Origin of the sequence: Streptomyces sp. NPDC096193, assembly GCF_040302905.1 — a bacterium.
In the GTDB taxonomy this organism is placed as follows: Bacteria; Actinomycetota; Actinomycetes; order Streptomycetales; family Streptomycetaceae; genus Streptomyces.
Window position 1 is genome coordinate 1 of the sequence record NZ_JBEOSJ010000010.1, and the last position, 226,809, is coordinate 226,809.

The 226,809-nt window shown below is 71.0% G+C and carries 212 protein-coding genes, 1 tRNA gene and 2 pseudogenes (1 of these 215 only partly in view); 127 read left to right on the forward strand and 88 right to left on the reverse strand.

What is annotated here, in order from left to right:
- Positions 1-444, forward strand: a 444-nt coding sequence (locus ABTX78_RS16525; RefSeq protein WP_502993888.1) for an SPFH domain-containing protein, incomplete at its 5' end; no start/stop codon positions are given.
- 231 nt (positions 445-675) lie between these two features.
- Entirely contained in the window at positions 676-1,761 is a 1,086-nt protein-coding gene (locus ABTX78_RS16530; RefSeq protein ID WP_502993889.1) for a S1 family peptidase, read from the forward strand.
- Between the two features lie 30 nt (positions 1,762-1,791).
- Here ABTX78_RS16530 and ABTX78_RS16535 read toward each other — a convergent pair whose 3' ends face one another.
- Both ABTX78_RS16535 and ABTX78_RS16540 read right to left on the reverse strand, forming a co-directional pair.
- Positions 1,792-2,940: an AI-2E family transporter gene (locus ABTX78_RS16535; protein ID WP_352207496.1), complete on the reverse strand. Its 1,149-nt coding sequence runs from the start codon at positions 2,938-2,940 to the stop codon at positions 1,792-1,794.
- A gap of 201 nt (positions 2,941-3,141) precedes the next feature.
- A complete protein-coding gene (locus ABTX78_RS16540) occupies positions 3,142-4,266 on the reverse strand; it encodes a DUF3533 domain-containing protein (protein WP_352207497.1) in 1,125 nt (374 codons plus the stop codon).
- A 142-nt stretch (positions 4,267-4,408) separates the two neighbouring features.
- Between ABTX78_RS16540 and ABTX78_RS16545 the strand changes: the two genes are divergently transcribed.
- The 3 genes from ABTX78_RS16545 to ABTX78_RS16555 all read left to right on the forward strand — a co-directional run bounded on the left by ABTX78_RS16545 (position 4,409) and on the right by ABTX78_RS16555 (position 10,069).
- Positions 4,409-7,840, forward strand: a complete 3,432-nt coding sequence (locus ABTX78_RS16545; RefSeq protein ID WP_352207498.1) for a DNA polymerase III subunit alpha — start codon at positions 4,409-4,411, stop codon at positions 7,838-7,840.
- The gene (locus tag ABTX78_RS16550) at positions 7,837-8,886 is read left to right on the forward strand and encodes a DNA polymerase Y family protein (protein ID WP_352207499.1); all 1,050 of its coding nucleotides are present in this window, start codon (positions 7,837-7,839) and stop codon (positions 8,884-8,886) included. The genes ABTX78_RS16545 and ABTX78_RS16550 overlap by 4 nt, the downstream gene beginning before the upstream one ends.
- A 295-nt stretch (positions 8,887-9,181) precedes the next feature.
- Entirely contained in the window at positions 9,182-10,069 is an 888-nt protein-coding gene (locus tag ABTX78_RS16555) for a lipase family alpha/beta hydrolase (protein ID WP_352207500.1), read from the forward strand.
- A 47-nt stretch (positions 10,070-10,116) separates the two neighbouring features.
- Here ABTX78_RS16555 and ABTX78_RS16560 read toward each other — a convergent pair whose 3' ends face one another.
- Positions 10,117-11,163, reverse strand: a complete 1,047-nt coding sequence (locus ABTX78_RS16560) for a lytic polysaccharide monooxygenase auxiliary activity family 9 protein (protein WP_352207501.1) — start codon at positions 11,161-11,163, stop codon at positions 10,117-10,119.
- Between the two features lie 436 nt (positions 11,164-11,599).
- On the opposite strand from ABTX78_RS16560, the gene cpt reads away from it, so the two are divergent.
- The gene (gene cpt / locus ABTX78_RS16565) at positions 11,600-12,130 is read left to right on the forward strand and encodes a chloramphenicol phosphotransferase CPT (protein WP_352207502.1); all 531 of its coding nucleotides are present in this window, start codon (positions 11,600-11,602) and stop codon (positions 12,128-12,130) included.
- Positions 12,131-12,421: 291 nt separating this feature from the next.
- Positions 12,422-12,850, forward strand: a complete 429-nt coding sequence (locus tag ABTX78_RS16570) for a pyridoxamine 5'-phosphate oxidase family protein (protein WP_352207503.1) — start codon at positions 12,422-12,424, stop codon at positions 12,848-12,850.
- A gap of 223 nt (positions 12,851-13,073) precedes the next feature.
- Here the strand turns inward: ABTX78_RS16570 and ABTX78_RS16575 are convergent, their stop codons facing one another.
- Positions 13,074-13,760: a response regulator gene (locus tag ABTX78_RS16575; RefSeq protein ID WP_352207686.1), complete on the reverse strand. Its 687-nt coding sequence runs from the start codon at positions 13,758-13,760 to the stop codon at positions 13,074-13,076.
- Positions 13,761-13,887: 127 nt separating this feature from the next.
- Here ABTX78_RS16575 and ABTX78_RS16580 point away from each other — a divergent pair, with 127 nt between their 5' ends.
- From ABTX78_RS16580 to ABTX78_RS16590, 3 genes are read left to right on the forward strand one after another with little or no spacing between them, the layout of a single operon-like run.
- Complete coding sequence (locus tag ABTX78_RS16580; RefSeq protein WP_352207504.1) at positions 13,888-14,871, forward strand: Bug family tripartite tricarboxylate transporter substrate binding protein; 984 nt, start codon at positions 13,888-13,890, stop codon at positions 14,869-14,871.
- Positions 14,868-15,398: a tripartite tricarboxylate transporter TctB family protein gene (locus ABTX78_RS16585; RefSeq protein ID WP_352207505.1), complete on the forward strand. Its 531-nt coding sequence runs from the start codon at positions 14,868-14,870 to the stop codon at positions 15,396-15,398. Before ABTX78_RS16580 ends, ABTX78_RS16585 begins: the two co-directional genes overlap by 4 nt.
- A gap of 2 nt (positions 15,399-15,400) precedes the next feature.
- Positions 15,401-16,897 carry a tripartite tricarboxylate transporter permease gene (locus tag ABTX78_RS16590; protein ID WP_352207506.1) on the forward strand — a complete coding sequence of 499 codons (1,497 nt, stop codon included), beginning with the start codon at positions 15,401-15,403 and terminating at the stop codon, positions 16,895-16,897.
- A gap of 129 nt (positions 16,898-17,026) precedes the next feature.
- On the opposite strand, the gene ABTX78_RS16595 is transcribed toward ABTX78_RS16590, so the two are convergent.
- Together ABTX78_RS16595 and ABTX78_RS16600 are read right to left on the reverse strand one after the other, a co-directional pair.
- Positions 17,027-17,524: a ribonuclease FAU-1 family protein gene (locus ABTX78_RS16595; protein ID WP_352207507.1), complete on the reverse strand. Its 498-nt coding sequence runs from the start codon at positions 17,522-17,524 to the stop codon at positions 17,027-17,029.
- Positions 17,505-18,425 (reverse strand): GNAT family N-acetyltransferase, encoded by a 921-nt coding sequence (locus tag ABTX78_RS16600; protein WP_352207508.1) that lies wholly within the window; start codon positions 18,423-18,425, stop codon positions 17,505-17,507. The genes ABTX78_RS16595 and ABTX78_RS16600 overlap by 20 nt, the downstream gene beginning before the upstream one ends.
- Positions 18,426-18,496: 71 nt before the next feature.
- Here ABTX78_RS16600 and ABTX78_RS16605 point away from each other — a divergent pair, with 71 nt between their 5' ends.
- The gene (locus ABTX78_RS16605; protein ID WP_352207509.1) at positions 18,497-18,871 is read left to right on the forward strand and encodes a GntR family transcriptional regulator; all 375 of its coding nucleotides are present in this window, start codon (positions 18,497-18,499) and stop codon (positions 18,869-18,871) included.
- Positions 18,872-19,029: 158 nt separating this feature from the next.
- On the opposite strand, the gene ABTX78_RS16610 is transcribed toward ABTX78_RS16605, so the two are convergent.
- The 5 genes from ABTX78_RS16610 to ABTX78_RS16630 all read right to left on the reverse strand — a co-directional run bounded on the left by ABTX78_RS16610 (position 19,030) and on the right by ABTX78_RS16630 (position 23,915).
- Positions 19,030-20,121: a DUF5925 domain-containing protein gene (locus ABTX78_RS16610; RefSeq protein ID WP_352207510.1), complete on the reverse strand. Its 1,092-nt coding sequence runs from the start codon at positions 20,119-20,121 to the stop codon at positions 19,030-19,032.
- Positions 20,122-20,207: 86 nt separating this feature from the next.
- The gene (locus tag ABTX78_RS16615; RefSeq protein WP_352207687.1) at positions 20,208-20,987 is read right to left on the reverse strand and encodes a polysaccharide deacetylase family protein; all 780 of its coding nucleotides are present in this window, start codon (positions 20,985-20,987) and stop codon (positions 20,208-20,210) included.
- Between the two features lie 20 nt (positions 20,988-21,007).
- Entirely contained in the window at positions 21,008-22,207 is a 1,200-nt protein-coding gene (locus ABTX78_RS16620; RefSeq protein ID WP_352207511.1) for a glycosyltransferase family 2 protein, read from the reverse strand.
- Entirely contained in the window at positions 22,204-23,043 is an 840-nt protein-coding gene (locus ABTX78_RS16625; protein ID WP_352207512.1) for a glycosyltransferase family 2 protein, read from the reverse strand. The genes ABTX78_RS16620 and ABTX78_RS16625 overlap by 4 nt, the downstream gene beginning before the upstream one ends.
- Positions 23,044-23,378: 335 nt before the next feature.
- The gene (locus tag ABTX78_RS16630) at positions 23,379-23,915 is read right to left on the reverse strand and encodes a hypothetical protein (protein WP_352207513.1); all 537 of its coding nucleotides are present in this window, start codon (positions 23,913-23,915) and stop codon (positions 23,379-23,381) included.
- A gap of 93 nt (positions 23,916-24,008) precedes the next feature.
- On the opposite strand from ABTX78_RS16630, the gene ABTX78_RS16635 reads away from it, so the two are divergent.
- A complete protein-coding gene (locus ABTX78_RS16635) occupies positions 24,009-24,818 on the forward strand; it encodes an SGNH/GDSL hydrolase family protein (RefSeq protein WP_352207514.1) in 810 nt (269 codons plus the stop codon).
- Here ABTX78_RS16635 and ABTX78_RS16640 read toward each other — a convergent pair.
- The 4 genes from ABTX78_RS16640 to ABTX78_RS16655 all read right to left on the reverse strand — a co-directional run bounded on the left by ABTX78_RS16640 (position 24,802) and on the right by ABTX78_RS16655 (position 31,128).
- Positions 24,802-26,535, reverse strand: a complete 1,734-nt coding sequence (locus ABTX78_RS16640; protein WP_352207515.1) for a serine/threonine-protein kinase — start codon at positions 26,533-26,535, stop codon at positions 24,802-24,804. The two genes, ABTX78_RS16635 and ABTX78_RS16640, sit on opposite strands and share 17 nt — an antisense overlap.
- Positions 26,536-26,578: 43 nt before the next feature.
- Positions 26,579-28,126, reverse strand: a complete 1,548-nt coding sequence (locus ABTX78_RS16645) for a HoxN/HupN/NixA family nickel/cobalt transporter (RefSeq protein ID WP_352207516.1) — start codon at positions 28,124-28,126, stop codon at positions 26,579-26,581.
- The gene (locus ABTX78_RS16650) at positions 28,123-29,463 is read right to left on the reverse strand and encodes a tetratricopeptide repeat protein (protein ID WP_352207517.1); all 1,341 of its coding nucleotides are present in this window, start codon (positions 29,461-29,463) and stop codon (positions 28,123-28,125) included. The genes ABTX78_RS16645 and ABTX78_RS16650 overlap by 4 nt, the downstream gene beginning before the upstream one ends.
- 123 nt (positions 29,464-29,586) lie before the next feature.
- Complete coding sequence (locus ABTX78_RS16655; RefSeq protein ID WP_352207518.1) at positions 29,587-31,128, reverse strand: DUF4331 domain-containing protein; 1,542 nt, start codon at positions 31,126-31,128, stop codon at positions 29,587-29,589.
- 244 nt (positions 31,129-31,372) lie between these two features.
- Here ABTX78_RS16655 and ABTX78_RS16660 point away from each other — a divergent pair, with 244 nt between their 5' ends.
- Entirely contained in the window at positions 31,373-31,636 is a 264-nt protein-coding gene (locus tag ABTX78_RS16660; RefSeq protein WP_352207519.1) for a hypothetical protein, read from the forward strand.
- Between the two features lie 30 nt (positions 31,637-31,666).
- Here ABTX78_RS16660 and ABTX78_RS16665 read toward each other — a convergent pair whose 3' ends face one another.
- The 4 genes from ABTX78_RS16665 to hmgA form a co-directional block, all read right to left on the reverse strand.
- Positions 31,667-32,863: a CaiB/BaiF CoA transferase family protein gene (locus tag ABTX78_RS16665; protein ID WP_352207520.1), complete on the reverse strand. Its 1,197-nt coding sequence runs from the start codon at positions 32,861-32,863 to the stop codon at positions 31,667-31,669.
- Between the two features lie 94 nt (positions 32,864-32,957).
- Complete coding sequence (locus ABTX78_RS16670) at positions 32,958-34,121, reverse strand: type ISP restriction/modification enzyme (protein WP_352207521.1); 1,164 nt, start codon at positions 34,119-34,121, stop codon at positions 32,958-32,960.
- A gap of 71 nt (positions 34,122-34,192) precedes the next feature.
- The gene (locus ABTX78_RS16675) at positions 34,193-34,942 is read right to left on the reverse strand and encodes a GntR family transcriptional regulator (protein ID WP_352207522.1); all 750 of its coding nucleotides are present in this window, start codon (positions 34,940-34,942) and stop codon (positions 34,193-34,195) included.
- A 12-nt stretch (positions 34,943-34,954) separates the two neighbouring features.
- A complete protein-coding gene (gene hmgA, locus ABTX78_RS16680) occupies positions 34,955-36,274 on the reverse strand; it encodes a homogentisate 1,2-dioxygenase (protein WP_352207523.1) in 1,320 nt (439 codons plus the stop codon).
- Positions 36,275-36,364: 90 nt separating this feature from the next.
- Between hmgA and ABTX78_RS16685 the strand changes: the two genes are divergently transcribed.
- From ABTX78_RS16685 to ABTX78_RS16720, 8 genes are all read left to right on the forward strand, one after another.
- Positions 36,365-36,979 carry a TetR/AcrR family transcriptional regulator gene (locus ABTX78_RS16685; protein WP_352207688.1) on the forward strand — a complete coding sequence of 205 codons (615 nt, stop codon included), beginning with the start codon at positions 36,365-36,367 and terminating at the stop codon, positions 36,977-36,979.
- Between the two features lie 314 nt (positions 36,980-37,293).
- Positions 37,294-39,555 carry a molybdopterin oxidoreductase family protein gene (locus tag ABTX78_RS16690; protein WP_352207524.1) on the forward strand — a complete coding sequence of 754 codons (2,262 nt, stop codon included), beginning with the start codon at positions 37,294-37,296 and terminating at the stop codon, positions 39,553-39,555.
- 120 nt (positions 39,556-39,675) lie between these two features.
- Positions 39,676-41,169, forward strand: a complete 1,494-nt coding sequence (locus ABTX78_RS16695; protein ID WP_352207525.1) for a CitMHS family transporter — start codon at positions 39,676-39,678, stop codon at positions 41,167-41,169.
- Positions 41,166-42,446, forward strand: coding sequence for an MFS transporter (locus ABTX78_RS16700; protein ID WP_352207689.1), 1,281 nt, complete (start codon positions 41,166-41,168; stop codon positions 42,444-42,446). The genes ABTX78_RS16695 and ABTX78_RS16700 overlap by 4 nt, the downstream gene beginning before the upstream one ends.
- 53 nt (positions 42,447-42,499) lie before the next feature.
- Entirely contained in the window at positions 42,500-43,840 is a 1,341-nt protein-coding gene (locus tag ABTX78_RS16705; protein WP_352207526.1) for an ABC transporter ATP-binding protein, read from the forward strand.
- Between the two features lie 200 nt (positions 43,841-44,040).
- Positions 44,041-45,435 carry an aldehyde dehydrogenase family protein gene (locus tag ABTX78_RS16710; RefSeq protein WP_352207527.1) on the forward strand — a complete coding sequence of 465 codons (1,395 nt, stop codon included), beginning with the start codon at positions 44,041-44,043 and terminating at the stop codon, positions 45,433-45,435.
- Positions 45,436-45,451: 16 nt separating this feature from the next.
- Positions 45,452-46,540 (forward strand): Zn-dependent alcohol dehydrogenase, encoded by a 1,089-nt coding sequence (locus tag ABTX78_RS16715; protein WP_352207690.1) that lies wholly within the window; start codon positions 45,452-45,454, stop codon positions 46,538-46,540.
- 191 nt (positions 46,541-46,731) lie between these two features.
- On the forward strand, positions 46,732-48,066 hold the full coding sequence (locus ABTX78_RS16720; RefSeq protein ID WP_352207528.1) for an MFS transporter: 1,335 nt from the start codon (positions 46,732-46,734) through the stop codon (positions 48,064-48,066).
- On the opposite strand, the gene ABTX78_RS16725 is transcribed toward ABTX78_RS16720, so the two are convergent.
- The 3 genes from ABTX78_RS16725 to ABTX78_RS16735 form a co-directional block, all read right to left on the reverse strand.
- A complete protein-coding gene (locus ABTX78_RS16725; RefSeq protein WP_352207529.1) occupies positions 48,029-49,030 on the reverse strand; it encodes a DMT family transporter in 1,002 nt (333 codons plus the stop codon). The two genes, ABTX78_RS16720 and ABTX78_RS16725, sit on opposite strands and share 38 nt — an antisense overlap.
- A gap of 32 nt (positions 49,031-49,062) precedes the next feature.
- Entirely contained in the window at positions 49,063-49,761 is a 699-nt protein-coding gene (locus ABTX78_RS16730; protein ID WP_352207530.1) for an ArsR/SmtB family transcription factor, read from the reverse strand.
- A gap of 244 nt (positions 49,762-50,005) precedes the next feature.
- Positions 50,006-50,650, reverse strand: coding sequence for a TetR/AcrR family transcriptional regulator (locus tag ABTX78_RS16735; protein WP_313947258.1), 645 nt, complete (start codon positions 50,648-50,650; stop codon positions 50,006-50,008).
- A gap of 64 nt (positions 50,651-50,714) precedes the next feature.
- On the opposite strand from ABTX78_RS16735, the gene ABTX78_RS16740 reads away from it, so the two are divergent.
- The 3 genes from ABTX78_RS16740 to ABTX78_RS16750 all read left to right on the forward strand — a co-directional run bounded on the left by ABTX78_RS16740 (position 50,715) and on the right by ABTX78_RS16750 (position 52,973).
- On the forward strand, positions 50,715-51,866 hold the full coding sequence (locus ABTX78_RS16740) for an acyl-CoA dehydrogenase family protein (RefSeq protein WP_352207531.1): 1,152 nt from the start codon (positions 50,715-50,717) through the stop codon (positions 51,864-51,866).
- A gap of 85 nt (positions 51,867-51,951) precedes the next feature.
- Positions 51,952-52,239, forward strand: coding sequence for a YiaA/YiaB family inner membrane protein (locus tag ABTX78_RS16745; RefSeq protein ID WP_352207532.1), 288 nt, complete (start codon positions 51,952-51,954; stop codon positions 52,237-52,239).
- A gap of 110 nt (positions 52,240-52,349) precedes the next feature.
- A complete protein-coding gene (locus ABTX78_RS16750) occupies positions 52,350-52,973 on the forward strand; it encodes a TetR/AcrR family transcriptional regulator (protein WP_352207533.1) in 624 nt (207 codons plus the stop codon).
- A gap of 118 nt (positions 52,974-53,091) precedes the next feature.
- On the opposite strand, the gene ABTX78_RS16755 is transcribed toward ABTX78_RS16750, so the two are convergent.
- Positions 53,092-53,553 (reverse strand): MaoC family dehydratase, encoded by a 462-nt coding sequence (locus ABTX78_RS16755; RefSeq protein ID WP_313947262.1) that lies wholly within the window; start codon positions 53,551-53,553, stop codon positions 53,092-53,094.
- A 106-nt stretch (positions 53,554-53,659) separates the two neighbouring features.
- Between ABTX78_RS16755 and soxR the strand changes: the two genes are divergently transcribed.
- Entirely contained in the window at positions 53,660-54,136 is a 477-nt protein-coding gene (gene soxR / locus ABTX78_RS16760) for a redox-sensitive transcriptional activator SoxR (protein ID WP_352207534.1), read from the forward strand.
- 176 nt (positions 54,137-54,312) lie between these two features.
- On the opposite strand, the pseudogene ABTX78_RS16765 reads toward soxR, so the two are convergent.
- From ABTX78_RS16765 to ABTX78_RS16790, 6 genes and pseudogenes are all read right to left on the reverse strand, one after another.
- Positions 54,313-54,552 (reverse strand): annotated as a pseudogene (locus tag ABTX78_RS16765) (RNA ligase family protein); the annotation flags it as partial.
- An 80-nt stretch (positions 54,553-54,632) separates the two neighbouring features.
- Positions 54,633-55,379 (reverse strand): 3-keto-5-aminohexanoate cleavage protein, encoded by a 747-nt coding sequence (locus tag ABTX78_RS16770; protein ID WP_352207691.1) that lies wholly within the window; start codon positions 55,377-55,379, stop codon positions 54,633-54,635.
- A gap of 75 nt (positions 55,380-55,454) precedes the next feature.
- On the reverse strand, positions 55,455-56,066 hold the full coding sequence (locus tag ABTX78_RS16775) for a hypothetical protein (RefSeq protein WP_352207535.1): 612 nt from the start codon (positions 56,064-56,066) through the stop codon (positions 55,455-55,457).
- Between the two features lie 266 nt (positions 56,067-56,332).
- Positions 56,333-57,676 (reverse strand): serine-threonine protein kinase, encoded by a 1,344-nt coding sequence (locus ABTX78_RS16780; RefSeq protein ID WP_352207692.1) that lies wholly within the window; start codon positions 57,674-57,676, stop codon positions 56,333-56,335.
- Positions 57,677-57,813: 137 nt separating this feature from the next.
- Positions 57,814-59,154, reverse strand: coding sequence for an erythromycin esterase family protein (locus ABTX78_RS16785; protein ID WP_352207536.1), 1,341 nt, complete (start codon positions 59,152-59,154; stop codon positions 57,814-57,816).
- 137 nt (positions 59,155-59,291) lie between these two features.
- Positions 59,292-60,545 carry an exo-beta-N-acetylmuramidase NamZ family protein gene (locus ABTX78_RS16790; RefSeq protein WP_352207537.1) on the reverse strand — a complete coding sequence of 418 codons (1,254 nt, stop codon included), beginning with the start codon at positions 60,543-60,545 and terminating at the stop codon, positions 59,292-59,294.
- Between the two features lie 179 nt (positions 60,546-60,724).
- On the opposite strand from ABTX78_RS16790, the gene ABTX78_RS16795 reads away from it, so the two are divergent.
- From ABTX78_RS16795 to ABTX78_RS16805, 3 genes are read left to right on the forward strand one after another with little or no spacing between them, the layout of a single operon-like run.
- Positions 60,725-61,489, forward strand: a complete 765-nt coding sequence (locus tag ABTX78_RS16795; protein WP_352207538.1) for an SDR family oxidoreductase — start codon at positions 60,725-60,727, stop codon at positions 61,487-61,489.
- Positions 61,486-63,138 carry a class I adenylate-forming enzyme family protein gene (locus ABTX78_RS16800; protein WP_352207539.1) on the forward strand — a complete coding sequence of 551 codons (1,653 nt, stop codon included), beginning with the start codon at positions 61,486-61,488 and terminating at the stop codon, positions 63,136-63,138. The genes ABTX78_RS16795 and ABTX78_RS16800 overlap by 4 nt, the downstream gene beginning before the upstream one ends.
- A gap of 40 nt (positions 63,139-63,178) precedes the next feature.
- Positions 63,179-63,772, forward strand: a complete 594-nt coding sequence (locus ABTX78_RS16805; RefSeq protein WP_352207540.1) for a TetR/AcrR family transcriptional regulator — start codon at positions 63,179-63,181, stop codon at positions 63,770-63,772.
- 123 nt (positions 63,773-63,895) lie between these two features.
- On the opposite strand, the gene ABTX78_RS16810 is transcribed toward ABTX78_RS16805, so the two are convergent.
- From ABTX78_RS16810 to ABTX78_RS16820, 3 genes are all read right to left on the reverse strand, one after another.
- Complete coding sequence (locus ABTX78_RS16810; protein ID WP_352207541.1) at positions 63,896-65,110, reverse strand: acyl-CoA dehydrogenase family protein; 1,215 nt, start codon at positions 65,108-65,110, stop codon at positions 63,896-63,898.
- Between the two features lie 8 nt (positions 65,111-65,118).
- Positions 65,119-66,138 carry a phosphotransferase family protein gene (locus tag ABTX78_RS16815; protein WP_352207542.1) on the reverse strand — a complete coding sequence of 340 codons (1,020 nt, stop codon included), beginning with the start codon at positions 66,136-66,138 and terminating at the stop codon, positions 65,119-65,121.
- Positions 66,139-66,605: 467 nt separating this feature from the next.
- On the reverse strand, positions 66,606-67,184 hold the full coding sequence (locus tag ABTX78_RS16820) for a TetR/AcrR family transcriptional regulator (RefSeq protein ID WP_352207543.1): 579 nt from the start codon (positions 67,182-67,184) through the stop codon (positions 66,606-66,608).
- 91 nt (positions 67,185-67,275) lie between these two features.
- Here ABTX78_RS16820 and ABTX78_RS16825 point away from each other — a divergent pair, with 91 nt between their 5' ends.
- Entirely contained in the window at positions 67,276-67,722 is a 447-nt protein-coding gene (locus ABTX78_RS16825) for an anthrone oxygenase family protein (protein ID WP_352207544.1), read from the forward strand.
- Here the strand turns inward: ABTX78_RS16825 and ABTX78_RS16830 are convergent.
- Positions 67,662-68,168: a transposase gene (locus tag ABTX78_RS16830; RefSeq protein ID WP_502993890.1), complete on the reverse strand. Its 507-nt coding sequence runs from the start codon at positions 68,166-68,168 to the stop codon at positions 67,662-67,664. The two genes, ABTX78_RS16825 and ABTX78_RS16830, sit on opposite strands and share 61 nt — an antisense overlap.
- 72 nt (positions 68,169-68,240) lie before the next feature.
- Entirely contained in the window at positions 68,241-68,534 is a 294-nt protein-coding gene (locus ABTX78_RS16835) for a hypothetical protein (protein WP_352207545.1), read from the reverse strand.
- 140 nt (positions 68,535-68,674) lie between these two features.
- On the opposite strand from ABTX78_RS16835, the gene ABTX78_RS16840 reads away from it, so the two are divergent.
- Positions 68,675-69,610, forward strand: coding sequence for an NADP-dependent oxidoreductase (locus ABTX78_RS16840; RefSeq protein ID WP_352207546.1), 936 nt, complete (start codon positions 68,675-68,677; stop codon positions 69,608-69,610).
- A 210-nt stretch (positions 69,611-69,820) separates the two neighbouring features.
- Here the strand turns inward: ABTX78_RS16840 and ABTX78_RS16845 are convergent, their stop codons facing one another.
- The 3 genes from ABTX78_RS16845 to ABTX78_RS16855 form a co-directional block, all read right to left on the reverse strand.
- Positions 69,821-70,138: a DUF202 domain-containing protein gene (locus ABTX78_RS16845; protein WP_352207547.1), complete on the reverse strand. Its 318-nt coding sequence runs from the start codon at positions 70,136-70,138 to the stop codon at positions 69,821-69,823.
- Entirely contained in the window at positions 70,135-70,533 is a 399-nt protein-coding gene (locus tag ABTX78_RS16850) for a YidH family protein (RefSeq protein ID WP_352207548.1), read from the reverse strand. The genes ABTX78_RS16845 and ABTX78_RS16850 overlap by 4 nt, the downstream gene beginning before the upstream one ends.
- A 108-nt stretch (positions 70,534-70,641) precedes the next feature.
- Positions 70,642-71,151 carry an NUDIX hydrolase gene (locus tag ABTX78_RS16855; RefSeq protein WP_352207549.1) on the reverse strand — a complete coding sequence of 170 codons (510 nt, stop codon included), beginning with the start codon at positions 71,149-71,151 and terminating at the stop codon, positions 70,642-70,644.
- A gap of 113 nt (positions 71,152-71,264) precedes the next feature.
- Here ABTX78_RS16855 and ABTX78_RS16860 point away from each other — a divergent pair, with 113 nt between their 5' ends.
- From ABTX78_RS16860 to ABTX78_RS16870, 3 genes are all read left to right on the forward strand, one after another.
- Positions 71,265-72,920, forward strand: coding sequence for an FAD-binding dehydrogenase (locus ABTX78_RS16860; protein WP_352207550.1), 1,656 nt, complete (start codon positions 71,265-71,267; stop codon positions 72,918-72,920).
- A 193-nt stretch (positions 72,921-73,113) separates the two neighbouring features.
- A complete protein-coding gene (locus ABTX78_RS16865) occupies positions 73,114-73,779 on the forward strand; it encodes a molybdopterin-dependent oxidoreductase (protein ID WP_352207693.1) in 666 nt (221 codons plus the stop codon).
- Entirely contained in the window at positions 73,721-74,386 is a 666-nt protein-coding gene (locus ABTX78_RS16870; protein WP_352207551.1) for a cytochrome b/b6 domain-containing protein, read from the forward strand. The genes ABTX78_RS16865 and ABTX78_RS16870 overlap by 59 nt, the downstream gene beginning before the upstream one ends.
- A gap of 23 nt (positions 74,387-74,409) precedes the next feature.
- Here the strand turns inward: ABTX78_RS16870 and ABTX78_RS16875 are convergent, their stop codons facing one another.
- Complete coding sequence (locus ABTX78_RS16875; RefSeq protein ID WP_352207552.1) at positions 74,410-75,807, reverse strand: GntT/GntP/DsdX family permease; 1,398 nt, start codon at positions 75,805-75,807, stop codon at positions 74,410-74,412.
- Between the two features lie 61 nt (positions 75,808-75,868).
- Positions 75,869-76,378 (reverse strand): gluconokinase, encoded by a 510-nt coding sequence (locus tag ABTX78_RS16880; protein WP_352207553.1) that lies wholly within the window; start codon positions 76,376-76,378, stop codon positions 75,869-75,871.
- A 129-nt stretch (positions 76,379-76,507) separates the two neighbouring features.
- Between ABTX78_RS16880 and ABTX78_RS16885 the strand changes: the two genes are divergently transcribed.
- The 4 genes from ABTX78_RS16885 to ABTX78_RS16900 all read left to right on the forward strand — a co-directional run bounded on the left by ABTX78_RS16885 (position 76,508) and on the right by ABTX78_RS16900 (position 80,741).
- Positions 76,508-77,209: a FadR/GntR family transcriptional regulator gene (locus ABTX78_RS16885; RefSeq protein ID WP_352207554.1), complete on the forward strand. Its 702-nt coding sequence runs from the start codon at positions 76,508-76,510 to the stop codon at positions 77,207-77,209.
- A gap of 222 nt (positions 77,210-77,431) precedes the next feature.
- Entirely contained in the window at positions 77,432-78,892 is a 1,461-nt protein-coding gene (locus ABTX78_RS16890; RefSeq protein WP_352207555.1) for an amino acid permease, read from the forward strand.
- Between the two features lie 125 nt (positions 78,893-79,017).
- The gene (locus ABTX78_RS16895; protein ID WP_352207556.1) at positions 79,018-80,103 is read left to right on the forward strand and encodes an S-(hydroxymethyl)mycothiol dehydrogenase; all 1,086 of its coding nucleotides are present in this window, start codon (positions 79,018-79,020) and stop codon (positions 80,101-80,103) included.
- Positions 80,103-80,741: an MBL fold metallo-hydrolase gene (locus ABTX78_RS16900; RefSeq protein WP_352207557.1), complete on the forward strand. Its 639-nt coding sequence runs from the start codon at positions 80,103-80,105 to the stop codon at positions 80,739-80,741. The genes ABTX78_RS16895 and ABTX78_RS16900 overlap by 1 nt, the downstream gene beginning before the upstream one ends.
- Here ABTX78_RS16900 and ABTX78_RS16905 read toward each other — a convergent pair.
- Positions 80,726-81,655 (reverse strand): pseudouridine synthase, encoded by a 930-nt coding sequence (locus ABTX78_RS16905; protein ID WP_352207558.1) that lies wholly within the window; start codon positions 81,653-81,655, stop codon positions 80,726-80,728. The two genes, ABTX78_RS16900 and ABTX78_RS16905, sit on opposite strands and share 16 nt — an antisense overlap.
- 93 nt (positions 81,656-81,748) lie before the next feature.
- Positions 81,749-81,836 (reverse strand) — tRNA-Leu (locus ABTX78_RS16910).
- 185 nt (positions 81,837-82,021) lie between these two features.
- On the opposite strand from ABTX78_RS16910, the gene ABTX78_RS16915 reads away from it, so the two are divergent.
- From ABTX78_RS16915 to ABTX78_RS16925, 3 genes are all read left to right on the forward strand, one after another.
- Positions 82,022-83,347: a M20/M25/M40 family metallo-hydrolase gene (locus tag ABTX78_RS16915; protein ID WP_352207559.1), complete on the forward strand. Its 1,326-nt coding sequence runs from the start codon at positions 82,022-82,024 to the stop codon at positions 83,345-83,347.
- Positions 83,348-83,513: 166 nt separating this feature from the next.
- Positions 83,514-83,747: a chaplin ChpH gene (gene chpH / locus ABTX78_RS16920; RefSeq protein ID WP_313947288.1), complete on the forward strand. Its 234-nt coding sequence runs from the start codon at positions 83,514-83,516 to the stop codon at positions 83,745-83,747.
- A 140-nt stretch (positions 83,748-83,887) separates the two neighbouring features.
- Entirely contained in the window at positions 83,888-84,619 is a 732-nt protein-coding gene (locus ABTX78_RS16925; protein WP_352207560.1) for a chaplin family protein, read from the forward strand.
- Positions 84,620-84,725: 106 nt separating this feature from the next.
- On the opposite strand, the gene ABTX78_RS16930 is transcribed toward ABTX78_RS16925, so the two are convergent.
- Positions 84,726-84,914 (reverse strand): DUF5703 family protein, encoded by a 189-nt coding sequence (locus tag ABTX78_RS16930; RefSeq protein WP_005319466.1) that lies wholly within the window; start codon positions 84,912-84,914, stop codon positions 84,726-84,728.
- A 47-nt stretch (positions 84,915-84,961) separates the two neighbouring features.
- Between ABTX78_RS16930 and ABTX78_RS16935 the strand changes: the two genes are divergently transcribed.
- The gene (locus ABTX78_RS16935) at positions 84,962-85,621 is read left to right on the forward strand and encodes a hypothetical protein (protein WP_352207561.1); all 660 of its coding nucleotides are present in this window, start codon (positions 84,962-84,964) and stop codon (positions 85,619-85,621) included.
- Positions 85,622-85,700: 79 nt separating this feature from the next.
- Here the strand turns inward: ABTX78_RS16935 and ABTX78_RS16940 are convergent, their stop codons facing one another.
- Both ABTX78_RS16940 and ABTX78_RS16945 read right to left on the reverse strand, forming a co-directional pair.
- Positions 85,701-87,944 (reverse strand): helix-hairpin-helix domain-containing protein, encoded by a 2,244-nt coding sequence (locus ABTX78_RS16940; RefSeq protein ID WP_352207562.1) that lies wholly within the window; start codon positions 87,942-87,944, stop codon positions 85,701-85,703.
- Positions 87,941-88,924, reverse strand: coding sequence for an aldo/keto reductase (locus ABTX78_RS16945; RefSeq protein ID WP_352207563.1), 984 nt, complete (start codon positions 88,922-88,924; stop codon positions 87,941-87,943). The genes ABTX78_RS16940 and ABTX78_RS16945 overlap by 4 nt, the downstream gene beginning before the upstream one ends.
- Positions 88,925-89,055: 131 nt before the next feature.
- Here ABTX78_RS16945 and ABTX78_RS16950 point away from each other — a divergent pair, with 131 nt between their 5' ends.
- Together ABTX78_RS16950 and ABTX78_RS16955 are read left to right on the forward strand one after the other, a co-directional pair.
- Positions 89,056-90,105 (forward strand): LLM class F420-dependent oxidoreductase, encoded by a 1,050-nt coding sequence (locus ABTX78_RS16950; RefSeq protein WP_352207564.1) that lies wholly within the window; start codon positions 89,056-89,058, stop codon positions 90,103-90,105.
- 285 nt (positions 90,106-90,390) lie between these two features.
- Positions 90,391-91,176, forward strand: a complete 786-nt coding sequence (locus ABTX78_RS16955; protein ID WP_352207565.1) for a ferritin-like domain-containing protein — start codon at positions 90,391-90,393, stop codon at positions 91,174-91,176.
- A gap of 124 nt (positions 91,177-91,300) precedes the next feature.
- Here the strand turns inward: ABTX78_RS16955 and corA are convergent, their stop codons facing one another.
- Positions 91,301-92,320 (reverse strand): magnesium/cobalt transporter CorA, encoded by a 1,020-nt coding sequence (gene corA / locus ABTX78_RS16960; RefSeq protein ID WP_352207694.1) that lies wholly within the window; start codon positions 92,318-92,320, stop codon positions 91,301-91,303.
- Positions 92,321-92,607: 287 nt separating this feature from the next.
- On the opposite strand from corA, the gene ABTX78_RS16965 reads away from it, so the two are divergent.
- From ABTX78_RS16965 to ABTX78_RS16985, 5 genes are all read left to right on the forward strand, one after another.
- Positions 92,608-93,294, forward strand: coding sequence for a histidine phosphatase family protein (locus ABTX78_RS16965; RefSeq protein ID WP_352207566.1), 687 nt, complete (start codon positions 92,608-92,610; stop codon positions 93,292-93,294).
- Between the two features lie 96 nt (positions 93,295-93,390).
- Positions 93,391-93,981, forward strand: a complete 591-nt coding sequence (locus ABTX78_RS16970; protein WP_352207567.1) for a DUF3090 domain-containing protein — start codon at positions 93,391-93,393, stop codon at positions 93,979-93,981.
- Positions 93,945-94,763 (forward strand): SCO1664 family protein, encoded by an 819-nt coding sequence (locus ABTX78_RS16975; RefSeq protein WP_352207568.1) that lies wholly within the window; start codon positions 93,945-93,947, stop codon positions 94,761-94,763. Before ABTX78_RS16970 ends, ABTX78_RS16975 begins: the two co-directional genes overlap by 37 nt.
- A 120-nt stretch (positions 94,764-94,883) precedes the next feature.
- Positions 94,884-96,113 carry a cysteine--1-D-myo-inosityl 2-amino-2-deoxy-alpha-D-glucopyranoside ligase gene (gene mshC, locus ABTX78_RS16980; RefSeq protein ID WP_352207569.1) on the forward strand — a complete coding sequence of 410 codons (1,230 nt, stop codon included), beginning with the start codon at positions 94,884-94,886 and terminating at the stop codon, positions 96,111-96,113.
- A gap of 157 nt (positions 96,114-96,270) precedes the next feature.
- Complete coding sequence (locus ABTX78_RS16985; RefSeq protein ID WP_352207570.1) at positions 96,271-97,245, forward strand: SMP-30/gluconolactonase/LRE family protein; 975 nt, start codon at positions 96,271-96,273, stop codon at positions 97,243-97,245.
- Positions 97,246-97,420: 175 nt separating this feature from the next.
- Here the strand turns inward: ABTX78_RS16985 and ABTX78_RS16990 are convergent, their stop codons facing one another.
- Positions 97,421-98,446 (reverse strand): PAC2 family protein, encoded by a 1,026-nt coding sequence (locus tag ABTX78_RS16990; protein WP_328860061.1) that lies wholly within the window; start codon positions 98,444-98,446, stop codon positions 97,421-97,423.
- A 254-nt stretch (positions 98,447-98,700) separates the two neighbouring features.
- On the opposite strand from ABTX78_RS16990, the gene ABTX78_RS16995 reads away from it, so the two are divergent.
- From ABTX78_RS16995 to ABTX78_RS17020, 6 genes are all read left to right on the forward strand, one after another.
- Entirely contained in the window at positions 98,701-100,020 is a 1,320-nt protein-coding gene (locus tag ABTX78_RS16995; RefSeq protein WP_352207571.1) for an enolase C-terminal domain-like protein, read from the forward strand.
- Positions 100,017-100,793, forward strand: a complete 777-nt coding sequence (locus ABTX78_RS17000; RefSeq protein ID WP_352207572.1) for an SDR family NAD(P)-dependent oxidoreductase — start codon at positions 100,017-100,019, stop codon at positions 100,791-100,793. The genes ABTX78_RS16995 and ABTX78_RS17000 overlap by 4 nt, the downstream gene beginning before the upstream one ends.
- Positions 100,794-100,874: 81 nt before the next feature.
- Positions 100,875-101,912 (forward strand): sugar ABC transporter substrate-binding protein, encoded by a 1,038-nt coding sequence (locus tag ABTX78_RS17005; protein WP_352207573.1) that lies wholly within the window; start codon positions 100,875-100,877, stop codon positions 101,910-101,912.
- Positions 101,913-101,914: 2 nt separating this feature from the next.
- Entirely contained in the window at positions 101,915-103,471 is a 1,557-nt protein-coding gene (locus ABTX78_RS17010) for a sugar ABC transporter ATP-binding protein (RefSeq protein ID WP_352207574.1), read from the forward strand.
- A complete protein-coding gene (locus ABTX78_RS17015; protein WP_352207575.1) occupies positions 103,468-104,496 on the forward strand; it encodes an ABC transporter permease in 1,029 nt (342 codons plus the stop codon). Before ABTX78_RS17010 ends, ABTX78_RS17015 begins: the two co-directional genes overlap by 4 nt.
- A gap of 131 nt (positions 104,497-104,627) precedes the next feature.
- Positions 104,628-105,161: a putative immunity protein gene (locus ABTX78_RS17020; RefSeq protein WP_352207576.1), complete on the forward strand. Its 534-nt coding sequence runs from the start codon at positions 104,628-104,630 to the stop codon at positions 105,159-105,161.
- Positions 105,162-105,220: 59 nt separating this feature from the next.
- Here the strand turns inward: ABTX78_RS17020 and ABTX78_RS17025 are convergent, their stop codons facing one another.
- The 5 genes from ABTX78_RS17025 to ABTX78_RS17045 all read right to left on the reverse strand — a co-directional run bounded on the left by ABTX78_RS17025 (position 105,221) and on the right by ABTX78_RS17045 (position 110,951).
- Positions 105,221-105,892: a FadR/GntR family transcriptional regulator gene (locus ABTX78_RS17025; protein WP_352207577.1), complete on the reverse strand. Its 672-nt coding sequence runs from the start codon at positions 105,890-105,892 to the stop codon at positions 105,221-105,223.
- Positions 105,893-105,985: 93 nt separating this feature from the next.
- Positions 105,986-107,605 carry a glycerol-3-phosphate dehydrogenase/oxidase gene (locus tag ABTX78_RS17030; RefSeq protein WP_352207578.1) on the reverse strand — a complete coding sequence of 540 codons (1,620 nt, stop codon included), beginning with the start codon at positions 107,603-107,605 and terminating at the stop codon, positions 105,986-105,988.
- Between the two features lie 5 nt (positions 107,606-107,610).
- The gene (glpK, locus tag ABTX78_RS17035) at positions 107,611-109,137 is read right to left on the reverse strand and encodes a glycerol kinase GlpK (protein WP_352207579.1); all 1,527 of its coding nucleotides are present in this window, start codon (positions 109,135-109,137) and stop codon (positions 107,611-107,613) included.
- A gap of 30 nt (positions 109,138-109,167) precedes the next feature.
- Positions 109,168-109,956, reverse strand: coding sequence for an MIP/aquaporin family protein (locus tag ABTX78_RS17040; RefSeq protein WP_352207580.1), 789 nt, complete (start codon positions 109,954-109,956; stop codon positions 109,168-109,170).
- 230 nt (positions 109,957-110,186) lie between these two features.
- Positions 110,187-110,951 carry an IclR family transcriptional regulator gene (locus ABTX78_RS17045; protein ID WP_352207581.1) on the reverse strand — a complete coding sequence of 255 codons (765 nt, stop codon included), beginning with the start codon at positions 110,949-110,951 and terminating at the stop codon, positions 110,187-110,189.
- Between the two features lie 245 nt (positions 110,952-111,196).
- On the opposite strand from ABTX78_RS17045, the gene metH reads away from it, so the two are divergent.
- From metH to ABTX78_RS17060, 3 genes are all read left to right on the forward strand, one after another.
- A complete protein-coding gene (metH, locus tag ABTX78_RS17050; RefSeq protein ID WP_352207582.1) occupies positions 111,197-114,709 on the forward strand; it encodes a methionine synthase in 3,513 nt (1,170 codons plus the stop codon).
- A gap of 160 nt (positions 114,710-114,869) precedes the next feature.
- Positions 114,870-115,571, forward strand: a complete 702-nt coding sequence (locus ABTX78_RS17055) for an HAD family hydrolase (protein ID WP_352207583.1) — start codon at positions 114,870-114,872, stop codon at positions 115,569-115,571.
- 526 nt (positions 115,572-116,097) lie between these two features.
- Positions 116,098-117,699: an ABC transporter substrate-binding protein gene (locus tag ABTX78_RS17060; protein ID WP_352207584.1), complete on the forward strand. Its 1,602-nt coding sequence runs from the start codon at positions 116,098-116,100 to the stop codon at positions 117,697-117,699.
- A 106-nt stretch (positions 117,700-117,805) separates the two neighbouring features.
- On the opposite strand, the gene ABTX78_RS17065 is transcribed toward ABTX78_RS17060, so the two are convergent.
- Positions 117,806-118,477 carry a response regulator gene (locus ABTX78_RS17065; protein ID WP_352207585.1) on the reverse strand — a complete coding sequence of 224 codons (672 nt, stop codon included), beginning with the start codon at positions 118,475-118,477 and terminating at the stop codon, positions 117,806-117,808.
- A gap of 10 nt (positions 118,478-118,487) precedes the next feature.
- The gene (locus ABTX78_RS17070; protein ID WP_352207586.1) at positions 118,488-119,372 is read right to left on the reverse strand and encodes a RecB family exonuclease; all 885 of its coding nucleotides are present in this window, start codon (positions 119,370-119,372) and stop codon (positions 118,488-118,490) included.
- Between the two features lie 115 nt (positions 119,373-119,487).
- Between ABTX78_RS17070 and ABTX78_RS17075 the strand changes: the two genes are divergently transcribed.
- From ABTX78_RS17075 to ABTX78_RS17085, 3 genes are all read left to right on the forward strand, one after another.
- The gene (locus ABTX78_RS17075) at positions 119,488-120,735 is read left to right on the forward strand and encodes a site-2 protease family protein (protein WP_352207587.1); all 1,248 of its coding nucleotides are present in this window, start codon (positions 119,488-119,490) and stop codon (positions 120,733-120,735) included.
- 356 nt (positions 120,736-121,091) lie between these two features.
- On the forward strand, positions 121,092-121,979 hold the full coding sequence (locus tag ABTX78_RS17080) for a tRNA (adenine-N1)-methyltransferase (RefSeq protein WP_142216178.1): 888 nt from the start codon (positions 121,092-121,094) through the stop codon (positions 121,977-121,979).
- 251 nt (positions 121,980-122,230) lie between these two features.
- Entirely contained in the window at positions 122,231-122,809 is a 579-nt protein-coding gene (locus ABTX78_RS17085) for a hypothetical protein (RefSeq protein WP_352207588.1), read from the forward strand.
- Between the two features lie 46 nt (positions 122,810-122,855).
- Here the strand turns inward: ABTX78_RS17085 and ABTX78_RS17090 are convergent, their stop codons facing one another.
- Positions 122,856-123,167: a ferredoxin gene (locus ABTX78_RS17090; protein WP_313947318.1), complete on the reverse strand. Its 312-nt coding sequence runs from the start codon at positions 123,165-123,167 to the stop codon at positions 122,856-122,858.
- A 253-nt stretch (positions 123,168-123,420) separates the two neighbouring features.
- Here ABTX78_RS17090 and arc point away from each other — a divergent pair, with 253 nt between their 5' ends.
- The 6 genes from arc (at position 123,421) to prcA (ending at position 129,523) form a co-directional block, all read left to right on the forward strand.
- Positions 123,421-125,187: a proteasome ATPase gene (gene arc / locus ABTX78_RS17095; RefSeq protein ID WP_340472208.1), complete on the forward strand. Its 1,767-nt coding sequence runs from the start codon at positions 123,421-123,423 to the stop codon at positions 125,185-125,187.
- Between the two features lie 261 nt (positions 125,188-125,448).
- Positions 125,449-126,960, forward strand: coding sequence for a depupylase/deamidase Dop (gene dop / locus ABTX78_RS17100; protein WP_340472207.1), 1,512 nt, complete (start codon positions 125,449-125,451; stop codon positions 126,958-126,960).
- Between the two features lie 120 nt (positions 126,961-127,080).
- The gene (locus ABTX78_RS17105) at positions 127,081-127,299 is read left to right on the forward strand and encodes a ubiquitin-like protein Pup (RefSeq protein ID WP_352207589.1); all 219 of its coding nucleotides are present in this window, start codon (positions 127,081-127,083) and stop codon (positions 127,297-127,299) included.
- Between the two features lie 6 nt (positions 127,300-127,305).
- Positions 127,306-127,899 (forward strand): endonuclease VII domain-containing protein, encoded by a 594-nt coding sequence (locus ABTX78_RS17110; protein ID WP_352207590.1) that lies wholly within the window; start codon positions 127,306-127,308, stop codon positions 127,897-127,899.
- Positions 127,851-128,696, forward strand: coding sequence for a proteasome subunit beta (prcB, locus tag ABTX78_RS17115; protein ID WP_352207591.1), 846 nt, complete (start codon positions 127,851-127,853; stop codon positions 128,694-128,696). The genes ABTX78_RS17110 and prcB overlap by 49 nt, the downstream gene beginning before the upstream one ends.
- Positions 128,697-128,758: 62 nt before the next feature.
- Positions 128,759-129,523: a proteasome subunit alpha gene (gene prcA / locus ABTX78_RS17120; protein WP_352207592.1), complete on the forward strand. Its 765-nt coding sequence runs from the start codon at positions 128,759-128,761 to the stop codon at positions 129,521-129,523.
- Between the two features lie 120 nt (positions 129,524-129,643).
- On the opposite strand, the gene ABTX78_RS17125 is transcribed toward prcA, so the two are convergent.
- Positions 129,644-130,849 (reverse strand): LacI family DNA-binding transcriptional regulator, encoded by a 1,206-nt coding sequence (locus ABTX78_RS17125; protein ID WP_352207593.1) that lies wholly within the window; start codon positions 130,847-130,849, stop codon positions 129,644-129,646.
- A gap of 149 nt (positions 130,850-130,998) precedes the next feature.
- On the opposite strand from ABTX78_RS17125, the gene ABTX78_RS17130 reads away from it, so the two are divergent.
- The 12 genes from ABTX78_RS17130 (at position 130,999) to ABTX78_RS17185 (ending at position 144,167) form a co-directional block, all read left to right on the forward strand.
- Positions 130,999-132,267 (forward strand): MFS transporter, encoded by a 1,269-nt coding sequence (locus ABTX78_RS17130; protein ID WP_352207594.1) that lies wholly within the window; start codon positions 130,999-131,001, stop codon positions 132,265-132,267.
- 9 nt (positions 132,268-132,276) lie between these two features.
- Complete coding sequence (gene pafA, locus ABTX78_RS17135) at positions 132,277-133,638, forward strand: Pup--protein ligase (RefSeq protein ID WP_313947324.1); 1,362 nt, start codon at positions 132,277-132,279, stop codon at positions 133,636-133,638.
- A gap of 109 nt (positions 133,639-133,747) precedes the next feature.
- Positions 133,748-134,689 carry an FKBP-type peptidyl-prolyl cis-trans isomerase gene (locus tag ABTX78_RS17140; RefSeq protein ID WP_352207595.1) on the forward strand — a complete coding sequence of 314 codons (942 nt, stop codon included), beginning with the start codon at positions 133,748-133,750 and terminating at the stop codon, positions 134,687-134,689.
- A gap of 43 nt (positions 134,690-134,732) precedes the next feature.
- Positions 134,733-135,107, forward strand: a complete 375-nt coding sequence (locus ABTX78_RS17145) for an FKBP-type peptidyl-prolyl cis-trans isomerase (protein ID WP_352207596.1) — start codon at positions 134,733-134,735, stop codon at positions 135,105-135,107.
- Positions 135,108-135,234: 127 nt separating this feature from the next.
- On the forward strand, positions 135,235-136,191 hold the full coding sequence (locus ABTX78_RS17150) for a helix-turn-helix transcriptional regulator (protein WP_340472200.1): 957 nt from the start codon (positions 135,235-135,237) through the stop codon (positions 136,189-136,191).
- A gap of 15 nt (positions 136,192-136,206) precedes the next feature.
- Positions 136,207-137,163, forward strand: coding sequence for a helix-turn-helix transcriptional regulator (locus tag ABTX78_RS17155; protein WP_327685105.1), 957 nt, complete (start codon positions 136,207-136,209; stop codon positions 137,161-137,163).
- Positions 137,164-137,178: 15 nt separating this feature from the next.
- Positions 137,179-137,442, forward strand: coding sequence for a hypothetical protein (locus ABTX78_RS17160; RefSeq protein ID WP_352207597.1), 264 nt, complete (start codon positions 137,179-137,181; stop codon positions 137,440-137,442).
- 9 nt (positions 137,443-137,451) lie between these two features.
- Positions 137,452-137,649, forward strand: coding sequence for a hypothetical protein (locus ABTX78_RS17165; RefSeq protein ID WP_352207598.1), 198 nt, complete (start codon positions 137,452-137,454; stop codon positions 137,647-137,649).
- A gap of 220 nt (positions 137,650-137,869) precedes the next feature.
- The gene (gene tatA, locus ABTX78_RS17170; RefSeq protein WP_352207599.1) at positions 137,870-138,163 is read left to right on the forward strand and encodes a Sec-independent protein translocase subunit TatA; all 294 of its coding nucleotides are present in this window, start codon (positions 137,870-137,872) and stop codon (positions 138,161-138,163) included.
- A gap of 61 nt (positions 138,164-138,224) precedes the next feature.
- The gene (gene tatC / locus ABTX78_RS17175) at positions 138,225-139,193 is read left to right on the forward strand and encodes a twin-arginine translocase subunit TatC (RefSeq protein WP_352207600.1); all 969 of its coding nucleotides are present in this window, start codon (positions 138,225-138,227) and stop codon (positions 139,191-139,193) included.
- Between the two features lie 172 nt (positions 139,194-139,365).
- Positions 139,366-142,194, forward strand: a complete 2,829-nt coding sequence (locus ABTX78_RS17180; protein ID WP_352207601.1) for a DEAD/DEAH box helicase — start codon at positions 139,366-139,368, stop codon at positions 142,192-142,194.
- 698 nt (positions 142,195-142,892) lie between these two features.
- Positions 142,893-144,167: a class I SAM-dependent methyltransferase gene (locus ABTX78_RS17185; protein ID WP_502993891.1), complete on the forward strand. Its 1,275-nt coding sequence runs from the start codon at positions 142,893-142,895 to the stop codon at positions 144,165-144,167.
- A 41-nt stretch (positions 144,168-144,208) separates the two neighbouring features.
- On the opposite strand, the gene ABTX78_RS17190 is transcribed toward ABTX78_RS17185, so the two are convergent.
- The 4 genes from ABTX78_RS17190 to ABTX78_RS17205 all read right to left on the reverse strand — a co-directional run bounded on the left by ABTX78_RS17190 (position 144,209) and on the right by ABTX78_RS17205 (position 147,556).
- On the reverse strand, positions 144,209-145,576 hold the full coding sequence (locus tag ABTX78_RS17190; protein WP_352207602.1) for a cryptochrome/photolyase family protein: 1,368 nt from the start codon (positions 145,574-145,576) through the stop codon (positions 144,209-144,211).
- A gap of 13 nt (positions 145,577-145,589) precedes the next feature.
- Entirely contained in the window at positions 145,590-146,333 is a 744-nt protein-coding gene (locus tag ABTX78_RS17195) for an anti-sigma factor (RefSeq protein WP_352207603.1), read from the reverse strand.
- Positions 146,330-146,914 carry a sigma-70 family RNA polymerase sigma factor gene (locus ABTX78_RS17200; RefSeq protein WP_352207604.1) on the reverse strand — a complete coding sequence of 195 codons (585 nt, stop codon included), beginning with the start codon at positions 146,912-146,914 and terminating at the stop codon, positions 146,330-146,332. Before ABTX78_RS17200 ends, ABTX78_RS17195 begins: the two co-directional genes overlap by 4 nt.
- A 162-nt stretch (positions 146,915-147,076) precedes the next feature.
- On the reverse strand, positions 147,077-147,556 hold the full coding sequence (locus ABTX78_RS17205; protein WP_352207605.1) for an ABA4-like family protein: 480 nt from the start codon (positions 147,554-147,556) through the stop codon (positions 147,077-147,079).
- A gap of 137 nt (positions 147,557-147,693) precedes the next feature.
- Here ABTX78_RS17205 and ABTX78_RS17210 point away from each other — a divergent pair, with 137 nt between their 5' ends.
- Complete coding sequence (locus tag ABTX78_RS17210; protein WP_352207606.1) at positions 147,694-148,383, forward strand: MerR family transcriptional regulator; 690 nt, start codon at positions 147,694-147,696, stop codon at positions 148,381-148,383.
- A gap of 414 nt (positions 148,384-148,797) precedes the next feature.
- Here ABTX78_RS17210 and ABTX78_RS17215 read toward each other — a convergent pair whose 3' ends face one another.
- Together ABTX78_RS17215 and ABTX78_RS17220 are read right to left on the reverse strand one after the other, a co-directional pair.
- Complete coding sequence (locus ABTX78_RS17215) at positions 148,798-149,640, reverse strand: siderophore-interacting protein (protein WP_352207607.1); 843 nt, start codon at positions 149,638-149,640, stop codon at positions 148,798-148,800.
- A 48-nt stretch (positions 149,641-149,688) separates the two neighbouring features.
- On the reverse strand, positions 149,689-150,597 hold the full coding sequence (locus ABTX78_RS17220; RefSeq protein WP_352207696.1) for a 5'-3' exonuclease: 909 nt from the start codon (positions 150,595-150,597) through the stop codon (positions 149,689-149,691).
- A 360-nt stretch (positions 150,598-150,957) separates the two neighbouring features.
- On the opposite strand from ABTX78_RS17220, the gene ABTX78_RS17225 reads away from it, so the two are divergent.
- From ABTX78_RS17225 to ABTX78_RS17240, 4 genes are all read left to right on the forward strand, one after another.
- Positions 150,958-152,121 carry a quaternary amine ABC transporter ATP-binding protein gene (locus tag ABTX78_RS17225; RefSeq protein WP_352207608.1) on the forward strand — a complete coding sequence of 388 codons (1,164 nt, stop codon included), beginning with the start codon at positions 150,958-150,960 and terminating at the stop codon, positions 152,119-152,121.
- Entirely contained in the window at positions 152,114-154,735 is a 2,622-nt protein-coding gene (locus tag ABTX78_RS17230; protein WP_352207609.1) for an ABC transporter permease/substrate binding protein, read from the forward strand. The genes ABTX78_RS17225 and ABTX78_RS17230 overlap by 8 nt, the downstream gene beginning before the upstream one ends.
- Before the next feature lie 186 nt (positions 154,736-154,921).
- Entirely contained in the window at positions 154,922-155,500 is a 579-nt protein-coding gene (locus ABTX78_RS17235) for a helix-turn-helix domain-containing protein (protein ID WP_352207610.1), read from the forward strand.
- Positions 155,501-155,527: 27 nt separating this feature from the next.
- A complete protein-coding gene (locus ABTX78_RS17240) occupies positions 155,528-156,253 on the forward strand; it encodes a helical backbone metal receptor (protein WP_352207611.1) in 726 nt (241 codons plus the stop codon).
- Here the strand turns inward: ABTX78_RS17240 and ABTX78_RS17245 are convergent.
- The gene (locus ABTX78_RS17245) at positions 156,222-157,358 is read right to left on the reverse strand and encodes a TDT family transporter (protein WP_352207612.1); all 1,137 of its coding nucleotides are present in this window, start codon (positions 157,356-157,358) and stop codon (positions 156,222-156,224) included. The genes ABTX78_RS17240 and ABTX78_RS17245 overlap by 32 nt on opposite strands.
- A gap of 70 nt (positions 157,359-157,428) precedes the next feature.
- Between ABTX78_RS17245 and ABTX78_RS17250 the strand changes: the two genes are divergently transcribed.
- Positions 157,429-158,367, forward strand: coding sequence for a LysR family transcriptional regulator (locus tag ABTX78_RS17250; protein ID WP_352207613.1), 939 nt, complete (start codon positions 157,429-157,431; stop codon positions 158,365-158,367).
- 296 nt (positions 158,368-158,663) lie between these two features.
- Here the strand turns inward: ABTX78_RS17250 and ABTX78_RS17255 are convergent, their stop codons facing one another.
- The 3 genes from ABTX78_RS17255 to ABTX78_RS17265 form a co-directional block, all read right to left on the reverse strand.
- Positions 158,664-159,344 (reverse strand): gamma-glutamyl-gamma-aminobutyrate hydrolase family protein, encoded by a 681-nt coding sequence (locus tag ABTX78_RS17255; RefSeq protein WP_352207614.1) that lies wholly within the window; start codon positions 159,342-159,344, stop codon positions 158,664-158,666.
- A gap of 29 nt (positions 159,345-159,373) precedes the next feature.
- Positions 159,374-160,819 carry an ethanolamine permease gene (gene eat, locus ABTX78_RS17260; protein ID WP_352207615.1) on the reverse strand — a complete coding sequence of 482 codons (1,446 nt, stop codon included), beginning with the start codon at positions 160,817-160,819 and terminating at the stop codon, positions 159,374-159,376.
- A gap of 130 nt (positions 160,820-160,949) precedes the next feature.
- Entirely contained in the window at positions 160,950-161,678 is a 729-nt protein-coding gene (locus tag ABTX78_RS17265; RefSeq protein ID WP_352207616.1) for a FadR/GntR family transcriptional regulator, read from the reverse strand.
- 78 nt (positions 161,679-161,756) lie between these two features.
- Between ABTX78_RS17265 and ABTX78_RS17270 the strand changes: the two genes are divergently transcribed.
- The 4 genes from ABTX78_RS17270 to ABTX78_RS17285 are packed head-to-tail and all read left to right on the forward strand — an operon-like array spanning position 161,757 to position 166,256.
- Positions 161,757-163,121 carry a glutamine synthetase family protein gene (locus ABTX78_RS17270; RefSeq protein WP_352207617.1) on the forward strand — a complete coding sequence of 455 codons (1,365 nt, stop codon included), beginning with the start codon at positions 161,757-161,759 and terminating at the stop codon, positions 163,119-163,121.
- 8 nt (positions 163,122-163,129) lie between these two features.
- Positions 163,130-164,497: an aldehyde dehydrogenase family protein gene (locus tag ABTX78_RS17275; protein WP_352207618.1), complete on the forward strand. Its 1,368-nt coding sequence runs from the start codon at positions 163,130-163,132 to the stop codon at positions 164,495-164,497.
- Between the two features lie 6 nt (positions 164,498-164,503).
- Positions 164,504-165,289: a 3-oxoacyl-ACP reductase gene (locus ABTX78_RS17280; protein ID WP_352207619.1), complete on the forward strand. Its 786-nt coding sequence runs from the start codon at positions 164,504-164,506 to the stop codon at positions 165,287-165,289.
- Positions 165,290-165,332: 43 nt separating this feature from the next.
- Positions 165,333-166,256, forward strand: a complete 924-nt coding sequence (locus tag ABTX78_RS17285) for a DUF2510 domain-containing protein (protein WP_352207620.1) — start codon at positions 165,333-165,335, stop codon at positions 166,254-166,256.
- A gap of 48 nt (positions 166,257-166,304) precedes the next feature.
- Here ABTX78_RS17285 and ABTX78_RS17290 read toward each other — a convergent pair whose 3' ends face one another.
- A complete protein-coding gene (locus ABTX78_RS17290; protein ID WP_352207621.1) occupies positions 166,305-167,507 on the reverse strand; it encodes an amino acid deaminase/aldolase in 1,203 nt (400 codons plus the stop codon).
- 1,439 nt (positions 167,508-168,946) lie between these two features.
- Between ABTX78_RS17290 and ABTX78_RS17295 the strand changes: the two genes are divergently transcribed.
- Together ABTX78_RS17295 and mycP are read left to right on the forward strand one after the other, a co-directional pair.
- On the forward strand, positions 168,947-169,732 hold the full coding sequence (locus ABTX78_RS17295; RefSeq protein WP_352207697.1) for a hypothetical protein: 786 nt from the start codon (positions 168,947-168,949) through the stop codon (positions 169,730-169,732).
- A complete protein-coding gene (gene mycP / locus ABTX78_RS17300) occupies positions 169,729-170,904 on the forward strand; it encodes a type VII secretion-associated serine protease mycosin (RefSeq protein ID WP_352207622.1) in 1,176 nt (391 codons plus the stop codon). Before ABTX78_RS17295 ends, mycP begins: the two co-directional genes overlap by 4 nt.
- 69 nt (positions 170,905-170,973) lie before the next feature.
- On the opposite strand, the gene ABTX78_RS17305 is transcribed toward mycP, so the two are convergent.
- The gene (locus ABTX78_RS17305; protein ID WP_352207623.1) at positions 170,974-171,270 is read right to left on the reverse strand and encodes a hypothetical protein; all 297 of its coding nucleotides are present in this window, start codon (positions 171,268-171,270) and stop codon (positions 170,974-170,976) included.
- A 74-nt stretch (positions 171,271-171,344) separates the two neighbouring features.
- A complete protein-coding gene (locus ABTX78_RS17310; RefSeq protein WP_352207624.1) occupies positions 171,345-171,869 on the reverse strand; it encodes a serine hydrolase in 525 nt (174 codons plus the stop codon).
- A 95-nt stretch (positions 171,870-171,964) separates the two neighbouring features.
- Here ABTX78_RS17310 and ABTX78_RS17315 point away from each other — a divergent pair, with 95 nt between their 5' ends.
- Entirely contained in the window at positions 171,965-172,717 is a 753-nt protein-coding gene (locus tag ABTX78_RS17315) for an SseB family protein (protein WP_352207625.1), read from the forward strand.
- Here the strand turns inward: ABTX78_RS17315 and ABTX78_RS17320 are convergent.
- Positions 172,708-173,070 (reverse strand): DUF1844 domain-containing protein, encoded by a 363-nt coding sequence (locus tag ABTX78_RS17320; protein ID WP_313947357.1) that lies wholly within the window; start codon positions 173,068-173,070, stop codon positions 172,708-172,710. The genes ABTX78_RS17315 and ABTX78_RS17320 overlap by 10 nt on opposite strands.
- Before the next feature lie 400 nt (positions 173,071-173,470).
- Here ABTX78_RS17320 and infC point away from each other — a divergent pair, with 400 nt between their 5' ends.
- The 9 genes from infC (at position 173,471) to ABTX78_RS17365 (ending at position 183,273) form a co-directional block, all read left to right on the forward strand.
- Positions 173,471-174,145 (forward strand): translation initiation factor IF-3, encoded by a 675-nt coding sequence (infC, locus tag ABTX78_RS17325; protein WP_352207626.1) that lies wholly within the window; start codon positions 173,471-173,473, stop codon positions 174,143-174,145.
- 117 nt (positions 174,146-174,262) lie between these two features.
- On the forward strand, positions 174,263-174,457 hold the full coding sequence (rpmI, locus tag ABTX78_RS17330; RefSeq protein ID WP_313947359.1) for a 50S ribosomal protein L35: 195 nt from the start codon (positions 174,263-174,265) through the stop codon (positions 174,455-174,457).
- Between the two features lie 113 nt (positions 174,458-174,570).
- Complete coding sequence (gene rplT / locus ABTX78_RS17335) at positions 174,571-174,957, forward strand: 50S ribosomal protein L20 (RefSeq protein ID WP_114037952.1); 387 nt, start codon at positions 174,571-174,573, stop codon at positions 174,955-174,957.
- Positions 174,958-175,067: 110 nt separating this feature from the next.
- Positions 175,068-175,907: a TrmH family RNA methyltransferase gene (locus tag ABTX78_RS17340; RefSeq protein ID WP_352207627.1), complete on the forward strand. Its 840-nt coding sequence runs from the start codon at positions 175,068-175,070 to the stop codon at positions 175,905-175,907.
- Positions 175,908-176,006: 99 nt separating this feature from the next.
- Entirely contained in the window at positions 176,007-177,128 is a 1,122-nt protein-coding gene (locus ABTX78_RS17345; RefSeq protein ID WP_352207628.1) for a sensor histidine kinase, read from the forward strand.
- A 114-nt stretch (positions 177,129-177,242) separates the two neighbouring features.
- Positions 177,243-178,370: a phenylalanine--tRNA ligase subunit alpha gene (gene pheS, locus ABTX78_RS17350; protein WP_352207629.1), complete on the forward strand. Its 1,128-nt coding sequence runs from the start codon at positions 177,243-177,245 to the stop codon at positions 178,368-178,370.
- Positions 178,370-180,898 carry a phenylalanine--tRNA ligase subunit beta gene (gene pheT, locus ABTX78_RS17355; RefSeq protein ID WP_352207630.1) on the forward strand — a complete coding sequence of 843 codons (2,529 nt, stop codon included), beginning with the start codon at positions 178,370-178,372 and terminating at the stop codon, positions 180,896-180,898. The genes pheS and pheT overlap by 1 nt, the downstream gene beginning before the upstream one ends.
- A 452-nt stretch (positions 180,899-181,350) precedes the next feature.
- The gene (locus tag ABTX78_RS17360) at positions 181,351-182,691 is read left to right on the forward strand and encodes an NsdA family TPR-like regulatory protein (protein WP_352207631.1); all 1,341 of its coding nucleotides are present in this window, start codon (positions 181,351-181,353) and stop codon (positions 182,689-182,691) included.
- 51 nt (positions 182,692-182,742) lie between these two features.
- Positions 182,743-183,273 carry an NUDIX hydrolase gene (locus ABTX78_RS17365; RefSeq protein ID WP_352207632.1) on the forward strand — a complete coding sequence of 177 codons (531 nt, stop codon included), beginning with the start codon at positions 182,743-182,745 and terminating at the stop codon, positions 183,271-183,273.
- A 188-nt stretch (positions 183,274-183,461) separates the two neighbouring features.
- On the opposite strand, the gene ABTX78_RS17370 is transcribed toward ABTX78_RS17365, so the two are convergent.
- Both ABTX78_RS17370 and ABTX78_RS17375 read right to left on the reverse strand, forming a co-directional pair.
- The gene (locus ABTX78_RS17370; RefSeq protein ID WP_352207633.1) at positions 183,462-183,719 is read right to left on the reverse strand and encodes a hypothetical protein; all 258 of its coding nucleotides are present in this window, start codon (positions 183,717-183,719) and stop codon (positions 183,462-183,464) included.
- 131 nt (positions 183,720-183,850) lie between these two features.
- A complete protein-coding gene (locus tag ABTX78_RS17375) occupies positions 183,851-184,711 on the reverse strand; it encodes a 3-hydroxybutyryl-CoA dehydrogenase (protein WP_313947367.1) in 861 nt (286 codons plus the stop codon).
- 171 nt (positions 184,712-184,882) lie between these two features.
- Here ABTX78_RS17375 and ABTX78_RS17380 point away from each other — a divergent pair, with 171 nt between their 5' ends.
- Positions 184,883-186,130, forward strand: a complete 1,248-nt coding sequence (locus ABTX78_RS17380; protein ID WP_352207634.1) for a glycoside hydrolase family 10-like protein — start codon at positions 184,883-184,885, stop codon at positions 186,128-186,130.
- Between the two features lie 39 nt (positions 186,131-186,169).
- On the opposite strand, the gene ABTX78_RS17385 is transcribed toward ABTX78_RS17380, so the two are convergent.
- Together ABTX78_RS17385 and ABTX78_RS17390 are read right to left on the reverse strand one after the other, a co-directional pair.
- Positions 186,170-186,361 carry a DUF1918 domain-containing protein gene (locus tag ABTX78_RS17385; protein WP_352207635.1) on the reverse strand — a complete coding sequence of 64 codons (192 nt, stop codon included), beginning with the start codon at positions 186,359-186,361 and terminating at the stop codon, positions 186,170-186,172.
- Between the two features lie 83 nt (positions 186,362-186,444).
- On the reverse strand, positions 186,445-187,341 hold the full coding sequence (locus tag ABTX78_RS17390; RefSeq protein WP_352207636.1) for a DMT family transporter: 897 nt from the start codon (positions 187,339-187,341) through the stop codon (positions 186,445-186,447).
- Here ABTX78_RS17390 and ABTX78_RS17395 point away from each other — a divergent pair.
- Together ABTX78_RS17395 and ABTX78_RS17400 are read left to right on the forward strand one after the other, a co-directional pair.
- Entirely contained in the window at positions 187,340-188,773 is a 1,434-nt protein-coding gene (locus ABTX78_RS17395) for an aminotransferase-like domain-containing protein (protein ID WP_352207637.1), read from the forward strand. The two genes, ABTX78_RS17390 and ABTX78_RS17395, sit on opposite strands and share 2 nt — an antisense overlap.
- A 94-nt stretch (positions 188,774-188,867) precedes the next feature.
- On the forward strand, positions 188,868-189,443 hold the full coding sequence (locus ABTX78_RS17400) for a histidine phosphatase family protein (protein WP_352207638.1): 576 nt from the start codon (positions 188,868-188,870) through the stop codon (positions 189,441-189,443).
- 136 nt (positions 189,444-189,579) lie between these two features.
- On the opposite strand, the gene ABTX78_RS17405 is transcribed toward ABTX78_RS17400, so the two are convergent.
- From ABTX78_RS17405 to ABTX78_RS17425, 5 genes and pseudogenes are all read right to left on the reverse strand, one after another.
- On the reverse strand, positions 189,580-189,987 hold the full coding sequence (locus tag ABTX78_RS17405; RefSeq protein WP_352207639.1) for a PPOX class F420-dependent oxidoreductase: 408 nt from the start codon (positions 189,985-189,987) through the stop codon (positions 189,580-189,582).
- Positions 189,988-190,071: 84 nt separating this feature from the next.
- Positions 190,072-191,307, reverse strand: a complete 1,236-nt coding sequence (locus tag ABTX78_RS17410; protein WP_352207640.1) for an RNA polymerase sigma factor — start codon at positions 191,305-191,307, stop codon at positions 190,072-190,074.
- Between the two features lie 34 nt (positions 191,308-191,341).
- Entirely contained in the window at positions 191,342-191,695 is a 354-nt protein-coding gene (locus tag ABTX78_RS17415; protein ID WP_352207641.1) for a YciI family protein, read from the reverse strand.
- A gap of 80 nt (positions 191,696-191,775) precedes the next feature.
- Positions 191,776-192,066: pseudogene (locus ABTX78_RS17420) on the reverse strand (CGNR zinc finger domain-containing protein); the annotation flags it as partial.
- 26 nt (positions 192,067-192,092) lie between these two features.
- Positions 192,093-193,157: an alpha/beta fold hydrolase gene (locus ABTX78_RS17425; protein ID WP_352207642.1), complete on the reverse strand. Its 1,065-nt coding sequence runs from the start codon at positions 193,155-193,157 to the stop codon at positions 192,093-192,095.
- 446 nt (positions 193,158-193,603) lie between these two features.
- Between ABTX78_RS17425 and ABTX78_RS17430 the strand changes: the two genes are divergently transcribed.
- Positions 193,604-193,726: a hypothetical protein gene (locus tag ABTX78_RS17430; protein ID WP_352207643.1), complete on the forward strand. Its 123-nt coding sequence runs from the start codon at positions 193,604-193,606 to the stop codon at positions 193,724-193,726.
- Positions 193,723-194,094, forward strand: a complete 372-nt coding sequence (locus ABTX78_RS17435) for a hypothetical protein (protein WP_352207644.1) — start codon at positions 193,723-193,725, stop codon at positions 194,092-194,094. The genes ABTX78_RS17430 and ABTX78_RS17435 overlap by 4 nt, the downstream gene beginning before the upstream one ends.
- 38 nt (positions 194,095-194,132) lie before the next feature.
- Here ABTX78_RS17435 and ABTX78_RS17440 read toward each other — a convergent pair whose 3' ends face one another.
- Positions 194,133-194,930 carry a LysR family transcriptional regulator substrate-binding protein gene (locus ABTX78_RS17440; RefSeq protein ID WP_352207645.1) on the reverse strand — a complete coding sequence of 266 codons (798 nt, stop codon included), beginning with the start codon at positions 194,928-194,930 and terminating at the stop codon, positions 194,133-194,135.
- 58 nt (positions 194,931-194,988) lie between these two features.
- On the opposite strand from ABTX78_RS17440, the gene ABTX78_RS17445 reads away from it, so the two are divergent.
- Positions 194,989-195,393 carry a DUF5997 family protein gene (locus ABTX78_RS17445; protein WP_352207646.1) on the forward strand — a complete coding sequence of 135 codons (405 nt, stop codon included), beginning with the start codon at positions 194,989-194,991 and terminating at the stop codon, positions 195,391-195,393.
- Positions 195,394-195,420: 27 nt separating this feature from the next.
- On the opposite strand, the gene ABTX78_RS17450 is transcribed toward ABTX78_RS17445, so the two are convergent.
- Complete coding sequence (locus ABTX78_RS17450; RefSeq protein ID WP_352207647.1) at positions 195,421-196,170, reverse strand: SDR family oxidoreductase; 750 nt, start codon at positions 196,168-196,170, stop codon at positions 195,421-195,423.
- A 105-nt stretch (positions 196,171-196,275) separates the two neighbouring features.
- Between ABTX78_RS17450 and ABTX78_RS17455 the strand changes: the two genes are divergently transcribed.
- A complete protein-coding gene (locus ABTX78_RS17455; RefSeq protein WP_352207648.1) occupies positions 196,276-196,767 on the forward strand; it encodes an RrF2 family transcriptional regulator in 492 nt (163 codons plus the stop codon).
- A 165-nt stretch (positions 196,768-196,932) separates the two neighbouring features.
- On the opposite strand, the gene ABTX78_RS17460 is transcribed toward ABTX78_RS17455, so the two are convergent.
- The gene (locus tag ABTX78_RS17460; protein ID WP_352207649.1) at positions 196,933-197,385 is read right to left on the reverse strand and encodes a hypothetical protein; all 453 of its coding nucleotides are present in this window, start codon (positions 197,383-197,385) and stop codon (positions 196,933-196,935) included.
- A gap of 214 nt (positions 197,386-197,599) precedes the next feature.
- Here ABTX78_RS17460 and argC point away from each other — a divergent pair, with 214 nt between their 5' ends.
- From argC to ABTX78_RS17485, 5 genes are all read left to right on the forward strand, one after another.
- Complete coding sequence (argC, locus tag ABTX78_RS17465; RefSeq protein ID WP_352207650.1) at positions 197,600-198,628, forward strand: N-acetyl-gamma-glutamyl-phosphate reductase; 1,029 nt, start codon at positions 197,600-197,602, stop codon at positions 198,626-198,628.
- Positions 198,629-198,716: 88 nt separating this feature from the next.
- Positions 198,717-199,868, forward strand: a complete 1,152-nt coding sequence (gene argJ, locus ABTX78_RS17470; protein ID WP_352207651.1) for a bifunctional glutamate N-acetyltransferase/amino-acid acetyltransferase ArgJ — start codon at positions 198,717-198,719, stop codon at positions 199,866-199,868.
- Positions 199,865-200,764: an acetylglutamate kinase gene (gene argB, locus ABTX78_RS17475; protein ID WP_352207652.1), complete on the forward strand. Its 900-nt coding sequence runs from the start codon at positions 199,865-199,867 to the stop codon at positions 200,762-200,764. Before argJ ends, argB begins: the two co-directional genes overlap by 4 nt.
- Positions 200,761-201,969 (forward strand): acetylornithine transaminase, encoded by a 1,209-nt coding sequence (locus tag ABTX78_RS17480; RefSeq protein WP_352207653.1) that lies wholly within the window; start codon positions 200,761-200,763, stop codon positions 201,967-201,969. Before argB ends, ABTX78_RS17480 begins: the two co-directional genes overlap by 4 nt.
- A gap of 7 nt (positions 201,970-201,976) precedes the next feature.
- Complete coding sequence (locus ABTX78_RS17485; protein WP_313947391.1) at positions 201,977-202,513, forward strand: arginine repressor; 537 nt, start codon at positions 201,977-201,979, stop codon at positions 202,511-202,513.
- 54 nt (positions 202,514-202,567) lie between these two features.
- Here ABTX78_RS17485 and ABTX78_RS17490 read toward each other — a convergent pair whose 3' ends face one another.
- From ABTX78_RS17490 to ABTX78_RS17505, 4 genes are all read right to left on the reverse strand, one after another.
- Positions 202,568-203,341 carry an FAD:protein FMN transferase gene (locus ABTX78_RS17490; RefSeq protein WP_352207654.1) on the reverse strand — a complete coding sequence of 258 codons (774 nt, stop codon included), beginning with the start codon at positions 203,339-203,341 and terminating at the stop codon, positions 202,568-202,570.
- The gene (locus ABTX78_RS17495; RefSeq protein ID WP_352207655.1) at positions 203,341-204,222 is read right to left on the reverse strand and encodes an FMN-binding protein; all 882 of its coding nucleotides are present in this window, start codon (positions 204,220-204,222) and stop codon (positions 203,341-203,343) included. Before ABTX78_RS17495 ends, ABTX78_RS17490 begins: the two co-directional genes overlap by 1 nt.
- 8 nt (positions 204,223-204,230) lie before the next feature.
- Positions 204,231-205,598 (reverse strand): ferredoxin reductase family protein, encoded by a 1,368-nt coding sequence (locus ABTX78_RS17500; protein WP_352207698.1) that lies wholly within the window; start codon positions 205,596-205,598, stop codon positions 204,231-204,233.
- 303 nt (positions 205,599-205,901) lie between these two features.
- Positions 205,902-206,495 carry a pyridoxamine 5'-phosphate oxidase family protein gene (locus tag ABTX78_RS17505; protein ID WP_352207656.1) on the reverse strand — a complete coding sequence of 198 codons (594 nt, stop codon included), beginning with the start codon at positions 206,493-206,495 and terminating at the stop codon, positions 205,902-205,904.
- A 164-nt stretch (positions 206,496-206,659) separates the two neighbouring features.
- On the opposite strand from ABTX78_RS17505, the gene ABTX78_RS17510 reads away from it, so the two are divergent.
- From ABTX78_RS17510 to ABTX78_RS17525, 4 genes are all read left to right on the forward strand, one after another.
- Positions 206,660-207,853, forward strand: a complete 1,194-nt coding sequence (locus tag ABTX78_RS17510) for an argininosuccinate synthase (protein ID WP_352207657.1) — start codon at positions 206,660-206,662, stop codon at positions 207,851-207,853.
- Positions 207,854-207,945: 92 nt separating this feature from the next.
- On the forward strand, positions 207,946-209,373 hold the full coding sequence (gene argH / locus ABTX78_RS17515) for an argininosuccinate lyase (RefSeq protein WP_352207658.1): 1,428 nt from the start codon (positions 207,946-207,948) through the stop codon (positions 209,371-209,373).
- A gap of 1,181 nt (positions 209,374-210,554) precedes the next feature.
- On the forward strand, positions 210,555-211,106 hold the full coding sequence (locus ABTX78_RS17520) for a TetR/AcrR family transcriptional regulator (protein ID WP_352207659.1): 552 nt from the start codon (positions 210,555-210,557) through the stop codon (positions 211,104-211,106).
- Positions 211,103-212,644, forward strand: a complete 1,542-nt coding sequence (locus tag ABTX78_RS17525) for an MFS transporter (protein ID WP_352207660.1) — start codon at positions 211,103-211,105, stop codon at positions 212,642-212,644. Before ABTX78_RS17520 ends, ABTX78_RS17525 begins: the two co-directional genes overlap by 4 nt.
- Before the next feature lie 178 nt (positions 212,645-212,822).
- Here the strand turns inward: ABTX78_RS17525 and ABTX78_RS17530 are convergent, their stop codons facing one another.
- A complete protein-coding gene (locus ABTX78_RS17530; protein ID WP_340477756.1) occupies positions 212,823-213,485 on the reverse strand; it encodes a lysophospholipid acyltransferase family protein in 663 nt (220 codons plus the stop codon).
- Positions 213,486-213,718: 233 nt separating this feature from the next.
- Between ABTX78_RS17530 and ABTX78_RS17535 the strand changes: the two genes are divergently transcribed.
- From ABTX78_RS17535 to ABTX78_RS17545, 3 genes are all read left to right on the forward strand, one after another.
- Positions 213,719-214,870 carry a glycerophosphodiester phosphodiesterase gene (locus ABTX78_RS17535; RefSeq protein WP_352207661.1) on the forward strand — a complete coding sequence of 384 codons (1,152 nt, stop codon included), beginning with the start codon at positions 213,719-213,721 and terminating at the stop codon, positions 214,868-214,870.
- Between the two features lie 113 nt (positions 214,871-214,983).
- Entirely contained in the window at positions 214,984-215,517 is a 534-nt protein-coding gene (locus tag ABTX78_RS17540) for a sigma-70 RNA polymerase sigma factor region 4 domain-containing protein (protein ID WP_352207662.1), read from the forward strand.
- 36 nt (positions 215,518-215,553) lie between these two features.
- On the forward strand, positions 215,554-216,057 hold the full coding sequence (locus ABTX78_RS17545; RefSeq protein ID WP_352207663.1) for a GNAT family N-acetyltransferase: 504 nt from the start codon (positions 215,554-215,556) through the stop codon (positions 216,055-216,057).
- A gap of 66 nt (positions 216,058-216,123) precedes the next feature.
- Here ABTX78_RS17545 and ABTX78_RS17550 read toward each other — a convergent pair whose 3' ends face one another.
- Entirely contained in the window at positions 216,124-216,561 is a 438-nt protein-coding gene (locus ABTX78_RS17550; RefSeq protein ID WP_352207664.1) for a hypothetical protein, read from the reverse strand.
- 2 nt (positions 216,562-216,563) lie between these two features.
- Positions 216,564-216,923, reverse strand: coding sequence for a hypothetical protein (locus tag ABTX78_RS17555; RefSeq protein ID WP_352207665.1), 360 nt, complete (start codon positions 216,921-216,923; stop codon positions 216,564-216,566).
- 69 nt (positions 216,924-216,992) lie between these two features.
- On the opposite strand from ABTX78_RS17555, the gene ABTX78_RS17560 reads away from it, so the two are divergent.
- The 8 genes from ABTX78_RS17560 to cobT form a co-directional block, all read left to right on the forward strand.
- Positions 216,993-217,640, forward strand: a complete 648-nt coding sequence (locus ABTX78_RS17560; protein WP_352207666.1) for an HAD family hydrolase — start codon at positions 216,993-216,995, stop codon at positions 217,638-217,640.
- A 358-nt stretch (positions 217,641-217,998) separates the two neighbouring features.
- A complete protein-coding gene (locus tag ABTX78_RS17565) occupies positions 217,999-219,039 on the forward strand; it encodes a methionine ABC transporter ATP-binding protein (protein ID WP_352207667.1) in 1,041 nt (346 codons plus the stop codon).
- On the forward strand, positions 219,036-219,767 hold the full coding sequence (locus ABTX78_RS17570) for a methionine ABC transporter permease (protein ID WP_352207668.1): 732 nt from the start codon (positions 219,036-219,038) through the stop codon (positions 219,765-219,767). Before ABTX78_RS17565 ends, ABTX78_RS17570 begins: the two co-directional genes overlap by 4 nt.
- Positions 219,768-219,818: 51 nt before the next feature.
- Positions 219,819-220,646 (forward strand): MetQ/NlpA family ABC transporter substrate-binding protein, encoded by an 828-nt coding sequence (locus ABTX78_RS17575; protein WP_352207669.1) that lies wholly within the window; start codon positions 219,819-219,821, stop codon positions 220,644-220,646.
- A 48-nt stretch (positions 220,647-220,694) separates the two neighbouring features.
- On the forward strand, positions 220,695-221,522 hold the full coding sequence (locus ABTX78_RS17580) for a MetQ/NlpA family ABC transporter substrate-binding protein (RefSeq protein ID WP_352207670.1): 828 nt from the start codon (positions 220,695-220,697) through the stop codon (positions 221,520-221,522).
- Between the two features lie 218 nt (positions 221,523-221,740).
- Positions 221,741-222,376: a GNAT family N-acetyltransferase gene (locus ABTX78_RS17585; protein WP_352207671.1), complete on the forward strand. Its 636-nt coding sequence runs from the start codon at positions 221,741-221,743 to the stop codon at positions 222,374-222,376.
- 121 nt (positions 222,377-222,497) lie between these two features.
- Positions 222,498-223,733 (forward strand): precorrin-6y C5,15-methyltransferase (decarboxylating) subunit CbiE, encoded by a 1,236-nt coding sequence (cbiE, locus tag ABTX78_RS17590; protein WP_352207672.1) that lies wholly within the window; start codon positions 222,498-222,500, stop codon positions 223,731-223,733.
- Between the two features lie 331 nt (positions 223,734-224,064).
- Positions 224,065-226,809, forward strand: partial view of a nicotinate-nucleotide--dimethylbenzimidazole phosphoribosyltransferase gene (gene cobT / locus ABTX78_RS17595; RefSeq protein WP_352207673.1) — the 5' portion only. Its footprint extends 894 nt past the window's final position; the window shows 2,745 of its 3,639 coding nt (coding positions 1-2,745); its start codon is at positions 224,065-224,067; its stop codon lies off the right edge, out of view.

The following is a 226,809-nucleotide window of genomic DNA, read 5'->3' on the forward strand; positions in this document are numbered from 1 at the left end:
GACCGGGTGGAGATCAAGGACGTGTCGCTGCCGGAGACGATGAAGCGGTCGATGGCGCGGCAGGCGGAGGCCGACCGCGAACGCCGGGCACGGGTGATCAACGCGGACGCGGAGCTCCAGGCCTCGAAGAAGCTCGCCGAGGCGGCGGGCGAGATGTCGAAGCAGCCGGCGGCGCTGCAACTGCGGCTGCTCCAGACCGTGGTGGCGGTCGCCGCGGAGAAGAACTCCACCCTGGTGCTGCCCTTCCCGGTGGAACTCCTGCGCTTCCTGGAACGCGCCCAGCAGCCGGCTCCGGTGGCCCCGGCCGAACCCGCCCCCGCTGCCGCGGCGGCGCCTGCTCCCGCGACTCCTTCCGCGCCCCCTCCCGCTCCCGCGAGTGCCCCTCCTTCCTCCGTCGTCGGTCCGGCCGCAGGCCCCGAGGGGTCGGAATCAGGACAGGACTAGTCCTCACCCTTTGCCCACGGCGCGATTGCTCGCCGTGCATGTGCTGTTCGCGAAACGGAATGACCAGGGTCGACGTTTGCTGTGAAGGCGCTGTGAACGCCTCCGCGTTGTCGTGTGCGCGTCCTGAAGTCGACCTTGTGTGCTACCGATTGGTATCGGAATAGTGGGCGCCCCATCCTCCGTGTTCCGACACCCCACATGTCGGTACGCGGCCCCCACAGGAGGTTGACGTTGAAGCACCGACGCATTCCCCGGAGAAAAGCGGCGATAGCGGGCGGCGCCGTCGTCGCACTCGTTGGAGCGGGCCTCACCTTCCAGAGTGCGAACGCCAGTGACAACACCGAGCAGTTCACTGCGAAGAAGCTGTCGGCGACCGCGGCCGGAAACCTCGCCAACACGCTGAGCGTGAAGCTGGGCGGCGACGCGGCCGGCACGTACTACGACGCCGACGCCAAGACGCTCATCGTGAACGTCATCGACGAGGCGGCCGCCAAGGCCGTGCGCGACGCGGGCGGCAAGGCACGCGTCGTGGAGAACACCCTCGCCGAGCTGAAGACCGCCCGGCAGACCCTCACCACCAAGGCGACGATTCCGGGCACCTCCTGGGCGGTCAATCCGGTCACCAACAAGGTCGTCGTCACCGCCGACCGTACGGTCAAGGGCGCGGCCCTGACGAAGCTGAACCAGGTCGTCAAGGACCTGGGCGGCAAGGCGGAACTGAAAAAGACCGCCGGGGAGTTCAAGCCCTTCGTCTCCGGTGGCGACGCCATCCACTCGGGCGGCGGACGCTGCTCGCTCGGCTTCAACGTCGTCAAGGACGGGGAGCCCCACTTCATCACCGCCGGACACTGCGGCCAGGCCGGCAGCCAGTGGTCCGACTCCGCGGGCGGCGCGCCGATCGGCGAGATGGTCGACTCGCAGTTCCCCGACAACGACTTCGCGCTCGTCAAGTACAGCGGCAGCACCGAGCACCCGAGCGAGGTGAACCTCTACAACGGCAGCTCGCAGGCCATCACCAAGGCGGGCGAGGCCACCGTCGGCATGCAGGTGCAGCGCAGCGGTTCCACCACCCAGCTGCACGACGGTGAGGTCACCGGTCTCGACGCCACCGTGAACTACGGCAACGGCGACATCGTCAACGGCCTCATCCAGACCACGGTCTGCGCCGAGCCCGGTGACAGTGGCGGCTCGCTCTTCGCCGGCGACACCGCCGTCGGTCTCACCTCGGGCGGCAGCGGTGACTGCTCCTCGGGCGGCGAGACCTTCTTCCAGCCGGTGCCCGAGGCCCTTCAGGCCTTCGGGGCCGAGATCGGCTGACGCACCACCCTGTGAGCCATGAGGCCCGGGTCACCCCTCAGGGGTGGCCCGGGTTTTGCTCATGCCGCTCATGCCGCTCGTGCTTCCCGCCTCGTCCGCCGGCCCCGCGTCTCCCCGCGGTCCCTTCCTCTGCTTCTTCCGCTTCCGCACTTGCGGCTGCTCTCCGCGCAGGGCCTGCCGCGCGGCCCAGAGGACGGAGACCAGCGGTACCGCCACCACGGCGCCCACCACTCCCGCCGCGATGGCCCCGCCGACGACCGAGAGTGCTACCACCACCGGGTGCAGCCGGACGGCCCAGCTCATCACCAGCGGGTGCAGCAGATGCCCCTCGATCTGACCGATGATCACGATCAGCGCGACGACGACGGCCGCGATCACCGGCCCTTCGGACGCCAGCGCCACCACCGCGGCGACGGCCAGCGCGATGGGGGAGCCGATCAGCGGAACGAAGGCGGCGAAGAATTCCAGCAGGGCCAGGGGTACGGCCAGCGGCACTCCGAGAGCGAACAGGGCCACTCCCACCAGGATGGCGTTGGTCGCCGCCACCAGCACGATGCCGTGCGTGTAGCCGGTGAAGGTCCGCCAGCCCGCCCGGCCGGCGAGCGCCACCCGGTCCCGGACACCCGCCGGCAACTGTGAGCAGAACCAGTTCCACTGCCGGTCGCCCGACTGGAGGAAGAAGACCGAGCAGAAGAGTGCGAGCGCCAGCACGGTGAGCACCTGCACCAGCCGCCCGGCGCCGCTGAGTGCGGTACTGATCAGGGTGGACCGGTGGCTGGACAGGAACTGCCCGATCCGGGACTGGAGATCGGTCAGCGCCTCGGGGTTCAGCCGGAACGGAGGCTGCTCCAGCCATCTTTCGATCCTGCCGATCCCGGCGCCGAACTCCTCCTGCAGCACGGCGCGTTCACCCGCGACCGTCTCGCCGACGAAGGCCAGGACACCGAAGAGGACGATGATGCTGCCGAGCAGGGACACGGTGACGGCGATCGCCCGCGGCACCCGGCGGGCCAGCAGATCGGTCAGTGGGCGGAGCATCGCGGTGACGACCAGGCCGAGGAAGACGGCCACGGCGATCTCGTGGAAGCGCCCGAGGATCGAGAAGACGGCGTACACGAGCGCGCCGACCACGAGCACACGCCAGGAGTACGCGGCCGCGGCCCGCAGCACGGGGGACACCGGTGGTTCGGAATTCCGGCCGGCTCTCCCGTTCGGATCGGGCCGAACGGCCGGTCCGCGGGAGGCCCGGCGAGCGGCGCGGATCCGTGGGCCCCGGCCTCCGGACGGCCGGGCGGGGGACGGCGCCCCGGGCTGGGGACCGGTGCCGGGCTGTGTGCCGCCGCTGTCTCGCGGTCCGAGTCGTCCGGGCATCGGCTCGCCTCAGCCCGTGGTGTCCGGACGGTCCGAGGGTGCCGCCCTTCCGGCTCCGCCGCCCCGGCGCCCGTCGGCTGCGCTGCTCGCGGCCACGTCCGCCCCGGCCCCGGTGCCGCCGGGGCGGAACACCGCGGCGGCGATCGTGAGCGCCGTGCCCGCCACCGCCCACGCGGCGAGTACCAGCATCGGGCCGCCCGCGCCGTTGCCCCGGAAGTACGCGATCGAGCGGGCGGCATAGGTGCCCGCGCCCGGCGGCAGCGCGGGGCCGATGGCGCGCCAGAACGGCGGCAGCAGCGGATAGGGATACGCGCCGCCGGCACTCGGATTGCCGAGCACGACCACCAGCAGGATCGCGATGCCGATGCCGATGACACCCACGAGGCTCTGGAGGGCGAGCGTGACCGACCCGACCGCGAAGACCAGCAGCGTGCCGAGGCCCCACAGGGCGGGAAGACTGCCCGGCAGGGCGTCCAGGAGGGGGCCCGCGATCACGGATCCCAGCAGGCCGGCGACGACCGAGTACAGCAGCAGGGCGCCCAGGCGGATCACGGCGCGGGATCCGTTGACGGGCCGTGCGCCCGCGCTGATCCCGAGGATCGCCGCGCACAGATAGCCGCCCACGCACCAGCCGACGACCAGGTAGAACGAGGAGAGCCCGCGGCCGTCGCCCCGGGTGCCGGGGACCACGTCCACCACCTTCAGGGTCCTGCGCTGCCCCTTCTCGGCCGCCATGACGACCTCGGCGAGCGCCTGGGAGAGGGAGGCGCCGCCGCCACTGGCCACCAGCAGCCGGCCGGTGTCACCGGGGCCGAGGACGAGTGCGCCGTCGATGTCCCGGTTCCGGATCTGTTCGACCGCTGCCGCCTCGTTCCGGACCGGCCGGGGGTCGAGCGGCTCGCCCGGCAGGGTGGAGAGCCGGTACAGGACCTCGTCGGCGACCTGGGTGGAGGGCGCGGTGACGGCCAGCGGGATCCTGTGCGGCTTCGGTGAGTGGAAGGCGCCGATGTACGACGTGATGAAAGCGAGCTGGATCGCCAGCACCCCGAGGACCAGAAGGGCGGCCCGTACGCTCACCGCGTCCTTGAGCTCGCCGAGGAAACCTCCGCGAGGGTCGTCCGATGTGCGCGTCATGGCCTCCACGCTGGGTCTCGCCTGGTGTTCCCGCAGGTGGGGCGGGTCCGAATGGCTGATGCGCGCCATGTCGTACGTATGTTCGAAAGTTGGTCTATGGTGGTGGTGGGGGAGGTGAGACGGACTGATCCAGGAGGTGTGGGTGCCCGGGTTCACGCATCTGCACACCCTTTCCGGGTTCTCCCTGCGGTACGGGGCATCGCATCCGGAACGGCTGGCCGCGGGTGCCGCCGAGCGGGGTATGGACGCCCTTGCGCTGACCGACCGCGACACCGTCGCGGGCGCGGTCCGCTTCATCAAGGCCTGTGAGAAGGAGGGGGTCCGGCCGCTGTTCGGTGTGGACCTCGCGGTGGGGGAGCTGGCCCGGCGGGAGGGACCGACCGAGCGCCGGCGTGCTCCCGTGCGCGGTGGTGCCTTTCTCGACGAGTCCGCGCCGCGGGCCGTCTTTCTGGCGCGGTCCCGCCGGGGCTGGGCCGAGCTGTGCCGACTGGTGACCGCCGCTCATGCGGCGGACGACGGTCTTCCGCTGCTGCCGTGGAACGACAGCCACGGCGACGATCTGACCGTGCTGCTCGGGCCCGCGTCCGAGATCGGCAGGGCCCTCGCCGCGGGCCGCCCCGACCGGGCGGCCACGCTGCTCACGCCCTGGCAGGAACGTTTCGGCAATGGGCTGCGCCTCGAAGTCGTCCACCACGGGCTCCCGGGCACGGGCCCCGGCTCCCTGCGGCACGCCGCACGCACCCTCGGCTTCGCCGCCGAACACGGCGTACGGGCCGTGCTGACCAACGCAGTCCGCTACGCCGACCCGGGCCAGGGTCCGGTCGCCGACGTCCTCGACGCGGCCCGCCGCCTGGTGCCCATCGACCCGCGCAAGGGCCTCGACAGTGGAGAGCGCTGGCTCAAGGGCCCGGACGCGATGACCGCGAACGCCGAGCGGGTGGCCGAGGCCGCGGGCTTCCGCCGGGACACCGCGCACCGGCTGCTCGCCATGACCGAGGAGACGGCGGCCGCGTGCCGGGTCGACCCCGAGGACGACCTGGGGATCGGCGCCGTCCACTTCCCCGAACCGCATCTGGTCGGCGCCGGACGGCGCTCCCCGCAGCGGGTGCTGGCCTCCCGCGCCGCGGCCGGCATGGTGCTGCGCGGCTACGACAACCGCCGCGACTACTGGGAGCGCATGCACCACGAGCTCGACATCATCGCGTACCACGGCAACGCCTCGTACTTCCTGACGGTCGCTCAGGTCGTCGACGACGTCAAGAAGATGGGCATCCGGGTCGCGGCACGCGGCTCCGGGGCGGGCTCCCTCGTCAACCATCTCCTCGGCATCGCGCACGCCGACCCCGTCGAACACGGCCTGCTGATGGAGCGCTTCCTCTCCACCCGGCGGCGGGTGCTGCCCGACATCGACATCGATGTGGAGTCCGCCCGCCGGATCGAGGTCTACCGCGCGATCATCGACCGCTTCGGCGAGGAGCGGGTCGCCACCGTCGCCATGCCCGAGACCTATCGGGTGCGCCATGCGGTACGCGACGTGGGTGCCGCGCTCTCCATGGATCCCGCCGAGATCGACCGTATCGCCAAGTCCTTTCCGCACATCCGCGCCCGTGACGCCCGCGCCGCCATGGAGGAACTGCCCGAACTGCGCGCCCTTGCCGCCGAGAAGGGGAGGCACGGACGGATGTGGGAACTGGTCGAGGCGCTGGACGCGCTGCCGCGGGGGATCGCCATGCACCCGTGCGGGGTGCTGCTCTCGGACGCCTCGCTCCTGACCCGTACCCCGGTGGTGCCCACCAGCGGCGAGAGCCTGCCCATGGCGCAGTTCGACAAGGACGACGTGGAGGAGCTCGGGCTGCTCAAACTCGACGTCCTCGGCGTGCGGATGCAGTCGGCGATGGCGCATGCGGTCACCGAGCTGCGGCGGGCGACGGGGGAGGAGGTCGACCTCGATGCCGTGCCGCCGGGCGACCCGGACACCTACCGGCTGATCAAGTCCACCGAGACGCTGGGCTGTTTCCAGATCGAGTCGCCGGGCCAGCGGGATCTGATCGGCCGACTCCAGCCGTCGACCTTCGACGACCTGGTGGTCGACATCTCGCTCTTCCGGCCGGGGCCGGTCGCGGCCGACATGGTGCGGCCGTTCATCGAGGCCCGGCACGGCCGGGCGCCCGTCCGCTATCCGCACAAGGACCTGGAGAGGCCGCTGAAGGAGACCTACGGAGTCGTCGTCTTCCACGAGCAGATCATCGAGATGCTGGACATCATGACCGGCTGCGGGCGGGACGAGGCCGACCGGGTACGGCGCGGGCTGTCCCACCCCGAGTCGCAGGAAGCGATCAAGGTCTGGTTCGCCCGGCAGGCGGCGGCCAGGGACTACACCCCCGATGTGATCGCCCGCACCTGGGAGATCATCGAGGCCTTCGGCTCGTACGGCTTCTGCAAGGCGCACGCGGTGGCCTTCGCCGTGCCGACCTATCAGTCGGCGTGGCTCAAGGCGCACCACCCCGCGGCCTTCTTCGCCGGTCTGCTCACCCATGACCCGGGGATGTACCCGAAGCGGCTGCTGCTGGCGGACGCACGGCGGCGCGGAGTCCCCGTACTGCCGTTGGACGTGAACCGGTCGGCGGTCGCTCATGAAATCGAACTGGTGTCTGAAGAGGGGCGGGAGGCCTGGGGGTTGAGGCTCGCCCTCTCGGACGTCCACGGCATCAACGAGGCCGAGGCGGAGCGCATCGCGAACGGCCGGCCCTACTCCTCGCTGCTGGACTTCTGGCAGCGTGCCCGCCCGAGCCGGCCGGTCGCCGAACGGCTCGCCCAGGTCGGCGCGCTGGACGCCTTCGGCGCGAACCGGCGCGACCTGCTGCTGCATCTCGCCGAACTCCACCGCGGACAGCGCGGCAAAGGGTCCCACGGCAGTCAACTCCCGCTCGGGCAGGGGGAGAAGACGGCCGCCGTCGGGCTGCCCGACCTCGGTGACGCGGAACGCCTCAGCGCCGAGCTCGGTGTCCTCGGCATGGACGCATCCCGGCATCTGATGGATGATCACCACTCCTTCCTGAAGGAGCTGGGAGTGCTCTCTGCCCAGCAACTGCGCTCGGCGAAGCACGGGCAGACCGTGCTGGTCGCGGGCGCGAAGGCAGCCACCCAGACACCGCCGATCCGGTCCGGGCGCCGGGTCATCTTCAGCACCCTCGACGACGGCACCGGTCTGGTCGACCTCGCCTTCTTCGACGACAGCCACGCGGCATGCGCCTACACCGTCTTCCACTCCTGGCTGCTGCTGGTGCGCGGGGTGGTGCAGCGGCGCGGTCCGCGCAGCCTCAGCGTGGTCGGCGCGGCCGCCTGGAACCTCGCCGAACTGGCGGAACTGCGGCGGACGGGAGGGCTCGACGCGGTCGCGGCACGGCTGACCGCTCCCATGGAGGGCGACGGGCGCCCCGCCGACAACGGACGCCGGATCCAGCTGCCGACGGGCTACGAACTCAACCCCTGGGCGGACCTTCAGCCGCCGGGTGAGCAACAGGCGGCAACGGGGAGGAAGTTGTGGCACCAGAGTCCCGGGAGCGCCGGATGAACCAGAATCCCCCGAGCCCCGGCCGGCCGGGCACAGGGCAGGAAGCCGGCGGAGCGTACGGCCGTGCGGCGAGCGTCCTGCATGTGCGCTGCGCCCCGTCGCTCCCCGAGGACGAGTACCGGGCGGTGCTGGAACTGCTGCGGGAGTTCTCTCCCGTCGTCCAGGCCATCCCGCCCTCGGCCGCGCTGGTGCAGGCCCGGGGGGCGCAGCGGTACTTCGGCGCGGACGCCGTGCGGATCGCGGAGATGGTGCGGTTGCGTGCGGTTGCCCGGCTGGGCACGGACGTACGGATCGGGGTGGCCGGCACCTGGGCGGTGGCGGCGATGGCCTCCGCCCGGGTACCGGAGCCCGGCGGCATCGTGGCCGTGCCCGAGGGCGGGGTGGACGACTTCCTCGCGCCGCTGCCGGTGGAGGCGCTGCACGGCATCGGTTCCCGGCAGGCCGAGGCACTGCACGCGTACGGCCTGCACACCGTCGGCGCACTGGCCGCCGTTCCGCAGGGCGTCGTCGAACGGATCCTGGGCCGGCGCGCGGGACGGCAGGCCGCGGAGCGTGCCCGCGGTGTCGACCCGCGTCCCGTCACCCCCAAGGACCTGCCGCCCGCGGCCGCCGTCCGGCACCGGTTCACCGGGCACGAGCTCGACGGGGCCCTGGTCAGGGCCGCGCTTCTCGACCTGGTGGTACGGCTGGGCGCGACCCTGCGCGACCGCCGTCAGGCCGCCCGGGCCCTGTCCTTGAAGCTCCAGTTCGCCGGTGGCACGCATTGGGAGAAGACCCGGCGGCTCCCCGAACCGTCCGGCCACGACGAGGATCTGCGGATCGCGGCGTACCGGATGATGGACGCCGCCGGACTCCAGCGGGCCCGGCTGACGGGCATGGTGCTGCGCGCCGAGGACCTCACCGCGGCGGAGCGGGTGTCCCGGCAGATCTCGCTCGACCCGGTGCGGGAAGCCCGTCTCGCGGCGGAGGTGGCTGTGGACCGGGCGAACGCGCGGTTCGGCGCGGGCACGGTGCGACCGGCGGCCACCTTCCGCAGGGCGTCGTAAGGGGGCGCGGAGGGGGTGCGGGGCCGAGCCCCGCGCCGGCCGCGGGCCGCGGACTTCCTGCGCTGCCCACCGCTCCCGGCCCGGGCTCGAACGTGCCGCCGGACCGGATGGTGTACACCGCTGTGCCCGCCCGCCGTGCCGCGTGCCGCAGCTGACCGGCGGAGACCGCTTATTGACACACGTTCAGTTTTTACCGACGCGTAACTTCCCAGTCACGGTTACTCGTGCGTAGTTTTGTCGTGGGCACCACAAATCCAGCCATCGCTACTCCCTTGAGCCGCAAGGAGATTGCCCGATGCTGCCCTGGAAACGTGCACTGAGACCCCTTGCCGCCCTGCTGTTGGCCGCCGCCGTCAGCCTGACTCCCGCAACCGTCGCCCACGCCGAATCAACCGCCGCCGACACCGCCACCGCATCGGCACCCCACAGCGGTTGGAACAACTACAGCTGCAAGCCCTCCGCCACCCACCCCCGCCCCGTCGTCCTCGTCCACGGAACCTTCGGGAACTCGGTCGACAACTGGCTCAGCCTCGCTCCGTACCTGGTCGCGCGCGGCTACTGCGTCTTCTCACTCGACTACGGGCAGCTCCCCGGCGTGCCCTTCTTCCATGGCCTCGGCCCCATCGACAAGTCCGCGGAGCAACTCGACACCTATGTCGACAAGGTGCTCGCCGCGACCGGCGCGTCCGAGGCGGACCTCGTCGGCCACTCCCAGGGCGGCATGATGCCACGCTACTACCTCAAGTTCCTCGGCGGCGCCGACAGGGTGAACGCCCTCGTCGGCCTGGCGCCCGACAACCACGGCACCACGCTGTCCGGGCTCACCGCGCTTCTGCCGTACTTCCCCGGAGCCGAGGACCTGCTCAGCACCGCCACCCCGGGGCTTGCCGACCAGATCGTCGGATCCGCCTTCCTGACCAAACTCAACGCGGGCGGCGACACCGTGCCCGGCGTGCGCTACACCGTCATATCCACCCGGTACGACCAGGTGGTCACGCCCTACCGCTCGCAGTACCTGGACGGCCCGGGCGTCAAGAACGTCCTGGTCCAGGACCTGTGTCCGGTGAACCTGTCGGAGCACCTCGCCATCGGTCTGTTCGACCGGATCGCGTACCACGAGGTGGCCAACGCCCTTGACCCGGCGAACGCCCGACGCACGACCTGCGCGTCCGTCTTCAGCTGACACCGAAGAACGGACGCGCAGTTTCGCCACCCGGCGACGAGGGATGCTCAGCGGCCGTGACGGCCGCCGGCCGTCGCCCTGCGCCGGGCCGTGCCGAACAGTGCGGCCGCACCGAGAGCGAGGGCGGCGGCACCCCCGATGGCGATGTACGGGGTGCTGCTGTCACCACCGGTCTCGGCGAGGTTCTCGCTGCCCGAGGTGCCCGGGGCAGCGGCGCTGTTCGGCTCGGGGGCGTTGCCCCCGGTCTGCTCGGCCTCCTCACCGGCGGCCTGCTCCGCGGGCTTCCCACCGGTCTCCGTGCCGGCCGCTTCCGTGCCGGTCTGCTCGGAGCCCTTGCCCGTCCCGTCATGGCCGTCGCCACCGTGACCGTTGTGGTCGACGGTCGACTTGTCGGCACCGTCGGCTATCTCCTGCTCGGAGGGCGCCGCGGCGGTCGGGGCGCTGCCCGAGCCGCCGTTGTCCTGCCCGAACACCACGTCGGAGCAGGTGTAGAAGGCCTCGGGGGAGTCCGAACGCTGCCAGATGGAGTAGACGAGGTGGCGGCCGGACTTGTTCGGGACGACACCGTCGAAGACGTACTCACCGTTGACCAGCTTCGGGTCGGTGACCTTCGCGAACGGCGCGGCCTCCAGGTCCGACCACTTCAGCGGCTTCGTCGGGTCGTACCCGTCCTTGGTCAGGTACAGCTCGAAGGAACCCTTGTGGGGCGCGGTCGCCTTGTAGTGGAAGGTGCGGTTGCCGGCCGTCATCTTGCTGGAGGGCCAGTCACCGCGGGGCAGATCGAGACCCTTGTACTTGTCACGGCCCGCGCTGCACAGCTTGCCGTCCGGGATCAACTGCTGGTGATTGCCGGCGGCGTTGGCGATGTTGACCTCGTTCCAGTCGTACAGGGGCTGCGTACCACCGGCCGCGACCGCCGCCTTGCAGGCCGCGGATTCCGGACTCTCCGGCCCTTCGGCGAAGCAGGCCGACACCCGGCTGACCGGGTCCGTCATCGAGCCGTGGGCGAAGGCCGGAGCGGCGGAAAGCCCGGCGATCACGATCGGCGCGACGCCGAGTGCGGCGACCGTGGTGACCTTACGGCGAGCGGTCATGGTGACGTTCTCCTCAAGACGGACACATGGGGGGATCCCAGGGCGGGCCCGAACGGGCGGCACAACCCCCCGTGGGCTCATGGCACCGACAGTCCGAGCCGGCCCCGGCGATCAGCAAGCTAGCCCTTCGACGAGCCGAAATCGCCTGCTGGGAGGGGATGGAGGGGATCCTTATGCTCGCTTTAAGGAGGCGGTAAGGAGGGGCTGAGGAAGGCTGCGGAGCGCGCACGTCTGACCACGGGGTTCAGCGCCTGAGCGTCCGTGGCCGTCCAGGGCGGTCCACCGAGTGCCGCTGGGTTTGGCTCCCTGCTTGGCTCCCCACTCGGCTCCCACGACCAGTGCTCCGACCGGGAAGGCCCACCTGGTCGTAGGTGCGGGCAGCGTTCGCGGAAATCCGTTTCGAGGGTTGTTGCGGCGGCTCTACTCTGGCGCGGTGATGACCGAGGTGATCGTTCTCAACGGTGGTTCCAGTTCGGGAAAGTCCGGGATCGCCCGGTGTCTGCAGGCGGTCCTGCCGGATCCGTGGCTGGCTCTCGGGACCGACACGCTGGTTGACGCGATGCCCGCGTCCATGCAGGCGTCGGATGCCGGGATCGAGTTCGCTCCGGACGGAGAGGTGATCGTTGGGCCGGAGTTTCGGACGCTGGAAGCGGCATGGACCGAGGGGGTCGCCGCGATGGCCCGCGCGGGCGCCCGGATCATCGTCGACGAGGTCTTCCTCGGCGGAGCGGACTCGCAGCAGCGATGGCAGAAGGCCTTGGGCGACCTGCGGGTGCTGTGGGTCGGCGTCCGGTGTGACAGTGCGGTTGCCGCAGGGCGTGAGGTCGCGCGAGGCGATCGGGTCATCGGGATGGCAGCGTCCCAGGCGGATGTCGTCCACCGGGGTGTGGTCTACGACATGGAGGTCGACACCACGCATGCCGAGTCGATGGAGTGCGCACGGGCCATCGCCGCACATGCGAGGTGATCGACGGCGCGGCTGTCTGCCGCTGTGACCGCAGCGCAGGGACGGTCATGGGCTGCCAGGGGCCGATGCCCTTCTCGCCGCGGATCCGGGCGCGTTCGCGGCGTTGGGCCGGTCGTGGACGGTCCAGTCGGTCGTGCCGCACCTCGTGGACACGGCCTGCCGGCCACCGCTGGCATGCGATCCGGACAACCCGCTCCCCGTGCCCGACACCCCCGCGCATGCCACCCCGCAAGCCGTCCCCGCGTCCTAGGCTCGGGCAGCAGGATCAGACGCCGAGCAAAGGAGCCGTCCGTGGCCTTGAGCCGTGAAGAGCGTGAGCAGTTCCTCGCCGAACCCCATGTCGCCGCGCTGGCCGTGGACGAGGGGGAGGAGGGGCGGGCGCCCCTCACCGTGCCGATCTGGTATCAGTACGCGCCCGGTGGTGACATCTGGATCATGACCGGGCGCGACTCCCGGAAGGGGCGGGCCATTGCGCAGGCGGGACGGTTCTGCCTGATGGCCGACCGCTTGGAGCCCACCATCCGGTACGTCTCCGTCGAAGGGCCCGTCACCGAGACGATCCCCGCCACCCGGGAGCTTCTTCAGGAGATCTCGGCACGTTATCTGCCGGCCGACAAGGTCGACGCCTACGTCGACATGGCCTGGAAGAGCCACGGCGAGCAGGTGGTCATCCACATGCAGCCGCAGCGCTGGGTCAGCTCGGACCTCGGCGCACTCTGACGGATCGGGTGGAGGACCCTCGGGTCCCTGCAGACGGGCCCGCCTGCCCGGGCGCGCGTCGTCCGGGCGGGCCGGGCCCGAGCCTCAGCCGCCGGTCAGGCAATAGCGCGGCCCGAGCATCAGCCGACACTTCGCCCGAGCCGCCGGTCAGGCAATAGCCCAGCCCGAGCATCAGCCGCCACTCCGCCTCAGCCGCCGGTCAGGCAACAGCGCGGCCCGAGCCTCAGCCGCCGGTCAGGCGGTACCGCCGCTCCGGCCGGCCCGTGCCGCCGTAGCGCAGCGTGACCTCCGCCCGGCCGACGGTGGCGAAGTACTCCAGATACCGGCGCGCGCTCACCCGCGACAGCGAGCCCGCCTCCGCGCACTCGGACGCCGACAGATCGCCCGTGTGCTCCCGCAGGATCCGCTCCACCAGTTCGGCCGTGTGCGGGGCCAGCCCTTTGGGCAGTTCGCGCGAGCCGGGCGGCCGGGTGCCGAAGATCTGGTCGACGTCCTCCTGGCGCGCCTCGCCCAGCCGGTCGAAGCGGGATCGCAGCGATGCCACATGCCGCAGCTGCTCCTGAAGTGCCGCCTGGTTGAACGGCTTGATCAGATAGTGCAGCGCCCCCGCGCGCAGCGCCGCCCGCACCAAACCGGCGTCCCGCGCGGCCGTGATGAACAGCGCGTCCACACTCGCCCGCGTCTCGTCCCGCTCCTCGGCCGCCCGCAGCTCGCGCAGCACGCTGATCCCGTCCATGTCGGGCAGATAGATGTCGAGGAGCACGAGCTCGGGCCGCAGACGCTCGGCCGCGCGCAGCGCTTCTGCGCCGCTGTGGGCCACACCGACGACCCTGAAGCCTTCCGTCGCGGACACATAGCGGCTGTGCAGCTTGGCGACCATGAAGTCGTCGTCCACCACCAGCACGTTCATCACGCCGTCACGGTAGGACGTGACCACAAGGACCACAACGTCCGTTGATTGCGGAAGGGAGACAGCTTCTCAACGCGCAGGCAACATGTGGGCCACTTCACACTCCCACCACCGAGAGGCGGCTCTCGTGCGATTGCGCACTCCCCTCGCCCTGCTCGGGGCAGCGTTGCTGGTGCTCGTGGGGCCGCCGTTGCTCTCCGCCGGGAAGGGTTCCGACACCGGCACCCACATCCCCGGCCTTCGCTTCATGGTCCCGAACACGCCCGGCGGCGGCTACGACATCACTGCCCGTACGGCGGCCAAGAATGCCGAGGACGCCGAACTCACCCACAACGTCGAGGTGTTCAACCTGCCCGGCGCCGGCGGCACGGTCGGCCTGACCCGGCTCGTCGGTGAGCGCGGCAACGGCAGGCTCGCCATGTCCATGGGCCTGGGCGTCGTCGGCGCCGTCCACACCAACAAGTCGCCCCGGACGCTGGCGGACACCACCCCGATCGCCCGGCTCACCGAGGAGCCGGACATCGTCGTGGTCTCCAAGGACTCCCCGTACCGGACCATCCAGGACCTGCTCGCCGCCTGGAAGAAGAACCCGGGCAAACTGCCGGTCGGCGGCGGTTCGTCACCCGGCGGACCCGACCATCTCGCGCCGATGCTGATGGCGCAGGCGGCCGGGATCGCGCCCAGGACCGTGAACTACATCCCCTTCGACGGCGGCGGCGAACTGCTGGCCTCGATCCTCGGGAACAAGGTCGCCTTCGGCGTCTCGGGCGTCGGGGAGTACCTCGACCAGATCAAGGCCGGTGAGCTGCGGCTGCTGGCCGTCACCGGCCCGAAGCGGGTCCCCGGACTGGACGCGCCCACGCTGCGCGAGGCCGGACTGGACACCGAGTTCACCAACTGGCGCGGCATCGTCGCCCCGCCCGGCCTGTCGGACGCCGAGCGCGACAAGCTCATCGCCCTGCTCAGCGAACTCCACGACTCCGAGGAGTGGAAGGAGTCGATGAAGAAGAACGGCTGGGACGACGCGTTCCTCACCGGGGACAGGTTCGGCGACTTCCTCGACGCGCAGGACAAGAGCGTCGACTCGGTGCTGAAGGAGTTGGGACTGTGACCACCACGGACACCACACAGGCACCGGAGTCCCGCCGCTCCTGGTTGCGCGATCATTCCGAACTGGGCGTCGGGGTATTGCTGTTGGCCATCGGCGTGCTCGTCCTCACCGACGCCCTGACCATGGACGTCGACATCGCCCAGCGGGGGCCCGTCGGACCGAAAACAGTGCCGCTCGTCGTCGGCGTCGGCCTGGTGCTCGTCGCCGTACTGCTCACCGTCGACGTCCTGCGCGGCGGACGCGGAGAGGCGGAGGGCGGCGAGGACATCGATCTGAGCGAACCGAGCGACTGGCGCACGGTACTGCTCCTCGCCGGTGTCTTCCTGGCCTTCGCCGTGCTCATCGGGCCGGTCGGCTTCCCCGTCGCCGGCGCACTGCTGTTCTGGGGCGCCGCCTTCGCCCTCGGCAGCAGGCACCTCGACCGTGACCCGCTGATCGCCGCGGTCCTCTCCCTCCTCACCTACTTCGTGTTCGACAACTTGCTCGGTGTCCCCCTGCCGGGTGGTCCCCTGATGGAGGCGCTGTAGGCATGGACTCCCTCAACTCCCTGCTCGACGGCTTCGGCACCGCGCTGACCCCCGTCAATCTGCTCTGGGCCGCGATAGGCGTACTGCTCGGCACCGCGATCGGGGTACTGCCCGGCATCGGACCGGCCATGGCGGTGGCCCTGCTGCTGCCCGTGACGTACGGGCTGGAGCCCACCGGCGCGTTCATCATGTTCGCGGGCATCTACTACGGAGCGATGTTCGGCGGCTCCACCACCTCGATCCTGCTGAACACCCCCGGTGAGAGCGCCGCCGTCGTCGCCGCCATCGAAGGCAATCCGATGGCCAAGGCGGGCCGCGGAGCGCAGGCGCTGGCGGCCGCGGCCGTCGGTCACTTCGCCGGCGGCATGATCGGCACCATCCTGCTGGTCGTGCTCGCGCCGACCGTCGCCGAACTCGCCGTGGACATCGGCGCACCCGACTACTTCGCCATCATGGTGCTGGCGTTCATCGCGGTCACGTCCGTGCTCGGCTCCTCCCGCATCCGCGGTCTGGCCTCACTGCTGATCGGCCTCACGCTCGGACTCGTCGGCCTGGACCAGATGACCGGACAGCAGCGGCTCACCTTCGGATCGCTTCAACTCGCCGACGGCATCGATGTCGTCATCGTCGCCGTCGGACTCTTCGCCATCGGCGAGGCCCTGTGGGTCGCCGCCCATCTGCGCCGCAGCAGCGGCGAACCCATCCCGGTCGGCCGGCCCTGGCTCGGGAGGTCGGACGTCCGGCGCACCTGGAAGTCGTGGCTGCGCGGACCTGTCATCGGCTTCCCGTTCGGTGCGATCCCGGCCGGAGGAGCGGAGATCCCGACCTTCCTGTCGTACGTCACCGAGAAGCGGCTGTCGAAGCACAAGGAGGAGTTCGGCAAGGGCGCCATCGAAGGGGTCGCGGGGCCGGAGTCGGCGGCCTCGGCGTCGGCCGCGGGCACCCTGGTGTCGATGCTGACGCTCGGCCTGCCGACCACCGCGGTCGCGGCCGTGATGCTCGCCGCGTTCCAGCAGTACGGGATCCAGCCCGGCCCGCTGCTCTTCGAGCGTGAACCCGACCTGGTGTGGGGTCTGATCGCCTCGCTCTTCGTCGGCATGGTGCTGCTGCTCGCGCTGAACCTGCCGCTGGCGCCCCTGTGGGCGAAGCTGCTGCGCATCCCGCGCCCGTACCTGTACGCCGGCATCCTGTTCTTCGCCGGTGTCGGCGCGTACGCGGTCGGCGGAGAGGCGCTCGACCTGGTCATCCTGCTGATCATCGGCCTGATCGGCTTCGGGATGCGTCGGTACGGACTTCCCGTGCTGCCGGCGGTGATCGGTGTGATCCTCGGCCCGGCCGCAGAACAGCAGCTCCGCCGGGCGCTCCAGATCAGCGACGGCAGCGTCACCGGTCTGGTCAACACGCCGTTCTCGGTGACGGTGTACGCCGTGATCGTGATCCTGCTGGCGTGGCCGCTGATCAAGAAGGCGATCCCCGGCCGCGGCCGCACGGCGGCATGACGGAACGGATGCGCCCCGCCCTCAATCGTGTCGACGGTGGGGGCGGGGCGCATCACGCGGGACCCGTCACGCGGAGATGCTCGCCCGGCCCCGGCGCTTGCGTGGACCGGCGGATCCCGACGCCGAGTGCTACGCGTCGTCGTGCGCGGCCGACAATGCGCGCAAAGCGCCCTGTCGCGCCAGGAGTTCGAGCTCATCGAGCGCCCTGACGGCCTGCCCGGCAGCCTCCGGGTCGCTCTCGGCGAGCCCGCTCTCCGCGAACTCGTCCTCGTCCAGCCGGAGAACCGTCGACCCGTCGGCCGACACCCACAGGTCGAGATCCAGATCCTCCACGCTCAGCTCTTCGCCCACGAGCCGCGCCGGCCTGGCCACATCGCAGTACCAGCCCTTGAGCACGCCGTCGCCGGTGCGGACCTCCTTCACGGCATACCACCGGTCGCGCCAGTAGTGCTCGGTGAACACGTCGCCGGGCTCGAAGCGGACGAAGCCGAAGTCACGCGCCCCGCCGGACGCCCAGTCCGCGCGGACCACGAGATGCGTGCCGTCGTCGGCGATCAGGTCGGCCGGGTAGCGGATCTTGGTCGTGCCCGCCTTGACGAGCCGTACCTCAACCGAGGCCGCGGGCATGACGTACCTCCGTCGCACAGATCTCGTAGCCGAACCATGAGTTGACCGCCAGCATCGGTCCGTTGTCGGCGTCGTTGCTGGTGAACGCCTCGGTGTAGCCCGCGGCCCGGGCCCTGTGCAGCGAGTCGGACTTGGCGAGCTTGGCGAAACCGCGCCCGCGGTGGGCGCGCAGCGTGCCGGTCATGCCCGACAGATAGCGGGTACCGCCGTCCGACTGGGCGGCGGTGAAGGCGGCCACCTCGCCGTCCACCATCACGACCGTGCTGAGCGCGCGGTCCAGCAGCGGATGGTGCCAGGTGTGGTTGAGCCAGTCGTCGTAGTCGTCGAAGTCGACGGAGATGTCACCCGGCTCGTCCGACGTGGCCTCCGCGTCGGCCCGGAACATCGGCCGCGGGTCGGCAGCGAAGTCCTCGACCGTACGCAGTTCGACGCCCGCCGACAGCGGGGGCGGGGGCGGCAGCGTGCCGTTCGCCAGGTCCAGCCGCTGGAAGTGCGCCGAACGGGACGGCCGGTAGCCGCGGCGCTCGGCGAAGGCGCGTGAGGCGGGTTCGTCGGCCACCCAGGTGTACACGGTCGCCGCGCCGACGCCGGCCAGATGCTCCTCGGCGGTGCGCAGCAGCAGGCTCCCGACGCCCTGACCACGGTGTGCGGGCAGGACCAGCGGCGCGACGGACGACACCCCCGGCTCCGACGCGTCGTACGCCACGCCCGCGGAAGCCGTGCCGACGATCTCGCCGCCCCTCTCGGCGACCAACAGCCGGTGGTGCTTCGCGGGGTTGGCCCTCTCCACCTCGAACAGGACGGCCTCCGGTGTCGTCACCTCGTACGGCAGCACGGCACGCGCCACCCGGCACACCGCGGAGGCGTCCTCGCGGCGGAAGTCACGGACGATCACAGTCATGGTCACCGACGCTACGCGCCCGCCCGGACGTGTCGCCTCCCAATATCCGCCGGTGGGGGAGAATCGGAAGAGTGACCTTGAAGATCGCCATCGACGCGGACTCCGCGACCGCCCCGTACGAACAACTGCGCGCGCAGATCTCCGCCCGGGCCCGGTCCGGACGGCTGCCCGTCGGGTACAAACTGCCCACCGTGCGCGGGCTGGCGGAGGAGCTGGGGCTGGCGGCGAACACGGTCGCCAAGGCGTACCGCGCGCTGGAGGGGGACGGGGTGATCGAGACGCGCGGGCGGAACGGCACCTTCGTGGCGGCGGCGGGGGACGCGGCCGAGCGGCGGGCCGCCGTGGCGGCGGGGGAGTACGCGGCGGAGGCACGGCGCCTCGGACTCACGCGGGCCGCGGCCGAGGCGGCCGTGTCGGACGCGCTGCGCGCGGCGTACGGGTCCTGAGGTCCGCGGCGCGTGCGGAGGCCGCGCCGTCTCGGACCTACGGCACCTGAGGTCCGCGGCGGCGCGTCCGGATGTCTTCGTGACGCGGGTCCGTGAATGCCGGTCCGTGACGCGGTCCGTGAACGCGGGTCGTGACGTCGGTCCGTGATGCCGTCCGGCTAGAGGTACAGCCCCGCGTCCACGCCCTGCTGGCTCGGGACCGACGCCGGGCTGTGGCCGCGGCGCAGGGCGTACAGTTCCGCCAGGGTGGCGCCCTCGCGGCCCACGCCCTCCTCCGTGCCGAGCCAGTTCACCGCCTCCTTGCGCGTCAGTGAGCCCACCTCGATACGGGCCAGACAGCGGCCCGGGCGGACCACCGCCGGGTGGAGGCGTTCCAGATCCTCGTTCGTCGTCACGCCCACGAGGACGTTCCGGCCCTGTCCGAGCAGCCCGTCCGTGAGGTTGAGCAGCCGGGACAGCGCCTGGCCCGCCGTGTGCTTGGCCTCACCGCGGATCAGTTCGTCGCAGTCCTCCAGGAGCAGCAGCCGCCAGCGGCCCTTGGCGGTGCCGTCGTCCTCACCGATCGCGATGTCCATCAGATAGCCGACGTCGTTGAACAGCCGCTCCGGGTCCAGTACGCAGTCGACCTGGCACCAGTCCCGCCAGGACCGGGCCAGTGTGCGCAGCGCGGACGTCTTGCCCGTGCCCGGCGGGCCGTGCAGCAGAAGCAGCCGGCCCGCGATGTCGTCGGGCGTGACCTTCATCAGCCGGTCCATCGCGTCGGCCACCGGCGCCGTGTAGTTGGGCCGCACCTCTTCCCAGGTGCCGGCCGCGATCTGGCGGGTCGTGCGGTGCGGGCCGCGCCGCGGGGAGACGTACCAGAACCCCATCGTCACGTTCTCCGGCTGCGGCTCGGGTTCGTCCTCCGCGCCGTCCGTCGTCGCCTTGAGGATCTTCTCCGCCAGCTCCTCGCTGACCGCGGTCACCGTGACATCGGCGCCGCGGTTCCAGCGGGACACCAGCAGGGTCCAGCCCTCGCCCTCGGCGAGCACGGCACTGCGGTCGTCGTCGCGGGCCGAGCGCAGCACGGTGGCCGACGGCGGCAGCAGGGTGGCCCCGGGCTTGACGCGGTCGATGGAGGAGCTGTGGGAGTGCGGCTGCTCGCCCGTCGCGAAACGGCCGAGGAACAGCGCGTCGACGACATCCGACGGCGAATCGCTGTCGTCGACGTTGAGCCGGATCGGCAGTGCGTCTTGAGGCTGTGCGGACATGGGGCCCATGATCCGTCACCGAACCTGTCCGCGCACGGTGTTTTGACCGGTGGCGCGTTCCGGTGGGGCCGCGCCCGGTGGTGGCATCAGGTGCGGGCCTCCCGGAGCAGTGTCACGGCCCGGCGTGTCCTGCGCACGACGGCGTACCCCTTGGTGAGGGCACGGTCCCTGGCGAAGTTCCTGGCGACGGCCCGCCCTTCGATCAACTGCTCGAACTCGGCGATGTCCGTGCTACGCCGTACGGTCACGCGTTCCATGGCGTACGGGCCCTGGGCGCGGCGGGCGAGCGCGTTGCCCACGGCGAGCGACTGCGTGAAGCCCGCCTCCCGGACCGTCCGCCGTACCCGGCGGCTGGAGTAGCCGTACGGATAGGCGAAGGAGAAGGGCGGCTCGCCCAGTTCACCGGAGATGATGTCGCGGCAGCGGACGGTCTCGTACCGCAGCCGTTCGTCGCCGAGCTGGTCCATCTGCGGGTGGGTGTGGGTGTGGCCGCCGATCTCCATGCCGGCCGCGGCCAGTTCACGCACCTGGTCCCAGTCGAGCATGGTGTCGAGGGCGCCGCCCTCGTCGTGTTCACCGCGCAGCCAGCCGGTCGAGACGAACAGCGTGGAGGTGAATCCGTGTGCGGCGAGGACGGGAAGGGCGTGCCGGTGCACGCCCTCGTAGCCGTCGTCGAAGGTGATCAGGACCGGCCGGTGCGGCATTGGACGGCTGCCGCCCGACCGCCAGGCACCGGCCAGCTCCGACGTCGTCACCGGGGTGAACCCGCGCTTGTCGAGCAGGTCGAGCTGCTCGGCGAAGGCGTCGGGGGTGACCGAGAGACCGAGGGTCTCGTCGGCCGGCCGGTGCGCGACGGCGTGGTACATCAGGATGGGGACGGGCCGGTTCAACCGCTGTGACCTCCTGCCGTGGACGCCGTGGACGCCGTGGACGCCGTGGACCCGGACGGCGCGGGTGACTCGGACGGTACGAGTGACTCGGACGGTACGGATGCCGCGGGCGACGCGCCCGGCGCCGACGACCCGGACAGCGGGCCGTCGGGCACGGGTGACCCTGCCCGAACCGGCGGCCCGCCCGACACGGGTGCGATCGGGCCCGACGAGAAGCCGCCGCCGCGGCGGCGGGCCCGGGCGCTGCCCACCGCGTAGCCGCCCGCCGCCGCCGCGACTCCGGCGACGATCGCGCCGGCCCGGCCCGCGCCACCCGGCCGGCCGAGCACGGCGTCCCGCAATCCGCGCACCACTCCCGCGGGCAGCACCCGTGTGGTGTAGCGGCGTTCGGACTCGAGCCCCTTGTCCGCGCCCACACTCCTCGCCACCAGTGCCTTGGAGAGCCCCTCGGCGTAGGAGCGCGTACGGAAGTAGGCGAACCGTTCGCGGACGGCCGGGACCTTGTGGTGGATGACCGCGCGGTCGTCGATGAGGAGGACCGCGTCCGGCAGCGCCGACGCGAGCCGGATGCACAACTCGGTCTCCTCACAGCCCAGCGGCCGTTTGTCGCCGTCGCGACCGATGCCCGTGGCGAAGCCGCCGGAGGCGTCGAACGCGCTGCGCCGGAACGAGGCGTTGCCGCCCAGCACGTTGCGGACCCGCACCTTGCCCGGCGGCAGTCCGCGGTAGGTGCAGCCCACGACCCAGTCGAACTCCTCCGGGAACCACCGCGGCCTGCGTCCCGATGCCCAGGCGGCCGTCGTCCGGCCGCCGACCGCCATCACCCGCGGATCGTCGTACCCCTCGGCGAAGTACCGCAGCCAGTCGCGCTCGGCCACGGCGTCGTCGTCGAGGAAGGCGACGAACTCACCGCGGGCCACGGCGATGCCGGTGTTGCGGCCCGCGGAGAGGCCGCGGGGGCCCGCGTTGGCGAGCACCCGCACCTCCTCACCTTCCGCGGCGGACCCGCCGTGCGCGCCGGACTCCTGGTACTCCTCGCAGAGCCGGTCGAGCAGGGCGGGATTGTGGTCCACCACGAGCAGCGTTTCGAGAGCCGGCAGTGACTGCTTCCGCACCGAGTCGACGGCCGCGAGGATGTCCTCCCAGCGGTCTTCGGTGTAGACGCAGATCACCACCGAGAACCGACGGTCGCTCAAGACGTCTCTCCCCGGGGGACCGTCACGTCGGGCGCGGCCGCGTGGCGGGTGCGCGGAGCGCGGCGCGCACCCTTCTCCTTGAGGATCACCTTGAGCACACGGAGGCCGTCCCGGACGGCGCGCAGATTGCTGAGGCCGTGAATGCGCAGATACTCGTGGCTGGGAACCTCCTGCACCCGCAGACCGGCCTTGGCGACGCGGATGTTCATCAGGGTCTCGATCTCGAACCCGGTGCAGTCGAGGTCGATGTCGTCGAGGCAGTGCTTCCAGAAGGCGTTGTAGCCGTAGCAGAGGTCGGTGTATCTCGCCCCGAACTTGGCGTTGACGACGGCGCACAGGATCCGGTTGCCGAGCTTGCGGATCGGGGTCATGTCGTCGGTGCCGCCGCCGTTGGCGAAACGTGAACCCTTGGCGAAGTCGGCTCCCGAGACGAGCGCCGAGACATAGGAGACGATCTCGTTTCCGTCGGCCGACCCGTCCGCGTCGACCATGACGATGATGTCGCCGGTGCAGGCGGCGAATCCGCTGATCAGGGCATCCCCTTTGCCCTTGCCGGCCTGTTTCACGACCTTGACGTCCGGCCACAGTTCGCGGGCGACCTCGACGGTGTTGTCACTGGAATTGCCGTCGACCAGCACGACTTCGTGAATCCAGTGCGGAAGTGTCTTGAAGACGTACGGCAGATTCTCCGCCTCGTTCATTGCGGGAATCACGACGCTGACCGGCGGTGTGATGGCGAGATGGGACGAGATCGGCCGGTAGACGGCAGATATGCGGCTCACTTCGTTCACCGACGGATCTTGCCCCGGAGCGGCCGGGTGCAGGACTGAGCTCATGATGCAGTTTTCCCTCTCCACCGGTGGACCGCCCGCCCCACGGGCGATCCGGATGAGTGTCCGGTTTGAAAGGGGGGTTTACTTCTCACCCGCCAATGCCGAATAACCCTCCGTACCTTTGGGTGAGTTGCAGAACATGGCCGCGCGGCATACGACTCGGTTGCGAGCACGAAAACCGAGCACGGCACCCCCCTACCGCGCCTCCCGCTCAGAAGCCATCGCGACGCTTGAGCCCTCCCCTAGTGCCGCTTGCATGATGGACCGTTGCGGGTGGATGTACGACGGTATTGATGATTAGGACTGTATGGCAAGACCTGGACCCCGGTCTCGCTTTTCTACTTTTTGACACCGAATCGGATGGAGAGTGCAGCACTTTCTGATCGAATTTTCTTGATCGCTTTCAGGAATTGATCACTCGGTGTTCCTGACCCCGGATTCCGCATTCGGCGCGCTGGCGCCCACAGAAAGAGCAGAGCGGTGATCACCACGACGGCGACGACCCCTCCGCCGACGTCGAGGATGCGCGGGGACGAGACCGGCAGGGCGGCGAGCAGGCCGATGCCGACGGCTCCGGCGGCGGCGACGGCCGCACGGGTGGCGGGCTCGAACCCGGACAGTGCGGCGAACAGTCCGCAGGCGGGCCCCGCGAAGAGGAAGAAGAGCACGAACGGCGCGCGCAGCGGCGAGCGGACGTCCGCGAGCGCCAGCGCGACGCCGACGCCCGACACGGCGAAGGCCGCGCCGGCGAGGACCGGCAGGAGATCGGAACCGCCCGGCGGTGGCTTGTTCTTGATGGTCTGCATGGCCGACTGAACCCCCCCAGGCGTCGGATGCGAGGCCCTCATGCTGACCAGCCCGCCCGGTGGCGTCAAGACGACCATAGGAATTTTTGGCATGGACACTTCCGGTGAAGTATGGGCCCTGCTACGAAAGTTGAGGCAGAGATCCTGCTAAAGGGAGGTTCCATGAAACTGTCCCGAATCGCGGCATTCTCATCCTCACTCCTCCTCGGCGCCGTTCTCGCTCTCACCGGAGCGGGACAGGCGCAGGCCGACGACAGAGCCCTCGCCCTTGACTACGTGGCGCTGGGCGACTCCTACTCATCCGGACTCGGAGCCGGCAGCTACGACGGCGCCAGCGGCAACTGCAAGCGCAGCACCCGCGCCTACCCCAAGCTCTGGGCCGCCGCTCATTCACCCTCGTCGTTCGCGTTCACCGCTTGCTCGGGCGCTCGTACGGGTGATGTTCTCTCCGGTCAGCTCGCCCCCCTCAACTCCGCCACCGACCTCGTCTCCATCACCATCGGCGGCAACGACGCCGGCTTCTCCGATGTGATGACCACGTGCGTCCTCCAGTCGGAGGCCAACTGCATCAACCGCATCAACCAGGCCCGCTCGTACGTCAACACGACCCTGCCCGGACAACTCGACTCCGTGTACACGGCCATCAGCTCCCGCTCCCCCTCGGCCCAGGTCGTCGTCCTCGGCTACCCCCGCTTCTACCAGCTGGGCGGCAACTGCCTCGCCGGACTCAGCGAGAACGAACGGTCTGCGATCAACTCTGCCGCCGACTACCTCAACGCCGCCATCGCGAAGCGCGCGGCCGACCACGGCTACGACTTCGCCGACGTCGTCCCCGCCTTCACCGGACACGAGATCTGCTCCGGCTCGGCGTGGCTGCACAGCGTGAACTGGCTCAACATCGGTGAGTCGTACCACCCCACCGCCGCCGGGCAGTCCGGCGGCTATCTGCCCAGCTTCACCTCTCGCGTGTGAGCCCGGTCCGTCCGACCGCGGCAGCCGCGCTGTCCACCGGGTCCGCCGCGCCCGCGCCGCCTCCGGTGTCGGGCGGGTAGGACTCGCTGTCCGACGAGGAGTCCCCGCCCGACGGGGACTCCTCGTCGCAGGCGATGGAGAAGCCGACCCAACCGGACCGTGCCTCGACCGGTTTCCGGATCTCCACCCGGATCCGGTCGTGGTACGTGTCGCCCTCCGCGCGGTTCCGTTCGATGTGGTTGACCTCCCGCTGCTTTCCGCCCCCCGAGCCGAGCCGCAGGGTCTTCCATCCCGTGTCGGAGCCCTTGCCGCTCTCGGTGGCCCAGCGGTACTCGACGGCGGCGGGCACCCGACCGACCGTGATGGTCGCCCGGAAGGCCGGAGCCCCGGCCTCCGGCGGCGGGCAGGTGCCCGTGTAACGGTCCTGCACGGTCCTGAGGTGGACCGAGACGCTCTGCGGACGGTCGTGTGTCGACGCCCCGTTGCCGCCGGTCGCACCGCCGTCACCGCCGTCGTCCGTCTCCGTGCCGGTGTCGCCGCCGGTGTCGGTCGAACCGCCGGTACCCGGGGTACCCGCACTCGCGGCGCCGGGAGTTGCGGTGCCGCCCCCGTCGTCGCCCGCGTTCGTGCCGTTGCCCGTGCCGTTCCCGGCCAGCGCCCAGGCCAGGCCGCCGGCCGCGAGCAGCAGGACCGCGATGCCCGCGGCCAGAACCACCTTCGCCCGACGGGGATGTCCCTGCCGCGGAGCGGGAGTCGGCGCCGTGGCCGCCGTGCCCGCCGTCGTCGGCGCCGGCCGTCCCGGTCCGGTGGGCGGGGGAGTGCCCGGCGACGTGGACGTCATCGTCGGGGCGTACGGACCGGACACCGGTGGTACGGACGTACGCGCCGTCCCGCCCGCGCCCACCACCCGCAGCATCCGCTCGGCCTCGTCCGCCGGGAGCCGGTCCGCCGGGTCCTTGCGCAGCAGCCCTCCGATCACCGGCGCCAGTTCACCGGCCCGGCGCGGTGGTGGCAACTCCTCGTCCACCACCGCGCGCAGCGTGCTCAGCGGAGTGTTCTGGCGGAACGGCGTGATGCCCTCGACCGACGCGTACAGCAGTACGCCGAGGGACCAGAGGTCGGACTCGGGACCCGGGTTGCGGCCGAGTGCCCGTTCGGGTGCGAGGAACTCGGGCGAGCCGATCAGCTCACCCGTCATCGTGAGGTTGGAGGTGCCCTCCACCGTCGCGATGCCGAAGTCGGTGAGCACCACCCGTCCGTCGTTGGCGACGAGGACGTTTCCCGGTTTCACGTCGCGGTGCAGCACACCCGCCATGTGCGCGGCGCGCAGCGCGGCGAGCACCTCGGCACCGACGTGGGCCGCGCGCCGCGGGGTGAGCGGACCCTCCGCCTCCAGTACGTCGGACAGGGCGAGCCCGCGGACCAGTTCCATCACGATCCACGGGCGCCCGTCCTCGGTGGCCACGTCGTAGACGGTGACCACGTTGCGGTGCGAGATCCGGCCCGCGGCCCACGCCTCCCGCTCCAGGCGCTGGTAGAGCCGGCGTTCGTCCGTGCTGCCCAGACCGCCGGGCGCCCGTACCTCCTTGACCGCGACCTCGCGGGCCAGCACCTCGTCGCGGGCGCGCCACACCACACCCATACCGCCTTCGCCCAGCGGGCTCAGCAGTCGGTAACGCCCGGCGATCAGTTGATTCTCGGGCACGCGAGCCCCCATCCGTCGCAGCACGGCATCTCGGTGGAAACCACTCAAAGCTAGCTCAACTCCAGGCTGCTGCGGCCCCCCTGAACACCAATCCGCATCCCAGGACGAACACCACGAACGCGGTGCCGAGGGGAGCGGCCCGATGGGCGCGGGCGAGGACCCTGCCACCACGGCGTTTGCGTTCCGCGAGGCGCTTCGCCGCCCCCGCGCCGACGCGCACGACCAGGAATCCGGCGGCGGCCAGCGTCAGGGCGAGGCCCGCGCCGTAGGCGAGGACCAGCAGGAAGCCGAACCAGGCATGGCCGAGGGCGGCCGCGCCGACGAGGACGACGACGGCGGAGGGGCTCGGCACCATGCCCCCGGCGAACCCGAGGAGCAGGGTGCCGCGCAGCCCGCGGCGCTTGTCGCCCGGCAGGCTGTGCGCGTGGTCATGGTGGTCGTGGGTGTGTCCGTCCCCGTGCCCGTGTGCGTCCGAGCCGCCGTGGTCGTGCCCGTGCCCGTGCGCATGTCCGTGGCCGTGACCGTGACCGTGATGATGGTGCTGATGTGGTCGGCCGCGCCGACGCCATGCCCGTAGGACGAGCGCGGCCCCGGCCAGTGCGACCAGCGCGCCGCTCGCCACGCCCAGCCAGGCGACGACCGACGGCGCCGCCGCCGAACCGGCCGCCACCAGTGCCCCCAGCGCGAACACCCCGAGGGTGTGGGTGACGGTCACCGAGATGCCGAGGGTGAGCACCTCACGTACCGAGTTGCGCCCCCCGGCCGCCGCCGCGGCGGCCATCAGCGTCTTGCCGTGGCCGGGAGCCAGAGCGTGCATCGCGCCCAGCGCGATCGCCGTCGCCAGAGCGAGGGCGGCGAACGGCAGGGTCAGATCGCGCCGCTCGACCAGCCCGGTCAGGGCCTGCGTCCACCGGTCAGCGCCACGCGGCAGTACGGAGGCGGGGCCAGCGCCCTGCTCGTCACCGCCGTCGACCAGGGCGGGGCCACCGGGCACCACCCTCAGCGCGGCCTTCGTACGGTTCGGGGGAGCGGCCTGCCGGTCCTCCGGGTACTCGGACAGCCGCCGGGACAGCGATTCCCGCGGCACGTCGGACTCCGCCAGCGTCATCCGGTCGCCGCGTGCCGTGACCTCCCGCCAGCCCGGCCGCCCGTCGCCGCCCGGAGCCCGGAAGGAGACGGCCGCCTCGCCGGCCGGCAGCGCGGCCGTCAGCTCGCACTCCAGCCGAAGCGTCGCCAGACCGGCCTGCCCGGGGCGTACTTCGGCACGGCTCGCGCCGGCCCTGAGCGCCACCGCGCGTCCGTTCACCTCCGCGCGCGTCTCGCGCGCCGCGGTCGCGCAGCGCGCGGCCGCCCAGGAGGGAAGCTTCTCGGGGGTCCGCACGGCCGGATCGATCTGGGCGGTCGGGATCTCCGCCAGGTCCTCGACGTGGTCGACCCTCAACTCGCCCCGGGCGACCACCAGTCCGTCGTAGCGATTGACGGTGAAGTTGCCGAGTGGATGGGCGGTCGCCGTGCCCGCGAAGACGAGGAACAGACCGGCGACCAGCGTGCCGACGACGGCGACGCGCTGCTTCAGGGTCAGTCCGCTGCTCACCGTGCTCATGACGTCTCCTTGGCGCTGTTCCGCAGGGTGCGCCGGATCTCGGCCGGAGCGAGCGGCGAGAAACCGGGGTTGAGCGAGAGGGCCCGGGTGAGGGAGCGGCGGGCGGGCGCCTTCGCGCCGGCCGCCTGCTCGACCATCCCCAGGTGGTAGAGGAAAACGGCGTCGCGGTAGCCGGTCGCCGTGGCCTTCCGGGCGTACGGCAGCGCGTCCCCGGCCCGGCCGTTGCGGTACAGCGCCCAGCCGAGCGCATCGGCCGTGTGCACGGTCTGCCGCCGCTTCCATTCGGCCTGTGCGGCCTTGAGCGCGACGGCCTTGTTGCCGTGGTCGGCGGCGGCGAGCGCGGTGTCCAGATCCGGATTCACCCCGCCCGCGCGGGCGAGCGACGCCCACGTGCCGATCAGCGCGTACTGCCGGCGTGCCTCGGCGTCCCTCCCCGCGGCCTCGTACAGCTCACCGAGCGCGACGAGTTGGCCGGGGAGCGGGTAGCGGGCGACGATCGCCTCGTACTCGACGATCGCCTCGGCCGTCTTCCCCTGCGCCGCGTGCGCCCGGGCCCGGCACTCCTGCGCCGCGATGTTCCTCGGCTGGGCGCGCAGCGCGGTTCCGCAGTGCTTCAGCGCGGTGTCGTACTGCCCCTGGGACCAGGTGAGCCGGCCGAGCGCGGTGGCGACGTAGGCGATGTCTCCGGGGGCGGTGGCGGAATTCATGGCCAGGGTCAGGACACGGTTCGCGCCCTCGGTGTCGCCGCGCAGTTCGAGGACGTAGGCGAGGCGCGTGAAGGCGGGTATGCCGGGACGCCTGAGGTCTGCCTCCTCGGCCGCCTTCAACGCCTGGTCGTAGCGGCCGAGTTCGACGAGGGCGTCGATGCGCACCGCCAGGGCCTGTTCGCTGTACGGATTGACCGCCAGCGCCTGGCCGGCGTCCCGCAGCGCTCCGGTGAAGTCGTGCCGGGCGGCCGCGAGTGCGGCCCGCCCGGCGAGCGCCGCGTCGTTGCCCTCGCGGCGCAAGGTCAACGACCGTGCGAAGGCGTCGGCGGCCCGCGGGTAGCCGGCCGGGTCGCCGGACGTCCGGGCCTCCTCGACGCGGGCCGAACCGAGCGTCGCCCAGCCCCGGTCGTCCTTGGGCCGGCTCTTCAGATGCGCTTCGAGGGCTCGTACGTCCGTCCCGATCACCGCGGCGCCGGCGAGGGGTGCCGCCCGCTCCCGCCCGTCGCCGCCCATCACGACGGCGCCCGCGCTGATCGCCAGCGCCAGCCCGACGGCTCCCAGCCCGACGGCCGACCGCCGCCAAAGGCCGCCCCGGGGTGGCCGGGGGGCTTCGCTGGTCTGCTGAGACATCTTCGGTCCTCTCGGGGCCGGGGCCCCGTGAGACGGGGCCCTGAACTGATCGGTGGAGCGGACGGGGGCGGGGCACGGTGTGCCCGGCCCCCGTCTCGACGGGCGGCTCGGCGCGCGGCGCGCCTAGATGTAGCTCGTCGTCCGCCTGCGCCTGCGCCACCAGGTCAGGGCCGTGGCGATCAGCAGCACACCCGCCACGGCGCCGCCCGCGGAGGCGATCAGCAGGGTCCTGCTGTCGTCGGAGGAGGACGACAGGCCCGCTCCGCCGTTCAGCGCGTTGCGCGCGGTGGCACCCTCGGCCGTGGGGCCGCGCGAGCCCGCGGTCGGCAGCGCGACGTAGGGGAAACTCGCCTCGAACTTCTGGTCATTGGCGTCGACCGCGTCGCCCAGGTCGTTCTTCGAGCCCACGAGTTCGCCCTCGACGACCTGGAGCGCGATGTCCAGGACGTCGTCGGTCAGCCTGCGGCCGTTGGGGAAGCCGGCGTTGTCGCCGTCGAGCACGCCGAGCCTCTTCGGCTCGGCCGCGGGCTTGATGGAGGTGTTCAGCCGCAGAGCCTCCGCGGGCTTCACCCCGGGCGGCTGGTTGAGGTCCTTCACACCGGTGAGGAAGACCGAGACGAGGTCGTTGCGCGGCTCGGCCGGAGCCTTGATCTTGTAGATGCCCTCGATCAGCTTGGGCAGCTCCGGGTTGGTCACCGACGGCAGGAAGTCCGCGTCGTTCCACGGCGAGGACGCGTTGAACCTGTCCTTGTCCTTCAGGGGCAGGACCACCTCGTTGACCAGCGGCATGCCGAGGCGCGAGACCTGGGTCCAGTGGCCGCCCGCGCTCTTGCGCTGGGTCGTCGACCAGATGCCGACGACCGGCTGCTCGGCCGACTGCTGTATGTAGTGCGTCGGCACCTGGAGTGCGAGGGTGTTGACGTTGTAGCCCTTGAGCGTGTCGTTGCCGACCTCGGAGAGGTCACCGCCGTACAGCAGGTCGAAGACCCGCAGGTCGAGGAAGAACGGGTCGTCGGCCTGGCCTGCGAAGGTGGTCAGACCACTCGGCAGCTGGTGCACCGCCTGCTTGCGCAGCACGCCGTAGTCCGGCATGGACGCCTTGCCCACATTGGATGGCGCCACCGGGACGTCGTCCGCGATCTTGTGGGTGGAGGCCACCTTCTGGTCCTTCAGACGCAGCAGGTCGATGTCGTACGTCTGCGTGAAGTTGAGGTCCGGATCGTCGAGGCTGGTGACGGGACCGGTGTTGTAGAGGAACGTCTTGTCGTTCTTCAGGTGTTCCTCGAACGTCCAGCGGTAGAGGAGATCGCCCTGCGCGTCACCGTTGCTGTCGATGTGGATGTCGTACTGGGCGTCGGTGGCGAACTTGTAGAAGTTCGGGCCACCCGCCGGGTCCTCGAACGGCAGCCAGTTGGCCACCAGCGTCGTCGTGTCCGGCTTGTCCGGACTGACGAAGGCGTACACGTCGGTGTTGTCGAACTGGGGCTGGCCCGAGATCAGCGGGGCCTCCCGGTGACTGGAGGCGAAGGCCGCCTCCGGCGTCAGTGCGGCCACGCCGCCGGCGGCGAGCGCCCCGGCAGCCAGAGCACCACAGGTGAGCGCGGCGAGACTCCTGCGCCCCCGGAAAGTTCCGGGCCCCCACCCGCTCCTGTTGATTGCGGTCATCGCGTCCGTCCGTTCTGAGCAACGAGGTTCGGTTGCCTTGCGCGTGCCATTCGGGGCCGCGTGACGGATGGATTGGTGGAGATTCGAAACTGTCCAACTCGCCCTGGAAACTCATGGATTCGGTGAGTGGTCGTCAACTCGCGTACAGGTGTGGTGAATCCTGCGCCCGGGATACACGAGTGTGATGCCGGGGCGATAGGGTTAACCTGCCCGGGCCGGGTGCGTCGTACGGGTGGGGAGTGACATGGATCAGATAGCAGTGCGGAGCAGGGCACGAGTGCCTGCCATCACATGTGGGAGCAGCGCGACCAGTTCGCGTCTTGACCGGCATCTTTCGGTGCTGGGCGGCCCTGCCGTCCCGCAGCGCGAGACGGTCGAGGCGACATCGCTGATGCGCGAACTCACCGCGCGTGATGTGACGCACAGCCACAGGAGCAAGAGCGCGCGCGTCTCGCTCTTCGCGCCCCTGCGCAGGCTGCGCCGCTCGCTGTTCGGCAGCCGGAGCTGATCCGGCCGCCTTCGCATCGCGACCGCGCGCTCAGGCGACCACACCGTCCCGGCGCAGCGCTGCTGTCCCCTCTTCCGTCATTCCCAGGGACCTCAGCAGCGCGTCGGTGTGCTCGCCGAGCGCGGGGACCGCACCCATCCGTACCTCCGGTCCGCCCGGCAGGGTGATCGGCGGCAGCAGTGCCTTCAGCGGACCGACCGGTGAACCGACCTCCCGCCACCGGTCACGCGCCGCGAGCTGCGGATGTCCGGCCACATCCGTCACATCGTTGAGCCGCGCGCAGGCGATGCCCGCGGCCTCCAGTCGCTCGACGGCCTCCTGGGTGCTCAGTTTCCCGAGTGCCCGGCCCACCGCGGCGTCCGTCCGCGCACGATTCGCCGTACGGGCCGTGTTGGTGGCGAAGTGCGGATCGGTGCCGAGGCCGGGCATCTCCAGCACCTGTTCGGCCAGCCGCCGCCATTCCCGGTCGTTCTGCACCGACAGCAGGACCTGCCCGCCGTCCGCGGTGGTGTACGCGTCGTACGGTGCGATGACGGCGTGCGCGAGGCCCGTGCGCGCCGGGGGCTGTCCACCGTGCATCCCGTAGTGCAGCGGATGTCCCATCCACTCGGCGAGCGACTCCAGCATCGAGATCTCGACCGGGCCGCCGCGGCCCGAGACACCCCGGCGCAGCAGCGCGGCCAGCACCCCGGAGAAGGCGTACATGGCGGCGGCGATGTCGGCCGCCGGAATGCCGGCCTTCACCGGCCGTTCGGCGGTCCCGGTGACGGAGACCAGCCCGGCCTCGCACTGCACGAGCATGTCGTAGGCACGTTTGTGGGCGTACGGGCCCTCAGCGCCGTAGCCCGAGATGTCCACCGCGACCAGCCGGGGGTGCGCGGCGCACAGGGTGGCCGCGTCCAGACCGAGCCGGGCGGCCGCGCCCTGGGCGAGGTTCTGCACGAACACATCGGCGTCCGCGACGAGCCGCCGCACGATCTCCAGCCCGCGCGGGTCCTTGAGGTCGACGGCGATGGACTCCTTGCCGTAGTTGCACCACACGAAGTGCGAGGCGAGTCCGTGGGCGGCGGTGTCATAGGCGCGGGCGAAGTCGCCGCCGTCCGGACGCTCGATCTTGATGACACGGGCGCCGAGGTCGGCGAGCTGGCGGGTGGCGAACGGGGCCGATACGGCCTGTTCGACGGTGACGACGGTGACCCCGTCGAGCGGCAGTGGCTGAGTGCTCATGACAGCCGTACCTATCGCGTACCCAGGGCATCTGTCATCTCGGCGGGCGGGTGCGCGACTGCCCGGCCGGCGCGGGGTGCGCCGGTCGCCGCGTTCAGAGCAGGGCGAACTGGCCCTCCGGACCTTCCTCGTGGTGGTCGAGTACGGAGGCGGGCCGGCGGGCCGTGTCCGGCGGCGGCAGCACGCCCCCGAAGTCGGTGATCTCGGCGCTGGTCTTCAACTCGGCTCGTCGGCCGGTCAATTCACCGAACAGGGCGAGGACGGTGATCAGCTCCAGCAGCTCCGAGGTCCACTCCTGCGGCCAGGCCCCGGGCCGGATCGCCTCCAGGGTGCCGGGCTCGGCCGGGGCGGTCCGGTGTGCGAACCAGGTCTCCAGCACCCGGGTACCCGCCACCTCGACGTCCCAGGCGGCGGTCGGCACCGGGGAGATGCGTCCCTCGCCGACGCTCAGCACCTCCTCCTGCGCGTCGTACGCGATCGCGTCGGGGCGGGCGGGCACGGCGGCGCGGACATAGGGGCGCCGCCCGCCGGGCAGCCGGGGCTTGGCTCCGCCACGTGCCCCGCGGAGCTGGACGTCGAGCAGGGTCCGCCCCAGCTCCACGCCCGTGAGCCAGACCTCGGGATCGGCGGGCAACGGGACGACACCACCGGCGGGTGACGGCTCGGCGGCCGCGGCGATCCAGGCGAGCACGTCCTCGGCCTCGACCGTCCGCCCGTAGTGGCCTTCCAGCAGGGGCAGCAGACCGGGCGCGAGATTGGGCTCGTTGCCGCCGGGCCGGCGATACAACGGCCGGATGCGGCCGGGCCGTCCGGCGGGGGAGTACCCGTCGGGGAGCAGCGCGGACATCAGGACGGCGGGACCCGTGGCGTCGCCGGTCCAACCCTGTTCGACGGCGAAGATCTGCCGGTCGTCGGCGACCCGCCACAGCTCGGGGCGGGCGACGTCGAGGAGACGCTGGTCGGGGATCAGCCACTGTTCGTCGAAGGCCCCGTGCGCGATCCGCACCGGCTCGGGGCAGCGGCCGTCCTCACGCACGAAGCGGCCCGTCCCACTGGACTGCCCGGGCAACTGGCTCACCGCGGACCGGGGGGTGCGGGCACGGGTGCAGCCGAACAGCGCGTCCTGGGCCGTGCCCTCCGCCCGCGCCACCGCGTCCCAGCGCGCTGCCAGCGATCCGGCGTCCGGCGCGATCACCCAGGAGCGTCCCGGCCGCAGGGGCCGCACGCCCCATGGCATGAGCGCATCGAGCATCGGCATGCGGACATCCTCCCCCTCGCCACGGGCGCGTACCGCCGGAATGGTAGTCATCCACGCGCGGCAGGCTGACGTCAGTCCGCGTCGACGGTGACCGAGAAGGAGAACCGGTCGCCCCGGTAGTGGATCCGCGCGACGTCCACCACCCGGCCCTCGCCGTCGTACGTCACCCCTGTGTAGTGCAGGATCGGACTCAGCAGCGGCACCTCCAGCAGCTCCGCCGTCCGCGGGTCCGCCAGCCGGGCCTCCACGGTGTCCGTGATCCGGCTGATCCGCACACCGACCGCGTCCCGCAGCACCTTGGTCATCGGCCAGCGCTCCAGATCCGCGAGATCCAGTGCGGCCGCGATGTCCGGACGCACCGCGTTCTCCGCCCAGTTGGTCGGCTCTCCGCTCTCCCCGTCGCAGCGCAGCCTGCGGTACGTCACGACCTCGGCGACGTCCGGGAAGTACTCGGACAGTTCGGCGGGCACCGGACCGGGACCGTGTCCGAGGATCGTCGTCCGCTCGCCCGACTGCTGGGCCACGATCGCGTCGATCGAGCCCAGCAACCGACGCGGCGCCCCCCGACGGGCCCCCGGTTCGATGAAGGTGCCGCGCCGACGGTGCCGGCTGATCAGCCCCTCCGCCTCCAGCTCCTTGAGAGCCTGCCGCATGGTCAGCACGCTCACGCCGTAATGCGCGGCGAGCTGCTCCTCGGTGGGCAGCCGCAGCGACGCCTCGGGCCCCCGGCCGAGTATCGAGGCGCGCAGCGACTGCGAGACCTGGTACCACAGCGGCAGCTTGCGGTTCAGGACCAGCGAGTCGGGGGCGAAGGAGGTCACGGCATCTCCGTACTACGACCTGAAGTGGCGCTCAAGACCCTGCCACACGTTGTCGTAGCCCTTCTGCAGATGGTCCGCGCCCGCCGCCTGCTCCGTCGCGGTCACCGGCCAGCGCGTCTCGAACATGAACGCCAGCCCGTCGTCGATCTTCTGCGGCTTGAGCTCGGCCGCGCTCGCCCGGTCGAACGTGTCCCGGTCCGGCCCGTGCGCCGACATCATGTTGTGCAGCGAACCGCCGCCGGGCACGAAGCCCTCCGCCTTCGCGTCGTACGCGCCCTCGATCAGGCCCATGTACTCGCTCATCACGTTGCGGTGGAAGTAGGGCGGCCGGAAGGTGTCCTCGCCGACCAGCCAGCGCGGTGCGAAGACCACGAAGTCGACGCCCGCCAGGCCCGGGGTGTCGGACGGCGAGGTCAGCACGGTGAAGATCGACGGGTCCGGGTGGTCGTAGCTGATGGTGCCGATGACGTTGAACCGGCGCAGGTCGTAGACGTACGGCAGGTGGTTGCCGTGCCAGGCGACCACATCGAGCGGGGAGTGGTCGTACGTCGCCGCCCAGAGGTTGCCGCAGAACTTGTTGACCACCTCCACCGGACGCTCCACGTCCTCGAAGGACGCCACCGGAGCCATGAAGTCACGGGCGTTCGCGAGCCCGTTGGCGCCGATCGGGCCGAGATCGGGGAGCTGGAAGGGCTGACCGTAGTTCTCGCACACATAGCCGCGGGCACTGTCGTCGAGCAGTTCCACGCGGAAGCGGATGCCGCGCGGGATCAGGGCCACCTCGCCGGGACGGGCCGCGAGCAGGCCGAACTCCGTGACCAGCAGCAGGCCACCGCGCTCGGGGACGATCAGCAGCTCGCCGTCGGCGTCGCTGAACACCCGGTCCGTCATGGACGCGTTGGCGTGATAGAGGTGCACGGCCATGCCGGTGCGCTGGGTCGTGTCGCCGTTCCCGCCGAGCGTCCACAGACCGGCCAACCAGTCGGTCCCCGGCGCCGGCTCGGGCAGCGGGTTCCAGCGCAGCCGGTTGGGGTCGGGGACGGTCTCGGTGAACGGCGCGCTGCGGAGGCCGCCGTTGCCGACCCGGACGAACGGCGGATGAGCCGCCGACGGCCGGATGCGGTAGAGCCAGGAGCGGCGGTTGTGGACACGCGGCTCGGTGAACGCCGAACCGCTCAGCTGTTCCGCGTACAGCCCGAGCGGTGCCCGCTGCGGTGAGTTGCGCCCGAGCGGAAGCGCGCCCGGCACGGCCTCCGAGCTGTGCTCGTTGCCGAACCCGGGGGAGTACCCCAGGGACTCGGCCGTCTTCCGCGCCTGCTCGATGCCGTTCATCGCCCGCTCCCGGTGCTGAAGGAATCCTGGAATCCTATGGACTACCGTAGGATTGCGGAGCGCCCCCGTCAACGGCATCCGGACGGCATGATGGAGCGCGTGTCCCCCGCCCATCTACGACGTGAGCCCGTGCAGCGGCGGAGCGCCGAGCGGCTCGCCCGGATTCTGGACGCCTGCGCCGAACTTCTCGACGAGACCGGATACGAGGAGCTGTCCACGCGTGCGGTGGCCGTGCGGGCCGGCGTGCCGATCGGTTCCGTCTACCGGTTCTTCGGCAACAAGCGTGCCCTGGTGGACGCGTTGGCCGAGCGCAATCTCGACAGATACACCGACCGCATCGCGGACCGGCTCGGCGGGCCGGCCGAGGGTGACTGGCGGGGGCTGCTCGATGTGGTGCTCGGCGAGTACGTGGCGATGAAGCGAACGGTCCCCGGCTTCTCGCTGATCGACTTCGGCAACCAGATCCCGGTGGGTTCGCCGGCCACCGGTGCGAACCACCAGGTGACCGACCGCTTGGTCGGCCTGCTGGCGGCGCAGGTGGGCCGGGAGCCGGACGATGTGCTGCGACGCGCGGCGCTGGTCGCGGTGGAGGCCGCGGACGCCCTGCTCCAACTGGCGTTCCGGGTGGACCCGTCGGGCGACGAGGCGATCGTGGGGGAGACACGGGAGCTGCTGCGGTCATATCTGGCGCGGGTGCTGGACTGAGGCGGTCCGGGGGTGCGGCGGCCGATGCCGTCCGATGACCGGGCCCCGACACGGGCTCCCGCCCGGCTACCCGGCCCTCGGCAGGGACCCGAGTCCGGCAACCGGGCCCGGCGCGGGTTGCCGCCTGCCTACTCGGCCCCGGCACGGGCTCCTGGTTGTCCGGACTCGGCACGGGCCGTGCTCGGCAGCCGGGCCCCGGCCCGCCCCCGGCCCCCTCCCCGCAACCGGACCCCCGCAAGGACTCCCGCCCATGCATACCGGTCGGTATGCTCGGCCGGAACCGAGCGACACCGACGCCGCCCCGGGGAGGGCCCATGTCCCGCACAGCTGCCGCCCGTACCGCACCGACGGGCGGCGACGGAGCCGAACCGGCCGGGGAGACACGCACCGCCCTGCGGATCTGCCCGCTCTGCGAGGCCACCTGCGGTCTCACTCTCACCATCGAGGGCACCCGTGTCGTCTCCGCGCGCGGCGACCGCGACGACGTCTTCAGCCGCGGGTTCATCTGTCCCAAGGGCGCCTCCTTCGGAGAACTCGACGCCGACCCCGACCGGCTGCGCACCCCGCTCGTCCGTAAGGACGGCGAACTGCGCGACGCCACCTGGGCCGAGGCCTTCGACGCGATCGCCGCCCGGATCAGGCCGCTGATCGAGGAGCACGGGGCGAACGCCGTCGGCGTGGTCCTCGGCAACCCGAACGTGCACACCATGGCCGGCGCGCTCTACCCGCCGGTGCTGCTCTCCGTACTGCGCAGCCGCAACCTCTTCACCGCCAGCACCCTGGACCAGATGCCCAAGCACGTCTCCAGCGGACTGCTGTTCGGCGACGCCGTCGCCATCCCCGTCCCCGACCTGGACCGCACCGACCATCTGCTGCTCCTCGGCGCCAACCCGCTGGAGTCCAACGGCAGCCTCTGCACGGCCGCCGACTTTCCGGGCAAGCTCAAGGCGCTGCGCAGGCGCGGCGGCACGCTGACCGTCGTCGACCCCCGCCGTACGCGCACCGCGCAGCTCGCCGACCGTCATGTGCCCATCCGTCCCGGCACCGACGCCCTGCTGCTCGCCGCGCTCACCCACGTCCTCTTCGAGGAGCGGCTGACCGACCTCGGCCGGCTCGACGGCCATGTCGAGCACCTGCGCGACGTCGAGGCGGCCGTCGCCGAGTTCACCCCCGAGGCCGTGGCCGCCGCCTGCGACATGGGCGCCGGCGAGATCCGCACGATCGCCCGCGAACTGGCCGCCGCCCCCACCGCCGCCGTCTACGGCCGCATCGGCAGCTGCACCGTGGAGTACGGCACCCTCGCCAACTGGCTGGTGGACGTGCTCAATGTGCTCACCGGCAATCTCGACCGCCCCGGCGGCGCGCTCTTCCCGCTCTCGGCCACGGCGCCCGCGCCCCGCCCCGCCGGTCCCGGCAGGGGCTTCGCGCTCGGCCGCTGGGCGAGCCGGGTGAGTGAGCGGCCCGAGGCCAAGAGCGAACTGCCGATGGCCGTACTCGCCGAGGAGATCGACACCCCCGGCGAGGGCCGGATCCGCGCGCTGATCTCCATCGCCGCCAATCCCGTGCTCTCCGCGCCCGACGGCGACCGCCTCGACCGCGCCCTGGAACAGCTCGACTTCATGGTCAGCGTCGACCCCTATCTCAACGAGACCTCCCGGCACGCCGACGTGGTGCTGCCCCCGCCCCCGCCGTCCCAGAGCTCCCACTTCGACTTCGCCTTCAACGCCTTCGCCGTGCACAACCAGGCCCGCTACACCCCTGCCGCCGTACCTCTGGAGGACGGCCGCATGGACGAGTGCGAGATCCACGCCCGTCTGGTCCTGGCGGTCGGCGGTATGCACGGCGCGCCCCCCGAGGCCGTCGACGACATGGTCATCGAGAAGGCCCTCACCAAGGCCGTCGCCGAACCGCACTCGCCCGTCCATGGCCAGGACGTGAAGGAGCTGACCGCTCGGCTGTCCGGCCGTACGGGACCCGAGCGCCGCCTCGACATGATGCTGCGCACCGGGCCGTACGAGCTCACCCTCGACACGCTCCTGGAGAACCCGCACGGCGTCGACCTCGGACCCCTCCGGCCGCGCGTCCCCGAAGTGCTCAGGACCCGCAGCGGGCGGATCGAGCTGCTGCCCGGGCCGATCGCCGACGATCTGCCGAGGCTGCGCAGCGCCCTGGACGAGCGGCCCGAGGCCCTCGTGCTGGTCGGCCGCCGCCATCTGCGCTCCAACAACAGCTGGATGCACAACGTGCCCGCGCTCAACGGCGGCTCCAACCGCTGCACTCTCCAGATCCACCCCGACGACGCGGCCCGGCTCGGGCTCCAGGACGGCGAGCAGGTGTGCATTGCGGCGGACGGCGGCCGGGTCGAGGCGCCCGTGGAGATCACCGACACGGTGCGCACCGGTGTGGTGAGCCTTCCGCACGGCTGGGGGCACAGCCGCCCGGGCGTGCGGATGTCGGTGGCCGCGTCCCGCCCCGGCGTCAACGTGAACCAGCTGCTCGACGGTTCGCGGCTGGACCCGCTGTCCGGCACCGCCGTGCTCAACGGATTCCCGGTGGAGCTTTCCCCAACTCGATGACCTGGGGTTTTGCTCGTATTGCTCACGCGTCAACATCTTGTTAACAGCATTTGACGCCACCTAACGTCGTCCGGACCGCCGCACCGGTGGGAGTTCAAGGATGAACGTTAGGTGTCCCCCATGCTGACAATCCTCGGCTTCGCCATGATCGCGACCTTCCTGGTCCTGATCATGATGAAGAAGATGTCGCCGATCGCGGCTCTGGTCCTCATCCCCGCGCTCTTCTGCGTGATCGTCGGGAAGGGTGCGCACCTCGGGGACTACGTCCTCGAGGGCGTCGGCCAGCTCGCGCCCACCGCGGCGATGCTGATGTTCGCGATCGTCTACTTCGGCGTGATGATCGACGTCGGGCTCTTCGACCCGATCGTCCGCGCCATCCTGCGGTTCTGCAAGGCGGACCCCATGCGGATCGTGGTCGGCACGGCCGTGCTGGCGGCGATCGTCTCGCTGGACGGCGACGGCTCCACCACCTTCATGATCACGGTCTCGGCGATGTATCCGCTCTACAAGCGTCTCAAGATGAGCCTGGTCGTGCTGACTGGTGTCGCCGCCACGGCGAACGGCGTGATGAACACCCTTCCCTGGGGCGGCCCCACCGCCCGTGCGGCGTCCGCCCTGAAGCTCGACGCCGCCGACATCTTCGTCCCGATGATCCCGGCGCTCGCCGTCGGACTGCTGTTCGTCTTCGTCCTCGCCTTCGTCCTCGGCCGCCGTGAGCGCACACGACTCGGCTACCTCTCCCTGGACGAGGTGCTGGTGACGGAGACCGAGACGGTCCTGGTCGGCGCGGGTGGCGCGGACACGACCCGTACTCCCGGCGGCGCGGGCGGCGGTACGGCCGCAGGCCTCGGCGCCGGTTCCGGCGACGGGGACAAGGCCCCGGGCAAGGCCGCCCACGCCGCGGTGGACGACAGGGACGACACGGACAGGGACGACACGGACAGGGACGACACGGACGGGGACGACGAGGCCTTCCAGGGTCTCGACCCCCACCGGGAGACCCTGCGCCCCAGGCTCTACTGGTTCAACGCCGGTCTCACCGTGGCCCTTCTCGCCGCGATGATCATGGAGCTGCTGCCCATCCCGGTGCTGTTCCTCATCGGCGCCGCGCTCGCGCTGACCGTCAACTTCCCCAGGATGACGGACCAGAGGGCCCGGATAGCCGCCCACGCCGACAACGTCCTCAACGTCTCCGGCATGGTCTTCGCCGCCGCCGTCTTCACCGGTGTCCTCACCGGCACCGGCATGGTCGAGCACATGGCCGACTGGCTCGTCGGCGCCATTCCCGAGGGCATGGGTCCGCACATGGGCCTCGTCACCGGGGTACTGAGCCTGCCGCTCACGTACTTCATGTCGAACGACGGTTTCTACTTCGGCGTCCTGCCGGTCCTCGCCGAGGCGGGCTCCGCCCACGGCGTCTCCTCGCTGGAGATCGCCCGCGCCTCCCTCGTCGGCCAGCCGCTGCACATGTCCAGCCCGCTCGTCCCCGCCGTCTACGTCCTCGTCGGCATGGCCAAGGTCGAGTTCGGCGACCACACCAGGTTCACGGTCAAGTGGGCAGCACTCACCTGCCTGGTGGTGCTCGGCGCCGGAATCCTGTTCGGGATCATCTGACCGTGACCGGATCCCGGAGTTGGCTGCTGCGTCTCGTCATCGCCTTCGGCTTCGCGCAGGCGGCGGTGTCGATGGCGCGGCCCGCCGTCTCCTACCGGGCGCTGTCGCTCGGTGCGGACGAGCGCGCGGTCGGTGTGATCGCCGGCGTGTACGCGCTCCTTCCCCTGTTCGCCGCCGTACCGCTGGGGCGCAGGACGGACCACGGGCGGTGTGCACCCCTGCTGCCCGTCGGTGTCGTCCTGATCTCCGGCGGGTGTGCCCTCAGCGGTACGGCGGGCTCGCTCACGGCGATGGCGGCCTGGAGTGGGGTGATGGGCCTCGGTCATCTCTGCTTCGTCATCGGCGCGCAGTCGATCGTCGCCCGTCAGTCCGCACCGGACGAACAGGACCGCAACTTCGGGCACTTCACCATCGGCGCCTCGTTCGGACAACTGGTGGGGCCCGTCGCCGCCGGGTTCCTCGTCTCCGGCGAGGACGGCGCCATGGGCCGTACGAGCGCGCTCGCCCTGGTCGTCTCGGCTGCCGTCGGCGCGGTGTCCCTCACCTCGCTGTGGCGCATCGAGCACCGCACCAGTGGCACCCCGGCCCGCGAACGCCCCCGGAAGGTCCCCGTCCGCCGGATACTCGGCGCCCGGGGCGTGCCCGCCGGGATCTTCATCAGTCTCGCCGTGCTCTCCGCCACCGACATCCTCACCGCCTATCTCCCGGTGATCGGCGAGCATCGCGGTATCGCACCCGCGACCGTCGGCCTGCTGCTGAGCCTGCGCGCGGCCGCCACCATCGCCTGCCGGCTGGTGATGACCCCGATGATCCGGCTGCTCGGCCGCACGGCCCTGATGGCCGTGACCTGTCTGCTCGGCGCGCTGCTCTGCGGCGGTATCGCGCTGCCCGTCCCCGTCTGGGCACTCGCGGTGATGCTCGCCGCCCTCGGCTTCTGCCTGGGGGTGGGACAGCCGCTGTCCATGACAACGGTCGTACAGGCTGCCCCGGCCGGTGCGCGGTCAACGGCGCTCGCCCTGCGGCTGACCGGAAACCGTCTCGGCCAGGTCGCGGCCCCCGCCTCCGCCGGTGTGATCGCCGGTGTCGCCGGGCCCGCCGCGCCGTTCGCGATGCTGGGCCTTCTGCTGCTGGTCGCGGCCGGTTTGGGGATGCGGGCCCCGACTCCCGCCGGTGGTGCGGGCGTTCGGACCACCGGGGGAGGTAGCTGCGGCCTCCCCGGCACCGTACAAAAACCCCGCACCCAACATTCGCCCGAATCATTCCGCGACCGGGAGTAGTCGGCTAGTTTCAGGCGTCGCCACCGCTCCTCCTCATCCCTGGGCGGAACTCCATGACGCGCGCCATTTCCCTGCACAGTGTCAGCAAGCGTTACGGACGGGGCGCACGCACCGTCGACCGTTTCAGCCTGGACATCGAGCCCGGCGAGTTCGTGGTCCTGCTCGGTCCGTCGGGGTGCGGCAAGTCGACCGTGCTCCGCATGATCGCGGGTCTGGAGGAGATCACCGAGGGCGAACTGCTGCTGGACGGCGAGCTGTCCAACCATGTGCCGCCCCGCGACCGGGCGATGGCGATGGTCTTCCAGAACTTCGCCCTCTATCCGAGCATGACCAACCGCGAGAACATCGGCTTCCCGCTGCGGCTGGAGAACCCGCGTCTGGACCGCGCGCCCCGGGTCGAGGCCACCGCCCGGATGCTCGGCATCGAGGACGTCCTGGACCGCTATCCGAGTCAGCTCTCCGGTGGTGAACGCCAGCGGGTCGCCATGGGCCGGGCCATCTCGCGCAGACCGTCCGTCTTCCTGATGGACGAGCCGCTGTCCAACCTCGACGCGAAACTGCGCAACCATCTGCGGGCCGAAATATCCCAGCTCACCCGGGAGTTGGGGGTCACCACGGTCTATGTCACACACGACCAGGCCGAGGCGATGTCGCTGGGCGACCGGGTCGCCGTGATGCGCGGCGGGGTGCTCCAGCAGGTGAGCACCCCGCGCGAGACCTACGCCATGCCCGCCAACGTCTTCGTCGCGGCGTTCATCGGCACGCCCCGTATCAACCTCCTCCAGGCCGTCGTCTACGCCCCGCTCGACGGCCGGATGTCGATCGACCTCGGCAAGCAGCGGCTGCCGCTGCCCGAACCGCTCAGCGTGGACCACCAGTTGCTCCGCGTACAGCAAGGCCGCGACATCATCGTCGGACTGCGCTCGGAGTCCACCCGTATCGCGCCGCCCAGCCAGGCCCGCCCCGGCGAGGTCGCCCTGACCGGCATCGTCGAGCACACGGAGTACCAGGGGCACGAGGCGCTGGTGCACTTCACCACGGGATCGCGGCCCGCGGTGGTCGCCGACCTGGAGTCGCCCCGGCCGCGGCCGCCGGTGCGCCGGCGCAGGAGCCGGCGCGGCGGTCCGGGCGTGCTCACCCGGATCAGGGAGCGTGCGGTCACGCAGGTCGCCGGTCCCGTCGTCGCGCTCGACGACCCGGAGCCCGTGCCGTTCGCGACGGAGCGTCCGGCCACCGCGCCGAGCGACCTCGTCGTACGGACGGGGCCGGATGTACGGCTGCGGACCGGCGCCCAGGTGCCGCTCCTGGTGGACCTCGCGCATCTGTACGTCTTCGACCACCAGGGTCAGCGGATCTGCCCCGCGCCGCCGGACCTGCTCGGCCTGGAGGCCTGACGCGGGACACGGCGCCCGATCCGACAGACCGCGCCTGACCTGCCAGACAGCGCCTGCCCCGACAGCCGCCTCTGCCCCGGCGCACCGCGACTGCGTGAGTGAGGTGGTCGTGGCCCGATCGGCACGGTCGCCCCTGGCGCCAAAAAACTAACACCGCTAGTTTGGGTCGCACGAATGCCGGCAGGTTCTGGAGGAGTGCGATGAAGGCCCACGACGGGATGTACATCGGCGGCCAGTGGCGGCCCGCCGCCGGACAGGACACCATCCCGGTGGTGAACCCGGCGGACGAACAGGTCATCGCCCATGTCCCGGCCGGCGGACCCGAGGACGTCGACGCCGCTGTACGGGCCGCCCGCGACGCGTTCCCCGGCTGGGCCGCGACACCGCCCGCCGAGCGCGCGGCCGGGATCGGCGCCCTGCGCGACGCCCTGGTGGCCCGCCAGGAGGAGATCGCCGAGACCGTGACCGCCGAGCTGGGCTCACCGCTCGCTCTCTCGCAGGCCGTCCACGCGAGCCTGCCGGTGATGGTCGCCGGCTCGTACGCCGAACTGGCCGCCTCGTACGCCTTCGAGGAGAAGATCGGCACCTCCACCGTTCTGCTGGAGCCCGTCGGTGTGGTCGGTGCGATCACGCCCTGGAACTATCCGCTGCACCAGATCGTCGCCAAGGTCGCCCCGGCCCTCGCCGCGGGCTGCACCGTCGTCCTCAAGCCCGCCGAGGACACCCCGCTGACGGCCCAGCTCTTCGCCGACGCCGTGCACGAGGCCGGGCTGCCCGCCGGGGTCTTCAACCTGGTGACCGGCCTCGGCCCGGTGGCCGGACAGGCCCTCGCCGCCCACGAGGGCGTCGACCTCGTCTCCTTCACCGGCTCCACCGCGGTCGGCCGGCAGATCGGCGCGACCGCCGGGGCCGCCGTCAAGCGGGTCGCCCTGGAACTCGGCGGCAAGTCCGCCAATGTGATCCTGCCGGGAGCCGACCTCGCGAAGGCCGTCAACGTCGGCATCGCCAACGTCATGTCCAACTCCGGCCAGACCTGCAGCGCCTGGACCCGGATGCTGGTCCACACGGATCAGTACGACGAGGCCGTCGCCCTCGCGGCCACCGCGGTCGCCAAGTACGTCCCCGGGGAGCGCGTCGGCCCCCTCGTCAGCGCCAAGCAGCAGCAGCGGGTGCGCGGTTACATCGAGAAGGGCGTCGCCGAGGGCGCCCGGCTGGTCGCGGGCGGCCCCGACGCCCCGAAGGAGAAGGGCTACTACGTCAGCCCCACCGTCTTCGCCGACGTCGCCCCGGAGATGACCATCGCGCAGGAGGAGATCTTCGGCCCGGTCGTCGCGCTGCTCAGGTACGAGGACGAGGACGACGCCCTGCGGATCGCCAACGGCACCGTCTACGGCCTCGGGGGAGCGGTGTGGGCCGCGGACGACGCCACGGCCGTCGCCTTCGCCCGCCGGATGGACACCGGACAGGTCGACATCAACGGCGGACGCTTCAACCCCCTCGCGCCCTTCGGCGGGTACAAGCAGTCGGGCGTCGGGCGCGAGCTCGGTCCGCACGGTCTGTCGGAGTACCTCCAGACCAAGTCCCTCCAGTTCTGAGACGGAGATGTCCACCGTGGTCCGCGCCGCCGTACTGCCCGCCGTCGGCTCTCCGCTGGAGATCACCGACATCGAACTTCCCGAGCCCGGCCCCGGCCGGGTCAGGGTCCGCCTCACCGCCGCCGGGGTCTGCCACTCCGATCTGTCCCTGTCCGACGGCACGATGCGCGTGCCGGTGCCGGCCGTCCTCGGCCACGAAGGAGCCGGGAGGGTCGTCTCGGTCGGTGAGGGCGTCACCCATGTCGCCCCGGGGGACGGCGTCGTCCTCAACTGGGCGCCTTCCTGCGGTACCTGCCACCACTGCGGCATCGGCGAGGTGTGGCTGTGCGCCGGCGCGCTCGCCGGAGCGGCGGACATCCACGCCCGCACGGCCGACGGCCGGGAACTGCACCCCGGCCTCAACGTCGCCGCCTTCGCCGAGGAGACGGTGGTGGCCGCCCGCTGTGTCATCCCCGCCCCGGAGGGCATCCCGCTCACGGAGGCTGCCCTGCTGGGCTGCGCGGTCCTCACGGGCTGGGGCGCCGTGCATCACTCCGCCCGGGTGCGCGAGGGGGAGTCGGTGGCCGTCTTCGGCGCGGGCGGGGTGGGCCTCGCCACGCTCCAGTCGGCGCGGATCGCCGGGGCCTCCACCATCGTGGCCGTCGACGTCTCGCCCGAGAAGGAGCAACTGGCCCGGGACGCCGGGGCGACGGAGTTCGTCCTCGCGTCCGACACCACCGCGAAGGAGATCCGCAGACTCACGGGCGGTCAGGGAGCGGACGTCGCGATCGAGTGCGTCGGCCGGGCCGTGACCATCCGTACGGCCTGGGAGTCCACCCGGCGCGGCGGCCGCACCACCGTCGTCGGCATCGGCGGGAAGGACCAGCAGGTGACCTTCAACGCCCTGGAGATCTTCCACTGGGGCCGGACCCTGTCGGGCTGTGTCTACGGCAACAGCGACCCCGCGCGGGACCTGCCGGTCCTGGCCGGGCACGCGCGGGCGGGCCGCCTCGACCTGGCCGGTCTGGTGACGGACCGGATCGGTCTCGCGGACATCGCGTCGGCGTTCGACAACATGCGGACGGGGCGCGGAGGCAGGGCGCTGATTCTGTTCGGCCAGGAGTGAGGATGCCCGTCCTGTCTCGCTGACGGGGCGGGAAAAGCCCAGCTCGGCGGGCCTGTGCCCGCCGGGCGCTCCGGGCTGCCCCGGCTCCCCGCATGGCCGAAAAACAACTGCTGCGCACCCCGTTGACGTCATACCCACCGGTCGGTACGTTCCCCGCACTCCCCGTCCCCCGCACCACGGAGTGAGCACACATGGACACCGCACCCCCTTCCCCACGGGCCGGAACCGCACCGGCGGACAGCCCGGCGGCCCCCAACCGCCGCCGCGTCGCGACCGCGGCCGCCCTCGCCTCGGCCGTCGAGTGGTACGACTACTTCGTCTTCGGTATCGCCGCCGCCCTCGTGCTCGGCGATCTGTACTTCCCCTCCGGCAGTTCATCGGCGGGCGTGCTCGCCGCGTTCGCCACCTTCGCGGTCGGGTTCCTCGCCCGGCCGGTCGGCGGCATCATCGCGGGCCAGCTCGGCGACAGGCGCGGTCGCAAGCCGATGCTCGTCCTGGCCCTGACACTGATGGGCACCGCCACCGCGGGCATCGGTCTGCTGCCGACGTACGAGACGATCGGCATCGCCGCCCCCGTACTCCTCGTGCTGCTGCGGATCGTCCAGGGCATCGCCGTCGGCGCCCAGTGGGGCGGCGCGATGCTGATGGCCACCGAGTACGCCCCCGAGGGCAAGCGTGGCCTCTACGGCAGCCTCGTCCAACTCGGTGTCCCCATCGGCGTGGTGAGCGCCAACACCGTGTTCCTCGTCGCCGGCGCCGTCACCACCGACTCCACCTTCGCGGCCTGGGGATGGCGCGTCCCCTTCTTCGTCGGCTTCCTCGTCCTCGGCCTCGCCTGGTACATCCACACACAGGTCGAGGAGACGCCCGAGTTCCGCGAGGCGGAGAGGGCGCTCGCCGAGAAGGAGAAGAGCGAGACCCGTTCACCGCTGCGCACGATCCTGCGCGAGCACCTCGGCACGGTGTTCCTGGCCGGTGGCTCGTTCGCGGTGAACACCGCGACCTTCTACATCATCATCACCGGTGTCCTCGACTACGCGACCCGCGAACTCGACATGAAGCGCAGCGCCGTGCTGGCGGTCTCCCTCTGTGTGAGCCTCACCCAACTGGTGCTGATCCCCGCGGCGGCCGCCCTGTCCGACCGCATCGGCCGACTGCGGATCTACGCCGCCGGAGCGGTCGGCCTGCTGGTCTGGGCGGTCCCGATGTTCCTCCTGATCGACACGGAGTCGCTGCTCTGGCTCGCCGTCGGCACCTTCGTCACCAGCTGCTTCCTCAGCATCATGTACGGGCCGCAGGCGGCCCTGTTCGCCGAGCTGTTCACCGCCGAGATGCGCTACACCGGCGCCTCGCTCGGCTACCAGATCGCGGCGGTGTTCGGCGGCGGGCTCGCGCCGTTCATGATGGTGCTGCTGCTGGAGGCGACCGGTACGTCCATGGCGGTGTCCGCCTACATCATCGGACTCGCCGTGATCGCCCTTGTCTCCATCAGGATCCTGGCTTCGAGGGCGGCCGCTCGCGAGTAGGGCCCGTCGATCGGATCGCGTCCGGGCGGCCGCCCACCACTTCCCCGGAGGGGGCGGCCGTCACCGCGCGGGCCCGGGAGCGTGAGACCGCCACGCCCGCCAGGCACAGCGCGCCGCCCGCCATCGTCAGCCACCCGGGGATCTCGTCCAGCGCCAGCCACGACATCAGGACCACCAGGGCCGGTACGGCGTAGGTCGTCGCGCCCATGCGTCCCGCGGTCGTCCGGGCCAGCGCGTACGCCCAGGTCGTGAACGCCAGAGCCGTCGGGAAGACGCCCAGGTAGACCATGTTCAGCGTCGCCGAGGCCGGCGCGCGGGCCGCCTGGTCGACCAGCTGCCCGATGAACGGCAGACACGCCACCGCCCCGACCAGACAGCCGAAGGCCGTCACCTGAAGCGCGCTCGCATGCGCCAGCGCCGGCTTCTGGGCGACGACACCGCCCGCGTACCCGACCGCGGCCAGCAGACACAACAGCACGCCCAGCGTGGAGGCGCTGCCCCGGCCGGACATCGACAGCCCCACCGTCACCGCTCCGGCGAAGGAGACCGCCATCCCCGCGAGCAGCCGCGGCGGCAGTGCCTCGCCCAGCAGCCTGGCGCCGAGGAGCGCGATGAGCACCGGTCCGATGTTCACCACCATCGCCGCCGTGCCCGCGTCGACCTCCTGCTCACCCCAGTTGAGCACCACCATGTAGACGCCGAACCAGAGCAGCCCGGAGACCGCGATCCCCGGCCAGGCGGCCCGCGGCGGCAGTCCCTCCCGCCGTACGAGCAGAACCAGGCCGAGTGCGAGCGAACCGGCGAGGAGCCGTCCGAGCGCCAGCGCACCGGGGGAGTACGCCTCACCGGCGCTGCGGATCGACACGAACGCGGAGGCCCACAGCACGACGGTGACACCCGCCGCGACGAGGGCGGGCCACTGCGCGCGGTGAGAGGAGGGCGGGGAGGGGTCCACGGGGCTCATGGTCCGACCGTATGACGCCGACGCTTCGGCGTTCACCGCAATATCTCCGGTTCGATGCCGAGCAGCTCGGCGAACGCACGCTCGCCGTCCGGGGTCACCTTCACCGCGCGTTGCGACCCGATCCGTACGCACCAGCCGGAGTCCAGCGCGTGCCGGCACAGGGCGGCCCCGGCGGCACCCGCGAGATGCGGTTTGCGCTCGGTCCAGTCCAGGCACGACCGTACGAGCGGCCGTCTGCCATGTGGTTCCAGTTCGAGGCCCAACGTGCTGAACCAGCCGACCCCTTGAGGGGTGAGCGCGAAGCCGGCGTCCTGGCGCAGCAGGCCGCGTGCGGTCATGGCCTCGGTGACCGTGATGCCGAGCCGCCCGGCGAGATGGTCGTAGCAGGTGCGCCCGCGGGCCATCGCGCTCGCGGCGCCGGCGGCACGGAGGGTCCGCGGCGCCGGCCGGCTGCCGGGAGCGGTGTGCCCGGCGAGCTCCTCGACCAGGTGGGCCACCCTGTCGTCGGCGAGCCGCACATACCGGTGCCGCCCCTGACGCTCCTCGGCCAGCAGCCCGCCGGCGACGAGCCTGCCCAGATGCTCGCTGGTGGTCGACGGCGCCACGCGGGCATGGCGGGCGAGCTCGCCCGCGCTCCAGGCGCGCCCGTCGAGCAGGGCGAGGAGGAAGGAGGCACGGGTCTCGTCGGCGAACAGCGCGGCGAGGGCGGCGAGATCGCGAGAGGAGGTCATGTCCCCAGGATGCGCCGACGACGGTTCGGTGACGGCCGAAGGGTTCAGGAGGCCGGGGCCGAGGTGTCGGCAGCAGGGGTGCCGGGTGCCGGCTCGTGCGTCCCCCGGGGGACCGGCCGGTGTCACTCCACGGCTCGTGTGTCCTCCGCGGACCGGCTCGCGTGTCCTCTGCGGACCCGCTCGTGCACCTCCGCGGACCGGCCGGTGCCGCCCGGACGGCTCGCGCCCGCGCAACGGCGTTCGGTCAGGCGCGCACCATGGCCGCGTACTGGACCGCCAGGCCGTCGACGAGCGCCCGCAGCCCCGTCTCGAACGCGCCTTCGTCCACCTTCTGCTGCCGGTCGGCCAGCAGGTGGGCCTGACCCAGATGCGGGTAGTCGGCCGGGTCGTACGCCGTCTCGTCGTCCACGAAGCCGCGTGCGAACGAGCCGAGGGCGGAACCGGTGATGAAGTACCGCATCAGCGCCCCGATGTAGGTCGCCTGGGCCGGTGGCCAGCCCGAGCGGACCATCGCGCCGAACACGGCGTCGGCCACCCGCAGGCCGGCCGGACGCCGTCCCGGGCCCCGGGCGAGCACCGGGACGATGTTCGGGTGCTCGGTGAGGGCCGCGCGGTAGGAGACGGCCCAGTCGTGCAGCGCCGTGCTCCAGTCGCGTCCGTCGCCCTCGTCGAACATCGACAGATCGACCTGGGCGCTGACCGCGTCGGCGACGGCGTCGAGGATCTCGTCCTTGTTGCGGAAGTGGTTGTAGAGGGACGGGCCGCTGACACCGAGTTCGGCGGCCAGGCGCCGGGTGGAGACCGCCTCCAGGCCCTCGGCGTCCACGAGCGCGCTCGCCGTCTCGACGATGCGTTCTCTGCTGAGGAGGGGCTTGCGCGGTCGGGCCATGCGGCACATAGTAGGGCCTGCCGACAAGAAACTAGCAGTGATAGTTAAAAGCGGAGTGTGGCGCATGGACCTGGAGCTGAGCGAGGAGCAGGCGGCGGTACGGCAGCTGGCCGTGGACTTCGTGGCCCGCGATGTCACGCCCTACGCGGCCGAGTGGGACCGGGCCGAGAGCGTCGACCGGTCGATCGTGAAGAAGCTCGGCTCGCTGGGCTTCCTCGGTCTGACGATCGACGAGCAGTACGGCGGTTCCGGAGGTGACCACTTCGCGTACTGCCTGGTCACCGAGGAGCTCGGGCGCGGAGACTCCTCGGTGCGCGGCATCGTCTCCGTCTCCCTGGGGCTGGTGGCCAAGACCATCGCGGCCTGGGGCGACGAGGAGCAGAAGCGCCGCTGGCTGCCCCGGCTCACCAGCGGCGACGCGCTCGGCTGCTTCGGCCTCACCGAACCCGGCACCGGCTCCGACGCCGGAAACCTCACCACACGCGCCGTTCGCGACGGCGACGACTGGGTCATCAGCGGCTCCAAGATGTTCATCACCAACGGCACCTGGGCCGATGTGGTGCTTCTCTTCGCGCGGACCGACGATGCTCCCGGGCACCGCGGTGTCTCCGCCTTCCTCGTGCCGACGGACAGTCCCGGCCTGACCCGGCACACCGTCCACGGCAAGCTGGGGCTGCGCGGACAGGCCACCGCCGAGCTCGTCCTCGACGCCGTGCGGGTGCCGGCGGACGCGCTGCTCGGCCCCGAGGGCAAGGGCTTCTCGGTCGCCATGTCCGCCCTCGCCAAGGGCCGGATGTCGGTCGCGGCCGGCTGTGTCGGCATCGGCCAGGCAGCACTGGACGCGGCCGTCGGCTACGCGGGCGAGCGGGAGCAGTTCGGCAAGCCCATCGCCTCGTACCAGCTGGTCCAGGAGCTGATCAGTGACATCGCCGTCGACGTGGCGGCGGCCCGGATGCTGACCTGGCGCGTCGCCGACCTCGTCGACCGCGGCCGGGACTTTGCCACCGCCGCGTCCCAGGCCAAGCTCTTCGCCTCCGAGGCGGCCGTCCGCGCGGCCAACAACGCCTTGCAGGTGTACGGCGGTTACGGCTACATCGACGAGTACCCCGTCGGAAAGCTGGTCCGCGACGCCCGTGTGATGACGCTCTACGAGGGCACCAGCCAGATCCAGAAGCTGATCATCGGCCGTGCGCTGACCGGAGTCTCCGCGTTCTGACCCGCCACGGTCGGCGGTGGGATGAGTACGCCGCTGAGTAGCAGCGCCCATGTGGGCCCGCTCGACGGCCGCGAAGCTGAGGTCCATGAGTGAGACACAGGTCAAGCAGCAGAACACCGCCGCGTACTACGGGCAGGCCGTCGCCTCCTTCGCCGTCGCGCTCGGCGCCGTCGCGCTCGGCATCTACACCATGGACGCCGACCGCTGGGTGCGCGCGTTCCTGGCCGTCGCCGTCCTCTACCTCACGACCTCCGCCTTCACTCTGGCCAAGGTCGTCAGGGACCGTCAGGAGGCCGGGCACATCGTCAGCCGGGTGGACCAGGCCCGGCTGGAGAAGCTGCTCGCCGAGCACGACCCGTTCCAGAAACTGTGAAGCGCTGAAGCGGTGAAGCACTGGAGCCGGCAAGATCCGCACGGCAGACTCTAAGCGCTTGCTCACCTTCGGGGTATGGTGTTCCCGCTGCTGAGCGGAAGGGGCGAGCGATGAGTACGGCGGAGGACACGACCGGCGAGGACATGCCGTGGGGCGAGGTCGCGCCCGAAGCGGCGAGGAAGTTGCTGGTCGCCGCCGTCGACGCCTTCGCCGAGCGTGGCTATCACGCGACGACGACCCGCGACATCGCCGGCCGCGCGGGCATGAGCCCCGCCGCGCTCTACATCCACTACAAGACCAAGGAAGAGCTCCTTCACCGGATCAGCCGAATCGGCCACGACCGGGCGCTGGAGGTGCTGTCTGCGGCGTCCGCACGCGGCACGACCCCCGGTGAGCGTCTCGCCGAGGCCGTGAGCTCCTTCGTGCGCTGGCACGCCGGCCGCCACAACACCGCCCGGGTGGTGCAGTACGAGCTCGACGCCCTCTCCGCGGAGCACCGCACCGAGATCGTGGAGCTGCGCCGCCGCAGCGACGCGGTCGTGCGCGAGATCCTGCGCGACGGGGTGGAGGCGGGCGAGTTCGACGTCCCGGACGTGCCGGGCACCACGCTGGCGGTCCTCTCCCTGTGCATCGACGTCGCGCGGTGGTTCAACACCAGTGGAACCAGGACGCCCGAGGAGGTCGGCTCGCTCTACGCCGACCTCGTCCTGCGCATGGTCTCCGCGCGCAAGTAGCCTCCGGCAGGCCCGCGGCGCCCGACGGCCCCGCAGCCCCGCGGCGCCGGGGTGCCACGGGGCCTCGATCCGCGCGACGGGCGGACGATGCGACTCGGCGAAGCGCGGACGATGCGACTCAGAAGAAGTAGCGGGACACCGACTCGGCGACGCACACCGGCTTGTCGCCGCCCTCGCGCTCGACCGTGACCAGGGCGGTCACCTGCACACCGCCGCCCGCCTCCTCGACGCTCTGCAGCACCGCCGTCGCGCGCAGACGCGAGCCCACCGGCACGGGAGCGGGGAAGCGGACCTTGTTCGTCCCGTAGTTGATGCCCATCTTCATGCCCTCGACGCGCAGCACCTGCGGCACGAGAGCCGGCAGCAGCGACAGGGTGAGGTAGCCGTGCGCGATCGTCGTGCCGAATGGGCCGCCCGCCGCGCGCTCGGGGTCCACATGGATCCACTGGTGGTCACCGGTCGCGTCGGCGAAGAGATCGATCCGCTTCTGGTCGACCTCCAGCCAGTCGCTGTGCCCCAGCTGCTCGCCGACGCCGGCGCGCAGCTCGTCGGGGGAGGTGAAGATCCTCGGCTCGGCCATGTCCCTGGTCCCTGCCTCTCACGCACGGAAACGATTGTCTAAGCGCTTGCTCAGCATGGTCGGGCGGGCGCGGTCCTGTCAACGATCGACGAGTAGCCTTCGGGGAGTGCCACAGATTCCCGAGAAGGTTCATGAGCTCACGGTCGGCCAGCTGTCCGCGCGCAGCGGCGCTGCCGTGTCCGCCCTGCACTTCTACGAGTCCAAGGGCCTCATCAGCAGCCGCAGGACCACCGGCAACCAGCGCCGCTACACCAGGGACGCACTGCGCAGAGTCGCCTTCGTGCGGGCGGCGCAGCGCGTCGGCATCCCGCTCGCCACGATCAGGGACGCCTTGGCCGAACTGCCCGAGGAGCGCACGCCCGACCGCGAGGACTGGGCGCGGCTCTCCCGGGCCTGGCGCAGCGAACTGGACGAACGCATCCAGCAGTTGGGGCGGCTGCGCGACCATCTCACCGACTGCATCGGCTGCGGCTGTCTCTCGCTGGAGAACTGCGTCCTGTCCAACCCGGACGACGTCTTCGGCGAGCGGCTGACGGGTTCCCGGCTGCTCCCCGAGCGCGGCCGTGCCAAGGGCGACGGCTGACCCGGTCGCGTTCCCGACCTGTCCGCGCTCGGTGACCTGCCCGCAGTTCTGTCATGCCCGAGCTCGTGACCTGCCCGCTGCCGACCGGACACCGGACACCGGACACGGACGAGGGCGGGCCCGCACCCCCGTGTCGGGCCCGCCCCCACTCCGCCCCCAAGAGCGGCCGGCTTCCGCTACTCGTACTCCGTGCCGCCCTTGCGGGTCGGATACGCCGGGCTCACCGCCTTGGCGATCGCCCGGCCGCCCACCACGGGGCTGTAGCGCTCGGTCGTCGGACGGATGACCACGCCCTCCCGCAGGTGGAGCTCGCGGCCGGAGACCGTTTCCGGGCCGCTCGCCGGCCGCAGGACCGTCTCGACGTCGTACGGGCCCTCGTGCAGCCGTGGCACCAGGGGCAGTTCACCGTCGAGCATCGGTCGTGTTTCATCGCCTCCACTCTCCGGGGAGCAATTGCGGTGGGGCCAGCGATTTTGTGTCTGCTACGGTCGCCGGTTCACCGCGGCCCCGAGGGTTGTCCCCCGGGGCGGCTTCCGGGGCCGAAAGCCCGGGCGCAGGCCACCAGTTGGGCGTTGGACGCGGCCGGGCTGCCGTCGGGGAGCAGAAGGACGTCCTCCAGGCCCACCCGGGTGTCCAGGCCCAGCCGGCCCGCCAGCCGCAGCACCGGCCAGGCGCCGCCGTCCTCGCCGTGCAGCAGCACCGGCAGGCCGTGGGCGCCGTCCAGTTCGTTCAAAAGGGCGCCGGCCGTCGCGCCGGCCGTCGACGCGTCCGTGTCCGTCACCTCCGCGAGCACGCGCAGCACCCGCGGGGCCAGAGCGCACGAGCGGAAGCGCGACGCTCCGCGCGTACCGGACCAAATGCCCGCCTCCACGCCAACGCCGCGCTCCAGAAGGACGGCCGCGACCTCCTCGGCGCCCTCCTCGTGCCAGTTCACCGACGCATGGTCGGGCAGCACCGTCCAGTCCCGGATCCGCCGCACCCGGCGCGCCGGGTCCGGTTCCGCCCAGGCGCCCGTCGTCACCCCGACCGGCACGCCGACCACGGACCGGATCGCGGTGAGCACCTCGGCCACCACCCGGGGCGACAGGGTGTCCTCGCCGCACGGCGTCTTCGGATGCACATGCACATCGGCCGCGCCTGCGGTGACGGCCAGGGCCGCGGACTCGGCCAGGGCGGCCGGGGTCAGCGGCACGACGGCGCCGTCGGTTGCCGACCGGCTCCCGTTCAGACAGACCTGGATCATGCGGTCCATGGTGCCGGGCACCACTGACAGCGACACGTGGGGGCGGTACGACGCCGGAGCCCGCCCCCACGCCGCTCAGGCCACGGATGCCAGTTCCCGCCGTCCCGCCCGCTTGGCCGCCGCGACGGCCTCGGACGTCAGAACGGGCTGCGGCACCACGATGCCGCAGCCCGCACACACCGGCCCGAACCACGGCTCGTTCGCCAGATCCTGCCGCCAGACGATATGGGTCTCCTCGCAGACCGGGCAGGCGGCACGGGGGCCGTCCTCCAGCGCCGAGATCAGCCGGCGGAGCACCTCGTCCAGGGGTGCCGAGGGATGGGCTCCCGGACTGTCGCAGCGCGCCACCCCGTTCCCGCCCCAGGTCCGCCGGTGCCAGTCGTCGATGGCGGCCGGCCGCCGCAGTCCGTCGTGCTTCTCACGCTTCCTGCGGTCCGCGAAACCTTCCTCGTACGCGAGCCAGACCGCCCGCGCCTGTTCCAGTTCGTCGAGCGCGGCCACCAGCCGCGCCGGATCGGGCGCCCGGTCCTCGGGCTCGATACTGTGCCGTGCGCACAGGTGATCCCAGGTCGCCCGGTGCCCATAAGGGGCAAATCGCTCAAGGCACTTCCGCAGTGAGTAGCGCCGTAGCGCCAGATCACACCGCGTGTCGCGCACCTGTCTCGCAAGACTCCGGAAACCGGCCATCGCACTGCCACCTCCGTCGCTGGTACATCGGCGTTGAGGAATGGACGTACGAGTGCCCGATCCGGCTCCATCGAAAATCGAATGGCGTCCATCAGCGCTGCTTTCCCGACGGTTCCGGCCAGGGTCCCCGAGCGGCCCCGGCCTCCGCCCGCCCCCTTCGTTGCCGCCGTCGAAGCCGGGATCCGGGCGATCGGCGCGGGTCGGGGCGTTCGGAATCCCGGCTTGTTTTCTCCCCTTCCGTGTTCGAGAACACGACGTCCGTCGTCTCAGTGTTCGAGACGGCCCGCCGCCAGGACCACCCGTGCCAGCTCCCGATGGCAGATGTCGCTGTGCGCGCCCGACGGCGGTCCGCCGCGGCGCACGACGGCCGCCGTGTCCACACTCACGCAGCCGGATGCGGGTACGCCACGCGTCAGAGCCTCGTCCAGGGTGAGCCGGGCCGAGGACCGCACGCCCTGTATCCCGTCGTGCCCGAGCGCCCACCAGCGCCTGTCCAGACCGGCCGCGGTCGCGTCGTCCCCGGCGAGACGCGAGGCCAGCGGATACATCACCCCCAGAGCGCTGTCGTGCCGGGAGTAACAGGCCACCACCGGACCGTCGACGCGCTGCTCCATGGTGCGCAGCGCACCCGCGTTCTGCGGCGCGTGCGGCAGGCTCGGGGCGAACGCGTAGTGGGAGAAGGCTCCTTGGAGGAGTGTCACCGACTTCACATTGTCGGCGCCGTCGGGCAGGCCGCGCAGCGCGAACGCGACGAGCCGGGCGCCCTGGCTGTGGCCGACGAGGTGGACGCGCACCTCGGGGGAGGTGCGCGCGAGCTGTCCCAGCAGGGGTCCGAGCCCCAGCTCGCCCACGGTCCCCGCGCGCCGTTTCATGGCGTAGTACGTCGTCTGGCGCAGCAACTCCTTCGCCCCCTTCCACACCTTCGTCAGCCCGCCCCCGAGGGCGAAGGTGGCGGCGGCCGCCTCCTTGTCCGCGACCAGCTCCGTCTCCTCCAGGGCCAGGGTGAACTGCCGGCACAGCGACAGCGCGTCCTCGTACAGCACGGCGGCCGGGCCCCGTTCGTCCTTCGGCAGGTCCTCCGTGAAGCCGGCCTCCAGTCCGCCCGCGGGCACCTCGGCCAACTGCCGGGCCAGCCTGCCGAACTCGGCGAACGCGGCCTCCGACTCGGGCTGTCGGTCGAGGAGTTGTGCCAGGCGTGCCACCGTCGTCTCGTGGCCGGGGAAGAGACCGGCCAGGGCCTGCCGGGTCGCCGCGTCGAGCGCCACCGCATCGCGGCCGGCCCACCCGGGGACGGCCTCCACCGGTCCTGGGACGCTCTCGGCCGGGCCCGCGACGGCCGACGGGCCGAAATCGGGCACCGGCTCGTCGGTGAACCTCATCGAGGGCCACACGACTCCCGCGTACCCCAGCCGCGCCGAAGGGGCCGCCAGCCCCGGAAAGGGCGCGAGGAAGGACGAACAGAGCCTGCGCGCCACGGACGGTGTGTTGTTCCAGCCGTGCGCGAACACCACCAGATCGGTGACGTCCATGGCCCTCAGCCGGTCGCGCTGCGCGGCGTCGACATCGCCGTCCTGGTCGAAGGTGATGTCCTGATACGGCCCCACGCTCATGTCCGGCATGACTGCCCCTCCCCGTTAAATCCGCTTCTGCCAGAAGCATCCTGCGCACGGGGAGGGACGGCCATACCCGGGACGCGGCCGACCGCACCTGAAAACGTCGATCGCGGAGTCTTCCGCGGCCGTGCCGCTCAGAGCAGGCCGGCCGCGGTCACCCGGTGGAGATGGATCAGCACATCGTACGAGCTGAGGAGCCGCACCTGCTCCGGCTCCGCCGGCCAGGCGTTGCCGATGTTCCGGGTCGGGCGGGCGACGCTCAGCCAGGTCCGCGCCGCGGCCGGTGCGCTCCGCAGATCGAGGTAGTAGTCCTTCCCCGACACCCGTTCCAGGACGGCCTCGTTGCTGCCCGGAGCGGGCGGCCCCACCGTGAACGTCCGCATCGGCTCGGCCGGATCCGTCACGTCGAGCGCGTTGAACGAGCCCTGCCCGAAGGTGAATCCGGCGCTGATGTAGTCCGTCCCCACCATGTCCCGCAGGAACGCGCCCTGAAGCTTGGGGTACTGCGCCGGGTTGCTCGTCTCGTAGCCGACATGGCCGTTGTGCGCGGAGAGCACCATTCGGTGCCCGGTCCGTCGCTGCCACCACACGGTGTTCTCGGCCATGGTCCGGTCGCGGTAGAGCATGGCGTCCGCGATCTCCTTCTCGTCGAAGAAGTCGAACGTGTACTGGGCCCCGGTCTGCGCGATCGCCCGGGCGTGCTGAAGCATCCAGGCGTGCCGCTCGCGGTTCGGCCCCGGCTTCTGCCGCTCCAGGAGGGCCAGCGCCCGCCCCACGTCCGCCGCCATCGCCCTCCGCTCGGCGATGGGCCGGTGCAGATACGCCGTCATCGTCTCGTCCACCGAGGCCGTGGGCCGCGACGCCCGGTAGAGGCGGCTGATCTCCGGCAGCAGCGCCGGGTACCGCTTCGCGACCCAGCCCGTGACGGTGTCGAAGAGTTCCGGCCCCGCGTAGGCGGTGTCGTTGCCCATGAACTGCACGGGCCGCTGCGGATGCCGCACGTTGTACTGGCGCATCCACCGGATCAGGTCCAGGTACTCGCGGGTGTTCCACAGGGCGTAGGAGTTCTGGAACTCCTTCCGCATGATGTGCCGCGGATCGCCCTCGCCGTGCAGCACATACGCGTTGAGGCGCAGCCCGGTGCTCCAGGGGGCCTCCAGGGCGAAGGTCGTGAAGCCTCTGCGTTCCACGAGGTCCCGGAAGACGCGGTGCTTGGCCGTGAAGAACTCACGTGAGTTGTGGGTGGCCTCGCCGACGCCCACGATCGTCGCGGTGCCGATCATGCGCTCCAGCGGCCGCAGATCGGACAGCGGGTGGGCCGCCCGGGCCAGAGCCTGTACGGATTCGTGGGCGGCGGGGGAGGAGGCGCTGGGGGAGGGGGCGGGCTGTGCGCGTGCGGATCCGGCGAGGAGGAGCGAGCCGAGAGCGAGCACGAGCAGCAGCTGCTGTAACCGGTGGTGGGTGGTGGTGTCCATGGATCAAGCCTGTCGGCGCATCGCGGGCCCGGACCAACCTGCGGGCACCCGTCTCGATGGTGGGGCCGGCCCCCGTACCGCCGGACCGGCCCTCCACCGCGCGTGCGCCTCCGCGTCCCGGTTCCCGACTGCCGTGCTCAGTACCGCAGATACCTCTTGCGGACCGCCCGGAACGCCGCCAGCTCCCCACGCCAGGCGCCCACCACCTCGTCCGTCCCCGCCCCCGCGTCGATCAGCGTACGGACCTTGGTCGAGCCCGTGAGCTTGTCGATCCAGTTGTCGGGACGCCAGGCGAAGCCGCTCCAGCTCCGCTTCGCTGTCACCAGCAGACCGATGCCGGTGCGCACCGGGTCGAACGACTCCCGGTCGTGGACGTGCAGTTGGACCCCGCCGATCGTCTTTCCCTGGAACTTGGAGAACGTCGGCGAGAAGTACGCCTCACGGAACCGCACACCGGGCAGGTCCAGGGCGTTCGCCGCCTCGGCCCACCCGCGGCCGATCCCCTCGGCGCCCAGCAGCTCGAACGGACGGGTCGTACCGCGCCCCTCCGACAGGTTCGTGCCCTCGAAGAGGCAGGTACCCGGGTAGACCAGCGCGGTCTCGGGAGTGGGCATGTTGGGGCTCGGCGGCACCCACGGCAGCCCCGTCTCGTCGAAGAAGTCGGAGCGGTCCCAGCCCGACATCCGGACGATCCGCAGATCCACGGGCGTCTGCAGGAACTCGCCGTTGAACAGCAGTGCGAGTTCGGCCACCGTCATGCCGTGCGCCTGTGAGATCGGCTCGCGGCCGACGAAGGTCGCGAACGCCTTGTCCAGTACGGGACCGAGCGCGGCCCGTCCCGTCACCGGGTTGGGCCGGTCCAGGACGACGAAGCGCTTGCCGGCGAGCGCGGCCGACTGCATGCAGTCGAACAGCGTCCAGATGTAGGTGTAGAAGCGCGCTCCCGCGTCCTGGATGTCGAAGACGATCGTCTCCACACCCGAGGTGGTGAAGATGTCGGCCAGCGGCTGCCCGCTCTTGAGGTAGGTGTCGTAGACGGGCAGGCCGGTCGCCGGGTCGTCGTAGCGCCCCTCGGAGCCGCCCGCCTGGGCCGTGCCGCGGAAGCCGTGCTCGGGGCCGAAGACGGAGGTCAGGTCCACCCGGTCGTCCGTGTGCATCACATCGACGATGTGCCGTACGTCCGGGGTGATGCCGGTCGGATTGGTGACCACGCCGACCCGCTGCCCGGAGAGCATCGCGTAACCGTCGGCGGCGAGCCGGTCGAAGCCGGTGCGGACGCGGCGCCGCGTCGAGCGGGAGGCGGCGGGAGCCGCGCTCGCCGCCGGTCCGGTCGCGGCCAGCGCGCCGGCCGCCCCCGTCGCGGCCAGCAGTCCCCGTCTGGACAGGCTCATCGGGCCACCTCCGTGATCGGTGTCTGTCATGGCCACGCACGCTAGCGCGCGCCGGGGGCGGGTGGAACGACCCGTGCACCGCGCTTCGCGCTTCCTTCCCCCCGCCCTGCCTCTTTCGTGGGACATACCGACCGGTTAGTCTGCCGTGACGGACCGGTAGCGTGGAGAGGCGGATTCCGATGAGTTCGGTGCAGGGCGCTGGAGTGGTGGTCACGGGCGCGGGCGGGGGTATCGGCGCCGCGCTGGCCCGCAGGTTCGCGGCCGAGGGCGCCCGCGTCGTCGTCAACGACATCGACGCGGTCAAGGCCAAGGCGGTCGCCGAGGAGATCGGTGCCACCGCCGTGCCGGGCGACGCCTCCGCGATCGTGGAAGCCGCCCGCGACGCGCTCGACGGCACGGTGGACGTCTACTGCGCCAACGCCGGACTCGCCTCGCCCGGTGACGCTTTCGCCGACGAGGCGGTCTGGGCCGCCGCCTGGGACGTCAACGTCATGGCGCACGTCCGCGCGGTCCGCACTCTGCTGCCCGACTGGCTGGAGCGCGGCACGGGCCGCTTCGTCTCCACCGTCTCCGCGGCGGGGCTGCTCACCATGGTGGGCGCGGCCCCCTACAGCGTCTCCAAGCACGGCGCGTACGCCTTCGCCGAGTGGCTCTCGCTCACCTACCGCCACCGCGGACTGAAGGTGCACGCCATCTGCCCGCAGGGCGTACGGACGGACATGCTCACGGCGGCCGGATCGGCGGGCGAACTGGTGCTGGCCCCCAGCGCCATCGAACCCGAGGACGTCGCCGACGCGCTCTTCGACGGCATCGACCATGACCGCTTCCTGATCCTGCCGCACCCGGAGGTCGCCGAGTTCTACCAGGCCCGCGCCGCGACGCCCGAGCGCTGGCTCGGCGGGATGAACCACATCCAGCGGAAGTGGGAGGAGGCGGGCCGGTGACTTCTCTCTACGCCGCCAAGCCCTGGCTGGGCAGGCTCACCGCGGCCCAGCGCGCGAGCGTCACCCCGCCGGCGACCGTGGTGCACTCCTTCCGCGCCGCCGTCGAGCGGGCCCCCGAACACACCGCCCTCGCCTACTTCGACGGGCGGATCAGCTACCGCGAGACCGACGAACTCTCGGACTCGGTGGCCGGTCACCTCGCCGCGCGCGGCGTCGGCCGAGGCGACCGTGTGGCGATCATGCTCCAGAACAGCCCGCAGTTCGTGATCGGCCTCCTCGGCGCCTGGAAGGCCGGGGCCACCGTCGTCCCGCTCAACCCGATGTACAAGGCGGCCGAAGTCGGTCACGTTCTGAAGGACGCCGAGGTCGGCGCCCTGATCTGTGCGGACCTCGGCTGGGAGTCGTATCTGCGCGAGAGCGCCGCCGCCGCGTCCGTGGACGTCGTGCTCACCGCCTGCGAACGGGATCTCCAGACCCGCGACGACAAGCGCGTGCTGGGCTTCCCGCGGCTGGAGCGGCCGTCGGACACCGACGACCTCCTTCAGGTGGCCCGGCAGGGCCTCGCGGCACCCGAAGGGCGTGAACTCACCGCCGACGACATCGCGTTGATCAGTTACACCTCCGGCACCAGTGGCACCCCCAAGGGCGCCATGAACCTGCACCGGGGCATCACCTACAACGCCGAGCGCCAGCGCACCGGCCACCCCGTGCCTGAGGGCTCCTGCTATTTCGCCCTCGCGCCGCTGTTCCACATCACCGGCATGGTCTGCGAACTGGCCGCCTGCATCGCCAACGCGGGCACCCTGGCCCTCGCCTACCGCTTCGAGGCCGGTGTCGTGCTCGACGCCTTCGCCGAGCACCGGCCCGCGTACACCGTCGGCCCCTCCACCGCCTTCATGGCACTCGGCGCGCACCCCTCGGCGACCCGCGAGCACTTCGCGTCCTTCCAGGTGATCTCGTCCGGCGGCGCGCCGGTGCCGCCCGCGCTGGTGGAGAAGTTCCGCGCCGGCTTCGGCCCCTACATCCGCAACGGCTACGGCCTCACCGAGTGCACCGCGCCCTGTGCCTCGGTGCCGCCGGAACGGGAGGCCCCCGTCGACCCGGCGTCCGGCACCCTGTCCGTCGGTGTGCCGGGACCGGACACCGTCGTCCGCATCCTCGACGACACGGGCGAGGAGGTGCCCTTCGGCGAGCAGGGCGAGATCGCGGTCAGCGGTCCCCAGGTGGTGCCGGGCTACTGGCGGCTGCCCGACGCGACCGCGGAGGCGTTCCCCGACGGCGAACTGCGCACGGGGGACATTGGCTTCATGGACCAGGACGGCTGGCTGTACGTCGTCGACCGCAAGAAGGACATGATCAACGCGTCCGGATTCAAGGTCTGGCCGCGTGAGGTCGAGGACGTGCTGTACACCCACCCGGCGGTACGGGAGGCCGCGGTCGTCGGCATCCCCGACGAGTACCGGGGAGAAACGGTGAAGGCCTACGTCAGCCTGCGCCCGGGCGTCACCGTGGAGGGGGCGGAGATATCCGCGTACTGCGCCGAGCGCCTCGCCGCGTACAAATATCCACGCGCAGTGGAGATCCTGCCGGAGCTCCCGAAGACGACAAGTGGGAAGATCCTCCGGCGGGAGCTGCGTTTCCCCGGGTAAGTTACTGCTTGGTACTTGATCGAGAGGCGGGTGGCACCACATGGCCAGGACGACGGACGGGGACGACACCCCCGTACCGCAGCGGCTTCTGGCTGCCGCCACCCGTCTCTTCGCCGAGCGGGGCTACGACCGCACCTCGGTGCAGGAGATCGTCGAGGCGGCCGGCGTCACCAAGGGGGCGCTGTACCACTACTTCGGCTCCAAGGAGGACCTTCTCCAGGAGATCTACGCCCGGATGCTGCGCATCCAGCAGGAGCGCCTCGACGCCTACGCGGACGCGGACGAGCCGGTGGAGAAGCGGTTGCGGGACGCGGCGGCTGACGTGGTCGTCACGACCATCGAGAACCTCGACGACGCGGACATCTTCTTCCGCTCGATGCACCATCTCAGCCCGGAGAAGCACAAGCAGGTGCGCGCTGAGCGCCGCCGCTACCACGAACGGTTCCGGGCGCTGGTGGAGGAGGGGCAGCAGAGCGGTGTCTTCTCCTCGGCGACCCCCGCGGACCTGGTCGTGGACTACCACTTCGGCTCGGTCCACCATCTGTCGACGTGGTACCGCCCGGACGGCCCCCTGACCCCGCACGAACTGGCGGACCACCTCGCGGACCTGCTGCTGCGTGCCTTGCGCCCGTAGCAGCCCCGGCGGGCGGTCCGCCGCCTCGCCGGTGTGTCCCATCCGGGCCGTATCCGGATGGGACCGCCGGGTGACACCGACGCGGGTCACGGGGCCGGAGCCCCGGGACCCCGCGCCGGGCGCCTACAGATACTTCTTCAGCTCACGCCGAGCCAGCGACCGCTGGTGCACCTCGTCCGGACCGTCCGCGAGCTTCAGCGTCCGTGCGCCCGCCCACAGTTCGGCCAGCGGGAAGTCCTGGCTCACGCCGCCCGCGCCGTGCACCTGCACCGCCTTGTCGAGGATGTCCACCACGGCCCGGGGCGTGGCGATCTTGATCGCCTGGATCTCGGTGTGCGCACCGCGGTTGCCGACCGTGTCCATCAGCCACGCGGTCTTCAGCACGAGCAGCCGCAACTGCTCGACCGTCACCCGCGCGTCGGCGATCCAGTTCTGCACCACTCCCTGCTGTGCGATCGCCTTGCCGAAGGCCGTACGGGACACCGCACGCCGGCACATCAGCTCGATCGCCCGCTCGGCCATGCCGATCAGCCGCATGCAGTGGTGGATGCGGCCCGGGCCGAGCCGCGCCTGCGCGATCGCGAAGCCGCCGCCCTCCTCGCCGATGAGATGGGTGGCGGGGACGCGGACATCGTCGAAGACGACCTCGGCATGGCCTCCGTGCGAGTGGTCCTCGTAGCCGTACACCTGCATCGCCCGGCGAATCTCCACGCCGGGGGTGTCACGCGGCACCAGGATCATCGACTGCTGGCGGCGGATGTCGTCGCCGTCCGGGTCGGTCTTGCCCATCACGATGAAGATCTTGCAGTCGGGGTTCATCGCCCCGGAGATGTACCACTTGCGGCCGTTGACGACGTAGTCGTCGCCGTCCCGGTCGATCCGCGTCTGGATGTTCGTCGCGTCCGACGAGGCGACCTCGGGCTCCGTCATGGCGAACGCCGAGCGGATCTCACCGGCGAGCAGCGGGTCGAGCCACTGCTTCTTCTGCTGCTCGTTGCCGAACTGCGCGAGCACTTCCATGTTGCCGGTGTCGGGCGCGGCGCAGTTCAGCGCGGTCGGGCCCAGATGCGGGCTGCGGCCGGTGATCTCGGCGAGCGGGGCGTACTGGAGGTTCGTCAGCCCCGCGCCGTGCTCGGCGTCCGGCAGGAACAGATTCCACAGTCCCTGCCTGCGGGCCTCGGCCTTCAGCTCCTCCACGATCGCCGGGGTGTCCCACGGTGACGCCAGCTTGGCGCGCTGCTCGTGCGCCACCGCCTCGGCCGGGTACACGTGCTCGTCCATGAAGGCGAGCAGCTGGGCCCGCAACTCCTCGGTGCGCGCGTCGAATGCGAAATCCATGGATGTACTCAGCCTTCCTGGAGGGTGGTGAGGCCGTGCTCGATGAAGACGGGAACGAGATCGCCGATCCCGTCGAAGCCGTCGCCGACGGTCTGCCCGAGGGTGTAGCGGTAGTGGATGCCCTCGAGGATCACGGCGAGCTTGAACCAGGCGAACCCCGTGTACCAGGAGATGGCGGAGGTGTCCCGCCCGGACCGGGCGGCGTAGCGCTCGATCAGCTCGGACGTCGACGGGTGACCGGCCGCTGCCGCGGTGGTGCTGATGGGGGCGTTGGCCACCTCCAGCTCGGCGCTGTACATGGCCAGCAGTCCGAGGTCGGTCAGCGGGTCGCCGAGGGTGGACATCTCCCAGTCCAGCACTGCCTTGATCCTGTCGTCCGCGCCGACGAGGACGTTGTCGAGGCGGTAGTCGCCGTGGATCACGGTGGGGGCGGGGGAGGCCGGCAGGGAGCGGCCGAGTGAGGCGTGCAGTTCGTCGATCCCGGCGAGGTCACGATTGCGGGAGGCGTCGAGCTGCTTGCCCCAGCGCCGCAGCTGCCGGTCGAGGAATCCCTCGGGGCGGCCGAAGTCGCCGAGGCCGACCGACTCCGGGTCCACGGCGTGCAGTTCGACGAGGGTGTCGAGCAGTCCGAGCACCGCGTTCCGGGTGCGCTCGGGCCCGATGGGGGCGAGCTGCTCGGCGGTGCGGTAGGGCGTGCCCTCCACGAACTCCATGACGTAGAACGGCGCTCCGAGCACCGAGTCGTCCTCGCACAGCAGCAGCGGCTCGGGCACCGGCACCGCGGTCGGGTGCAGTGCGCTGATCACCCGGTGTTCGCGCTTCATGTCGTGCGCCGTGGCCAGCACGTGCCCGAGCGGAGGCCGGCGCACCACCCACTGGCCGGTGCCGTCGGTGACGGAGTACGTGAGATTGGAGCGGCCGCCCTGGATCAGCCGTGCGCTGAGCGGTCCGTTCACCAGGCCCGGCCGCTCACGGTCGAGACAACCGCGCAGCTTCTCGGGATCGAGGCCTGGGGGGACTGAGCTCATCGGGGGCACCTCCGGGGGCACGGAACGGTCGCGGGAACGGGTCGCTCTTATGATGACCGACCAGTCGGTATGTCGTCCAGTGCGAGGGAGGACCGGGGCCGAGATCACACCCGTTGGCGGAGTCCGGGGACGGCCGCGGCCAGGGGGCGTCACAGGTCGAGGGGGGCGCGGGAGACCCCCGGGACCCGGCGGGTGTGACGGCCGGATCCGGGGATCCTTTCTGCTGTCGTACGGAGCTGCTGCCGTACGGGGCTGCTCCGGTACGGGGCTGGTGCGGTGCAGCCTCGATGTCGCGTCCGTGTGGATCGGCGTTCGTACGGAACCAGGGCGTGCATCGGGTCGTGATCATGAGCATCACAGCCTGCGGGGGGTGCCCGCCCGGGGTGTGGGGCGCGGCGATCTACGGCTGCGTGTGCGGGCGCCAGTGACCGGAAGCGATGCCGCTGCGTGCCGGCAGGGATGGTGTGTCAGACCATGGCGAGCCGGTCCACCAGCAGCTCCACCCTCGCCTCGGTGTCCTCCGGCGGCAGCCGTCCCGCTCGGGTCAGGGTGACCAGCCCGTGCAGGGCCGCCCAGAACACCTCGGTGAACAGTCCCGGGTGGACGCCGTCCCCGGCGACCTCGCCGAGGCTTTCCAGCAGGGCGGCGAAGGCGTCCTTGAGCGGCTCGGGGGTGTCTTCGTGTGCGAACGCCAGGCCGCCGTCGAGCTGGAACATGGCGTCGTAGACCGCCGGGTTGCGTTCGGCGAAGTCGAGGTAGGCGCGGGCGATGGCGGTGACCCGGGTGCGCGGGCCGTCCGCGGCCAGGGCCGCGGCTCGCACCGCCGCGGCCATCTCGGCGGCACCCTGGAGGGCGACGGCGCCGATGATCTCGCGCTTGCTGCGGAAGTGGCTGTAGAGGACGGGCTGGCTGTATTCGATGCGTTCGGCCAGCCGGCGGGTGGTGACCGCGTCCCAGCCCTGCTGCTCGGCGAGTTCGCGGGCCGTGGCCACGATGAGGCGCTCGCGGCCCGCCCGTTCGCGCTCCTTGCGTTCCTGTACCGACATGACTCGATCCTAGCACCGCTAGACAATCGAGCGGCAGCAGTACTAGCGTTGCCTCATCATCTAGCGGCGCTAGATTCCAGGAGGGATCGTCATGCTCGACGCACTCGAGGTCGTCACCACTGTGGTCGTCGGAGTGATGGTGGGGGTGGAGTTCTCCGTCGCCTTCGTCATCAACCCGATCCTCAACGCACTCCCCGACGACAGTGGCCAACTCGGCCGCGCGCACGGGGGCCGGATGCTCGGCGCCGTGATGCCGGTCTGGTACATCACCTCGCTCATCCTCGTCGCGGTGTGGGCGATCGCCGGATGGCACCACCACGGCGCCGGACTCGTCGTCACCGCCGGCGCGCTGCTGATCCTCAGCGTGATCATGTCTCTCCTGCTGCTCGTCCCGATCAACAACCGGGGCAAGACATGGACCCCCGAGAACCGGCCCGCCGACTGGAAGGAGCAGATGAACCGCTGGGACCGCTTCCACTACGTCCGCGTCGCCGTCATCATCGCCGCCTTCGCCCTGCTGGCCGCCGCCCTCGCCTGAGACCGCGGGCCGGCACCGCGCCGGTGGCGCACGACCCCACTCTCCGGGCGGCAGGGCCACCGAAATCCCGACATCCGGGAATGCGGCAAAGCAGCGAGCACGTCCTGGCTCGTGTGCATCCCGGCGGCATCGTGACGGGCCCGCACGGTGGTGGAGTCGACACGGACCAGCGACAGATCCACCTCACCCCGCTTCGCGGCCTCCGCGATCAGGCCCTCCAGCAGAGCCTCGAACCCGCCCGCGTCACGCCACTGCCGGAAACGATGGGACACCGTCGACCACGCACCGGATTCCTGCGGCATCTCCCGCCGCTGCCCACCGGTCCTGAACCGCCGGACCACGTCCTCGAACTGCCGGCGCAACCTTCGGTACGGGCCGTACTCGCCGATCGGCAGGTACGGCCCGATGCACTCGCACTCCACATCGGTCAGCCGCGCACGCGTCACGCGAGACCCTCTTCGGATCGAAGATCAGCACGAGGGGAGAACCCGCTCATTGATCACGACCCGATACGCGCCCTAGTGGTCGTCCCAGTGCCCGTCGTGCGCCGCGTGCCGGTGCCCGTCGTGGACGTAGTCGACGTGGTCGCCGTGCTCGACGGCCGGATGTCCGCAGGTGGGACCGTGGTCGTGCGCGTGACCGCTGTGCGCGGTGTGCTCACCCGGCTCGCACTCGTCCCAGTGGCCGGAGTGCTCGCGGTGGAGGTGCCCGTCGTGGGCGTAGTCGACGTGATCGCCGTGCGGGACCTCGGTGTGGCCGCAGGCCGGGCCGTGCATGTGCTCGTGCGCGGAGTGTTCCGTGTGGACGGTCATGACCCATACCTTTTGGTGGTTTTCGTGGCGTTCTGTCATACCCAGGCTAGTCGCAGAAGCCCTGCACGGGCGGAGTGGACGCGCGGCGCCACGCCGGGCCCACGCTTGCGCCGGTGCCGGGAAGCGCCGAGGGTCGGACCATGAAGGCGATCAGTTACAGCAGCTTCGGCGGCCCCGATGTCCTGGAGTACACGGAGCGTCCCGAGCCGAAGGTGGGACCGGACTCGGTCCTCGTCAAGGTGCGCGCCGCCGCCGTCAACCCTGTCGACCGGTACGCCCGCGAGGGACAGCTCGACAGCATCATCGACACCGTCTTCCCGGTCGTCCCCGGCTGGGACGTCTCGGGGGTGGTGGTGCAACCCGGCTTCGCCGTCACCGAGTTCGCCGTCGGCGACGAGGTCATGGGGTACGTACGCGAGGACTTCCTCTCCCGCGGCACCTTCGCCGAGTACGTCGCCGCTCCCGTCCGTACCCTGGCCCGCAAGCCGATCAGGCTCAGCTTCGAGGAGGCCGCCGGGCTGCCGCTCGCCGGTCTCACCGCCTATCAGGTACTCCACAAAGCGCTGAAGATCGGCAGCTCGGACACCGTCCTGATCCATGCGGCGGCGGGCGGGGTGGGCTCCATCGCCGTACAGCTCGCCAAGCACGCGGGCGCACGCGTCATCGGCACGGCGAGTGAGCGCAACCACGACCACCTCAGGGAACTCGGCGCGGAACCGGTGACATACGGCGAGGGCCTCGCCGACCGGGTACGGGCGCTCGCGCCCGACGGCGTCGAGGCCGTCCTGGACACCATCGGCGGCGACGCGCTCAAGGCCTCGGTCCAGGTCCTCGCTCCCGAAGGACGCCTTGCCTCCATCGTGGACGCCGAGGTCCTCGCACTGGGCGGCCGCTACTGCTGGGTGCGGCCGGACGCGGCGGACCTCGCGGCCCTCGGAGAACTCGCCCAACAGGGGGTGGTGAACGTCCATGTGGACCGGACCTTCCCCCTGGAGCAGACGGCGCAGGCCCACATCCTCAGCGCGGAGGGCCACACCCGCGGCAAGATCGTCGTGACCGTCGACTGGGACGCCTGACGCTCGGAGCACCTTCGCGGTCGAGGCCGGTCCCCTCATGCGGGCCGGGAATGGATTACCGCGCGCCGGTCTCCTCGTGCGGGCCCGGCCCGGAGCACCGCGCGCCCCGCTCAAAACCACGGCCGGCTCATCGCGCGCCCCGTCACACCACGGCTGCGGCTCATCGCGCAGCCCGCTCACACCACGGCCGCGCTCATCGCGGGACCCGGCTCAGATCACCACCGCGACCGCGAACGCGGCCAGGGCGACCGTGCACGCCACGGCGCCCAGTGCCCCGCGCGCCGACAGCACCGCAGGCCGGTGCGCAGCCCCCAGCACGCGCAGCCGGACATGGGCCAGCCGCAGAAACACCAGCCACACCAGCACACTGAGCGCCACCGCGATCAGTCCTGCCGGGCCCGGGTCACCACCGGCCGCCTGCCGTGCCGCGAGGACCGCCGCCACGGTGAACGACAGCGTGGTCCTGCGCCAAGCCAGCCGGGTCCGTTCGGGCTGCAACCCCGGATCGCGCTCCGGCAGGGCGGTCAACTGCCGCCCTCCCAGCCGAGAAGCACCACGACGATCATGGCGACGGCGACGACCGCGATGACCAGACTCAGCAGCGTCGGGAAGCGGGACACGGGCAGATCCTCACCCCGCCGCATGGCACGCTCGCAGCGCACCCAGTGGTTGACGGCCCGCAGCGCGCACAGCACCCCGGCGACCAACAGCCCGATCGCCATGCCCGCCCGTACGCCCCACCGCAGATCGGGCAAGAACTGATCGACCGCGAATCCGCCGCCGATGAGTGCGAGAGCCGTACGGAGCCAGGCGAGGAAGGTCCGCTCGTTGGCGAGCGAGAACCGGTAGTCGGGGGTCTCGCCCTCCTCACGCGCCCGCTGAGGCGCAAACCACAGCCGCACACTCCGCACGAAATCGTCCACGCCCGGCACCTTACCCACGGGTTCGCACCGGCCGCGGCCCCGGCTGCCCGCGGCTGGGCCGCGTCGGGCCGCTCCCGCCGACGGGCGCTGCCACCGGGGCGAGTGCCGTCACGCCCCGCGGTGCGCCCGCAGGCGTTCGTACGCCGCCAGACCGTCCGGCACCCACGGCCACTCGTCCAGTCGCCGTTCCAGCTCCGCCTCCGACAGGAAGGCGTGCCATGCGACCTCCTCCTGCTGGGGGTCCACCGGCATCTCGCAGCGGACCTCGTACACCGCCGACCACCAGGTGCGGGGCCCGTCCTCGTACAGGAAACGGAACAGCGGCGTCGGGCGGGGGAGGCCGGAGACGCCCAGTTCCTCCTCCGCCTCCCGCAGGGCCGCGTCGTCGTAGGTCTCGCCGGCGCCGACCACACCGCCCACGAACATGTCGTACAGCGACGGGAAGACCAGCTTCGTCGGCGTCCGCCGATGCACGAAGACCCGGCCCTGCGCGTCTCTCGCCTGGATGAACACACAGCGGTGGCGCAGGCCACGTGCATAGACGTCGCCCCGCCGGGCCTGCCCGACCACCCGGTCCGAGGCGTCGACGACGTCCAGGATTTCGTCCGCGGAACTCATCCGCCCATCCAACCACCGGGGCGGGAACGCCTCAGCTGTTGACTAGTTACTGACCCGTACCGAAGATCGGACCACCGAACTCGCCCCAACCCGGCCGGACAAGGATGGAACCCATGGCGTACGACGCTGATGTGATCGTGATCGGGGCGGGGCTCTCCGGTCTGGTGGCCACCGCAGAACTCGTCGACGCCGGGCGCAAGGTGATCCTTCTCGACCAGGAGCCGGAGCAGTCCATCGGCGGTCAGGCGCACTGGTCCTTCGGCGGGCTGTTCTTCGTCGACTCGCCCGAGCAGCGCCGGATGCGGATCAGGGACAGCCGTGAACTGGCCCTCCAGGACTGGCTCGGCACCGCCGGCTTCGACCGTGACGAGGACCGGTGGCCGCGGAAGTGGGCCGAGGCGTACGTCGACTTCGCCTCCGGTGAGAAGCGGTCCTGGCTGCACGCGCAGGGCATGCGCTTCTTCCCGGTGGTCGGCTGGGCCGAACGCGGCGGCTACGACGCCACCGGGCACGGCAACTCGGTGCCCCGCTTCCACATCACCTGGGGGACCGGCCCGGGCGTCGTCGCGCCCTTCGAACGGCGAGTCAGGGAAGGCGTCGCGCGCGGCCTCGTGCAACTGCGGTTCCGCCACCGCGTCACCGGCCTGACCGGCAGCGACGGCACCCTCGACACCGTCAGCGGTGAGGTGCTGGAGCCGTCCCGCGCCGAGCGCGGAGGCGCGAGCAGCCGCGAGGTCGCGGGAGCCTTCGAGTTCCGCGCGCAGGCGGTGATCGTCACCTCGGGCGGCATCGGCGGCAACCACGATCTCGTCCGCGCCCAGTGGCCGGACCGTCTCGGCACCCCGCCCGAGAAGATGCTCTCCGGTGTGCCCGCGCACGTCGACGGGCTGATGCTGGGCATCGCCGAGCGCGCGGGTGCGAGCCACATCAACCGCGACCGCATGTGGCACTACACCGAAGGCATCGAGAACTGGAACCCCATCTGGGCCAGGCACGGCATCCGCATCCTGCCGGGCCCGTCGTCCCTCTGGCTCGACGCGCGCGGCAAGCGGCTGCCCGTCCCGCTCTTCCCCGGCTTCGACACCCTCGGCACACTCGAACACATCATGCGCTCGGGGTACGGCTACACCTGGTTCGTGCTCGACCAGAAGATCATCGGCAAGGAGTTCGCGCTCTCGGGCTCCGAGCAGAACCCCGATCTGACCGGGAAGTCGGTCCGTGACGTGATCGGCCGAGCCCGCGCCGAGGTCCCCGGCCCGGTGAAGGCGTTCATGGACAACGGCGTCGACTTCGTCGTCGAGAAGGACCTCGGCTCCCTCGTGCGCGGCATGAACGCCCTCACCAAGGAACCGCTGATAGACGAGGCCGAGCTGCGCCGCGAGATCACCGCCAGGGACCGCGAGATCAGGAACCCCTTCACCAAGGACCTCCAGGTCACGGCCATCCGCGGTGCCCGCAAGTACCTCGGCGACAAGCTCATCCGTACGGCGACCCCGCACCGCATCCTCGACCCGAAGGCCGGCCCGCTCATCGCCGTCCGGCTGAACATCCTCACCCGCAAGTCGCTCGGCGGCCTGGAGACGGATCTGTCCTCGCGGGTCCTCGCCCCCGGCGGCGAACCACTGGCCGGGCTGTACGCGGCGGGCGAGGCGGCCGGCTTCGGCGGCGGAGGCGTGCACGGCTACCGCTCGCTGGAGGGCACCTTCCTCGGCGGCTGCATCTTCTCGGGCCGGGCCGCCGGGCGGGCCGCGGCGAAGGCGGTCGGCTGAACCGCCGCGTGGGACCGATGACGGCGTCCTCGGCGGCGGGCCCGCGCCCTCCGCCGACCGCCCACGTATGACGAAACCCTGACGGATCCCGGTTTCCCTGGCTTCCGGGCGCCCCAAGTGCTCGAATCGAGGGGTGACCGACAAACACTCCGACACCGAGGGCAGCCCCGTCGGGCGCCGTCTGGTGCTCGGCATGCTCGGGCTCGGTGCCGCCGGGGTCGCCACCGCGCCGTATCTCCAGCGCGGACTCGAATCCTTCCTGGGCGCGGCCTCCGACAACGACCCCACCGGGCTCACGGGCCTGCTCCCCAACGGCGGAGGCTTTCGCTACTACTCGGTCGCCTCCTCCGTACCGCACAAGGACGAGCGGAACTACCGGCTGACGGTCGACGGGCTGGTCGAGCGTCCGGCGACGTACACCCTCGACGCGCTGCGCGGTCTGCCGCAGACCCGCGTGGTGCGTGACGTGCAGTGCGTCACCGGGTGGCGGGTCCCCGACACCGCGTTCTCCGGCGTCAAGCTCTCGATGCTGCTGGACGCCGCGGGCGTGCGGCCGGAGGGCAAGGCGATCCGCTTCACCTGCTTCGACGGGACGTACAGCGAGAGCCTCACGCTTCCGCAGGCCCGCCGGGACGATGTCCTCGTCGCCCTGCGGATGCAGGACAAGCCGGTCAGCCACTCCCACGGCGGCCCGGTCCGGCTCTATGTGGCGCCGATGTACTTCTACAAGTCGGCGAAATGGCTTTCCGGGATCTCGGTCACCTCCGACGTCCGGCCCGGCTACTGGGAGGAGCGGGGCTATGACGTCGACGCCTGGGTCGGCCGGTCCAACGGCCGCACCGACACGCCCACCGTCTGAACGGCCCGCGATCGTACGGCGGTTCAGCCGCGCCGAGCGCTGGGTGCACCGCACGACCGCCGCACTGATGCTGCTGTGTGTGGCGACGGCGGCCTGTCTCTACGTCCCGCAGCTGGCCGAACTCGTCGGCCGCCGCCATCTGGTGGTGACCGTCCACGAGTGGTCGGGCATCCTCATCCCGGTGCCGCTTCTGCTGGGCCTCGCTTCGAAGGCGCTCCGCACGGACCTCGGCCGGCTCAACCGCTTCGGGCCGCACGACCGGACGTGGCTACGGGCGGTGCGCCGCCGCGACGCGCGTCCCGAGTCGCGGCCGGCGGCCAAGTTCAACGCCGGGCAGAAGATCTACGCGGCCTGGATCGCGGGCGCGGTGCTGATCATGGCGGGGACCGGGTTGATGATGTGGTTCACGCATCTCACCCCGCTGGTGTGGCGTACGAGCGCCACCTTCGTGCACGACTGGCTGGCACTCGCCATCGGGTTCGTGCTGATCGGTCACATCGGGATGGCGTTCGCCGACCCGGAGGCACGCCGTGGCATGCGCACCGGGTCGGTCGAACGCCCGTGGGCCCGCAGGGAACACCCGCTGTGGGATCCGGACGACGACTGACCGCCGGTCCCTCGGACGTCCCGCTACAGAATCAGTGACAGCAGCAGGACGAAGCCGATGCCGACCACCGAGATGATGGTCTCCATCACCGACCAGGTCTTGATGGTCTGGCCCACGGTCATGCCGAAGTACTCCTTCACCAGCCAGAATCCGGCATCGTTGACATGGCTGAAGAAGAGCGAGCCGGCGCCGATCGCCAGGACCAGCAGGGCCGACTCGGTCGTCGACATGTCGGCGGCGAGCGGGGCCACCAGCCCGGCGGCGGAGATCGTCGCCACCGTGGCCGAGCCGGTCGCCAGCCGGATCGCCACCGCGATCAGCCAGGCGAGCAGCAGGGTCGGGATCGCCCAGTCCTTGGAGTAGTCCAGGATCATCTGACCCACACCGACGTCGATCAGCGTCTGCTTGAAACCGCCACCGGCGCCGACGATCAGCAGGATGCCCGCGATGGGTGCGAGCGACTTCTCGACCGTCGTCGAGATCCGGTCCTTGGTGAAGCCGGCCGCGCGGCCCAGCGTGAAGATGCCGACGATCACCGCCGCGAGCAGTGCGATCAGCGGCGAGCCGATGACGTCGGTGACACGCTGGACACCGTTGTCAGGATCGTCGACGACGATCTCCACCAGTGCCTTGACGAGCATCAGGACCACGGGCAGCAGCACGGTGGCCACCGTCGCGACGAAGCCGGGGCGCCGCTCCAGGTCCTCGGAGGGACGGGTCGGGATCATCTTCTCCGGCGCCGGGATGTCGACCCAACGGGCCGCGTACCGCGAGAAGAGCGGACCCGCGATGATCACCGTCGGGATGGCGACGAGCACGCCGAGGGCGAGGGTGACGCCCAGGTTGGCGCCGATCGCGTCGATGGCCACCAGAGGGCCGGGGTGCGGCGGAATCAGTCCGTGCATCACCGACAGACCGGCGAGAGCGGGAATGCCGATCCGCATCAGGGAGTAGTTGCCGCGCTTGGCGACGAGCAGGACGACCGGGATCAGCAGCACGATGCCGACCTCGAAGAACAGCGGCAGTCCGATCACCGAGGCGATCAGCACCATGGCCCAGGGCATCGCGCGCCCCTTGGCCTTGGCGAGGATCGTGTCGACGATCTGGTCCGCACCGCCCGAGTCGGCGAGCAGCTTGCCGAGGATGGCGCCGAGCGCGATGAGCACGCCGACGCCGGCGACCGTGGTGCCGAGGCCCGTGGTGAACGACAGGATCGTCTTTTCCAGCGGTGCGCCGGCGAACGACCCGAGGGCCAGCGATCCGATGGTCAGCGCCAGGAACGCGTGCAGTTTGTACTTGGTGATGAGCAGGACGATGACGGCGATACCCGCGAGAACGGCTATGCCGAGCTGGGCATTGCCTGCCGAGGTGATCGGTTCGGTGGCGTCCGCTGCCAGCATCTCGACACTGAGACTGGTCACGGTGGGTCCTTACTGAAGGGAACGTCGGGGGACGGGGTCGAGGAGAGGGGAGGGAAGGCGCTCACGCGTCGAGCCGGCGCAGCGCGGCGACGGCCCGTTCGGTGATCTCCCCGGGGCTGCCGGACACATCGACGGAAACGCCCGCCTCGTCGTCCTCCAGCGGCTGGAGCGTGGCGAACTGCGAATCGAGCAGCTTCGTGGGCATGAAGTGCCCCTTGCGCTCGGTCATCCGCTGTGCGATCAGCTCGCGGTCACCGGTGAGATGGAGGAAGACGGCGTCCGGGGCGACCGCGCGCAGACGGTCGCGGTAGGCACGCTTGAGCGCGGAGCTGGAAACGACTCCGCCCTTGCCCGCCCTGCTGAGCGCCCACTGGCCGATGGCATCGAGCCAGGGCCACCGGTCCGCGTCGTCCAGCGGTGTACCGGCCGACATCTTGGCGATATTGGCCGGGGGATGGAAGTCGTCGCCCTCGGCGTACGGAACGCCCAGAGCTTCTGCGACCAGCGGACCGATGGTGGTCTTCCCGGTCCCGGTCACTCCCATGACCACCACGACGTGGGGGGTGCTCATTGCTGCCTCGCTGTCTTCGTCGACATCGGTCCGTCGCGCTACTGAAACCCATTAGGTACGACGTATTCAAGTGTCCGAGACATAAACGTCATACTTTTTCTTCTCGATCCCTGCCCGTAGGCTGAACCCATGACCACAGCGGGCCGGGGCCTCCACACCCATGTTCTGGACACACTCGGCCTCGCCATCACAGCAGGGGAGTACCCGCAGGGCTGCGTTTTGCGCACCGACGAAGTCGCTCAGCGCTTCGACGTCTCCCGCACGGTCGTCCGCGAGGTCGTCCGCGTCCTCGAATCCATGCACCTGGTGGAGTCCCGGCGCCGGGTGGGGGTGACCGTCCGCCCCACCGAGGAGTGGAACGTCTACGACCCGCAGGTCATCCGCTGGCGACTGGCCGGCGCCGACCGGCCGCGCCAGCTGCGGTCGCTGACCGTGCTCCGTTCCGCCGTCGAACCGGTCGCCGCGGGCCTCGCCGCCCGTCGTGCCACGCCCGAACAGTGCGCCGCGCTCACCGAGTGCGCGCTCGGTATGGTCGCCACCTCCCGGGGCCATCAGCTCGAGGGGTATCTGCGGCACGACATCGCTTTCCACCGGATCGTCCTCGAAGCCTCCGGCAACGAGATGTTCGCGCGCCTCGGTGATGTCGTTGCGGAGGTGCTCGCGGGGCGTACGCACCACCACGTGATGTTCGACGACCCGGATCCGGCGGCCGTGACCCTGCATGTGCAGGTTGCCGAGGCCGTTCGCGAAGGCGACGCTGCGCGCGCCGAGGAGATCACCCGGGAGATCGCCGTGGGCGCCCTGGCCGAGCTGGACGTCCTCGCACCCTGAGACCCTTCGGTAACACCTGGTCATACGTTGGGTGACGATGACCTTGGTTTACCTTGCTGCAACCTCAGAAACACCTCAGATATATCGCTTCGTGAGATAGGCCACTGCCAAAATCCCAGGATTGCCCTGATGATGTGCCGTCGGGCCCACGCCCAGGTGACGACCCCCCACCGGCTACGACCGGGACCGCACACCTCCCCCTCACGAAGGCGAATCCTCTCCATGAGTGACCGCATCACCGCGGCCGAAAAGCCCGCCGCCGGGGTACCGGCGACGAGCACCCCCCACGTGGACGCCGGCGACGCCGGCTACAGCAAGGACCTGAAGTCCCGCCACATCAACATGATCGCCATCGGCGGAGCGATAGGCACGGGTCTGTTCCTCGGAGCGGGCGGCAGAATGGCCGGAGCGGGCCCCTCGCTCGCCATCGCCTACGCGGTCTGCGGCGTCTTCGCCTTCTTCGTCGTCCGTGCGCTCGGCGAGCTCGTCCTCTACCGCCCCTCGTCCGGCGCCTTCGTCTCCTACGCCCGTGAGTTCATGGGGGAGAAGGGCGCCTTCGCGGCCGGCTGGCTGTACTTCCTCAACTGGTCCACCACCGCCATCGCCGACATCACCGCGGCCGCGACCTACGCCCACTTCTGGGCCATGTTCAGCGACGTCCCGCAGTGGGTGCTCGCGCTGATCGCCCTCGCCGTCGTCCTCACCGCCAATCTCATCTCGGTGAAGTACTTCGGCGAGATGGAGTTCTGGTTCGCGATCATCAAGGTCGCCGCGCTCGTCGCGTTCATGCTCGTGGGCATCTACCTCGTGGTCACCCAGCACCCGGTCGACGGCCACACCCCCGGCTTCTCCACCATCTCCGACGGCGGCGGCGTCTTCCCGATGGGCATGCTGCCGATGCTGCTGGTGATCCAGGGTGTCGTCTTCGCCTACGCCTCCGTCGAGCTCTGCGGCGTCGCCGCCGGTGAGACCGAGAACCCCGAGAAGATCATGCCCAAGGCGATCAACTCGATCATGTGGCGTGTGGGCCTGTTCTACGTCGGCTCCGTCGTGCTCCTCGCGCTGCTCCTGCCGTACACCGCGTACTCCGGCGACGAGAGCCCCTTCGTCACCGTCATGGACAAGCTCGGCGTCCCGGGCGCGGCCGGCGTGATGAACCTCGTCGTCCTCACCGCCGCCCTCTCCAGCCTCAACTCCGGCCTGTACTCCACCGGTCGCATCCTGCGCTCCATGGCCCTCTCGGGCTCCGCGCCCCGCTTCACCGGCCGGATGAACAAGGGCCAGGTCCCCTACGGCGGCATTCTGCTGACCGCGGGCTTCGGCGTGCTCGGCGTCGGTCTCAACTACCTCATGCCCGGGCAGGCCTTCGAGATCGTCCTGAACTTCGCCTCGATCGGCATCCTCGGCACCTGGGGCATGATCATGCTCTGCTCGCTGCTGTTCTGGTACCGCTCGCAGGACGGGCGGGTCACCCGCCCGTCCTACCGGCTGCCCTGGGCCCCGTACACCCAGATCGTCACCCTGCTCTTCCTCGTCGGTGTGGCCGTCCTGATGTGGTGGGGCGGCGGCGTCGGCCGGACGACCGTGACGTGCCTGCCGTTGATCGCCGCGGCACTGGTCGGCGGCTGGTACGTCGTCCGCGGCCGGGTCAGGGCCCTCGCGGCCGAGCGCCAGGACGCCTGAGCCGAACACGCACACGAGGGGCCCCGCGGAAAGACTTCCGCGGGGCCCCTCCTGCTCGTCGCCGAGCGCCGCCGTGACGGTCCATAGTGGGGATCGACCGACGTGCGAAGAAGGGCAGGTTCTCGATGTCGCAGCAGGTGCAAGGTGTGATCGCACCCGGAAAGAACGAACCGGTGCGGGTGGAGACGATCGTCGTCCCGGACCCCGGTCCGGGCGAGGCCGTGGTGCAGGTGCAGGCGTGCGGGGTCTGCCACACCGATCTGCACTACAAGCAGGGCGGGATCAACGACGACTTCCCCTTCCTCCTCGGCCATGAGGCCGCGGGTGTCGTGGAGGCGGTCGGCCCGGACGTCACCGAGGTGTCGCCCGGCGACTTCGTCATCCTCAACTGGCGGGCCGTGTGCGGCCGCTGTCGCGCCTGTCGGCGGGGCCGCCCCTGGTACTGCTTCGACACCCACAACGCCCGCCGGAAGATGACCCTGACGGACGGCACCGAACTCTCCCCGGCCCTGGGCATCGGCGCGTTCGCCGAGAAGACCCTCGTCGCCGCGGGGCAGTGCACCAAGGTCGATCCGGCGGTCTCCGCGTCCGTCGCGGGTCTCCTCGGCTGCGGAGTGATGGCGGGTATCGGCGCGGCCGTCAACACCGGCAACGTGGGCCGCGGTGACACCGTCGCCGTCATCGGCTGCGGCGGTGTGGGCGACGCGGCGGTCGTCGGCGCACGGCTGGCGGGCGCGGCCAGGATCATCGCCGTCGACATCGACGACCGCAAGCTCGAGACGGCGAAGAGGATGGGCGCGACCCACACGGTCAACTCCGATTCCGCCGACGCCGTGGAGGCGATCCGCGAACTCACCGGGGGCTTCGGCGCCGATGTCGTCATCGAGGCGGTCGGCCGCCCGGAGACCTATAAGCAGGCCTTCTACGCCCGCGATCTCGCCGGCACGGTCGTCCTCGTCGGCGTCCCCACCCCGGACATGAAGCTGGAACTGCCGCTCCTCGACGTCTTCGGCCGCGGCGGCGCACTCAAGTCCTCCTGGTACGGCGACTGTCTGCCGTCCCGGGACTTCCCGATGCTGATCGACCTGCACCAGCAGGGCCGCATCGACCTCGGGGCGTTCGTCACCGAGACCATCGGGCTCGGTGACATCGAGAAGGCCTTCGCCCGGATGCACGAGGGCGACGTGCTGCGTTCGGTGGTGCGGTTCTGATGACCTCTTCGAACGTCAGGATCGACCACCTCGTCACCTCCGGCACCTTCTCCCTCGACGGCGGCACCTGGGACGTCGACAACAACGTGTGGATCGTGGGCGACGATTCCGAGGCCATCGTCATCGACGCCGCCCACGACGCCGCGGCGATCGAGGCGGCCCTCGGAGGCCGCACGCTCGTCGCCGTCGTCTGCACGCACGCCCACAACGACCACATCGACGCCGCGCCCGCACTCGCCGCGGCCACGGGCGCGCCGATCCTGCTGCACCCCGACGACCTCCCGCTGTGGAAGCAGACGCATCCCGACCGCGCCCCCGACGGCGAACTGGCCGACGGCCTGACGCTGACCGTCGCGGGTGTCGAACTGACCGTGCTGCACACCCCGGGCCATGCCCCCGGAGCGGTCTGTCTGTACGCCCCCGAGCTGTCCACGGTCTTCACCGGGGACACCCTCTTCCAGGGCGGCCCCGGCGCCACCGGCCGGTCGTTCTCGCACTTCCCGACCATCGTCGAGTCGATCAGGCAGCGGCTGCTCACCCTGCCGCCGGACACCGTGGTCCGCACCGGCCACGGCGACCCGACGACCGTCGGCGAGGAGTCGCCACATCTGGAGGAGTGGATTCAGCGGGGCCACTGAGACAGCCGCAGCCCGCTCTCGAAGCGGAGCGGCTCCCCGGTCACGGGGTCGGTGAACTCCAGCACCCGGGCGAGGAGCTGAAGGGGCTCGGCCCAGTCGTCCGGCCCCGGCTCCCGGACCACGGGGAAGAGCGGATCGTTCAGCAGTGGCAGCCCGAGCCGGTTCATATGGACCCGGAGCTGATGGGTGCGGCCGGTGGCCGGCAACAGCCGGTACCGGCCGAGCCCCTCGCGGTGCTCCAGCAGCTCGATCCGGCTCTCGCTGTTCGGCTCGCCCGCCACCTCGCGGGCGGCCATCACCCCGTGGTCCTTCACGATCCGGCTGCGTACGGTGACCGGCAGTCTCACGGCCGGATCGTGGGCCGCCACCCCCTCGTATTCCTTGCGCACCCGCCGGTCACGGAACATCGTCTGGTACGCCCCCCGGTCCCCGGGCCGCACGACGAACAGCGCGAGACCCGCGGTCAGCCGGTCCAGCCGATGGGCGGGCTGGAGCTGCGGCAGCCCGAGATCACGCCGCAACCGGGCGAGAGCGGTCTCGGTGACGTGCCGGCCGCGCGGTGTGGTGGCGAGGAAGTGCGGCTTGTCGGCGACGACCAGGCGCTTGTCGCGGTGCACGATCCCCACCTCGAACGGGACGCGCTCCTCGGGCGCGAAGTCCCGGTGGAACCAGAGATACCGCCCGGGGGCGTACGGCTCGTCCGCGGCGACCGGCCCGTCCGTGCCGAGGATGCGGCCCTCCCGGAACAGCGCGTCGATCTTCTCGGTCCCGACGGCACCCGCGTACCGCGCCACCACATGATCGCGGACCGTCTTCCAGGAACCGTCCGGGTCGGCGGGCAGTCGCAGGCGCACCGGGTCGATCCCGTCCCGCTGGGGCAGCGGCGACGGCGGGGCCTTGTGTCTGCGTCTCACCCGGTGACTGTAAGCGCAGCGCCGCGTCCAGGAACCGGTGGCCGGGGGAGCGCAAACAAGAAGACCCCCGCGGTGAACCGCAGGGATCTTTGCTGGTGTCCGAGGGGGGACTTGAACCCCCACGCCCGATAAAGGGCACTAGCACCTCAAGCTAGCGCGTCTGCCATTCCGCCACCCGGACAAGGTGTCTGCCGTCCGGCGCTGGGCCGTTCCGACGTGGAAAACCATAGCAAACATTCAGCTGTGCCCGATCACCCGCCCGGCCGTCCGCAAGGCGTGCGACGGCAGGTAGCCGCCCTTGGGGTCCGGGGCCGCGCGCGGGAGGATGAGGGGGGACCACCAGCAGCGACAGTGGGAGGAATCAGCGTGAGCGAGTCGAATGCGGCCCGTACCGTCTCGGGCGAGGACGAGGTCGTCGACCTCTGCCGTGAGCTGATCCGGATCGACACCAGCAACTACGGGGACCACTCGGGCCCGGGGGAGAGGGCCGCGGCGGAGTACGTCGCGGAGAAGCTGGCCGAGGTCGGTGTCGAACCGCAGATCTTCGAGTCCCACCAGGGACGCGCCTCCACGGTGGCCCGGATCGAGGGGGAGGACCCGTCGAGGCCCGCGCTGCTCATCCACGGCCATCTCGACGTCGTACCGGCCAACGCCGACGACTGGACCCACCACCCGTTCTCCGGTGAGATCGCGGACGGCTGCGTCTGGGGCCGCGGCGCGGTCGACATGAAGGACATGGACGCGATGACGCTCGCCGTCGTCCGGGACAGGATGCGCAGCGGCCGCAAGCCCCCGCGCGACATCGTGCTCGCGTTCCTCGCCGACGAGGAGGCGGGCGGCACCTGGGGCGCGCGGCACCTCGTCGACAAGCACCCCGATCTCTTCGAGGGCGTCACGGAGGCCATCGGCGAGGTCGGCGGCTTCTCCTTCACCGTCAACGAGAACCTGCGCCTCTACCTCGTCGAGACGGCTCAGAAGGGCATGCACTGGATGCGCCTGACCGTGGACGGCACCGCCGGCCACGGCTCCATGACCAACAAGGACAACGCCGTCACCGAGCTGTGCGAGGCGGTCGGCCGGCTCGGCCGGCACACGTGGCCGGTGCGGATGACCAAGACGGTCCGGGGCTTCCTCGACGAGCTCTCCGACGCGCTCGGCACCCCCCTGGACCCGGAGGACATGGATGCGACGCTCGCCAAGCTCGGCGGCATCGCCAAGATGATCGGCGCGACCCTGCGCAACTCCGCGGCCCCCACCATGCTCGGCGCCGGTTACAAGGTGAACGTCATCCCCGGCCAGGCGACCGCCCATGTCGACGGGCGCTTCCTGCCGGGTTACGAGGACGAGTTCCTGGCCGATCTCGACCGACTGCTCGGCCCTCGCGTCCGGCGCGAGGACGTGCACGGGGACAAGGCCCTGGAGACCAGCTTCGACGGCGACCTCGTCGACGCGATGCAGGTCGCGCTGAAGGCGGAGGACCCGATCGCGCGGGCCGTGCCGTACATGCTCTCCGGCGGCACGGACGCCAAGTCCTTCGACGACCTCGGCATCCGCTGCTTCGGGTTCGCCCCGCTCAAGCTGCCGCCGGAGCTGGACTTCGCGGGCATGTTCCACGGGGTGGACGAGCGCGTCCCGGTGGACGGTCTGCAGTTCGGTGTGCGTGTGCTTGACCGTTTCATCGACCGGTGCTGAACCGGATCGGGTGAGGTCTGCTGAAACGAAACTCCAATAATCGACAGTACGTACGCACGCGACTGGAAAGAGTGAAAGGAACATCGGGCTCGTAGCCCCGCCCGTTTCTCCTCGTTACAGGTGGTGCGGTCCGCGGCTGGGATCGCATTGCCAACAAGGAGGAATAATGATCAAGAAGGTCGTCGCTGCTGCGGCTGCCACTGGTGGTCTCGTGCTCGCTGGTGCGGGTATGGCCATGGCCGACTCCGGCGCGCAGGGTGCCGCTGTGCACTCTCCCGGCGTGCTGTCCGGCAACGTCATCCAGGTGCCTGTCCACGTGCCGGTGAACGTGTGCGGCAACACGGTCTCCGTGATCGGGCTCCTGAACCCTGCCTTCGGCAACACCTGCGTCAACGCTTGATGTTGTGACCCGACCCCTCGGGGTCATGGTTTGAACCTGGGCGGTCCCGGAGTGCGCGCCATGCGCTCCGGGACCGCCCGGGTATTTCCGCCCCCGGGCACAGGGTTCGGGGGATTCCTGAAGAAGGCAGGATTCAACGTATGCGCCAGGTCACGCGCAAAGGCCTGATCACCATGGCGGCGGCGGCGGGCGGAGTGCTCGCCCTCGGCAGCGGTTACGCACACGCGGACGCAGGGGCCCACGGAGGCGCGTCGAATTCTCCGGGCGTCGGGTCCGGAAACGCGGTCCAGGTACCGGTCGACGTTCCCGTGAACGCCTGCGGCAATTCCGTCAATGTCGTCGGTCTGCTGAACCCGGTGTTCGGCAACGAATGCGCCAACAAGTCCGGGCCGTCGAAGTCCGAGTCCCAGCACGGCAAGGGATCGGGCCAAGGCAAGGGCGGTGCCCACGGCACGGGCGGAGCGAGCAATTCGCCCGGCGTCGCCTCCGGCAACCACATCGACGCCCCGGTGCACATCCCCGTGAACGCCTGCGGGAACACCGTCACCATCGGCGGTCTGCTGAACCCGGCCCTGGGCAACGACTGCGCCAATGACAGCGAGGTCAGCACACCGGGGAAGCCCGGGCCCGAGAAGCCGGAGCCGGTCGCTCCGGAGCGGCCAGGTCAGCCCCGCAGCGTGTCGCCGGTCGAGCCCGACGCGCCGGCCGCTTCCGTGCGGAACAACCCCGCCGCGCAGACCGTCGCCCAGCCGGCGGGCGCGGAGGAACTCGCCCAGACCGGCACCGACGCCATGGACCTGCTGATCCCGGCGGGCGCGGGCATGCTGCTGGCGGGAGCGGTGCTCTACCGCCGCGCCCGCTCGGCCGCGTAAGCGCAGCACGCAGGCACAGCACGGCGACACGGCTGGGAACGGCTGGAACGGCTGCAATGGCAGAAAACGGAGCGGGTCTCGTCACGACGGGGCCCGCTCCGCGCTGTCACCAGGTGGCGCGCACCTGACGGATGATGCGCCGGCGCAGCCGCACCCTGCGACTGCCGTCCCGGTGCAGACTCAGTCGGTCCAACTCCCAGTGTCCGTACTCGGCATGGTCGGTGAGCAGACGGGTCGCCTCCTTGCGGGAGACCCCGCGCGGCACGTACACGTCGACAAATTCGTATTCCGGCATCGCATCTATTGTGCGGGCAGAGCCCCGGTACGGATAGCGTCTGCACTATGTCTGATGCTGCGCAGCCCACCGCTGACGAGGTACGAGCCGCCGCCGAGGCGGTCAAGGCCGCACTGGACCGTCACCTCGCAGCGGTCGAGAACCGCACGGGCGAGGACGATCCTGCCGTCTACACCGCGTTCAACGAGCTGGCCGCCGCAGCCGAGGCGTACGACGAGCGCCTCTACGACCGCTACGACGAGGTCACGCCCTTCGAGATCCCGGCCGCGGACGAGTCCCTGCCCCCCTACGCCGGTCCTGAGGAGCCGAACGCCCTCAGTGTGCTGATCCGCCGCGACTACGCGGTGGTGGAGCCGCAGCGGCTGCTCTCCCAGGCACAGCGCATCGCCGACGTCGACACCGACGAGGACCGCCCGGCGAACGTGCCGGTCGTCGGCACCAGCGTGCACGCGGCCCTCGGAGTGCTCTTCGGGGAGTACGAGCCGGACGAAATCGCCTCCCGGCACAAGGAGTTCGGCCTGGAGGAGGGCGACTCCACGCTGTGGGTGTCGGCCTCCGACGAGGTCCCCGAGCCCGGCGAATGGCTCACCGCCCCCTTCGAGCAGGCGCTTCCCGAGCGGATCGTGTGCCGGTTCGACGTCAGCTCGGTCTTCGACGAGGACGATCTGGGCGAAGGGCTGGAGGACCTCGACGAGGTGGAGCACTGAGGCCACCGGCCCGGGCGCGTACGAGGCCCCCTGCCGCAGGACGAGCAGATCCCGCGGCTGGGGGCCTCGGCACGAGCGCTCAGGGAGTGGGGGCGAGCAGCCCTTCCAGCAACGCCCGCAGCCGTGTCGTCCGCTCCTGCGTCGGGATCTCCGCCACCGCACGCGGCAGCGCCTGGTCCACGCCGTGCACCACGGACAGATGGCGCTCGCCGCGGCTGAAGGCGGTGTAGACCCACGGCCTGCTCAGGCCCTGGGCGGCATCCCCGGGCAGCACCACGACGGCCGCGGGCCAGCGCATCCCGGTCGCCTGGTGCGCGGTCATCGCCCAGCCGTGCCGCACCGCGGACTCGACCTGCTCCTTCGGAACGACCACCGGCGCGCCCGCACAGTCGAGGTGGAGCCCCTCGGTGTCCGCCGAGACCACGGTGCCCGGGCGGGTACGGCCGGGGGAGGGGACGTACGCGACGCGGTCGCCGGGGTCGAAGCCGCCGAACCGGCCCGGGCCCGGGTTCAGCCGCTGCTTCAGCGCCGCGTTGAGCGCCCGGGTGCCCGCCGAGCCACCGTGGCCCACCGTGATCACCTGGGTGTCGGCGGGCGGTACCCCGATGGCGCGCGGCACCGAGTCGGCGACGAGCTGCACCGTGCGGTGGACCGCCTCGCCGGCGTCGCGCACCGGCACGATGACGACTTCCTTGCCGGGCGCCTCCACCTGGCTCAGCTCGCCGATCCCGATGCCCGAGACCAGCTCCCCGATGGGGCCGGGGTCCGGGGTCCGCGAGGCGATCTGCGGGCAGACGCGGGCGGCGAGCAGATCACCGAACACCCGCCCGGCGCCCGCCGACGCGAGCAGTGCGGGGTCTCCGCTGAGGACCAGCCGCCCGCCGTCCGGCATCGACTCGACCAGCATCGCCGCGGTCTCGACGTCCAGCTGCGGAGCGTCCAGCACGACCAGCAGATCCAGGGCGAAGGCTCCGTCCTGGTCCCGCCCCGGGCCCTCCGTCCCCGCGAGCAGCCCGGAGACAGTGACCGCTCCGCCGAGCCGTCGGCTGCCGTCCTCGCTGTGGACCGCGACCACGGCCCGCAGCCCGAGCGCTGTCGCGGCCTCGGCGAGCCGGGCCGGCTCGGCCCGGGACGCCTCGCCGCCGGTGTGGGTCACCAGACCGCTCGCCGCCACCGCCCGGACCAGATCCGTCGGCTCGGCCGCCTCCCACCGGGCGTCGGCGCCGGCCTTGGCCAGCCGGGCCAGGCTGTCCGCGAGACTCTCCTCCGCCAGTGCGTACCGGTCGAGGCCGAGCAGCACCGGCACGGCCTGCTCCGCGGCCTCCTCGCCCGGCCCGGCCCCGGGCTCCGCCTCGCCGCCGTCCTCGCTCTCCTGCGGCACGCCGTCCTGGAACACCAGGACCGCGCCCTCGGCGATGACCTGCTGGAGGGCCTCGTCCGGGTCGGGCACGGACCGCTCGGCCAGCGCGCCGCGCACCGCCGAGGACTCCAGCGCGGTGTGCCCCAGCAGCGCGGCCCGCTCCAGCTGCCAGGTGACGAGGGCGGCCGTCCGCCGCTCGTCGCCCGGGCCGCACTCGGTGCCCAGCAGCGCCCGCGCGAACCCGTCGGCCTGCTCGGGCCGTACGCCGGACACCGACAGCAGCTGCCAGGGGTTGTCCCGCAGCGTCGCGGCGGCCTGCTCGCCGAGCGACTCCGCCACCTGAGCCGCGAGCGTCTCGGGCGCGCCGCCCTCGACGAGCAGGGCTCGCACCGCCTCCACCGTCTCGGGAGCCGCGGCCCGGCGGCCGGTCTGCAACCCCGGGATCTGCTGCCGGACAGGCTCGGTCGGACCGGGAGCGGGACGCCGCGGAGCCGTGGTGGCCGCGGACCCCTCGCCGGAACGGGGAGAGTCGAAGAACGCGCCGCTCGGCTTCTCGCCGCTCTCCACGGCACGGACGGCCGCGAGCAGATCGGCCGTCTGACCGCTCAGCTTGGTGCCGCTCCTGATGGGCCCCTCCTTCTCGGCCTTCCGCTGCTCGATGCGGCCCCGCAACTCCCGCTGTGCGGCGAGCTCGGCCTCGGCCTCGGACAGCTTGGCGGCCTCCTCGCCGTCGGCCGTGCCGGGGGCTCCGGTCCCGGCGGTACCCGGTGCGGGCTGCTCGTCCACGGCGGTCCCGGTCTCGGCGTCGCCGTCCGCGGGCGTGCTCTCCACCCCTCCGTCCGCGGTTTCGCCGTCCGCGGCGGTGCCGTCCGCGGCCGTCTCGGCGGCGCGGTCCTCGGCCGGGGGCCCGGCCTGCTCCTCAGCGGCTGTGGGGGGCTGCGGCCCCTCGGAAGGCGCGGTCACAGCGTGCTCCAGTCCTGGTCGGGATAGCGGTGCACGGGCGCCGACACATCGTCGAGCGCCTGGCAGATCTCGTCAGGAAGCGTAAGCGTCTCCACTGACAATGCGGCCGTGAGTTGCTGCGCGTTGCGCGCGCCGATGATCGGGGCGACCACTCCCGGCCGGTCCCTCACCCACGCGAGCGCCACCTGCAGCGCCGTGACCGCCAGACCGTCGGCCGCCGTCACGACCGCGTCCACGATGCTGTCCGCCGCCTCGTCGAGATACGGCTCGACGAACGGCGCCAACTGCTCCGACGCGCCACGGGAGTCCGCCGGGGTCGCATGCCGGTACTTCCCGGTCAGCACGCCCCGGCCGAGCGGTGACGAGGGCAGCAGTCCCACGCCCAGGTCGAGCGCCGCCGGCAGCACCTCCCGCTCGACCCCTCGCTGGAGCAGGGAGTACTCCATCTGCGTGCTCGCCAGACGGGTCCGCATGCCCGGCGCCGCCAGCTGCCAGGTCGCCGCCTTCGCCAGCTGCCAGCCGCAGAAGTTCGACACGCCCGCGTACCGTGCCCGCCCGCTGCTCACCGCGATGTCGAGCGCCTGAAGCGTCTCGTCGAGCGGGGTCTGCGGGTCGAACGCGTGGACCTGCCACAGGTCGACGTAGTCCGTGCCGAGCCGCTGGAGCGAGTCGTCCAGCGCGGCGAGCAGATGTCCGCGCGAGCCGTCGAAGCGGCGGTCCGGGTCAGGAATGCTCCCCGCCTTCGTCGCGATCACGAGATCACGCCGGGGCACGAGCCGTTCGACCAACTGCCCCAGCAGGTATTCGGCATCCCCGCCGCCGTACACATCGGCGGTGTCGACGAGCGTCCCGCCGGCCTCCCAGAACGCCTTCAACTGGTCGGCGGCGTCGTGCTCGTCGGTGTCCCGGCCCCAGGTGAGGGTGCCCAGCCCTATCCGGGACACGCGCAGGCCGGTGTGGCCGAGATGCCTCTGTTCCATGGGCGCTGAGATTACTGGCCATGGGCCCACCCTGAGAGAGCCTGTGGACAACCTCCCCCTGACGGATCGCGGGGACCCGCGCTAGAGTCCCCCGGAACAGAGACGTTACTGATCAGTAAGAGGGAGCGGTTATGCGGCTCGGCATCAACCTCGGCTACTGGGGCGCGGGGATGGACGGCGACAACCTCGCGGTCGCCAAGGAGGCCGACAGGCTCGGCTACGACGTCTGCTGGGCCGCCGAGGCGTACGGCTCCGACGCGCCCACGGTCCTCACCTGGGTCGCCGCCCAGACCGAGCGCATCGACGTCGGCTCCGCGATCATGCAGATCCCGGCTCGCCAGCCCGCCATGACGGCCATGACCGCGGCCACCCTCGACTCCCTCTCCGACGGCCGTTTCCGCCTCGGACTCGGCGTCTCGGGCCCCCAGGTCTCCGAGGGCTGGTACGGCGTGAAGTTCGACAAGCCGCTGGCCCGCACCCGTGAGTACGTCGAGATCGTCCGCCGGGCCATGTCCCGCGAGCGGTTGTCCTTCGAGGGTGAGCACTGGACCCTGCCGCTGCCCGACGGACCGGGCAAGCCGATCAAGCTCACGGTCCACCCCAAGCGCGAGCACATCCCGCTGTACATCGCCGCGATCGGCCCCAAGAACCTGGAGCAGACCGGTGAGATCGCGGACGGCGCTCTGCTGATCTTCCCCTCCGCCGACCACCTCGAGGAGACGGCCGTCCGCCATCTGCGCGCGGGCCGGGAGAAGGCCGGCAAGACGATGGAAGGCTTCGACGTCTGCCCGACCCTCCCGCTGGCGGTCGGCGACGACGTCAACGGCCTCGCCGACATGTTCCGTCCCTACACCGCGCTGTACGTCGGCGGCATGGGCAGCCGCAAGCAGAACTTCTACAATCAGCTCGCGCAGCGCATGGGCTACGAGAAGGAAGCCGCGGAGATCCAGGACAAGTACCTGTCCGGCGACAAGCAGGGCGCGGCCGCGGCCGTGCCGCACCAGCTGATCGACTCCACCACGCTGCTCGGCTCGGTGGAGCGGATCGCCGAGCGGATGCAGGCGTACAACGAGGCCGGCGTCACCACGCTCACCCTCGCACCGGCCGGCTTCACGCTCGACGAGCGGATCACCGCCCTCCGGGCGGGCACCGAGGCACTGGAGCGCGCTGGCCTCGCCTAGTCCCGCGGACCTCGCCCGGTCGCGGGGGCCTCGCCCGGTCCCTTTGCGGGACCCGGGGGCGGCGGAGAGGCTTGGGAGAGAAGTTCTGCGGCCGTGGTGGGGGCTCGGGGGTCTTCCCCGCCACGGCCGTCGTACACACAACGCCGAACAGGCCGCCGTGGTTACTCCCTCTTCTTGCGGTCCCGCATGTCCTCCGTTCGGCGCAGTTGCCCGACCCAGCTGTTGCCTCGCCTCCCGTACCGCATTTGACTCGTTCTGCGCGGACACCTTCAGGAGGTGGCAGTGATGCTCTCGGCTCGGAGCCTGTTCCAGGAAATCATCGACAACGACGACTCCTTCCAGCTCTTCTGCTCCATCGCGGCCAGCGGCGAGGCCCAGGGAGGCTGGGAGAACGCCCGAATCGCCGCGCTCGTGCCCGACAGCATGCGCGCCCTCGCGCCGAAGATCACCCGGCACGGCGCCGACGAGGACAAGCACGGCAGGATCTTCGAGGCCCTGCTGAAGAAGCGTGGGCTCGAACCCGTCCCCGTCCCGCCCGAGACCGACTACACGATGCTGCTCGAACAGCGGGGCATCGGCCTCACCCACGAGAAGCTGCGCCGCGACGAGGCCCTCACGGAGGAGGACATCGTCGTCTACCTCTCGCACAGCAGGGTCACCGAGCAGCGGGCGGCCGACCAGATGGACATGCTGGTCACATATTTCGGGGACCATCCGGAGTTCGGCAAGGCGATCCGGATGATCTGCGCCGACGAGGACAACCACCTGGCGTACTGCCACGAGGAACTGCTCCGCCTCGCCGCCGAGGGCCACGGCCGCACCATCCACGGCGTCCTGCGCGCGAGCGCCCTCGCCGAGATCGCGGTGTACCGCGATGTCAGCCTCGCCGTGATGGGACACATGGGGCGGCTGTTGCACTGGCCCCGGGCCAAGTCCGCCGCGCTCGCCGCGGGCATCCACGGCATGTACGCGTACGACCGGTTCGGCGGCTGGCACAAGATGGTCGGCCTGCGGATGCCGACACGGCGGGGCGCTCTCGACGGACCGCCCACCGCCGCGCCGGCCTACTGACAGCACCCGGCCCACCGAGAGCATCCGGTCCACGGAGAGCACAGCCGAGAGCATCCGGTCCACCGAGAGCATCAGGTCCGCCGAGAGCACAGGCCCCGCGAACGCACCCCCTCGTCGAGCGCCGCTACAGCCAGCCGCGGCGCTTGAACAGCCGGAACAGCCCGACGACCGCGCCCGCCATCAGGGCGATGACGGCCGGATACCCCCAGGTCCAGCCCAGCTCCGGCATGTGCTCGAAGTTCATGCCGTAGATGCCCGCGACCATGGTGGGCACCGCCGCCATCGCCGCCCAGGCCGAGATCTTCCGCATGTCGTCGTTCTGGCGCACGCTCGTCTGCGCGAGATGGGCCGCCAGCACGTCCGACAGCAGCCGGTCGAGCCCCTCCACCTGCTCGTTGGCCCGCGTCAGGTGATCGCTGACGTCCCGGAAGAAGGGCTGCGAGCGTTTCTCCACGAAGGGCACCCCGGCGCTCGCCAGCCGGGCCATGGGCGCCGCCAGTGGCGTGGCGGCCCGCCGGAACTCCAGCACCTGCCGCTTGAAGGTGTAGATCCGGGCCGCGGTCGGGGGAGAGCCGGCCGAGCCGGCCTCCTTGCCGGCCCCTTTGCCGGTCGGCGCGAAGACCTCGGCCTCCATCTCCTCCAGGTCCACCTGGAGTTCCGCCGCCACATCGATGTAGTGGTCGACGACGGCGTCGCTGATGGCGTACAGCACCGCGGTGGGCCCGTGCTTCAGCACGTCGGGATCGGCCTCCAGCCGCTGCCGCACGGCGTGCAGCGGGGCGCCCTCGCCGTGCCGGACCGTCACCACGAACGAGTCGCCGATGAAGATCATGAGCTCGCTGGTGTCGACGGAGTCGCTCTCCGGCTCGTAGACCACCGGCTTGAGGACCATGAACAGCGAGTCGTCGTACACCTCGAGCTTGGGCCGCTGATGGGCCTTCAGCGCGTCCTCCACCGCCAGCGGATGCAGACTGAACTCGCTGCTGACGAGGTCGAACTCCTCCTCCGTGGGCTCGTGCACGCCGATCCAGACAAATGCGTCCCCGATCGTCCGTGCCTCGTCCAGTGCGTCCGAGAAATCCTTGGGGCCCTCGGTGCGGCGCCCTTCCCGGTAGATGGCGCAGTCCACGATCACGGCGCGTATTCTTCCGTGCGATCCGCCCCGACGCACCCTCCGGCCCCGGTCCGCTCAGGGCAAGCCGTTCGGATCCTGCCGGGCTCACGTGCCATGGCACCCACTCCCCCGTAACCCTTCGGGCACGGGAGGTACCCGCACGCCGCGTTGTCCTCAGTCGGCATGGCTCCGCCGTGCCTCCTTGCCCCACAGCCTGCGGCGTGGGAGGGAACCCCACCTCCGCCCTGCGATCGCACGTGCCAGGCCTCGCCCACCGACCCGGCCCGATCCTCCCCACAGGCCCTAGGCTGGCGCTCATGGTCACGCTGATCCTCGTACGCCACGGCCGCTCCACCGCCAACACCGCTGGGGTGCTCGCCGGCTGGACCCCCGGCGTCCATCTCGACGAACGCGGCTCCGCGCAGGCGGCCGCGCTGCCCGCCCGTCTCGCCGACGTACCGCTCACCGCGGCCGTCAGCAGCCCTCTGGCACGCTGTGAGCAGACGCTCCGGCCGCTGCTGGACGCTCGCCCCGGTCTCGAGCTCCAGACCGACGAGCGGATCGGTGAGTGCCACTACGGGGACTGGTCGGGGCGCAAGCTCAAGGAGCTGGCCGACGAGCCGCTGATGGAGGTCGTGCAGCAGCATCCCTCGGCGGCGGCCTTTCCGGGCGGTGAGTCGATGCGGGCCATGCAGGCGCGGGCCGTCGACGCCGTGCGCGACTGGAACGCGCGTGTCGCCGAGGCGCACGGCGAGGACGCCACCTATGTGATGTGCTCTCACGGAGACATCATCAAGGCGCTGGTCGCGGACGCGCTCGGCATGCATCTCGATCTTTTCCAGCGGATCCATGTGGAACCGTGTTCCGTGACAGCGATCCGTTACACCCGTACCAGGCCGTTTCTTCTGCGTCTCGGTGACACAGGGGATTTGGACTCGCTGGCACCGCGCGGGAACGCCGGCGACGGGGCCGCGGTTGTAGGAGGCGGCGCGGGCGCCCCGTGATCGCCCGGCGCAGTAGGGTGGACGGGCTGAAAACCCGTGTGCCCGCGCACCGTCCGCCCACCCCGATCGTTCCCGAAATCTCGAGGGAGACAGAACGTGTCCCGTCAGGTGTTCCTCTACGACCCGCCGGACCGGTTCGTGGCCGGTACGGTCGGGCTGCCTGGACGCCGTACGTTCTTCCTGCAGGCCTCGGCCGCAGGGCGCACCACGAGCGTGGCCCTGGAGAAGACCCAGGTCGCCGCCCTCGCCGAGCGAATCGATGAGCTGCTCGACGAGGTCGTGCGCCGTACCGGGGGCAATGCGCCGGTGCCGGCCATGGCCCCCGCGGACGTCTCGGACACCGCGCCGCTGGACGCCCCCGTCGAGGAGGAGTTCCGGGTCGGCACGATGGCGCTCGCCTGGGACGGCGAGGAACAGCGCATGATCGTCGAGGCCCAGGCGCTGGTCGAACTGGACGCGGAGTCCGAGGAGGACCTCGCGGAGGCGGAGGAACGGCTGCTCCAGGACGAGGAGAACGGTCCGCCGATGCTGCGCGTACGGCTGACGGGGGCGCAGGCCAGGGCGTTCGCCAAGCGCGCGCTGGACGTGGTGAACGCCGGCCGGCCGCCGTGCCCGCTGTGCAGTCTGCCGCTCGACCCGGAGGGACACGTATGTCCGCGCCAGAACGGATACCGCCGCGGAGCGTGACCGCACTCGACCTGCTCACCAAGGGTGAGCTGACCGTGCGCGGCCGGGTCCGTGAGGCGTCCAACGCGGTGCTGTTCTGCTCCGTCTCCCACGAGGGCGAGACGGCGTCCTGCGTCTACAAGCCGGTCGCCGGCGAGCGGCCGCTGTGGGACTTCCCCGACGGCACGCTGGCGCAGCGCGAGGTGGCCGCCTACGAGATCTCCCAGGCGCTGGGATGGAATCTCGTACCGCCCACCGTCCTGCGGGACGGCCCGTACGGGCAGGGCATGGTCCAGCTCTGGATCGAGGCGGACCCCTCCGCCGCCCTGCTCGCGCTCCTCGAGGAGGATGAGCCGGGGGAGGGCTGGAAGGCGGTCGGCTTCGCCGACGTCGGCGAGGGGCGGACCGCGCTGCTGGTCCACGCGGACGACGAGCGGCTGCGACGCCTCGCGGTACTGGACGCGGTGATCAACAACGGCGACCGCAAGGGCGGACATCTGCTGCCCACGACCGACGGTGTGCTGTACGCGATCGACCACGGCGTCACGTTCAACGTGGACGACAAGCTGCGCACCCTGCTGTGGGGTTGGGCGGGTGAGCCGCTGGCGCCCGAGGCCCTGGAGGCCCTCACCGCCCTGCTGCCCGCCCTGGCCGACGGGGAGCCCCTGGTCACCCGGCTGGCGCAACTGCTCACGGCGGCGGAGGTCGATTCCGTACGGGCGAGGGTGGCGGCTCTGATCGCGTCGGGCAGTCACCCGGTGCCGTCGGGGGAGTGGCCCGCCATCCCGTGGCCGCCGGTCTGAGGTGCCGCCGGCGGCCTGCAGTCCGCCGCCGCGGTCCGCGGGGTCCTCAAGGACGTCGGAACCGGCCGATCTTCGCGATCCGGTTCGTATGTGGAACTCCCGTCCGGTTAGGCTCATGACATGCATGCCTGGCCCGCTTCTGAGGTCCCCGCCCTGCCCGGCAAGGGCCGCGACCTCCGGATCCACGACTCCACGACCAGCGGTTTGGTGACTCTCACCCCCGGTCCCGTCGCCCGTATCTACGTCTGCGGCATCACGCCGTACGACGCGACCCACATCGGTCACGCGGCGACCTACAACGCGTTCGACCTCGTTCAGCGCGTGTGGCTCGACACCAAGCGCCAGGTTCACTACGTCCAGAACGTCACCGACGTGGACGATCCTCTCCTGGAGCGCGCCGTCCGCGACGGGCAGGACTGGACCGAGCTCGCCGAGCGCGAGACCGCGCTGTTCCGTGAGGACATGACCGCCCTGCGGATGCTTCCGCCGCGCCACTACGTCGGAGCCGTCGAGGCGATACCGGGCATCGTCCCGCTCGTCGAGCGTCTGCGCGACGCGGGCGCCGCCTACGAACTCGAGGGCGACACCTACTTCTCGGTCGAGGCCGACCCGAACTTCGGTGAGGTCTCGCACCTCGACGCCGAAGCCATGCGGCTGCTCTCCGCGGAGCGCGGCGGCGACCCGGAGCGTCCCGGCAAGAAGAACCCGCTCGACCCGATGCTGTGGATGGCCGCCCGTGAGGGCGAGCCGAGTTGGGACGGCAAAAGCCTCGGCCGTGGCCGTCCCGGCTGGCACATCGAGTGCGTCGCCATCGCGCTCGACCACCTCGGCATGGGCTTCGACGTGCAGGGCGGCGGTTCCGATCTCGCCTTCCCGCACCACGAGATGGGCGCGTCCCACGCCCAGGCGCTCACCGGCGAACACCCCTTCGCCCAGGCCTATGTGCACGCCGGCATGGTGGCACTCGACGGCGAGAAGATGTCGAAGTCCAAGGGCAACCTGGTCTTCGTCTCCAAGCTGCGCCGCGACGGGGTCGACCCGGCGGCCATCCGGCTCGCCCTGCTCGCCCACCACTACCGCGCCGACTGGGAGTGGACCGACCAGGTCCTGCGGGACGCCGTGGAGCGGCTCGACCGCTGGCGCGCCGCCGTGTCCCGGCCCGACGGACCGTCCGCGGAAACGCTCGTCGAGGAGATCCGCGAGGCGCTCGCCGACGACCTGGACGCCCCCGCCGCGCTGAGGGCCGTCGACCGCTGGGCCGAGCGTCAGCGCGCGGAGGGCGGTACGGACGAGGGCGCGCCCGGGATTGTCTCCCGCACGGTCGACGCCCTGCTGGGCGTCGCGTTGTAGCACCGCACATCCGCCACATCGGTAACGTCCGCCCCACGGGCGCGCTCAGGTCCCCGACCTGAACGCGCCCGTCCGCATTTCACCGCGCTCCTGCGCCGTCGGGCCGCTCTGTGCTGAGGTGGAGGCCTCTGCAGAACACTTGTCGGAAGGACGCACGATGACCCGCTCCTTCGCACGAAGAAGAGTTCTCCGAACCGCAGCCGCGCTCGGCGGCGCGGCCCTCCTCAGCCCCCTCGCCGGCCCGGCCACGGCCGCCGAACACGCCGGCCGGCGGTGGCCCGAGACCTTCCCTCTGCCGAACGGCTTCCGTCCCGAGGGCATCACCATCGGGACCGGTCCGTATGCCTACGTCGGTTCCATCGCGACCGGTTCCGTCTACCGCGCCGACCTCGCCACCGGCCGCGGACGGGTCGTCAGCCAGGGCCTCGGCGCCGCGCATCCGGTGATCGGGCTCAAGATCGACCGGCGGGAGCGGCTGCTGTTCCTGTGCGGCGGTGTGAGCCGGGAGATCCGGATCGCCGACGCCCGCAGGGGGACGCTGCTCCGGACGTTCGGTGTCGGCTCGGAGGGCACCATGGTCAACGATGTGGTGCTCACGCCGGGGGCGGCCTACTTCACCGATTCCTTCAAGCCGAATCTCTACCGGCTCCCGCTCGGCCCGCGCGACGAGCCGGGCGACGCGATCACCACGGTGCCGCTCGGCGGTGACTGGGTGCAGGGTGCCGCGCTGACGGCCAACGGCATCTCCCGCACTCCGGACGGCCGGGCGCTGCTGATGGCCAATCAGGCGGTGGGCGGTGGCTCACTGATGCGTGTGGACCCCCGCACGGGCGTCGCGCGCCGCGTGGACCTCGGCGGGACCCCATTGCCCAACGCGGACGGGCTGTTGCTGCTCGGCCGCCTTCTCCATGTCGTACAGAACCGGCTGAACACGATCGCGGTGGTGAAGGTGAACGAGTCGGGGACCAGCGGCCGGGTGGTCGCCAGGATCACCGATCCGGACTTCAAGGTCCCCACGACCGCTGCTGTGTGGCGCGACCGGATCTATCTGCCCAACGCCCGCTTCGACGTGGCCCAGCCGACCCCGGACACCACGTACGACGTGGTCGCGGTGGACCGGGTCGGACGCTGAGCACAAAGCGCCGAGCACGCTGAGCACGCTGAGCACACTGTGACGCTCAGCCCACTGAGCACTGAGCACTGGGCACTGAACACGGCCGGGGCGGCGCTCGGTGAGCGCCGCCCCGGTCCCGTACCTGTGTCCGTCCCGCTGCCGCGGGTTGGGCCCTGCCCCGGCCCGCCGCCGGTCAGTCCTCCGAGGACTCCGGCTCGTCGCCGTCCGCGTCGGACTCGCCGGACGCCTCGCTCTCCGGCTCCGCGCGCGGAGGCTTCGGCGGTCGCGTACGCCCGCCCGGGTCGCGCAGGTAGGAACCGCTGTCGCCGCCCTCGGTCGCATGACCGGGACCGGCCGCCGGGCCGAGACCGCCCGGACCGCCGTCCCGTCGCCGCAGATACCGTTCGAATTCGCGGGCGATCGCCTCGCCGGACGCCTCGGGAAGCTCCGCGGTGTCCCGCGCCTCCTCAAGTGTCTGGACGTACTCCGCCACTTCACTGTCCTCGGCTGCCAGTTGGTCGACACCGAGCTGCCAGGCGCGGGCGTCCTCGGCCAGTTCACCGAGCGGGATGCGCAGACCGATCAGGTCCTCGAGGCGGTTGAGCAGGGCCAGCGTCGCCTTGGGGTTCGGCGGCTGCGACACGTAGTGCGGCACCGCGGCCCACAGGCTCACCGCCGGCACACCCGCGTGCGTGCACGCCTCCTGGAGGATGCCGACGATGCCGGTCGGTCCCTCGTACCTGGTCTCCTCCAGGTCCATGGTTCTGGCCAGGTCCGGGTCCGAGGTGATGCCGCTGACCGGCACCGGCCGGGTGTGCGGGGTGTCGCCGAGCAGCGCGCCCAGGATCACCACCATCTCGACGCCCAGCTCGTGGGCGAAGCCCAGGATCTCGTTGCAGAACGAGCGCCAGCGCATGGAGGGCTCGATGCCGCGGACCAGAACCAGGTCGCGCGGCTTGTCGCCGCCGATACGGACCACGGAGAGCCGGGTGGTGGGCCAGGTGATCTTCCGTACTCCGCCGTCCAGCCACACCGTGGGCCGGTTGACCTGGAAGTCGTAGTAGTCCTCGGCGTCGAGCGCCGCGAACACCTCGCCCTTCCATTCCCGGTCCAGATGTGCGACCGCGGTGGAGGCAGCGTCGCCGGCGTCGTTCCAGCCCTCGAACGCGGCCACCATGACCGGGTCGATCAGCTCGGGAACCGCCTCGAGCTCGATCACCCAGTGCCTCCTTCCGAAGTTCCCTTTCGTACGCCCCAACCTTACGGCTTACGAGGTCTCCGGCCGCAGCCCCCCGGCACGGGCGGGTGAACTTCGGCGCGGCGGGGCAACGGTTTGCCCGAAAGCGTGTCCGACCCCCGATTCATCCGAGCTGTGCCGAGAATTTTCGTCACGGGCCTGGACGGTGCCGCGCCGACGGCGCTATACATCGGATGACCACGAGAGGTCCGATGTTCTTCCCCGGGGGTGCGTGCATGAGTCAGACCGTCACGGAGTTCGAGGTTCACGACATCCGCTTTCCCACCTCGGAACAGCTCGACGGCTCCGACGCCATGAACCCGGACCCCGACTACTCCGCCGCCTATGTGGTGATGCGCTCCGAGGACGGGTCGGAAGGGCACGGATTCTGCTTCACCATCGGCCGCGGCAACGATGTCACCGCCGCCGCCATCGAAGCCCTGCGCCCGTACGTGATCGGGCGGCCCGCCCCCCGTACCGCCGCCGACCTGGCGGATCTGCACATCGAACTGACCCACGACTCCCAACTGCGCTGGCTCGGCCCCGAGAAGGGCGTGATGCACATGGCGGCCGGAGCGGTCGTCAACGCGGCCTGGGATCTGGCGGCCAGGACCGCGGGCCTGCCGGTCTGGGAGTTCCTCGCCTCGATGACACCCGAGGAGCTCGTCTCCCTCGTCGACTTCCGCTACATCACGGACGCCCTCACCCCCGGCGAGGCACTGGCCATCCTGCGCGCCGCCGAGCCCGGCCGCGCCGAACGGACCGCACGGCTGCGCCGCCAGGGCTACCCCGCGTACACCACCTCGCCCGGCTGGCTCGGCTACTCCGACGAGAAGCTCGTCCGCCTCGCCAAGGAAGCCGTCGCCGACGGCTTCGGCCAGATCAAGCTGAAGGTCGGCGGGGACCTGGAGGACGACATCCGGCGCATGAAGCTCGCACGCGCCGCCGTCGGCCCCTCCGTGCGCATCGCCGTGGACGCCAACCAGCGCTGGGACGTCGCGGACGCGGTCCGCTGGATGACGGCGCTCGCGCCCTACGAACCGCACTGGATCGAGGAACCCACCAGCCCCGACGACATCCTCGGCCACGCCGCCGTACGCGCCGGGCAGCCGGTCAAGGTCGCCACCGGTGAACACGTCGCCAACCGTGTGGTGTTCAAGCAGCTGCTCCAGGCCGGGGCCGTCGACTTCGTCCAGATCGACGCGGCACGCGTCGCCGGGGTGAACGAGAACCTGGCGATCCTGCTGCTCGCGGCCAAATACGGCGTCCCGGTCTGCCCGCACGCCGGCGGGGTGGGCCTGTGCGAACTCGTCCAGCACCTCGCGATGTTCGACTACGTCGCCGTCTCCGGCAGCTGGGAGGACCGCGTCATCGAGTACGTCGACCACCTCCACGAGCACTTCGCCGACCCCGCCGAGATCGACGCCGGACGCTATGTCGCACCCCGGGCCCCCGGGTTCTCCGCCCGCATGCTCCCGGAGTCCATGGCCGCCCACCGCTATCCCGAGGGGCCCGTCTGGCAGGCCCGCCGCACCACCGAGGAGGTCAACTCGTGACGGCCGTCAGGGACTTCGAAGGGTTCTGCGCTCTGGTGACCGGAGGGGCGTCGGGCATCGGCGCGGCCGTCACACGGCAACTGCTCGCCCGGGGCGCGCGGGTGGCCGTGCTCGACCGCGACCTCACCGGCATCCCCGGCGGCGCACTCGGCGTCACGGCGGACGTCACCGACGACGCGGCGGTGGGGGCTGCCGTCGACCGGGCGGTCGCCGAGTTCGGCGCCCTGCACACCCTCGTCCCCAACGCGGGCATCGGCGCCGTCGGCACGGTCGCCGACAACCCCGACGACGAGTGGCGGCGCGTCCTCGACATCAACCTGCTCGGCATGGTGCGCGTCGCCCGGCACGCCCTCCCGCATCTGCGCGCGGCCGCCGCCGAGCGCCCCGGCTGTGTCTCCGTCACGCACACCTGCTCCATCGCCGCCACCGCCGGCCTTCCCCAGCGGGCCCTCTACAGCGCCAGCAAGGGCGCGGTCCTCTCGCTCACCCTGGCCATGGCGGCCGATCACGTCCGTGAGGGCATCCGCGTGAACTGCGTGAACCCCGGCACCGCCGACACCCCCTGGATCGGCAGGCTTCTCGATCGCGCGGACGACCCGGCGGCGGAGCGCGCCGCCCTGGAGGCCCGTCAGCCCACCGGCCGGCTGGTCGCCGCCGACGAGGTGGCGGCCGCGATCGCCTATCTCGCGAGCCCCGCGGCGGCCGCCGTCACCGGCACGGCACTCGCCGTCGACGGCGGGATGCAGGGCCTGCGCCTGCGTCCCGCGACCTGAGCACCCAGCACACCGAGCACACCCGGCGGAACCCAGCACACCCAGCACCACCTGAGCCGACACCACCGAAGGACGGGACCCATGAGAGTGCGTACGACAAGTGCCGCGGCCTGCGCGGTGCTGCTGGCCGTGACGGCCCTCGCGGGCTGCAACCGGGACTCCGGCAACGGATCCGCGGACGGCAAGGTGGGCATCGATCTGCCGCGCAGCGACAGCGACTTCTGGAACTCCTACCAGCAGTACGTCGAGAAGGGCGTGAAGGCCGGCGAGGTCGACGCGCTGTCCCTGACCAACTCGCAGAACGACATCGGCAAACTCGTCGCCAATGTGCAGACGTTCACCGATCAGGGTGCCAAGGCCGTTGTGATGGCTCCTCAGGACACCGGCGCGATCGCCGAGTCGCTCCAGACCCTGGAGGAGAAGAAGATCCCGGTCGTCAGCGTCGACACCCGGCCCGACAAGGGCAACGTCTACATGGTGGTGCGGGCCGACAACCGGGCGTACGGCGAGAAGGCCTGCCAGTACCTCGGCGAGCAGCTGAAGGGCAAGGGCAAGGTCGTCGAGTTCCAGGGTGACCTGTCCTCGATCAACGGGCGCGACCGCTCCCAGGCGTTCAAGACCTGCATGGACACCAAGTTCCCCGGCATCAAGGTCTTCGAACTCGCCACCGACTGGAAGGGCGACGTCGCCTCCGCCAAGCTCCAGTCCACGCTGGCCGCGCACCCCGACATCAACGGCATCTACATGCAGGCCGGCGGTGTCTTCCTGCAGCCCACCCTCGCGCTCCTGGAGCAGAAGAAGCTGCTGAAGCCGCCGGGCACGCCGGGCCACATCACGATCATCTCCAACGACGGCATCCCGGAGGAGCTGGACGCCATCAAGGCCGGGAAGATCGACGCGACCGTCTCGCAACCCGCCGACCTGTACGCCAAGTACGCGCTCTTCTACGCCAAGGCCGCGCTGGACGGCAAGACCTTCAAGGAAGGCCCCACCGACCACGGCTCCAACATCATCAAGATCCCCAACGGCTTCGAGGACCAGCTCCCCGCCCCGCTGGTCACCAAGGACAACGTGGACGACCCGAAGCTGTGGGCCAACCAACTGGAGAAGACGAGCTAGTCATGCCACACGCCGCAAACGCGCCTCACTCCGCTCCCGCAACCGCCGCAGTGCACGCGGAAGGGATCGTCAAGCGCTTCGGGCCCACCGTCGCGCTCGACGGCGTACGGCTCACCGTCGCACCCGGGGAGTCCCACGCACTCGTCGGGCGCAACGGCGCGGGCAAGTCCACCCTCGTCAGCGTCCTCACCGGCCTGCACAAGCCCGACGCCGGCTCCGTCACCTTCGACGGCGAGCACGCCCCCGCCTTCGGGGACACGGCGGCCTGGCAGTCCAAGGTCGCCTGCGTCTACCAGAAGTCGATGGTCGTGCCCGACCTGACCGTCGCCGAGAATCTCTTCCTCAACCGGTTCGACACCGGCAGTCGCTTCATCAGCTGGCGGCAACTGCGACGGCGTGCCGAGGAGCTGCTCGCCGGGTACGGGGTCAGCGTCGACCCGATGACCCGGGCGAAGGATCTCGCCGTCGAGCAGCGGCAGTTCGTGGAGATCGCGCGAGCACTCTCCTTCGGCGCCCGGCTGATCATCCTTGACGAGCCGACAGCCCAGCTGGACGCCCGCGGCATCCAGCGGCTGTTCACCAAGCTGCGGGAACTCCAGAGCCAGGGAGTGGCGTTCCTGTTCATCTCCCACCATCTGCAGGAGGTGTACGAACTGTGCACCGCAGTCACCGTCTACCGCGACGCCCGCCATGTCGTCACCGCGCCGGTCGTCGGACTCACCAAGGACGACCTCGTCGCCGCGATGACCGGCGACTCCGTCAGCGGCACCTCGCAGTGGCATGCGTCCGTCGGGACCCTCCGCACCGAGGAGCCCGTGCTCCGCACCGAGGAGCCCGTGCTGCGTACCGAAGGGCTCACCCTGGAGGGCGAGTTCGAGCCGCTCGACCTCGAGGTGCGCCCCGGAGAAGTGCTCGGTCTGGCGGGCGCCGCGGCCAGCGGCAACACCGCGCTCGGCGAGATCCTCGTCGGCATGCGCAAGGCCGGCGCCGGGCGCATCACCGTACACGGCCGCGAGGTGAAGCCCGGCAGCGTGCCGCACGCGCTCGACGCCGGCATCGGCTACATCCCCGAGGACCGCCATCGCCAAGGGCTCGTCCTGGACCGCAGTGTCGCCGAGAACGCCACGCTCACCGTCACCGACCAGCTCGGCCCGTGGGGCACCGTACTGCCCTCTCGCACAAGAGAATTCGCCCAGTCCATGATCGCATCGCTCGACATCAAGACCCAGGGTCCGGAGCAGCCCGTCTCCGGGCTCTCCGGCGGCAATCAGCAGAAGGTGGTGGTGGCGAGGGCGCTGGCCCGCCGGCCGAGTGCCCTGGTCGCCCTGCGGCCCACCGCCGGCGTGGATGTGAAGTCCAAGGACGCGCTGCTCGGTGTGGTGCGCCGGGTGGCCGACGAAGGCAGCGCGGCCGTCATCATCTCGGACGAGCTGGACGATCTGCGGGTCTGCGACCGGGTGCTCGCCCTCTTCCACGGGCGGGTGGTCGCGACGTTCGGCAGCGGGTGGACGGACCGTGAACTGGTGGCCGCCATGGAAGGTGTGGGGGAGCAGGAATGACCGGGACGATACGGCCGCTCACGGCCGACGGGGTGAAGAGCGACAGTCCGGCGAGCCGGCTGCGGCTGATCCGGTGGAGCGACTTCTCGCTCGTGCCGGTGATCCTGGTGCTGATGGTGATCGGGTTCATCGTCTCGCCCGTCTTCCTCACCTCCAACAACCTCATCAGCGTCGTCCAGCAGTCCTCCGAACTGAGTCTGCTGGTGCTCGGCCAGGCACTGATCCTCATCTGCGGCCGGATGGACCTCTCTCTGGAGTCCACGATCGGCATCGCTCCGGTCGTCGCCATGTGGCTGGTGCTGCCGAGCGAGGGCGGACGCTTCCTGGGGCTGGAACTGCTGCCGGTCTGGACGGCGATCCCCGTCTGTCTGCTGGTGGGCATGGCGATCGGCGCGGTCAACGGCTTTCTGATGCTGAAGCTGAGGGTCAACGGCTTCATCGCCACCCTGGGCATGCTCACGATGCTCCGCGGCCTCCACATCGGCATCACCGAGGGCAAGTCGATCACCGATGTCCCGGAGTCGTTCCGCTACCTCGGCAAGACCGACTGGCTGGGCGCGCCCGCCGCGGTGTGGATCTGTCTGGCGCTGTTCGCGATCGGCGGTGCGGCGCTCGCCTATCTGCGTCACGGACGCGCGCTCTACGCGATCGGCGGCAACCCGGAGGCGGCCCGGGCGGCGGGTGTCCGGGTCGACCGGATCACCTGGATCGTGCTGGCGATCGGCGGTCTGCTGGCGGCCTTCGCGGGCATCCTCTACACCGGCCACTACGGCTCGGTCGCGGCCACCCAGGGCAACGGCTGGATCTTCCAGGTGTTCGCCGCGGCCGTGATCGGTGGCATCAGCCTCAAGGGCGGCCGCGGCACGCTCTTCGGGGCGCTCACCGGCGTACTGACGCTTCAGCTCGTCGTCAACGTCATGACGCTGGGCGGGGTGCCGGCGCTGTGGAACCAGTTCCTGAACGGCGCGATCATCATCGTCGCGCTGGTCATCTCCCGCTTCGCGAGCGGCGAGAAACAGGACTAGGACATCCGCCGGGCCGGCACGGAGATACGTTCGCCGGGTCGGCACGGAGATACGGTCCGGCTCCGTCCGGATCACCGGGCGGATCGATCGAAAGGCCGCCGGGCAGGGGTGACCTGCGGCAGGATCGAGCCGTGCCGACCGACCCGGAAGAGATCGACCTGAGCGAACACGAACTGCGGGAGATCGCGGGCTACGCGGCCGACTGCGCGCGCAGAACGCTGTCGATCTTCGAGCAGAGCCTGCCCGACGACACCCGTCCTCGTGAGGCCATCGACGCGGCACACGCCTTCGCCGCCGGCGGCCGGCGCACGGCCGCCCTGCGGCGGAGCGCGTGGGCGGCGTACCAGGCGGCGCGGGAAGCCGCCTCGCCGCCCGCTGCCGACGCGGCACGGGCGGCGAGCCATGCGGCGGCCGCCGCCTACCTGCATCCCAGGGCGAGCGCTCATCAGGTGAAGCACGTTCTCGGTGCGGCGGCGCACGCTGCGCGTGCGGAGGAGCCGGCGTTCGCCGACGACCGGCGGGTGAGCGCGGGGACTCTGGAATGGGCGCGCCATCACGCACCGGCAGCGGTCCCCGCGGTGCTCGGCCGGCTCCCCGCCGCGCCTCCCGGGGGAGGGCGCGTGGGGGAGTTCATCCGCGATCTCGACGCCGCTCTACGCGCCTGAGGGAGAACCAGGGGCCGTACGGACCTCTGTACGCACATCCTGCTGCGCGAAAGTCCCTGCTAGAGCGTCGAGCGGAGCCACTGCTCCACGCTCGCGATGTGCACGGTCGCCCACGAGCGGGCCGCCTCCGCGTCGCGGTCGCGGAGCGCGGAGAGAATCGCCCGGTGCTCGTGCAGCGTGCGGCTGACCGCGTCCTCCTGCGTCAGTCCGCGCCACACCCTGGCGCGTGTCGTCGGCCCGGACAGGCCGTCCAGCAGCGAGCAGAGCACGGAATTGCCCGAGGACTGCACGATGCACCGGTGGAACTCCAGGTCGGTGGTGACCAGTTCCTCGACGGAGGGCTCGGGCCCCAGCGCGTCCAGCTGTGCGCTCAGCCGGTCCAGTTCGCTCTCGTCGATGCGGCTCGCGGCCATCGCGGTGGCCGCGGGCTCCAGGATCCGGCGTACGGCGAGGAACTCCAGCACCGTGTCGTCGCGGTGGAAGTCCACCACGAAGCTCAGCGCCTCCAGCAGCAACTGCGGGTCCAGGCTGGTCACGTAGGTGCCGTCGCCCTGGCGCACGTCCAGGATGCGGATCAGCGACAGGGCGCGCACGGCCTCACGCAGCGAATTGCGGGACAGGCCGAGTTCGGCGGCGAGTTCGCTCTCCTTGGGAAGGCGGTCGCCGGGGCACAGCGCACCAGAGACGATCATCCCTTTGATCTTTTCGATCGCCTCGTCGGTGACTGCCACGACGGCCCCCTCGTCCCTGATTCATCGGATGTCTGAGCGTACAACGCGGGCGGCCCCGCGAGAGCCGCCCACGTCGGGAAAAGCGACCCGAGGTCAGCCCTTCCTGCCCAGTACGTCCTCGACCCCGGCGCGGATCTCGTCCGTCGCGAGGCCGCGGATCGTCAGCGTCGTACGGCGGCGCAGAACGTCGTCCGCCGTCTCGGCCCACTCCTGGTCGCGTGCGTAGGCGACCTGCGCCCAGATCTCGGGGGCGTCGGGGTGGATCCGCTCGGCGAGCGCCGGGTCGTCCTCGGCGAGCCGCGCGATGTCGAACGACAGCGAGCCGTAGTGCGTCGCGAGATGACGCGCGGTGTCCTCGGCGATCAGCGAGCCCGGGGTGTCGCCGCCGACGAGCAGCTGGTGGGCCACCGCGTTCGGGTTGGCGATGCCCGGCAGCGGCAGCTTCTTCGGCAGCCGCGAGATCGGCACCAGGCCGTCGTCGTACTCGCCCAGCGGGTGCCCGGGCAGGGCCGCCAGCTTGTTCATCACCGTACGGCCGATGTGGCGGAAGGTCGTCCACTTGCCGCCGGCCACCGACAGCATGCCGCCGCGTCCCTCGGTGACCACCGTCTCGCGCTTGGCCTTCGAGGTGTCGCCCGGACCGCCGGGGAGAACCCGCAGACCGGCGAAGGAGTAGGTGATCAGATCGCGGGACAGCTGCTGGTCGCGGATCGAGTACGCGGCCTCGTCCAGGATCTGGGCGGTGTCCTTCTCGTTGACCGCGACGTCCGCCGGGTCGCCGACGTACTCCTCGTCGGTGGTGCCGAGCAGCAGCATGTCCTCCCAGGGGAGGGCGAAGGTGATGCGGTACTTGTCGATCGGGGTCGCCAGCGCCGCCTTCCACGGCGAGGTGCGCTTCAGCACCAGGTGCGCGCCCTTGGAGAGCCGGATGGAAGGAGCCGCGTCCTGGTCCTCCATCCTGCGCAGGTGGTCCACCCACGGGCCGGTCGCGTTGAGCACCAGGCGCGCACTGATGCCGAACTCGGTGCCGTCGGTACGGTCCTTAAGCTCGGCACCGGTGACCCGGCCCTCGGTGAAGCGCAGTCCGGTGACCTCGGCGTGGTTGAGCACGGTGGCGCCCGACTGGACGGCCGCGCGGACCGTCATCAGCGCCATGCGCGAGTCGTTCATCTGGTCGTCGCCGTACACGGCCACGGCCTTGAGGTTCTCCGTGCGCAGCTCGGGCACGTCACGCTGCGCCCTGGCCGGGCCTATGACATGGCCGACGCCGTCACCGAACGCGGAGAGCGCGGAGTACGCGAACACTCCCGCGCCCAGCTTCGCCGCGCCGTGCGGTCCGCCCTTGTAGACCGGCAGATAGAAGGTGAGCGGGTTGGCCAGGTGGGGGGCCACCTGGCGGGAGACCGCACGGCGCTCGAAGTGGTTCTCCGCCACCAGCTTCACCGCGCCGGTCTGCAGATAGCGCAGACCGCCGTGGAGGAGCTTGGAGGAGGCGGAGGAGGTGGCGCCGGCGAAGTCGCCGGCGTCCACCAGAGCCACCCGCAGCCCGGATTGCGCGGCATGCCAGGCGGTGGAGATGCCCAGAATGCCGCCGCCGATCACCAGGAGGTCGTACGTCGCCTTGGAAAGGTGCTCCCGAGTCTCGGCACGGCCCGGCATGGAGCCGGCGGCCGGATGCGTCCCCGTGGCGGGTCCGCGCTGCAGGGTGGTCATGATTCTTACTCCTCGTCCTCGAGCCAGTCCATGGTCCGCTCGACGGCCTTGAGCCAGCTCTTGTACTCACGGTCCCGCTGGGGGGCGTCCATGCGGGGGGTCCACTCGGCGGCCCGGCGCCAGTTGGCGCGCAGAGCGTCGGTGTCGGGCCAGAAGCCGACGGCCAGGCCGGCGGCGTAGGCCGCGCCGAGGCAGGTCGTCTCGGCGACCATGGGGCGCACGACCGGTGCGTCCAGGAAGTCCGAGAGGGTCTGCATCAGCAGGTTGTTGGAGGTCATGCCGCCGTCGACCTTGAGCGCGGTCAGCTCGACGCCGGAGTCCTTGGTCATGGCGTCGCTGATCTCACGGGTCTGCCAGGCGGTGGCCTCGAGCACGGCGCGCGCGATGTGCGCCTTGGTGACATAGCGGGTGAGGCCGGCGATCACACCGCGGGCGTCGGGACGCCAGTACGGAGCGAACAGTCCGGAGAAGGCCGGCACGAAGTACGCGCCGCCGTTGTCCTCCACCGACAGGGCCAGCGTCTCGATCTCGGCCGCGGAGTTGATGAGGCCCATCTGGTCGCGCATCCACTGCACCAGCGAGCCGGTGACGGCGATGGAACCTTCGAGGGCGTAGACGGCCTTCTGGTCACCGATGCGGTAACCGACCGTCGTCAGCAGCCCGTTGTAGGAGTTGACGGGCGTCTCGCCGGTGTTCATCAGCATGAAGGTGCCGGTGCCGTACGTCGACTTGGCCTCGCCCTCGGCGAAACAGGTCTGGCCGAACAGGGCCGCCTGCTGGTCGCCGAGCGCGGAGGCGACCGGTACGCCGGCCAGGGCGCCGCCCTTGGCGCTGCCGTAGACCTCGGCGGAGGACCGGATCTCGGGCAGCACCGCGGCCGGGATCTCCATGGAGCTGAGGATCTTCTCGTCCCACTCCATGGTGTGCAGGTTCATCAGCATGGTGCGCGAGGCGTTGGTGACGTCCGTGACGTGCACACCGCCGTCGGTGCCGCCGGTGAGGTTCCAGATGACCCAGGAGTCCATGGTGCCGAAGAGGATGTCGCCGCGCTCGGCGCGCTCACGCAGGCCCTCGACGTTGTCCAGCAGCCAGCGGACCTTGGGGCCGGCGAAGTAGGAGGCCAGCGGCAGGCCCGTCTCACGGCGGAAGCGGTCCTGCCCGACGTTGCGGCCGAGCTCCTTGCAGAGCGCGTCGGTGCGGGTGTCCTGCCACACGAGGGCGTTGTGGACCGGCTCACCGGTGTTCTTGTCCCACAGCAGCGTGGTCTCGCGCTGGTTGGTGATGCCGATCGCCTTGACGTCGGCGGCGGTGATGCCGGCCTTCGCGACGGCTGCGTCCACCACTTCCTGCACATTGGTCCAGATCTCGGCGGCGTCGTGCTCCACCCAGCCCGGCTTCGGGAAGATCTGCTCGTGCTCCTTCTGGTCGACGGAGACGATGCGGCCGTCCTTGTCGAAGACGATGCAGCGGCTGGAGGTGGTGCCTTGATCGATGGCCGCGATGAACGGGCCGGTGGTGTGTGCGTCGGTCACGGAGTGCTCCTGCGAGGTCGAAGGGACGGCTTAGGCGAACGCGAGCTGGTAGATACCCGCTGCGAGGGCACCACCGGTCAGCGGGCCGACGACGGGGATCCAGGCGTAGCCCCAGTCCGAGCCGCCCTTGTTGGGCAGCGGCAGCAGGGCGTGCACGATGCGCGGGCCGAGGTCACGGGCCGGGTTGATGGCGTAGCCGGTCGGGCCGCCGAGCGAGAGGCCGATGGCGACGACGACGAAGGCGGTGATCAGCGCGCCGATCACACCGAGGCCCTTGCCGCTGTCGTTGAGGCCCTGCGTCAGGACGGCGAGCACCAGCACGGTGGTGCCGATGATCTCGGTCGCCAGGTTCTGCCACACCACGCGGACCTCGGGTCCGGTGGAGAAGACTCCGAGCACCGGGCCGGCCTTGGGCGCGGCCTTCTGGTCGACCAGGCCCTCTTCCTCGGGCTGGGCCGCGAGGATCTCCGGATCGGTGAGGTGGGCCTGGAACTGTCCGTAGTAGGCGATCCAGACCAGCGCGGCACCGACCATGGCACCGACCATCTGTCCGGCGAAGTAGACCGGGACGTTGCTCCAGTCCCCGTCCTTGATCGCGATACCGACCGTGACCGCCGGGTTGAGGTGGGCGCCGGAGAGCGTGCCCGTCATGTAGACCGCGGTCATGACCGCGAATCCCCACCCGAAGGTGATCGCCAGCCAGCCGGCGTTCTGCGCCTTCGAGCGCTTGAGTACGACGGCGGCGACCACACCGCCACCGAGCAGGATGAGTACGGCGGTACCTATGAGCTCGCCGATGAAGATGTCGGAGCTGGACACCCGCGACTCCTTTGTCCTTCGTCCAGGAAAGCGGACCCCGGGTCCCTCCGTGGTCCGCGCCCTCAGGTGAGAGCGTTTGTCGGCCCTGGCACTGCCACACTCTAACGCGTATTGCCGGTAGGTGTTCGACAATGCCGACCGATGAACGGCAGTTTTGCCCTCGGGTTAACAGCGCGTCAAGAGGTGGGTGGCCGAAAACCGTATCGTTACCGATGGTGCACCCAAAACGGTCAGAAACGCCCGGCGCCGAGATCGCGTGACACCGATCGGGCGCACTCCCGCACCGACGCGATCAGCTCGGACCGCACCTCGTCGCCCTTGCACAGCCGCTCCACGGCACCCGTGATGGCGATGGCCCCCACGGGCATCCGGCGGCGGTCGTGGATGGGGGCGGCGACCGAGGCGACGCCCTCCCAGGTCTCCTCCATGTCGGCCGCCCAGCCGCGCGCCCGGGTGTGGTCGAGCACCGACTCGAATCCGGCCAGGTCGGTGACGGTCCGCGGGGTGAAGGCCTTGCGGTCCACCTCCAGGGCCTCCGAGTGCGCCACGGGGTCGTACGCCGACAGCACCTTGCCCAGCGCGGTGGAGTGCAGCGGCTGCATGGCCCCCACCTCAAGGACCTGGCGGCTGTCGTCCGGCCGGAAGACGTGGTGGACGATCAGCACACCGTGCTGGTGCACCACACCGAGGTGGACGCTCTCGCCGCTGGAGCGGGCCAGGTCGTCCGTCCACACGAGGGCCCGGGCCCGCAACTCGTGGACATCGAGATAGCTGTTCCCGAGCCGCAGCAGCTCGGCCCCCAGTTGGTAGCGGCCGGACGCCGGGTCCTGCTCGACGAAACCCTCGGCCTGGAGGGTCCGGAGGATGCCGTGCGCGGTGCCCTTGGCCAGTTCCAGCGAGGAGGCGATGTCCGACAGGCCCAGTCGGCGTTCCCCGCCGGCGAGCAGTCGCAGCATCGCCGCCGCACGCTCGAGCGACTGGATATTCTTCGCCATCGCCTCGTGCCCTTCTTCACAGCGGTTCGACAATGCTGAACACTATCGGTCGATGCCGACCTTGGTGACCGCCGAGTGAGTATCTCGTGGCCGGCAGGGGTGCGGAAAGCCCCCGCGGCCCGACGAGTCCGTCCGCGTCGTGGGACGCTCCCGCCCCCACGGGGCACGCCCGGCTACTCTGAACACCGTGCGCCGTCCACCGGGGGCGCAAAGCCGACAGCCGTCGCATCCCAGGGAGCTCATCCATGGCCTCGTCGCCGACCCCTTCCGCTGACAGCCGGACCCGAATCGAAGCCCTCCGCGAGGCCCTGGCCACGCGCGTCGTCGTCGCGGACGGCGCGATGGGCACGATGCTCCAGGCCCAGGACCCGACGCTCGACGACTTCCAGGACCTCGAAGGCTGCAACGAGATCCTCAATGTGACGCGCCCGGACATCGTGCGCACCGTCCATTCGGCCTACTTCGAGGTGGGCGTCGACTGCGTCGAGACGAACACCTTCGGCGCGAACCTCGCCGCACTGGGCGAGTACGACATCCCCGAGCGGGTCTACGAGCTCTCCGAGTCCGGCGCCCGCATCGCGCGCGAGGTCGCCGACGAGTTCACCGCGTCCACCGGACAGCAGCGCTGGGTGCTCGGCTCCATGGGCCCCGGCACCAAGCTGCCGACGCTGGGCCACGCTCCCTACACGAAGCTGCGCGACGCCTACCAGCAGAATGCCGAGGGCATGATCGCCGGAGGCGCGGACGCCCTTCTGGTGGAGACGACCCAGGACCTGCTCCAGACGAAGGCCGCCGTCATCGGCGCCCGCCGGGCCCTGGACGCCACGGGCACGAACCTTCCCCTCATCTGCTCCGTCACGGTCGAGACGACCGGCACCATGCTCCTCGGTTCGGAGATCGGTGCCGCGCTGACCGCCCTGGAGCCGCTCGGCATCGACATGATCGGTCTGAACTGCGCCACCGGACCGGCCGAGATGAGCGAGCACCTGCGCTACCTCGCCCGCCACTCGCGTATCCCGCTCTCCTGCATGCCGAACGCTGGCCTCCCGGTCCTGGGCAAGAACGGCGCCCACTACCCCCTGTCGGCCGGTGAACTCGCCGACGCGCAGGAAACGTTCGTGCGCGAGTACGGCCTCTCCCTCGTCGGCGGCTGCTGCGGTACGACGCCGGAGCACCTGCGCCAGGTCGTCGAGCGCGTCCGCGACATCGCGCCGACCGACCGCAGCCCCCGCCCGGAGCCGGGCGCCGCCTCCCTCTACCAGACGGTGCCGTTCCGCCAGGACACCGCGTACATGGCGATCGGCGAGCGCACGAACGCCAACGGATCGAAGAAGTTCCGCGAGGCCATGCTGGACGCCCGCTGGGACGACTGCGTCGAGATGGCCCGCGACCAGATCCGCGAGGGCGCGCACATGCTGGACCTGTGCGTCGACTACGTCGGCCGCGACGGCGTCGCCGACATGGAGGAGCTGGCCGGCCGCTTCGCCACCGCCTCCACCCTGCCGATCGTGCTCGACTCCACCGAAGTCCCGGTCATCCGGGCCGGACTGGAGAAGCTCGGCGGCCGCGCGGTCATCAACTCCGTCAACTACGAGGACGGCGACGGACCGGAGTCGCGCTTCGCGAAGGTCACCGCGCTGGCGCGGGAGCACGGCGCCGCCCTCATCGCCCTCACCATCGACGAGGAGGGCCAGGCCCGCACCGTCGAGCACAAGGTCGCCATCGCCGAGCGGCTCATCGACGACCTCACGGGGAACTGGGGCATCCACGAGTCGGACATCCTCATCGACACCCTGACGTTCACCATCTGCACCGGTCAGGAGGAGTCCCGCGGGGACGGCATCGCCACCATCGAGGCCATCCGCGAACTCAAGCGCCGGCGCCCTGACGTACAGACCACGCTGGGCCTGTCCAACATCTCCTTCGGCCTCAACCCGGCCGCCCGGATCCTGCTGAACTCCGTCTTCCTCGACGAGTGCGTCAAGGCGGGCCTGGACTCGGCGATCGTGCACGCGTCGAAGATCCTGCCCATCGCGCGCTTCGACGACGAGCAGGTGCGGACCGCCCTCGACTTGATCTACGACCGCCGCGCCGAGGGCTACGACCCGCTGCAGAAGCTGATGGCCCTCTTCGAGGGCGTCGACACCAAGTCGATGAAGGCGGGCAAGACCGAGGAACTGCTCGCGCTGCCGCTGGACGAGCGGCTCAAGCGGCGCATCATCGACGGCGAGAAGAACGGCCTGGACGCGGACCTCGACGAGGCGCTCCGGGACCGGCCCGCGCTGGACATCGTGAACGACACGCTGCTGGAGGGCATGAAGGTCGTCGGTGAACTCTTCGGCTCCGGACAGATGCAGCTGCCGTTCGTGCTCCAGTCCGCCGAGGTCATGAAGAACGCCGTCGCCTACCTCGAACCCCACATGGAGAAGACGGACGACGACGGCAAGGGCACCATCGTGCTGGCCACCGTCCGCGGCGACGTCCACGACATCGGCAAGAACCTCGTCGACATCATCCTGACCAACAACGGCTACAACGTCGTCAACCTCGGTATCAAGCAGCCGGTCGCGGCGATCCTGGATGCGGCGGAGGAGCACCGGGCCGATGTCATCGGCATGTCCGGCCTGCTGGTGAAGTCCACGGTGATCATGAAGGAGAACCTGGAGGAGCTCAACCAGCGCAAGATGGCCGCCGACTACCCGGTCATCCTCGGTGGCGCGGCCCTGACCCGGGCCTACGTCGAACAGGACCTCCACGAGATCTACGAGGGCGAAGTCCGCTACGCCCGCGACGCGTTCGAGGGCCTGCGGCTGATGGACGCCCTCATCGCGGTCAAGCGCGGTGTCCCCGGCGCCACCCTCCCGGACCTCAAGCAGCGCCGTGTCCGGGCCACCACGAACGCCGTCGTCGAGGACCGCCCCGAGGAAGGGGCCGTACGCTCCGACGTCGCCGTCGACAACCCGGTCCCCGAACCGCCGTTCTGGGGCACGCGGGTGATCAAGGGCATCCAGCTGAAGGAGTACGCGTCCTGGCTGGACGAGGGTGCGCTCTTCAAGGGCCAGTGGGGCCTGAAGGAGGCGCGCGCCGGTGACGGCCCCTCGTACCAGGAGCTGGTGGAGAGCGAGGGCCGGCCGCGGCTGCGGGGCTGGCTGGACCAGCTGCACACCCGCAACCTGCTGGAGGCGGCCGTGGTCTACGGCTACTTCCCCTGCGTCTCCAAGGGTGACGACCTGATCCTGCTGAACGAGGACGGCTCGGAGCGCACCCGATTCTCCTTCCCCCGCCAGCGCCGGGGCCGCCGCCTGTGTCTCGCGGACTTCTTCCGCCCGGAGGAGTCCGGCGAGCGGGACGTCGTCGGGCTCCAGGTCGTCACCGTCGGATCGCGGATCGGTGAGGCGACGGCGGAGCTCTTCGAGTCGGACTCCTACCGCGACTACCTGGAGCTGCACGGACTGTCCGTCCAGCTCGCGGAGGCGCTGGCGGAGTACTGGCACGCCCGGGTCCGCACCGAGCTCGGCTTCGGCGGTGAGGACCCGGCGGAGGTGGAGGACATGTTCGCGCTGAAGTACCGCGGCGCGCGGTTCTCGCTCGGTTACGGGGCGTGCCCGGATCTGGAGGACCGGGCGAAGATCGCCCAGCTGCTGGAGCCCGAGCGCATCGGCGTCGAGCTCTCCGAGGAGTTTCAGCTCCACCCGGAGCAGTCCACGGACGCCATCGTCATCCATCACCCGGAGGCGAAGTACTTCAACGCGCGATAGAAGTCGCGCAGCACTTCACCGCGCGTTGGATGTTCCTTTCGCGCATGTTCGCCGGACGAGCCGTACACTGGTCGGTCCAGTGCAGGCCGGTCGTCTCTCCCCGCGGGAATTGCCGCAGGGAAAGGTGGCCGGCCTTCTCGTCCCTCACGGAGGTGTGCCGATGACCAGCACGGTCCCCGCGTCCTTGACCCGTACGGCGGAAGGCTCTGCCCTTCAGGCCGTTCTCCTCGACATGGACGGCACCCTCGTGGACACCGAAGGCTTCTGGTGGGACGCGGAGGTGGAGGTCTTCGCGGATCTCGGTCACGAGCTCGACGAGGCATGGCGGGACGTGGTGGTCGGCGGCCCCATGACGCGCAGCGCCGGCTACCTCATCGAGGCGACGGGCGCCGACATCACCATGGCCGAGCTGACCGTGCTGCTGAACGACCGCTTCGAGTCCCGTATCGGCCGGGGTGTGCCGCTCATGCCGGGCGCGGAGCGCCTGCTCGCCGAGCTGGCGACCCAAGGGGTGCCCACCGCGCTGGTCTCCGCCTCGCACCGGCGGATCATCGACCGCGTGCTGGCCTCCCTCGGTCCGAAGAACTTCGCGCTCTCCGTCGCCGGTGACGAGGTCCCGCGGACCAAGCCGCACCCCGACCCGTACCTGCTGGCCGCCCGCGGCCTCGGCGCGGAGCCCGCGAGATGCGCCGTCATCGAGGACACCGCGACCGGTGTGGCCTCCGCGGAGGCGGCCGGCTGCCGAGTGGTCGCCGTACCGTCCGTGGCCCCCATCCCGCCCGCCGTGGGCAGGGTCGTCGTCCGCTCGCTCGAAGAAGTGGACCTTGGTTTTCTGCGCACGCTCATCACCACAATGAACTGATACGTGTACTGTCCGTGTTTCTTGAAGTGCCTCGGAGTTTTCCTGAATGCAGAGGAAACTCCGAGCGGCGGAGGGCGGGGTTTTCGGTGATCGCTCCGGTTCTTTTCCGGAGCGGCCCAATGGAGTCCGCCACGTGACGTTTGTCACTGTGCGTGCCCTGGATCGGGCGGTTCCGGACCCCCTGACAACCCCGCGACACCGGTCCGGCTGTGCCCTTGTGTCCGTATTGGTGGAGTGGTGTACCAAACATTCCGTGGCGTGACCATCCACTCACAGGCATAACCGATCACGCAGTGAATACGGCCCAACTCGGGCCCGGTCAAGCTTTCGTGGCGTTGCCGACTAATCTCTTCGCGAGAACTTCGCCGTAACCCCGATGCGCCCCGGCGGTCGCACAACCGCCGCGAACACAGGGCTGATCGTCCTGTTTCCCGGACCGTTCGAAACCGCCCCGACCGGGCGGCAGCGGCGGAGTCTCCCGTACACACCGCTGTATCCCAGTGCCGGATGAGGGAGAACGTCCAGGATGAACCGCAAGACTTTGGTGCTGCCGGCCTTGGCCGGCTTGCTCGCGCCCGTGCTCGTCGCCTGCGGCAGCACGGAGGGCGGCTCCGGTGGCGGCGACGCCATCGTCGTCGGCACCACGGACCAGTTCATCGCCACCGAGGACGCTCCTGCCCCGCTCGACCCGGCCTACGCCTACGACACCGGCGCCTGGAACGTGCTGCGCCAGACCGTCCAGACGCTGATGCACGCCCCGCGCGGCGGCGGCGAGCCCGTGCCGGACGCCGCCCAGTCGTGTTCCTTCACCGACAACGCGAGCGAGAGCTACCGCTGCAAGCTGCGCGACGGCCTCACGTTCGCCGACGGCACCGACGTCACCGCCGAGGACGTGAAGTTCTCCATCCAGCGTGTGCTCGAGATCGACACCGACAACGGCACCGCGGCCCTGCTGGACAACATCGACACCATCGAGACCAACGGTGACGACGAGATCGTCTTCCACCTGGCGACGCCGGACGCGACCTTCCCGTTCAAGCTCTCCACGCCGGCCGCGGCGATCATCAGCAAGAAGAACTACGAGGCCAAGAAGCTTCGCGAGGGCTTCCAGGTCGACGGTTCCGGGCCGTACACGATGAAGACCGAGACCGAGGGTGACAAGATCACCAAGGTCGTCTTCAGCAAGAACGAGTCGTACAAGGGCGACATCAAGCTGCACAACGACAAGGTCGAGCTGCGGCTGTTCCCCGATGCCGAGGCGATGGGCAAGGCCCTGGAAGCCGGCGACATCGACGTGATGACCCGCGAGATGGCCCCGGACCAGATCAAGGAGATGACGGACAGCCCGAAGGAGGGCATCGAGCTCACCGAGATGCCCGGGCTCTCCATCCGCTACCTCGCCTTCAACACCAACGATCCGTCGGTGAAGGACAAGGCGGTCCGCCAGGCCATGGCCGCCGTCGTCGACCGCGGCCAGATCGCCGGCCAGGTCTACGGCGCCACCGCCGAGCCGCTCTACTCGCTCATCCCGAAGAGCATCGGCGCGCACACCAACTCGTTCTACAACAAGTACGGCGAGCCGAGCCGTGCGAAGGCCTCCGAGATCCTGGACGAGGCCGGCATCAAGACCCCGGTGAAGCTCAAGCTCCACTACACGACCGACCACTACGGTGCGGGCACCGCCAAGGAGTTCGAGGTCCTCCGTGACCAGCTGAACGGCAGCAAGCTGTTCTCGGTCAGCATCGAGGGCACCGAGTGGAGCAAGTTCCGCCCCGCCCAGAAGCGCGGTGACTACCCCGTCTACGGCCTCGGCTGGTTCCCCGACTTCCCGGACCCGGACAACTACATCGCGCCGTTCCTCGACAAGGGCAACTTCCTCAACAGCCCGTACGTGAGCACCGTGGCCCGCAGCCTCATCCCGCAGTCGCGCCGCGAGGCCGACCGCACCGCCGCCTCCACCGCCTTCGACAAGATCCAGGACATCGTCGCCGACGACGTGCCCGTGCTGCCGCTGTGGCAGGGCAAGCAGTACGTCGCCGCCCGCACCGGCGTGACCGGTGTGGAGAGCCTGCTCAACGCCAGCTCCGACATGCAGCTCTGGGAGCTCGGCCGGGGCAGCGGCTCCTGACCCCCGCGGTATCCGGTGGAAACGAAAGGCGGCGGGCATCTGCCCGCCGCCTTTCGCATGTCCTGCCCCGCCCGGTCGGGTACGCGTCTCGACCGCGGTGCGCGCCCTACTGCGCCCCGGGCCGCACCAGACCGCTCTCGTACGCATAGACCGCGGCCTGCACCCGGTCGCGCAGGCTCAGCTTGGTGAGCACATGGCCCACATGCGTCTTGACCGTGGTCTCGCTCACGAACAGGTCTGCCGCGATCTCCGCGTTGGACAGGCCCCGCGCGACCAGCTTGAGGACCTCCACCTCGCGCTCGGTCAGCGTGTGCAGGGTGTCCGGCACGGCCTCCTCGCCGGAGGGGAGATGGTCCGCGTACTTGTCGAGAAGCCTGCGGGTGATGCTCGGCGCCAGCATCGCCTCGCCCGCCGCGACCACCCGGATCGCCTGCACCAGCTCATTGGCGGGCGCGTCCTTCAGCAGGAAGCCGCTGGCGCCGGCCCGCAGCGCCTCCACCACGTACTCGTCGAGGTCGAAGGTGGTCAGCACGAGCACCTTCGCCGGGCCGTCCCGCCCGGGGCCGGTGACCTGCCGGGTCGCCTCGACCCCGTCCATCCGGGGCATCCGGATGTCCATCAGGACGACATCGGGCTGAAGCGCCCGCACCTGGTCGAGCGCCTGAAGACCGTCCCCGGCCTCGCCGACGACCGCGATGTCCTGCTCGGCCTCCAGGATCATCCGGAAACCGGTACGCAGCAGCGGCTGGTCGTCGACCAGCAGGACGCGGATAGCCACGGGAACTCCTCTACATTCGGTCCGGGCCCATTCTGCCCTGACCATCCTCCGGCGAGACGGCCGGGGAAATGCTCAGCGGATATACCGGGGGAGTGCCGCCGAATTCCGGACACACCGCCTGGTGGTCGCACCAGCCGCACAGCTTCGTCGGCCGCGGCCGCCAGTCGCCCGTCTCCGTCGCCAGCCTGATCGCCTCCCACAGCGCCAGCAGCTTGCGCTCCATGCGCTCCAGATCCGCCGGGACCGGGTCGTAGGTGAGGACGTCACCACTGCCGAGGTACACCAGCTGGAGCCGGCGGGGGACCACCTGCTTCAGCCGCCAGATCACCAGGGCGTAGAACTTCATCTGGAACAGCGCGCCCTCGCTGTACTCCGGGCGCGGGGCCTTGCCCGTCTTGTAGTCCACGATCCGCACCTCGCCGGTGGGCGCGACGTCCACGCGGTCGATGACACCGCGCAGCCGCAGCCCCGAATCCAACTCGGTCTCGACGAACATCTCCCGCTCGGCAGGCTCCAGCCGCGTCGGGTCCTCCAGCGAGAACCACCGCTCCACCAGCGCCTCGGCCTCGCCCAGCCAGCGCGACAGCTGCTCGCCGCCCTCATCCGCGTCGAACAGCTCGCTGAGCTCCGGCCGGTTCTCCAGGAGCCGGTCCCACTGGCCCGGGATCAGGGCCTTCGCGTGCGGAGCGGTGCGCTCCGCGGCGGGTGCGTCGAAAAGCCGCTCCAGGACCGCGTGGACCAGGGTGCCCCGCGTGGCCGCCTCGCTCGGCTTCTCGGGCAGCCTGTCGATCACCCGGAACCGGTACAGCAGGGGACACTGCATGAAGTCGCTCGCCCGCGAGGGCGACAGCGACGCGGGCTGCCGGGCCGGCATCGGCTCCTGACTCGTACTCATGACGCAGACCCTACGACCCGCCACTGACAGCGAGCGCAATACCATCGACCTCAGACCCTGAGCACTGCATGATCGAACGAACGATGCATCGGCAATCCCGCGACGAAGGGAACACGTGAACGAGGACGACACGGGCGGCGAGCGCGGCCGCGCCCGGACGGACGGCGGGGGAGCCGGACCCGGTGGCGGGAAGCGGAAGCGCTCCGACGGCCCGGGCGGCGGAATCCTGATGGGCCGTCCCTTTGGTGTGCCGGTCTACGTCGCGCCCAGCTGGTTCATCGTGGCCGCCCTCATCACCTGGGTGTTCGGCGGCCAGCTCGACCGCGTGCTGCCCGAGCTCGGCGGCTTCCGCTATCTGGTCTCGCTCTTCTTCGCGGTCGCTTTCTACGCCTCCGTGCTCGTGCACGAACTGGCGCACACCGTCGCGGCACTGCGGTTCAAGCTGCCGGTGCGCCGGATCCAGCTCCAGTTCTTCGGCGGGGTGTCGGAGATCGAGAAGGAATCGGAGACGCCGGGCCGGGAGTTCATCCTCGCCTTCGTCGGACCGCTGCTCTCCCTGGTCCTGGCGGCCGTCTTCTACCTGGGCATGCTCGCCGTCGACCCGGGCACGGTCCCCGGCGTCCTGCTCGCCGGGCTGATGGTCTCCAACCTGATCGTCGCCGCTTTCAATCTGCTGCCCGGACTGCCGCTGGACGGCGGGCGGATGCTGCGGGCCGTCGTCTGGAAGATCACCGGCAAGCCGATGACCGGCACCATCGCGGCCGCCTGGGTCGGCCGGGCGCTGGCCGTCGCCGTCCTCATCGGCCTCCCCCTGCTGACCCACACCGGCGCCCTCGGCAATGCCACCGAGGACATCGGCGGCATGGAGACCGTCACCGACGCCCTCCTGGCGGCGATCCTCGCGGCGATCATCTGGACCGGTGCCGGCAACAGCCTGCGCATGGCGCGGCTGCGAGAGCACCTGCCGGAGCTGGAGGCGCGCACCCTGACCAGGCGGGCCGTGCCGGTGGAGTCCACCACTCCGCTCTCCGAGGCGCTGCGCCGGGCCAACGAGGCCGGTGCCCGCGCCCTGGTGGTCGTGGACGGTCACGGCGACCCGACCGGCCTGGTGCGGGAGGCCGCGATCGTGGGCGTCCCCGAGCACCGCCGGCCCTGGGTCGCGGTCAGCGGACTGGCGCAGGACCTCACGGAGGGCATGCGGGTCCCCGCCGAACTGGCCGGCGAGGCACTCCTGGACCGCCTGCGCGCGACCCCCGCCACCGAGTACCTGGTGGTGGAGAGGAGCGGCGAGATCTACGGCGTCCTGTCCACGGCGGACGTGGAGCGCGCCTTCGTCGCCGCGATGGCCCGCCCCCAGGGCTGAGGGCTGTCCCGTCATCCCCGGCGGGCGCACGACGACAGCTACGGCACCTCGCTGCGTTGTCGGATCGCCCGAACACGCCCGGTGCGAGGACGACCCTCCGCCTCGCGATGCACCGCGTCCGGTGCCGCGCGGTGATCCACCGGGGACGACGGACGGCCCGGCCCTCAAGGCGTGTGGATCCTGCCGGACCGAGCCACGCGAAGTCCCTGGACCCGGCCCCTCGCGCGACGGACTCGGTCCGGCCACCCCCGGGGTCCGTCAGTGCTCCCAGGGGACCTGTCGATCATGCGGCGACGGCCCGGCAGCCCGCCCCCGCCGTGGTCCCCGGGCGCCGTCGGGGCCGGTAGGCTGGTCACATGTCCGAACCGACCGGTGCCGCCCGCCGACGCGGGCCCTTCAAGGTCGGGGACCAGGTCCAGCTCACCGACCCCAAGGGACGCCACTACACGTTCACGCTCGAAGCCGGGAAGAACTTCCACACCCACAAGGGGTCCTTCCCGCACGACGAGCTGATCGGCGCTCCTGAGGGCAGTGTTGTCCGTACCACGGGAAACGTCGCCTACCTCGCGCTGCGCCCCCTGCTCCCCGACTACGTCCTGTCCATGCCCCGCGGCGCCGCCGTGGTCTACCCCAAGGACGCGGGGCAGATCCTGGCCTTCGCCGACATCTTCGCCGGCGCGCGCGTCGTCGAGGCCGGGGTGGGCTCCGGCTCGCTCAGCGCCTTCCTGCTGCGCGCCATCGGCGACCACGGCATGCTGCACTCCTACGAGCGCCGCGAGGACTTCGCCGAGATCGCCCAGCAGAACGTGGAGCGCTACTTCGGTGGTCCGCACCCCGCCTGGCAGCTCACCGTGGGCGACCTCCAGGACAATCTGACCGACGCCGACGTCGACCGCGTCATCCTGGACATGCTCGCCCCCTGGGAGTGCTTGGAGGCCGTCTCCAAGGCGCTCGTCCCGGGCGGCATCCTGTGTTGCTACGTGGCGACCACCACGCAGCTCGCGCGGACGGTGGAGTCCATCCGCGAGATCGGGTGCTTCGCCGAGCCGCAGCCCTGGGAGTCCATGATCCGCAACTGGCACGTCGAGGGTCTGGCCGTCCGCCCGGACCACCGGATGATCGGCCACACCGGCTTCCTGGTCACCGCGCGCCGCCTGGCCGACGGTGTCGAGCCCCCGATGCGCCGCCGCCGGCCCGCCAAGGGCGCGTACGGCGAGGACTACGAGGGTCCCAACAAGGGCTGAGGCTCCGGCCGGCCGGGCACTCACGGAGTGCCGGTTCCCGTACAACGTCAGGACGCCGTCGCCGAGTTCCCGATCGCATTCGGGAACTCGGCGGCGGCGTCTTCGCGTTGCCGCCCCCGTTCCCGCACGATTTCTCGACCTGCGCGGCACGACCCCGCTGTTCCGCGCCACTGTGACGTATGGCACGATGCAGACCTCCCTCTCCCGCCGCCGACCCCTGGCCGGCTCCGCAGTCACAGGAGACTTCACGCGTGCAGACCTCCGCGGTCCCGGACCTCGCGCACACCCATGCCCGGCCGGTGCACTGGCTGGCCACCGCGACCGCGATGGCCGCGGTCGTCGCGGCCGCCGGACTTCTCCAGCCGAGGGCGGCGACCGCCTCGCAGCCGGGGCCCGGGACGAGCTCGGGCACCGCAGTGGCCGCCGCTCCGGCGCCCGATCCGGCCGCGGTCGAGCTCCCGCTGCAATGCGGCTCCGTGCAGCCCCTGGTGACCGCGCGCGCCTCCGGTGACCTGGACGGCGACGGCAATCCCGAGACCGTGGTGGCGGCCCGCTGCGACGCGGGCTCCGGCACCCCGCCGAGCGGTGTCTACGTCCTGGCCGGGGCCAGGGGCGCGGGCCCCCGGGTGGTGGCCACGCTCGTGGAGCCCGCGCAGAAGCTCAGCGTGGGGGACTTCGCCGTGCGTGACGGGGCGATCACGGCCACCCTGCTCGGCTACTCCTCGCCGGACGTGCCGAGCTGCTGCCCCGACGTGCAGGAGAAGGTCAAGTGGCAGTGGCAGGGCGGTAAGTTCGTTCGCTTCGCGCAGAATCCGGCAGCGGGTGTGTGATCCGGCACGCTGAGTGTCCGTCGCCGAGCAGCCGGTGGATGATCCGTCACGGTGCGTCGGGGCCGTAGACCTCGACCCTGTCCGAAACGCGGCGTACATGGATGCAGTCGCCCGGGCATTCCTTGGCGGAGTCCACGACATCGTTCAGCAGCGGCAGCGGTACGGGGGTTGTGGCGCCCGGGTTCTGCAGCAGTTCGTCGTCCCCGCTCTTCACATAGGCGAGCCCGTCGATGTCGAGCTCGAAGACCTCCGGCGCGTACTGCGCGCAGATCCCGTCCCCGGTGCAGAGGTCCTGGTCGATCCAGACCTCCAGGGCGTCTGCGGTGCCTTCGGGCGGAGCCTCGTGCTGCACGGTCATTTCTCCTGCCGTTTCCTTCGTCGGGTGTAGCAAAGTGAAGCAAGTCGCGCCAGCCCTGACGGGTGTTGAACAGTTCGACGATACCTCCGGCCGCTTTCCGATGTTGATGGGTGGGTATTCACCTGGCGTGAGGGAGAGCGCAAGGGTGAAGATCGGACACGCCCCTACCGTCTTTGTGATCTAGGGGTTTCAATCACCACCCGCCCAGGTAGGGTCAGGAAGCGTCCAGCTCCCCTTGGAGGAGGTGAGGACCGTGGCAGCCCACGACGACGACATCAACCGCGGCATCCGGCCCGGACGAGGGTCTGAGGACCCCGCCGGCCAGGTTGCCTATCTCGAGCAGGAAATCGCCGTCCTGCGCCGCAAGCTCGCCGACTCTCCGCGTCATACGAGGATTCTCGAAGAGCGGATCGTCGAGTTGCAGACGAACCTGGCCGGCGTGTCCGCTCAGAACGAGCGGCTCGCCAACACGCTCCGTGAGGCCCGCGACCAGATCGTGGCCCTCAAGGAGGAGGTCGACCGGCTCGCGCAGCCGCCGGCCGGCTTCGGTGTCTTCCTGCAGGCCATCGAGGACGGCACGTGCGACATCTTCACCGGGGGCCGCAAGCTCCGGGTGAACGTCAGCCCCAGCGTCGAGCTCGACGAGCTCCGGCGCGGCCAGGAAGTCATGCTCAACGAAGCGCTCAACGTGGTCGAGGCCATGGAGTTCGAGCGCGCCGGGGACATCGTCACCCTCAAGGAGATCCTCGAGGACGGCGAGCGTGCCCTGGTGGTCGGGCACACCGACGAGGAACGGGTGGTGCGGCTCGCCGAGCCGCTGCTGGACATCACCATCCGCGCCGGTGACGCCCTGCTGCTCGAACCCCGCTCCGGCTACGTCTACGAAGTGGTTCCCAAGAGCGAGGTCGAAGAGCTGGTCCTCGAAGAGGTCCCGGACGTCGACTACGAGAAGATCGGCGGTCTGGGCGGCCAGATCGAGATGATCCGCGACGCGGTCGAGCTCCCGTACCTCTATCCGGACCTCTTCAAGGAGCACGAACTGCGGCCGCCGAAGGGCATCCTGCTCTACGGTCCGCCCGGCTGCGGCAAGACGCTGATCGCCAAGGCCGTCGCCAACTCCCTTGCCAAGAAGGTCGCCGAGGTGACCGGCCAGCCCGCGGGGAAGAGCTACTTCCTCAACATCAAGGGCCCCGAGCTCCTCAACAAGTACGTGGGCGAGACCGAGCGGCACATCCGCCTCGTCTTCCAGCGTGCCCGTGAGAAGGCCAGCGAGGGCACCCCCGTCATCGTCTTCTTCGACGAGATGGAGTCCCTCTTCCGCACCCGTGGCTCCGGTGTCAGCTCGGACGTGGAGAACACCATCGTCCCGCAGCTGCTCGCCGAGATCGACGGTGTGGAGGGCCTGGAGAACGTCATCGTCATCGGCGCCTCCAACCGCGAGGACATGATCGACCCCGCGATCCTGCGCCCCGGCCGCCTCGATGTGAAGATCAAGATCGAGCGTCCGGACGCGGAGGCCGCGAAGGACATCTTCGCGAAGTACCTCACGTCCTCGCTGCCGTTGCACGCGGACGACCTCTCCGAGCACAGCGGGTCCAAGGACGCCGCGGCGCACGCGATGATCCAGTCGGTCGTCGAGCAGATGTACGCGGAGACCGAGGAGAACCGCTTCCTCGAGGTCACGTACGCCAACGGCGACAAGGAAGTCCTGTACTTCAAGGACTTCAACTCCGGCGCGATGATCCAGAACATCGTCGACCGGGCCAAGAAGATGGCCATCAAGGCCTTCCTCGACCAGAACCAGAAGGGCCTTCGGGTCTCCCACCTCCTCCAGGCATGCGTGGACGAGTTCAAGGAGAACGAGGACCTGCCGAACACCACCAACCCGGACGACTGGGCCCGGATCTCCGGCAAGAAGGGCGAGCGGATCGTCTTCATCCGCACCCTCGTCACCGGAAAGCAGGGCGCGGACACCGGACGTTCCATCGACACGGTGGCGAACACCGGCCAGTACCTGTAGAAGGCAGACCGGCTGCGGATGCTGGAGGTCCCCCCGCCGAAGGCAGGGGGGACGGGCATCCGCAGCCGGTTGCTTTCGCGACAGGTTCGGCCACACCGGAGCAATGACGAAATTGATCTCCCCACCAGCGCAGAGGCGTTCTAGGCTCGTCGGTACCGCCGAGTCGCGCAGTGCGGGGACGGGCACCGCACACGCACCGGAGCCACAGCGGTACTTGAGCGCCGTTCCCGGAGGGGAGCGCCGCCGGGCAAGGAGGGCCGCATGACCGTACGGCGAGTAATGGGCATCGAGACGGAGTACGGCATCTCCGTTCCGGGCCACCCGAACGCCAATGCCATGCTCACCTCGTCCCAGATCGTCAACGCCTACGCGGCGGCGATGCACAGGGCGCGGCGCGCCCGCTGGGACTTCGAGGAGGAGAATCCGCTGCGGGACGCCCGGGGCTTCGACCTCGCCCGCGAGGCCGCCGACTCCAGCCAGCTCACGGACGAGGACATCGGCCTGGCCAATGTGATCCTCACGAACGGTGCACGGCTGTACGTCGACCACGCGCACCCCGAGTACAGCTCGCCCGAGATCACCAATCCGCGTGATGCCGTCCTGTGGGACAAGGCCGGCGAGCGGATCATGGCCGAGGCCGCCGAGCGTGCGGCCCAGCTCCCCGGCGCCCAGCCGATCCACCTGTACAAGAACAACACCGACAACAAGGGCGCCTCCTACGGGACGCACGAGAACTACCTGATGAAGCGGGAGACCCCGTTCTCGGACATCGTGCGGCACCTGACGCCGTTCTTCGTCTCGCGCCAGGTCGTGACCGGCGCGGGCCGGGTCGGCATCGGCCAGGACGGCCACGAGCACGGCTTTCAGATCAGCCAGCGCGCGGACTACTTCGAGGTCGAGGTCGGCCTGGAGACCACGCTGAAGCGGCCCATCATCAACACCCGCGACGAGCCCCACTCCGACGCCGAGAAGTACCGCCGCCTGCACGTGATCATCGGCGACGCGAACCTGTCGGAGATCTCGACGTATCTGAAGCTGGGCACCACGGCCCTGGTGCTCTCCATGATCGAGGACGGCTTCATCGCTGTCGACCTGGCGGTCGAGCAACCGGTCCGCACGCTGCACCAGGTCTCGCACGACCCGACGCTCAAGCGCCTGGTCACGCTGCGCAGCGGCCGGACACTCACCGCAGTACAACTCCAGATGGAGTACTTCGAGCTGGCCCGGAAGTACGTGGAGGAGCGCTTCGGGGCCGATGCCGACGAGCAGACCAAGGATGTCCTGATCCGCTGGGAGGACACCCTCAACCGGCTGGAGAACGACCCGATGAGCCTGTCCGGCGAGCTGGACTGGGTCGCCAAGAAGGAGCTCATGGAGGGCTACCGCCGACGGGACAGCCTGGGCTGGGACGCGGCCCGGCTCCACCTGGTGGACCTCCAGTACGCCGACGTACGGCCCGACAAGGGCCTCTACAACCGTCTGGCGGCCCGCGGGAAGATGAAGCGGCTCCTCGACGAGCAGGACGTCGTACGGGCCGGGACGAAGCCGCCTGAGGACACCCGGGCCTATTTCCGCGGTCGCTGCCTGGAGCAGTACGCGGACGACGTCGCCGCGGCCTCCTGGGACTCGGTCATCTTCGACCTCCCCGGCCGTGACTCTCTGCAACGGGTGCCCACCCTGGAACCGCTGCGGGGTACACGCAACCACGTCAAGGAGCTGCTGGACCGGTGCCGCACCGCGGAAGACCTGGTCCGGGTCCTTTCCGGGGGCTGAAATGGGTCGCGTACGGGAATCATCGAGGTGGTCCCCGGACGTTGAGCAAAGTGCGGGGCCGATGTCGGACCCTGCTTGTAGGGTCTGATCAAGAGCGTCGAACCGAGCGGGGTGAGGTGTATGGCGACCAAGGACACCGGCGGCGGACAGCAGAAGGCCACGCGTTCCACCGAGGAGGTCGAGGAGCAGGCGCAGGACGGGCAGGCGGCGGAAGACCTCAAGGAACGGCAGGAGAAGCTGTCGGACGACGTCGATTCGGTTCTCGACGAAATCGATGATGTGCTCGAAGAGAACGCCGAGGATTTCGTGAGGTCATTCGTTCAAAAGGGCGGGGAATAGGCCTGAATGTCCGAACTGGATACCGGGAAGGATTGCCCACGATGCCGTCGTTCTCTACCGCGACGTGCCTTCGCCGGCAACAGGGCGGCTCTTGATGGTCTCCAGGCGTATTGCCGGGAGTGCTCTGCTGAGTACTACCGGCAGCGCCAGGAGGCTCAGGGGAAGACGGTTCGAGTCAAGATCCCGGTGCCGAGGGGACATAAGCGTTGCCCTCAGTGTGGTGTGACGAAGTCTCACAGTCAGTGGGAGCGCAACCGGACGTCGGCGGATGGATGGGCCAGTTACTGCCGCAGTTGTCGAGCTGAGCGGAACCGTGTCAGCTACTTCAAGCGCAAATACGGCCTTACTCCAGCCGAGCTGGACGAATTGATCACTGACCAGCATGGCGTGTGCTGCATCTGTCTGGCTGCTCCCGCCGAGCATGTGGATCACTGCCACGAGACGGGTAGGGTCCGAGGCGTACTGTGCTTCAGCTGCAACGCCGCGCTGGGGCAGTTCAAGGATCGGCCGGACGTGATAAGGCGTGCTGCCGCATACGTGGAAGGAAACGCGTGGAAGCCAACACTCGTAGCACCGGGCGTCTACCAGCTGCCTTCCTGACGCCCGGGTCCTCCTCGTTCATGGACTTCCTGGGCTCGCACTCCCCGGAGATGCTGCCCGGGAAGCGCACCCTGCCGCCGCTGCAGGGCGCGATCGAGGCACCGCACGGCACGACCATCGTCGCGACGACGTTCCCCGGCGGTGTGGTGCTCGCCGGTGACCGGCGGGCCACGATGGGCAACATGATCGCGCAGCGCGACATCGAGAAGGTCTTCCCGGCCGACGAGTACTCGGCCGTGGGCATCGCCGGCACCGCCGGCCTCGCGGTGGAGATGGTCAAGCTCTTCCAGCTGGAGCTCGAGCACTTCGAGAAGGTGGAGGGCGCCCAGCTCTCCCTGGAGGGCAAGGCCAACCGGCTCTCCACCATGATCCGCAGCAACCTCGGCATGGCCATGCAGGGCCTCGCCGTGGTCCCGCTCTTCGCGGGGTACGACGTGGACCGCGAGAAGGGCCGCATCTTCTCCTACGACGTCACCGGCGGCCGCTCCGAGGAGCACGGCTTCGCCGCCACCGGCTCGGGCTCCATCTTCGCCCGCGGGGCGATGAAGAAGCTCTACCGCGACGACCTGACGGAGCAGCAGGCCACCACCCTGGTCATCCAGGCGCTGTACGACGCGGCGGACGACGACTCGGCGACCGGCGGACCCGATGTGGCCCGGCGGATCTACCCCATCGTCACCATCATCACGGACGAGGGCTTCCGCAGGCTCGGGGACGACGAGTCCGCCGAGATCGCCCGCGCGATCCTGGAGCGCCGTCTCGAGCAGCCCGACGGCCCGCGCGCTGCGCTGCTCTGATGCTCGCCCAGCCACCGCAGGGCAGTGCCTTCACGCCCATGACAGAAAGGGACGGATAGCCGGTGTCGACGCCGTTCTATGTCTCACCCCAGCAGGCCATGGCCGACCGGGCGGAATACGCCCGCAAGGGCATCGCCCGTGGTCGCAGCCTCGTTGTGCTGCAGTACACCGACGGCATCGTCTTCGTCGGTGAGAACCCGTCCCGCGCGCTGCACAAGTTCAGCGAGATCTACGACCGGATCGGCTTCGCCGCCGCCGGCAAGTACAACGAGTACGAGAACCTCCGCATCGGCGGTGTGCGCTACGCCGACCTGCGCGGATACACCTACGACCGAGACGATGTGACGGCCCGCGGGCTGGCCAACGTCTACGCCCAGACACTGGGCACCATCTTCTCCAGCGCGGCCGAGAAGCCCTACGAGGTGGAGCTGGTCGTCGCCGAGGTGGGCGCCACCGCGGACGGCGACCAGATCTACCGGCTGCCGCACGACGGATCGATCGTGGACGAGCACGGCTCGGTCGCGGTCGGCGGCAACTCCGAGCAGATCAGCACCTATCTCGACCAGCGGCACCGCGAGGGTATGTCCCTGGCGGAGGCGCTGAAGCTGGCCGTACAGGCCCTGTCCAACCAGACCAACGGCAACGACCGGGAGATCCCGGCGGAGCGCCTCGAAGTGGCGGTCCTGGACCGCACACGGCCGCAGCAGCGGAAGTTCAAGCGCATCGTCGGCCGGCAGCTGGCCCGGCTGCTGGAGGCGGACGGCGCCGCCTCCACCCCGACCGACGCACCGTCCGACGAGGAGTCCACGGAGGACGGCGAGGAGTAGCCCGCCGGCCTCCGAGACGGCACCACGACCGACTGCGCCCCGGACCGCCCGTGCGGACCGGGGCGCAGCCTTGCGCGGGCTGTGTAACGTCTTCGCGTGCCGGCTCTCCGGCCGCTCGGCTCAGCCGGGTGAGGGGGCGTCGGTGGAGCGCGCGGTGGAGCCGCGGGTGACGAGTTCGACCGGCAGCCCGCCCTCCTCGGGCTGGCGTCCGGTGAGGACGGCGAGGAGGGCGGACATACCGCGCTCGCCGACCCGTTCCGCGGGCAGCCGGACCGTGGTGAGCTCCGGCTCCACGGCGGTGGCGAGGGCGAGGTCGTCGAAGCCGGTGACCGAGACGTCCTCGGGCACCCGCAGCCCCAGCCGCCGTACGGCCTTGCAGGCTCCGGCGGCCAGGACGTCGTCGTCGCAGATCAGCGCGGTCGGGCGAGGCCCGGGGCCGGTGAGGGCCGTTTCCGCCGCCCGACGGGCACCGCCGACGTCGAGCGGCGCCGGCACCGTGGTGCAGACCGCGTCGGGAACGGCACCCAGCGCCTGCGCAAGGGCCGCTGCCCGCACGTCGAACGTCCAGGACGACACGGCTGAGGCGAGGTGGACGAAGCGACGGTGACCGAGCGTCAACAGATGGTCCGTCACCTGCCTCATGCCGTCGGCGATGTCCAGGTTCACATGGGCCGCCGCCCCCGGGTCCGACGGGTCGCTGTCCAGCATGACCAGCGGGAGGTCCGTGCCGCGGATCTCGGTGAGGGCTTCGGCTGCCATGGAGGAGGCGATCACGCCGTCCAGGGCGGCGCGGGCGGACGCGAAGGGGTCCCTGGCGGGGCCGACGCCGTCGGGGGAGGGGTAGAGGACCACGCCGAAGCCGTGCTCGGCGGCCACGCGGGCGGCGCCGGTGTAGACCCGGGCGAAGAACTCGTTGGTGAGTGCGGGCACGACGAGCAGCGCGGTCCGGGTCCGCCCGAGCCGGAGATTCCGTGCGGCGAGATTGGGCCGGTACCCGAGCTCCCGGGCCACGTCCCGCACCGCGGCGGCGGTCCGCTCGGAGACCCGGCCCCGCCACTTGTCCCCGAGCACGAGCGACACGGTGGCCTGCGAGACCCCGGCGACGCGGGCCACGTCCCGGCTGGTGGGCCGGGCTCCGCCGCCGGGCTCCGCCTCGGGAGCGGGGGGCCGGCCACTCGCCTCGGGAGCCGGGGTCCGGGCGGTCGCCCGTGCGGCCTCCCGCGCCCCCGCGGCCTCCGGGGTCGCCGCGGGTGCGGCCCTCCTGCCCGCCGCGCCCGCCGGCGACGAACCGGGGCGAGGGCCGCGCCCGTGGGGTCCCTCTGACATCGATCGCCGTCCTCGCACCGCTCGTCCGCCGGGTCCGTGCCCGTCCGCGGGGGCGGAGCGGTAGACCCGCGGACTGTCGACATGGTAGGCATGACGCCGTACGTTATACGTAAAACCTCGGCACTCGCCGAGAGGAGAGGAGCGGCAATATGGCCGCGGGAGCCACGGGCTACGCAGACATACTCAAAGCCCCGCACGCCGCCCGGCTGCTGGCCGGGACGCTTGTGGGACGGCTCCCGAACGCCACCGCCCCCGTCGCCGTCGTGCTGTTCACCCGGGCCGAGGGCGGGAGCTACACCCTCGCCGGCGGGCTCGCCGCCGTGTACGGCATCGCCACCGCCGTCGGCCAGCCGCTCCTCGGACGGGCCGTCGACGTGCACGGCCAGCCGCGCGTCCAGCTGCCGGCGGCCGTGGTCTCCGCCCTCGGCATGGTCCTGCTGGCCCTCGCCGGGATCGGCTCCCTGCCGCTGGCCTACGCGGCCGTCGCCGTCGCCGGCCTCTTCACCCCGCCGCTCGAAGGCGGTCTGCGGGCCCTGTGGCCGAGCGTGCTGGGCCGTGAGGACCGCGTACACCGGGCGTACGCCATGGACGCCGTGGCCCAGGAGGTGATGTTCACCGTCGGCCCGCTGCTGGTCACGCTGCTGGTCGCCGTCTGGTCGGCCGGGGCCGGGCTCTTCGTCATCAACCTCATCGGCGTTCTCGGCGCCCTCTCGGTCGTCCTGTCGGAACCCTCCCGCGCCTGGCGCTCCGCACCCCGTGAGGCCCACTGGCTGGGTGCTCTGCGCTCTCCCGGGCTGCTGGCGCTGCTCGGGGCGTTCTTCTTCGTCGGCCTCGCTCTCGGCTCCATCACGGTCGCCGGAGTCGCCTACGCCGACGACCACGGCCAGGAGTCGGTGTACGGCTGGCTCATGGCCGCGCTCGGCCTCGGCGCGCTGATCGGCGGCACCGCCTACGGCGCGCGCCAGTGGACCGGGGCCCCCGAGCGCCGGCTGCGGGTCATCATCGCTCTGCTCGCGCTCGGCTACCTGCCGCTCGTGCTCACCCCCGGTGTCGTCGGCATGACCGCTCTGTGCGCCCTCGCGGGTGTCTTCCTGGCCCCGGCGATCGCGTGCGCCTTCATCGTCGTCGACCGGCACGCGCCGACCGGCACCGTCACCGAGGCGTTCTCCTGGCTGGTGACCACGTTCGGCGTGGGCGCGGCCGCCGGCACCGCGGTCGCGGGCCCGGCCGTCGAGATCGGCGGCACGGCGTGGAGCTTCGCCGTGGCCGGGGCGGCCGGAACAGCCGCACTTCTGGTTCTGATGACCACTCAGCGGGTCCTCGCAGTTCCCGGGCGTACCAAGGAGATGGCGCGCTCATCGGAAAATGATCGAAACGGTGCCGCCGAACCCGGTTTCAGCTCAGGCCGTGAGGCGTAATGTTCAGACATGGACCGCCGCATTTTCGGGCTGGAGAACGAGTACGGCGTCACGTGCACGTTCAGGGGACAGCGCCGACTGTCACCTGACGAAGTGGCGCGCTACCTCTTCCGCCGTGTTGTCTCATGGGGCCGCAGCAGCAATGTCTTCCTGCGGAACGGCGCCCGCCTCTACCTCGACGTGGGTTCGCATCCGGAATACGCGACACCGGAATGCGACAACGTGACGGAACTGGTCACCCACGACAAGGCAGGCGAGCGCATTCTCGAAGGCCTGCTCGTCGACGCCGAACGCCGCCTGCACGAGGAGGGAATCGCGGGCGACGTCTATCTGTTCAAGAACAACACCGACTCGGCGGGAAACTCCTACGGATGCCACGAGAACTATCTCGTCGCGCGCCACGGAGAGTTCTCCCGGCTCGCGGACATCCTCATCCCGTTCCTGGTCACCCGTCAGCTGCTGTGCGGCGCGGGCAAGGTACTCCAGACCCCGCGGGGCGCGGTCTACTGCGTCAGCCAGCGCGCCGAGCACATCTGGGAGGGTGTCAGCTCCGCGACCACCCGGTCCCGCCCGATCATCAACACCCGGGACGAACCGCACGCGGACGCCGAGCGCTACCGCCGGCTGCACGTCATCGTCGGTGACTCCAACATGTCCGAGACGACCATGCTGCTCAAGGTCGGCGCCACCGACCTCGTGCTGCGCATGATCGAGGCCGGCACCGTGATGCGCGACCTGACCCTGGAGAACCCGATCCGGGCGATCCGCGAGGTCAGCCACGACATCACCGGCCAGCGCAAGGTGCGCCTCGCCAGCGGACGCGAGGCCTCGGCCCTCGAGGTCCAGCGGGAGTACTACGAGAAGGCCGTGGACTTCGTCGACCGCCGCGGCATCCGCACCGGCACCGTCGAGCAGGTCCTGGAGCTCTGGGGCCGCACCCTGGACGCGATCGACGCCGAGGACCTCGACCGTATCGGCACCGAGATCGACTGGGTCATGAAGTACAAGCTCATCGAGCGGTACCGGGCCAAGCACAACATGACCATGTCGCACCCGCGTGTCGCGCAGATAGACCTCGCCTACCACGACATCCATCGCAGGCGAGGGCTGTACTACCTCCTGGAGAAGAAGGGCCAGGCGGCCCGGATCTGCAACGACCTGAAGATCTTCGAGGGCAAGTCCGTGCCCCCGCAGACCACCAGGGCGCGGCTGCGCGGCGACTTCATCCGCCGGGCTCAGGAGCAGCGACGGGACTTCACCGTCGACTGGGTGCACCTCAAGCTGAACGACCAGGCCCAGCGGACCGTACTGTGCAAGGACCCGTTCCGTTCGGTCGACGACCGGGTGGAAAAACTCATCGCGGGCATGTAGCCGCAAGTCGGCCGAACGCGACTCGGGCCCCGTACGTTCCTCGTACGGGGCCCACGGCACGCCCTAGAGTGTCGGGGACCTACTGTGCCGTCTGAGATCTGAGGAACACGTGCGCCGACTTGCCGGCCTTCTTGTCGTACCGCTGCTGCTGTTGTCGTCAGTGGCGTGCGGCAGCGATGACAAGGCCTCCGATTCCGCCTCGATGAAGAACGGACTGCCCGCGATCACCGCGGGGGAGAAGTTCGGGCAGAAGCCGACTCTCGCCAAGGGCGAGGGGGATCCGCCCAAGGAGCTGAAGGTCAATGTCGTCAGCGAGGGCAAGGGTCAGGAGATCAAGAAGGGCGACGCGATCCAGGTCAACTACCTGGGTCAGTCGTGGGACTCCACCAAGCCCTTCGACAACAGCTTCGACCGTAAGCAGCCGTTCGATCTGACCCTCGGCGCCGGCCAGGTCATCAAGGGCTGGGACCAGGGCCTGGAGGGCCAGAAGGTCGGCAGCCGTGTCGAGCTGGGCATCCCGCCGGAGCTCGGCTACGGAGCGCAGGGCCAGGGTGACATCAAGCCCAACGCCACGCTCGTCTTCGTCGTCGACATCCTGAAGGCGACCACCATCCCGACCTCCGCCAAGGGCACCGAGGTCGCGCAGGACAACACCGACCTGCCGAAGGTGGGCACCAACACCGACGGCAAGGCCCCCACGGTGACCTTCCCGAAGCAGGCCGACCCGCCGAAGAAGCTCGTCTCGAACTACGTCATCGAGGGCACGGGACCCGCGCTCACCGACAAGGACAGCGTCGTCGTCCAGTACCAGGCGTTCCTGTGGGCCGGCGGCAAGAAGTTCGACAGCACCTACGACACGGGCAAGACCCAGACCTTCCCGCTCGGACAGGTCACCCTCAAGGGACTCAAGGACGGTCTCGTCGGCAAGAAGGTCGGCAGCCGCGTACTGCTGGTCATCCCGCCGGACCAGGCCTTCGGCGCCAAGGAGCAGCAGGGCATCCCGAAGAACTCCACGCTGGTGTTCGCCGTGGACCTGCTGACGAAGGTGTAAGACTGTCCGGGTTGCCCCGTTCATCATTTAGAGGAGCAGTTCAGTGAGCATCGAGAAGCCCGAGATCGACTTCCCGGGTGGCGAGCCGCCGGCCGACCTGCAGATCAAGGACATCTGGGAGGGCGACGGCCCGGTGGCCAAGGCGGGCGACACCGTCAAGGTCCACTACGTGGGTGTGGCCTTCTCCACCGGCGAGGAGTTCGACGCCTCCTGGAACCGCGGCACCCCGCTGCAATTCCAGCTCGGGGCCGGTCAGGTCATCTCCGGCTGGGACCAGGGCGTGCAGGGCATGAAGGTCGGCGGCCGCCGCCAGCTGACCATCCCCGCGCACCTCGCGTACGGCGACCGCGGCGCCGGTGGCGGCGTCATCGCCCCGGGCGAGACGCTGATCTTCGTCTGCGACCTGGTCGGCGTCTGATCGTCTGCGGTCGAAAAGGGCCCATGCTCCCCGGGGGGCATGGGCCCTCGGCTTTGCCGCGACACCCCGGGGCGGTACGGTCGTCGCTGGGCGGAAGTGACTCGATCAGAAGAGGTGCAGGGCGTCGATGGCCATTGCCAAGGCGGAGCGGCTGATGAATCTGGCGCTGTGCCTGCTCGGAACCCGGCGCCCCCTCAGCAAGCGCGAACTGCGCGGATCCATCGAGGCCTACCTCGAAGCGGGCTCCGACGACTCCTTCAACCGGATGTTCGAGCGCGACAAGGACGATCTGCGCGAACTCGGCCTGGTCATCGAGACGGTCGAGAACCTCGACGGTGACACCGGCTATCTCGCCCGCCGCGACAGCAACCGGCTGCCCGCCATCACGCTCGACGCCGAGGAAGCGGCCGCCCTCGGCCTCGCGGCCAAGGTCTGGCAGCAGGCCAGGCTCGCCGGAGCGGCCAGTGGCGCCCTCCAGAAGCTGCGCGCGGCAGGCATGCCCGAGGCCGAGGACTCCTACGAGGCCCAGCACAGCGCGCTGGAGCCCCGTATCCCGGTGCACGAAGCCGCCTTCGAGCCGCTGATGCTCGCCTGCCGCCACCGCCGGCCCGTCGTCTTCGACTACCGCAAGGGGAACGCCGCCCGCCCCGAGCAGCGCCAGGTCGAACCCTGGACGCTCGAATGCTGGCGCGGCCACTGGTACCTGGCCGGCTGGGACCGCGACCGGGCCGCCGAGCGCGTCTTCCGGCTCTCCCGCATCACCGGCAAGGTCCGCTCGCGCGCCGGCTCCTTCACCGCGCCGGTCCCCGACGTCGTCACCGTCCGCGAGACGGTGGAGAGCTGGGCGGGGGAGACGGCGACCCGCACCGCCCGGATCCGGCTGCGCACCGGCTGCGGCTACCCGCTGCGCGCCAGGGCCGCGTCGGTACGGGAGCTGGGAGACGGCTGGGAAGAGTTGGAGATTCCGTACGGACACGGTCTGGATGCCTGGCTGGTGGAGTTCGGCCCGGATGTCGTCGTCCTGGAGCCCGCGGATCTGCGGGCCGACGTGGTGGAGCGGCTGCGCGCCGTGGCTAAGGGCTGAGGGGGACGTACGACCATGGCCGCCAACGCCATCGACCAGACCAGACGGATGCTCTCGCTGGTGACCTATCTGCGCGAGCGCCCCGGCGCCCGCGTCGGGGACGTCGCCCGCGCCTTCGGGATCACCGAGGACGAGCTGATCTCCGACCTCGACGTGCTCCCGATGTGCGGCACGAGCTTCCGCGGCGGTGACCTCCTCGACATCGACACCGACGGCGACCGCATCTGGTGGCACAACCCCGACGACGTCGCCGAGCCGCTGCGGCTGGCCGCCGACGAGGCGACCGCCCTGCTGGTGGCCGCGCGCGCCGTGGCCATGCTGCCGGGGCTGCGCGAGGGCGACCGCGAGGCCCTGATCCGTGCCACCGCCAAGCTGGAGGCGGCCGCGGGCGAGGTGGCCGGGGCGAGTTCCCGGCTGTCCGTGACGTTCGAGTCCGAGGGCGGGGTCTTCGCCGAGGTGGACCGGGCGATCTCGGAACGCCGGCGGCTGTGGCTGCGGTACTACTCGCCCGCGCGTGACGAGCTCACTGAGCGGGAGGTCGACCCGATCCGGCTGTTCGCCGTCGGCCACACGTATATGGAGGCCTGGTGCCGCCTCTCCGAGGCGCGCAGGACCTTCCGACTCGACCGGGTCGCCGAGATCAAACTGCTCGACGCCCCGTCCGCGCCGCCCGAGATCGAACTGCGGGATCTTTCCGAGGGGCTGGTTCAGCCGTCCGCCGACGATCCCGAGGTGGTCATCGAGGTGGGACCCGGCGGCCGCTGGGTGGCGGAGTACTACCCGCACGACAGTGCCGAGGAACTCGCGGACGGTTGTCTGCGGATCACGCTGCGTACGCCGTCACCGTCCTCGCTGCGCCGGCTGGCGCTGCGGCTCGGGCAGGACGGCCGGATCGTCGCGCCCCAGGACCTCGCGGACAGCGCGCGGCAGGCGGCACGCGAGGCGCTCGCGGCCTACGACGGCCAGGAATAGGGAGATTCGCGCCACATGTCTGTGACATCCGGTTTCGCTGCGTCGATGGCTCCGGTCCTCTTCAAGGCCGGCTGCCCCGACTGCCGCGCGCGCTTCGAGCTCTCCGCAGGGGCCCTGCGGCTCGCGATCGGCGGCAGCCACCGTACGACCTTCTACTCCTTCACCTGCCCCGAATGCGGAACCGCCGTCCGCAAGCCGGCGGGGGAGCGGATCATCGAACTCCTCACCGGTGGCGGCGTGAGCACGCTGCGGCTCCACTCCACCGTCCGCAACGTCTAGGCTCTGCGCATGTTCTGGCCCATGCTCGCCATCGCTCTCGGCTTCCTCGGAATCGCCGTCCTCGGCGTCCTCGCGATCCGGGTCTTCGTCGAGGCCCAGCGGCTCGGCCACGAGGTCGCCCGCACCACCGAGCGGATCAACCGCGCCGCCGAGGACCTGGAGAAGGCGGCCACCGAGATGGCCCGCACCGGCGACACCCTGCGCTGAACGCCTGGTGAGGGAGGGGCTTCGGGGCCGCGGGACGCGGGGGTAGGCTTCTCCCAGCGGTCCAGACGGCGAGGCACGGGCCGCAACGGCGAGTATGCACAGGCATTGCCCTGCGTTTACCCCCCCGGGTTACGATCGCTCACACAGCACGGCGGTCGGACGCCTGTCCGACCAGCAGGCCAGCCCCACCCCAGCCGCCTCGGTGAGAAGGTACACGCTTATGTTCGGACGGATCGGCGCTCCGGAGATCATCCTGATCCTCGTCGTCATCATCCTCCTGTTCGGCGCCAAGAAGCTTCCGGACATGGCCCGTTCGCTGGGCAAGTCCGCGCGCATCCTCAAGAGCGAGGCCAAGGCGATGAAGTCGGAGGGCGGTCAGCAGCCCGCGCCCGCCGACCCGCCGCAGCCCGGTACGCCGCAGGACCAGGCCAACCCGCGCACGATCAAGGCCGCTCCCGGTGACGTGAGCAGCTCGCGTCCCGTGACCGAGCCGACGGACACCACCCAGCGCTGAGACAGAGCCGCCCAGGGCCCCGTCACCGGTGAGGGCCTGCCGCACGAGATGAGGACGTGGGTTGCTCAAGTCTGCCCGCAAGCAGGAGAGGGATCCCGAGGGGCGGATGCCCCTCGTGGAACACCTGCGTGAGCTTCGGAACAGGCTCGCGAAGGGACTCCTGGCGATCGTGGCCATCACGGTCGTCGCCGCCTTCTTCTACAACGACATCATCAACTTCTTCACCAAGCCCGTTCTGGAGTCGGTGGGTTGCCCCAGCTCCTTCTCGGAGCTGGCGAGGAAGCCCGAGGACACGACGTGCGCGCAGATCACCATCAATGGCCTGCTGACGCCGTTCACCCTCGCGCTGAAGGTCTCCCTGATGGCGGGTGTCGTCCTCGCCTCACCGATCTGGCTCTACCAGCTGTGGGCCTTCCTCGCGCCCGGCCTGCACAAGAGTGAGAAGAAGTACGCGCTGATCTTCGTCGGCGCCGGCTTCCCCCTCTTCCTGGGCGGCGGCTACTTCGCCTACCAGGTGCTGCCGACCACCGCGAAGGTGCTGATCGAGTTCACGCCGTTCGGTGTGGACAACCTGCTGCCGCTGGACGATCTGCTCGACCTCGTGACCCGTATGGTGATCGTCTTCGGCCTCGCCTTTGAGCTGCCGCTGCTGCTGGTCCTGCTCAACCTCGGCGGGGTCATCACCGGACGGCGGATGCTCGGCTGGTGGCGCGGCATGATCATGGGCATCACCGTCTTCGCGGCCCTGGCCACGCCCAGCACCGACCCGCTGACGATGATCGCGCTGGCGGCGCCGATCACCGTGCTGTACTTCGTCGCCACCGGCATCTCGCTGGTCAACGACCGCCGCCGGGCCATCCGGGACGCCAAGAATCCCGGTGCCGACGAGGCCTCGGAGCTCGACCTCACGCCGGAGGAGATCGGCGAGATCGAGCCCGTCTCGGCGACGCGCGCCCTGCCGGAGCAGGCGACGGGCGAGGCGGACGGCGGACGCTCGCACCGGCTCAACGGATACGACGACGTCACCTGAGACGCGGGAGGTGCGAAGGGGCCGGACGGAATCTCCGTTCGGCCCCTTCGCCGTCACGGGCGGGGGCTGGACTGCGTCCACGGGCCCCCTCGCCGCGTCCGGCCGGGTCCCAGGGGGCGGAAAACAAAGATCGAGGTGACTGTCAGAGCTGACGGGTAGGCTCGTGTACAAGATGACCGAGGACCTCTCTCCCGCTGAGCGCTACGCCGCCGCCCGCATCCGCGCCGCCGAGGAGGCCACTGCGCTGGCCCCCTTCCGCGAGATGTACGAATTCGATCTGGACCCGTTCCAGATCGAAGCCTGTCAGGCTCTGGAAGCGGGCAAGGGCGTGCTCGTCGCCGCACCCACCGGGTCCGGCAAGACCATCGTCGGCGAGTTCGCCGTTCACCTGGCCCTGCAGCAGGGCCGCAAATGCTTCTACACCACGCCCATCAAGGCGCTGTCCAACCAGAAGTACGCCGACCTGGCCAAGCGCTACGGCGCCGACAAGGTCGGCCTGCTCACCGGCGACAACAGCATCAACTCCGAGGCACCCGTGGTCGTCATGACCACCGAGGTGCTGCGCAACATGCTGTACGCGGGCTCGCAGTCGCTGCTCGGCCTCGGCTATGTGGTGATGGACGAGGTCCACTACCTCTCCGACCGCTTCCGCGGCGCCGTCTGGGAGGAAGTGATCATCCACCTCCCCGAGTCGGTGACGCTGGTGTCGCTCTCCGCGACCGTCTCCAACGCGGAGGAGTTCGGTGACTGGCTGGACACCGTCCGTGGCGACACCGAGGTGATCGTCTCCGAGCACCGGCCCGTGCCGCTGTGGCAGCACGTCATGGCCGGCAGGCGGATGTACGACCTGTTCGAGGAGGAGAGCGACCACGGCGGCCGGGGGACCGGCCGGCGCGAGGTCAACCCCGACCTGGTGCGCCTGGCGCGGATGGAGAACCAGCGCACGTACAACCCGCGTGACCGGCGTCGCGGCAAGATGGTGCGCGAGGCCGACCGCGAGCGCGAGCGCCGTCAGCGCAGCCGCATCTGGACGCCCGGGCGTCCCGAGGTCATCGACCGGCTCGACCAGGAAGGTCTGTTGCCCGCGATCACCTTCATCTTCAGCCGGGCCGCCTGCGAGGCCGCCGTACAGCAATGCCTGTACGCGGGGCTGCGGTTGAACGACGACGAGGCGCGGGTGAGGGTGCGCGAGATCGTCGAGGAGCGGACCGGGTCGATCCCCACGGAGGATCTGCACGTCCTCGGCTACTACGAGTGGCTGGAGGGCCTGGAGCGGGGCGTCGCCGCGCACCACGCCGGCATGCTGCCGACCTTCAAGGAAGTCGTCGAGGAACTCTTCGTCCGCGGCCTGGTCAAGGCCGTGTTCGCCACGGAGACGCTGGCGCTCGGCATCAACATGCCCGCGCGTTCCGTGGTGTTGGAGAAGCTCGTCAAGTGGAACGGCGAGCAGCACGCGGACATCACGCCCGGTGAGTACACGCAGTTGACGGGGCGCGCGGGGCGGCGCGGTATCGATGTCGAGGGCCACGCCGTGGTGCTGTGGCAGCGCGGCATGGACCCGGCCGCGCTCGCCGGTCTCGCCGGTACGCGGACCTACCCCCTGCGCTCCAGCTTCAGGCCGTCGTACAACATGGCGGTCAATCTGGTGCAGCAGTTCGGGCGGCACCGCTCGCGCGAGCTGCTGGAGACATCGTTCGCGCAGTTCCAGGCGGACCGGTCCGTCGTCGGCATCTCGCGTCAGGTCCAGAAGAACGAAGAGGGCCTGGAGGGCTACCGCGCGGGCATGACCTGCCATCTCGGCGACTTCGAGGAGTACGCGCGGCTGCGCCGTGAACTCAAGGACCGCGAGACCGAGCTGGCCAAGCAGGGCGCGGCGCAGCGGCGGGCCGCGGCGGCGACCTCGCTGGAGAAGCTGAAGCCCGGCGACGTCATCCATGTGCCGACGGGCAAGTTCGCCGGTCTGGCGCTGGTGCTCGACCCCGGAATCCCGGCCGGGCGGACGAACGGTCACCGCGGGTTCGAACAGCACGACGGCCCGCGGCCGTTGGTGCTGACCGCGGAGCGGCAGGTGAAGCGGCTGGCGTCGATGGACTTCCCGGTGCCGGTGGAGCCGCTGGAGCGGATGCGTATCCCGAAATCGTTCAACGCGCGCTCGCCGCAGTCGCGGCGCGACCTGGCATCCGCGCTGCGCACCAAGGCGGGCCACATCGTCCCAGACCGGCACCGCAAGCAGCGAGCGGCCGCGGCGGACGACCGGGACATCGCCCGGCTGCGTTCGGAGTTGCGCGCGCACCCGTGCCACGGCTGCGACGAGCGCGAGGACCATGCGCGCTGGGCCGAGCGCTACCACCGGCTCCAGCGGGACACGCGCCAGCTGGAGCGCCGTATCGAGGGGCGGACGAACACCATCGCCCGAACCTTCGACCGCATCGTGGCGCTGCTGACCGAGCTGGACTATCTGCGCAACGACGAGGTCACCGAACACGGCAAACGCCTGGCCCGGCTCTACGGCGAGCTCGACCTGCTGGCGAGCGAGTGCCTGCGCGACGGGGTGTGGGAAGGGCTCGACCCGGCCGAACTGGCCGCGTGCGTCTCGGCGTTGGTCTACGAGGCCCGCCAGTCGGACGACGCGGTGGCCCCGAAGGTCCCGGCGGGCAAGGCGAAGGACGCGCTCGGTGAGATGGTGCACATCTGGGGCCGACTCGACGCGCTCGAAGAGGACTTCAAGATCAACCAGGCGGAGGGCGTGGGCCAGCGGGAACCGGACCTGGGCTTCGCATGGGCCGCGTACCAGTGGGCGTCGGGCAAGAGCCTGGACGAGGTGCTGCGCGAGGCGGACATGCCGGCGGGTGACTTCGTGCGGTGGACGAAGCAGGTGATCGACGTACTGGGTCAGATCGCGGCGGCGGCACCGAGGGAAGACAGCACGGTTTCGAAGAACGCACGCAAGGCGGTGGACGGGTTGCTGCGGGGGGTTGTGGCGTACAGCTCGGTGGGCTGACCGGGCGTGGTGCGGGGCGGGTGGCTTGTGGCTTGGCCGCCTGTTGGGTGCGGGTGCCCTGTGGTGCGGGCTGTCCACGTGTGGGTGGGTGCGGGTGGCTTGCGGTGCGGGCACGCGTCCTGTGGGTGGGTGGGTGGGTGCGGGTGCCGGGTTCTTCGGAGGGGGGTGTCCGGACTGCTTTCTCACCGCGCTTCGCGCGAGTTGCTGAAGCTTTGACGTCCGGACACCCCCCTCCTGCGCCCCCGTCCCCCTCCCGCCGTCCAGCGACTCCCCGTCCGTCCGGTACGAGGTCTCGTGGAGCGATCGCGACGCGAGGGGGCGGAAAGGGGTCCGGCCCCGACGCGCGGAGATCGCCGTCTTCTGGGACCGCCGGCCTCTCGACGTCTTCGCCGAGCTGACCGTCTTCCGACAACAGGTCGATCCTGACCAATCCGCTACCCCTCCGGCACCGAATGCCTCCCTGGGTGACGGTGTCGGACGCCGGAGGGAGCGGGAATGACAGCGAACCGGCCTCGCGCGGCCGTGGTGGGCAGCGGTGTCTCCCGGCTGCGCGTGGTGGACGGCGTGCAGCGCTCCCTCGAAGTGGCGCCCGGCGATCGTTCGCGTCCTGCCGTGCACCGCAGGGCCCAACCCGGCCTGTTCCCGAGCGTGTTGCTCGTAGGGCCTGGTCCAGTACTCGTTCCTCAGGAGGGTGTGAAGTGACCGTGTCCGTGTCCTCAGCGTCCCCCGCGCGCCCGCGCACCGCCCCCGTCGATGCCCGGCGCTGGCCCGACGTGGCCGGTCTGCCCAGGAACTCCCCGCTGCGGACGGCGGTCGCCGAACGGCTCGTGCGTCGTGCGCTCGGCCGGCTGCCGTTGCGGGTGCGCCTCGGTGGTGGGGAGCCGGTCGGGCGGGGAGGGCCGCTCATGGAGGTCCACGAGCCGCCGCGCTTCTTCCGGCGCATCGGGCACAGCGGGCTCATCGGTTTCGGTGAGTCGTACATGGCGGGCGAGTGGGAGGCTCGTGATCTCGTCGGTGTTCTCACCGTGCTCGCCGAGAACGCCGCCTCGCTCGTGCCGGGAACGCTGCAGCGGCTGCGTGGCGCCTGGGCGACACCGCAGCCCGCCGAGCACCGCAACACCGCCGAGAACGCCCAGGCCAACTTCAGTCACCACTTCGACCTCTCCAACGAGCTGTTCGCGCTCTTCCTCGACGAGACCCTGTCGTACTCCTCCGGCCTCTTCCGCGGATTCCCCGCCGAGCCGCACCTGCTGGCCGCCGCACAGCACCGCAGGATCGACCGGCTGCTCGACCGTGCGAACGTCACCGCCGGGACCCAGCTGCTGGAGATCGGCACGGGCTGGGGAGAGTTGGCGATCCGCGCGGCGCAGCGCGGGGCGCGTGTGCTGACCGTGACGCTCTCCCGGGAGCAGCAGGCGCTCGCCCGCCGCCGGATCCGCCGGGCGGGTCTCGATGACCGGGTCACCGTCCTGCTGCGGGACTACCGCAACGTCCTCGGGTGCTACGACGCCATCGTGAGCGGCGAGACCCTCGAAGCGATGGGCGCGGAGTTCTGGCCGGACTACTTCATGGCGCTGGACCGTCTGCTCGCGGCCGGCGGCCGGGTGGCCCTCCAGACCATCACCATGCCGCACGAGCGGATGACCGCCTCCCGGAGCACGCACACCTGGATCCAGAAGTACGTCTTCCCCGGCGGGATGGTGCCGTCGACCGAGGCGATCGAGCAGGTCGTCGGCGGCTGCACCGCTCTGCGCGTGGCGACGCGGGACAGTTTCGGACCGCACTACGCGGAGACCCTGCGGCTGTGGCGCGAACGCTTCACGGAGCGCGCCGCCGACGTCGCGGCCCTCGGTTTCGACGAGACCTTCCGCCGGATGTGGACCTTCTATCTCGCCTACTCCGAAGCGGGCTTCCGCTCCGGTTGTCTGGACGTGCAGCAGCTGCTGCTGACCAAGGACGGACCGGGTTCATGACCGGCCCGGCGCGGACCCGCGGCTTCTGACAGCGCCCCGGGTCAGACCTGACCGCGGGCCTGCTCGCAGCGCGCCCGGCCTTCCTCCGGATCCACCAGTGGCTCCGGATAGTCGAGCCGGGCCCGGCGCAGATCGTCGAGCGCCCACGGCCGGTGCACCTCGGGCCCGGTCAGCTCGGCGAGTTCGGGAACCCAGCGGCGCACATGGTCACCGTACGGGTCGCAGCGCTGCGCCGACGCGAGCGGATCGAGGACCCTGTCCGTCCGGGGATCCGTTCCGGTGCCGGCGGCCCACTGCCAGTTGAGCTGGTTGTCGGCGATGTCCCCGTCGACCAGCAGATCCAGGAAGTGACGCGCCCCGATACGCCAGTCCACGTACAGCGTCTTCGTCAGGTAGTCCGCCGCGAGCAGCCGGGAGCGGTGGTGCATCCAGCCCTCGTGCAGCAACTGCCGCATGCCCGCGTCCACGACGGGGCAGCCGGTGCGCCCCTCCTTCCACGCGGTGATGTCCTTCTCGTCCCGGCGCCACCGGTCCCCGCGCGGACGGTAGTCGGCGTGCGCCGCGTCCGGCCGGGCCGCGAGGACCTGGTGGTGGAAGTCCCGCCGTGCCAGCCGCCGTACGAACGCGTCCGCGCCCGGCCCGCCCACGCGCCGTGCCCGCCCGACCAGTTCGGCCGCGGACAGGGTGCCGAAATGCAGATGGGGGGAGAGCCGCGAGGTGGTGTCCCCGGACAGATCGTCGTGCCGCCTGCCGTACGCCTCGATGCCGCCGCCGCTGTCGAGCCAGGCGGTCAGACGCTGCCGTCCCTCGTGCTCACCGCCCCTGGCGACCGCGGGTGACGCCCCGGTCACCGCGGTGCGCCGGGGCAGCGGATGGCCCGCCAGTTCGGGGACCGGCACGGCGTGCGGCGGCGCCACCACCTCGCGCAGTGCCGTCCGGGTCCAGCTGCCGAAGTACGGCCCGAACGCCGAGTGGTGGTTGTGGTCGGCGGGTGTCAGCTGCCCCGGCGGCACGGCGGTGGTGACTCCCTCGTGCACATGCAGGACGCATCGGACCGCCGTCAGCGCCGTGCGCAGCAGATCCTCCCGGCGTTTGGCGTAGGGGCTGACGCCGGCGGCGATGTGCACCGCGCGGGCGCCGGACTCGGTGACGACCCGGCACACCTGCTCGGTGACATCGCCGATACGGATCACCAGACGGCCGCCCCGTTCCCGCAGACCTGCGTCGAGCGAGGCGAGGCAATCCGCAAGAAAGGCACGGCGGTTGGGCACGGCGAAACCCGCACGCTGCACCCCGCGATCCACCACGAACAACGGCACAACCTCGTCCGCGCCCCGCACGGCGGCGCGCAGAGCCGGTTGGTCGTGCACCCGCAGATCGGAGGTGAAGAGCATGACCGCAACACTCATGAGCCGTCCTTCCTCAGGTGGGGAAGTTCATCAGAGCCACGGGGTCGCTGGTGGGCTCGGGCGAGCCGCCGGCCGGCTCGACGGTGACGCCCATGCCGGTAGCCGCGTTCACGGGACCGTCCATCAGGAGCGCGTTGTCGGCGGTGGCCGGGTTCATCAGACCGGCCGGCCGCATGGTGCCGCCGTCGTCGAACCAGAGCTGGTAGACCTTGCCCGCCGGCGGCCTGGGCAGGCCCGAGACGAGGAAGGCCGCCTGGTTGCGGCTCTTGGAGACAACGACCGTGCCGCGACCGCCGCCCTGCAGCCCGGTGCTGCTGACCTGGGCGTCCGGCGCGGCGAGGACCGCGGCGAGTGCGGCCGTCTGCTGCTCGGCGCGCTGCGCCGCCCGGCGGGCGTCCTGAGCCTCCTGGTGCTGCCAGAACGACACCCCGCCGAAGCCGGCTGCCGCAGCGAGACAGGCCGCCAGCACGAAGCGGGACAGCCCTCGGCCGCGGCGGCGGCCAGCGTGCAGCCGGGTGACGCGCGGCGGCTGCTGACGCTCGGCGGAGATCTTGCGCATCACCTGCTGTTTGAGCGCGGGCGGCGGGACCACGGCGGCGGCCATCCCCAACTTGCTCACCGTCGCGGCGAGTTCCCGTACCTCCTGTTCGCAGGAAGGACAGTTCTCCATGTGCCGCTCGAACTCGGCGCGCTCGTCGGGCGCCAGCGCGTGCAGCACATAGGCGCCGGTCAGCGTGTGCAGATCAGCGGTGGTCATGCGCTCACCCCCAGGCAGTCGCGCAGCCGGATGAGCCCGTCGCGCAGTCTCGTCTTGACCGTGCCCAGCGGCACGGAGAGCAGTTCGGCCACTTCGCGGTAGGCCAGACCCCGGTAGTACGCGAGGGTCACCGACTGGCGCTGGAGTTCGGTCAGTCCACCGAGGCACCGCCGTACCTGCTCGCGTTCGAGCCGGGCCTCCACCTGCTCGGTGACCTCGTCGTACGCGGGTGTCCGCTCCAGCAGCGCCGCCCGCCGTTCGCGGTCCGTGGCCGCCTGCGCCGACCGGACGCGGTCCACGGCGCGCCGGTGGGCCAGCGTGAGGATCCAGGTCATGGCCGATCCGCGGGACGGCTGGAAACGTGCCGCCGTGCGCCACACCTCGATCAGCACTTCCTGGGTCACCTCCTCCGACTGGGCCGGATCCCGCAACACGGCCCGGACCAGGCCGAGTACCGGTCCGCACGCCGCGTCGTACACCCGCGAGAAGGCGTCCTGGTCACCACGGGCCACCAGGGCGAGCAACTGTTGCAGATCCGGTCGCGCCGAGGCGGGACCGCCGATGCGTACGGCGTCGTTCACGCAGCTTCCTCCACTGTGCGGGCATCTCGTCCGGACAGAATCACCAGGCATTCGGTGCTGCTGGTGCTGCGGATTGGTCCGGGTTCGCAGATGGTCGCACGAGGATCGGGCAGCCGGTCCCGCAGGTACCCGTCGGTGGGAGCGGGTTCGGGCGGACAGCCCTCAACGCCCCTGAACGGACACCGGCCGGGTGCTCCGGTCGGCCTCACCCGCGGCACCGGCGGCGGACCGCGTCCGCACCGCGCGCAGCAGCAGGAAGACGGGGAACGCCAGCGGGGAGAGCAGGATCGTGAAGACCAGCAGCGGGCTCATCACCAGGGGGCTGATCCCCAGCCGCCGTCCTTCGAGGTACATCCACTGGCCGAGCAGCAGGTCCCAGGCGATGACCTGCGCCCACACCGCGCCCGCGCCGCCCGCCAGTTCGGTCAGATCGCGGAACCTGTCGAGGTCCGGACTGCTCACGGCCGTCCAGATCTCCGGGAGGACCGGGACAGCCAGGGTCATATAGACGACCAGTACGGGAAGGACGGTCAGCGGGGACGCGGCGACGCGGGCCGTGATACGCCGGGTGGGCGCGAAGATCATCAGCAGCCACACCGGACTCGCCAGATAGAAGGAGAGCTGGAAGAGGAAGGCGGTCATGGCGCGAGCTCCTTTCCGGGTCCGATGGCCCGAGTCGCCGGGGAAGTGGCAATGGATAGTGGAACTACCCACTATCGGATAGCCTTACTATCTATGACGGCGCCGTGTACCGGCAAGGGCGGAAGGATGAACACGTCGTGCGCATAGGGGAGTTGAGTCGCAGGACCGGGGTGCCGGTACCGACGATCAAGTACTACGTCCGCGAAGGGCTCCTGCCCGCCGGCCGGCTGACCAGCCCGAACCAGGCGGCCTACGACGAGGCGCACGAACGCCGACTTCGCCTGATCCGCGCCCTGTTGGATGTCGGCGGCCTCAGGGTGGCGGCCGTCGCGGACGTACTCGCCGCCGTCGACGACGGCGGCAAGTCGGTGCACAGCGTGCTGGGCGTGGCCACGGATCTGATCGGCCCCCGGTACGGCGAGGCGGAGGCGGATGCCGCAGGGGAGGCCGCCCGCGTGCAGGTCAGGGACCTGATCGCCAGGCGCGGCTGGCTCGTCGACGAGGACTCCACGGCCGCGGAGGCGCTCGCCACGGCCCTGGCGGCGCTGGGGCGCGCGGGCCACGGAGACTTCGCCGAAGTGCTCGACGCCTACGCGGACGCGGCGGAAAAGGTGGCCCGGGCGGACCTGGCGTACGTCGCGCGCCGGGCGGGCCTGGACGACCTGGTGGAGAGCGTGGTCGTCGGCACGGTCCTCGGGGACGCGCTACTGGCGTCGCTGCGCCGCATCGCGCAGGCGGACGGGTCGGCGTGGGTGTCCTGGAACGGCCAGGGAGGGGTGGCGAGGGCGGCCGGGGTGGGGGAGCCGCACGAAGGGGTGCGGGGCTGAAGGCGGGGTGTCGGGCGGGTGCGGGTACGGGGTTGCCCGGTTGACCTGTGGCGCGGGTGCGGATCGGCCGGCGGCCGTGGGTACGGACCGGGCCTACGGCCGAGGTACGGGCGCCCGGTGCTCGGCCGAGGCGCGGGCTCGGTCGCCGGCGGGTCCGCGGTGTCACCTGCCGGGGGCGGACGTGCGGGCGTCCCCTGCTCGGTCGAGGCATGGGGTGTGCACCTGTCGGGGCGGGCGTGCCGAGGTGCTGGCGCCCGGGCCGTCGTTCGTCGTCGGTGCGCACCGGGCGAGAACAGGCGGCCCGGCACCCGCGTGTGCGCACATTCGCCGAGGCGCTCCGCCACGCCCCGGATACGGCCCCGCTCAGGCTCAGCCCTCGGCCATCAGCCCCAGGCGTACGCCCCCGACGCGTCGTCAGGCCGCCTGTTCCTGCTCCCGTTCCACCTGCTCGTTCCACTCGCGCTTCACCGCGCGCCACGCCTCGTCGCTCTGACCCAGTCGCCAGTAGCCCGAGATCGACAGCTGCTCGCGCGGTACCTGCCGCTCCAGTCGCAGATGGCGGCGCAGTTCCTTCACGAAGCCGGCCTCGCCGTGGACGAACGCGCACACCGTGCCCTCGGGGAAGTCCAGTGTGGTCACCGCCGCCACCAGCGCCTCGCCGACCGGTCGGCCCGAGCGGTGCAGCCAGTGGATCTCCACTCCGTCGGGGGTGACGACCTTCTGCTCGTCCTCGGGTCCGTCGACCTCCACGAAGGCGTGCACCCGCGCGCCCGTCGGCATGTTCTCCAGCGAAGCGGCGATCGCGGGCAGCGCGCTCTCGTCGCCCACCAGCAGGTGCCAGTCCGCCGCCAAGTCGGGCGCGTATCCGCCGCCGGGGCCGAGGATGCGCATGGTGTCACCCACGCGGGCCCGCGCCGCCCAGGGTCCCGCGAGCCCCTCGTCGCCGTGGACCACGAAGTCGATCGTCAGCTCGCCGCTGTCCCGGTCCCAGCTCCGGACCGTGTACGTGCGGTTCGCCGGCCACTGGTCGCGCGGGAACTCCGCACGGATCTTGTCCATGTCGAACGGCTCCGGGTAGCTGACGCCCTCGGGCGTGAACAGGAGCTTGACGTAGTGGTCGGTGAAGCCGTCGAGGCCGAAGCCCGCCAGCCCTTCGCCGCCGAGGACGACGCGCACCATGTGCGGGGTGAGGTGCTCGGTGTGCACCACCCGCGATTCGTAGGCCTTCGGTGACGTGCGGGCCGGTCGTTCTGCCACGGCGGTCTCCCTGAACTCGTGCTGCTTAGGCTTACCTAAGTTAACACCTCAGGCGCGAAGAGTACCCAGCAAGCGCAGCAGCGCGCCGCCGAGTCCCCACTGCGCCGCCAGTTCGTTCAGGGTCTCCGGATGACGCGGTTCCGTGGGCAGGGCGGGGTCGAACGGAGGCAGTTCGACGTCCGACGCGACCCGGACGACCGTCGGCGCGACCGCCACGTAGTCCCTCGCCTCGTCGAGCCGCTTGCGCTGCGACGGCGTGAGCTTCGCGGCCGGGTCGTCGACGGCGGCCATGATTCCGGCCAGGTCACCGAAGGTGTCCAGCAGTTTGGCCGCGGTCTTCTCGCCGATCCCGGGCACACCGGGCAGGCCGTCGCTCGGGTCGCCCCGCAGCAGCGCCAGATTCACGTACCCGGGGCCGTCCACGCCGTACCTCTCGCGCAGCCAGGCCTCGTCCGTCATCTGGAGTGTCCCGACGCCCTTGACCGGGTACAGCACCCGCCGGCCGCGCGCGTCGTCGACCAGCTGGAACAGGTCACGGTCGCCGGTGACGATGTCCACCGGACCGGTGGCGCGCGCGGTGAGCGTGCCGATGACGTCGTCCGCCTCGTACCCGTCGGCGCCGACCCGGGCGATGCCGAGGGCGTCCAGCACCGCCGCGATCACCGGAACCTGCGGTGAGAGGGTGTCCGGGATCACCTCCTCGTCCGGGAGGCTCCGCTCCGTCTCGACGGCGACGCGGTGCGCTTTGTACGAGGGGATCAGGTCGACCCGCCACTGCGGCCGCCAGTCGTTGTCCCAGCAGGCCACCAGGTCGTCGGGGTGGTGGTCTTGGACCAGCCGCGTGATGAACTCGAGCAGCCCCCGCACGGCGTTGACCGGGGTGCCGTCGGGCGCTCGGACGGAGTCGGGGACCCCGAAATAGGCACGGAAGTACAGGGAAGCGGTGTCGAGGAGCATCAGGCGTCGCGTCACACCCCGATGATGCCGCACCCCACCGACAGTCGGCTCCCACCCGGCGGGTCCCATCGAGGGCCTCTGCGAGCCCCGCGGAGAACCCCGGCGAGCGAGCCCCACGGAAAACCGCGGCCGGCCCGACGGAGAGCCACGGGCCAAGGGGTGAACGGCCCCCGGGGCGGAATGGAGGTGACCTGGGTCACTCTTTCGTTTGGCTTGTTCCCGCCAGGGAAGGCGCGGGCCCGGAGCGGACCCCGTGCATGTTTCAACCATTGTCTCGGGCAAGCGGGCCGACCTCGCGAAGCTCCACGGTCTGCCAGTCGGGGGTGGCAGACCGTTTTCGGTTCGATGGGTGAGGTGTATGTGTCCAGGCTGCAAGCCGAGCACTTGTACAAAGTGTTCGGCAGACGACCCGACGAAGCGGTGAGCAGGCTCGAAGGCGGAGCCGGCCGTGACGAGCTCCGCGCCGACGGCACGACCGCAGCGGTCATCGACGCCTCGTTCGCGGTCGAACCGGGTCAGATCTTCGTCGTCATGGGTCTCTCCGGGTCCGGCAAGTCCACGCTGCTGCGCATGCTGAACGGGCTGCTCGACCCCACTGCCGGACGTGTCCTCTTCGACGGCCAGGACCTCACCGCCCTGAGCCCGCGCGACCTGCGCACCGTCCGCTCCACGAAGATCAGCATGGTCTTCCAGCACTTCGCGCTCTTCCCGCACCGCAGCGTTCTGGAGAACGCCGGCTACGGACTTGAGGTGCAGGGCGTCGCCCGCCCGGAGCGCGAGCGCCGCGCCGCCGAGGCACTGGAGATGGTCGGCCTCGCCGGCTGGGAGAACTCCTGGCCCGACGAGCTGTCCGGCGGTATGCAGCAGCGCGTCGGCCTCGCCCGCGCGCTCGCCACCGACGCCGATCTGCTGTTGATGGACGAGTCCTTCAGCGCGCTCGACCCGCTGATCCGCCGCGACATGCAGGACCAGCTCCTGGAACTCCAGAAGCGGCTGAAGAAGACCATCGTCTTCATCACCCACGACCTGAACGAGGCCATGCGCCTCGGCGACCGCATCGCCGTGATGCGCGACGGCGAGATCGTGCAGCTGGGCACCGCCGAGGACATCCTCGTCACGCCCGCCAACGACTACGTCGCCTCCTTCACCCAGGACGTCGACCGCTCCCGCGTCCTGACCGCCGGCGCGATCATGGCCGACCCGGAGACGGCGTACGGCAGCAGGACGGACAACGGCAAGGAGCTGAAGGGCGCCCGCGACGTACTCGCCGCCGCTCCCGCCACCGTCTCCGCGGACACGTCGATCATCGAGCTGTTCACGCCCTGCTCCACCAGTGGTGTCGCTGTCGCCGTCGTCGACGACGAGGGCGAACTCATCGGCGTCGTGCCGCGTGCCCGGCTGCTCGCCGTCCTCGGCGAGCCCATGACCCCGGCACCCGTACCGCCGCAGAGCACCGCCCCCGCGCAGATCGTCGCCACGGCCGGCGACGCCGACGCGGCCGACAAGGCGGTGGCCAGTGCCTAGGCTCCATCTCGGCGACTGGGTCGACAGCGGTGTCAACTGGCTCCAGTCCCACCTCTCCTGGCTGTTCGACGCCATCAGCGCGGTCGTCACCGGGATGTACGACGGCATCGACTCGGTGCTCTCCGCACCCGAACCGCTGCTGTTCGCGGGCATGCTCGCCGTCGTCGCCTGGTGGCTGCGCGGACTGCTCGCCGGCGGGCTCGCTTTCGCGGGCTTCGCCCTCATCGACTCCATCGAGCTGTGGGACGACGCGATGTCGACCCTCTCGCTGGTGCTCGTCGCCACCATCGTCACGCTGGTGATCGCCGTTCCGCTCGGCATCTGGGCCTCGCGCTCCAAGACCGTCAGCGCGGTGACCCGGCCGGTCCTGGACTTCATGCAGACGATGCCGGCGATGGTGTATCTGATCCCCGGCATCATCTTCTTCGGCGTCGGCGTGGTGCCCGGTATCATCGCCACCATCGTCTTCGCGCTGCCGCCCGGCGTACGGATGACCGAGCTCGGCATCCGCCAGGTCGACGAGGAACTCGTCGAGGCCGCCGAGGCCTTCGGCACCACTCCGCGCAACACCCTGCTGCGTGTACAGCTGCCGCTCGCGCTGCCCACGATCATGGCCGGCATCAATCAGGTCATCATGCTGGGCCTGTCCATGGTCGTCATCGCCGGCATGGTCGGCGGCGGCGGGCTCGGCGGCGCCGTGTACCGCGCCATCGGCAACGTCGACATCGGTCTCGGCTTCGAGGCGGGCATCTCCATCGTCATCCTCGCCATGTACCTGGACCGGATCACCGGCGCGCTCGGCCGGCAGGTATCCCCGCTGGGCCGTCGCGCGATCGCCCGGGCCAAGGCGCTGACCGGCGGGCTGAAGATCTGGGACCACCGCCCGCAGCCCGTCGTCGCGGTCGTCGGTGTTGTCGTCCTCGCCTTGGTCGCGGGCGGTATGGGCATGTTCGGCGGCACCAAGTCCGCCGACGCGTCCGACGCCTCGAACGTGGGTGGGGGCAAGAAGGTCTCCATCGGCTACATCCCCTGGGACGAGGGCATCGCCTCCACCTTCCTGTGGAAGGAGCTGCTGGAGCAGCGCGGCTACGAGGTCGAGACCAAGCAACTGGAGGCGGGGTCGCTGTACACCGGACTCGCCGGCGGTCAGATCGACTTCGAGACCGACTCCTGGCTGCCCGTCACCCATGCCCAGTACTGGAAGAAGTACGGGAGCAAGCTGGAGGACCTCGGCTCCTGGTACGGCCCCACGTCCCTGGAGCTGTCCGTGCCCTCCTATGTGAAGGGTGTCGACTCGCTGGCGGACCTCAAGGGGAAGTCGGCGCAGTTCAAGGGCCGGATCATCGGCATCGAGCCGAGCGCCGGAATGATGGGCCTGCTCAAGGACAAGGTGCTCAAGGAGTACGGCCTGGAGGGCGAGTACAAGGTCGTCGACGGGTCGACGCCCGGCATGCTCGCCGAGCTGAAGCGCGCGTACGAGAAGAAGGAACCGATCGTCACCACGCTGTGGTCGCCGCACTGGGCCTACAGCACCTACGACCTGAAGAAGCTCAAGGACCCCAAGGTGTCGTGGGGCAAGGGCGACGGCGTGCACACGCTCGCGCGCAAGGGCTTCTCGGCGGACAACCCGCAGGTCGGCAAGTGGCTGAAGAGCTTCGAGATGACCGAGAAGCAGCTCACGGACCTCGAAGCGACGATCCAGAAGACCGGCAAGGGCAAGGAGCAGGACGCCGTACGCGACTGGCTGGCCAAGAACCCCGGGCTCGCCGACAAGTGGACCCCCGTCGCCGAGGCGGGCAAGGCCGCGAACGGCAAGGACGAGCGCGAACGCCCGCTGGAGGTCGCCTGGTTCCCGTGGGAGGAGGACATCGCCGCCACCTACCTGTGGAAGGCGGTCCTCGAGGAGCGCGGGTACAGGATGAACCTCAAGCAGTTCGAGGTCGGTCCGATGTACACCGCGATGTCGCGCGGTCAGATCGACGTCCAGTTCGACGGCTGGCTGCCGAACACCCAGAAGAAGTACTGGGACAAGTACGGCGACAAACTCACCGACGTCGGCTCCTGGTACGGGCCCACCTCACTGGAGATCGCGGTGCCCTCCTATGTGAAGGGTGTCGACTCGCTCGACGATCTCAAGGGCCGTGCTGGAGAGTTCAAAGGCCGGATCGTCGGTATCGAGCCAGGCACCGAGACCATGAACATCCTCAAGAACAAAGTCCTGCCGGGCTACGGCATCGACGGTGAGTACAAGGTCGTCGACAGCTCCACCCCCGGCATGCTCGCCGAGCTCAAGCGGGCGTACGCCAAGAAGGAACCGATCGCCGTCATGCTGTGGACCCCGCACTGGGCCTACAACGAGTACGGCCTCACCAAGCTGAAGGACCCCAAGAAGGCCTTCGGCGCAGGGGACCGGATCCACACGGTGGCGAGCAAGGACTTCCCGAAGAACTATCCGCGGCTGACCACCTGGCTCAAGAACTTCAAGCTCAGCGAGGAGCAGCTCGCCGGTCTGGAGAACGAGATCCAGAAGCGCGGAACGGGACACGAGGAGGAGGCGGTGAAGGCCTGGATGAAGGAGAACCCGGGCATCGCCGACCGGATGGCACCGCAGTAGCGGTCGCACACAGTGACGGCGGGGTTCCCGCCGTGCCCGGAGCGCAACGGGGTGGTTCCCGCCAGAGGCGGGGGCCGCCCCGTCCGGCTTTCCCCGCCGGCCCCGGGCCCGTGACCTGATGCGGGAGCGGTCGGACCCCGATGCTGCGTAAGGTGAAGACAGACCAGGGGAAGGGGAGCCCGGCAGATGGACGAGAAGGACGGCAAGGACCCGAAGGAGACCGAGCGTCTTCGCGTCGGCGCCGCCGTGCGCCGACGCCGCCGCGCGCTCGACCTCACCCTTGCCACGGTGGCCGAGCGCAGCGGCCTGTCCATCCCCTTCCTCAGCCAGGTCGAGAACGAACGCGCCCGCCCCAGCGTCCGCTCCCTCCAGCGGGTCGCCGACGCCCTGGAGACCACGACGAGCCGGCTGCTGGCCGCCTCCGACGCCGCCCGCACGGTCGCCGTCGTACGCGCCGACGAGGACGACGACGCGCCTCCCGTGCCGAGGGCCCGGCGGCTCGTCCGCGGCCGTCACCAGCTCGAAGCCCTGGAATTCACCGGGGAGCACGACACCGGCGGAGAGTTCCAGCACCGCAACGACGAGCTGATGTACATCGCCGACGGGGCGGTGGAGCTGGAGGCCGAGGGCCGCGCCTACCGCCTGGTCCGGGGTGACACCCTGTTCCTGTCCGGCGGGGTACGGCACCGGTGGCGGGCGACCCTGCCGGAGACCCGCATCGTCGTGGTCACCGTCGCAGAGCATCTCGAGACGCCGGAGCCGTAGGCCGGCCGGCAGCCTTCAGGAGCCCTGATGCGTGTGGTTTCCCTCGTGCCCTCGCTGACCGAGGCGGTGGCCGTCAGCGCGCCCGGGACGCTGGTCGGCGCCACGGACTGGTGCACTCATCCGGCGGATCTCGACGTCCCGCGCGTCGGCGGCACCAAGAACCCCGACGTACCCGCGGTGATCGGCCTTGGCCCCGATCTGGTGATCGCGAACGACGAGGAGAACCGGGAGCCCGACCTCGCCGCCCTGCGCGCCGCGGGCGTCGAGGTCCTGGTCACCGAGGTGCGCGACCTGGAGCAGGCCCTCGGCGAACTGAGGCGGGTGCTGGTGGAGGGCTGCGGTCTCGCTCAGCCGGAATGGCTCGACGAGGCCCGTGAGGCCTGGTCGTCCGTCGCACCACTGGACGAGCCGGGTCCGTTGCGCGCCGTCGTCCCCATCTGGCGGCGGCCCTGGATGGTGCTCGGTCGTGACACCTTCGCCGGCGATCTGCTGGCGAGGCTCGGCGTGACGCATGCCTACGCCGGGCACGCCGAGCGCTACCCGCGCGTCCCGTTGGACGAACTGCGCGAGACCGGAGCGCGGCTGGCGGTGCTCCCCGACGAGCCGTACCGCTTCACCGCGGAGGACGGACCCGAGGCGTTCCCCGACATGGCGGCGGCGCTCGTCAGCGGCCGCCATCTGACCTGGTACGGGCCGTCGTTGGCGGAGGCGCCGGCGGTGCTCAGCGCGGCGCTGCGAGCAGCGCTCCGCTGAGCAGGCCGCGCACCGTGCGCACGCCCGCCACCGCCCAGCCGGTGACCAGCAGCAGATAGAGGCCGACGGCCAGCCACCGCAGCGCCGGCAGTCCGGTGTGATGGGCCAGACTCGCCGCGCCCGTCACACAGGTGCCGACGGGGAAGGTGAAGGCCCACCAGCTCATCGAGAACGGCAAACCGTCCCGGGCGGCCCGCACCAGCATGGCGCCGGCGAGCACCAGCCACATCAGGGCGAAGCCCATCACGGGCACGCCGTAGATCACGGCGAAGGCGGCGAATCCCGTGGCGTACGGCGCCTGGACCGCGGCCGGGGCCACGTCCGCGAGTTTGCCGACCGCCGTCGTCGACTGGCCGAGCGGGCCGAGGACCAGGAAGAGCGTCGGGGTCAGCGCGAGGGGCAGCCGGCCGTGGTGGACCAGCCGGGAGAAGACCACCGGCAGGATCACCAGCGTGGCGATCAGGCTGATGCCGAACATCGCGTAGCTGCCGAGCAGCAGCGCCTCGCGCCCCTGGCCGGCGGGCAGCTGCGGGACCAGGAAGGGGCCGAGGGACGCCGCGACCATGGGGGAGACGACGGGCAGCAGCCACACCGGTGTGGCCGTGCCCGGTGTCACGCGCTGGCGGACGATCATCAGATAGGGGACGGCGACCGCCACGACGAGACCGATGAGGGTACCGACGGCGAAGAGGGCGAAGGCGGCCACGACCGCCGCGGGTTCGCCGATCACGTCCCGGCCGACGGAGACCGTGCCGATGCCGACGGCCAGCAGTGCCATCGACAGACACCCGTAGAAGGGCGCGATCGCCGGGTCGAGCAGATGGGCGCGGGCCTGGTCGGAGTGGTGGAGCCAGTGCGCCGCGCGGGCGAGGAGCACCACGACCAGCAGCACCGCGGACAGCGCCCATATCGCCTCACAGACGGTTCGCAGGCCCGGGACGTGGTAGGGGAGCGCGGCACCGGCGTTGGCGACGATGGCGGTGCCCATGACGCTCGCGTACCAGTTCGGCCCGAAGTGGCGCAGCGTCGGCAGCCGTACGGTCGTCAGCGAAGGGGTGGTCGCTTCGGCGACGGTGCGAGTGCGGGGGTGTACGGCGGTGACCATGTCTTCACTGTCCTGGCGTGCGGCACTCCCCACCAGGGATCTTCTTCCTATGGCCCCATAAGCTGGATTTATGAGCAGGGGACCGAAGGACGAGGACCAGGGCGAGCGCGTACCGCTGGCACACCGCGTGCCGGATCTGGGCGCACTGGAACTGCTGCTGGCCGTCGCCCGGCACGGCAGTCTCGGCCGGGCGGCGCGCGAGCTCGGTATCACCCAGCCCGCCGCGAGCAGCCGGATCCGCTCCATGGAGCGGCAGCTGGGCGTCGCTCTGGTGGACCGCTCACCGCGCGGCTCCCGGCTCACCGACGCGGGGGCGCTGGTCACCGACTGGGCGCGGCGGGTCGTGGAGGCGGCGGAGGCGTTCGACGTGGGGACGCAGGCGCTGCGGGGGCGGCGCGACTCGCGGCTGCGGGTCGCGGCTTCGATGACCATCGCGGAGTATCTGCTGCCCGGCTGGCTCATCGCGCTGCGCTCGCAGCGGCCCGGGACGGCGGTCTCGCTGCTGGCGGGCAACTCCGCGACCGTGGCTCAGCAACTGCTCGCGGGCGACGCGGACCTCGGTTTCGTGGAGGGGCTGTCGGTGCCGGAGGGCCTGGACGGCGCGGTGATCGGCCAGGACCGGCTGCTGGTCGTGGTGGCACCGGGACACCCCTGGGCGCGGCGCAAACGCCCCCTGAAGGCCGGTGAGCTGGCTTCTGAACCCCTGATCCTGCGGGAGCGCGGATCGGGTACGCGCCAGGTGCTCGACTCGGCGCTCACCGACCACGGGGGCCTGGCGGCACCACTGCTGGAACTGGCGTCGACGACGGCGGTGAAGGCGGCGGCGGTGAGCGGGGCGGGTCCCGCGGTACTCAGCGAGCTGGCGGTGAGCGAGGAAGTCGCCGCACGGCGGCTGACGGAGGTCCCGGTGGAGGGAGTGAGCATGGACCGGTCGCTGCGCGCGGTCTGGCCGTCCTCCCACCGGCCCACCGGGCCGGCGAGAGAGCTCCTGTCCCTGACGCAGGGCTGAGCGGCGGGTCGGGGGAGCGGTTCCCCGAGGCTGCTGCGTCGGGCCGGGAGCGTCGAGCCGAGAGCCGTACGAGGGCAGCAGCCGCAGGTGTGAGGGCGGCTGCCCGGGGGGGCGCCGACCGCAGCCGGCCCCCCGACCGTCAGCCGCCCCCGCCCCCGCCCGCGCCCGCGCCCAAGCCGTCAGTCGCCCGCGCCCACGCCCCGACCGTCAGCAGCCCGCGCCCTCCGCCGTCAGCGCCCACGCCTCCGACCATCAGCAGCCGTGCCCCCGCCGTCAGCAGCCCGCGCCCCCGGCCGTCAGCCCGCCGAAGCCTCCACCAGAGCCCGCATCACCCGGACGTCCTCGCCCATCTCCGGGTGCCACTGCACCCCCAGCACCCACCCGTCCGCGGTCTCGACCGCCTCCACCGTCCCGTCGTCCGCGTGCGCGCCCGGCGTCAGGGCCGGGGCCAGGACGTCGAGCGACTGGTGGTGGTAGGCCGGGACCTTCGTCGCCTCCGGGGTGATGGAGGCGAACCGGGTGCCCGGGACCGGCCGGACCGTGTGGGTGCCGAAGACGCCCACACCGCCCACATGCCCGTCCAGGTGCTGTACCAGGGTTCCGCCGAGCGCCACGTTCAGCAGCTGCATCCCGCGGCAGATCCCCAGCAGCGGCGTGCCCGTGGCCAGTGCCGCGTGGATCAGGGCGAGCTCCCAGGCGTCCCGGTCCCGCGCGGGCGGCCCGGTACGCGGGTCCGCCTGCGCGCCGTACCGCGCGGGCTCCACGTCAGCACCGCCCGCGATCACCAGACCGTCCAGCCGGGCCACGACCGCCTCGGCCGAGGCCGGGTCCTCGTCCGGCGGGAGCAGCGTCGCGAGCCCGCCCGCCGCCTGGACCATGCGGGGATACGCCGCGGGCAGCAGCGCCGCGGGCAGCTCCCACACCCCCCACTTCGCGGGGTTGAGGTAGGTGGTCACCCCGATGAGCGGCTTGGACACGGTGGCTCCGTTCGTTCCTGTCACGTGCGTCATTTGCGTTCGAGTTCGGCCTCCGCCGCCGCCAGCGCCGCGAACTCCTCCTCCGGCGCCTTCGCGACCAGATGATGCCGAGAGTAGAACGCGAAGTAGGCGAGTGCGACGGCGTAGACGCCGAGCGCGATGTACGCCGCGTCCTTGTCCACCAGGAACGTCGCCACCAGCGCGGAGAGCGCGAGGACGAAGGCGACCGAGGAGGTGACGACGCCGCCCGGGGTGCGGTACGGGCGCGGAAGCCCCGGTTCGCGGCGCCGCAGCACGATGTGCGACAGGGCCATCAGCGCATAGCTGATCGTCGCGCCGAACACCGCGATGTTGAGCATCCGCGCGCCGTTGCCCGTGCCCGCCGCCAGGGCGAATCCGAGCGCGCCCGGGATCAGCAGGCCGAGGTAGGGCGACTTGCGGCGGCTGGTGAGCGAGAGGAAGCGCGGAAGGTATCCGGCCCGGGAGAGAGCGAAGAGCTGGCGGGAGCCCGCGTAGATCAGCGAGAAGAACGACGCGACGAGGCCGGCGAGCCCCGCGTAGTTGACGAAGCGGCTCAGTGGTGTCGGGTCGCCGCTGCCCTCCAGGGCGACCACGAGCGGGTTGCCGGCGTCCTTCAGGGCGTCCGATCCGCTCGCGCCCGTCGCGGCGAAGAACGTGAGCACGGCGAGCAGCGCCAGGACGCCCATGGAGATGGCGAGGGCCTTCGGCATCGAGCGCACCGGGTCCTTCGCCTCCTCGGCGGCGAGCGGCACGCCCTCGACGCCCAGGAAGAACCACATGCCGAAGGGGAAGGCCGCCCAGATGCCCAGCAGACCGAACGGCAGCCAGGAGCTCGAGGCGAAGGCGTTCGTGTCCACGGCGATGTCGTCGAGGCCGCCCGCCGAGAAGTCGGTGAACGCGCCGACCACGAAGATCAGCAGCGCCGCGACCGCGATGGCGGTGACGACCAGGCTGAAGCGCAGCGCCTCGCCGACTCCCCACAGATGGATCCCGATGAAGATAACGAAACAGGCGAGATAGACCGGCCAGCCCGATTCCAGGCCGAAGAGGTTGAGTGACTCGACGTAGTCACCGATGAAGATCGAGATCGCCGCGGGCGCGAGGATGTACTCGATAAGGATCGCCGTGCCGGTGAGGAAGCCGCCCCAGGTACCGAGGGCACGACGGGCGAATCCGTAGCCGCCGCCCGCCGTGGGCAGGATCGCCGAGAGTTCGGCGAGGGCGAAGACGAGACAGGCGTACATCACGCCCATCAGCAGGGTGGCGATCGCGAGGCCGCCGAAGCCGCCCTTGGCGAGGCCGGTGTTCCAGCCGGCGAAGTCGCCGGAGACGACATAGGCCACGCCGAGTCCGGTGAGCAGCAGCCAGCCTGCGCTGCCCCGGCGCAGGGTGCGCCGCCGGAGATAGGCGTCGTCGGCGGGGGAAGTGGTGCGCGGGGTCGTGCCTTCGGCCATGAGTCGCTCCTGGCAGTCAAAGGTTTGTGCGGACACCTTTGCGGCAGAGATCCGGAATGCGCAACCCCTGTGCGTAAAGGTGAGGTTACGGATCGGCCCGCGCCCCCGTGCCGGGCTGCCCGCCGTCCGGTCAGGGCAGAAAACCGCGCAGCAGTGCCGCGGTGCCCTCGCAGTGCTCCCGCATCACCTCCCGAGCCGCGTCGGCGTCCCCGTCCAGCACCGCCTCGACCAGCGCGCTGTGCTGCTGCTGGGAGTGTTCGAGGTTGCGCACGAGCAGCGGAATGCAGTCGAGCAGATCGTTGAGGGTCGCCCGCACCGCGGCGTACCGGGCGGCCAGCGTCGGGGACCCGGACAGTTCCGCGAGGGTCAGATGCAGCAGCGTGTCCGCGCGCCGGTACGCGGCCAGCGGGGCGTCGTGCGTGGACGACAGGGCGGTGCGCAGCCGCTTCGCGCCCTGGTCGGTCAGCCCGTGCGCGGCGCACAGTCCCGCCGCGCCGACCTCCAGCACCTCGCGGAAGCGCAGCGTGTCCTCGACATCGACGGCCGCCACCCGGCGGCGCAGCTCGTCCTCGCCGTGGGCGTCCGGGCGGTGCAGCACGAAGGTGCCGCCGTAACGGCCGCGCCGGCTCTCCACCAGGCCCTGGTCGGCGAGGACCTTCAGCGCCTCGCGCAGGGTGACCCGGCTGATGCCCATCCGCTCGGCGAGCTCACGCTCCGCGGGCAGCCGCTCGCCGCCGGGGACCAGCCCGAGCCGCAGAAGCTGAAGAATCTGCTCCAGTGCCTCCTCGAAGCCGTTGCCCGCGCGTACGGGGCGCAGCACGGGTGTCAGCCGGTCGGCCGCATCGTTCGTCTTCGCCACGTCACCGTTCCCTCTTCCCAGGCAATGGTCTTCGGTAATACCTTATAGCTTCCGGCTGACCCAAGGAGGCGTAATCCCGTGGCAGACCGCAAACCCCCGCTCGGGGTCGAGGAGCTTCGTGCCCTCGTCGCGAGCGGTGAGATCGACACCGTCGTCCTGGCCTTCCCCGACATGCAGGGGCGGCTCCAGGGCAAGCGGTTCGCCGCACCGTTCTTCCTCGACGAGGTCCTCGAACACGGCACCGAGGGCTGCAACTACCTCCTCGCCGTCGACACCGAGATGAACACCGTCGACGGCTACGAGATGTCCTCGTGGGAGCGCGGCTACGGCGACTTCGCCATGCACCCCGACCTCGCCACCCTGCGCCGCATCCCCTGGAACGAGGGCACCGCCCTCCTCGTCGCCGACCTCGCGTGGAACGACGGCTCACCCGTCGTCGCCGCGCCCCGCCAGGTCCTGCGCCGCCAGCTGGAGCGCCTCGCCGAGCACGGGCTCACCGCCCATGCCGGCACGGAGCTCGAGTTCATCGTCTTCAAGGACACCTACGAGCAGGCCTGGGACCGTCACTACCGCGACCTCACCCCGGCCAACCAGTACAACATCGACTACTCCGTCCTCGGCACCGGACGGATCGAGCCGCTGCTGCGCCGCATCCGCAACGAGATGGCCGCGGCCGGACTGACCGTCGAGTCCGCCAAGGGCGAGTGCAACCCCGGCCAGCACGAGATCGCCTTCAAGTACGACGAAGCCCTGATCACCTGCGACCAGCACGCCGTCTACAAGACCGGCTCCAAGGAGATCGCCTCGCAAGAGGGTGTCTCGCTCACCTTCATGGCCAAGTACAACGAGCGCGAGGGCAACTCCTGCCACATCCACCTCTCGCTCCAGGACGAGAACGGCACCAACGTCATGGCGGGCGACGGCCCCGGCGGCATGTCCCCGGTCATGCGCCACTTCCTCGCCGGACAACTGGCCGCCCTGCGCGAGTTCTCGCTGCTGTACGCGCCCAACATCAACTCCTACAAGCGGTTCCAGCCCGGCTCCTTCGCGCCGACCGCCGTCGCCTGGGGCTACGACAACCGCACCTGCGCGCTGCGCGTCGTCGGCCACGGCCGCTCCATGCGCTTCGAGAACCGGCTCCCGGGCGGTGACGTCAACCCCTACCTCGCCGTCGCCGGACTCGTCGCGGCCGGGCTGCACGGCATCGAGCAGAAGCTGGAGCTGCCCGAGGAGTGCACCGGCAACGCGTACACCGCCGGATACGAGCGGGTCCCCACCACCCTGCGGGAAGCCGCCGAGCTCTGGGAGAACAGCGCCATCGCCCGGGCCGCCTTCGGCGACGAAGTCGTGGCGCACTACCGCAACATGGCGCGGGTCGAACTCCAGGCGTTCGATGCCGCGGTGACCGACTGGGAGCTCCGACGCTCCTTCGAACGTCTGTGAGGCACGTTGTGACGCACGCCCATCACGAGGTGGTCAACCCCGCCACGGGCCAGGTGATCGAGACCGTTCCGGCGACGAGCGCCGCCGAGGTCGACGCCGCCGTCGCGCTCGCCGCGAAGGCCCAGGAGGGCTGGGCGGCCGCCGCCCCCGCCGACCGGGCCCGGCTGCTGCGCCGGTTCGCCGGCGTCGTGGACGAACACGTCGAGGAGCTGGCCCGGCTGGAAGTGCGCCAGGCCGGCCACACCATCGGCAACGCCCGCTGGGAGGCCGGCAACGTCCGCGACCTCCTCGACTTCGCCGCCGGGGGAGTCGAACGCCTCAGCGGACGCCAGATCCCCGTCGCCGGCGGCCTCGACATCACCATCCTCGAACCCCTCGGCGTCATCGGGGTGATCGCGCCGTGGAACTTCCCCATGCCGATCGCCGCCTGGGGCTCCGCCCCCGCGCTCGCCGCAGGGAACGCCGTCCTCCTCAAACCGGCCGAGACCACACCGCTGACAGCGCTGCGACTGGCCGAACTCGCCCTGGAGGCAGGCCTGCCCGAGCATCTCTTCCAGGTGCTGCCGGGAGCGGGCGACGTGACGGGCAACGCGCTCGTCGAGCACCCCGGCGTGGCCAAGATCGTGTTCACCGGATCCACCCGGGTCGGCAAGAGCATCATGGCCCGCAGCGCACCCCTGGTGAAGCGGGTGACGCTCGAACTCGGCGGCAAGAGCCCCAACATCGTCTTCGCCGACTCCGATCTCCAGGCGGCCGCCGCGGCCACCCCCATGTCCTTCCTCGACAACAGCGGACAGGACTGCTGCGCCCGGACCCGCATCCTGGTGCAGCGCACGGTGTACGACCGGTTCCTCGACCTGCTCGCCCCCGCGATCGAGTCCGTCGTCGTGGGCGACCCCGCCGACGAGAAGACCCAGATGGGCCCGCTCATCTCGCAGATCCAGCTGGACCGTGTGCGCTCCTACGTCCCCGACGACCTGCCCGGCATCCGGGGCAGCGCCCCCGAAGGCCCCGGCTTCTGGTTCGCGCCCACCGTCCTCACCGACATCGCGCCCGACGCCCCGCCCGCCTGCGAGGAAGTCTTCGGACCGGTGGCCGCCGTCCTGCCCTTCGACGACGAGGCCGACGCGATCCGGCTCGCCAACGCCACCGACTACGGACTCTCCGGTTCGATCTGGACCCGCGACATCGGCCGCGCCCTGCGCGTCTCGCGGGCCGTCGCCGCCGGCAACCTCTCCGTCAACTCCCACAGCAGCGTGCGCTATTCGACCCCGTTCGGCGGCTACAAGCAGTCCGGCCTCGGCCGCGAACTCGGCCCCGACGCCCTGACCGCATTCACCGAGACCAAGAACGTCTTCATCAGCACGGAGGCCTGAGTACTCATGACCGACACCGCACACATCTGCCGCCGACTGGTGGGCCGTACCGCAGTCATCACCGGCGCCGGCAGCGGCATCGGCCTGGCGACGGCCCGCCGTCTCGCCTCCGAGGGCGCCAACGTCGTCTGCGGCGACATCGACGAGGTCGCCGGCAAGGCGGCCGCCGACGAGGTCGGGGGCACCTTCGTCCAGGTCGACGTCACCGACGCCGAGCAGGTCGAGGCCTTGTTCAAGGCGGCGTTCGACACCTACGGCTCCGTCGACATCGCCTTCAACAACGCGGGGATCTCGCCGCCCGACGACGATTCGATCCTGAGCACCGGCCTGGAGGCGTGGAAGCGCGTCCAGGACGTCAACCTCACCTCCGTCTTCCTGTGCTGCAAGGCCGCCATCCCCTACATGCAGCGGCAGGGCCGCGGCTCCATCATCAACACGGCCTCGTTCGTGGCCATCATGGGAGCGGCGACCTCGCAGATCTCGTACACCGCGTCCAAGGGCGGCGTACTCGCCATGACCCGCGAACTCGGCGTGCAGTTCGCCCGCGAAGGCATCCGGGTCAACGCGCTCTGCCCGGGACCGGTCAACACCCCGCTGCTCCAGGAGCTGTTCGCCAAGGACCCCGAGCGGGCCGCGCGCCGTCTGGTGCACATCCCGGCGGGCCGCTTCGCGGAGGCGGACGAGATCGCCTCCGCGGTGGCGTTCCTCGCCAGCGACGACTCGTCGTTCATCAACGCGACGGACTTCCTGGTGGACGGCGGAATCGCCGGGGCGTACGTCACACCCGTGTAGAACGCCCGAACGGGCCGCCGGGGACAGCCCTTAGGCTGGCCGGATGAGCATGACGACCCCGGCCGGCTGGTACCCGGACCCGAGTGTCTCCGGCACCGAACGCTGGTGGGACGGGACCGCCTGGACCGCGCACACCCGCGCGGTCCAGGTGCCGGTCCCGGCCGCCGGGTTCGGTCCGCCGATGGCGCAGACCGGCGCTCCGCGCGGCGAACCGAAGGGCCGGCTCGTGGCGTTCGCCGTCGCCGGCGTCGTTCTGGTGGCCGCCGTCGCGACCGCGGCCGTCCTGCTCGCACCCGGCGACGACAGCGGTACCGACGCGGCGCCGAGTGCCACCGCGCCCGTCAGCACCTCCCCGGACCCGCAGGACACACCGTCCCCGACAGCATCCGCCGACGACGCCGACGTGCTGACCGACCAGCTCAACGGGATCTCGATACCGATCCCCGAGGGCTGGGAGAAGTCCGACAGCACCCTCGACGAGGGCACGACCATGCGCACGGAGCTGACGTACGAATGCCCGGCCGGCGGTTCGTCGCTCTGCCGGCACGGCCGGATCTCGTCCATCGCCTCCGGCGGGACCTCCGCCACCACACCCCGAGCCCTCGCCGAGCAGGACATCGTCACGGCGGCGGACAAGGCGTACGACGAAGACGTGCTCGGCAACCGGATCCACGGCGGTATCACCTCACACACCGTCCTCAAGTCCCAGTCCTTCGCCGTCGCCGGGCGTGCGGGACATCTGGTGCGCTGGCGGGTCGTCACCGGCAAGGGCGCCGGCGGGTACGTCCAGTCGCTCGTCTTCCCCTCGACCGTGGGCACCGAGGCCATGGTCATCGTCCGCTTCGCCTTCGACGCCGGTCCCGACGCGCCGAAGCTCGCCGACATGGACAGGATCGCGGCGAGCATCCGGGCGGACGGTGACACGGCGGGCGGAGGCGTCGGCAGCAGCATCGGACCGGGCAACTGACCCTGCCCGTCAGCGGATCCCGCGCGTACGGGGAGGGTCATCCGGCGGTCACAGGAAGGTGCGGCCCTCGCCCCGGTAGGTGGGCGCCGTCCCGGTGACCCGGTCCCCTTCGATCAGCTGGAGCGTGTCGAACCGCTCGCACATCTCGCCCGCCTTGGCATGCCGGAACCACACCTTGTCACCGATCAGCAGGTCGTCCGCGGGGGAGCCCAGCAACGGCGTCTGCACCTCGCCGGCCGCCTCCTGCGGGTCGTAGCGCAGCCCTTCGGGCAGATAGGGGACCGGCAGCCGGTCCGCCCCGGCGGCTCCGGAGGCGGGGTAACCGCCGCCGAGCACCGTGACCACACCCACTCCGGGCCGGCGCACCACGGGCTGGGCGAAGAGGGCGGCCGGACGGCCGGAGAAGGAGGTGTAGTTGTCGAACAGCCGCGGGACGTACAGCCCCGAGCCCGCCGCGATCTCGGTGACGGCGTCCTCGGCCGCGGTGTGCTGCACGCTGCCGGTACCGCCGCCGTTGACGAACTCCAGGTCCGGCGCCACCGCACGGACCGCCCGCACCACGGCAGCCCGCCGGACCGCCAGTTCCTTGCGGGCCGTCGCCTGCATGAGCCGAATCGCACGGGAACGCAACGGACGGCCGCCGATCGCGTCACCGACACCGGCGACATGACCCTCGTACGCCATCAGCCCCACCAGCCGGAAGCCCGGCCGGCGGGCGATCGAGCGGGCCAGCTCGGCCAGTTGCGCCGGCTCCCGCAGCGGCGAACGGCGAGCGCCCACCCGGATCCGGCCCCCGAGCAGGTGCAGCGCGGTGTCCAGCTCCAGACAGACCCGGATCTCTTCCCTGCCCCCGGCGCGGGACGCCTCGATCAGGTCGAGCTGCGCCGTGTCGTCGATCATCACGGTCACGGCGGCGGCGAGCTTCGGGTCGGCCGCGAGCTCGGCGTAGCCCGCGCGGTCCGCCGACGGATAGGCCAGCAGCACGTCGTCGAAGCCGGCCCTGGCCAGCCACAGCGACTCGTCCAGCGTGAACGACATGATCCCGGCGAAGCCGTCCCTCGCCAGCACCCGCTCCAGCAGCACCCGGCAGCGCACGGACTTGCTCGCGACGCGGACGGGCTTGCCCCCGGCTCTGCGCACCAGATCCTCGGCGTTGGCGTCGAAGGCGTCGAGATCGACGACGGCGAGCGGAGCGTCGAGATGGGCGGTGGCCCTGTCGTAGTGGGCCCGGTCAGCGGCGCGGGGAGTCATGGCCCGAGCTTGCCAGACCGGATTACCCGGGGGTAGGGGGACGTTTTGGGCAGATCCCCACGGAGGCGGGGTCTCGGTGCCGTGGGGGGTACCTCAACCCGTAGAGTGACGCACACGCGGTGACGAACGGGCCTGCCCCGAGAGGCGATCCGTTGGTGTACGTGGACATGGACCCGGGGGGCCGTATGAGTACGGAGGCGCAGCGTCCTCCCGGCCCCGAGGACCCGGACCACCGTACGGCGCCCCGCCACCAGGACGCCCCCCGTTCCGCACGAATCCCCCAGACGCAGCGCCCGTCCGGCCTTCGCGACCTGCTGCCCCCTGAGCGCACCCCCGGCACGCCGGCCCAGAATGGTCGCGTTCCGGACGGGGCGCAGAACGCGCCCGTTTCACCCGCCAGGGCGCCGGAACCGCGTCGTCCCGAGAGTGCTCCGCCCGCCCGGCACCCGTCCCGCGACGGCGACCCGCGCCAGGCCTCCGTGCCGCCGCGTGGCGACGCACAGTCCGGTACGTCCGCGGGGGCCCCTCGCCCCGCGTCCGGTGACCGGCATGCGGCTCCGCCGATGCCCGACGGCCCTCCCCGCGCCACGTACCGCCCCGAGAAGGCCCCGCACACGGCTCCGCGTGAGCCGCGTCCCGCGCGCCCGGGCTCCGAACACCCAGGTCGCCCGGGGGGCGACCGCCCGGCGGTTCCGCCGCAGACGGCGGCCCCGAACGCTCCATCGGTCGGCTCCCCGGAGGCACGCCGCCCCGAAGCTCCAGCGCCGGCGTCGCGTCCGGCCGACCGGCAGCCGGCCCGTCCCGACAGCGTGCCGCGTCCCGCGACGGGCGACGGGCGCGTTGCCCCCTCCGGCCCGGACGGCGTGCCCGCTCCCGCGCCTCGTGGTCCCGGGACCGCGGCTCGTGCGAACGGCGGGCAGATCGCGGCCCGTCGCCCGGCCGCGCCCCCGACTGCCACCGAACGCCACTCCGTACCGGCCCGTCCCGACGGGCAGCCCGGGCGGCCCCCGGCAGCACGACGGCCCGAGCCCTCGCACAGCCCGCGTCCCACGTCCGGCGACCGTCATCCCGTGACGCCCCGGCCCGACGTGCCGTCGAGCCGTCCGGGCGCGGACGCCGCAGCGGACACCGCCCGGCGCGGGCGGATCGGCCCATGGCCCCAGGGGCCTCGGCGCGAGACCGCGGAGCCGCTCGCCGCCCGGATCATGGAGCCGCCGGCCGCGCCGCCGCGACCCGACACACCGCCCGTCGAGACCACCACCCGACTGCGGCCCATCGCCGCGCCCCGCTCCGCGCCCGCGGGCGGTCCGCCACCCGAGGCGCCGCCCCGGCCCGCCGCTCCGCCGCGGCGGAGGCCGGTCGGATCCGTCGATCTCACCCCGCGACCGGACGCGACGCCGTCCGCCTACTCCTGGGTGCCGCCGGAGACGCCGAGCGAGATGACCACGCGGCTGCGTCCCGTACCCGCCCGCCGACCGCTGCGCACGATCGGCGCCATCGGCTGTGTCGTCCTCGGGCTCGGGCTCATCGGCGGTGCCGCCACCGGCAGCTGGCTGACCGGGGATTCGAGTGCCGACCCCGCGACGGACACCGCCTACGCCGAGGCCCGCACGCTCTGGCACAGCGCCCCCGTGGACGCCCTCTTCCCCCGGTCCCTCAACGGCGACGGCGCGGGCCCCGGCGGCGCCGACCGGGTGTGGACACGGATAGCGGTCGCGCCCGACAGCACCTGCGCGTCGGCGCTCGACCCCCTGCTCGTCACGACGCTGCGGCAGGTCGGCTGCGCCCGCGTCCTGCGCGCGACGTACACCGACGCGACGGCCAGCAACGTCACCACCGTCGGGCTGGTCTTCACCGACGGCGACCCGGAGACCGTCGCCGCGCTGAAGTCACGCTTCGCGAAGGAAAGACTGTCCGAGCGGCGCGACCTCATGCCCCGGGCCTTCCCGGCCGAGGGCACCGTCGCCGCCGGGTTCGGCGACCCGCAGCGCGCCAGCTGGACCGTGAACGTCCTCAGCGAGGCGCCCGTGATCGTCTACGCCGTCTCCGGATTCGCCGACGGCCGCACCGTCGGCGACCCCCAGCCCGCCGCCGCTGCCAAGGCGAACGGGGCGACCACCGCGCCCGCCCAGGCCGGTCTCGGCCACGAGGCCACCGGCCTCGCGGACGGTATCGGCGGCGCCCTTCGCCGGACACTCAGCACGGCCACGGAGGCGCCGGAATGACCAGAACCCGCCGCGGCCACCGCGTCGCCGCCCTGTGTGCGGCGGTCGCCTTCACACTCGTGCCGGCCGCTCCCGCGCACGCCGACGGCATCCGGACCCAGCAGTGGGGACTGGAGGCCATGAACACCGACGAGGCCTGGCGCACCACCAAGGGCGACGGCATCACGGTCGCCGTGCTCGACACCGGCGTCGACGACGAGCACCCCGACCTCGCGGGCTCCGTCCTGCCGGGCAAGGACTTCATCGGCTTCGGCGCGGGCCGCGGCGACCGCGCCTGGGCACGCCACGGGACGGCGATGGCCGGCATCGTCGCGGCCCACGGCCACGGTCCGGGCCAGGAGGACGGGGTCATGGGCATCGCGCCCGAGGCGAAGATCCTTCCCGTACGCGTCATCCTCGAAGGCACCGACGACGCCCGCGAGAAGGCCCGCAAGTCCCGCGGGACCGCGCTCGCCCAGGGCATCCGCTGGGCCGCCGACCAGGGTGCCGACGTGATCAACATGTCGCTCGGTGACGACAGCGAGTCGGCGCACGCGGAGGCGGGCGAGGACGCCGCCGTCCAGTACGCCCTGGCCAAGGGCTCCGTGATCGTCGCGTCGGCCGGCAACGGCGGTGAGAAGGGCGACCACATCTCGTACCCGGCCGCCTATCCCGGCGTGATCGCCGTGACCGCCGTCGACCGTTTCGGCACGCACGCCGCCTTCTCCACCCGCCGCTGGTACGCCACCGTCAGCGCGCCCGGCGTCGACATCGTCATCCCGGACCCGGACCGGAAGTACTACCAGGGCTGGGGCACCAGCGCGGCCGCCGCGTTCGTCTCGGGTGCCGTCGCCCTCGTACGGTCGGCGTACCCCGGCCTGACGCCCGCCCAGATAAAGAAGCTCCTGGCCGACACCGCGCGCAACGGCCCCAAGGGCGGCCGTGACGACGCGCGGGGCCACGGCATGGTCGACCCGGCGGCCGCGATCAAGGCGGCGGCGAAGCTGCGCCCCGCGGATCCGAAAGCGGCGAAGGCGGGCTACGACAAGCAGTACTTCGGGGGCGGCCCCGATCCAGCGAGGGACAGCGCGGAACCGTCGGGCTGGCTCGCGCCGGTGGCCGGCGGGGCCGGGGCACTGGTGCTCGCGGGTGCCGTCGTCCTGTGGCGCGGCGGCCGCACCACACGCGGCTGACGGTCCTCCGTCACGGCGGCCCCGGCCCGTCCCACGGCGCCGACACCCGCCCGTCCGCCGGGGCCGCCGTCACAGCACGCCGACCGCCGCCCGCGCCGCCGCCTCCACCGCCGCGATGCCGGACTCCTTGGTCGCGTGCCCCTCGGAGAGGACCGCGACCAGCAGGACCCGGCCCCCCACCGACACCCGTCCGACACTGTTGACGTCCCAGAGCCCGGTCGCGGTCCGCGGCATCCAGCCGTTCTTCAGCGCCCAGCCGGTGCCCGCCGCCGACACCCCCCAGTCCTGGTCCGCCGCGACGTCCGCCATCAGCCCCTGGGCATACGAGCGCGACGCCTCGCTCAGCACCGAGTCCGCGGTGAACACCGCCCGCAGCAGCGCCAGTTGGTCCCGCGCCGTGGTCCGCGTCAGCCCCCAGGCGTCGCCGGCGGCCGTCTCGGTCAGGCCGAGCCGCGCATGGGCCGCGTCGAGCCCTGCCGCCCTCCCACCGCCGTGAAGAGCGCCGTCGCGGCGTCGTTGTCACTGAGCCGGATCATGGCGGCCGCCCGGGCCCGCTCCTCGGCGGTCAGCGACCGCCCGTCGTCCTGGGCCCGGAGCAGCAGAGCCGCCAGGACACCGACCTTGACGATGCTGGCGGTGTCGTAGGCCGCGCCCCCGTAGACCGCCGTGTCCCCGCTCACGGTGTCCAGCACCGCGACCGACAGCGAGGCGCCACCCCGTCCGTCGACCGGCTCCAGCGCCCTGGCCAGGGCCGCATCGAGATCCACCGCAGCCTCCGCCGTCGGAACCGTCCCCTGCGGGGACGCAGCGGGCGAGGGCGACGATACGGCGGCGGACGGCACCGCGTCCGGCGTGCGGCCGAGGGAGTGGGCGCCCGCGGCGACGCATCCGCCCAGCACCGCCGCCACCGTCACCGCGGCGAGGACGACGGGTCGGCGGGTGCGCGCGGCATGGCGGGGAGACATGAGCCGGAAGCTATGCACCGCACCTGGCAGACAGCTGTGCCCCGCCTACGGGTCCGGTGAGAAAGCGCCCGCGGCACCGGGGTTAGGCTCGGTGCGTGGAGCTCAAGAACATCCCCGACCCCGGTTTCTCCGACGACGACGGAACCGCCGATCCGGCCTTGGAGGCGGCGCTCGCCGCGTGGGCCGAGGACCGGACCGCCGAGGGTCCGGTGCTGGAGGCGCTCAGGGGCGCACGGCTCCTCGTCCCCGTCGTCGCCGTCCTCGGCGAGGTCGAGGAGGACGAGAACGGGCTGCGCCGTGAGAAGACCAGCGACATGGCTGTGCCGACGCTGACGGCGGGGGAGCGCCGCGCACTGCCCGCCTTCACCTCGATCGGCTCGCTGGCGCGCTGGGACCCCACCGCCAGGCCCGTCGCCGTTCCGCTGCACCAGGCTCTCCAGGCGGCCGCCCACGAGAAGGCCGACACCGTGGTGCTCGACCTCGCCGGCCCGGTGCCGTACCAGCTGAGCGGCCGTGCGCTGCTGGCGCTGGCCGAGGGGCGCACCAGCGCGGACCCGCTCGACGATCCCGCCGTCACCGGCGCGGTCCGCGAGGTGGTCGCGGCCGAGTCCGCAGTGCTCCGCGCCCATCTGGGCCCCGGCAGCGCCGACGGCACCCTGGCCCTGGTCCTCACCGGGGACGCGGCGCCCGCGGAGGCCGCGCGCAGGGTCGCACAGGCGCTCGCCGCCCACGACGTACTGAGGGCCCGCCTGGTGCGGGGCCTCGACCTGGCACTGCTGCCGGCCGCGGCCACGCCACCCGGCGAGCCCCTGTTCGTACGCGTCGGGTCTCCGGCCGGTCAGCCGTAGACGGGACCGGTGTACTTCTCGCCCGGGCCCTGACCGGGCTCGTCGGGAACCAGCGAGGCTTCGCGGAACGCCAGCTGGAGCGACTTGAGCCCGTCCCGCAGCGGCGCCGCGTGGAAGGAGCTGATCTCGGTGGTGCTCGCGTCGAGCAGACCGGCCAGCGCGTGCACCAGCTTGCGCGCCTCGTCCAGGTCCTTGTGGTCGGCGTCGTCCTCCGTCAGGCCCAGCTTGACGGCGGCGGCGCTCATCAGGTTCACCGCGACCGTGACGATGACCTCGACGGCGGGGACCTCGGCGATGTCGCGGGTCATGGCGTCGAAGTCGGGGGACTCGGAAGGGGTGGTCGCGTCACTCATGTGGCACACGATATGCCCACCCCTCGCCCGCCCTTCCCCCTGCCCGGGGCCCGGTGGTCCCGGGCATCTCGCGCGAGACGCGTTCCCGGCCACCGGTTAGCTCCTTCCGGCCAGAGCTGCTAACCTTGTGTGACGACCGGCCGGACACCTGAGTGCCCGGCCCACAAGTGGAGGCTCCGATCTCCCACCTGGCTGTCCCTCGGGACGGCGGGTCACCGGTCAGGCGGCGCCCATCGTTCCGTACGGACGATGGAGTCGCCCGATGTACGCCCCGCGGTCGACGCGGCGGTGTTCCGGTATTCGAGGAGCTCCCGCCTGTGTCCCGTCCGGGGCATTTTTGACGTTCCGGTGCGGTTGGTCTCACTGAAACAGACGTTACGCGGCTGTCTGCCAGGCAGTCGTGTGGTGCTACCGAGGAGGATCCATCAGCGCCGAGCCCCGCATCAACGACCGGATTCGCGTTCCCGAAGTGCGACTTGTCGGTCCCAGCGGCGAGCAGGTCGGGATTGTTCCGCTTGCCAAGGCCCTTGAACTTGCGCAGGAGTACGACCTCGACCTGGTCGAGGTCGCGGCGACCGCCCGTCCGCCCGTGTGCAAGCTCATGGACTACGGAAAGTTCAAGTACGAGTCGGCCATGAAGGCCCGTGAGGCGCGCAAGAACCAGGCGCACACGGTCATCAAGGAGATGAAGCTCCGGCCGAAGATCGACCCGCACGACTACGACACCAAGAAGGGTCACGTCGTCCGGTTCCTCAAGCAGGGGGACAAGGTCAAGATCACGATCATGTTCCGTGGTCGTGAGCAGTCCCGACCCGAGCTTGGTTTCCGCCTGCTCCAGCGTCTCGCTTCCGATGTCGAGGACCTCGGATTCATCGAGTCGAACCCGAAGCAGGACGGCCGGAACATGATCATGGTTCTCGGCCCGCACAAGAAGAAGACCGAGGCCATGGCCGAGGCGCGTGAGGCCCAGGCCGCACGCAAGGCCGGCAGTGCCAAGGCTCCGGCCGACGCACCTGCCGACGCCGAGGCCGAGGCCGAGGCCGAGAGCCCCACCGAGACGCCCTCCGAGGCGTGACCCGCAGGGGTGCCACCCAGGCGCCCCGGGTTCGCTCGGACCAGCAACCACGACTGACGCTCCCGCACGCCGGTGTCCGCACCGGGGGAGCGCCACTGATGAGGAGAGAACGGCGCGATGCCGAAGAACAAGACGCACAGCGGTGCCAAGAAGCGCTTCAAGATCACCGGCTCCGGCAAGGTGCTCCGTGAGCGCGCCGGCAAGCGCCACCTGCTCGAGCACAAGCCGTCCACGCTGACGCGTCGCCTCTCCGGCAACGCGGAGATGGCTCCGGCCGACGCCAAGAAGATCAAGAAGCTTCTCGGCAAGTGACGTCCTCCGTCCCCGGGTGACCGGGGACGGGACGCCGAGACCGGGACCTCATTCGTTTCCGGGCTGGATGAGTCGAACTGTGAATCCCAGCCCCGCTACAAGGAGTTAAACAAGTGGCACGCGTCAAGCGGGCAGTCAACGCCCACAAGAAGCGCCGGGCGATCCTCGAGGCGGCCTCCGGCTACCGCGGTCAGCGGTCGCGTCTGTACCGCAAGGCCAAGGAGCAGGTCACCCACTCCCTGGTCTACAACTACAACGACCGCAAGAAGCGCAAGGGCGACTTCCGTCAGCTGTGGATCCAGCGCATCAACGCCGCTGCCCGCCAGAACGGCATGACGTACAACCGCCTCATCCAGGGTCTGAAGGCCGCCAACATCGAGGTGGACCGGAAGATCCTCGCCGAGCTCGCGGTCAATGACGCCAACGCGTTCGCCGCGCTCGTCGAGGTCGCCCAGAAGGCGCTCCCGAGCGACGTCAACGCCCCGAAGGCTGCCGCCTGACCGGCGCGTCGTACCGGATGTGACCGGACCCGCAGGCCCTGTGGCCTGCGGGTCCGCGTGCGTCCGGACCGCCGTCCGTACCGCCCTCCCGCGCACCCGAAGGTGAGTTAATGGCAGCCGCCCCCGAGTTGATCTCCCCGCGCTCCACGCGCGTCGCCGCCGCCCGGCGGCTGGCGAAGCGGAACTTCCGCGGCAAGGAGCGGCTGTTCCTCGCCGAGGGACCGCAGGCCGTACGCGAGGCGGCCGCGCACCGCACGGGCGGGGAGCCCACCCTCGTCGAGCTGTTCACCACCCTCGACGCGGCGGAGCGGTACGCCGAGATCATCGGCGCGGCACGCGACGCCGGAGCCCGGGTGCACCTCGCCGACGAGTCGGTGATCGCCGACATCTCGACCACCGTCACCCCGCAGGGGCTGGTCGGTGTCTGCCGCTTCCTCGACTCGCCGTTCGAGGCCGTCCTCGCCGCACGGCCCCGCCTCGTCGCCGTCCTCGCCCATGTGCGCGACCCCGGGAACGCCGGCACCGTCCTGCGCTGCGCGGACGCCGCGGGCGCCGACGCCGTCGTCCTGACCGACGCCTCCGTCGATCTCTACAACCCCAAGGCCGTCCGCGCGTCCGTCGGATCGCACTTCCATCTCCCCGTGGCGACCGGCGTCCCCGTCGAGCGGGCCGTCCAGGGGCTCAGGGACGCGGGCGTTCGGGTTCTCGCGGCGGACGGCGCCGGCGAGGACGACCTGGACCACGAACTCGACGCCGGCACCATGGGCGGACCCACCGCCTGGATCTTCGGCAACGAGGCCTGGGGGCTGCCCGAGGAGACCCGCGCGCTCGCCGACGCGGTCGTCCGGGTGCCCATCCACGGAAAGGCCGAGAGCCTGAACCTGGCGACCGCCGCGGCCGTATGTCTCTATGCCTCGGCGCGTGCCCAGCGCGCGGGCAGTACCGGCTGACCGGCGGTACTCGCTCAGGGGGTCCGCTCCGTCACCTTCAGCTAGTAGGGTGTCGGGCTCGGGGACCCACTGCGCCGGCGGAGAGGTGGGGTACGGGGTATGGCTGTCGGGACGAGCGGGCCCGCGGAGACGCACGGGGCTCTGCGGGGTCCTTCCGACGGACCCGGGTGGGTCGGCATCGACCCCGACGATCTCGCCGACGGACTGGTCGTGGCCGACGAGACGGGCCGGGTGATCTGCTTCAACGACGCCGCCGTCAGGATCACCGCCGTGGCCCGGCGGGACGCCCTCGGGCACCCCCTGGAGCGGGCGCTGCCACTGGAGGACCTCAAGGGCCGCCGCTGGTGGACCCTGACCGATCCGTACGGCGGACTCGCCACCCGGGTCGGCCAGCCCGAGCGCAACCTCCTGCTGCCGGGCGGCCGTGAGGTGCTCGTCTCCGCCCGGTACGTCCGCGAGCGCCCCACCGGGCCGATACGCCGGCTCGTCGTCAGCCTGCGCGGCACCGAGGCCCGCCGCCGCACCGAACGCAGCCACGCCGAGCTGATCGCCACCGTCGCCCACGAGCTGCGCTCCCCGCTCACCTCCGTCAAAGGCTTCACGGCGACCCTGCTGGCCAAGTGGGAACGCTTCACCGACGACCAGAAGCGGCTGATGCTGGAGACCGTCGACGCCGACGCCAACCGGGTCACCCGCCTCATCGCCGAACTGCTCGACATCTCCCGTATCGACTCCGGACGTCTCGAAGTGCGCCGTCAGCCCGTCGACATGTCCGCGGCCGTCGGACGGCACGTCCAGGCCCACATAGCCAGCGGCCAGAGCGCCGACCGCTTCCTGCTGCGCATCCGCCACGATCTTCCCGATCTGTGGGCGGACCCCGACAAGATCGACCAGGTGCTCGGCAACCTGCTCGAAAACGCGGTGCGCCACGGCGCCGGAACCGTCACCATCGAGGTGGCGCCGGCATCGGCGAAGAACGACGAGAAGGGAACGGCCGTCACCGTGAGCGACGAGGGCCCCGGCATCCCCGAGGAGTCGATGGGCCGTGTCTTCACCCGCTTCTGGCGGGGGAGCAAGCGCGGCGGGACGGGTCTGGGCCTCTACATCGTCAAGGGCATCGTCGAGGCGCACGGCGGCACGATCACGGTGGGCCGCGGTCCCGGCGGCGGTGCCGAGTTCCGATTTATCCTGCCCGTCGGCGCCCCTGCCTATCTGGCGTAGGCGCCCACGGGCTTCGCAGCGTCCAAGCGACCTTTAGACTCGGCTTTTGGCACCTTTGCGTCCTCATTCGTCGAGCAAGGCCGCGCCATCAGCCAATCGGAAGCACGGGAAGAGATGTCGGCACCGAACAAGTCGTACGACCCTGTCGAGGTCGAGGCACTGAAACCGGAAGAGATCGAGCGCATGCGGGACGAGGCGCTCGCCGCCTTCGCGGCCGCCGGTGACCTCGACGCGCTCGCCCACGCGAAGGTCGCGCACACCGGCGGCACCTCGCCGCTCGCGCTCGCCAACCGTGAGATCGGCGCCCTGCCCCCGCAGGCGAAGGCCGAGGCGGGCAAGCGGGTCGGCCAGGCACGCGGCGCCGTGAACAAGGCGCTCGCCGCCCGTCAGGGCGAGCTGGAGGCCGAGCGCGACACCCGCGTGCTGGTCGAGGAGGCGGTGGATGTCACGCTGCCGTACGACCGGATCCCGGCAGGTGCCCGCCACCCGCTCACCACGCTCATGGAGCGCGTCGCGGACGTCTTCGTCTCCATGGGGTACGAGGTCGCCGAGGGCCCCGAGGCCGAGGCGGAGTGGTTCAACTTCGACGCCCTGAACTTCACGCCGGACCACCCGGCGCGGCAGATGCAGGACACCTTCTTCGTCCAGGGGCCCGCGGGCACCGAAGGCGACGAGTCCGGCGTCGTGCTGCGGACGCACACCTCCCCGGTCCAGGCCCGCTCGCTGCTCCACCGGGAGCCGCCGGTCTACGTGGTCTGCCCCGGCCGTGTGTTCCGCACCGACGAGCTGGACGCCACCCACACCCCCGTCTTCCACCAGATCGAGCTGCTGGCCGTCGACGAGGGTCTGACCATGGCCGACCTCAAGGGCACCCTGGACCACATGGTCCAGGCGCTCTTCGGTGCGGACATGAAGACCCGGCTGCGCCCGAACTACTTCCCCTTCACCGAGCCGTCCGCCGAGATGGACATGCTCTGCTACGTGTGCCGGGGCGAGTCCGTCGGCAACCCCGACCGGCCGTGCCGCACCTGTTCCAGCGAGGGCTGGATCGAGCTCGGCGGCTGCGGAATGGTCAACCCGAAGGTGCTCGTCGCCTGCGGCGTGGACCCGGAGAAGTACAGCGGATTCGCCTTCGGGTTCGGCATCGAACGGATGCTGATGTTCCGCCACAACGTCGAAGACATGCGAGACATGGTCGAGGGTGACGTCCGGTTCACCCGGCCGTTCGGGATGGAGATCTGATGCGGGTCCCGCTTTCATGGCTGCGGGAGTACGTCGACCTGCCGGCGACGGAGACCGGCCGTGACGTACAGACCAGGCTTGTCGCCGCCGGCCTCGAGGTCGAGACCGTCGAGCAGCTGGGCGCCGGGCTCAAGGGCCCGCTGGTGGTCGGCCGCGTCCTGACCATCGAGGAACTGAGCGAGTTCAAGAAGCCGATCCGCTACTGCACGGTCGACGTCGGCCAGGCCAACGGCACCGGCGAGCCGCAGGAGATCATCTGCGGCGCCCGTAACTTCGCCGTCGGCGACAAGGTCGTCGTGGCCCTGCCCGGCGCCGTGCTGCCCGGCGACTTCCAGATCGCCGAGCGCAAGACGTACGGCCGGATGTCCCGCGGCATGATCTGCTCCAGCAGCGAGCTGGACATGGGCGACGACGGCACCAAGGGCATCATCGTGCTGCCGCCCGAGTACGAGGTCGGCATCGACGCCACCGAGCTGCTCGAGCTGTTCGACGAGGTCCTCGACATCGCCGTCACGCCCGACCGCGGCTACGCCCTGTCCCTGCGCGGCGTCGCCCGTGAGACCGCCACCGCGTACGGCCTTCCGCTGCGCGACCCGGCACTCCTGGACGTCCCCGGGCCGAACGCCTACGGCTACCCGGTCAACGTCTCCGACCCCGTCGGCTGCGACCGCTTCACGGCGCGCACCGTCGTCGGGCTCGACCCCGAGGCACGGTCGCCGATCTGGCTCCAGCGCCGCCTCCAGAAGGCGGGCATGCGCCCGATCTCGCTCGCCGTCGACATCACCAACTACGTGATGCTGGAGCTCGGTCAGCCGTTGCACGCGTACGACCGCACCCGTCTCGACGGGCCGATCGGCGTGCGCCGGGCCGAAGCCGGCGAGAAGCTCACCACCCTCGACGGGGTGAAGCGCGTCCTCGACGCGGGCGACCTCGTCATCACGGACAGCCGCGGACCCATCGGTCTCGCGGGCGTGATGGGCGGGGCCAACACCGAGATCGCGGACGCGGAGACCCACCCGGAGACGGGCCTGGTCAACGGCACGACCGAGGTCGTCATCGAGGCCGCGCACTTCGACCCGATCTCCATCGCCCGTACCGCCCGCAGGCACAAGCTGGCGTCCGAGGCGTCCCGGCGCTTCGAGCGCGGGGTCGACCCGGAGGCCGGCGCGGCCGCCGCACAGCGCACCGTCGACCTACTGGTGCTGCTCGCCGGAGGTACCGCCGAGGCCGGGGTCACCCACGTCGTCGCGCCGTCCGCGCCGCGTACGGTCACCATGCGCGCCGACCACCCCGACAAGGTGGCGGGCGTCGACTACGGCCGCGAAACCGTCGTCCGGCGCCTCCAGGAGGTCGGCTGTGACGTCTACGGCCAGGACGAGCTCGTCGTCACCGTCCCCTCGTGGCGGCCCGACCTCGCCGCGCCCAACGACCTCGCCGAAGAGGTCATCCGGCTGGAGGGGTACGAGAACCTGCCCTCCACGCTGCCCAAGCCGCCGCCGGGACGCGGGCTCACCGAGAGCCAGCGGCTGCACCGCCGAATCGGCCGTGCGCTGGCCGGCGCCGGCTATGTCGAAGCGCTGAACTACCCGTTCATCGGGGAGCAGGTCCTCGACCAGCTCGGTCTCGCGGCGGACGACCCGAAGCGCCGCCTGGTCAAGCTCGTCAACCCGCTCTCCGACGAGGAGCCCGCGCTGCGCTCGACGCTGCTGCCCGGGCTGCTCGGAGCGCTGCGCCGCAACGACGGCCGCGGCAGCCACGACCTCGCGCTCTTCGAGACCGGTCTGGTCTTCCAGGCCGGTCGGACGCCCGGCGTCGCGCTGCGGCTGCCGGTGGACCGCAGGCCCACCGACGAGGAGATCGCCGAGCTGGACGCCGTGCTGCCCGCACAGCCCCGGCACGCGGCGGTCGTGCTCGCGGGCGCCCGCGAGCAGGCCGGCTGGTGGGGCAAGGGCCGTCCGGCCGAATGGGCGGACGCGGTCGAGGCCGCCCGGTCCATCGCCGCCGAGGCCAGGACCGAACTGACCGTGCGCCAGGGGCAGTACGGCCCGTGGCACCCGGGCCGCTGCGCCGAGCTGGTCGTGGTGGTGGACGGCGAGGAGCGCATCGCGGGCCACGCCGGCGAGCTGCACCCGCGTGTCCTCAAGGCACTCGGACTGCCCGCCCGCACCTGTGCCATGGAGCTCGACCTGGATCTGGTCGAGCAGGCGTCCGCGGGCACGGTACCGGCTCCCCGGATCGCCACCTTCCCGGTCGCGACCCAGGACGTCGCCCTGGTCGTGGACGGGCAGGTCCCGGCCGCCGACGTGGAGAAGGCGCTGAACGACGGCGCGGGCGAACTGCTGGAGTCCATCCGGCTGTTCGACGTCTTCACCGGCGAGCAGATCGGTGCGGGCAAGAAGTCGCTGGCGTACGCGCTGAAGTTCCGTGCGCCCGACCGGACGCTGACGGTCGAGGAGGCCTCGGCCGCGCGCGACGCGGCGGTGGCGCTGGCGGCGGAGCGCACGGGAGCGGTCCTGCGCGGAGCCTGACGCGGCGTCCGGGGCCCGCCCCGGACGCGAGCGGCACGACAGCGGCGGGGAACCGCCGGAGAAACGCCAACACCGGCGAGGCTGGGGAACCTGCCTCGCCGGTGTTGTCACGGGTACGGCGTGCAGGCGCCGTACCCGGGCCGGGATCCTCCAATCGCTCGCCCTCTGCAACCAGTGCAGCGAAAGGCAACCAAGGGATTGCCGTGCGGCCGGCGCCGCCCGCCCTGCCGCGGAGTGTCGGGCAGATCAGCAGGGCGGACGACGCGAACGGGACCGCCGCACTGTTTGAGGGGGAGCCGGCGGTCCGGCCGCCTCCATGAGAGGCATTTCAGTCAACCGGCCTGAACCGTACGGCGGCAGAGCGCGCGTGGCACAGATCGGGGCACTCCGTTCACACCCCGTGCGAATCGTCCTCTACTAGGCTGGGCGCACCGAGCCAACGGAGTGGCCTCATGCAGCCCAACACCCTGCTCGACGCCCTGCTCGACGAGGCGGGCATCTCCCACGCGGGCCTCGCCGCACATGTGAACCAGGCCGGCCGTGCCCGGGGTCTCTCGCTCCGGTACGAACACACGGCCGTGGCACGGTGGTTGAAGGGACAGCGCCCGCGCGGCCAGGTACCCGACCTGATCTGCGAGGTGCTCGCCGGCCGGTTGCACCGAGCCATCACGCTCGGCGACATCGGTCTCGGTGTCGGCGGGGGCACGGTCATGCCCCCGGGCTCGCCGCTGTCCGGCTTCGTGGAGCGGGCCACCGCGCTGTGGCGCTGCGACGAACAGCAGCGGCGGCACATCATCGAGGCACCCGCGGTCACCGGCACGCCCGCCGTGATGCCGGTGTGGGAGTGGGAGAACCCGCCCGAGGACGCGGACGTGTCCCGCTCCGGGCAGACGCGCGTGAGCATGGCCGACATCACGATGCTGCGCGCCGCTCGCGCGCACTACGAGCTGATGTACCGCAGGGCGGGCGGCATCGCGACCCGCGCCCGCGTCGTCGGATTCCTCAACGCCGAGACCGCGCCGCTGCTGCGCGGCGGCTACAGCGACGCTCTCGGCCGCCAGTTGCACCGCGCGACGGGCGGCCTGGTGGCGGTCGCCGGTATCTGCGCCTACGACTCGGACGCCCACGGTCTCGCGCAGCGCTACTTCCACCAGGCCCTGCGCCTGGCAAAGGCCAGTGGGGACAGGGGACTTGGCGCATACGTGATAGCGCTGCTGGTCAACCAGTCGCTGTTCATGGCCGAGCACCGGCAGGCGGTGGCGTTCGCGGAGGCGGCGCTGCGGTCCGCCGGTGACCGGATCACCCCTGCCCTGGCCGCTGATCTGTACGCGATGCAGGCCAAGGCGTACGCCCACCTCGGCGACGGAAGCAGTGCCCTTCGCTGCATACGGCGTGCCGAACTGGAGGCCGGGCGCATTCAACCGGGGCACGAACCCGACGAGACCGGCTATGTGCAGCCCGGGCTGGTCAACGTCCAGGTGGCGGAGGCCCTGCTCAGCCTCGGCGACCTCCAGGCGGCCCGCGAGCACGCCACGGCCGCCGTCGACACCCCCGCGCACGACCGCGGCCGGGTGCACCGGCTCGCCATGCTCTGTCAGATCGAGCTCCGCCAGGGCGAGGTCGATCGCGCGGCCCGTACGGCGGTGGAGATGGCGGAGCGGGCGCGGGGCATGGAGTCGCAGCGGCTGCGGGACCGGTTGCGCGCGGTGCGTGAGCATCTCGTCCTGAGCGATTGCGCCAACGCCGACGAGGCGGCCGAACTCATCGACGGGGCACTGCGCGTTCCCCTCTGACCGAGCTCCTGCTGCGATATTGCCATCTACTTGTCGGAAGGTGGCAGAAAAGTGCAGTGGACGAACTTAAGCGAGCGAACTGTGTATGAGAACCGTTGGTTCAGGGTCAACCTGGCCGACGTCGTTCTCCCCGACGGCCGGCATCTCGATCACTTCCTGATACGGCTGCGGCCGGTCGCCGTGGCGACGGCCGTCAACGCGGCCAACGAGGTGCTGATGCTCTGGCGGCACCGCTTCATCACCGACACCTGGGGCTGGGAGCTCGCCGCGGGGGTCGTCGAGGACGGCGAGGACGTCGAGGACGCGGCGGCCCGCGAGATGGAGGAGGAGACCGGGTGGCGTCCCGGACCCCTCCAGCACCTGATGACCGTGGAGCCGTCGAACGGCCTCACCGACGCCCGGCACCATCTCTACTGGGCCGAGGACGCGACGTACACCGGTCACCCCGAGGACGACTTCGAGTCCTCGCGGCGCGAGTGGGTCCCGCTGAAGCTCGTGCCCGACATGATCGCCCGCGGTGAGGTCCCGGCCGCCAACATGGCGGCCGGGCTGCTGATGCTCCACCATCTGCGGCTGGGCTGAACGTTCCGTAACCGCAGTCGCCCACGACGGGCCCCGACCGGCCCCGACGGGCCCGGGGAGAACTCGGGGGGCCGGCGTCTGCCGACCCCCGCTCCCGGCATGCCCGGGGCCCTGTCGGGTGGATCAGGCCCGAGGGTCTGTCGTTCGGGTCAGGCCGGGTCGGCCCGGCAAGATCCGAACGAGAGGCCCTAGGGGGCCAGCGCCTGCCAGACGGCCACCGCCAGCGCCCCGAGCGCCGTCAGTGCGGCCACGGCCGGCAACGGCCACCTGGCATGTTCCAACGCCCCGACGCGCGCGGCCAGATCGGTCAGCTCCCGGTCGATCTGGTCGTTGCGCTGCGCGAGCAGCGCCAGATGCCCGTCGATCCGGGCGAGGCCGACATCGAGGCTGCGGCGCAGTTCGGCGAACTCCTCGACGACCACTAAGTGATCTGGGTCGGTTGTCACGGATCGGCTCCTCTGCAGAAAGGTGTACGGCGAACCCTTGGCTGAGCGGAACCGAGTCAACTCTCCGTGGTCACAGGGCGGGAGCGTGTGCGCACGGCATATGCGAGTACGCCTCTCACACTCCGTGTGAATCAGGAGTACGGGTAGAAGCCGGAGCCCGTCTTACGGCCGAGGCGCCCCGCGTCCACCATGCGCTGCAGCAGCGGCGGCGCCGCGTAGAGGGGCTCCTTGAACTCCGCGTACATCGAGTCGGCGACGGACGCGACGGTGTCCAGGCCGATGAGGTCGGAGAGCTTCAACGGGCCCATCGGATGGGCGCAGCCCAGCTCCATGCCGTTGTCGATGTCCTCGCGGCTGGCGATGCCCGACTCGAACATCCGGATGGCGGACAGCAGATAGGGGATGAGCAGCGCGTTCACCACGAAGCCCGAGCGGTCCTGGGCGCGGATGGCGTGCTTGTCGAGCACCTGCTGGACCACGGCCTCGGAGCGCTTGATCGTCTCCTCGGAGGTGGTGAGCGCGGGGATCAGCTCGACCAGCTTCTGGACCGGCGCCGGGTTGAAGAAGTGGATGCCGATGACCTGGTCGGGCCGCGAGGTGGCGACGGCCAGCTTGACCAGCGGAATCGAGGAGGTGTTGGAGGCGAGGATCGCGTCCTGGCGGGTCACCACCTGGTCGAGGATCTGGAAGATCTCGGTCTTGACCTGCTCGTTCTCCACGACGGCCTCGATGACGAGATCGCGGTCGGCGAACTCCCCGAGGTCGGTGGTGAAGCTCAGCCGCTCCAGCGTGGCGTCCCGCTCCTCCTCACTGATCTTGCCGCGTTCGGCGGCCTTCGACAGCGAGTTGTACAGCCGGGTACGACCGATCTCCAGGGCCTCGCCCGTGGTCTCGGCGACCTTCACCTCGAGCCCACTGCGGGCGCACACCTCCGCGATGCCTGCGCCCATCTGGCCACAGCCCACCACTCCGACGCGTGCAATGTCGGCCATTGAGTCCGTCACCTCGTGCCTTTCGCTGAATCAGTGCGGCGGAGCCTCCGCATGGTTCCGGTGCCCGCCTCGACGCCCCGACGTTACTCCGGATGCGGAGGTGCGTGACCGTCAGGGGCGGGCATGCTGTGCGGAAACGACCACCGGCAACGACGACACCGAGGGCGACAAATGGGGCGTATCGGTAGAAGAGGTTTCGTGACGACGGCCGTGAGCGTGCTCGCCGCGATGGCGACGGCGGGTGACGCGGCAGCCTTTCCCCCGCGGCCGGGACGCCCGCGGCCTCTCGCCGAGCGGGAGTTCCGCGGCACGTGGCTGGCGACCGTCACCAACCGTGACTGGCCCTCGCGTCCGGGCCTCACGGCGGTCCAGCAGCGTGACGAACTTCTCGCCCATCTCGACACCGCGGTCGCCCGCAGGCTCAACACCGTCGTCTTCCAGGTCCGGCCGAGCGCGGACGCCCTGTGGCCGTCGCCGTACGAACCCTGGTCGGTCTACCTCACCGGTGTCCAGGGCAAGGACCCCGGCTGGGACCCGCTCGGCACCGCCGTGCGCGAGGCCCACGCCCGCGGGCTCCAGCTGCACGCCTGGTTTAACCCCTACCGTGTCGCGGTCCACGCCGATCCCTCGCGGCTGGTCGCCGGCCACCCGGCCCGCGTCCACCCGGACTGGGTCCTGCCCTACGGCGGGAAGCTGTACTACAACCCCGGCATCCCCGAGGTCCGCGCCTTCGTCCAGGACGCGATGACCGACGCCGTGCAGCGCTACGCGGTCGACGCCGTCCACTTCGACGACTACTTCTATCCGTATCCGGTCGCCGACCAGGTCTTCGACGACGACGCGACCTACGCCCGGTACGGGGCGGGCTTCCCGAACAAGGCAGCATGGCGGCGCGACAACGTCGACCGGCTCGTCAGGGAGATGTCAGCGCGGATCAAGGAGACGCGGCCGGGGGTCGGCTTCGGCATCAGCCCCTTCGCGGTGTGGCGTAACAACGCCACCGACCCGCTGGGTTCGGACACCCGGGCGGGAGTGCAGACCTATGACGATCTCCACGCCGACACCCGCCGCTGGGTGAAGGAGGGCTGGATCGACTACATCTCCCCGCAGGTCTACTGGAACATCGGGTTCGCAGCCGCCGACTACGCGAAGCTGCTGCCCTGGTGGAACGACGTCGTCCAGGGCACCGGTGTCGACCTCGTGATCGGGGAGGCCCTCTACAAGGCGGGCGACCCGGCCCAGCCCGCGCCGTGGCAGGACCCCGCCGAGCTCTCGCGCCACCTCACGCTGGCGAAGACGTACAACGGGGTCCGCGGCCACTGCTTCTTCTCGGCCAAGGAAGTCAGGACTGATCGGATCGGGGCGATGGCCAGGGTCGTGGCCGACCACTATCCGACCAGGGTGCTGCCGCCGCGCTGAGCGGCGGCCGGTCAGGGGTGCTGTTCGGGCGGCGGCCGGTCAGTGGTGCTCATCCGGCCGTACGACGGTGTCGGGGCCGGGGGACATGAGCGCCTCGTGACCGTCGTCGTAACGGACGCGGTAGGGGGGTGTGCCCTTCTGTCCCAGCACCTCGACGACCTCGGCGGTCCGGTCGTGCTGTCCCACGGTCCTGCCGTGCACGAGCAGCTTGTCGCCTACGTTGGCATGCATCGTGGTGATCTCCTCGCAGGGGTGGTCTCTGGTTCGAGTTTACGGCCGCGTCCCGGAGTTGCACCCTCAGCTGGGGGTCCGTCTCAGCTGCGGGCCCGCTGGGTCACGGCGATGCAGACGAGGACGGCGACCGCGGCCACGGGGGCGGCGGGGGAGATCTCCTCACCCAGCAGGCCCACCGACCAGACGAGGGTGAGCAGCGGCTGCGCCAGCTGGATCTGGCTCGCCCTGGCGATACCGATCGAGGCCATGCCCCGGTACCAGACGTACAGGCCGAAGAACGTCGAACCGGCGGCGACCCACAGCAGACCGATCACCCCGTGGGCCGTCAGCCGCACCGGCTCGTGGGCGAGCGCGACGGCCGAGCCCGCCAGCGCCAGGGGCAGGCAGAGCACCAGGGCCCAGCCGATCACCTGCCAGCCGGGCATCTGCCGGGCGAGCCTGCCGCCCTCCGTGTATCCGGCGGCACAGACCAGGAGTGCGCCGAACAGATACAGATCGCCGGTGTGCAGCGCTCCGCCGCTCTGCTGCACGGTGAACGCGATCACCACGGCCGCCCCGGCCAGAGCTGCCAGCCAGAAAGTGCGGGAGGGGCGGCGCCCGGTGCGAACGGCGGCGAAGGCGGCGGTCGTGAGCGGCAGCAGACCCACCACGACGGCCGCATGGGAGGAGGTGGAGGTCTGGAGGGCCAGCGTGGTCAGCAAGGGGAATCCCACCACCACACCCCCTGCGACGACGGCCAGCGGGCCCCAGTGGCGGCGCTCGGGAAGCGGTACGCGCAGCGCGAGCAGAAAGGCTCCCGCGATCAGTGCGGCGAGCACACCGCGCACCCCGACGAGCGACCAGGGGCCGAACGACTCGAGGCCCCAGACCGTGGACGGAAAGGTGAGGGAGAAGGCGACGACGCCCAGCGCGGCGAGGAGGGTTCCGTTACCGACCGCTATCGGCACCGTGCGAGTAGCGCTATCCTGTGCTGTCATGCAAGAGAGTAGCAGTGTGGCGGATCTGGCGAACGTCCTGAAGCGAGAGCTCGACCGCTACTCACCTGGCGGGAAGCTGCCGTCGAGCCGGGCGCTCGTCGAGCGCTTCCGGGTCTCCCCGGTCACCGTCTCCCGCGCCCTCGCTCAGCTCGCGGCCGAGGGGCTGGTCGTCACCCGCCCCGGCGCGGGCGCCTTCCGGACAGAGCCGCGCACACACGCACCCGCCCCCGGGGACACGTCCTGGCAGGAAGTCGCCCTCAGCGCCGACGCCGCGGCCGAGCTCGTCCCCCGCACCGTCGACGCCTCAGGGGTCCTCGCCACCCTCGCCGCACCACCGCCGGGGGTTGTCGAGTTCAACGGGGGCTATCTGCATCCGTCGCTCCAGCCCGAGCGGGCGATGGCCGCCGCGCTGGCCCGCGCGGGACGCCGGCCGGGCGCCTGGAGCCGGCCGCCCACCGACGGTCTGCCCGAGCTGCGCGAATGGTTCGCCCGTGGTCTCGGCGGCAGCATCGGGGCCGCGGACGTCCTGATCACCGCCGGCGGGCAGTCCGCGCTGACCACCGCGCTGCGGGCCCTCGCGCCGCCCGGAGCGCCCGTCCTCGTCGAGTCGCCCACCTATCCGGGCATGCTGGCCATCGCGCGCGCCGCCGGGCTGCGGCCGGTTCCCGTGCCCGTGGACGCCCAGGGCGTGCGGCCGGACCTGCTCGCCGCCGCGTTCCGGGCCACCGGCGCCCGGCTCTTCATCTGCCAGCCGCTCTTCCAGAACCCGACCGGTGCCGTGCTGTCCGCCGAGCGCCGCCCCGAAGTCCTGCGCGTCGCGCGCGAGGCCGGAGCCTTCGTCGTCGAGGACGACTTCGCCCGCCGCATGGCACACGACGACGCCGGTCCGCTGCCGAGCCCGCTCGCCGCCGACGACCACGACGGTGTCGTCGTCCACGTCAGCTCACTGACCAAGGTGACCTCGGCCAGTCTGCGCGTGGGCATGCTGGCGGCGCGCGGCCCCGTGTCGGAACGCCTGCGTGCCATTCACGTCGTCGACACCTTCTTCGTGCCCCGCCCGCTCCAGGAGGCGGCCCTCGAACTGGTCGGAGCGCCCGCCTGGAATCGTCATCTGCGCACGGTAGCCGCCGAGTTGACCGCTCGCCGCGACGCGATGGCGGTGGCCCTGCGGGCCGGTCTGCCCGAATTGTCCCTGCCGCACATCCCCGCCGGCGGCTACCACCTCTGGCTGCGGCTTCCGGACGGCGCGGACGAGTCCGCGCTGCTCTCCGCGGCCCTGCGCGCGGGTGTCGCGCTCGCCCCCGGCCGCCCCTACTTCTGTGCCGAACCCCCGGCCGGGCACCTCCGGTTGAGCTTCGCGGGGGTGGCCGGAACGTCGGAGATCGCCGAGGGAGTACGCCGCCTGCGCACCGCCTGCGACGAGCTGACCTGACCTTTTCTCATGCTGTGGGTGAAGGCTTGGGGTCGGCGGGCGGCTGTCCAATTCCCCCCTTGACCTGCGCGGCTTTCCCGCTCACCATCTCGCCATGAGTGTTCGGATCACGCTGGTGGCTGCCGCCCGCAGTTCCGCCCTGCTCGCCGAGCGCTTCGACGACGACCGGCCGCTCGACGAAGCCGGCTGGCACGAGGTGCAGCTCGCCGCGCATGCCCTGGTGCAGCTCAACGCCTCCGAGCTGCGGTACTGCTCCCCGACGGTCCGCAGCCGTGCGACGGCGCAGGCGCTCGGCTTCGCGCCCATGGCACAGCCCGCCCTGCGCGACTGCGACATGGGCCGCTGGCGCGGATACACCCTCGCGGAGGTGACCGCCGTGGAACCGGGCGCCGTGGACGCCTGGCTCGGCGATCCACGCTCCGCGCCGCACGGCGGCGAGTCGCTGCTCGCCTTCATCTCGCGGATAGGAGGCTGGCTGGACACCCGCCCGGCCGAGGACGGCGGCACGATCGTCGCCGTCGCCGAACCGTCGGTGGTCCGGGCAGCCCTGGTGTACGCCCTCCAGGCACCGCCGATGTCGTACTGGAACGTCGAGGTGCGCTCGCTGTCGACGGTCACCCTGGCGGGCGCCGCGGGCCGCTGGAGCCTGCGCCTCCAGACGGCGGCCTGAGCCCCAGCCCCGGGGGCGGATCGGCGACCTGCCGAAGCGCGGGACAAGCCGCAGGACGGGTCGCCCGGAACCACACTCAAGACCAGGCCGCCCAGGCACGGGTCGCCGAGACCCAAGTGGCCCGGGCCCGGTCGCTCTAGGCCGCCGTGCCGACCACGCGCCGCGGCGTGATCCGGATTTCGATGCGTACGACCTCCGGCGGCAGCTCCAGAAACTCCTCGCCGGCGCCCTTCCCCTCGTACTCCTCCGCCAGGCGGGCGGCCAGCAGGCGGTCGGTGTCCTCGGTGATCGTGGCGGTCCCGCGTACTTCCAGGTACCGCAGCGGGTCCTCGCGGTCGTAGACGGTCAGGCTGACCCGCGGATCGGCCGCGATGTTTTGGTCCTTGACGCGGCCGGCCTGGGAGGAGATCACCAGGTCGTCGCCGTCCCGGGCGACCCAGACGACGGACGTCTGCGGGCCGCCGTCGGGCTGGACGGTGGCGAGCACCGCCGGGTTGGGGGCGTCGAGTATCGCGCGGGCGCTTGCGCTCAGAGAGGCGGACATGATTGGGAGCCTACTGATCACGGGCGCGGCGGCGAAGACCCCGGCCGCGGCAGACCTGACGCACACCCCGACGCGTCCATGGCCTCAACCGCCCGACAATGTGCGGCGGTTGCGCTCCAGCAGCGCGCGTTCCCTCGCGTTCTCCGTGCGGGCGATGGCCTTCTCGTACGCCGCACGGGCCTCGTCGTCGCGGCCCAGCCGGCGCAGCAGATCCGCCCGGATGGCGTGGTGCAGCCGGTGGTCGTGCAGATCCACGGCGTCGACGAGGGCCAGTGCCGTCGCCGGCCCCTCGACCTCCGCCACGGCGACCGCGCGGTTGAGCGCGACCACCGGATTGGGGGCCAGGGCCAGCAACTGGTCGTACAGCAGCACGATCTGCCGCCAGTCGGTGGCGGCCGGGACGGGGGCGTCACTGTGCACCGCCTGGATCGCGGCCTGGATCTGGTACGGCCCCGGCCGGTCACGCAGCAGGCACTGGCGTACGAGCGCCTGGCCTTCGTCGATCAGGGCGCGGTCCCAGCTCTCGCGGTCCTGGTCGGCCAGCCGCACGAGATCCCCGGACGGGGATGTGCGGGCCGGACGGCGGGACTCGATCAGCAGCATCAGCGCGAGCAGTCCCTTGACCTCGGGCTCGTCCGGCATCAGCTGTTCCAGCAGCCGGCCGAGCCGGATCGCCTCGGCGCACAGGTCCTCGCGGACCAGGTGCTCGCCCGAACTGGCCGTGTATCCCTCGTTGAAGACGAGGTACACCACCGCCAGGACGGCCCCCAGCCGGTCCGGCAGGTCGGCGTCGCGCGGCACCCGGTAGGGAATGCCCGCGTCCCGGATCTTGCCCTTGGCGCGCACCAGGCGCTGTGCCATGGCCGATTCGGTGACGAGGAACGCCGAGGCGATCTCGGCGGTCGTCAGTCCGCCCAGCAGTCGCAGCGTCAGCGCGATTCGGGACGCCGGGGCGAGCGCCGGGTGGCAGCAGGTGAAGATCAGGCGCAGCCGGTCGTCACGCACGGGACCCTCCTCGGCCGGTACGTCATGGGCGTGCAGCAGGGTCGCCTGGGCGTGCCGGTCCTCGCGCTGCGCCTCCCGGCGCAGCCGGTCGATCGCGCGGTTGCGGGCCGTCGTGATGATCCACCCGGCCGGACTGGGCGGCAGCCCGGCGGCCGGCCAGCGCTGCACCGCGGTGGTGAACGCGTCCTGGACCGCCTCTTCGGCGATGTCGATGTCGCCGAAGACCCGGGCCAGGACGGCGACCGCGCGCCCGTACTCCTCGCGGAAGTGGCGCTCGATCACCGCCCCGGTCACCGCGGGCCCGCCGGAGGTCACCGGTGCCGGTCCCGGCAGGCCTTGCCCCGAGGCACTAGGCACAGCTTCCGTACTGGAGCGGACGGACCTCGATGGGAAGGGTGATCGCCCGGGCGAGCTTGCGGCCCCACTCCAGGGCGGCGTCGAGATCGGGGGCCTGGATGACCGTGAACCCGCCGATGTGCTCCTTGCCCTCGACGTACGGTCCGTCCGTCACGAGCAGGTCGTCGTCCTTCAGCCGCACCACCGTGGCGGTGCTCGGCGGATACAGACCGCCGGAGAACACCCACGCCCCGGCCTCCCTCATCTCCGCGTTGACGGCTTCGAGGTCCCGCATGATCGGTTCCAGGACCTCGGGACCGGGCGGCTCGCCGTCGGGCTGGTAGATGCTGAGCAGGTACTGCTTCATGGTGTCTCTCCTCGGTGTGCCGCGGGCCGGCCGCCCGCCTCTCACCCTCTACACGAACGGCCTTCCGCCGATTCGACATCTCACCCCGCCGGATCCGGAATCTTTTTGGCCCGACGGTGGGCGGCCACCCGTTCGCGGGTCGCGCACCGCCGCGAGCGGTAGCGGCGGGTGGGCCCGTTCCCCTGGGTGAGGTAGACGTTGCCGCAGGCGGGGGAGGAACACACACCGCCGGGCGGACGCTGCCGGTCCCGGACGAGGACGGTCAGGGCGAGACAGGACGACGCCGGCAGCCACGCGCCCCAGGGGGCGTCGTCCCGGCGGTCCAGATGCGGATGCCAGGGGGAGCGGCCTGCGTGCGAGGTGAGGACGGGCTGCCGGCCCAGAAGATCACCGCGGGTCAGCGCGCGGTGGACGCGTCCGGGTCGGACGGTTTGTCCCGCTTCTTGCGGGTGACCAGCACGAGCCCCGCGCCGGTGAGCACGGCCGCGCCGGCCACGGCGGCGAGTCCCGCGAGAGCCAGTGAACGGGAACCCGTGTCGGCCAGCGCGGGCTGCCCCGCCGAATCGGACGACGAGGTGGACGCGGCCGCCGACGCCGACGACGCCGTCGAGGAGGAGCCGGCCGCGTCACGGATGAGGTCGGCGACCGTACCGGGGTGGGAGATCATCGCGACGTGGGAGGAGTCGATCTCGACCGTGTGCGAGCCGGCGCGTTCGGCCTCGAAGCGTTCCAGGTCGGGCGCGATGCTCTTGTCCTGCTTGGCGACCAGGGCCCACGACGGAATGGTTCGCCAGGCCGCGGCGGGGGCCTTGTCCGTGAACGCCGAGGCGGCGATGGGGCGTTGTGCCGCCGCCATCACCGCGGTGGTCGTCGCCGGGAGGTCGGCCGCGAACACGTCGCGGAACCTGGCGGGCTGGATGGAGAGATCGGTGCCCTTGCCGCTCGTCGTCTCGAACGGCGTCGGACTCAGCGCGGGGTTCAGCTCGCTGCCCGGGAACTTGGCGGCGAGCTGTCCGAGGACCTCGCCCTTGTCCGGCATGAAGGCGGAGACGTAGACCAGCGACTTCACGTTCGGGTTGCCGGCGGCCGCGCCGCTGATCACCGCGCCGCCGTAGGAGTGGCCGACGAGCACGATCGGGCCCTTGATGTTCTTCAGGACGCCGGCGATGTAGGTGGAGTCGTCGGCCGGCCCGCGCAGGGGATTGGGCGGGGCGAGGACCGTGTAGCCGTCCGCCTGAAGACGTTCGATCACCCCGTTCCACCCGGAGGCGTCGGCGAAGGCGCCGTGCACCAGGACCACGGTGGGTCGGGCGCCTGCGCCTGTGTCACCGCCCGTCGTCCCGGCAGGGCCCGAGTCGGCGGAGGCCGGCACCGCGACGGTGCAGAGCGCCACGGTCAGCGCGGCCGTGGAGACATGCGTGAAGCGCCGGCGTATGAGGTCGGCGGTGGACGGCATGGTCATGCTGTTCCCTCTTCTGCGGGGCAGGGTGGCGGACCCTCAGCGTTTCCGAGCACGGTCGACGCGGCGCGGCCCGCGAGGCAAGCGGGTGAAGAGGGCCGCCCGTCCGGGTGACACCTGCGGTACACCCGCCGTAGGCGGGTAACGCGGCACCGTCCGCAGCCCGGTGGGTGCCGCCGATCGGGTGGTCTCCGATCGCCCCCGTCAGGACGCGGTGGCCTGTGCCCGCGCGGGTCGGCGCGGGCAACAGGGCCCGGTCGACGGGGTCGGCAGCCCGGGCCGGAAGGGAACCGTCCCGCCGCGATCACCGCCCGGCCCGTGGTCGTCATGGAGGTGGGTGGGGCGTAAGCCCGCTAGATTGCGCTTCGTGCTCCTTTGAGGAAATTTGCGGCCTGCTCAGGGGGTGCGGTCTGTGCATGGTGAAGGCTGCCGATGGAGTGGGAGTTCCTGTGGCTTCAGGGTCCGGGCCTGAGCTCGACGTGCTGTCCAAGGACGTCGACGCGTACATCGAGCCGGGCGAGGGCGTCGCGCCGCCGCTGGGAGACGACGGGAACAACAAGGGCGGGTCATGACCGGCGGTCCGTCGCCGCAGCGGCAGCCGTCGATCGACGTCGGTGCCGGTATCTCGCAGGTGGAGGGCTATCTGCTGGCTCAGAGCCGGCTGCGGGAAGCCGCGGAGTCGGCGGAGATGTTCGCCGGACGCATGCCATGGCTGACCACCGCCCAGTACGACGAGGTCGTGCGTCTGTACGCCGAGGAGCACGTCGCGGTGTCCCGGAAGGCGCTGGAAGCGGTCACCGCGCGTGCCGGTGAGCTCCGCACGGAGTACAGCGAGCGGTACGACGCGTTGCGGCAGCGTCTGCTGCGCCAGGTGGCCGCCGCGCTCATCGGCCTCGCGGTCGTGTGGCTGTGCGTGGTGCTGCTGACCGTCCGTGGCTGAGGGCTTGGCTCTACCGGCGTGGATGGTCGGGTGACGGGCTAGGAACGGCGGCGCGGCTTGCCGCGCTTGCTGCCCTTCGCCCCGCCCTTGGCCCCGCCGGAACCGCTGCGGGCGCCCCTGCCCGTCGACGTACCGCCGGACTTGGTGCCGCCGGACGTGGCCGCGGGCTTGCGCCGTGCGCCTCCCGCGTCCGCGCGCTTGCTCTTCGGCTCGGCCGCCGTCCGAGCGCGACCGCGGGAGCTGTTGACGGTCCGCCCGCGGACGATCCCGATGAAGTCCTCCACCAGATCGGTGGTCCGGTCCTCCGGCCACGACAGCGCGATGCGCGACTCGGGGGTGCCGGACACCGGCCGGTACGTGAGGTCCTTGCGGTGGTGCAGACGGGCCAGTGACTGGGGTACGACGAGCAGTCCCACGCCGGCCGCCACCAGTTCGGCGGCGTCCGCCGTCGTCGCGGGGCGCTCGTACGCGGGCCTGCCGGGCGGCTGCTCCCAGTCGAGGGTGTCGTCGAGGGGGCGCAGCACGATCTCGTCGGCCAGATCCTCCGAAGACACCTCGTCCACCGCTGCCACGACGTGGTCCTTGGGGACCACGACCACGGTCGTCTCGGTGTAGAGGGGGATCGCGCTGAGGTCCGCTCCGTCGACCGGCAGCCGCACGAGCCCGGCGTCCGCGCCGCCGTCGCGCAGCACCTCGAAGGCCTCGGCGGGGGAGACCGCGACGAGAGTCAGGGGGACGCCGGGCAGCCGCTCGTTCCAGATCCGCACCCACTTCGTGGGCGTCACTCCCGGGACATACGCCAGCCGGAACGAAGGGGATGCTTCCGAGCCTGTCACCGGGCCAGGCTACCGGTCGTGGTCGGAGGGGGCGCACACGCTCGATACCCTGGACACCATGACGTCGCACCAGACCACCCAGACGATGAAGCCCGCGACCGCGGCGAAGAAGCTGGGTGTGTACCTCGAGGCCACCCCCACCGAGTTCCAGGAGGGTGTCGTCTCGCGCACCGAGCTGAACGCCCTCCAGGCAGACCCGCCCGAGTGGCTGCAGGAGCTGCGACGCAACGGCCCGCACCCCCGTCCGGTGGTCGCGGCGAAGCTCGGCATCTCCATCGCGGGTCTCGCGCGCGGCGGCGTGACCGACGCGCTCACCACGGAGCAGATCGACGCGCTGAAGAAGGACCTTCCCGAGTGGCTGCAGAAGGAACGCGCCACGCAGGCCGAGGTCCGCAAGGAATCGGTGCGTATCAAGGAGAAGAACGCGGAGCGAGCCGAGCAGCCCCGCGGTCCGCGTTCCTGATCTTCTCCGAGCTCGGGCGATCGCCGGTCACACGGACCGGCGAGAGGCGCTGAGCCAGTCCTTGTAGTGGGTGGCGGCCAGGCGGGCGCCGGGCCCCGGAACGAGAACGCCGTCGTCGGTGGCGGCGAACATGCCCGCCTGCTCGTCGGTGACGACGGTGCGCTCGTCCTGTCGGTCCGCCAGCGTGAGGCGGCCGAGCTCGTCCAAAGCGAAGACGTCCGGACCGGCGACATCGACCGAGCCGCCGAGCGGCGGGGCCGTGGCGACGTCGGCGAGGGCGTCGACGACATCGGCCGTCGCGATGGGCTGGATACGAGTGGAGGGCAGCCGGACCGTTCGGGCGTCGGAGGTCCACGACATGACCGCGTCCATGAACTCGAAGAACTGCGTCGCGCGCACGATCGAGTACGGCGTGGGCCCCTGCCGCAGCAGATCCTCCTGGAGCGTCTTCGCGCGGTAGTAGTCCAGCTGCGGCACCAGGTCGACGCCCACGATGGACAGGATCACCTGGTGACGGACACCCGCGCGCTCGCCCGCGGCCAGCAGGTTCCCCATGGTGGTGCGGAAGAAGTCCGGTGAGGCTTCATCGAACGTGGGCGAGTTCGTCACGTTGACGACGGTGTCCGCGCCTGCGAGCGCGTCGTCGAGCCCCTCGCCGGTGAGCAGGTCGAGGCCGGTGGACAGGGACGAGGGGGTCACCTCGTGCCCGGCCTCGCGGAGTCTGCCGACCAGCTGCGAGCCGATCAGTCCGGTGCCGCCGATGACCGTGATCTTCATGATCGTTTCCTTCCGTGAACCGAGCGTCGCTGGGCGCGCAAACTCGGATATCTGTTGTCCGAGATACTACTCGGATAGTCTTTGTCCGAGTCAACTGGAGGGCGCATGAAACTGTCCGGCGGCGTGGAGTGGGCGCTGCACTGCTGCGTGGTGCTGACCGCGGCGACCGAGCCGGTCCCGGCTGCCCGGCTCGCTGAGCTGCACGACGTCTCGCCCAGCTATCTGGCGAAGCAGATGCAGGCCCTGTCCCGGGCGGGTCTGGTGAAGTCCGTGCAGGGCAAGACGGGTGGATACGTCCTGACCAGGGCCGCCGGGGAGATCACGCTCCTGGACGTGGTGCAGGCGGTCGACGGCGCGAACCCGGCGTTCGTATGCACGGAGATCCGACAGCGGGGTCCGTTCGGGGCGCCACCCGAGGAGTGCGCGAAGGCGTGTCCCATCGCCCGCGCGATGGGTGCGGCGGATGCGGCTTGGCGGGCGTCACTGGCGAGTGTCTCGGTGGCGGATCTGGCGGGCTCGGTGGAGCGGGACAGCGGGCCCGAAGTGCTGCCGGCGATCGGTGCGTGGCTCAACGCGGACAGGGAGGCCGGCGCCTGAGGGTGCGGCCGGGCCTGGCGCTCCGGGGAGCCCTCGTCGTATGCGGGAGCGCCAGGTCAAAGGGTGGGCCGGCGGAGGGGTGGGGGGAGGGTCGTGCCGCGTTGCCGTGAAGGTGACTGGGCGCGCTCCTCAGCCCGCTGGCCAACTGGCGCGCTCAGCGGTGCGTCAGTGGAACCAGGCGACCAGGCGTACGTTCTCCGCACCGTGGACTCCGCTGAGAATGCCCATGACGCTCCAGACCCGGCCCCAGTCGGTGTCGGTCCCTGCAACCTCGGCGCGGCTGCGCGTGCCGGAGGCGTTTGTCTCCTGCCAGTCGGTGGCCGCGAGCTCGGCCCAGGTCAGCCAGGTGGTGCCGTGCACGTCGTCCGGGCCACCGTAGGCGGCGAACTCATCGCGTAGCCCCTGCGAGGCGTCATCAGGGAGACCGCGCCCCTCGGCCAGTGGGTGAAAGCCGTATGAGTTGCGGATCCCGAAGAGGCAGGCCAGGCCGTCGTAGGCGTTGCCCCTGTTGAGCAGGAACAGATCGATGCCGGCTTCCCACGCGGAGTCCTCATCCTCCGGATGCCGTAGACGGGCTCCCGGCCGGCACTCGATTATCCCGCTCACATCGGTTGACATGCAGAGATCCTGCCTGCGGCCGGAGGTCATCGCATCTGTTTGTTTCGCCATGGCACGGCAGTCTTGGGCCAACTATGACGCTCAAAGGTCGGCAAGGGTGCTCAAGGCGCCAACTATCGCGCTCAGTCGCGGCGAGGCAGAGCTTGCTCGCTCCAAGACCTTTGCATAAAGCTGCGGTGCTACGTATAGTCATGCCATCGACGAGGAGGACCCGATGGCAGTACGCGCAGCAGTGGCCGGAGCGAGTGGATACGCGGGCGGGGAACTGCTGCGTCTCCTCGTCGCCCACCCGGACGTCGAGGTCGGCGCGCTCACCGGGCACTCCAACGCAGGTCAGAAGCTCGGCGGGCTCCAGCCCCATCTGCTGCCCCTCGCCGGGCGGGTTCTGGAGCCCACCACCGCCGATGTGCTCGACGGGCACGACGTCGTCTTTCTCGCCCTCCCGCACGGGCAGTCCGCCGAGGTCGCCGAGCAGCTCGGCGACGAGGTTCTCGTCATCGACATGGGCGCCGACTTCCGGCTGCACAGCGCCGCCGACTGGGAGAAGTTCTACGGCTCACCGCACGCGGGGACCTGGCCCTACGGGCTCCCCGAGCTGCCGGGGGCCCGTACCGCTCTGGCCGGCGCCCGGCGGATCGCGGTACCGGGGTGTTATCCCACTGCCGTGTCGCTCGCGCTGTTCCCCGCGTACGCCGCGGGACTCGCCGAGCCCGAGGCCGTGATCACCGCGGCGTCCGGAACCTCCGGTGCCGGCAAGTCGCCCAAGGCGCACCTGCTGGGCTCCGAGGTGATGGGCTCCATGACCCCCTACGGCGTGGGCGGCGGCCACCGCCACACCCCTGAGATGATCCAGAACCTCAGCGCCGCCGCGGGCGAGCCGGTCACCGTCTCCTTCACCCCGACCCTGGCGCCGATGCCCCGCGGCATTCTCGCGACCTGCTCCGCCAAGGCGAAGCCGGGCACCACGGCCCATGACGTACGGGGCGCGTACGAGAAGGCCCTGGCGGACGAGCCGTTCGTCCACCTCCTGCCGGAGGGGCAGTGGCCCGCCACCGCGTCGGTGTACGGCTCCAACGCCGTGCAGATCCAGGTCGCGTACGACGAGGCCGCCGGCCGTCTCATCGCGATCAGCGCCATCGACAACCTCACCAAGGGCACCGCCGGTGGTGCGGTGCAGAGCATGAACATCGCCCTCGGACTTCCCGAGGACACCGGTCTTTCCACGATGGGAGTCGCTCCGTGAGCGGCATACGGGCAGCCGGCCGGCTGCAGAGTGACCCGGCAGCCGCGTCCGCGTGCCGCACGGGCAAGGAAGCGAACGAGGAGAAGCAGTGAGCGTCACGGCAGCGAAGGGATTCACGGCGGCTGGCATCGCGGCCGGGATCAAGGAGAGCGGCAACCCGGACCTGGCCCTCGTGGTCAACAACGGGCCGCGTCGCGCCGCCGCGGGCGTCTTCACCTCCAACCGCGTCAAGGCCGCGCCCGTCCTGTGGTCCGAGCAGGTCCTCAAGGGCGGTGACGTCACCGCGGTCGTTCTCAACTCCGGTGGCGCCAACGCCTGTACGGGGCCGCAGGGCTTCCAGGACACCCACGCCACCGCGGAGAAGGTGGCCGACGTGCTCGGCCACAGTGCCGGCGAGGTCGCGGTGGCCTCCACCGGTCTCATCGGTGTGCTGCTGCCGATGGACAAGCTCCTGCCCGGCATCGAGAAGGCCGCGGCACAGCTCGGTGAGCACGGTGGCGAGAAGGCGGCCATCGCGATCAAGACGACCGACACCGTGCACAAGACGGCCGTGTATCAGGGCGAGGGCTGGAGCATCGGCGGAATGGCCAAGGGCGCGGGCATGCTCGCCCCGGGACTCGCCACCATGCTCGTGGTCCTCACCACCGACGCCGACCTCGACAGCTCCACGCTCGACACGGCACTGCGGGAGTCGACCCGGCTCACGTTCGACCGGATCGACTCCGACGGCTGCATGTCCACCAATGACACCGTGCTGCTGCTGGCCTCCGGCGCGTCCGGGACGGCGCCGGAGTACGACGCGTTCGCCGAGGGGGTCCGCACGGTCTGCGGTGACCTGGCCCGCCAGCTCATCGGTGACGCCGAGGGCGCCTCCAAGGACATCCGTATCGAGGTCGTCGGCGCCGCCACCGAGGACGACGCCGTCGAGGTCGGCCGGTCCATCGCGCGCAACAACCTGCTCAAGTGCGCCATCCACGGTGAGGACCCCAACTGGGGCCGGGTGCTCTCCGCGATCGGCACCACCCGCGCCGCGTTCGAGCCCGACCGGCTGAACGTCGCCATCAACGGCGTGTGGGTCTGCAAGAACGGCGGAGTCGGTGAGGACCGCGACCTCGTCGACATGCGCTACCGCGAGGTGCGGATCACCGCCGACCTCTCCGCCGGCTCCGAGTCCGCCGTCATCTGGGCCAACGACCTGACGGCCGACTACGTCCACGAGAACAGCGCGTACTCGTCATGAGCACCCGCAAGCACACCGCACTGCCGAAGGCGCAGATCCTCATCGAGGCCCTGCCCTGGCTGACCCGGCACAACGGCAAGACCGTCGTCGTCAAGTTCGGCGGCAACGCGATGGTCGACGAGGACCTCAAGGCGGCCTTCGCCCAGGACATCGTCTTTCTGCGGCAGGCCGGCCTCAAGCCCGTCGTCGTGCACGGCGGCGGGCCGCAGATCAAGGCTCAGCTCGACCGGCACGGGCTGGTCAGCGAGTTCAAGGCGGGCCTGCGGGTCACCACGCCGGAGGCGATGGACGTCGTACGGATGGTCCTGTCCGGTCAGGTCCAGCGCGACCTCGTCGGCCTGCTGAACCAGCACGGCCCGCTCGCCGTCGGCCTCACCGGCGAGGACGCCCACACCATCACCGCCACCAAGCACCGGCCCACGATCGACGGCGAACTGGTCGACATCGGCCGCGTCGGCGAGATCACCGCGATCGACACCGGCGCCATCGAGGCGCTCCTCGCCGACGGCCGGATCCCGGTGGTCTCCTCGATCGCCCGCTCACAGGACGACGGACATGTCTACAACGTCAATGCTGATACGGCGGCTGCGGCACTCGCTGCGGCGCTGGGCGCCGAAACGCTGATGGTCCTCACCGACGTCGAGGGCCTCTACGAGGACTGGCCCGACAGCGACGAGGTGATCAGCAGACTCACCGCCGGTCAGCTGGAGAAACTGCTGCCGGAGCTCGCGAGCGGCATGGTCCCCAAGATGCAGGGCTGCCTGTTCGCCGTGCGCAACGGCGTCAACACCGCCCGCGTCATCGACGGCCGGGTGCCGCACTCGATCCTGCTGGAGATCTTCACCGACTCGGGCATCGGCACGATGGTCGTGCCCGACGGACAGGGGGAACCATGACCAACCAGGAACTCGCCCAGCGGTGGCGGGACGTGATGACCGACAACTACGGCACGCCCCAGTTGTCGCTGGTCCGCGGTGAGGGCGCCACCGTCTGGGACGCCGACGGCACGGCGTACACCGACTTCGTCGGCGGCATCGCCGTCAACGCGCTCGGCCACGCGCACCCCGCGGTCGTCGAGGCCGTGACCCGGCAGATCGCCTCGCTCGGCCATGTCTCCAATCTCTACACCGCCGAGCCGCCACTCGCGCTCGCCGAACGCCTCATCCAGCTCTTCGGGCGTCCCGGACGCGTCTTCTTCTGCAACTCCGGCGCCGAGGCCAACGAAGCCGCCTTCAAGATCGGCCGCCTGACGGGCCGTCAGCACATGGTCGCCACCGACGGCGGTTTCCACGGCCGGACCATGGGCTCCCTCGCCCTCACCGGTCAGCCGGGCAAGCGGGAGCCGTTCCTGCCGCTGCCGGGCGATGTCACCCACGTCCCGTACGGCGACGCGGACGCGCTGCGGGCGGCCGTGACCGAGGAGACGGCGCTCGTCGTCATCGAGCCGATCCAGGGCGAGAACGGTGTGGTCGTACCGCCCAGGGGATATCTGGAGGCCGCCCGGGAGATCACCCGGGCCACCGGCACGCTGCTCGTCCTCGACGAGGTCCAGACCGGCATCGGGCGCACCGGCCACTGGTTCGAGCACCAGGCCCACCAGGGCGTCGAGCCGGACATCGTCACTCTCGCCAAGGGGCTCGGCGGCGGACTGCCGCTCGGCGCGACCGTGGTCTTCGGCGAGGCCGCGGACCTGCTGAAGCCCGGTCACCACGGCACGACCTTCGGCGGGAACCCGGTCTCCTGCGCCGCGGGCCTCGCCGTGCTGAACACGCTGGCCGCGGACGGAGTCCTCGACGAGGTCAAGCGCCTCGGCGAGAGGATCCGCGACGGAATCGAGGGCTCCGCGGACCGGCCGGGCCATCCTCTGATCTCCCATGTCCGTGGTGCGGGCCTGTTGCTGGGTATCGTGCTCAACGAGCCCCTCGCGCCCCGGGTGCAGCAGGCGGCTCAGAGCGCCGGCTTCCTGGTGAACGCCCCGGCCCCCGATGTCGTACGGCTGATGCCGCCCCTGACCATCGGGGAGGCCGATGTGGACGCGTTCATCCGGGCGTTGCCCGGTGTTCTCGACGCGGCAGGCGGGGAAGGACGATCCGGAGAATGAGACGACGATGAGCGATGCGCAGGACACCGAACACGGCGGGCCGGCCGTGCCGCAGACCCGTACGGCCCGCCACCGCCGGATCGTGGACATCCTCAACCGGCAGCCGGTGCGCTCGCAGAGCCAGCTCGCCAAGCTCCTCGCCGACAACGGGCTGAGCGTCACCCAGGCGACGCTCTCCCGGGACCTGGACGAGCTCGGCGCCGTGAAGATCCGCAACACCGGCGGGGAGTTGATCTACGCGGTGCCCAGCGAGGGCGGCTTCCGCACCCCGCATGTGCCACTGGGGGAGTCGGCGAAGGAGGAGCGGATGCGCCGCCTCTCCGGTGAACTGCTCATCTCCGCGGAGGCGTCGGCCAATCTCGTCGTCCTGCGCACGCCCCCCGGGGCGGCCCAGTTCCTCGCCTCGGCCATCGACCAGGCCGAACTGCGCGACATCCTCGGCACGATCGCGGGCGACGACACCCTGCTGCTGATCAGCCGTGACCCGCTCGGCGGCCAGGCGCTCGCCGACCATCTGCTGCGCCTGGCCCAGAACGACCGCTGACGGGGGCCCGGTCGGGTCTCCGTCAGGCGGCCCCTACGTCCGGCCACTGCGTCGTCAGGCCGGCAACTGCGCCGAGTGGCGGGCGAATCCGCTGGTCTGCCAGGTGCTGCCGTCGGCGAGGACCGCGAACGCCTCGGTGCCCGTCAGGTCCTCCAGCCAGCCGCGGGCCCGGTCGCCCATCGCGTACGCGGCGGTCGCGCGGGCGTCCGCCTCCGTCAGCCCCGGGCAGACGACCGTCATCGAGGCGATGCCGTCGGCGGGGGGCCGCCGCGTGTGCGGGTCGAGGATGTGGCAGCCGCGCTCGGCCGGGCCCGAGGTGGCGACGGCCAGACCGTCCCCGGCCTCGATCACGGTGACCAGCTCGCCGGGGTGCAGCGGGTCCGACACCCCCACCCGCCAGGGACCGCCGTGCAGCTGGATGTCGCCGCCGCCGTTGAGGCAGACCGCGTCCGCGCCGGAGGAGGCGAGCATGCGGACCGCGCACTCCACCGCCCAGCCCTTGACCACGCCCGTGGGATCGAGGCCGCCGGCATAGCGGGCGGTGAACCAGCCGTCGCTCTCGCGCTCGGCGTCCTCGCACAGCCGGAAGACCTCGGCGACCTCGGTGACGCAGTCGTCGAGCGTGATCTCGCGCCGCGCCAGCCGGCTGATCTGGCTGTCCTCGCGGTATGTCGAGAAGATCTCGTCGACGCGGTGCAGACCGGCCACGGTGGCGGCGAGCCCGGCACGCACCCGCGGGGAGTCGCCTGCCGCGGCCATCCGGACGTCGAACGAGAAGACGGTACCCATCGCGTGCTCGACATGACGCAGACGCGTCCCACCGGACATCACAGGCCCGCCTTGTCGATGGCGCTCTGCAGGGACGTGATGTAGCCCTTGCTGGTGTAACTGGCCCCTGAGACGGTGTCGATGCCGGCGCTCTGTGCCGTGACCGCGGCCTGGTTGAGCTCGGGTACGGCATCGGCGGCGATCCGGCGGCTGTTGGCGTCGCTGTTCGGCGCCTTCACAGCGTCCGCCGCGGTGATCCTGCCGCCGCTGACCGTGATCTCGACCTGCACCGGGCCGTACTGCGTGTCGGCCACGTCCCCGAGCACGGTCTTCGGCGCCGCGTCGCCGGTGCCCGCGTCCGCGTCCGCGTCCGCGTCCGCGCCGGGGTCCGTACCGGCTTCCGCGTCCGCACCGGCTCCCGGGTCCGCCGCGGGCGGCGGTGCCGCCTCGCCGCTTCCCGTCCCTCCCGACGTCCCGGCGCCCGGGGCTGCCGCCCCCGCCTTGTCGATGGCGCTCTGCAGGGACGTGATGTAGCCCTTGCTGGTGTAACTGGCTCCTGAGACGGTGTCGATGTCGGCGCTCTGGGCCGCCAGCACGGCCTGGTTGAGCTTGGGGATGGCGCCGGCGGCGATCTGCCGGCTGTTGGCGTCGGCGTCGGGCGCCTTCACCGCCTGCGCGCCGGTGATCCTGCCGCCGCTGAGGGTCAGCTGGACCTGGACGTCGCCGTACTGCGTACCGGCGGCGTCCCCGAGCACCGTCTGTCCGCCGGTGGCCGAGGCCCCGTCGCCGGCCGACGCCGAGCCGCCCGGCGGAACCTGGGAACCGGCGGACGCCTCGGCCACCGTCGTGCCCGGCTGCTTCAGAGCGAGCAGCAGCACGACGCCGGTCGCCGTGGCGGCGATGCCGATCATGACCCGGCGCAGCGGGTGTTTCCTCTTCACGGACGGCCTCACATCTCGAAGGACTCGTGGTGGATGCGGCGGGACGGCACTCCGGCTTCACGCAGTGCCTGGAAGGACTCCTCGGCGAGACCGGGCGGTCCACAGAGGTACACGTCGTGGCTGTCGATGTCGGGCAGGACTTCCTTCAGCCGCTCGGCGGTGATCTCGGGCCGGGCACCGTCCGGACCGTTCACGGCGTACATCAGTTGTGCGTCGCGGTTGCGGGCGATCTCCTTGAGCTCGCTCCACAGCGCCAGGTCCTGGGTCTTGCTGGCCCGGTAGAGCAGGGTCAGATCCCCGGGCCCGCCGGGCAGCGTCTCGAACAGCGCCCGCAGCGGGGTGATCCCGGCGCCGCCCGCGATCAGCAGCACCTTGTTGCGGCTGCGCCGGCCGGCGGTCATCGCGCCGTAGGGACCCTCAGCCCAGACCCGGGTACCCGGCTCCAGCCGGGACAGCGCCGTGCTGTGCTTGCCGACGGCCTTGACGGTGATCCGCATCAGAGTGGGCCTGGGCGGGGCCGAGAGCGAGTACGGGTTGGCGCTCCAGCGCAGGCCCTTGGTGAGGAAGCGCCAGCGGAAGAACTGCCCCGCCTCGGCGCCGAGACGGTGCAGCCGGCGTCCGCTGATCAGCACGGAGACCACACCGGGTGCCTCGTCCACGGTCGACTCGACCCGCATGCGGTGCCAGAGGTTCAGCCGGACCGGCGCCAGCACGCGGTACCAGAGCAGCAGGGCGCCGACCGTCCCGTAGAGGGCGTACCAGACGGTGCGGGCAGCGGAGTCGGCTACGAACTCGGCCCCGGTGGCGAGTTGGTGCCAGAAGGTCAGATACACCGCGACATACGTCAGCAGATGCAGGTAGTACCAGGTCTCGTACGCCATCTTCCGGCGCACCATGCCGGCCGAGACGAAGCCGATGAACAGCAGGAGGCCGGTGCCGATCGCCGCCTTGATCATTTCGGGGAAGTCGACGACGACGGTGACGGTCTGGTCGATCACGCCCGTGTCGGCCTGTACGGAGTAGCCCCACACGGTCATCACGACATGCGTGACGATCAGGCAGATCGCATAGCGGCCGCTCATCGCGTGCCACCGCGTCACCCGGTCGGAACCCACCCGCCGCTCCAGCGCGGGAACGCGCGCCATCAGCAGGACCACCAGCGCGATTATGTAACCGCCGAGCAGCCCGGTGATCCTGCCGGCCCCGACCAGCCACTCGGCAGTGTCCATGTGCACCACGGCCGTGTTCTGCCACCACAGGGACAGCACGGCCGCCGCCCCGACCCAGGCGATGGCCAACAACACCACCGCCGGGTCACGCCGGGGCCGGATCGCCCGCATGGTCTGGCGTCTTGCGGCCCGACCACTCTGCAACATCGTCACGACTGCTCCTCGGCTGCGCCTCGTTCGCGTACCTGGATACGGATGCGAAGGGGCGGGAGTTCAACCGGTGAGGTCCGGGTTCTGCCGTGACGCGGGCGCGGGCGTCGGCACGGTGTGGGGCCGTGTGTCCGGTGACGGCCCCGGTCTGCGGGCGGTGGCCACGCCGGCCAGGACCGGGGCGCCGGGCATGCCGCGCCCTCGCCTCGGACGGCGTTCTGCGTCAAATCGGACGTGGCCTCGCGCCGAACGTGTCCCGCGTCGGGTCGGACGTGTCCTCGCACCTGACGGTGTCCTGCGTCAGACGGTGTCCGTCCGGGCCGCGAGAGGCAGCGGCAGCGCCGGCAGCCCGTCCAGGCTCACCCCCACGTGGTCCTTCTTCGCGCAGTACGCGGCGAACTCCTCGTCCGTCTTCCGGCCGAAGTGCTCCGCGTGCTGGGTGCGCTCCTCCCGGTAGTCCATGTAGGGCACGGCGAAGCCGCAGGCGTCGCTGATACGGCGGGCGTGGACGACCACGATCGCGCGGGCGGACGGCCCGTCGACCTCCGCGAAGTGGCCGATGTAGTCGGACCAGCGGGGATCGTCGCGGAACACGGCCTCCCCGGTGCCGTGCACCCTCAGCACCTTGGGCGGGCCGGAGAAGGCGCACCACATCAGCGTGATCCGGCCGTTCCCCTCCTCCCGCACATGGGCGACGGTCTCGGCGCTGCTGCCGCCGAAGTCCAGAAAGGCGAGGGTCTGTTCGTCGAGGACGACCAGGGTGCCGCTGCGGCCCTTGGGGGAGAGGTTGACGTGCCCGTCTCCGGCCAGAGGCGCCGTGGCGGTGAAGAACACCGGCTGCTGCTCGATGAATGCGCGGATACGGCCGTCCATATGTGCGTAGCGCTGTCCCATACGGGTGATTGTCCGCTGTGGTCGATCATCCCGTCCGGCCGTCTCATGCACCGGTTCGCACTGATGTGGCCGCCTTCGCCCCCAAGGCTCGGGGCCGCGTTGACAAAACATACGGTGCCTTGCATAGTTATACCCATCACCGAATGCATCGTAAGGAGAAACCCGTGACCGAGCGCGTCGTACTCGCCTACTCAGGCGGTCTGGACACCTCCGTCGCCATCGGCTGGATCGCCGAGGAGACGGGCGCCGAGGTCATCGCCGTTGCCGTGGACGTCGGCCAGGGTGGCGAGGACCTGGACGTCATCCGCAAGCGCGCGCTCGCCTGCGGTGCGGTGGAAGCCGAGGTCGCCGACGCGAAGGACGAGTTCGCCGAGGAGTACTGCCTCCCGGCGATCAAGGCCAACGCCCTCTACATGGACCGCTACCCGCTGGTCTCCGCGCTCTCCCGGCCGACGATCGTCAAGCACCTCGTCGCCGCCGCCAAGAAGCACGGCGCCACCACGGTCGCCCACGGCTGCACCGGCAAGGGCAACGACCAGGTGCGGTTCGAGGCCGGCATCGTCGCCCTCGCCCCCGAGCTGAAGTGCATCGCCCCGGTCCGGGACTACGCGATGACCCGGGACAAGGCGATCGCCTTCTGCGAGGACAAGCAGCTCCCGATCGCGACCACCAAGAAGTCGCCGTACTCCATCGACCAGAACGTCTTCGGGCGGGCCGTCGAGACGGGCTTCCTGGAGGACATCTGGAACGGTCCGATCGAGGACATCTACGAGTACACCTCCAACCCCGCCGAGCAGCGTGAGGCCGACGAGGTCGTCATCTCCTTCAAGGAGGGCGTCCCGGTCGCGATCGACGGCAAGCCCGTCTCCGTCCTCCAGGCCATCCAGCAGCTCAACGAGCGGGCCGGCGGCCAGGGCGTCGGCCGGATCGACATGGTCGAGGACCGGCTCGTGGGCATCAAGTCCCGTGAGGTGTACGAGGCCCCGGGCGCGATCGCGCTGATCACCGCGCACCAGGAGCTCGAGAACGTCACGGTCGAGCGCGAGCTGGCCCGGTACAAGCGGCAGGTCGAGCAGCGCTGGGGCGAGCTCGTCTACGACGGCCTGTGGTTCTCCCCCCTCAAGCGCGCCCTGGACGGCTTCATCAACGAGGCCAACCAGCACGTGACGGGCGACATCCGGATGACGCTGCACGGTGGTCGCGCCGTCGTCACCGGCCGGAAGTCCGCCGAGTCGCTGTACGACTTCAACCTCGCCACCTACGACTCGGGCGACACGTTCGACCAGTCGAAGGCGCAGGGCTTCATCGAGCTCTTCGGACTCTCGGCGAAGATCGCCGCCAAGCGCGACCTCGTCTGATTCCCCGATTCCCCGTGCACGCGACATCTGCCTCCCCGTTCCTCCGCGGCGGGGAGGCAGTGGTTCATCCACCCTCCTGAGGAGCTTCAGCTGTGAGCAGCAACAACGGTGACGTCCGGCTCTGGGGCGGCCGGTTCGCCGACGGCCCGGCAGAGGCGCTGGCGAAGCTGTCCGCGTCGGTGCACTTCGACTGGCGCCTCGCGCCCTACGACATCGCCGGCTCCCGCGCGCACGCCCGCGTGCTCCACAAGGCGGGGCTGCTCACCGAGGACGAGCTGACGCGCATGCTCGCGGGGCTCGACCAGCTGGAGACGGATGTCGCGGACGGTTCGTTCGTCGGCACCATCGCCGACGAGGACGTGCACACAGCGCTGGAGCGGGGCCTGCTGGAGCGGCTCGGCCCCGACCTCGGCGGCAAGCTGCGGGCCGGCCGTTCCCGCAACGACCAGGTCGCGACGCTCTTCCGGATGTATCTGCGCGACCACGCCCGGATCATCGGCGGCCTCGTCGCCGAAATCCAGGACGCGCTGGTGGGCCTCGCCGAAGCGCACCCCGACGTCGCGATGCCCGGCCGTACGCACCTTCAGCACGCCCAGCCCGTGCTGTTCGCCCACCATGTCCTCGCCCATGTGCAGTCGCTCTCCCGGGACGCGGAGAGGCTGCGGCAGTGGGACAAGCGGACGGCCGTGTCCCCGTACGGCTCAGGCGCGCTCGCCGGGTCCTCGCTCGGGCTCGATCCGGAGGCGGTGGCGAAGGACCTCGGCTTCGAGAACGGTTCGGCGGGCAACTCGATCGACGGCACGGCGTCGCGTGACTTCGCGGCGGAGTTCGCCTTCATCACCGCGATGATCGGCGTGAACCTCTCGCGCATCGCGGAGGAGATCATCATCTGGAACACGAAGGAGTTCTCCTTCGTCACGCTCCACGACGCGTTCTCCACCGGCTCGTCGATCATGCCGCAGAAGAAGAACCCGGACATCGCGGAGCTGGCGCGCGGCAAGTCGGGGCGCCTCATCGGCAACCTCACGGGCCTGCTGGCGACACTCAAGGCGCTGCCGCTCGCGTACAACCGCGACCTCCAGGAGGACAAGGAGCCGGTCTTCGACTCCTGCGACCAGCTGGAGGTCCTGCTCCCTGCGTTCACCGGCATGCTGGCCACGCTCACGGTGAACCGGGAGCGGATGGAGGAGCTGGCCCCGGCGGGCTTCTCCCTGGCGACGGACATCGCGGAGTGGCTGGTCCGGCAGGGCGTGCCGTTCCGGGTGGCGCACGAGGTCGCGGGCGAGTGCGTGAAGGAGTGCGAGCAGCAGGGGATCGAACTGGACCAGCTGACCGACGAGCAGTTCGCGAAGATCTCGGAGCACCTGACACCGCAGGTGCGCGGTGTGCTGAACGTCCCTGGTGCGCTGGCGTCGAGGAACGGGCGCGGCGGTACGGCGCCGTCGGCGGTGGCCACGCAGCTGTCCGAGGTGAAGGCGGACCTGGTGATCCAGCACGCGTGGGCGCGGGCGAAGCACTGACCACCGCGCGTCGGGCGGCCGGCCCCGTCCGGCCGCCCGACGCGCAAGGGCCCGTGCTCGCGCCGTACGCATTGCGGCTCGAAACCCGTCACGACGGGTGCGGCGCCGACTCGGACGCCCACGTGGTCGACGCGCGCGAGTTGGTCCGTCTCGTCCGCGAGGCCGCCGCCACGGGGGCCTCCGCACAGCGGGTGCCGCTGCACGACCGGGCCCTCGCGCCCCGGCGCGTTCGCTGCTCGCCGACGTCGCCGGCCCCTGGCCGAGCGAGTGCCTCGGCGGAGCGCTCGACCACCCGCGGCTGTCCGCACCGCAGCAGCGGGCCGAGGCCCGGCTCGCCAAGGGCCCTACGAAAGCGTGGTGACCGATCCCGCGCTGCCGGCCCCGAAGCCCCCGGATCGCGAACGGCTCGTTGCGGCCCGGACGACCGCCCTTTTCCGCGGCGTCCGCCGGGCGGAAGCCCTGGCACTGATAGCGCAGCACTCGCCGGTTCCAGCTCGCCGAGCCCGGCGTCCCACCAGGCACCGGGCCGCGCATCCTGCACGACCGCGTGCTCCGTGCCGATCCCCGTCCGGACCGACCGCCCGCCCCCGGCTATGCGCCGGTGAGACATAGCTGCCGTGGAACACGCGCGGTCATCCGGCGCCGGAGTACGGCAACACCTACGGCGGTCGGGCGGCCCGAAGTTTCCCGGATCGGCGTGGCCGCACGGCTGCTCGGCCCTCGCCGTCCGGTCCGGACATCTGAGCCGGGCCGATGGCCGGCTCGTTCCGGCTGCTGGAACAGGCACGCCGTCACCGGGCCGAGGCGGCCGCCGCGCTGGAGGACGCACGGGACTTCCGCGGCCGCCCGCCCGCCTGCCCGACCGCTCCGGACGGCGGACTCCGCCTTCACGGCGGTGGGCCCCCGTGGCCGAGGGGGCGGCCAAGGCCGCGGAGTTCGTGCGGCGAGGACGGTGCGGGCCGCCGGCGGCTCTCCCGGAGCCGTTCTGCGGCCGCCCGCTCCGCAGCGCCGACCTCCTCGCCGACCGCCGGTTTCCTGAGCCGCGCCTGCCCCGGCGAGGACTGCGGCCGGCTCTGCCTCGACGAGAGCGGCCGCGCCGGTGGTGCGGCCCGGCACCCGCGGGAGGGGGCACCCGACCTATGAATGAGACACTGGTGTCTCATATGGTCTATGCTTGTCTCATGACAGTGGATCGTGAGCAGGTACTGCGGACCGCCGCCGGCCTCCTCTCCCGCAAGGCGACCTCCACGATGGACGAGGTCGCCAGGGCCGCCGGCATCGGTCGCGCCACCCTGCACCGGCACTTCGCCGGGCGGGAGGCGCTCGTACGGGCGCTGGAGGACCTCGGCATCCGCGAGTTCGAGACGGCCCTCGACGCCGCCCGCCTCGCGGAGGGACCGGCTCCCGAGGCGCTGCGCAGATTCATCGCGGAGACCGAGCCGAGTGCCGGGCTGCTCGCCTTCCTCGTCACCGAGAACCAGCTGTTCGAGGGCGAAGAGGTCAACGAGGGCTGGGCCAGGCTCGATGCCCGGGTCTCGGCCCTGTTCCGGCGCGGCCAGGACGAGGGCGACTTCCGCATCGACCTCACCCCTGCCTGGCTCACCGAGGCGCTGTACGGGCTGATCGGCTCGTGCGCCTGGGCGGTGCAGGACGGCCGGGTCGCGGGCAAGGACTACCAATTCATGATCGCCGAGCTGCTGCTCGGCGGCGCACGACGGAGCGTGGAGAAATGAGCACAACCGACCAGCGGGCGACGGCACACGAGACCGTGCGCGCACCCGGCCGGTGGCTCGCCCTGGCGGTCCTGGTCCTGGCGGTGCTGCTCGTCGCGGTCGACGCCACCGTGCTCGGCCTCGCGACCCCCTACCTCAGCGAGGACCTGAAGCCGTCCGGCACCCAGCTGCTGTGGATCGGCGACGTCTACTCGTTCGTCATCGCCGGACTGCTCGTCTCCATGGGCAGCCTCGGTGACCGCATCGGCCGCAAGAAGCTGCTGCTGACGGGCGCGGTCGCGTTCGGCGCGGTGTCGGTGCTCAACGCCTACGCCTCCAGCCCCGAGATGATGATCCTGGCCCGCGCGCTGCTCGGCATCGCCGGTGCCACACTGATGCCCTCCACCCTGGCCCTGATCCGCAACATCTTCCACGACCCCAAGGAGCGCAGCGTCGCGGTCGGCATCTGGGGCGCCGCCGCGTCTGCGGGCGCCGCGGTCGGGCCCGTCGTCGGCGGATTCCTGCTGGAGCACTTCTGGTGGGGCTCGGTCTTCCTCATCAATCTGCCGGTCATGGCGGTGCTGGTGGTGGTCGGCATCAAGCTGCTCCCCGAGTCGCGCAATCCCGACCCCGGCCCCTGGGACCTCATCAGCGTGGCCCTCTCGCTGATCGGCATCGTCGCCGTCGTGTACGCCGTCAAGGAAGCGACCGTGCACGGCCTGCGCCCGGACACGTGCGGGGCCGCGGTCATCGGCATCGCGGCGCTCGTCTGGTTCGTACGACGGCAGTTGACGCTGCCCTCGCCGCTTCTGGACGTACGCCTGTTCCACCACAAGGGCTTCTCGGGCGCGGTGCTGGCGGACCTGCTCACCATTCTCGGCCTGTCCGGACTGGTGTTCTTCCTCTCGCAGTTCCTCCAGCTCGTCCAGGGGCGCTCGCCCCTGGAGGCCGGGCTCATCGAACTGCCGGCGGCGATCGGAGCGGTGGGCGCCGGCCTGCTCGCCGGCTACGCGGCGCGCCGCGCTTCCGTGCGCAGCGCCGTCTCGACGGGCCTGGCGGCCGTCGGTCTGGCCCTCGCGGCCTGCACGCTGCTGACGGCCGACACCTCCGCGCCGATGCTCGGGATCGCGCTGTTCGTCGGCGGACTGGGCGCGGGGCTCGCGTTCACCGTGACCGCGGACGTCATCCTGTCCACGGTGCCCAAGGAGCAGGCGGGCGCCGCGTCGGCCGTCTCCGAGACCGCGTACGAACTGGGTGCGGCGCTCGGCATCGCCCTGCTGGGCACCGTCGTGACCGGCGTCTACCGGGACTTCACCGTCCCGCAGGGCGTACCGGCCGGTGCGGCGGAAGCGGCCCGGGACTCGCTCGGCGGCGCGGTGGAGGTGGCCGGCGGGCTGCCCGCGCACCAGGGCGAGGCGCTGCTCTCCTCGGTGCAGACCGCGTTCACGGAGGGGTTCCATGTGGCGGGCGCGGTGGGCTCGGCCGTGCTGTTCGCGACGGCGATCGCGGCGTGGTTCCTGCTGCGCGGCCAGCGCCTCGAAAGCGGCGTGGAGCACTGACGCACGACGACCGCGTACCGCGTACCGCGTACCGCGTGGAGCACTGACGCACGACGACGGGCCGGGACCCTCAGCAGGTCCCGGCCCGTCGTCGTGCGTCGTGGGGCAGTCGGCTCACCCGGTCAACTGCCCCGTACCGCCGGGCGGTTCGCGGCGCACCCGGCGGCCTTCGGCGGTCCTACGCGGCCTTCGCCTTCGTGGCGTACATGTCCACGTACTCCTGACCCGACAGCTCCATGACCTCGGTCATCACCGAGTCCGTCACCGCACGCAGCACATAGCGGTCGCGGTCCATGCCCTCGTAGCGCGAGAACTCCATCGCCTCACCGAAGCGGATCGTCACCCGGCCCGGGCGCGGCAGGCCCGCGCCGCCCGGCTGGAGCTTGTCCGTGCCGATCACCGCGAACGGAACCACCGGCGCGCCTGTCATCAGCGTGAGCCGGGCGATGCCCGTGCGGCCCCGGTACAGCCGGCCGTCGGGGGAGCGGGTGCCCTCGGGGTAGATGCCGAAGACCCTGCCCTCCTCCAGCACGCGCCGTCCCGTCATCAGTGCCGCCACCCCGCCGTTGGCGCCGTCGCGGTCGACGGGGATCATCCCGCAGCCCGTGAAGAACCAGGCCATGGCCCGGCCCTTGAGGCCCTTGCCCGTCACGTACTCGTCCTTGCCGATGAAGTACACCGGACGGGCGCACACCAACGGCAGAATCATCGAGTCGATGAACGTCAGGTGGTTCCCGGCGAGAATGACAGGACCGGTGCCCGGGATGTTCTCCGTGCCCTCCACCCGTGGACGGAACATCAGGCGCAGGAAGGGTCCTAGGACGGCCTTGATGAGCGACAAGCGGGACAACGGGTCCTCCGGTCTCAGGGACGGACGGTAGTGGACGGCCAAGTCTGTGCAGGTGAGGACGATACTCGCGGCTTCTCTCCACCGCACATCGGGTTCACGGAGCGGATACGCAGTGTTGACGTGTGTTTCCGGCGCGTTCGTCCAGGGTCTGCCGTACGTAAGGCGTAGCTGCCTACGATCGGGCGTCTTCCGACAGGTGCGGGACATCACATGGAGGTACCTCGATGACGCAGGATTCGGACAGAAGCCCGGCTCGCCGGACTGTTCTCGGAGCGGCGGTACTCGGCACGGCCGCCCTCGGTGTCGGTGCCACCACCACGCCGTCCGGAGCTACTGAACGACGCGGCGGCCACGGTGGATACAAGGACCTGCCGTACCCGACGGTCATCGCCCACCGCGGTGCCAGTGGTTACCGGCCCGAGCACACGCTCGGCTCGTACCAGCTGGCGCTCGACATGGGCGCGCACGTCATCGAGCAGGACCTGGTGCCCACCAAGGACGGTCATCTCGTATGCCGTCACGAGAACGACATCACGGGTACCACGGATGTGGCGAACCATCCCGAATTCGCCACGCGGAAAACGACGAAAAGCGTCGACGGGGTGAGCCTCACGGGCTGGTTCACCGAGGACTTCACGCTCGCCGAGCTCAAGACGCTCCGCGCGAAGGAGCGGATCCCGGCCGTCCGGCAGGAGAACACGCTCTACGACGGCCGCTGGAGCGTGCCCTCCTTCGAGGAGGTGCTGCGCTGGGCCGAGACCGAGGGCCGTCGTCGTGGCCGGCCGGTGTGGCTGCACGTCGAGACGAAGCACCCCACGTACTTCCGGAGCATCGGCCTCGGGCTGGAGGAGCGGCTCGCCAAGCTGCTGCGCCGCTACGGGCGCGACCGCCGCAACTCGCCCGTGTTCCTCCAGTCGTTCGAACCGAGCAGCATGCAGCGGATGGCGAAGCTCGTCGACTCGCCGCGCGTGGTGCTGTTCGACGCCGCGAACACCCGCCCCTGGGACTTCGTGACGGCGGGGGACCCGCGGACGGTGGCCGATCTCGTCAAGCCCGAGGGCCTGAAGTGGATCGCGTCCTTCGCCCAGGGCATCGGCCCGTGGGTCGACCTCATCATCCCGAGGGACGCCAACGGCAAGCTGACGAAGACGACGACGCTGGTGCGGGACGCCCACGCCAAGGACCTGATCGTGCACCCGTACACCATGCGGAACGAGAACAGCTTCCTGCCCGCCGACTTCCGGCGGGGCACCGACCCGACCGCCTACGGCGACGCGTTCGGTGCCTTCAGGGTCTACTTCGAGACCGGCATCGACGGCATCTTCACCGACAACGCCGACACCGGACTGCTGGCCGCCGCGGACTTCCGCGGCTGATCAGGGGAACCGGCCTGCCCCCGCGTACGGCGGGGGCAGGCCCTGTCCGCCCGTACGGGTGACTGTGCGCCCGCGGGGCAACCGTCGCCGCATTGCGGCACGTCCCGCCGGGCATGACGCTTCTCTATGACTCCGCTGCCCATGTCGTCAGTGCTCTGCGCCCGTTGGTGAGCGCGGAGGCGACGGCCGAGGCCCCCGGTGCGGCGATGGACGCGGGCGATCTGGAACAGGCCGTGTGGGTGCGGCTGTTCGAACAACTCGACGGTGACGGACCACCTCCGGACGCCGCCCGCTGGGTCAGGTACGCGGTACGGGCCGAGGCCCGGCGCGCCCGGCGCACGGCCGCACGCGAGCGTCCGTACGGCACGGAGCCCTCGGCCGACCCCGCGGGCGGACCGGAACGGGCGGCGCTGCGCGCCGAACGCCGCCGCACTCTGCGGGCGGCCGTCGCCCGCACTCCCGGGAACTGCCCGCGTCTGCTGACTGCGATGTTGTCGCCCGAGGACCCCACCTACCGGGAAATCGCAGGGGAGTTGGGTATCTCACAAGGAAGTCTGGGGCCGATGCGTTCCCGTTGCCTGGGATGCCTGCGCAGAATGCTCATGACAGAGGTTGCAGCTCCTGAACATGGGGGAAAGGAGCGGTAGACAACCGGCGGACAGGTGAGCGGGAGGCGTGCGCACATGGGCATGAGCGTGACCATCTCAGCGGCGATAGCACAGGACGCGGAGCAGATCCTCAAGCTGCAGTATCTGTGCTACCAGGCCGAGGCCGAGCTCTACGGGGACTACGGGATCGAGCCCCTCACCCAGTCACTCGACGATCTGCGGGCCGAGATCGACCAGGGCCACGCTCTGGTGGCCAGGCTCGGTGACGAGGTGATCGCCTCCGTGCGCGGCCGGGTCGACGAGGAGGGGACGGCCCGGATCGCCAAGCTCATCGTGCACCCGAGGATGCAGCGCCACGGTCTCGGCGGCCGGCTGCTCGACGCGATCGAGAAGGGCTTCGCCGCGGAGCCCGCGGCCAAACGCTTCCAGCTGTTCACCGGCCACCGCAGCGAGAGCAACCTGCGGCTCTACCGCAGCCGTGGATACGTACAGGTTTCCAGCGAGCAGGTGGGGCCGAGACTCACGCTGGTCACGCTCCAGAAGGAAGCGGCGGCACGGGAGTTCGTCGCCAGCGCCTGATGCCCGGGCAGCCCGTCCGGGCCGTGTCCGCGGCGGACTCCCTACGCGGGCTGCCTGCGCGAGCCCTTACGCGGGCTGCCTGCGTGAGCGGCGCAGCCACAGCATTCCGGTGATCGGCAGCAGCACCGGGATGAAGAGATAGCCCATGCCGTACTCCGACCACACGGTCGAGTCGGGGAAGGCGGACGGTTCCAGCACCGTCCAGGTACCGACGATCAGGACGCCCGCGAGCTCGGCGGCGCAGCACACCAGCGCCGCCCTGCGGGCCTTCTCTCCGCCGCGGACCAGGGTGTAGGTGATGAAGGCATACACCACGGCGGCGACGGCGGAGAGCACATGCGCCAGCGGGGCGCTGCCGAAGTCGGTGAGGATCTGGTAGACCGAGCGCGACACCGCGCCGACCGACATCACTCCGTACACCCACACCAGCAGCAGTCCGGGGCCCCGGACGAGCCTGGTCCGCTCCTGCCGGCCGTTCTTGTCGCCGGTGACGGGCTCGGCCATCGTCAGCCTCCCCAGATGTCGTAGAGCCGCACTTCGAGTACCGCGAGGACCACGGCCCCGGCGGCGACGGTCGCCGAGCCCCAGCGGGTCCGCTCCGCCAGCGACAGGAATCCGGCGGCCGGGACCGAGAGGAACGAGCCGATCAGATAGGAGACGAAAATCGTGTTGCCCTCGTGCGCCTCCTGCCCGCGCGCCAGTTGGACGATGCCCACCACCAGCTGCGCCAGCGCGAGGACGGTCACCACGGCCATGCCGATGAAGTGCCAGTCCTTGGTCGGCTGATCGCGATAGGCGGCGAAGCCGCACCAGGCGGCGAGAGCGAGCGCGGTCACGGCGACCGCGACCGTCAGGGCGTCAAGCATGGCCCGAGCGTATTACGGGCCAAAAGGCCCGCTGCGAGCGGCCCCGGTGCGCCCCGTAGGGTCGGGACCATGAAGATCCCCGCCGAAGCCCTGCTGTTCGACAACGACGGAACCCTCGTCTCCTCGATGGAGTCGGTGTACCGCTGCTGGACCCGGTGGGCGCGGGAGTACGGCATCACCGCGGAGGACTTCGCCCGCGTCGAGCTGCACGGCCGTCCCGCCGTGGAGATAGCCGCCGACCTGCTGCCCGCCGCGGTGGTGCCCGAGGCCGTGGCCCGTATCGAGCAGCTGGAGGTCGAGGACGTCGCCGGGGGAGTCGTGCTCCTGCCCGGCACCGCCGAACTGCTGGACAGCCTGCCCGCCGACCGCTGGGCCGTCGTCACCTCCGCGACGCGGCGGCTGGCCGAGGCCCGGCTCGAAGAGGTCGGCATCCGGCCCAAGAACCTCATCGCCGCGGACGACATCACCCGGGGCAAGCCCGACCCGGAGCCCTTCCTGCTCGGCGCGCGCCGGCTCGGGGTGCGGCCGGAGGGCTGTGTGGTCTTCGAGGACGCCCCGGCAGGACTGACCGCGGGGCGGGCCGCCGGTATGCGAACCGTGGCCTTGACCACAACGCACGCGGCCACCGAGCTGTTGGCCGATGTCATCGTCCCTGATCTCTCGGCAGTGTCTGCGCAGGTCAGCGGGGCCGGCCTGGAGATCACCGCGGCGGAGTGACTCCGTCCATTTTCCATCTCCCAGCTGTCCGCTATTCGGACGGCCGTGATCGTCCGGTGTGACGGTCTGGTTTACTTGCCGCCATGACCACGACGAGCAGCCGCACCCTTGCGACCGAGGCGATCACGACGCCCGGTGCTCGTTGTATGTGTCGAATGTGCGCCTTCTGAGGGCCCCTGCCGTTGTTTCGCGCCCCGAAGTGAGACCGCAGACGCCGCGTCCGTAGCCATGGACCACGCCTGCCCCCGCGCACTTTTCCCGTTCCGTGCTCCGGAACGAATCCGTGCCGCTTTCCGAATGTGAATGCCCCGTGCCCGGCGACACCCCTGCCGTGCACTCGACAGTGACGGACATCCCTGTGATCACCACATCGGGCCTGACCAAGGTCTACCGCTCGCGAGGACGCGAGGTCACCGCGCTGGACGGCGTCGATCTCCACGTCGCGGAGGGCGAGGTGTACGGCGTCATCGGCCAGAGCGGCGCCGGCAAGTCCTCGCTCATCCGCTGCGTGAACCTCCTGGAGCGTCCCACCGCCGGCACCGTGACCGTGGCCGGCGAAGACCTCACGGCTCTCGCCGGCCGAGGACCGCGGGCGGGCAAGCAGCTGCGCGAAGCCCGCAGCCGTATCGGCATGGTCTTCCAGCACTTCAACCTGCTGTCCTCGCGCACCGTGCAGGACAACGTGGAACTGCCGCTGGAGATCCTCGGCATCTCCGGCCGGGAACGCTCCCGCAAGGCGCTCGAACTCCTCGACCTGGTCGGCCTCGCCGACAAGGCCAAGGCCTACCCCAGCCAGCTCTCCGGCGGCCAGAAGCAGCGGGTCGGCATCGCCCGCGCGCTCGCCGGCGACCCCAAGGTGCTGCTCTCCGACGAGGCCACCAGCGCGCTCGACCCGGAGACCACCCGCTCCATCCTCCATCTGCTGCGCGACCTCAACCGGCAGCTGGGCCTGACGGTCCTGCTCATCACGCACGAGATGGACGTCGTCAAGACGGTCTGCGACTCCGCCGCCCTGATGGAACAGGGCCGCATCATCGAGTCCGGCACCGTCAGCGAACTGCTCGCCACCCCGGGCTCCGAGCTGGCCGCCGCACTCTTCCCGGTCAGCGGCGACGCCTCGGGCATAGACCGCACGGTCGTCGACGTCACCTTCCACGGCGAGGCAGCGGCCCGTCCGGTGATCTCCCAGCTCTCCCGTACGTACAACATCGACATCTCGATCCTCGGCGCCGCGATGGACACCGTCGCGGGCCGGCAGGTCGGCCGGATGCGCATCGAACTGCCCGGCCGGTTCGAGGAGAACGTCGTACCGATCGGATTCCTGCGCGAGCAGGGACTCCAGGTCGAGGTGGCCGACGAGGCCGTTGCGGCCGAGCTTGTGAAGGACGGTGCCAAGTGATCTGGTCGGAGATGCAGCCCCTGCTGGAGCAGGCCTCTTGGGACACGCTCTACATGGTGGGCTGGTCCACCCTCATCGCCATCGTCGGCGGACTGCCGCTCGGCGTCGTCCTCGTCCTCACGGACCGCGGCGGTCTGCTCAGCAGCTCCCTGCTGAACAAGGTGATCGGCCAGATCGTGAACGTCACGCGCTCGATGCCGTTCATCATCCTCATGGTCGCGCTGATGCCCTTCACCAAGGCACTGACCGGAACCACCATCGGCCGGGAGGGCGCCATCGTCCCCCTGGCGATCGGTGCCATCCCGTTCTTCGCCCGGCTCGTGGAGACCGCTGTCCGAGAGGTCGACGGCGGGCTGGTGGAGGCCGTGCAGTCGATGGGCGGCAGCACCTGGACGGTTGTCCGCAAGGTGCTCGTGCCCGAGTCCCTGCCGTCGCTGATCTCCAGCGCCACCACGACGATCGTCGCGCTCATCGGCTACTCGGCGATGGCCGGAACGGTCGGCGCCGGCGGACTCGGCGACATCGCCATCCGCTACGGCTACCAGCGCTTCGAGACCGAACTGATGTGGATCACGGTGGCCATCCTCGCCCTCGTCATCTCCCTCATCCAGTTCGCCGGCGACTACGCGGCCCGCGGTCTGCACCAGCGCGGACGCGGCAGTTCGGCACCCCGGCTGCGGATCCTCAAGCCCGCCACCGCGACCGCCGAACCCACCAAGACTTCCTGACCCCCATTGACCCCACCAGGGTCGTACCACCCATGGAGAAAGGCACTTTTCGTGCGTAACACCGCCAAGATCACCACCGCCGTCCTGGCCGCCGGAGCCCTCACCCTCGGGCTCTCCGGCTGCGGCTCCGACTCCGGTTCCTCCGCCGACGCCGACGCTCCGCTCGTCGTCGCAGCGAGCTCCGTCCCGCACGCCGAGATCCTGAATCACGTGAAGGACAAGCTCGCGGCGAAGGACGGCCTCAAGCTGGAGGTCAAGGAGTTCACCGACTACGTGACGCCGAACACGGCCACCGAGAGCGGTGAGGTGGGTGCCAACTACTTCCAGCACAAGCCGTACCTCGACGACTTCAACAAGAAGAACGGCACGCACATCGTGCCCGTCGCCACGGTCCACCTTGAGCCCCTCGGCCTGTACTCCAACAAGGTCAAGAAGATCGCCGACCTGAAGAACGGCGCCACGGTCGCGCTGCCGAACGACACCACCAACGAGGCGCGTGCGCTCAAGCTGCTCGCCCTCAACGGCGTCATCGAGCTCAAGGCCGGCGCGGGCAACGACGCGACGCCCAAGGACATCGCCGAGAACCCCAAGAAGATCCAGTTCAAGGAGATCGAGGCCGCCCAGGTGCCGCGCTCGCTCGACGACGTCGACGCCGCCGTGATCAACGGCAACTACGCCGTCGAGTCCAAGCTCAGCCCGAAGGACGACTCCCTCGTCCTGGAGTCCGCCAAGGACAACCCGTACGGCAACTTCCTCGCGGTCAAGAAGGGCAACGAGAAGGACCCGCGCGTGGTGAAGCTCGCCAAGCTGCTGAAGTCGCCCGAGGTGAAGAAGTTCATCGAGGACACGTACGACGGCTCCGTGGTCCCGGCCGTCTGACCGGCCCGCAGACCCCCACAGCCCGTACGACACGACAGGGAGCACACCATGCGCAAGCGGGTCATCGCGGCCGTCGCCGCGACCGGGGCACTCGCCCTGGCGCTGACGGCGTGCGGTTCGGGGCCGGGCACGGGCGGCGGTGACGCGAAGACCCTCGTCGTCGGCGCCACCGCCGTGCCGGCCGGCGAGGTACTCGACTTCATCGCCGGGGACCTGGCCGAGAAGGAGGGCCTGGACCTCCAGGTCAAGGAGTTCACGGACTACGTCCTGCCCAACACCGCCCTGGCGGAAGGACAGCTGGACGCGAACCTGTACCAGAACGCCCCTTTCCTAGAGAACTTCAACACGACGAAGGGCACCGACCTCGTCCCCGTCACCGAGGCCTATCTGCCTCCGATGGGGGTGTACGCCGAGAAGCTCGACGACATCGCCGAGCTGCCCGCGGGTGCGACCGTCGCCGTGCCGAACGAGACCACCAACGAGGGGCGGGCGCTCCTGCTGCTGGCCTCCGAGGGGATCATCACGCTCAAGGAGGGGGCCGGCGTCGCCGCCGGTCCCGCGGACATCACGTCCAACCCGAAGAAGCTGAGGTTCAAGGAACTGGAGCCGGCGCAGCTGCCGCGTGTCCTCGGTGACGTGGACGCCGCGGTGATCAACAGCAACTACGCGCTCGACGCGGGTCTCGACCCCACGAAGGACGCGGTACTGCTGGAGAGCGCCGAGGGCAACAAGTACGCCAACGTCCTCGCCGTGAACAAGGGCGACGAGGACGATCCGCGGGTGAAGAAGCTCGTCACGCTGCTGCACTCACCCGAGGTGAAGAAGTTCATCCAGGACACCTACAAGGGCTCCGTCCTGCCGGCCGCCGCGGGCTAGGTCACCGGACCGGCACACGCGGTCGGCACGATGTCGGCACGATCGGAAGCCGGGCATCGGTCCGTCGCCCTCCAGCGGGCCCCGCACTCCCTTCACGGGGGGTGCGGGGCCACGTCGGCCTTCCCGTCCGGCGCTCAAGTGCGGGACCCTGTGGTGCAGTTCCGGCGCGTCATGCTGCATGCTGGGCTTTTCAGCAGGCCCCTGGTTACGGAGCGCGCATGACTACCACCTTCCCGGACGTGTCCATCAGCACGGAGCGGTTGGTGCTGCGCCCCTTCGAAGAGGCCGACATCCCGGCTCTCACGGAGATGATGAACGACGAGATGGTCACGGCCTGGACGTCGGTGCCCCAGCCGTACACCACGACGGACGGCGAGCGCTGGGTGCGCAGGATCGCTCCTTCGGAACGCACACAGGGCCGCGGGATCGCCCTGGCCGTCACCGAGTTCCTCACCCAGCGGCTCGTCGGCACGGTGCACCTCCAAAACACCGACTGGCGCACGCTCGCCACCGAGGTCTCCTACGTCACCGCACCCTGGGCGCGCGGCGAGGGATACGCCACCGAATCCGTCCTGGCGATCGCCCAGTGGCTGTTCCGCGTGCAGCGCTTCGAACGCATGGAGCTGCGCACCCCCGCCGACAACACCGCCTCCCAGCAGGTCGCCCAGAAGATCGGCTGTATCAGCGAGGGCGTGCTGCGGAACGCCTGGATAGCGCGGACACAGACGGCCGACGGCGGCTGGGCCGACATCCGCACCGACCTGATCGTCTGGAGCCTGCTGTCCGAGGACCTCGAAGGCGTCACGGACCAGTTGGCGGACTCCGGCTACGCGTCGTTCACCGACTGGAACTGACCGCCGACTGGAACTGCCCGGCCCCCGACTGATTCAGTAGGTGCGCACCCCAGGTAGCCTCGGCCTGCCCGTACGGGTACGCCCTGCACCACCTGCGACACCACCAGGGAGACTGACGACGATGGCCGACCGCGTCACGGTGATCGGCTGGGACGGTTCGCCCCTCACCGCTGCGGCCAGGTCCGCCCTCTCCGCCGCCACGCTGGTGGCCGGGGCGGCCCACCACCTCGCGCTCCCGGAGGTGCCACGGGACGCCGAACGCATCCGGCTCGGCAGCGTCGACCTCGCCGCCCGGCGGATCGCGGTCCACCGCGGCAGCGCCGTCGTCCTCGCCGACGGCGACCCCGGCTTCTTCGGCGTCGTCCGCACCCTGCGGGCCCCCGAGCACGGCCTGGAGGTCGAGGTCGTGCCCGGCGTCTCCTCCGTCGCCACCGCCTTCGCCCGCGCGGGGATGCCCTGGGACGACGCCCAGGTGGTCGTCGCCCACCGCCGTACCCTGCGCCGCGCCGTCAACGTCTGCCGCGCACACACCAAGGTCGCCGTCCTCACCTCGCCGGGCGCGGGCCCGGCCGAGCTCGCTCTCCTGCTGGAAGGCGTCCACCGCACCTTCGTCATCTGCGAGGAGCTGGGCACCGACCGCGAGCAGGTGACGGTCCTCACCTCCGACAAGGCCGCCGACCATGTGTGGCGCGACCCCAATGTCGTGATCGTCATAGGCGGCACGGGCAGCACCACCGTCCAAGGCAGCGGCTGGATCGCGGGGCGCGAGCCCGGCTACCCGTCGGGGACGCGCGGCTGGGCACTGCCCACCGAGTCCTTTGTGCAGGACGACGACCGGGGGAGCGGAGGCGAGGGGGAGTCGGAGCAGCTGCGAGCCGCCCAACTGGCCCGCCTCGGCCCCCGTATCGGCGACCTCGTCTGGGACATCGGCTCCGGCAGCGGTGCCCTCGCCGCCGAGGCGGCCCGCTTCGGTGCCGCGGTGATCGCCGTCGACGCCGACGCGCGCAACTGCGCCCGCACCGACGCGGCCGCACGCCGTGCCGGAGTCCAGATGCAGATCGTGAACGCCCAGGCGCCGCATGTGCTGGAACGGCTGCCCGAACCCGATGTCGTACGCATCGGGGGCGGCGGGGTCCCCGTCGTCACCGCCTGCGCCGACCGGCGGCCGGAACGCATCGTCACGCACGCGTCGACCCGCGACGAGGCCGAGGCGATCGGCGAGGCACTCGCCGCCGGCGGTTACACCGTCGAATGCGCGCTCCTCCAGAGCGTCGAACTGGACCCGGACGGCTGGGCGGAGAGGGAACGGTCCGTCGTCTTCCTGCTCTCCGGACGGCAGCCCGACCGCGCCCCCTGACCCGCCGCCGAGGGCCGCGGGGTAGGCTGGCCGATCGTTGTACCGCGCCCGGCCGTTCGTCGCTTCGTTCGTCAATGTCCGGAAAATGGGGTCGCTTTGGCTCCGGTATGTGGTACGTCGGAACCGGGGGACGCGCAACGTGGCGCAGCCCACAGCGGACCGTGCCGGATCTCCGTGCCATAGCCGCGAACGGCCGCGAGAATGCTGTGAGTCCGTGGGGGCATCGTGCCGCGCGGCGCACCCGCTCGTTCTTGTTGACGGGCGTCAGGTGCGCGGCGCTGAGCGTCCCGGGCGACGGGGAAGGATCACAAGCGATGGGCGAGGGGTACGCATGACTGACACCGGCCAGATCCCGGGCGAGGGAATGCCCGAGAACGCGGGCGTGGTGGAGCAGCCGGGCATGCCCGGTGCGTACACCTTCCAGGACCCGTCCGAGAACCATTCCGAAGAGGACGATCTGCTGCTCATGCCGGGGGCGCAGGGCGCGTGGAGCGACCCGCAGTCCGTGCCCGCCGCCCCGGCGCACCACGGCGCGCCGGGCCATGCGCCGGCGCCGGCGGCCGAGCAGTTCGCCGCCCCCGCGCACCAGATGACCCGGGCGCCGATGGCGGAGCACTACGCCTCCGAGCAGCCGATGACCGACTACGGCAGTGCCCCGCAGGCGGGAGGCGGGTTCGCCTCCCCGGCGGATCTGGGCAGCCCGGGCTTCGACGCCCCGGCGGATCTGGGATCCCCCGACTTCGCCGGCGCTCCCGACCACGCGGTGACGGGCATACAGCCCGCCGCCGGTCCGGGGCAGGGCCTCGGCCCGGTGGCCTCGGCGCAGCAGTCCGCCCTCGCCGAGAACTTCCAGGCGTCCTTCGGGGGCGAGCCGGCCGCGGGCCTGTACGGCGCCCCGGAGAACGGGCAGGCGAACGCACAGGAGAGCACGCGTGACGCCGCCGCCCAGGAAGCCGCCATGCGCGAGGCCGCTGCCCAGGAAGCCGCCTCCCGTGAGGCCGCTGCCCAGGCGGCGGTTCACGAGGCCGCGGCACGTGCGGCCGTCGAGCACGAAACCGGTGCGCACGAGGCCGGAGGCCGCCACTCGGGCTCCGTCGACCTCCGAGGTGTGCGTACCCCGCCGTCGTCCGCCACACCGACGCCTCCGCCGGCGCGGCGTCCGCTGCACATGGGCCCGCCGATGCCCGACTCCTCCGGCGGTGTCGTCCGCTCCCTGGCCGACCGCGGTCCCGCGGGCACGCCTCCGCACCCCCTGACCGTGCAGCACACCCCCGGGCCGGCCACCACGGGCCCGGAGTACCTGGACATTCCGCGGGACGAGACCGGCGCTCCACTGCCGGGTCCGCAGCTGGGGGAGATCCCGCCGCAGGCGGGGGCGCCCTGGAATCCGCAGCCGCAGGTTTCCCAGCCGCAGGTTTCCCGGCCCCAGGCTCCGCAGCTCCGGACCCCGGATCCGGTATCAGCAGAAACGGTCGTCCCGGAGCCCTCACCCGTCACGGCGGACGCGTCCGTCACAGCCGAAGCGGCCGTCAGACCGGTCGCGACGGAAGCGCCGGTGACGGAGATGCCGGTGACTGAGATGCCGGTGACGGAGATGCCGGTGGGGGAAGCGCCGGTAGCGGAGCAGCAGACGGAGCAGCAGCACGAGATGCTGCCCGAGCCCGTGGCCGAGCAGTCGTCCGAGGGGCACTTCGTGCCGGTCGAGGGCTCCCTCCCCGACGATCAGCACCAGGCGCCCACTCCGGTCGCGGTCGTGCCCGAGCAGGCGGCAGAGCCGGAGCCGTTCGCGGCACCGGAGGCCGTCGACGAGGCGCCGGAACCCGTCCCCACGGCTTCGGACGTCATCTCCACGCCGCTGGACGTCGTCGCCGCGACGCCGGAGGGCGTTCACGAGGCGCCGGAGGCCGAGTCGGGGCCTGTGTCCGTACCCGCGCAGCCGGAACCCGTCGACGAGGTGCTGTCCGCCGAGCCCGTGGCGGAGAGCGGGCACCAGGCCGTGCCCGAAGTCGAGGCCGCGGCCGAGGTCATGGTGCCCGCACCGCGCGAGGCCTCGGAGCACGTCGTCGTCCAGCACGCGGAGGAGGTGACCGAAGCCGCGCCGGAGCCCGAACCCCTGCCGGACCCGGCCGCCGCGGCCGTACAGGAGTCCCTGCCCATGTCCGTCCAGGACCCCGCGGCCGAGCCAGTACCGGAGGAGACCATTCCGGTCGCCGGGCCCGAGCCGGTCGCCGCCGACAACGGGCCCGCGCCCGGATACGACGACGCCGAGCGCGAGGCCGTACTGCGCGTGATGCGCGAGCGCCGGGACATCCGCAACGGTTTCCGTTCCGACCCCATCCCGCACGAGGTGCTGCTGCGCGTCCTGGAGGCCGCGCACACCGCGCCCAGCGTGGGTCACTCGCAGCCGTGGGACTTCGTCGTCATCCGCTCCGCCGAGACCCGGCGTTCGATGCACGAACTCGCGCAGCGCCAGCGCGAGGCGTACGCCAAGTCGCTGCCGAAGGGCCGGGCCAAGCAGTTCAAGGAACTGAAGATCGAGGCGATCCTCGACACCCCGGTCAACATCGTCGTCACCGCCGACCCGACGCGCGGTGGCCGCCACACGCTCGGCCGTCACACACAGCCGCAGATGGCGCCGTACTCCTCGGCCCTCGCGGTCGAGAACCTCTGGCTCGCGGCCCGCGCGGAAGGGCTCGGCGTCGGCTGGGTCAGCTTCTTCGACGAGCGCGAGATGGTGCGCGCGCTCGGGCTCCCCGAACACCTCGAAGTCGTGGCGTACCTGTGCGTCGGATACGTCGACGAGTTCCCGGAGGAGCCCGAGCTGATGCAGGCGGGCTGGTCCAAGCGCCGGCCGCTGTCGTGGGTCGTCCACGAGGAGACGTACGGCCGCCGCGCCCTGCCCGGCGAGGACCCGCACGACCTGCTCCAGGAGACCGTCACCAACATCCGCCCGCTGGACGCCAAGGCGCTCGGCGAGGCGTGGGAGCGCCAGAAGCGCATGACGAAGCCGGCGGGCGCGCTCGGCATGCTGGAGATCATTTCCGCACAGCTGAGCGGGCTCTCCCGGATGTGCCCG

Bases quoted from the DNA above. Each gene is read 5' to 3' on its own strand.
- ABTX78_RS16540 (WP_352207497.1), bottom strand. From the start codon at position 4,266: ATGACGCGCACATCGGACGACCCTCGCGGAGGTTTCCTCGGCGAGCTC.
- ABTX78_RS16550 (WP_352207499.1), top strand. From the start codon at position 7,837: ATGAACCAGAATCCCCCGAGCCCCGGCCGGCCGGGCACAGGGCAGGAA.
- ABTX78_RS16555 (WP_352207500.1), top strand. From the start codon at position 9,182: ATGCTGCCCTGGAAACGTGCACTGAGACCCCTTGCCGCCCTGCTGTTG.
- ABTX78_RS16560 (WP_352207501.1), bottom strand. From the start codon at position 11,163: ATGACCGCTCGCCGTAAGGTCACCACGGTCGCCGCACTCGGCGTCGCG.
- cpt (WP_352207502.1), top strand. From the start codon at position 11,600: ATGACCGAGGTGATCGTTCTCAACGGTGGTTCCAGTTCGGGAAAGTCC.
- ABTX78_RS16575 (WP_352207686.1), bottom strand. From the start codon at position 13,760: ATGAACGTGCTGGTGGTGGACGACGACTTCATGGTCGCCAAGCTGCAC.
- ABTX78_RS16590 (WP_352207506.1), top strand. From the start codon at position 15,401: ATGGACTCCCTCAACTCCCTGCTCGACGGCTTCGGCACCGCGCTGACC.
- ABTX78_RS16595 (WP_352207507.1), bottom strand. From the start codon at position 17,524: ATGCCCGCGGCCTCGGTTGAGGTACGGCTCGTCAAGGCGGGCACGACC.
- ABTX78_RS16600 (WP_352207508.1), bottom strand. From the start codon at position 18,425: ATGACTGTGATCGTCCGTGACTTCCGCCGCGAGGACGCCTCCGCGGTG.
- ABTX78_RS16610 (WP_352207510.1), bottom strand. From the start codon at position 20,121: ATGTCCGCACAGCCTCAAGACGCACTGCCGATCCGGCTCAACGTCGAC.
- ABTX78_RS16615 (WP_352207687.1), bottom strand. From the start codon at position 20,987: ATGTACCACGCCGTCGCGCACCGGCCGGCCGACGAGACCCTCGGTCTC.
- ABTX78_RS16625 (WP_352207512.1), bottom strand. From the start codon at position 23,043: ATGAGCTCAGTCCTGCACCCGGCCGCTCCGGGGCAAGATCCGTCGGTG.
- ABTX78_RS16635 (WP_352207514.1), top strand. From the start codon at position 24,009: ATGAAACTGTCCCGAATCGCGGCATTCTCATCCTCACTCCTCCTCGGC.
- ABTX78_RS16640 (WP_352207515.1), bottom strand. From the start codon at position 26,535: ATGGGGGCTCGCGTGCCCGAGAATCAACTGATCGCCGGGCGTTACCGA.
- ABTX78_RS16645 (WP_352207516.1), bottom strand. From the start codon at position 28,126: ATGAGCACGGTGAGCAGCGGACTGACCCTGAAGCAGCGCGTCGCCGTC.
- ABTX78_RS16650 (WP_352207517.1), bottom strand. From the start codon at position 29,463: ATGTCTCAGCAGACCAGCGAAGCCCCCCGGCCACCCCGGGGCGGCCTT.
- ABTX78_RS16655 (WP_352207518.1), bottom strand. From the start codon at position 31,128: ATGACCGCAATCAACAGGAGCGGGTGGGGGCCCGGAACTTTCCGGGGG.
- ABTX78_RS16660 (WP_352207519.1), top strand. From the start codon at position 31,373: ATGGATCAGATAGCAGTGCGGAGCAGGGCACGAGTGCCTGCCATCACA.
- ABTX78_RS16665 (WP_352207520.1), bottom strand. From the start codon at position 32,863: ATGAGCACTCAGCCACTGCCGCTCGACGGGGTCACCGTCGTCACCGTC.
- ABTX78_RS16670 (WP_352207521.1), bottom strand. From the start codon at position 34,121: ATGCCGATGCTCGATGCGCTCATGCCATGGGGCGTGCGGCCCCTGCGG.
- hmgA (WP_352207523.1), bottom strand. From the start codon at position 36,274: ATGAACGGCATCGAGCAGGCGCGGAAGACGGCCGAGTCCCTGGGGTAC.
- ABTX78_RS16685 (WP_352207688.1), top strand. From the start codon at position 36,365: ATGGAGCGCGTGTCCCCCGCCCATCTACGACGTGAGCCCGTGCAGCGG.
- ABTX78_RS16690 (WP_352207524.1), top strand. From the start codon at position 37,294: ATGTCCCGCACAGCTGCCGCCCGTACCGCACCGACGGGCGGCGACGGA.
- ABTX78_RS16695 (WP_352207525.1), top strand. From the start codon at position 39,676: ATGCTGACAATCCTCGGCTTCGCCATGATCGCGACCTTCCTGGTCCTG.
- ABTX78_RS16705 (WP_352207526.1), top strand. From the start codon at position 42,500: ATGACGCGCGCCATTTCCCTGCACAGTGTCAGCAAGCGTTACGGACGG.
- ABTX78_RS16710 (WP_352207527.1), top strand. From the start codon at position 44,041: ATGAAGGCCCACGACGGGATGTACATCGGCGGCCAGTGGCGGCCCGCC.
- ABTX78_RS16720 (WP_352207528.1), top strand. From the start codon at position 46,732: ATGGACACCGCACCCCCTTCCCCACGGGCCGGAACCGCACCGGCGGAC.
- ABTX78_RS16725 (WP_352207529.1), bottom strand. From the start codon at position 49,030: ATGAGCCCCGTGGACCCCTCCCCGCCCTCCTCTCACCGCGCGCAGTGG.
- ABTX78_RS16730 (WP_352207530.1), bottom strand. From the start codon at position 49,761: ATGACCTCCTCTCGCGATCTCGCCGCCCTCGCCGCGCTGTTCGCCGAC.
- ABTX78_RS16735 (WP_313947258.1), bottom strand. From the start codon at position 50,650: ATGGCCCGACCGCGCAAGCCCCTCCTCAGCAGAGAACGCATCGTCGAG.
- ABTX78_RS16740 (WP_352207531.1), top strand. From the start codon at position 50,715: ATGGACCTGGAGCTGAGCGAGGAGCAGGCGGCGGTACGGCAGCTGGCC.
- ABTX78_RS16745 (WP_352207532.1), top strand. From the start codon at position 51,952: ATGAGTGAGACACAGGTCAAGCAGCAGAACACCGCCGCGTACTACGGG.
- ABTX78_RS16750 (WP_352207533.1), top strand. From the start codon at position 52,350: ATGAGTACGGCGGAGGACACGACCGGCGAGGACATGCCGTGGGGCGAG.
- ABTX78_RS16755 (WP_313947262.1), bottom strand. From the start codon at position 53,553: ATGGCCGAGCCGAGGATCTTCACCTCCCCCGACGAGCTGCGCGCCGGC.
- ABTX78_RS16770 (WP_352207691.1), bottom strand. From the start codon at position 55,379: ATGATCCAGGTCTGTCTGAACGGGAGCCGGTCGGCAACCGACGGCGCC.
- ABTX78_RS16775 (WP_352207535.1), bottom strand. From the start codon at position 56,066: ATGGCCGGTTTCCGGAGTCTTGCGAGACAGGTGCGCGACACGCGGTGT.
- ABTX78_RS16780 (WP_352207692.1), bottom strand. From the start codon at position 57,676: ATGAGCGTGGGGCCGTATCAGGACATCACCTTCGACCAGGACGGCGAT.
- ABTX78_RS16785 (WP_352207536.1), bottom strand. From the start codon at position 59,154: ATGGACACCACCACCCACCACCGGTTACAGCAGCTGCTGCTCGTGCTC.
- ABTX78_RS16790 (WP_352207537.1), bottom strand. From the start codon at position 60,545: ATGAGCCTGTCCAGACGGGGACTGCTGGCCGCGACGGGGGCGGCCGGC.
- ABTX78_RS16795 (WP_352207538.1), top strand. From the start codon at position 60,725: ATGAGTTCGGTGCAGGGCGCTGGAGTGGTGGTCACGGGCGCGGGCGGG.
- ABTX78_RS16805 (WP_352207540.1), top strand. From the start codon at position 63,179: ATGGCCAGGACGACGGACGGGGACGACACCCCCGTACCGCAGCGGCTT.
- ABTX78_RS16810 (WP_352207541.1), bottom strand. From the start codon at position 65,110: ATGGATTTCGCATTCGACGCGCGCACCGAGGAGTTGCGGGCCCAGCTG.
- ABTX78_RS16815 (WP_352207542.1), bottom strand. From the start codon at position 66,138: ATGAGCTCAGTCCCCCCAGGCCTCGATCCCGAGAAGCTGCGCGGTTGT.
- ABTX78_RS16820 (WP_352207543.1), bottom strand. From the start codon at position 67,184: ATGTCGGTACAGGAACGCAAGGAGCGCGAACGGGCGGGCCGCGAGCGC.
- ABTX78_RS16825 (WP_352207544.1), top strand. From the start codon at position 67,276: ATGCTCGACGCACTCGAGGTCGTCACCACTGTGGTCGTCGGAGTGATG.
- ABTX78_RS16835 (WP_352207545.1), bottom strand. From the start codon at position 68,534: ATGACCGTCCACACGGAACACTCCGCGCACGAGCACATGCACGGCCCG.
- ABTX78_RS16840 (WP_352207546.1), top strand. From the start codon at position 68,675: ATGAAGGCGATCAGTTACAGCAGCTTCGGCGGCCCCGATGTCCTGGAG.
- ABTX78_RS16855 (WP_352207549.1), bottom strand. From the start codon at position 71,151: ATGAGTTCCGCGGACGAAATCCTGGACGTCGTCGACGCCTCGGACCGG.
- ABTX78_RS16860 (WP_352207550.1), top strand. From the start codon at position 71,265: ATGGCGTACGACGCTGATGTGATCGTGATCGGGGCGGGGCTCTCCGGT.
- ABTX78_RS16865 (WP_352207693.1), top strand. From the start codon at position 73,114: ATGCTCGGGCTCGGTGCCGCCGGGGTCGCCACCGCGCCGTATCTCCAG.
- ABTX78_RS16870 (WP_352207551.1), top strand. From the start codon at position 73,721: ATGACGTCGACGCCTGGGTCGGCCGGTCCAACGGCCGCACCGACACGC.
- ABTX78_RS16880 (WP_352207553.1), bottom strand. From the start codon at position 76,378: ATGAGCACCCCCCACGTCGTGGTGGTCATGGGAGTGACCGGGACCGGG.
- ABTX78_RS16885 (WP_352207554.1), top strand. From the start codon at position 76,508: ATGACCACAGCGGGCCGGGGCCTCCACACCCATGTTCTGGACACACTC.
- ABTX78_RS16890 (WP_352207555.1), top strand. From the start codon at position 77,432: ATGAGTGACCGCATCACCGCGGCCGAAAAGCCCGCCGCCGGGGTACCG.
- ABTX78_RS16895 (WP_352207556.1), top strand. From the start codon at position 79,018: ATGTCGCAGCAGGTGCAAGGTGTGATCGCACCCGGAAAGAACGAACCG.
- ABTX78_RS16900 (WP_352207557.1), top strand. From the start codon at position 80,103: ATGACCTCTTCGAACGTCAGGATCGACCACCTCGTCACCTCCGGCACC.
- chpH (WP_313947288.1), top strand. From the start codon at position 83,514: ATGATCAAGAAGGTCGTCGCTGCTGCGGCTGCCACTGGTGGTCTCGTG.
- ABTX78_RS16925 (WP_352207560.1), top strand. From the start codon at position 83,888: ATGCGCCAGGTCACGCGCAAAGGCCTGATCACCATGGCGGCGGCGGCG.
- ABTX78_RS16930 (WP_005319466.1), bottom strand. From the start codon at position 84,914: ATGCCGGAATACGAATTTGTCGACGTGTACGTGCCGCGCGGGGTCTCC.
- ABTX78_RS16935 (WP_352207561.1), top strand. From the start codon at position 84,962: ATGTCTGATGCTGCGCAGCCCACCGCTGACGAGGTACGAGCCGCCGCC.
- ABTX78_RS16945 (WP_352207563.1), bottom strand. From the start codon at position 88,924: ATGGAACAGAGGCATCTCGGCCACACCGGCCTGCGCGTGTCCCGGATA.
- ABTX78_RS16950 (WP_352207564.1), top strand. From the start codon at position 89,056: ATGCGGCTCGGCATCAACCTCGGCTACTGGGGCGCGGGGATGGACGGC.
- ABTX78_RS16955 (WP_352207565.1), top strand. From the start codon at position 90,391: ATGCTCTCGGCTCGGAGCCTGTTCCAGGAAATCATCGACAACGACGAC.
- ABTX78_RS16965 (WP_352207566.1), top strand. From the start codon at position 92,608: ATGGTCACGCTGATCCTCGTACGCCACGGCCGCTCCACCGCCAACACC.
- ABTX78_RS16975 (WP_352207568.1), top strand. From the start codon at position 93,945: ATGTCCGCGCCAGAACGGATACCGCCGCGGAGCGTGACCGCACTCGAC.
- mshC (WP_352207569.1), top strand. From the start codon at position 94,884: ATGCATGCCTGGCCCGCTTCTGAGGTCCCCGCCCTGCCCGGCAAGGGC.
- ABTX78_RS16985 (WP_352207570.1), top strand. From the start codon at position 96,271: ATGACCCGCTCCTTCGCACGAAGAAGAGTTCTCCGAACCGCAGCCGCG.
- ABTX78_RS16995 (WP_352207571.1), top strand. From the start codon at position 98,701: ATGAGTCAGACCGTCACGGAGTTCGAGGTTCACGACATCCGCTTTCCC.
- ABTX78_RS17005 (WP_352207573.1), top strand. From the start codon at position 100,875: ATGAGAGTGCGTACGACAAGTGCCGCGGCCTGCGCGGTGCTGCTGGCC.
- ABTX78_RS17010 (WP_352207574.1), top strand. From the start codon at position 101,915: ATGCCACACGCCGCAAACGCGCCTCACTCCGCTCCCGCAACCGCCGCA.
- ABTX78_RS17015 (WP_352207575.1), top strand. From the start codon at position 103,468: ATGACCGGGACGATACGGCCGCTCACGGCCGACGGGGTGAAGAGCGAC.
- ABTX78_RS17030 (WP_352207578.1), bottom strand. From the start codon at position 107,605: ATGACCACCCTGCAGCGCGGACCCGCCACGGGGACGCATCCGGCCGCC.
- ABTX78_RS17045 (WP_352207581.1), bottom strand. From the start codon at position 110,951: ATGGCGAAGAATATCCAGTCGCTCGAGCGTGCGGCGGCGATGCTGCGA.
- metH (WP_352207582.1), top strand. From the start codon at position 111,197: ATGGCCTCGTCGCCGACCCCTTCCGCTGACAGCCGGACCCGAATCGAA.
- ABTX78_RS17055 (WP_352207583.1), top strand. From the start codon at position 114,870: ATGACCAGCACGGTCCCCGCGTCCTTGACCCGTACGGCGGAAGGCTCT.
- ABTX78_RS17060 (WP_352207584.1), top strand. From the start codon at position 116,098: ATGAACCGCAAGACTTTGGTGCTGCCGGCCTTGGCCGGCTTGCTCGCG.
- ABTX78_RS17070 (WP_352207586.1), bottom strand. From the start codon at position 119,372: ATGAGTACGAGTCAGGAGCCGATGCCGGCCCGGCAGCCCGCGTCGCTG.
- ABTX78_RS17080 (WP_142216178.1), top strand. From the start codon at position 121,092: ATGTCCGAACCGACCGGTGCCGCCCGCCGACGCGGGCCCTTCAAGGTC.
- ABTX78_RS17090 (WP_313947318.1), bottom strand. From the start codon at position 123,167: ATGACCGTGCAGCACGAGGCTCCGCCCGAAGGCACCGCAGACGCCCTG.
- dop (WP_340472207.1), top strand. From the start codon at position 125,449: ATGACCGTACGGCGAGTAATGGGCATCGAGACGGAGTACGGCATCTCC.
- ABTX78_RS17105 (WP_352207589.1), top strand. From the start codon at position 127,081: ATGGCGACCAAGGACACCGGCGGCGGACAGCAGAAGGCCACGCGTTCC.
- ABTX78_RS17110 (WP_352207590.1), top strand. From the start codon at position 127,306: ATGTCCGAACTGGATACCGGGAAGGATTGCCCACGATGCCGTCGTTCT.
- ABTX78_RS17125 (WP_352207593.1), bottom strand. From the start codon at position 130,849: ATGTCAGAGGGACCCCACGGGCGCGGCCCTCGCCCCGGTTCGTCGCCG.
- ABTX78_RS17130 (WP_352207594.1), top strand. From the start codon at position 130,999: ATGGCCGCGGGAGCCACGGGCTACGCAGACATACTCAAAGCCCCGCAC.
- pafA (WP_313947324.1), top strand. From the start codon at position 132,277: ATGGACCGCCGCATTTTCGGGCTGGAGAACGAGTACGGCGTCACGTGC.
- ABTX78_RS17150 (WP_340472200.1), top strand. From the start codon at position 135,235: ATGGCCATTGCCAAGGCGGAGCGGCTGATGAATCTGGCGCTGTGCCTG.
- ABTX78_RS17155 (WP_327685105.1), top strand. From the start codon at position 136,207: ATGGCCGCCAACGCCATCGACCAGACCAGACGGATGCTCTCGCTGGTG.
- ABTX78_RS17160 (WP_352207597.1), top strand. From the start codon at position 137,179: ATGTCTGTGACATCCGGTTTCGCTGCGTCGATGGCTCCGGTCCTCTTC.
- ABTX78_RS17165 (WP_352207598.1), top strand. From the start codon at position 137,452: ATGTTCTGGCCCATGCTCGCCATCGCTCTCGGCTTCCTCGGAATCGCC.
- tatA (WP_352207599.1), top strand. From the start codon at position 137,870: ATGTTCGGACGGATCGGCGCTCCGGAGATCATCCTGATCCTCGTCGTC.
- ABTX78_RS17180 (WP_352207601.1), top strand. From the start codon at position 139,366: ATGACCGAGGACCTCTCTCCCGCTGAGCGCTACGCCGCCGCCCGCATC.
- ABTX78_RS17190 (WP_352207602.1), bottom strand. From the start codon at position 145,576: ATGAGTGTTGCGGTCATGCTCTTCACCTCCGATCTGCGGGTGCACGAC.
- ABTX78_RS17195 (WP_352207603.1), bottom strand. From the start codon at position 146,333: ATGACCACCGCTGATCTGCACACGCTGACCGGCGCCTATGTGCTGCAC.
- ABTX78_RS17205 (WP_352207605.1), bottom strand. From the start codon at position 147,556: ATGACCGCCTTCCTCTTCCAGCTCTCCTTCTATCTGGCGAGTCCGGTG.
- ABTX78_RS17220 (WP_352207696.1), bottom strand. From the start codon at position 150,597: ATGCTCCTCGACACCGCTTCCCTGTACTTCCGTGCCTATTTCGGGGTC.
- ABTX78_RS17235 (WP_352207610.1), top strand. From the start codon at position 154,922: ATGGACGAGAAGGACGGCAAGGACCCGAAGGAGACCGAGCGTCTTCGC.
- ABTX78_RS17240 (WP_352207611.1), top strand. From the start codon at position 155,528: ATGCGTGTGGTTTCCCTCGTGCCCTCGCTGACCGAGGCGGTGGCCGTC.
- ABTX78_RS17245 (WP_352207612.1), bottom strand. From the start codon at position 157,358: ATGGTCACCGCCGTACACCCCCGCACTCGCACCGTCGCCGAAGCGACC.
- ABTX78_RS17250 (WP_352207613.1), top strand. From the start codon at position 157,429: ATGAGCAGGGGACCGAAGGACGAGGACCAGGGCGAGCGCGTACCGCTG.
- eat (WP_352207615.1), bottom strand. From the start codon at position 160,819: ATGGCCGAAGGCACGACCCCGCGCACCACTTCCCCCGCCGACGACGCC.
- ABTX78_RS17280 (WP_352207619.1), top strand. From the start codon at position 164,504: ATGACCGACACCGCACACATCTGCCGCCGACTGGTGGGCCGTACCGCA.
- ABTX78_RS17285 (WP_352207620.1), top strand. From the start codon at position 165,333: ATGAGCATGACGACCCCGGCCGGCTGGTACCCGGACCCGAGTGTCTCC.
- ABTX78_RS17290 (WP_352207621.1), bottom strand. From the start codon at position 167,507: ATGACTCCCCGCGCCGCTGACCGGGCCCACTACGACAGGGCCACCGCC.
- ABTX78_RS17295 (WP_352207697.1), top strand. From the start codon at position 168,947: ATGACCACGCGGCTGCGTCCCGTACCCGCCCGCCGACCGCTGCGCACG.
- mycP (WP_352207622.1), top strand. From the start codon at position 169,729: ATGACCAGAACCCGCCGCGGCCACCGCGTCGCCGCCCTGTGTGCGGCG.
- ABTX78_RS17310 (WP_352207624.1), bottom strand. From the start codon at position 171,869: ATGTCTCCCCGCCATGCCGCGCGCACCCGCCGACCCGTCGTCCTCGCC.
- ABTX78_RS17320 (WP_313947357.1), bottom strand. From the start codon at position 173,070: ATGAGTGACGCGACCACCCCTTCCGAGTCCCCCGACTTCGACGCCATG.
- rpmI (WP_313947359.1), top strand. From the start codon at position 174,263: ATGCCGAAGAACAAGACGCACAGCGGTGCCAAGAAGCGCTTCAAGATC.
- ABTX78_RS17340 (WP_352207627.1), top strand. From the start codon at position 175,068: ATGGCAGCCGCCCCCGAGTTGATCTCCCCGCGCTCCACGCGCGTCGCC.
- ABTX78_RS17345 (WP_352207628.1), top strand. From the start codon at position 176,007: ATGGCTGTCGGGACGAGCGGGCCCGCGGAGACGCACGGGGCTCTGCGG.
- pheS (WP_352207629.1), top strand. From the start codon at position 177,243: ATGTCGGCACCGAACAAGTCGTACGACCCTGTCGAGGTCGAGGCACTG.
- pheT (WP_352207630.1), top strand. From the start codon at position 178,370: ATGCGGGTCCCGCTTTCATGGCTGCGGGAGTACGTCGACCTGCCGGCG.
- ABTX78_RS17360 (WP_352207631.1), top strand. From the start codon at position 181,351: ATGCAGCCCAACACCCTGCTCGACGCCCTGCTCGACGAGGCGGGCATC.
- ABTX78_RS17375 (WP_313947367.1), bottom strand. From the start codon at position 184,711: ATGGCCGACATTGCACGCGTCGGAGTGGTGGGCTGTGGCCAGATGGGC.
- ABTX78_RS17380 (WP_352207634.1), top strand. From the start codon at position 184,883: ATGGGGCGTATCGGTAGAAGAGGTTTCGTGACGACGGCCGTGAGCGTG.
- ABTX78_RS17385 (WP_352207635.1), bottom strand. From the start codon at position 186,361: ATGCATGCCAACGTAGGCGACAAGCTGCTCGTGCACGGCAGGACCGTG.
- ABTX78_RS17395 (WP_352207637.1), top strand. From the start codon at position 187,340: ATGCAAGAGAGTAGCAGTGTGGCGGATCTGGCGAACGTCCTGAAGCGA.
- ABTX78_RS17390 (WP_352207636.1), bottom strand. From the start codon at position 187,341: ATGACAGCACAGGATAGCGCTACTCGCACGGTGCCGATAGCGGTCGGT.
- ABTX78_RS17400 (WP_352207638.1), top strand. From the start codon at position 188,868: ATGAGTGTTCGGATCACGCTGGTGGCTGCCGCCCGCAGTTCCGCCCTG.
- ABTX78_RS17405 (WP_352207639.1), bottom strand. From the start codon at position 189,987: ATGTCCGCCTCTCTGAGCGCAAGCGCCCGCGCGATACTCGACGCCCCC.
- ABTX78_RS17415 (WP_352207641.1), bottom strand. From the start codon at position 191,695: ATGAAGCAGTACCTGCTCAGCATCTACCAGCCCGACGGCGAGCCGCCC.
- ABTX78_RS17425 (WP_352207642.1), bottom strand. From the start codon at position 193,157: ATGACCATGCCGTCCACCGCCGACCTCATACGCCGGCGCTTCACGCAT.
- ABTX78_RS17435 (WP_352207644.1), top strand. From the start codon at position 193,723: ATGACCGGCGGTCCGTCGCCGCAGCGGCAGCCGTCGATCGACGTCGGT.
- ABTX78_RS17445 (WP_352207646.1), top strand. From the start codon at position 194,989: ATGACGTCGCACCAGACCACCCAGACGATGAAGCCCGCGACCGCGGCG.
- ABTX78_RS17450 (WP_352207647.1), bottom strand. From the start codon at position 196,170: ATGAAGATCACGGTCATCGGCGGCACCGGACTGATCGGCTCGCAGCTG.
- ABTX78_RS17455 (WP_352207648.1), top strand. From the start codon at position 196,276: ATGAAACTGTCCGGCGGCGTGGAGTGGGCGCTGCACTGCTGCGTGGTG.
- ABTX78_RS17460 (WP_352207649.1), bottom strand. From the start codon at position 197,385: ATGTCAACCGATGTGAGCGGGATAATCGAGTGCCGGCCGGGAGCCCGT.
- argC (WP_352207650.1), top strand. From the start codon at position 197,600: ATGGCAGTACGCGCAGCAGTGGCCGGAGCGAGTGGATACGCGGGCGGG.
- argB (WP_352207652.1), top strand. From the start codon at position 199,865: ATGAGCACCCGCAAGCACACCGCACTGCCGAAGGCGCAGATCCTCATC.
- ABTX78_RS17480 (WP_352207653.1), top strand. From the start codon at position 200,761: ATGACCAACCAGGAACTCGCCCAGCGGTGGCGGGACGTGATGACCGAC.
- ABTX78_RS17485 (WP_313947391.1), top strand. From the start codon at position 201,977: ATGAGCGATGCGCAGGACACCGAACACGGCGGGCCGGCCGTGCCGCAG.
- ABTX78_RS17490 (WP_352207654.1), bottom strand. From the start codon at position 203,341: ATGTCCGGTGGGACGCGTCTGCGTCATGTCGAGCACGCGATGGGTACC.
- ABTX78_RS17500 (WP_352207698.1), bottom strand. From the start codon at position 205,598: ATGTTGCAGAGTGGTCGGGCCGCAAGACGCCAGACCATGCGGGCGATC.
- ABTX78_RS17505 (WP_352207656.1), bottom strand. From the start codon at position 206,495: ATGGGACAGCGCTACGCACATATGGACGGCCGTATCCGCGCATTCATC.
- ABTX78_RS17520 (WP_352207659.1), top strand. From the start codon at position 210,555: ATGACAGTGGATCGTGAGCAGGTACTGCGGACCGCCGCCGGCCTCCTC.
- ABTX78_RS17525 (WP_352207660.1), top strand. From the start codon at position 211,103: ATGAGCACAACCGACCAGCGGGCGACGGCACACGAGACCGTGCGCGCA.
- ABTX78_RS17535 (WP_352207661.1), top strand. From the start codon at position 213,719: ATGACGCAGGATTCGGACAGAAGCCCGGCTCGCCGGACTGTTCTCGGA.
- ABTX78_RS17540 (WP_352207662.1), top strand. From the start codon at position 214,984: ATGACGCTTCTCTATGACTCCGCTGCCCATGTCGTCAGTGCTCTGCGC.
- ABTX78_RS17545 (WP_352207663.1), top strand. From the start codon at position 215,554: ATGGGCATGAGCGTGACCATCTCAGCGGCGATAGCACAGGACGCGGAG.
- ABTX78_RS17550 (WP_352207664.1), bottom strand. From the start codon at position 216,561: ATGGCCGAGCCCGTCACCGGCGACAAGAACGGCCGGCAGGAGCGGACC.
- ABTX78_RS17555 (WP_352207665.1), bottom strand. From the start codon at position 216,923: ATGCTTGACGCCCTGACGGTCGCGGTCGCCGTGACCGCGCTCGCTCTC.
- ABTX78_RS17560 (WP_352207666.1), top strand. From the start codon at position 216,993: ATGAAGATCCCCGCCGAAGCCCTGCTGTTCGACAACGACGGAACCCTC.
- ABTX78_RS17580 (WP_352207670.1), top strand. From the start codon at position 220,695: ATGCGCAAGCGGGTCATCGCGGCCGTCGCCGCGACCGGGGCACTCGCC.
- ABTX78_RS17585 (WP_352207671.1), top strand. From the start codon at position 221,741: ATGACTACCACCTTCCCGGACGTGTCCATCAGCACGGAGCGGTTGGTG.
- cbiE (WP_352207672.1), top strand. From the start codon at position 222,498: ATGGCCGACCGCGTCACGGTGATCGGCTGGGACGGTTCGCCCCTCACC.